The organism is Peribacillus sp. BM1 (genome assembly GCF_056679975.1).
Map to the genome: position 1 here is coordinate 2,710,564 of NZ_CM155259.1, position 230,686 is coordinate 2,941,249.

The window sequence follows — 230,686 nt, forward strand, 5'->3', positions numbered from 1 at the left end:
ATGGATGAAATGAAACGGATGATTAAAGAAATATACGCATGGATTTATGTGAATAAGAAACGAGAAGAGCGAGGGTTGAAGGCTGGACGGCAAGCTCTTCATATGATGTTTAAAGGTAACCCAGGAACAGGGAAAACTTCAGTAGCTAGGTTAATCGGCAGGCTGTTCCATAAGATGAATGTTTTATCTAAAGGTCATTTAATTGAAGTGGAAAGAGCGGATCTTGTAGGCGAGTATATTGGGCATACAGCTCAAAAAACTCGTGATTTAATTAAAAAAGCAATCGGCGGAATCTTGTTTATTGATGAAGCTTATTCCCTTGGTAGAGGGGGAGAAAAGGATTTTGGGAAAGAAGCAATTGATACGCTTGTAAAGCATATGGAAGATCGCCAGCACGAATTCATATTAATCCTGGCCGGTTATTCAAAGGAGATGGATCATTTCCTAACCCTGAATCCTGGTCTTCATTCAAGATTTCCTATTGTGGTAGACTTTCCGGATTATTCGATTGAACAATTGATGGAAATCGGACAAAGAATGATGGATGATCGGGAATATGTACTTAGCAGGGATGCGGAACGTAAATTGAAGGAGCATTTAATTATAATCAAGGCGGATCCGAGATTGGTGTCTTTTTCAAATGGTCGTTATATTCGAAATATTATTGAAAAATCAATACGATCACAAGCGATGCGGTTATTGCTTGAAGATTCATATGATCGAGGAGACCTTGTGACCTTAAGGAGTCAGGACCTTGTTTTTGATGAAGATGAAGAATAGATAAAGTGAAACTTCAATCAGTGGGTTTTTTCTTCATCCCTACTGATTGTTAGTTCCGTTCTAGAGTCGCTAATATCTTCGATAAAGCGTTAAGTACGCCGCGTCCTGCGGCAATGTCTTTGTGACCCACTTCCTGTGGCCTCAACTCTACCTTTTGAAAGCCACAAAGGTAAGTTTCGCTGTATCTCATCAATCGAACCTTTACGGGCAGTTTGTCCCCTACCTATCTTCTTTGTTCTTCATAAATTTGAGGGGATTACTGTCTGTTAAGAGTGAGATAAAAGTAAACCCGATTTACTAATTGAAAATTGTCTAAAAGAAAACAATATTCTTGATGAATATTAGAAAAGGGCTGCTTTTAGGAGATGAGAAATGCCTAAAGTGCAGCCCTAATTCATTTAAATTCACCTTATATAACATATTAACAATCAGTTGTATTGTTTAATATTCCTTGCCGGAAGTTTCCAGTTGTACGAGTAGGAAAGAACTCTTAATGCTGTAATCGCAAGGAATAAGCTATATAACTGCCAAGGTTCTATAGAACTGTTGAGACCTATGAAAAGACCGCAAATAATTGCCCATAAAGCGTATATTTCATCCTTCAAAACAAGTGGTTTTCTATGCGCTAATAAATCTCGAATCATTCCGCCGCCACAACCTGTAAGTACGGCAGCTACGAGAACGGCGCTTAAAGGCCGATTTAAGTCAATGGCGTAAAGTGCACCTTGAATGGCAAAAGCTGAGAGCCCAATTGAATCAGTAAAATTTCCCCATGTTTTCCAATGTTTTAATAAATTTTTGGGGAAGAGAAATACAATCGTTATAGATATTATTGCAATAATAAAGTTTGTGCCTTGATCCCATAACGCGGAAACGGGAACACCAATTAATAGATTTCGTAAGGCTCCCCCGCCAAAAGCGGTGACGACTCCCACAATGTAAACGCCTAATATATCATATTCTTCTTCCATCGCAATAATTGCGCCGCTTATAGCAAAAGCAATCGTGCCAATTATTGTTAGTATCTCCCATGTCATCGGAATTCCTCGCTGTTCTTTCATTATTCTATTTTATGACAACCTATCTGATTTTAGCAGAAACCACTGGTTTTTCAAGAGTTTTCTACTGCTAACAAGCTTAGAAGGTGTTATGATTATTAACGACTTTTCTGTGGAAAAGGGCGGGACTTCGCAAAATTAGCTCCGCGCCACCACCTTTATAAGGTGATGCAATTTGAGAACCTGAATCTTTTTCTTTGCGCTTTAGTTGGGTTCAGGATGATCAAGACTGTTTTATTAGGATGAATTGTGAAATGGTATTTTCATTTGTTATGATTAGGACATTCATCACTACTTTATCTTAAAAATCTGATTTTAATGATTGGAATAAGAAGGAGACTCAACATGTATCAGCATTTAACGAATGGAGATAGACTTAAAAAATTAACAGAACAGGCTGAAGCTCAAATAGCCCCAATACACCAAGATATTCATACAATGATGGAGCTAAACCAGTTTCGTGTTTTACAAAGCTTCCAAAGCAATAAAGTAAGTGATTCGCATTTTATTCCTACTACAGGGTATGGGTATGATGATTATGGAAGAGATACATTAGAAAAAATTTATAGTGAGGTATTTGGTGGAGAAGCAGGTCTAGTACGACCGCAAATCATTTCCGGAACTCATGCCATTTCCATTGCGTTGTTTGGTATTCTACGGCCAGGAGATGAGCTATTATACATAACAGGCAAGCCTTATGACACATTAGAAGAAATAGTAGGGATTCGTGGTACGGGAATCGGTTCATTAAAAGAATTTAATATTGATTATAATTCTGTTATGTTGACTGATGAAGGGGAAATAGACTTCAATGCTGTGAAAAAAGCAATTACTCCTCAAACAAAGATGATTGGTATACAACGTTCGAAAGGATATGCAACGCGGCCATCCTTTATGATATCTGAAATTGAAGAAATGATATCGTTTGTAAAAGATATTAACCCTAACCTAGTTGTTTTTGTTGACAACTGTTATGGAGAGTTTGTTGAGGATAAAGAGCCCTGTCATGTCGGTGCTGATTTAATTGCAGGTTCTTTAATAAAAAACCCAGGTGGTGGTCTTGCAAAAACAGGCGGCTATATCGTCGGCAAAAAAGAATATGTTGAAGCGTGTTCCTACCGTTTAACGTCACCAGGTATTGGAGCGGAAGCAGGGGCGTCTCTTTATAGCCTTCAAGAAATGTATCAAGGCTTCTTTCTCGCACCTCATGTAGTCGGTCAAGCTTTAAAGGGTGCGGTTTTTACATCAGCCCTACTTGAAATGTTGGGTATGAATACCTCACCGCGATGGGATGCCAAGCGAACAGATTTAATTCAATCTGTTCAATTTGATGATAAGGATAAAATGGTGGCGTTTTGTCAAGCGATCCAATATGCCTCACCGATAAATTCTCATGTTACACCTTATCCTAATTATATGCCGGGATATGTTGATGATGTTATTATGGCAGCAGGAACATTTATTCAAGGTGCAAGCATTGAATTGACGGCAGATGGTCCAACTCGTCCACCATATGTAGCGTATGTTCAAGGTGGGTTAACATATGAACATGTAAAAATTGCTGTGTTAACAGCAGTAGACTCCTTGATTGACAAGAAACTTATCTAGGGGAAGGTTATGATGGAAAGCGTGTGAAATTGCGTCTTCATACGAATGGGTTGCAAAACTTTTTATGAACAATTCTGTTTTTAAAAAAACTAAACTAAAAACATGTTAGGAAATGTAACATATGATTGACAATAAATCTAACATTTAATATAATATAAATAAGAAAACCAATAAGGAGGATGCTGAAGATGAGTAGTAGCAACATTCGGCGTTCGATGCCTCTTTTCTCAATTGGAATTGTCATGCAGCTTACCGAATTGTCCGCTCGTCAAATTCGTTATTACGAAGAGCATCAATTAATTACTCCTATGAGAACAGAAGGAAATAGGCGACTGTTTTCCTTGAATGACATAGATCGTCTCTTAGAGATAAAAGATCTACTAGAACAAGGTGTCAACTTAGCCGGTATTAAGAAACTTATAATTGTAAATGAAACGGAACTTGTTTCGAATAAACCGATTCAGAAGTCAGAAGAAATTAGGAAAGATCTCAGTGACGGAGAATTGCGGAAGCTTTTAAAATCAGAACTTTTGCATGGTGGCAGGCATCGCACAACGCTGCGTCAAGGAGATATGTCCAGATTTTTTCATTAAATAAAATCAAAAAAACAGAATTAAGAGAGGAAGTTGTTCATGGTAAAGTATACTCGTGAAGATATTATTCGTTTGGCCAAAGAGGAAAATGTGAAATATATTCGACTCCAATTTACGGATATTCTAGGAACAGTTAAAAACGTAGAAATCCCAGTAAGCCAGTTAAATAAAGCACTAGATAATAAAATGATGTTCGATGGTTCTTCAATTGAAGGGTTTGTGCGTATCGAAGAATCTGATATGTTATTACAACCAGACCTTAATACATGGGTGATTTTTCCGTGGACTTCAGAAAAAGGGAAAGTTGCACGTTTAATATGTGATATATATACGACAGAAGGAACTCCTTTTAGTGGTGACCCGCGTACCAATCTGAAACGAGTCCTAGCTGAAGCGAAAGAAATGGGCTTTACAGAGTTTAATCTTGGACCAGAGCCAGAATTCTTCCTATTCAAATTGGATGCGAATGGTGAACCTACACTTGAATTAAATGATAGAGGTGGTTATTTCGACCTTGCGCCAACAGATTCAGGTGAAAATTGCCGTCGTGATATCGTACTTGAACTAGAAGAAATGGGCTTTGAAATAGAAGCTTCTCACCATGAAGTAGCACCAGGTCAGCATGAAATCGATTTTAAATATGCAGATGCCGTGAGTGCTTGTGATAATATTCAAACGTTCAAACTTGTAGTAAAAACAATTGCTCGTAAACATGGTTTGCATGCAACATTTATGCCAAAACCACTGTTCGGAGTAAGTGGATCTGGTATGCACTGTAACGTATCTTTATTTAAAGATGGTGAGAATGCATTCTATGACAAATCAGGTAACCTCCAATTAAGTGAAACGGCTGAACAATTCATTGCAGGGATCATTAAGCATGCTCCGAACTTTACTGCGGTAACAAACCCAACCGTTAACTCGTATAAACGTTTAGTACCGGGTTATGAAGCACCTTGCTATGTTGCGTGGTCAGCTCAGAACCGTAGTCCGCTTGTACGTATTCCGGCTTCTCGTGGAATAAGCACTCGTGTTGAAGTACGAAGTGTTGACCCAGCAGCTAATCCGTATTTAGCACTTGCTGTCATACTGAAAGCAGGTCTTGATGGGATTAAGAATAAAATGACTCCGCCAGCTCCGATTGACCGTAACATTTATGTAATGACTAAAGAAGAACGCGAAGAAAATGGTATCGTAGATCTTCCTGCAACATTATTTGCTGCATTGGAAAAATTAAAAGAAGATGGAGTGATTATGAACGCTCTAGGTGATCACTTATTAGAACATTTCATTGAGGCAAAAGAGATTGAGTGGGATATGTTTAGAACGCAAGTTCACCCATGGGAACGTGAGCAATACATGAACATGTATTAATCAAATGAAAGCCTTGATACTGCTAGTATCGGGCTTTTTTTTACATCGGGCAAGTTAAATAGTTTTCCGCCTATTTTAGCAACTGCCCGATAAATGCCCGGTTTTGTTTCAAAAAGAAGTTATTCGAGTACATTTTTCATATGCTCCTCGAATTTATTCATCTCGTCTTTTTCGATTTTTTTACTAATGTGTGAATAAACATCAGAAGTTATTTGCATACTTCCATGCCCTAAACGCTCTTGTAAATATTTCATACTAGCTCCGGATTCCAATTGTAATACTGCATGTGTGTGCCTTAATGAATGGATTGGTAAGTTAGAGAGACCAGCCTTTTTTAATATTCGGGCAAAGGAATTAAACAAACTTGATTTTGGCATGTAATTTCCATCATTTCGACAAAGAACCAAGTTATGTTCAAAATGATAGTTATCATTTAGTGCTGTCTTGTTTTGATTCTGATATTTCTTGTGGAAATGTAGATCATTAGCAAGTCTCTGGCTAATTGTGATCGTTCGTTTAGAATGGTAAGTTTTAACGTCTCCAAACATTTCGTCAGGATTTTTAGATGCTTCTTGGAAATCAAGTGACTTATTAATATTGATTGTTTTTTCTTTTAAGTCCACATCAGTCCATTGGAGAGCGGCTGCTTCACCTTTACGCATTCCAGTTTCAATTAGGACCTTATAAAAAATCCAATAGATATAATCATACTTATAAGCTTCTTTAAGAAAATCAGAAATGTGCTCGGATTCAATAAATTTGATACCATGTTCTTTATCTTTACCTTTTATTTCGACACCTTCACAAGGATTCCTTTTGACCTTTCCAATTATCCTAGCCTTCTCAAAAGCGTTGTACATGGTTCCGTGAATAATCTCCACAGTACGCTTGCTGTAACCTTTCTCGATAAGATGATTGATGAATTTTTGATACATGATATGCTTTACTTCGTCCACGAGGATATTTTTAAAGTAAGGGATAATGTGATTTTTAACATTACGCTCATGTAATTCAAAAGTGTTTTTGGCCACAGTGCCTTTTTTGTATTCTTTAAGCCAAGTCTCCAAATAAGTTTTCAAAGATTCCTTTGTCATTTCATAGCCTTCACGAATCATTCTTTCTGTTTCTTCAGCTGCTAACTTCGCTTCTGGTTTGCTAGTAAAACCTTTCTTAGATTTTTCTTTAGATTTCTTTGTAATAGGATCCTGATAATAGACTCGATATTCCCAAAAATCTTTATTGGAACCTTTCTTCTTATATTTGTGGAAAGTGGCCATTTGTAGACTCCTTTCAAATTTTAGAAAAAGAGCAGACCGTCGTCTACTCTTCTGATTAAATTGCTAGCGCTAGAAATTTAAAGGTCTTGCGTAAATCGAATTGCTTTTCCGATTATCCTTGCTGGGTTTTCCTCTGTCACTATGTAAGGTTCATAGTTCGGATTATCCGGCATTAACATAATTACATTTCCTTGTTTCTTTACACGTTTTAAAGTGGCCTGTGTATCTCCATTTACTAATACTGCGGCTATCTCTCCATATTCCACATCTGGTTGCTCACGTATTAATACGCAAGATCCATTAGGAACTGTTGGTTCCATCGACTTTCCTTTAGCCTCTAAGTAAAATACTTTTCCACTTGGTAAAGTGTCAGCAAATTCATATCTATAGCCAATAAAGTTTTCTTCAGCATAGATTGGATCTCCACATGCAATGGCACCTAAAATGGGTATTTTAACAGTCTGTTGTGATATTGGAATTAGATTGGTTGGTTTTTCTTCGGTTATATCTGATTCCCAACCCATTAAATATGCAGGAGAGACTTTCAAAACTTTTGCCAGATCTAAAATAGTGTCATTTTTAAGGTTCTTAATGTTTCCACTTTCATATCTCTGTATTGTTGCTTCAGTTTTTCCTAACCTTTCGGCTACTTCAAGTAACGTCAATCCCTTTTTTAATCTTGCTTTTTTCAACCTTTCGCCTATATTCATATAAACACCTCCTTTCGTCAAAGCGATTATATCGTATACTTACGTAAAATGAAAGTATTTTTTAATAAAAGCATAAATAACTTTCGTCATATGCTTGTTTTATTTTTTTTACCATGATATATTTTACTTACGTAATACGAAAGGTGGTGTTGTAGATTGACAAAAAGTTCAATAAATACTCAACTCCTTGAATCTAAAATAGTTCTTAAGGGATATAAAAGTAGAAAAGAATTTGCTTTAGCAATCGGAGCTACTCCTCACACTATTAGTAATTTATTGAACGGAGCGCATAATCCTTCTCATGAGTTGATGAATGCGATTTACCGAACATTAGATTTAACTCCAAATGAAGGGATAGATATTTTTTTTAACTCGAACTTACGCAATACGTAAGTCAGGCGGAATTTTTTAGAGGTTGAATAACCTCACTTTTTTTAAACTAAAAATGTCGAATTCTGCCGAAAGAACAAAATTGTTCTTTAAAAAGGAGGGTGTTTATATGCTTGATATTCAAGTGGACGAAAAGATCGTTGAAAAAATTTTCTTAGAAGAATTACAGAAACGTCTTGATCGTATTGAATACAATCGCACTTTGTGGGATATGAAAGAACTTTGTAGGCAAACGAGTATGAGTGAGAATACCGTAAAAGAAAAATTTTTTTATGACAAACGTTTTCCGAAATATAAGATTGGCGGCAAGTGGTACTTTCCAGCATTGGAAGCAGAATCATTTTTGCTCATGTGGGTTAAGGAACAATCATCATATTAACAAGAAACATCCTTATTTTTTTATTTTCAGAATGTCGAATTATGCCGAATAACGAACGTGCGTGTTCTTTTTAAAGGAATTATATACAGGAAAGTGGTCATTAAATTAAGTGAAATTCCAATGTAAACAAAAGTGTATACATCAGATAACAGAGAGGATGAGGAAAAATGGAACGAGTAATTCAGTCAGTAACAGTGGTGGCCAGCGTACGTGCAAGATTTGTGGTAGGCAAAAATCAAGTGGACGACATTATCGAAAAAGATGGTGTTTACAAACTTTACAACGAAAATCATGAACTAATTTATGAAATCAAAAATTGTCCCGTTTTAGTTTCTTATAAGGAGGCTTAATCGATGAAAATCCATTTCATAAATGCAAAATTTGAAAATTTTAAATCCCACCGTGATCTCTCAGTTAACTTTGGCGAGAGAACCGAGATCACGGGGGATAATACAAAAGGGAAAACTACAATTCCAGAATCCTCTTCGTATGTATTGTATGGCTTAGATGCCTTTGGTGGCAAGTTAGATCCGACACCTATTACATACGAATCTGAAGAAACGAAGGTATCACTTTTACTAAATGTTGACGGGAAAGACCTTTTACTTGGTCGTGGTCTTAAGAAAGGCAAGGCTTCTTATTACGTAAATGACGTCCCATCTAAAGCAAAAGAATTCAATGAGATCGTTGGGAAGTTATTCGACAAGGACTTGTTTTTATCCTTGTACAATCCTAATTATTTTTTCACTATGCACTGGGAAAAACAACGAGCCATGCTACTTCAATATGTAATGGCTCCTGCAAATAAAGAAGTCTTAAAACATATGCCGGACGAGCAATCAAAATCCTTATCTGAACTATTAAAGAAACATTCACTTGATGACATAAAGAAAATCCATGCTGAAAGCAAGACGAGGCTGGATAAAAAATATATAGCAGCACAAAGCAGGACCAAGACGCTTAAGGAGCAGTTAGAACAGTTTTCTGAAATAAACGTTCCTATTGATTCTCTGAAAGTGGAACTTGCTCAAATTGATAAACAGGTGAGAGAGAAAGAAGCTTTACTCGATAGTATTTGGGAAAAGAATCAAGCCTTTAATAAAGTTCAAGCAGAGATCAATAATCTGCAGAGTCAGATATTAATGTCAAAAGATCGCTGGGAGCCATTAAAAAATGAGGTCATTGAAGATACATGTCGGACCTGTAAAAGACCTTTAAATGAAGAGGCAGTTAAGGCAGTAAAAGATGATCACGCTACAAGAATGTTAGATTACAAAGCTAACCACAATCAGCTTGTCAAGGAACGCAAGGACCTACAAGTCCAACTTACTGAACTGGAATACATCGATGCTGCTGAATTACGAGAGGAAATCCGTTTACTTGATGAATCTGGCCAGCCAATACGTGTGGCTATCCAAAAACATTCGCAAGTAACCAGACTAACAGAACAAGTCCAACAAGCTGCAGCAGACGAAAAAGACACACTCGCATCGCTTAATGAGTCCATCTATATCCTGGATAGTATCAAGGCATTCAGAGCCAAGGAAGCTGAATTACAGGCTGAAAAGGTACAAGCTCTATTCACTAATCTCTCAGTCCGACTCTTTAAGCAGAACAAAGGAGATGGGGAAGTTAGTCCAGACTTCGAAATTGAAATGGACGGTAAACCATACAGCAAGCTTTCCCTTTCAGAAGGAATTCGAGCAGGACTGGAATTAAGGGATGTTCTTTCACAGCAAAGCAATGTAATTACTCCGGTCTTTGTAGATAACGCTGAATCGATTACGAGCTTTAAAGAGCCTGTTGGTCAGTTGATTATCTCCCATGTAGTGGCAGGGCAGGAATTGAAAATTGAAGGGATGGATGCCTAATGCCTAAAGAACATATCGAGCATCCTGAAATTACGAAAACTATTAAAACAGGTTATCCAAACATGGTCGCCCAGCCTGAACATTTCGGAACAGACATTATGGATACTGAAATTCTAACAGGTGACAGATACATCGAATTACCAGGCGGTGAATTATTGCTTGAAAGCAATATAGAAGATTACCAGATTGAACATCTTGGTTGGGTTTTTAAAATAGCAGATTAATAGGGGGATTTATTTATGGCTAACAATTCTATCGTGCAATATACACCAGAAATAACAGAAACATTCAAACCAGAAGTACTGCAGGTCATTCGAACTTCAATTGCACCAACAGCAAACGATCAGGAATTTCTATTATTCGTACACAAGGCTGCATCATATGGTCTAGATCCATTCAAAAACGAAATCTTTTTCATCAAGTACGGTCAAACAGCACGCATCCAATTTGCAGCAGAAGCTTATCTTTCAAAGGCGCGTGAACAAGAAGGATTCCAACCACCAGATACTCAAATGGTCCATGAAAATGATGATTTCAGAGTTGCTAAAAATCAGGAGACAAAAGAGCTTGAGGTCGTTACTCATGAAATCGGCTTCCCACGTGGCAAGATTATTGGAGCTTATTCCATCGCTTACAGAGAAGGTCGTCGTCCTGTAACGGTTATTATGGACATTGATGAAATTGCCCATATGTTTACTGGTCAAAACAAAGATAACTGGAATAAATGGACCTCAGATATGTTTGGTAAGCATGTGCAGCAACGTGCACTTAAACGTCAATACGGACTTGAATTTGAAGATGAGACCATCACGCATGGTGAACCAGAAGGCGGTATTCCTGAATATCAACCACAGGCGCGAAAAGATATTACACCTAACCAGGAAGTGATTGATAATCCCAATAAACTTACCAATCCTGATCAAGACCCAATCGATGAAGCTAAAACAGAAATGCAGAATAAATTTAAACGTCTTGGTATTACTGGCAAGAAGGCAAAGGCGGATTATATTGCTAAGAATGCACCGGACATCAATGGTGAGCCTACCCTTTCACAGCTTGTTGGCTTGCTCGAATTAATGGACATGCACATCGATATGCAGGATATGCAAAATCAAGATGCGGATTCGTTGGACTAATTATGAAAGTAGACATCCTGGCATCAGGATCAACGGGTAACTGTATAGCTATCCGTTCCTCTGACACTACTATTCTAGTTGATGTGGGCATTGCGAAAACTAAGATTGAGAAACGGTTGCTGGAGGTCGGGATTAGGCCTGATTCCATTGATGCCATATTTGTGACCCATGCCCATTCGGACCATGTAAAGGGGATCCCGTTAGCTAATAAATATCGGATTCCTGTGTTCGCATCTGAGGGAGAATGGAAAAGCATCAGAAGCGTTGATGAAGAATTAAGAAACATACCAAGAATCATTGTTGAAATTGATCACTTACGTGTTCTCCCATTTCATATTCACCATGACTCATTTGAACCTCTTGGTTACTCGATTATTGACAAAGATAATTACAAAAAAGTGTCTGTCTGCTTAGATACTGGTCATGTTGACGAGTCAATGATTGAGGTAATGACTGATTCGAATATTTACATCATAGAGAGTAACCATGAACCATCCATGGTCGAGTATTCCAAATATCCAAATAGTGTGCAGGCACGTATTCTTTCTGACATCGGTCACTTAAGCAATGCACAAACCGCAAATGCTCTTTCTAAGCTCGTAAAGGGCTTTGGAGAGAAGATATACCTTACACATTTATCAAGCAGTAACAACATGCCTGAGTTAGCCAAAATGACCACGATGAGGGCGTTGGCTAAGAAGGGATTTAAAGAAGGTAAACATTATGAAATCGAGGTGTTTTGAATGAAGGTACAACTAATTAAAGATTTAACACTTGCTGGCATTCCGTATGCAAAAGGAACAGCCTTTAAGGTTCGCGTAATCGAGATGCGCAATTTAATTAATGCAACATGGGCTTATCAAATCATTGAAGGTGACATTGCTGGCGTAAGAATTAATCCTTTGGACTGCTTGGAGGTTGACGAAGGACCTACAGAAGCTACCTATACCGAGAAAGAATTCGAAGATATGAAACAGTATTATGCGGATCTGTTGAAAAAAGAAAAGGAAAGCAATCATCGTCTTGTTCAAATCGTTCATAATCTTACACATCAAATTAACCAAAAGAATGGTCTAGAGAAGAATTTGAATCAGTTCCTTGACGCTTTAAACATTGCAGCAAGCAAGCATCTTTTCGAAACAACTAAGGGATAAAGAACGGGTGATTAAAAATGCCAGAGATTAAATGGATTAAATTAAGCACTAGCATGTTCGACGATGAAAAAATACGCCTAATCCAAGCAATACCAGAATCTGATGCCATTATTGTCATTTGGGTACGATTGTTGACGCTAGCCGGAAAAAACAATGCAGATGGTCAAATTTTTATAAATGAGAACATGCCTTATAACGAGGAGATGTTCTCCACTCTTTTTAACAAACCGGTTAATACGATTCGTCTTGCTATTGAAACACTTAAAAGGTTCGAGATGATAGATATTTTTGAGAATGGAACTATCTTTGTGAACAACTGGGAGAAGCATCAAAACATTGAGGGAATGGATAAAATAAAGCAACAAAATGCTGAAAGAGCAAAGAAATACAGAGAGAGAAAAAAGCAAAAACAGTTAGGAGAAAAGAGTAACGTCACATCACGTGACAGTAACGCTCTAGATATAGATAAGAATAAGAATAAGAGTATATATGTCGAGATCATATCTTATCTAAACGCTAAAGCAGGTAAGAAATTCAGCTCCAAATCAGAAGCAAATAAAAAACTGATTAACGGTCGTATGAGTGAAGGAAGAACCCCAGAAGACTTCTATCACGTAATCGATCTAAAGTGCGAGCAATGGTTAAAAGATCCTAAGATGAATGAATATTTACGACCATCCACTTTATTTGCTCAAAAGAACTTTGAAAACTATGTGAACGAAAAGGCGAAAGGCAAAGATCTATCTTCGAATGATCCTAGAGACAAAGACATTGAGTTTCAGCGATGGATAGCAGAAGGGAACGATCCAAATGATTTCAACTGGAATTGAACTTGATGCTGAGAAATCTGTTTTAGGAGCAGTTTTCCTTGATGCTAACGTCCTGGACGAAATTGTTTTCCTCGAAGAAAGAGATTTCATGAATCGTAGGCACCAACAGCTATACAAAGTAATGCGTTACTTGGAAAAGAAAGGGCATCCGGTAGATATTTTAACGGTCACGGAAGCTTATGTGAGGTTTGGAAGAATCGAAGAATTAGGCGGAGTTGGTTATCTTACTGATTTAGCAGATTCTTGCCCAACTACGGCCAACGTTGATTATTATGCAAGGATTGTTCGTTCTAAAGCCATGGAACGTAGGATTAAAAATACAGCTGACATTATTCAAGGGATGTCCAGAGATGATTACGAAACCGATGAAGAATTCTTTTCCTATGTCGAACAACTAGTGACTGAATTAAGGCCACAAGATAATTCAAAAATGCTTAGTTTTTCAGAAACAAAGGACGAGTATTATATCCATCTTAAAACGCCTGCTGAATTTATTAAGACTGGTTTCAAAGAATACGACCGATGGGCCCAAGGATTATGGAGAGGTTGGCTTTTTATAAGTGCTGGTCGCCCTTCGGTTGGGAAAACCGCAATTGCATTGCAAAGAATATATGGAGTAGCGCAACAAAAGAAAGGTGTAGTGCTTGTTTGGAGTCAGGAAATGAAATGGAATTCTTTAAAAGATCGAATGCTTTCTGCAGTAACAGGCATACCCTTTCAAAAAATCAAAATGAAGAATTTGAATCCTAGCGAACAAGACTTGCTCGATCGTGCATATGACAACTTCGAATATTTGCCCATCTTTATGCAGGATAGCTCAGGTGTCACCATTGATGAAATCAAAGCGACTGCTAAGCAATTTAAAAAGAAGTATGGGGAGATTGCCATGATTGTTGTTGATTACTTGCAGATCATGAGCATACCTCAAACGAATGGTGATACAAGAGCCTTGGCTATCGGACGTGTAACTGGCCAAGCCAAACAAATTGCTATGGATATGGACTGCTGCTTTATGATGCTTTCCCAAATGACACGGGAAGCTGAAAAAGGTGGAATACCCAGAAGACCCGTGTTAGCTGATCTTAAAGAATCAAGTTCTATTGAACAAGATGCTGATGTAGTTGAATTTCTATGGAGTGAGGGAGAAACCACTTCACAGGGGAAAATCATTAATCAAACGTTCGCTAAAGGTCGGGATATTGGAGTCAATGAATTTAAGCTGCTCTTTATGAATTGGAAACAAAAATTCACAGAGCTACCAAGTGAAATTAAACAATAAATACGGGAGGGGTAGCCGAAACATGAATCTCTCACAAGCTACTAATCAACAACTCTACCAAATAGCAACGGATGAATCTGCAAGACTGATAGACCGTTATGCTGCCGCAAGAGAGTTGCAGGAAAGGAAGAAGAAAAATGCGTTTTGTCGGAATTGACCCAGCGAGCAAAACAGGTTTTGTTGCATTGGATGAAAACGGTGTTGTCCTTAGAGAAAAAGAGCTTACCGGATTAGGTAAAGAGGACCCGAAACGCATGTCTACCCTTATCGATGAGATTATGGAACATGTTCGCCTAGGAGACATTATCTGCATTGAGGGTTTTCCCTTCGATACACAAAAGGCTATGTTCGCTGGTGGTCTACATTGGGGAATTAGAAATGCTCTTTATAAACGAGGGCTGAAATACTTCGAGGCTGCACCAAACGCTGTTAAGAAATTCGTAAAGGTAACAGGTTGGATTGGAAAAGCCGGAAGCAAGACAAGACTTACTGGTGCCCAAAAGAAGCGAGCTGTCATGAAAGCAGCTTATGAACATTTTGGATATGAGCATAAGAGCGACAACGTAGTGGATGCATATATCATAGCTCGTATCACTAGGGAATTATGGCTTGAAAAAAACAATCAGCGATTTCATATGCTACCTGATTATCAAACCGAAGTGATCCAAACAATTCTTTATCCGCCTATTGTTGAAAAGAAGCCTAAAAAGAAGGCGAGGGCTTAGTATGACGGACAAACAGAAACGTCGGTTGTGGAAGTCCTTGGCTAGACGGAAGAAAGAGATTAATAAAATCAAGTTGGCCAATGATTGGCTTTCTTTCTGGAATAAGAATCGAGGCTATCGATATGGCCAATAAAATTCAAGCAATAGTCGTCCGTAGAAAAAGACAGCATGAGATTGTTCGAGCTATTGAAGATTTAATTAAACGAGGTTACGAGGTTGTTTATCCTATATCAAGGGCACAGCAACATGATAAGGCTTTTACTAAATCAGATTTTGAAAATGTACGATATAACCTTGTTGATCATGAGACTGGTTGGATTGCTAAGTTGCAGAGGGTTGTGGAGTGAAGTTTATGAAACAAACTGTAACAAAAGGGATTGTCCAAAAATGTGAAAGCTATGACCATCCTGTGGAGATAAATATGAGGATAGCTACGGATATAAGGAATGCTAAGGCTGTAGGTATCTTGATGATGAAATTGACGAAGAATAAAAAATGGAGTATTTAAAACTTTGTTGATGGTGTGGAAAGTTAGGTTTTTATTATTATGTAATCTGTAATTTTACTTACTTGCTGCCAATCCAATCTTACGAAGCATTGGACTGAACCGGGTTCTATTGAAAGAATTAAATAAAGTATCTTAGAACTAATTCAATTGTTGTTAAAAGAGTTTGGATAATTAACTCTTTTAGAATTTCTTTAAAAAGACTAATCATTGTACACACCTCCATTCATGGAGATATTGAAATAATATTCGGAAAGCCCTCATTTTGACACAAGATTTTGTTTAAAACACAAATCGAAAATTATGCACATTGTGAAAGCAAGCGTCATTTACAGTCCGACTAAGCACTTCCGAACGATTCGAAACATCCTTCTGAAACACTCGAAACCATTCGAAACCCGTTCGGAAGGTTCCGAAAGACCGAAAAATTATGAAAAAGATCCATTCGACACAATTCGACATGAGTAAGTGATGCAGAATGGTGGTAAGTTCGCTTTATTTTTAAATTTGAATGTAATTGGTCTTGTAAACATTAAAACGCCTTAGAAGGCTGGGTAAAGGGGAATTACGAGTATGTCAAAAACTCAATTAAATGTTTTGTTCAAGAAAATCCAAAAGGATGATAAAAAAGAAGTTTTAGAGTTTCATGTGCAAGGAGATGAGTTGCCACATTCACAGGAACTGGTGGGTATGGCTGGGTCCATCGTTTATCTGGATGTGGAAACAAGCAAGGTTGGGAAAATTAATGCGGAATTTAAATCCATACAGCGTGATTCTAAAAGAACTACATTGAAATTCAATGTTAAGGGTGATAGTGAGGATAAAATGAACAAGATGTATCCTTATGCAGGTAGAAGTGTTTCTTTACTACTCGAGCCTTCGCAAATGTCTATTGAGGAATTCAATGAACCACACGAGGGAATTGAGTACACAATCGAGAAAGACGGTACAACAAAGGTGGCTGCTAATCAAATGTCACTGGACGAGGTGAAGGACGAGAGTGAGGTTCAGCCTGAACCTAACAAGAAAGATGAAGAGGACCCATTTGATGCACCAGAGCTGAATGAAGTTGATCCATTTGATTCACCAGACTTTGACGAAGCAGATCAACTAGAATGATAGGAAAAGCCCTAAGCTTTGGCTTGGGGCTGGAAATAAAAAACACCAGGATTTCTCCCGGCTCTGGTCTAATTCTTGGTAGGAATATTATACCATAGGGGGCGAATGAATGAGTAATCAATTATCCTTCTTTCCAGACGTCGATGAAAAGAAAATTCGCTCTATCGTTGTGAAAGAACTGAAGCTATTTAGAGCCTTAAAGATTCAGCAATTAAATAAACAAGAACTCAATGATAGAGGAATTACCATAGATATTTTTCCGAAACTATATGATAATGACCGTGAGAAAGAAATGAAAGTCCTTCATATGGAGAGAGCATTGAGCAATCTTGATAGCATTGAAAGACAAATTATCGAAAAGAAATACCTGGATATTGAACGTCAGAATGATATCAATATTTATTTGGATTTATGCCTGCAGAAAACATCTTATTATGAGAAAAAGAAACAGGCAATTTTTATGATCGCACACTGTTTGAATATAATCTGATTTAAACAAATTAGTATCTAATCTGTGGTATATTATGGTTATATTTTGCAAATAAGGAGGATGAAATTTTTGAAAGAAGAACAATTCTTGAAAACAATGATCGAAACAGTGAAATATGACGATTATGATAATAAAGACAAATTACTCGGCATTTTAAGAAATTCTGTAATTACATACGAAAGAACAAGTACCTATGGATCAAAATCTGGTTATTATCGTGAGTTCGTCTGTTTAAGAGTACCAGTACCAATGCTTGCAACAGCAAGACAACTTGAAGATGAATTAGGTAAGGTTGTTAATGAGGTTTATATAGAGCCAACAGACACAATGCAAGATTATGAATTGTGGGGATTTAGAATAAAACCCAAACCAGTGGATTTAGATAATCCAGAAATTAAAGAACATGATGTTGTTTTTAATGAGATTAAGGAAGTAATAATTCAAGGTATTCGAAATGCAAAATATACAATTTGGGTCGCAGTTGCTTGGTTTACTGATAGGGAAATATATAAAGAATTACTATTGAGAAAGCAAGAAGGAGTACATATACGAATTATCACATCAAACGAATATACAAATAGGTGGCTAATAGAAGATTTTGAACGTAATTTTGAACTAGTGAAAGTTCCATTAAAAGGTGAAAAATTATCAAATAGACTTCATGATAAATTTTGTATAATTGATTTGGAATATGTAATGCATGGTTCCTATAATTGGAGTAAAAATGCAGTAGACAGCGATGAGACTTGGGCAACTGCATTAGACAGAGATTTTGTGAAAAAATTTGCAGAGGAGTTTACAAGGTTGTTTGTTGAAAATTCTTAATGTGATTGAGGGATAATTAGTTCGTTGTATTCGGATTAACGAAGATTTCCAGACAAAAACTGAACAAAATATGGAGAAAAAGGCGGACAAAGTTGCTGCCTTTTTTTTCTGCGTATTTTTATAAGATTATCTCAGGAAGTAATTCCTGGGATAAGCGCAATCCCATATCAAGGGTGCTAACCGGAGTAGTCAAACAGGCATGAAAGTTATGCTGATGCACCTAGTTTGCGGTGGCTACTTTGTGGGGCAAGGGGGTAAGAGTCCTCCAACATTTATGTTCTTTGTAAACTAGATGCTCACAACAAAAATACACCTAGCTTGTTTCCCGTATTATTGAGCGTCTAGTTTAGAAAGAGCATTAATTGTACCCACGTGGAGGACGGTAAATCTAGTTCCTTCATTAGAGCGAGATTCCTAAAGAAAACAATAAAGAAAACAATAAAGAAAACTACCTAGCAAATGATATTTGCAAGGGGAGGATTAATTAAAAAGAAGGGTATTGTTTCCTTTTGTCGAAATAAGTAGGTGAAAGGAAAGTGAGGTGTGATTATGGGCTTCTTTAGTGAATCTACAATACCGGAATATGACGATAAAGATCCACAACGATATTGTAAGAAATGTAATAATCAAATTAGTGACAATGTTCATTACAACAATCAAGGCATTTGTGATGATTGTATCGATAAGAAATAAGATTAAGAGAGCATCCATTCATTGTGTGCTTACAAGGAGGAATGTAAAGTGAAAGATCCAGGAAGTGGTGGAAGCCCGTTATTGCAAGGTGATCCAGGTACAGGTGGATATCCTGTATTACGACAAGGTATTGTTCGCCCGTAATATTATAGTTTGATAGGCACTCATTTAAAGGGTGTCTTTTTTTATTTTACAAAACCTTTACAAGGACTATTTGCCTAAATGTTGAATCTTTCTTTATAGGAGGAGGATGACCATGAAAACACAATTAGAAAAGTTGGTGGAAGACGAAAGTTTTGGATTGGGAGCTTTAGATAGTGAGACAGGTATTATGTTTAACGAGCATAAAGACGCTGTTGATTTCATTTTTCTGTTCTTCGAAGATCGTGTGGAAGTGTATTTAAATTTATATGACGAAAATGAAGATAGTACTGCAATAATCGGTAGGGATTACTTGGCTATTGGTGTTGGCGATACATTAGAAGAAGCTCAGGATAATGCGGTATTTGAGTTAGATAAACAGGCATATTTGAATATACAATAAAGAACGAAGCGCTCAATCATTGGGTGCTTTTGATATTTTGTAAGAAAAGCAGGAATATAGTCCTCTTATGTCGATATATATACTATAGAGACAAATAAGGGGGATAAAAATGAGACTTCGAGTTATGAAGGAAATTCTAGATGAAAACTTAAGGAATTTAGTAATAGAACGCGGTGCTGCCAATAATGAACAGTATGAAATTTATGATTTCCCTAAAATTTATCTAGCACTGAGAGAACTTACTAAGTTTAAATTTTTGGAGGAAGAAAAGTTGGCTTTGGAACAAACTATAATTTACAATGATAAAAATGATCGAGTAATAGTTTCAGCAGATTCATTGAATTCCTTTGTAAGCATAGTTAATCTTATAAAAATTAAAGTACAAACTGTTCTAATAGCCATAGAGGAAGCATTGCCTGAACAGGACAAGAATTCCATAAGTGTAAAATTGCCAGACTATGTTGATCTTGAAAACGTATCGGATTTTATAAAAGAAATTAATATTATTTTAAATCAAACGTTGATAGATAAATACAAGGGAAAAATAAAGTTACAAAATTTTGATACAGGATCAAATTGGATAGAAGTAATCTTAAATAATCCTGAAGCGCTTGTATATTTCGGGTATGTTTATAAAGCAGCAACGGAGTTATTCAGAGTCGAATATTTAAAGTGGAAACAAACCCAGAGTGTGATTAAAGGATTAGCTATAGCTGATGACGCAAAACAAGCAGTATTGCAAGGACTTAAGGATGAATTAAAAACTAAGGCTGAGCTCAATGCAAAAATGTTAATTGAGAACGCAGACATTACATCAAACGTTAATGAGTACCAGACTAATTTAACTAGGTCAATTATCAAGTTAGCAGAGTTTGTATCGGAAGGCGCTGAAGTACATACTGCCCTTAACGCTCCTCAAGCAGCACAAGATGTTTTCCCCGATATTGGAGAAATTCAGGAACTTGTTCAAACTCAAATGGAGCTATTAACTGATGGCTCAGAAACATCAGCAGATACCATAGAAAATAATGACGAGTCTGATTTGGAAGCCGATGAGTAATATCAAAGATTAATGATTTAAGCCGCCGCTAATTGCAGTGGCTTATTATATTGGAGAAAGAAGGTGATTAGGTTGGGAATGTCGTCTTACATATAATAATATTTGTAAGAAAAGCAGGAGAATAGTCATTCTTTGTCAAAGTAAAGGGCAAGGAGGAGAATCAATTGAATTTTGATGCAAAACATCTAATAAGATGGGGTATTCCTGGATGGATAATGATTATGACACTAGGACCATATTTCTTTTTCAATTATGGTATTGTAAGAACTGTATCGACTTCAGATAATTTACTTGCTGTTGGTGCATTCCTTACCGTTGCTGGTGTTCCATTAGGATACTTATTAAACCAGATACATCATTCAATAACTTGGGTAATACCCAAATGGTATAGAAATGGATGGGTTAAGTATTTTGAAAAAGAGATAAAATTAGACGAGTTATTCTCAAGAGACGAAAAAGGTGAGAAAAAGCAAGAAAGATACAGATACTTATTATCCAGAAAACACGAGTTAGGCGGAGTAACTATTAGCTTGGGGATATCAGTTTTAACTATTTCGTTTCTGAAAATTTTTGGACAGAATAATCAAGTTTGGTCTTGGATATATTTAGGTATTGTATTTATTCTTTTTATATTAATTTGTATTAGTAGAAATTATTCGAGTAAAAATATAGATAAATATTTCAAATATTACTTGATAGACAGGAACTAAATAAATCTTAAATTTTTAGCGCTCATTTTGATGGGTGCTTTTTTATTGGGAGGAATCGTTACCTTGCCAGAGTATAAGACGATGGAACAGAAGAAGAAATTCTATAGGTCGAGTGGATGGGAGCAGCTAAGACTCGAGGCTCTGAAGAGAGATAACTATGAGTGCCAAGAGTGCAAACGACAAGGGATGGTGCATGTTGACTCTATCAAGATACAAGGTGAACGGAAGAGCGTCGAACTAAACGTCCATCACAAGTACGAGATTGAACACCATCCGAAGCTTGCTTTAGTACTTGATAACCTTGAAACTCTTTGCCTTAGCTGCCATAACAAAATGCATCCTGAAAAAGGATTCGGCAAGAAAAGGAAGCAGACGAAGTGGAATGACGAGATGTGGTGACACCCCCGGTCAAAGATTTCATTAATTTTGAGAAACCCGGGGACCGGGGAGGGGCTCGATTTTCCAGATTCAACATCATTTTTTCACGTTAGGGGGGTGGGTAGGTGGCTGTAAGCATAACAGATCTTAAGAATCAGCTTATGGGAAAGATTGATACGACTGATTTAGTCCAGGTCGAGAAAGTCGAACGTTATATAAATCTGGTCAAATCGTTTAGAAAAATCAATACAATTATCAACAAAGAAGGGGAGTCTGTTACTACAAAAAACGGATCGCAGTCTTTTACCAAGGCCCACCCTCTGATAGGTGAGCGAAATAAAATTAATGCATCTTTATTGAGTATCGAAAAGACATTTGAGTTCGGTGATATTAAGGAGACCAAGCGCAGCGCTAGTGACCTCATATGATTTCGAATAGACATGTTGACGAATATATAAAGCTGTATGAAACAGGTAAGATAAAACTCAATAAAGAACGCATTATGCTAATTGAATATTTACAAGAACACGTGTTAATACGTGATGACGTATACTTTGATGATGAAATGATCGAAAACTTTATAAAATTTGCTGAGAAGTGGTATTTTCCTTTACAACCATTTCAGAAATTCATTGCAGCATTTGTTTTTCTTTTTTACGAAGAGGATGACTCTGTATTCTACGAACAGTTTCTAATTATGATGGCTCGTGGTGGTGGGAAGAATGGTTTTATATCTGCCTTAAGCCATTTTTTTATAAGTCCTTTACATGGGATACAACGCTATAATATTTCGATTGTGGCCAACAACGAGAAACAAGCGAAAGTTTCTTTTAGAGAAATTTATGAAACGATTGAATCTCACGATCTATTGGAAGACATGTTTTATCGGACAAAGGTTGAGATACATGGAAACGATACAAAAAGCGTATTGCAATATCACACATCAAACGCAGGTTCTAAAGATGGTCTTCGCGATGGTTGTGTAATTTATGATGAGATTCATCGTTATGAAAATTTTGATGTCGTTAACGTATTCTCTAGCGGACTTGGAAAAGTACCGAATGCTAGGGAGTTTTTTATTGGGACAGATGGTTATGTTCGTGAAGGCTTTTTAGACAAAATGAAAGAACGAGCTATGAATATTCTTGAAGGTAAGGATTTAGATGATCCTCTTTTTCCTTTTATCTGCAAGATTGACGATCCTAAAGAGGTTGATGATACTGAGCAGTGGGAAAAAGCCAATCCAATGTTTTCAAACCCTATGAGCACTTATGCTAAAGGTTTGTTCAAGAAGGTTCTCACGCAATTTAAGCAATTAGCTAATAACCCATCCAATCGTGAAGAATTCATGACTAAGCGTATGAATCTTCCTGAAACAGACTTAGCAAAAGCAGTTGCCAGCTGGGCTGACATTATGGCCACAAACAGACCATTTCCGGACTTGTCACATCGCACTTGTGTAGGTGGTTTGGATTTTGCCAGTATAAAGGATTTCGCGGCAGTTGGTCTGCTCTTTAAACTTGGTGAAGATTATATTTGGAAATCTCATTCGTTTGTACGTAAAGGATTCCTTGATAACGTCAAATTGAAAGTGCCTATTCGCGAATGGGAAGTTGATGGGTTCTTAACAATTGTGGACGAGCCTGTTATAAATATTCAACATATCGTGAGCTGGTTTGTCGAAATGAGGGAAATATACGGTGTTAATACAATTGTTGCTGATACTTTCAGATTAGATTTGGTTAAAACTGCACTGGAAGCAGAAGGCTTTACGTTGTTGTATATTCGTAATCCAAAAGCTATTCACTCTCTCTTAGCGCCCCGAGTAGAAACGATGTTTGCCAATCATCATATTATTTTCGATGATAATCCACTCATGCGCTGGTATACCAACAACGTCTATGTCCACATCAAAAAAGATGGCAACAAAGAGTATTTAAAGAAAGATGAATTCAGACGTAAAACAGATGGTTTCCAAGCGTTCATTCATGCGTTGTGGCAGGCTGATAACATCCTTACCGATGAATATGATTTTATGCTTGCTGATATTAAGTTCTAAAGGGGGTGATTAAAATTGGATTACTAGATTCGATATTTAAGAAAAATAGTGAGCTTGGCTTTATGTTTGATATGGAATTACTCGAAAAGACAACCAATCGCATCCACATGAAGCGACTGGCAATTGACACATGCATTGCCTTTCTTGGACGTACGATAAGTCAATCTGAATTCAGGGTGAAAGACGGCAAATCGCTTGTAAAAGATGAATTGTATTATCGCTTGAATGTCAGGCCGAACAAAAACATGACTGCCAGTACTTTTTGGGAAACTTTCATCCATAAGCTTATTTATGACAATGAGTGTTTGCTAATTCAAGCTGATGATGGTGATCTCCTTATTGCAGATGATTTCCAACACAATGAATATGCTGTTTTCGAGGACACTTTCACAAACGTGACTGTCAAAGACTACACCTTCAAACGGAGTTTTCCGCAAAATGAAGTCATCCATTTACGATATCGGAATGAAAAGTTATCTCCTTTGATTGATAGTCTTTTTACTGATTATGGTGATTTATTTGGAAGGATATTAAGCTCTCAAAAAAGAAAGAATCAGATTCGTGGTACCGTTGATATGGATATGTTGGCAGCCAAAAGTGCCACTCACCAAGCAAAGCTTCAAGAATTTATCGATAACATGTACAAAGCAATTGGTGAAAAGGATGTAGCGATTATTCCTCAGCAACCAGGATTCAAATATGATGAAAAGTCTAGTGGCAACTCGAATGGTCCTGGTGTGGATGAAATCAATAAGGTGACAAACGGATTTCTTGACCAAGTAGCAATGGCAATTGGTATTCCCGTTAGTTTACTTCATGGTGATATGGCCGATGTGGAAAAGCAGACAAAGAATTACATGCTTTTTACCGTAAAGCCTTTGCTTAAAAAGCTTTCTGATGAAAGCAATGTCAAGTTTTTCGAAATGAAAGAATACCTTGCCGGTAAAAAAATTGAGATTAAGAGTATCTCTTATCAGAGCATTTTTGAACTTGCTACAAGCATAGACAAATTAATCGCTTCTGGTGCTTTTACTGGAAACGAAATTAGGTCAGAGGTGGATTATGAAAAATCTGATGATCCTAACTTGGCCAAACATTACATCACGAAAAACTATACCGAAATGAATTCATCTGAAGGAGGTGAGAATGAATGAAGCGACGTTTTAATTTCAAAAATCAGCAATACAACAAGCAATTAGAAAGTATCCCACATAATTTCGGAGTAATCCATGATGACGAAAAAGGTGAATCAGTCTTAACGATTTACGGTGATATCGGTGAATCATGGTGGTGGGATTCAACTTCAGCCGTCGATGTAGATAATGCTTTAAAAAATGCAGGCGAAAATAATATTGTAGTTCATTTAAATTCCCCGGGAGGTAGCGCATTTGATGGCATTGCAATATATAATCGCTTAAAAAATCATAAAGGTAAGGTAACTATTCACGTTGATGGTTGGGCTTGCTCTGCTGCATCTGTTATTGCAATGGCGGCAGACGAATTAATCATGGGACTTGGTTCTATGATAATGATTCACGAAGCATCTAATATTGTTTGGGGGAGTAAAAACGATTTCCGTAAACAAGCAGATTTACTCGAAAAGTTAGAAGACGGTATCATTGATATTTATATGGAAAAATCAAATGTTACTCGTGAAGAAATTCGTCAAATGGTGGATGATGAAACTTGGTTTAGCGCAAACGATGCTTTAGAGATTGGTTTTGCTACTACAAAGTCTACTTCATCAACTGTGGTGGATGATGAAGAAATCACAAATCTAAAAGCTCAAATGCAATTGATGCAAAATGAATTAAATCAATTGAATAATAAGGAACCCGAAAAGCCAACGCCTATTAAACAAAATAGAGCAGCGAGGCTTTTTTAATTTGAAAATATGGAGGATTAAACAATGACAATTAAATTCAACAAATCAGAAGCTTTCCAAAATGCTAAAACGGCACTAACGGCGGTTTTATCGAAAGAGGAAGTAACAGAACGGGAAACAACTGAAGCATACGAAAATTACTTTGATGCACTACAAACAGAAGTTGCTTCTGCTATTCGTAATCAAGTAAATGATGAAATGCTTGATCGTTCCATCCTTCAACAGCGTGGACAGAATGTACTAACTTCTGCAGAAACTAAATTCTTTAATGCGGTAGTTTTAGATGGAGGATTCAAGGATGATTCTATTCTTCCCGAGACAACCCAAGAGCGTGTATTTGAAGATTTAACAACTGCACATCCTTTACTAGCTACAATCGGATTACAAGACCTGGGGGCGGTAACTCGTTTCATCTATTCTGATGCAACAAAGGCATATGCTTGGGGACCATTATTCGGTGAGATTGCCGGGCAAGTAAATGCTGCTTTCCGTGAAGAATCAATCGGACAATACAAACTTACTGCATTTGCTGTTATTCCTAATGATATGTTGGAATTAGGTCCTGTGTGGGTTGAGCGTTATACCCGTACATTGTTAGTAGAATCATATTCTGTAGGTTTAGAATATGGATTTGTAAACGGTAGTGGTAGCAACCAACCGATTGGTTTATTGAAAAATGTTGCTGAAAATGGAGCAGTATCTGATAAAACATCATCTGGAACATTAACATTTGCACCTTCTCAATATGGTGAGGTAGTTGCTGGTGAACTATATCAAGTCGTTAAAGAACTGTCTACTGATGCTAAAGGGAAAACGAGAAATGTTTTGAACAATGTAGTTATGGTAGTTAATCCAATTGATGCAATTGGTGTACAAGCTCGAAACACAATCCAAACAGCGAATGGACAATGGGTAATGGCTTTACCTTACAACATTCAAGTTGTGGAATCTGAACAAGTACCTGTAGGGAAAGCTGTCTTCTTTGTAAAAGGACAATACCTTGCAATTGTTGCTGGTGGATATAAGCTTAAGAAATTTGATCAGACACTTGCTATTGAGGATGCAACCCTTTATACAATCAAGCAGTTTGCAAATGGTAAGCCAAAAGATAATAAGGCCGCATTGGTTTATGACTTAGATATTAGTTTTACAGCAGAAACCCCATCGGTCTAAGGAAAGGATGATTAAATAATGCCGTATAAAGTAATTCATGCATTTAAAGACAAAGAGAATAACAATATTCTTTACCGTGTAGGTGATGAATATCCAGTGGAAGGTTATAAACCTAGCAAAAAGCGCATTGCAGAATTAACAAAAGAACACCCAGAATATAAACATGCTTTTATGGAAGAGGTCAAAGAACAAGATCCGAAAGATGAACCACCTAAAGAAAATAAGGAGTGATGTAAGTGACTATCTCTTCTGAAATCTTGCAAGAATTCAAAGATAGGATGCACTTGGGCGATCACGAAGACGATAATCTAAGACGCATCCTTTCTGCGTCTGTAACGGCTCTGCAAAGGATTTGCGGTGATTATGTTCTAGTCGATGAAGAGTTTAAAGAGCTTGTATTTGAGCGTTCTCGTTATGTTTACAATGACGCGTTGGAATATTTCAATGCAAATTTTTTAAGCCAGATTAATAGCCTGGGCATCGAGAAGGCGCTCGAAGAGATCCAGTTGGATGGTGATCCGAATGCAGCCGTTTAAATATAATCCGAATTTTAACTCTGGCTCCTTTCGACACCGCATTATTTTTCTTTCATCCACATCAGTTAAAGATGAGCTTGGTCAAGATGAAACCGTCTGGGCCCAATATAAATCCGTTTGGGCAATGATCAAAACTGTGAAGGGTTCTGAGTATGTTGCCGCCTCTACGGAGCAAGCAGAAAGGACATATCGCTTTGTGATTCATTTCATGATTGGAATCAATAAGGACATGAGAATCGATTTTAATGGTCGTATTTTTGACATTATCGAGCCTCCAATCAATGATGATGAGTTGAATAAAACACTAACTATCCTCGCAAGGGAAAGGTTATAAATTGTTAGCCAGTGAGGTGAAAAATTGTGGCTAGTATTGATAGTCTAACAAATGAAATCGCTAGGGAATTACAGAGATATGCAAATCTAGTCCAAGAGGATGTCGAAGTCGCCAAAGAAGAGGTTGCCGGTGAACTCGTCAGTAAATTGAAGCAGACAAGCCCGAAAAAGACTGGAAAGTACAGTAAGGGTTGGAATGCTAAAAGGGTTGGAAATAAGATCATCGTCCACAATAAAACGCATTATCGATTGACTCATCTTTTGGAAAAGGGTCACGCTAAAAAAAGTGGTGGTCGTGTGCCTGCAAAGGTCCATATTAAACCTGCTGCCGATCGGGCGGTTGCTGACTACGTGGTTCGTGTTGAAAGGGCGATACGACAATGACCTTAACAGAATTGTATACACTTTTAACGGCTACTGGTTTCCCGGTGGCTTATTCTCATTTCAAAGAATCTCAAACGGCGCCTTTTATTTGTTACCTTGTGGAGGGAAACCCAAACTTCATAGCCGATAACAAGGTCTATCACAAAATATCCGATGTGACAATTGAGTTGTACACCAGCAAAAAGGATTTGGCTGCGGAAGCTGTCCTTGAATCTCTATTAGACGAACACGAAATACCCTATCAGCCGGATGAAGTTTTCATAGAATCCGAACAATTATTACAAAAAATATACGAAGTGAGGTTGATTTAAAATGCCAGAAAATAAAGTTGTATTTGGTTTAAAGAATGCACATTACGCAGTAATTACAGAAGATGTTGACGGTACTTACACATATGAAACTCCTATTAAGTATCCTGGAGCTACAAGTTTAGCGTTGGTACCAAAAGGTGAGCAAACGGACTTTTATGCAGATGATGTTTTGTACTATACAGCGTCCACAAACCAAGGATACGATACGACATTGACTGTTGCTAATGTGCCAGAAAAATTCCGTACTGATGTATTAGGTGAAGTTTTAGAAGAAACGGACAAGGTTTTAACTGAGGTTAACACAGCCAAATCAAAGAAAATTGCATTCTTGTTTGAATTCGACGGTGATGTGAAAGGAACACGCCATGTACTTTATAGCTGTTCTGTGTCTCGTCCAGGGCTTGCGGGTAACACGAAAACAACATCATCCGAGCCAGGTACAACGGAATTAACTCTTGTTGCAGGCCCGCGACCATCTGATGGGGTTGTTAAACGATCTACAGTAGCCGACACGCCTGGGGCTGTTTATGATGCGTGGTACACAAAAGTATACGAAAAAACACCAATAGTATAAGGGGATGATTGAATGGAAAAGACAATCGTAATTGACGGTAAAGAAGTTAGATTGAAGAGCACAGCTGCAACTGCACTTCGTTATAAGGCTCAATTCGGAAAAGACTTTTTTAACGAAATCCTTAATTTAGGTAAGAGGGGGAAACTTGATGGTGATTCAGGTAAGGTCGATATCGATTCAATAGAATACATCGATTTTGATCTGTTTTATAACTTTACCTGGGTCTTGGCTAAAACGGCTGATAAGGAGATTCCTGATCCACTGACTTGGCTGGATGGATTTGATCAATTTCCTCTCGTGGATGTTATCACTGAAACACAGGATCTTCTTACCCATACTATTCAAGGTAAAAAAAAATAAACAATGACAAAGGAACGAGTTCTGGAGAGCCCATCTCTACGGACACGTTCCTTGTTTTATGTAGAAAAGTAGGTCTATCACATGATGACCTTAACGATATGACAATCGGTATGTGTCTGGATTATATTGACGAGTATGTCGAAATGCAGAAGCCGGCCAAGGACAAAAAGCGTAAGGCTAGTCAGAATGACTTCGACTCCTTTTAAAAGTGAGGTGAGAATATGGCAAGTAGAATTCAAGGGATCACGATTGAAATAGGCGCGGATACGGTCGGTTTAGAGGGTGCTCTTCGAGAAGTAAATAATCGAAGTAAAGACCTCCAGAAAGAATTAAAAGACGTTGAAAGGTTGCTTAAATTCGATCCCAATAATACTGAATTATTGGCTCAAAAGCAGCAACTATTAGCTCAGAGTATTTCAACTACATCTGATAAATTAGATCAGTTAAGAGCAGCCGAGGCGCAAGTACAGGCGCAGTTTGAACGTGGTGACATTGGCGAAGAGCAATATCGCGGATTCCGCCGTGAATTACAACAGACAGAACAACAACTACAAGGATACCAACAGTCCCTATCTGACATGGACATGGAGCAGGAGAGAGTCGGTCAAGGCACTAGGCAACTAGGTGCCTTTTTTGATGCCACAGGGACATCTGTGCAAGACTATGCGAACGTCATAGGGAATCGCTTAGTAACAGCTATTAATAACGGTACAGCGACCTCCAGAGACTTAGAATATGCATTTCAACGAATTGGAAGGCAAGCGATTGGGTCGGGCGGAGACATTGAGCGTTTACGGTCCACACTCACCTCTGTGGATGATGGAAATTCGATTCAGAACATTAGGCGTGACCTTCAACAATTACAAGAAGAGGCAGGTCGAGCAGAAGAATCAGTCAACGATTTAGGAGGGAGCATCGAGGGAGTGGCAGGAGCTCTCATTGCTGGTGGTGGTCTTGCAGGAGCGATCCAACAAGCATTGGATATTTCAAGTTTGGATACAAAAATAGAAATTTCCATGGATGTTCCTCCAGAATCGATTGCCTCTGTGAAAGAAGCCGTCAGACAAGTTGAAGCATATGGGGTAGACTGTGAGGCAGCGCTTGAAGGAGTAAGGAGGCAATGGGCTTTAAATAAGGACGCTACCGATGAACAAAACGCAGCATTAGTAAAAATGGCCGGGACAGTTGCAGCTTCATTTGCGGGTGTGGATTTTAATGAATTAATCCAAGAAACAAATGAAATTGCTTCTGCAATCGGAGTTACTAATGAGGAAGCCATCGCTCTTACTAATGCGCTTTTAAAAGCAGGTTTCCCACCTGAACAGTTAGACACGATTAGTGAGTATGGGACACAAATGCAATTGGCTGGATTCAGCGCAAAAGAAATTCAAGCCATATTTGCTGCTGGTATCGATACGAAAACTTGGAATATCGATAACCTTAATGATGGTGTAAAAGAAGCTCGTTTAACGATGGCGGGTTTCGGTTCTGGAATGAACGATGAATTAAAAGGTATGGTCAAAGAAACGGGCATTTCAGCAAACAAATTCCAAGATTGGGGAAAGGCTGTAGCTGCAGGTGGTGACGAGGGATCCAAAGCGATGGGGGAAGTTGCTACTTGGCTGGACGGAATTGACAACAAAACCCTTCAAAACGATTTAGCCACAAAAGTTTTCGGTACCAAATGGGAAGACCAAGGTCCAAATATGATTGCTGTATATCAAGATGTAGCGGGTGCTGTTGATAAAACTACAGAAAATACGAGCGACTTACAATCGCAAATGGATACATTGAATGCTGATCCGGCTGTTCAGTTAAATAAAGCATTTTCAGATTTAAAAACAGCTCTCGAACCGGTTTTAGCTGTAATTGCTGATGTTATTTCTAAAGTGGCTACTTGGGTATCTGAAAATCCTCAATTAGCTGCCACGATCACAGCAATTGTTACAGCAATAGGCATATTAGTAGGTACAATCATGGCGTTAGCACCAATAATAACAGCCATTTCAACATTAGCTAGCGCGCTAGGGGTTAGTATCGGCGCCATCTCTGCTCCTATACTTATTGCAATAGCAGCCGTAGCCGCATTAATCGCCATTGGTGTTCTTCTTTATAAAAACTGGGGTGAAATCAGCGCCTATGCTTCAGAAGTATGGGGGTCTATAAAAGACTTCTTATCAAACGCATGGCAATCGATATCAGAAACGGCATCATCTGTTTTAGGAGGAATGGCCGAGTGGTTTTCCTCTCTATGGACTTCCATAAGCGAAAAAGCCTCTAGTGTGTGGGGCGGCATTACAGAATTCTTTTCAAGTACATGGACATCCATTACAGAAGGAGCAAGAGCAGCATGGGAAGGATTGCAGTCCATTGCCTCAACAGTGTGGAATGCAATAGTCAGCGCGGTCATTGCTATCATCACTCCATTTGTTCAAGGTGTACAAGATTTCTTTAACAATATGAAAGATGGAGTTTCTTCTATCTTCGATGGGTTAATACAGTATTTCACAAGCGCATGGGAGCTTATTAAAAATATTTTTATAGGCGCTCTTTTATTACTGGTTGATCTAATCACGCTTGATTTTGAAGGAATGAAGTCGCATGCGACCCAAATCTTCCAAAATATGAGCGACGCATTAAAGGGAATGTGGGAAGGGTTAAAGAAGATATTCAGTGGAGCCTTGGACGCGATTAAAGGATTTGTATCGACAGCATGGGAACATTTGAAAAATAACACCACTACCGTTTTCAATGCGGTAAAATCCTTTCTATCTGGTGTATGGGATAGTATAAAGTCTACAGCAAATACAGTTGTGGAGAGCGTAAAAAATACAGTTGTAGCAAAATTTGAAGCGTTAAAAGCATCTATATCGGAAAAAATGGAAGCAGCCAAAGCTGAGATTTCAGAGATATGGAATGGGATTAAAACAAATTCAACCGAAGCTCCTGAGCAAATTAAAAATACGGTCCGAGATAAATTCCAAGCTTTAAAGGATGCAGTCCAAGAAAAGATGACAGCAGCGAAGGAAAAAATTGCGGAGATTTGGGAGCAAGCAAAGTCATTTTTAACAAATATTGATTTGAAGGAAATCGGGAAAAATATTATCCAAGGTTTAATCGACGGAATTACAAGTAAAGCTCAGGCTGTTTACGATAAATTGACTGAAATAGCTAATAGCGTTAAAGATACGTTCACAAATATTTTAGACATTAATTCTCCTTCACGAGTCTTTAAAGGATTTGGGATTAATATCAATGAGGGATTGATTCAGAGTATTCGAGAGTCCACAGCTAAATTAAAAAGCGCGATGAACAATGTCTACGGAAACCTTGCTGACAGTGCAGGGGAAATGTTGCAATCAAAAGGGAATACTTCTACAAGTCATGCGATTGATCAGTCTAAAAAGATGTACAACACCATTCATATTAGCGGAAATACTGATACATCAAGAAGTACAGAAAGAATTTTAAGAAGACTAGCTTTTGAATTCTAGGAAGGTGATCGAATGATAATTAAGAATATGACTATCACAAACAATCGTGGCGATTCGATTACATTCGGTCGCCATTTTCGTTTGCATGAAGATTTTGCCCTTAGTGGGTTATCAGCGACCGTTAACTATACAGAAACGACTGTGGACGGCTCCCATTATCAAAATACTAACTTGAATAATAAGGATTTTGAGATTCCTTTTATCATCCATAAGAGCATTAGAGATCCGTGGTGGATTGAAGAAAAACGTAATCAGGCGTATAAGGTATTTAACCCGAAAGCCAATCCTTTGCGGATAGATATTACCACAAAGGCAGGCGAAGAATATTACATTAATGCCAATTTAGAAGGTGCTCCTTCATTTCCGATCGGCTTTGAAAATGACAACCAAGTTTGGCAACGAGGACTTCTTCAGTTCTCTGCTAACGATCCGTATTTTTATTCTAAGAACGAGAAAAAAGTAGATATTGCTTTATGGGTAGGAAACTTTGAATTCCCATTAGAAATACCAGAGGATGGCATTGAAATGGGGTACAGGGCGCCATCATTGATCGTTAATGTATTTAATGATGGGCAGGAATCCACAGGGATGATGATACGCTTTAGAGCGCTTGGAACTCTCAGTACACCATCCTTAGTAAACGTTAATACCTATGACTATGAATCTTTGAAAATCAATACAACCATGCTCCCAGGTGATGTAATCGAGGTTAGTACGTATAAACGACGTAAGCGTGTGTCGCTTATAAGAAACGGTGTAAAAAGTAATATATTCAATCTATTAGACTTATCCAGTACATATTTACAGCTCGATCTAGGAGATAACCTTTTTAGATATGATGCAGTAGAAGGATTGGACAATCTCGAAGTATCCATGACATTTACACCAAGATTGTTGGGAGTGTGACAAATGGATTTGTTTGTATTTGATAGAAATCTCAATCGCCTTGGCTTAATAGATGATTTTGTCGAGATAGAGATTCAGCGGCATTACACGAAAATGGGTCAGCTTCACATGATTGTGGAAGGCAACCGAGAAACAGTTGAACTCTTACAAAAAGGACACATATTGGCCAAGGCTGATGATTTGCAACATGGTTATTTAATCCTTACACGTGATTATCGAGATGAAAAAAGCACTGAACTTGAGATCATTGCACCATCACTTAATACGCTTCTTTCTAGACGCTTGCTATATGGACAACAGTCCTTTAAAGGAAACGTTGAAAATGTCATGAAATCATTCGTTTTGGTCAATGCAGTTAACCCGTCTAACCCAAATAGAAAAATATCTAATCTCTTTATCTCTAGCAGTACAGGTATACCTATCAATACTGAAGAAGTGGGAACCGGAAATCAGCTGGATGAATTTTTATATGAGGTTGCAAACAAACATGATGTTTCTTGGTCCGTATTAATGGACGTCCACAATAAACAATTTATTCTTGACGTGTGGCAGGGAGAAGATCGGAGCGCAGAGCAGTCAGTCAATCCACATGTGATCTTTTCGAAGGATCGTGAAAATGTCTTACGCCAGCACTATACCGAATCAGATAGCGATTTTAAAAACGTTGCCGTTGTGGCAGGAGAAGGCGAAGGAGCTACAAGAACTCTCATCTCTGTAAATGATCAAATTAGCGGTTGGGATCGTGTGGAACTATTTGTGGACGCAAGAGATTTACAGAGCACCTATACCGATGATAACAATGAGGAAATTACAATTTCGTCCGTAGAATACAATCAGTTACTATCTGAGCGTGGCAAAAGCAAATTGTCAGAGTATCCTCAAATTGTCACGTTTGAGAGTGATATAGATTTTTATTCAAATGAAGTTTATGGTGTGGACTATTTTATAGGCGATAAGGTCAGTGTGAAAAATGATGACCTTGGCATTATCATGCATACCAGGATTACATCAGCTATCGAAAAAACAACTAAACAGGGAACAGCGCTGCAAGTCAATTTTGGCAGTAATATCCCTTCATTTTTAGATAAGGTAAAGAGGGCGGTGAAATAATGGCGATTACAAGTGGTCTCTTTAACAGTATTAACGGAGACAGAAAATACAACGCTCCATGGTTTGCATCATATTTCGCTACTTTTATAGGAAACGGAGTATTTCCAAACCCATCTACAGGGATGCAAATTTTAGGATACAACGGTATGCAAACAGTTATTAAAGCTGGGAAGGGATGGATTAATGGCTATTATATTGTCAATGACAGTGATTATATACTGCAGCATGATGTTGCTGATGGTGTACTTAAGCGTGTAGATCGCATTGTATTACGATTAGATTTTTCATTAAGACAAATTGCTCCCGTGGTTAAAAAAGGTACTTTTGCATCTAATCCAGTTGCACCTGCTTTACAGCGTGATGCAGACGCTTATGAGTTAGCTTTGGCTGACGTATTTATTAACAACGGCGCAATTAGCATTTCTCAAGCTAACATCACGGATACAAGACTAAATAATGATCTATGCGGAATCGTCCACGGTACAGTAAATCAAGTTGATACAACCACTATTTTTAATCAGTATCTTTCTTGGTTTAATAATTATTCGGCAAATAGATCAGCAGAATTTAATTCATGGCAGTTGCTTCAAGAACAGGATTTCAATAATTGGAGTGCGGAGAAAAGATCCGATTTTGATGCTTGGTTTGTTACAATACAAGACATTTTAAGTGGAGATGTGGCAGCCAATTTACAAAATCAGATTTCGCAATTTCAGAATCAATTGTCCGAAGTTGATCAAAAAACTACAAATGTAGAGCAAACAGTTGCTAGACATCAGGCGGATGAAGTGAAGCACATTACTGCTGTTGAAAGAACATCTTGGAATGGAAAAGAAACACCTGACGGAGCAAGAAAAAAGATTGAACAGTCATCATTTTCAAGTAATAAAAGTGGGAAAGATGCAAATGGAGTATTTACTACTGTTGAATATAAAAGAAAAAGCGATAACACCCTTGCTATCAAATCAGTATTAAGTGGTGGATCAAGCCCACAATACACAACAAGAACAATCACTTATTATGCATTAGATGGTGTAGCTATTGAAAAAATTGATACTTTCACCTTGTCTTATGATCCTGATGGTGAATTAGTAAGTGAGGTGTAAGTATGAACGATATTCGAGATCATGGCGGGATTTTTAGTGGGAAGAGAGGGTTAGAAGTAGTTGGAAGTTCTGAATCCTACTCTAAAGCAATCAAGGCTTTTTCTAAAAATACTTTAGTTAACAATAAGAAATATAATGGTTTCACAACCACCGTACGATATATAGATATGGGCATAGGTGTTGGCTATTCATTCAGCTCTAATTTTCAAATATTGTCAGTTACTGATACTTTGTTTATTGTTATTGGTGGAACTAATAACAACAGCACAAGCTACGCTTCTATATTAGAAATCATTGGTACCACTGCAACACTTATTCGTTCTTATGTTATCCCTTCATATATGTACGCAACTTTAACGCCCGATAAATCTAAACTGGCAGTTGTTATGAGGGCGCCTGTTACAAATTCCGATGCAGTTGTAATTGCCGATATTAATGTAGTAGAAAAGACGCTTACTTTAGGTAGTGTAACTGAACTTAGTACGAATTCTAGTCAAGATTATTCTATTACAATGTTAGATAACACATATGGAATTTGCGCTTATCATAGGTCTAGTCAAACTTATGCAACGTTGTTTAATGTTAGCGGTAGAGCTGTTACGCCGAGTACGGAGTTGCGAGTTTCTAGTAACGTTTCTGCTAATGGTGTGGCTCTACAATCAGTAGATAGTAATACCGCCATACTTATTACAAGATCTCAAAATGCAGATCCATCCTATTACTATATGCTCAAAAGAAACGGAACGATATTGAATAAATCAATTGAATATAGCTATACGTACAGTAACTCTTCATATCCCATCAAATCTACTAGTGACCTAAGAATCATTGATGAAGATGAAACCTACTATACTGTGAAAATGGTAACTCTTGGGGGGTATTATTCCCCTACTCATAAGTTTAGAGTTCCGAAGTCTATAAATGACCTAACTCTAACAAGACTTGATACACGCATCTATTCGGATCTAGCATCTGACCTTGATGGAGACATTAAGTTTATGCTTGACTCAAATGACGTACATCGTAGTTTTATCGATGGAACAAGTAGCACCTACCTTAAAACCGCCGTATGGGGGACATCAGATGCAATTACAGGAACATTGAAATATACTGAACAACTAAGTAGTATATCGTCTGGTGCAGTATCTTATCCTACAAGTTGCGTTGTTTCTTATGATGATATGCCAAGAATTGTATTAAGTTCCAAAACAAATTATTCTACACCTATGGCAATCATAATTCATGATTATGTACACCAAGTTGATACTTTTAATCCAGGCGACACAGCGGGAAAGAATTTCCCTGCTGTCACTCAAGAAAATGTGGCAACAAATGGTAAAGTGAAAATAACGACACTACTCTAATAACAAGGAGGAAAATATTATGAAACTAATAACAAGAAAAAATGATAATGCAATTGTAATGGCTTGTTCTTTAGGTGCGATAGATAATCCACGTAATTTGATTGAAGTGGAACCTGACACTTTTCTTTCACCTGCGGATGATTACAATATTTATGATGTAGCGAATGATTTTAATTTCGAAATCCTTAAACAATGCTACGACGGAAACAGCTTAACAACGAATGAAAACTACATTGAACCACCACTTACACCTGAAGAAGAGCTCCAACAGCTAAAAGAAAAACAGAATTTAATGCAACGAGCACTAGATGATTTAATCCTAGGAGGTGCACTATAATGGCTGGCTACATGGCGCAAAGAATTATAGACGAAGCCTACACATACGAATATGTTTTGTCGAAACGACTAGATCTTAAAGAAGGCATAGACACTTATTTAATTTCTAAGAAACGACAAGATTTAATCGTTGCTTAAAGTCACATCAGGAAGATTAAGTGCAGTAAACCAAACACCCATTGAGGTGTATTTTTTATGCAAAAACAACCTAGACATACACAAAAACAAAAAGAGAAAATGTCCAATTTTACTGGATCAAGTTAAGGGGGATCAGTGGAAGAGGAGGAATGAAGGTGAAGAGATTGGAAATAGCAGGAGTAAAAGGCATTAGTTCGCTTGTAGTGAGCTTTTTAGCTTATATATTAGGAATTATTGACGAGTGGGTAATTGTACTCGTCTTTTTTATGCTCCTAGACATGGCAACAGGTTTGCTCAGAAGCTTTGTCACCAAGTCTTGGAATAGCACAGTTGGTATGTCTGGAGTCATAAAAAAGGTAGCAGTCATCGTGTTAATCGGAATGGCTGGCGGTGTTGAATACATTGTACATGTAGCTGGGCAGGATTCGAAGGGGCTAATCATTATTGGTGTAACCTCATTTTTCATTGTGAATGAGGGAATATCTATCTTAGAAAATGGTGCTCAACTTGGTTTACCTATACCACCAATTCTATATAACGCATTAGAGAAATTAAATAAGGAACCTATCGGTAAAGAGCATTTTTTAGAGCGTAATCCTCAATTGAAAGTGCTTGATAAAGCTGAATTGATTAAGGAAGTAGCAGTGCTTCAAAAGGAAATCAAAGTAGAGAAAAGCGAAAACGTTAAATAAGGCTGTCCACACGGATGGCTTTTTTTGTTCATATAAATAAAATATGAGGTGATTATTATGGTGAAAATTATTATTGACTCAGGACACGGAGGAAAAGATCCTGGGGCAGTCGGAAATGGCTTACAAGAGAAAAATATTACATTGGATATCTCAAAAGAAATGAAAAGATACCTTGATGCAAATTATACAAGGCATGAAACCTCACTTACACGGACCATAGATATTTTTTTAGAACTATCTGAACGAACTGATATTGCCAATAGATCCAATGCTGATGTATTTATCTCAAATCATGTGAATGCTGGTGGCGGGACGGGCTATGAGTCCTATATCTATACTAAGCCAAGTGCTGGTTCAGTGAAATTACAAGAGAGCATTAACGCTGAGGCTCTTGCCACTGCTAAAAAATATGGATTAGGCCCACATGGTGACGACAAGAAACAAGGTAATCTTGCTGTAGTTCGTCAAACTAATATGCCTGCCGTATTAACTGAAATTGCTTATATTGACTCAAAAGATGCAGACTTGCTAAAGAATAATAATTTTATTAAGGATATGGCTGCATCGTATGCAAGAGGTGTTGCGAAATATTTGAATTTACCAGAAAAGAAGGTGGAAGTGATAATGGAACAAAAAACACCAGAACAAATTGTTTACGAAAAGGAAATGGTCGACTCAATTGATTTTTTAAAGTGGAAAAAAGTCATTACTGAAGATCGTAGAAATGAAAATTTAACTCGAGGCCAAATGTTCCTTATGCTTTACCGATTTTATCAGAATGTGATCAAGCCTTTGGAAAAATAATCAAACATTATGTTTGTTCATATAGTTAAAAGGGGAAATATAATAATGTTCCCCCCTGAGATTTACGTATAAAAGGCCCTTATTCTATACGAATAGGGGCGCTTCTTTTATCACTGTTAGAGTTTCGCAATCTCCACAGCGCCATTTTCTTTGCCTCTTCTATTGTACTTCCGTAAGCATTGTAAACAATCACTCTTCCGTTCGAAGCCGACACATTATAATAATCTCCGAAATCATAGACAGTAAATTTTATTTTCCCCCTGCGATAGTACCAAAACCAATCCCAAAAATGAATTACGTACCCATACCAAACGCATTCCCATAAATAATACAAATGTTCTCCGATCTTATCCAACTTATCCATTTAATCACTCCTATATAAATAGTTAGAAGCCTACACCATTTATATTTGACGAATAGGATAAAAGTCCTTGTAAAGGTTTTGTAAAATAAAAACCCTTCCCGTTTGAGAGGAGCTGTTATAATATGGAACTATAACATTTTCCGTCGGGGGGATTTGGTGAATAGTTTGGAGACAAAAAGGAAATCTAATTTATCAATAATTATTTTAATCATTACTATTTTAGTTTTGCTATCAAGTAATATTTTTACGGTTTTTCTTTTAATGCAAACGAAAGATTCTTTAAGTGACAAAAGTCTTTTGTTAGCTGAAACAAAAGGTAATTTTGAAATGGTCACAAAAGATTCCAAAGAATTAGATGAAGTTAAAAGTAAATACGAGTCATTACAAAAAGAGAATGCCGAGAAAACAGAAGAAATTAATTCTCTTACATCGGATATTACAACTTTGAATGAACGTATTTATCAAACGCAATCTGACTTTGTTTCAGAAAATACAGAGCCAATACATATCGAGCAATCACAGAGCGTTAAACCGAAAGCTCAAGGTGATTCTCCAACCTCGTTTTCAGAAGGTAGTTCTAAAGACCATGTTAAAAAACTCATGGGATCACCAGACAGTGTAATATTGGATTCATGGTGGTATGGTAAACAATCTTGGATTAAGTTCGATGATAACGATTTAGTTAGTTCTTGGTACGATGGAGAGGGTATTTTGAAAACAAAATAACAAAGTTAAAGCCCTTCTCTTAATTGAGAGGGGCGAATTCTTTTGTATAAAGTTAATATGGTTGGTAATGATAATATCGTACCTGTCAGTACAAAACAAAATTCAGGCAAACAAGAAGCCCTTCTCTAATTGAGAGGGGCTATATTGTAATTAACTCTCTACTATATTGTTCTTTTGCTTCTTTTATACGATACTCTTTTAATTTTTCTTCATACTTTTGTTTTTCTTCAATATCTTTTATATTGTCAATAATTGCGTCATACTGACTTTTAGTAAGAGTCCCTTTGTCTAAAGAAGCTCGAGCAATTGTTTTTTTAAATTTTAAATTTTCGTTTTGATTCATCATAAATTTCACTTCCTTAACTCTATTCTACTTCAGATGCTACTTGATTAATAGTAGCTATTGCCATCCTATTCATGTAATCGTTGAAAATCCCTTCAATGACAACTGAATATAATTCACCTATTAACATAGCGTTTTCTTCCATCGGTTCTTTTGCGTCAATTGTTATTACTCCCCAAGACCCAACAGGAATGCAAATCAAAGCTTTGTAGGAACCTGAAGAAGCAGCGGATGACCAATCGCTGTCAGTCGTAACGTCAGGCATATTAATTAATTGTTTTTTTCTAAAGCATCTCCCAGCAATCGAGTTATTAATATCCAAAACCCTGTTATCAATATAACTTTCGGAAAAACCAGCGCTCCCGTTTGATAAATATAATACCCCTCGATCATGTTCTTCAAGCCAAAAACCACAACGATGTCTCTCTCCACCATATGCTTTTACATCAGAAGCTAGTCCTTCGATAACTCTTTGTATCAAAAAAAAGTGTGAAGGATTCTCTAATGATGATAATTCATTTAAGGAATTAAAAAAAGTTCTTGAGTTTAATAGGACTGTTTGGAGTTGAGCCATGCTACTTGCATACCTTGTGTTATCAATTAGAATTTTTCTATTTTCTTCTTGAAGAAGTATGACCCTGTTTTCTTGACCCGCCGCATCAGAAAATCTTTTGGCGCCTAATCCCAAAAAATAAGTGATTACACCTAATAAAACAAGAAAAACCAAAGATGAAACTAAAAAGGCCCAATCCGGAAGCCGTTTAAACCATTCGACTATTACTGTTTCCATTGCATCTACTGCCTTCTGATTAAAATTTATTAGTTTAAGAATTCTATATTATTAATTAAACTCCTTCTTTTGGATAAAAATTATAGAACCAAAGCCCCGACTCTTTATGAGTAGGGGATTATTCGTTTGAACCTTTATGTAAATAAAACCTCAGCAATTCCTCACACTTATTCCGTAACCGTGGATTGAAATAGTTATGATGTTCTTCGAAGTCTTTGTATATAAATGAGTACATCGTGAAATCAGCATCTCTTTTAATTTCTTCTAGTTTAATTTTTTCCTTATGTAAATGGTCCTTGGCAATTTTTAAATCCTTCCGTACAGTCATAATTGCATTCTCAACTATATCCACATAGGGGGACTTTATTTTAAAAGATCCTTGTTCAATCAAAATTTTATCTCGTTCCAGTATTTTAAGCAGCATCGGTAAATACAAAGCTGTTTCTATAATCTCTCTGTCGTTCTCAGGAATCCTAGTCATGGTTATACCTTTCTACAGCTACTACACAATCGAGATCAATCCTAATATCCCCACTTAATAAATCCAGTATTAAATACTTCATTTGCTTATCCACTTTGGCCACAATACCTATATTATTGACTAGTTTATCTGCCTTCCAGAAGGTGATACGAACTGGCAACGTGTAGTTGAGTGACTCCATCACTGCAATCCCAATTTGTTTGAATACTTGCTCGTCTAATGCCGTCTTCTTTAAAAGTTCACTTCTTATCAAATAATCATCTCCTTTTTTATTATTATATACAAACGAATGTTCGAAAACAACTTGAAATCGAACTAACGTTCGTATAAAATGATGGTAATAAAGGAGCTGGTAAAATGTTGGGATTATTCATTGCATCACTTGAAAAGCAAATACCCGTTGAAATTATGTATATGAATAATAAAGGAATCGTTACAGACCGGTTGATCATTGTGAAGGGGATTGAGGAGAAATTTATCCGTGCTTATTGTCTTAAGAAAAGGCAGCCAAGGATATTTATATTGACCAACATTTTATCAGCTGCTAAACCACGAATACGAAAAGGGGTAAATCATGCTTAACTTAGAACTTACAATGAGACAGAAAGAAACTCTAGAAATAATAAAAAAGCTTACGGGTAATAACGGATACCCTCCGTCAAACAGAGAAATTACTACGGAACTAGGGTTAAAGTCTCCATCAACTACACAAGCGTTTTTAGTTTCATTAAAAGAGAAAGGATATATTACATGGAAGGAAGGACAAGTAAGGACATTGAAAGTTATTAAGCAAATTGAAGAAATAGCTATTATATAATTTATGAAAAAGCCCTTACTCATTGAGTAGGGGCATTGGTTTACTTTTGATAAAATACATAACATTTCTTGTGGTGGAATGATTAAATATTTTTTACCATAAAACTGTAAACTAATGATAGAATAAGAGAGGTGAAAAATTTATTAGGAGGATTCAAAATGTACAAGAAAATAGTTTCATCATTTTTTATTTTAATTCTTTTATTCTCGTTACTTCCCAAAGCAGGGGTTGAGGCAGCGAGTTTTAAAGATGTAACTACTTACAAAGACGAAATTGAATATTTGACTTCTAAAGGAATTATTAAAGGGTATGATGGTGGATATTTCAAACCAAATGATGCCATAAAAAGACTTCAAGCAGTTCAAATGATATTAAGAGAAAAGGGTATTACTAATTTCGATGCTCCAAACCCTGGATTTATTGATGTGAAATCCGGAGATTATGGATATGGAGAAATTGCTAAAGCAGTACAGTTAGGTATTATCAGTGGTAAAACTAATTCTAAAGGACAAAAATACTTTGATCCATTCGCACCCTTGACCCGTGGGCAAATGGCGAAGATATTTACACTTGCTTATAACCTTAAAGGTAGTTATCCAGCTGACTTTAAAGATATTAATAAGAGTAGTGAGACATATGGTTATGTGTCTTCCTTAGCAGCTAATGGTATTACTACAGGTTATGAGGACGGAACTTTTAAGCCTAATGTACAATTAAGCCGTCAACATTTTTCTGCGTTTATGGCTCGATATCTTGATGACAAATTTAAGCCAGCTAAAGAAATGTTTACTCATTTCATTGATGTTGGACAAGGAGATTCTATCTTAGTTCAGACCCCTAATGGAAAGACAATTTTAATTGATGGTGGGAAGCGTTCCGCGGGGGACAAGGTTGTGGCTTATCTTAAGAAAGCGGGAGTTACTTCTATTGATGTTTTAGTAGCTACACACCCAGACGCGGATCATATTGGTGGATTGATTAGTGTGTTAGAGTCAATTCCAGTGAAAAAGGTATTAGATAGTGGAAAAGCTCATACTACTGATACTTATTACGAGTATTTAAGTTTGATTGATACTAAAAATATTTCTTTTGAAGTACCAACAACGGGACAAAATCTTGCCATCGATTCTTCTGTAAAAGTACAGGTTCTTAATTCAGGAGATCAGAATGCAAGTGATAATAACGATAACTCAATTGTTCTTAAATTAACTTATGGCGGTATTAGTTTCCTTTTGACAGGAGATGCTGGGATTGATATCGAAAATAAAATGATTTCGAAATTTGATCTAAAGAGTACGATTTTAAAGGCTGGACATCATGGAGCGAAAACAAGTACATCACAAGCATTTGTAAATGCTGTTAAGCCAGAAGTGACAATATTATCTTATGGAAAAGATAATTCTTATGGTCATCCTGTTAGTGAAGTGGTTAGTCGGTTGAAGGCTGCAGGTTCGAAGTTATATTCTACTGCTGAATCTGGTGACATTGTTGTGAAAACGGATGGAAAAGGTTACACCGTATTTTCTACACCATGGAAGGGCACTGAGCCTGTTCCAACACCAACACCAACACCTACTCCAAAAGTTAATGTAAGCATAACAAATGTTGACGAGGCTAAAGAAATTGTAACCATTAAAAATAATGGAACATCAGATGTAAATATGACTGGTTGGAAATTAGTAAGTGTTGAAGGGAACCAAACTTACACTTTTCCAAGTGGGTTTGTTTTAAAAGCTGGTAAAACAGTCACTGTTACTTCCGGTCCTAACGCAGTTGATAATCCTCCAACATATTTAAAATGGACTACTGCAAATATATGGCTTAATAGTGGAGATCCAGCTGAATTATATAATGCTGAAGGTGGGAAAGTGAGTGAAATGCGCTAAGTATGTAATTGATCGTTTTGAAGATGATTTTGCAATTTTGCTTTTAAAAGAAAATGAATCGATTCAAATTGATGTTTCTAAAGATCAACTACCCGCAACAATAAAAGAGGGAGATATTTTAGAACTTCAATTAAGCGCTGAGAACGGGATAATTAACGTTCGTTTACTTAAAGAAGAAACCAACGTTGCCAAAAAAAGAGCTGAAGACCTTCTTCAAAAAATTTTAAATAAGAATAATTAATCCAAGTCCTTCTCTTAAACGAGAGGGGCTTTATTCAACGCGCCTTTCTGTAAATACTCACTAGAAAGGCAGTTGTTGTAAACATAGAATTAGCCCTCAATAAAATCCATATCAAAATAAAGGATTACTAATTGAATCTTCTTCTAACCAATTCCATAGTGGCACTTCTTTAATAGGTGCTAGTGAAAGTGCAGGTGTTTCTGCTTTAACAGAACACTTAATAAGATCTGTATACATCTTCGTAAACATAGCAGGAATAGTTTCTTCCACAGTGCCACCACAAGCTAAGAATCTATCAATTTTAGATATAGCTTTAAAAGCTAGGTTTAAATAAGCCTTTGTAGCGTTTGATCCTAAGCGTAATCCTAAAACAGCAGCGTTACTTTTTAATTCAACGTGATAATTATTTGCATTGATTGCGTCATATAACATTTTTTGAAATGGATTCACATAGTATTGTGTAAGGTCTTTTTCAGTTTCTTTAGAAGCAGATTTTAATTCAGATTCTACAGAATCCTGTATAATATCTCTTTCTTGTTTAGAGATAATAGAGTTATTATAGTTAGAATCCGTTTTTCCGACTTCCACACTTACAGCCACAAGGGATTCAGAGTTTTCCTGTTCTGCAACTTGTTCTGCAATCTGTTCTGCATTTATATAAAAAACATCTTTCATAATCGCCTTAAAGTTATCATGTGATTTCAAAACAAAGACGTATTTATTCTTTCCGTCTGCTAATCCACCCACAAGGACTTCACCTGTTATTTTAAGCGCGCTAACAGCAGCATTCACAGTTCTAACAGAACAATCTGCTTTATCAGCTAAAGTAGTAGCAGAAATTTTACAAATGCCATTCCCAGATAATAAATAAATGATGTGGTCCATAACATCTTTTCTTTTTGAACGATTAGGAAATAAGCCTTCAAAGCTTTCTCCAGCTGCTGTTACATATTTCTCTATATATTCGATAATAGTATTTTTTTTGATAGATGATAACCCATTACCAGTCATGTATTTCTGTACATCTTTATTATAGGCTGTGTAGAGTTTCTTCATTTCAATTGTCTCCATATCGGAAAACAAAAAGCAACGGCCTGTGCAAGCAAACCGTTGCATGATCCTCATACGTAATGATAAAATATAAATATACGTAAGAGAGTATCGCAAGTGTTTGCCTAGTCGTGTTAGGCGGACGGTATAAGAGTGTTGGTCGCACTACTTATACACGCGGTGCTCTTTTGTTTTGCAGTTTTTAACTGCCCGATACTAGCCCGATAACTGCCCGATTTCACAAAATTTATTTTGATTTTTTTTGATGAATTGAATTTTGTAAAAGTTGATAAATCGGTATTTATCGGTTAATTTCATTTGATTAAATGGCATAGAGTATGTTTAGAACGCAAGTTCACCCATGGGAACGTGAGCAATATATGAACATGTATTAAATCGTGGGAAGCCTTGACACATCTAGTGTTGAGGCTTTTTTGTTTTGGGCAGATTGCGCTTTTTCCATCGGCGTTTTAGCAATTGCCCAAGGATTGCCCAAAGAATAAATTATTCAAGGACAATTTTCATATGTTCTTCGAATTCGTTCATTTGGTCTTGATCGATTTTTTTACTGATGTGCGAATAAACATCAGAGGTTATTTGCATACTGCCATGTCCTAAACGTTCTTGTAAATATTTCATACTCACATCGGCTTCCAATTGTAAAACGGCATGTGTGTGTCTTAAAGAGTAAATAGGAAGTTTAGGCAAATTAGCTTTTTTTAAGATTCTAGCGAACGAATTAAAAAGACTTGACTTAGGCATATAGTTTCCATCGTTTCTGCAAAAAACTAAATTTAATTCAAAATGATAATTATTATTTAATGCGGTTTTATTTTGATTTTGATATTTTGGATGAAACCTCAGATCATTAGCAAGTCCCTGGCTAATTGTGATGATGCGTCTCGATATATGTTTTTGTATCACCAAACATCGTATCTGGATCACCTTTAGGTGCTTCTTTAAAATCAAGAGACTTATTAATGTTTATAGCGTTATTTTGGAAATCAACATCTGTCCACTGAAGTGCAGCTGTTTCACCTTTACGCATTCCTGTTTCAATAAGAGTTTTATAAAAAATCCAATAAATATAATCATATTTATAAGCTTCTCTTAGGAAATCTGATATGTGCTCCGATTCAATGAACTTAATTTCTTGGTCTTTCTGCTCGTCCTTAATCGTAACGCCAGCGCAAGGATTCTTTTCTACCTTTTGTAAGGTAATAGCTTTTTCAAATGCGTTATACATCGTTCCATGTATTATTTCGACAGTGCGCTTGCTATATCCTTTGCTAGTTAATTTGTTAAAAATTTTTGATACATTATAGGTTTTATATCTTTTAGCAAAATGTTTTTAAAATGTGGAATAATGTGTTTTTTTATATTCTGCTCATGCAGTTCAAGTGTGTTTTTTGCAACCGTTCCTTTTTTATATTCCTGTAGCCATGTTTCCAAATAGGACTCTAAAGACTCATCTGTTAATTCTAAACCTACTCGTAACTGCCTTTCTACTTCTTGTGCAGCTAACAGAGATTCGGGCTTACTTTCAAAATTTTTTTGATTTTTCTTTTGGCTTTCTAGTAATAGAGTCAGTATAAACAATTCGATATTCCCAGAAATAGTTCTTGTAACCTTTCTTTTTATACTTATACAAATAGATCATTCCATTACTCCTTTCTTTAAGATGTTTTAAAATCTTTAAGAATCTTTTGCTCTTCATTAATTGCAGCAATTTTGGCTTCTTGAAGGGTTTCAAATCCTCTTTTCGTTCTTGTATTCTTTTGTTTAGTAATTATCATCCATCGCAAAAGACAGCATGATAAGGCTTTTACTAAATCTGATTTCGAAAATGTAAGATATAGCCTGGTTGACTATGAGATTGGTTGGATTGCTAAGTTGCAGAGAGTTGTGGATTGAATAAAACCATATGGGGTGATCGAATGGATGCTGTTTATCAAGATGAATTGAAACGAAATTTTGTCATTGATCGATTGAAATAAATGAATATGACATATTCGTTACAAGGAGACGCTATCGACACCCTAGATTATGCAGAATTGAAATGCGAATTGGTTTTAGCTTCATTTCGTGAATTGGATATGAAAAGTAATGCTAATAAGTGGTTTTAACCAAACGTTGATACTGATATATCAACCTGTCTAGTTCTTGACTATATTTAATAGTTTCGGGACTAGAGATTCCATTTTCCATACCTGATTTAATCATTTGATTTTTTAACATATTAATATTTTTGTACAATACTGTGCATTTTAAGTGTTTTAACATAATCTTTTAACTCCTAAATTTTAAATGTATTAGTAAATTATGCAATAAAATGAATAAAAATGGAACACTTTATTTTTCTGATTTACGAAGAAGTAATAATATGTTTAAAATCGCAACAGTCAACATCTGACACAAACTCAACTTCCGAATGATTCGGAACATCCTTCTGAAACACTCAGAACATTTTCGGAACCCATTCGGAAGTTCCGAAAGAACAAAGGCAGTTAGCTTCCGATGTAACTAAAAATAGTATTTATACCTATGCTTCAGCTACAGACAACAAAGCTCTTAGTTACTTCCAGTTCTCTATAAATGGAGATGTACAAGCCACACGTTACGTATCAGGTACAAGCGCTGACGCAAATGTGACATTCTCCAACCTAAATCCAAGTACAACTTATAGTATAAAGGTAGATGTTGTTGATACTTCAAATAATAAAACATCAATTACGCGCAGTGTAACGACCAAAGCGCCATCTGATACAACAGAACCTACGTATGGAATGTACAAGGAGCACCTACTACTAATTCGATCTAAGTTTCATGGGATGCTTCGGATAGCGGGGGGCAGTGGTTTAAGTTACTTCAGGGTCTATATAAATGGATCTTACACTACTGTAAATAATGCAAGCGCGCGTTCATATTCTTTTGCAGGACTTTCTTCTGGTACGGACTACACTATTTATGTTCGTGCCTATGATGGGGCAAAACTGGACAGACTCAGCAAGTAAAGTGATTACGACACTGACTAACAGATCCACTAATTTCAGTTGGGATGCATTTAAAGTAGCCGACAACAATGTTAATGTGTCAGCTACTGAATGGAATCTTCTCCAGCTTAAAATAAATGAGTTTCGAGTCTACAAAGGGTTTTCAGAGTTCTCTAGATACAGTTACTATAATGGGGATAACTCGTTCGCGATGGCTTATACAGGTAATGTTATCGTGGCATATCACTTCAATCAGGCTAGAAATGCGATAGGTCCTATAGTAAGTGCATCACCTACTGTAAGTTCAGCAACCACAATTACAGCTAAATTACTAAATGATTTAGTAAGTACATTAAATTCAATATATTAGGAGGTTTTTTTTATGACATCAGTACAACGAAAATTAAATGACGCAAGCTTTATCGCGGATTTTGTTAGCTACGATCCAGAATTGCTTAGTGCCGAATTTAATAAACCGGATATTTTGATGGTGAACATTGCAAATGAAATAATTAACAAGAATACAATTTTATATATTCGACCAGACGTAGACTCAGAAGGTGCTAACGTGAGAATATATCTTCATTCAGGTGAATCGTTAGTAGCTTTAGCTGAAAATTATAACGCTACAGAAACAACTAATAAGATTAACAGGGCAAACGGGCTAGTTGTGATTGGCAGTGTAGTGATTAATAAAAATCTAATTTCTAGAATTTCTAAGATTGCGTAAGGCAGGCTTACACCAGTGCAAGATTAAAAGAGTTATTAATCATCCATCGAGGTGTTTTTTTTACGTTCTTTTTATTTTAAAAATGAGGTGATGGTTTGGGAGTTCAAATTGGTATTTCAATCTTGTGTACGGTAGTAGGGGTTCTTATTGGTTTTTTAACATTTAGTCGCAATCGTGATAAGGACGTTAAAAATGATGCTTCTGAATCGGCTGTAATCAGGACAAAGCTCTCAGGTGTCGAATATCTATAAGGATCGATATCAAAGCGAACGAAAGGCGCGTATCTGAGTTATCTGAGCGTGTTATTCGTGTTGAGGAAAGCAGTAAACAAGCCCATAAACAGCTTGATAATTTCGAAAATAAAGGGGCGACACAATAATGAAAAAAGATGTATTCACGTTATTAGGAGGGTTCCTGACAGCCCTTCTTTTTTTCTTTGGTACGATTGGAATTAAGTTTGACTGGTTCACAGAAGCGAGTATTAATGCCTTTCTTCTTGTCATTTCTGCATTTGTTGCACTTGTTATTAATGTGTATGCGGTGTGGGAAAATACTCATACAGGCTGGTTTAAAAAGAAAAAAGGAAAATAAGCTGTCCACACGGATGGCTTTTTTGTTCATATAAATAAAATATGAGGTGATAACGATGGTAAAAAAAATAAAAATTGATCCTGGACACGGCGCGAAAGATCCTGGGGCAGTTGACAATGGATTGCTCGAAAAAAATCTTACTTTAGAAATCTCAAAAGAAATGAAAAAATATCTTGATGAAAACTATACGGGTCATGAAACGACTCTTACAAGGACAACGGATATCTTTATAGAGCTTTCAGAACGAGCCAATATCGCTAATAGAGATGGTTCGGATGTATTTATCTCTAATCATGTGAACGCAGGAGGAGGTACAGGCTACGAGTCTTATATCTACACTAAACCGAGTGCTGGTTCTGTAAAATTACAAGAGATTGTTAACACTGAAGCTCTTGCTACTGCGAAAAAGTATGGTTTAGGAGCCCATGGCGATGATACAAAGCAAGAGAATTTAGCTGTTGTTCGGCAAACTAATATGCCTGCATTATTAACAGAAATTGCTTATATTGACTCAAAAGATGCAAACTTGCTAAGGAATAATAATTTCATCAAGGATATGGCTGCAGCTTATGCGAGAGGTGTAGCAAAGTATTTGAATTTACCCGTAAAGAAGGTGGTTTCTAACGTGGTTACCGATACAAAAAAATATAGATTAAGAACAGGAGTCTTCCCGACTGCTGAGGCATTGGTTGAAGGGAAAAGGCGTCTTTCAGAAAAATATGGTTGGTTGCTTTATGAAGTTCCCGAAAGTACAAATCTTAACCCTGGTTATCGTATTCTCACAGGTACATTAACGAGTAAAATAGTGGCTGAAGGATATGCAGAAGAAATTAGAAAAGCTTTTGGATGGACTGTGTATGTTGCAGAAGCCTAAGTATAGGATGAAAATGGTTTGGTAAAAATAATATTCTACCCTGTGATTCATTTGCTAAAGCCCTTCTCTTAATTCAGAGGGAATTTGGAACCAAAAAATAAAAGAAAGACACCTCCTGGGAACAAAAGAGGGCACTGAAAAAGTCCGTTTAAAAAGGAAAACAAGTTAACAACTTACTACATATTGGTCGTTAGCTTATTTTATTATCTATATATTGATGAAAGTCTTTAAAACTTTTTAAAAAAATTACTTTTTCAGTAGCCTCGGAACAAAATGATGTCTTTCTAATTATGGTTTATTTTTTCGTCTCATCAATATGGGTATTTTTTGAAATCTCAGGATCATAACCATTAAATCCATAAAGGTCATTAAATCTGGCAACTAATAATTCATCCTTATCAAAAATTAATAGATTATAACCTGATAAGTTTTCCTTTATCTTGACGTAGATCCACTTTTTTAAAGAATTGGATCGTACAGTTCATTTAATCTCCAGTTGAGTTAAATGAACGTATTAATAATAATTTCTATGATTATGACAATCGTTTGGACTAAAACATCCAAAGGAATTATTCATTAACAGCACCACCTGGGCAATTATGAAATTGTATTTGAGCAATTGATATTACGTTCATTTTTGTTTATTAGCCATTTTACACAAAATTTTCGTAATTATAAATAGGTGTGTTAAGGTTATTAGACACATACTGTTAATTAATTCTCTAACAACCATCCTAAATCAGATGGTAGAAATTATTAGCCATTATTTCATAGCTAGTATTATTCAATTATTTTCTTACTTGAAAGGAGCTCTATGTTTATTTTTAAAGGCTATAAATGCCGTTTTTAATGAAGCGTAATTGCCAATAGCAGCATATCCATAAAACCAGCCCATAAAAACACCTGCAATTAAGTTGTGTCGATGACTAATGAAAATGGAAATTAATAAACCCAGTATTAGTGCAGTAAGGGGCACAAACTTATCAGGGACTTTAAAAAATACTTTTATTAGTTGAGTTAGAATCATTACTACGGGTACTGCTATCACAGCATCCCAAAAATTTGTATGGATTATTGGAAAATTCATATTAAGTCACCTCTTAGATAGGGTGCCCTAAAAAAGAAATTTAATCTGCTTTGAATAATAACCAACCAAATTTCGCAGTATAGTCAAAACGGTTCCTTATAAGTACATAAGGCACAAAATAGGAGAATTACTAAATAAGTAATTACAACTGATTCATCGAAACTCGGAATGACAGCCATCATGTTGAGTTGAAACGAGTTACCTAATCCTCCCACATGCATGTAATGGTAGTAGCTTGAATGTGTATGAAGCTAGGTGAAGTCGGCTGAAAGAAACCTAAGTTGTTTATATAAGATACGGTTTATGATAGGTCGGGGTGCTATAAAATATCTATGATGAGAATGTCCAATAGGACTGACGAACTTACGAATGTAAGGGTCTATATAGTTACTATGAGTGAAAAACATAGACTGATACAATCAGAATCCTCATTGGTATGAAGGATTTTTGTTTTGTGGGCAGTTTGACAAATTTATTAGGTTCAAAAGTAACTGCACATAAATTGTCCATAAAATTTTGCAAAAAGATTATCCAAGGACGTTTTTATTTTTCAAATTTGTTCATAATGACCTATTGGTTTATATCATTTTTAGCAAATACTAGTAGATCATACTAGTTATTATTCTTTAAAACTACCTAAATTTGATTTTGAAACTTCTGATGAAAGCAAAATCTATATTCAGTGTCTGGCTTATTATGATAATATGTTTAGGATTCTAACTTATTTCATCACCAAACAATTTGTTTTTATTGAATGTAGTATAGATGTATGGACACAACTTGGTTAAGTTATTAATATTGAACTAACGAGAGGACGTGTCCGAACTATGAGTCAAAAACGCTATAATCAAGAATTTAAACAAACAGTAGTTGAGCTTTATCGCTCAGGTACACCAGTCAGTCAACTATCTAGCGAATATGGTATTTCTGAAGTGACAATTTATAAATGGATTAAGCAACACTCGCCAATTGAAGGTACACAAGAATTAACTGTGACAGAAGTAGATGCCATCCAAAAGGAAAATCTCCGATTAAAACAGGAGCTTGAAATCCTAAAAAAGGCTATGACCATATTCGCGAGAAAATAGATAACGAAGAATTGATCGACTATATTACAAGTGAAAGCGAACATCATCCAGTACAGCTGATGTGTCGTGTTTTAAAGATGCCTAAAAGTACGTATTATCAATCTTTTCATAAGCAACCGAATAGCTATCATGTCGGCAATGAACAGCTACTTGAACGAATTCGTGTCATTCACCATGAAAGTAAGGGGCGATATGGTGCACCCAAGATCTTTGAGACACTCAAGCAAGAAGACTACACGGGCACGATTAATCGAATTCAACGCATCATGAAAAGAGCAGGCATTCAATCAAACACTACAAAAAAATACCGTCCTACACCGACACAGAAACCAGTAGAAGAACGAGAAAACGTACTGGAACAAGATTTTACAACAACGAATATTAATGAAAAATGGGTGGCCGATATTACGTACATTCATACAATTCGTCATGGTTGGTGCTATCTAGCATCTGTACTAGATTTACATACGAAAAAAGTGGTAGGTTATAAATTCTCTCGTAAGATGACAACAGAAATTGTACTGGAAGCTTTAGAGAATGCCGTACAAGATCAAAGCCCTGGGCCAGGACTCATTGTACACACGGATTTAGGTACCCAATATACAAGTGAAGCGTTCCAAGAACGCCTAAAGAAATACAAAATGATACCGTCATTTAGTCGAAAGGGATGCCCTTACGACAATGCTTGTATTGAATCATTTCACGCAACACTAAAAAAAGAAGAAGTATATCAAACGCATTATGATAGCTTTGAGACTGCGAGAATCGCCCTCTTTACATACATAGAAGGTTGGTATAATCGCAAACGAATTCATGGCAGCATCGGTTATGTAACACCAGATTCATTCGAAAAAATATGTCGAGCAACTGCATAAATAAGGGGATTCAAAAGTATTCCCCTTTCACATTTTTCATGTGCAAAATCTATGATTGGTTGTTGTACAGATCAAAAAACTTAACTTTTTTGTGTCCAAAATCTTGACGTAGATCCATATCGGGTAGATCAAAAAATGTTCATTAAGTTTATGAAATATTATTTAAGCTAACTTTGGTTGGCTTATTTCTATTGCAGTGTGAAGATTATGTGCAATAAACCATACATCCATTAAGTTGGTAATGTTGAATTACTCGACATCCTAAAAGTTAATATACTATTGATTAAATAATATTTATCGGGAGGGAACGAATGATGTGCGAAAAAAATCATCATATACTAAGTGTTATTGATTTTATGCATACGGATAACAAAACCTTATTTGTGAAAGTTGTAGGGTACGATGCGAATTTCAAAATAGAATTTAATGGGGAAATAAAATTCCTGAATGGAATGCCATTTGGAGATTTGATCCATGGACAAAGATCAATTTTATCACCTGAATGCAGACAGTACATACGAGAGAATTTGTTAAATAAATATAGCGAGGGGAATTTTAATTAACTGAGGTCCAAATGGCTCTTGAGTTTGAATTAAATAATTAGCATAAAAGACGTCCTGAAGTATATCTTGAATAATGTGCACTTTAAAAAATCCCTTATTGGTTTTTTTTATCTTTATCATTGTTGTGTTATTTGGACGTGTATAGTGTTCGTAGCCAGCCCAAATGACACCATTATACAGTTTAAATAAGTCTAAGAATAAAAAACATAAAAAGGGACATTCACCAATACACTAAACTATATGTTTTTGTTCAAGAAAATAGATAAGAACGTAAAAAAAGTATTGATGTTTCATTTTTAAGGCAATTATCTTCATACTGAAGACTGTTATCAAATACAGGACGTATTACAGATTAACAGGCAGTAAGTACTCTTACGAAGAGACTTAGAGGAATCAAGAAGCGATAAGAGTGGATGACGAACTGTCCGTAAAGGTCCGATTGGTTCATCTAATCATTTTTTGAGATGATGGACCCCGAAAATGGAAAACTCACTTTATTAGGTTCATTAAAGTGGAAGAGTAAAGGCTTATTAAAAGTCACTTTTTATGTTCTTTGTGAACCGTCTCCAAGATTTTGTGGCAATATTTTGGAAGTGGGTTTAAAAAGAATATATTCTGGAAAAAGGAGGGGTTAGTATGTTTGAAAGAGACGAAAAGTTGATTTCTGAAAGTATTGAGCGATTAGAAAACAATGAGCTGTTGGTTGAAAGTCAAAAAGAGGAATATTTCAAACTTTTAGAGCTACAAGAAATGAAATTTCTCGAAAGAGCTGAAAAAGTAAAGCCAATCATTTCGTACTTAAAAGAACATCATTATTCTTTCCACAATAAAAAGTTCGATTGCCGTTCTTTCAAAGGCCCTGTTATTGGTCGAAATGAAAATATAGTGTACGTTTATGAAGGGGAATGGTCATTGGTTACTTCAATAAACCTTCAAACAGGGAAAAGAGACTCGATTATACTGAAAACTTTTTTAGATGAAAATTCATTTAAGGATGCAATGGATGCGTTATTAGAAACGGCGTTCGTACAAGAGCATGAATTAACAAAAAGTCAAAAGAAAATAGAAAATTCAAATGAAGATCTCAATAGTGTATTTGGATCACTTTGAATGAATAGAATTGCTTTATAAGTAAGCGTCAGAAAGTCCCCATCGGTTACAGGTGGGGATTTTTTGATGCTTACTTTTCAATAACAAAGCAACAACCTAGAATTACAAAAAACAAATTCCGAATTTGCTAAACCCACTGATTTAAGAATTGAAAAATTATTTGTAATAGTTCCTAGAATCAGTTCATATAGATTATCAAAGAGAGGTTGTCCAAAAATCTGGGGAGAATCACTTTATTTACATGAATTGTATTGAGTAACTAAAGTTAGAATGTTATCGAAAAAATAAACCTCCTGCAATAACAGGAGGGAAAAAGCACTATTAATGGATTTGGCGATAAAGTCCAATAACTCTTCCGAGAATTGATACATTCCCTAGAATGATTGGTTCCATATCGGAGTTTTCTGGTTGTAATCTGATGAACTCTTTTTCTTTGAAAAAGCGTTTCACTGTTGCTTCATCATCATCAGTCATGGCAACAACAATATCACCATTATTCGCGGTACTTTGTTGTTTTACAATAACATAGTCGCCATCATGGATTCCGGCTTCAATCATACTATCGCCCATAATCTCGAGCATGAAGACTTGTTCGTCATGTGCCGCCATCGATTCTGGAAGTGGGAAGTATTCCTCGATATTTTCAATTGCTGTAATTGGAAGGCCAGCTGTAACTTTTCCTAGTAATGGGACATTGATGACATTATTTTTTGGTATATTATTCGTTTCAGATTGATCTAGTATTTCAATGGCGCGAGGTTTGGTAGGATCTCGACGAATAAGTCCTTTACTTTCTAATCTTGATAAATGACCGTGAACGGTTGAACTTGAAGCTAAGCCAACTGCTTCTCCAATTTCTCTTACTGAAGGTGGATAGCCTTTAGTGCGTACTTCGTCTTTAATAAAATCCAATATATCATTTTGCCTTTTTGAAAGCTTTGACATATATTCACCCCTTCTCTCTTATTCTTATTTTTATTATATCACGCGGGAAATAAAGATACAAACATAAGTTCGAATACTGTTGACTAAAAACAGGTGTTCGATTTATACTGGGATTATCAGATAACGAACAAGCATTCGATTTTGGAGGGATAACAATGAAAAAACTATTAAAAAGTCATACGTATACACTTTTATTAGCAGGAATCGTCTTTATTTTTTCTTTATTTTTCTCAATGAATAGAAATTATGATAATCTTGACAATTATATATCCGTTACTGTAGATCATGGAGATACTCTATGGAAAATGGCTGAAATATACAATACAGACGATTTATCGAGAGATGAGTTCATTGAATGGATCATTACACATAATGAAATATATGCTAATTCGCTAGTACCGGGAGAATCTATTATTTTACCAGTAACTAAAACAAATCTAAGTCTAGCAAGTAAGCAATAAGAAAGTTGGAAAGAAAAATGAGAGCGATTATTTACTGCCGAGTAAGCACAGAAAAAGAAGCACAGGAAACATCACTTACGAGGCAGGAAGAAGAGTTAAGAAAACTAGCTAACAAATCAGAATTTGAAATCGTTTCTATAATTAAAGAGCAAGCAAGTGGATATGAACTTAACCGTGATGGAATTTTTGAAATGCTGGATATTTTTAAAAAGAAGCAAGCTGATGTTCTTCTAATTCAAGACGAAACGCGACTGGGGCGTGGAAATGCGAAAATTGCACTTTTTCATGTAATCATAAAAGAAGGTGTGAAAATTTATTCCTTATCACATGATGGGGAAATTGAACTATCTGATTCTGATTCGATGGTCATTAATATTGTTGGAATTGTTGAAGAGTATCAGCGAAAGTTACATAATATTAAGATTAAACGAGGCATGAAACGGGCGGTTGAAAATGGGTTCCGCCCGCAAAAAAATCTGAGCAATCAGGGAATGAGTGGTGGAAGAGAACGAAAGGAAGTTCCAATTGAGGAAATAGTAAAACTTCGAAAGAACGGACTAACATTTGCAGAAATTGCAGCTACTTTAAGAGGGTTTGGTTATCAAGTTTCAAAAGCTACTATAAATCGCAGATATTTAGAATATCAAGTCTCAAAAGAAGATTAACAAAAAGCAGAGAACTTGTATTTTCGCTCTTTTTTATATAACATGACACTATTGAAACAGTAAAGGAGCAAAAGTATGTTATCGAAAGAAAAATTAGCTCGGATAAATGAGTTAGCAAAGAAGGCTAAGTCGAGCTCTTTAACAGTGGAAGAAGCGAAAGAACAATCTAAGCTGAGAAGTGAGTACTTAGAAACGTTCCGTAAATCCATGACAGATACAATCGAGCATTTGACAATTGTTGACCCCGAGGGAAATGATGTAACACCTGAAAAGCTTAAAAGTATTAAAGATATAAAGAAGCGTTTGCATTAAGGGGTGTAGAGTTAGAGAATATCGAATTCGATATTCTCTTTTTTTTGTCTTAGAATTCACGGATTTTAGTAGGGAAATAGGGTACTTTAATAACGTGTCTGAATTATTGTTGTCTTTAATTTACATGACATTATAAAATAGTAAGGGCATACATATATAAAGGAAGGATGGTTTAATGTTAAATAAAACAGATGCACTTTCAATCAATACAATTCGTACTTTGTCAATCGATGCTATCGAAAAAGCAAATTCTGGACATCCAGGAATGCCGATGGGGGCCGCCCCGATGGCGTACACTCTTTGGACCCAGTTTATGAATCACAATCCAAAAAATCCAACTTGGTTTAATAGAGACCGTTTTGTTCTTTCTGCAGGACATGGATCGATGCTTTTATACAGCCTTTTGCATTTATCAGGCTATGATTTGTCATTGGATGACATTAAAAATTTTCGCCAATGGGGTAGTAAAACACCAGGACATCCTGAATATGGCCATACTGCAGGAGTGGATGCAACAACTGGGCCTCTCGGACAAGGGATAGCAATGGCAGTAGGAATGGCTATGGCTGAACGTCATTTAGCAGCAACATACAATCGCGGAACATATAATGTAGTAGATCATTATACATATGGTATTTGCGGAGACGGAGATTTAATGGAAGGTGTTTCATCTGAAGCTGCTTCACTAGCTGCTCATCTTAAGCTTGGAAGAATGATCGTCTTATATGATTCAAATGACATATCACTTGATGGAGATTTAGATAAATCATTTAGTGAAAGTGTTGAAAATCGTTTCAAGGCATATGGCTGGCAATATATACGTGTAGAAGATGGAAATGATTTGACTGAAATTACTAAAGCTTTGGAATTGGCGAAAACAGATGAAACGCGCCCAACACTTATTGAAGTAAGAACTGTTATTGGTTATGGTTCACCTAACCGTTCTGGAAAATCTTCCGCTCACGGAGCGCCTTTAGGTGCTGATGAATTAAAACTCACAAAAGAATATTATAAATGGACATTTGAAGAAGATTTCCATGTTCCGGATGAAGTTTATGAGCATTTTAATAAAACTGTTGTGGAAGAAGGCAGCAAGAAGGAATCAGCATGGGAAAATCTTTTTAATGATTACAAAAAAGATCATCCTGAATTAGCTTCTCAACTCCAAGTGGCAATCAATGGCGAATTACCTGAAGGATGGGATCAAGATATCCCGGTATATGAGGAAGGGAAAAGTCTTGCTTCAAGGGCTTCAAGTGGTGAAGTATTGAATGCAATTGCAGCTAACCTACCAAGCTTTCTTGGCGGTTCAGCTGATTTGGCTGGTTCCAACAACACGATGATTAAAACGGCATCAGACTTCGTTCCAGGTGAATATGAAGGGCGCAATATTTGGTTTGGCGTTCGTGAGTTTGCAATGGGTGCGGCACTAAACGGAATGGCTCTCCATGGTGGAGTAAGTGTATATGGTGGAACATTCTTTGTATTCTCTGACTACCTACGCCCAGCCATTCGTTTAGCTGCGCTAATGGGTCTTCCAGTAACGTATGTATTCACACATGACAGTATTGCGGTCGGTGAGGATGGGCCTACTCATGAGCCAATCGAACAACTGCCATCGTTGCGCGCGATGCCAAATCTTGGTGTTATTCGTCCTGCGGATGGAAACGAAACAGCTGCAGCTTGGAGAGAAGCCATTCAATCTAAGAACAAACCAACTGCACTTATATTAACTAGGCAAAACCTTCCTACTTTAAAACACACGGCTGAACTTGCAAATGAAGGAGTTAAAAAGGGTGCATACATCGTGTCTCCTTCTAATAAAGTAGAAGCAGATGTTTTACTACTTGCGACAGGTTCAGAAGTTAATTTGGCTGTTTCAGCTCAAGCAGAACTAGCGAAAGTAGGAATTGACGCCGCAGTAATTAGTATGCCATCATGGGATCGTTTTGAAGTTCAATCTAAAGAGTATAAACAAAGTGTTATCAACCCTGCAGTGAAAAAGCGCCTAGCTATCGAAGTTGCGGCTCCATTCGGCTGGGATCGGTATACAGGGGATGAAGGGGAAATTCTTGCAATTAACCATTTTGGTGCGTCAGCCCCAGGAAATAAAATTATGGAAGAATTCGGCTTCACAGTTGAGAATGTTGTAAATCGAGTAAAAGCCCTATTAGAAAGTTAATTTAGAAACGGGTTGGCATCTTATTAAGATACCGACTCGTTTCTCTGTTTATTGAAGAAAATTAAGTATAATCACTTTTTTATGGGGGGAAATACTATATTTGTAATGGTATATGGAAAAATAATGATTTCGACAAAAAAACAAGCTTTTTTCTCCATCAAACAACATATCTTTTTCGCTTTCAAGAATATAATAAAGAAAAGAATGTTAGGAGGCAGTTAAATGAGAAGTTATCAAATCTATTTAATCGAAGATGAGTTTGCCCGACATTATTTTGGTAGAGAGAAGATTTTTTTCAATTTGTTTTTGGAGTATATTCAATCATCTGACTGGCATAAGGATATTTTGCAAAAACAAATCGAATATATTACAAAAAAAATACCTACTAGCAACGTTCATTTTTCATTAGAACAAAGTTTACAACGTAAACAAGGGTATTTAACCCAAAATGGGGTATATTATTTAAAAACAAAGAGTAACAGTAAAGCTACCGTATATATTTACGAACATTCCATTATGTTAAAAGCTGAAGGCGATTTTGATGCGGAAACTACTTTTTTTGAATGCATCCGTAAATGTGAGGCGAGCTTTCTGGCCTTTGATTTTGAGAATAAACGTTACGGCTGGTTAAAACCGATAAAAGAAAGAAAATATGGATAAATAGAGGACATGACGATGTGGAGTATTGTATAATAACGATTGGTCTAGTACACTTATAGTAGACAACATGAAGGAGGAAATAATATGCTTTGGCAAATAATTTTAGCCGCAGTTTTGGCTTTAATCGCCGGTGTAGCACTTGGCTTTTTCATCGCTAGAAAATATATGATGAGCTACCTAAAGAAAAATCCGCCGATTAATGAACAAATGCTTAAAATGATGATGATGCAAATGGGGCAAAAACCATCTCAGAAGAAAATCAATCAAATGATGAGCGCAATGAACAAACAGGTAAAATAAATAATTCCTTGTGGCTCTTACGTTCACAGCTCGTTTGATTACGATTATTATACAAGTTCTTCTCCTACAAAATGTAGGAGAGTGAATCTTTCATTAGTAATTTGTCTTTTTTCTGATTTATCTTTCATTACTTTAATCCGAAACCACCTTTTCTGTTGAAAAATAAAGCAGATAAAGGTGGTTTTTTGTTTGTTGCTAGAAGAAATTATTGAGAAATATTTATACCGTTGCCAAGCAAAGGGATTCACATCTAAAAACATGATAAACAAAAGGTAGGGATACAAACAGTTAAAAATTTGTAACTGCTCAGTCTACAGCTTTTACGCAAGACAAATAGAGGTCACTGCTAGTAGACAGTGCCCCTTACTATAGGAAGAAAAGAGCTCGATTTCCCCTTCCCGAATGAATGAGCTGTTCGATCGAGTGAAAGACTGGTTTTCCTTGTTTCTGATCCTTCGTACATGAAAATTTCCCACTGACTTTATGAACAGCTTTTTTAAGATATTTTAAACCCATCTTGAGAAATCATACAAGGCGGGTTGTATGGTTTGAATGATTAACTGCTTATGCTAACCAATTTGTTTTAGGAACAATTGGTTATATTGATTTAGCAGAATGTCCAATTCTTGACTGTATACGATCGTTATTTGAGAATTAAGACCGTTTTTAGAAACGATTTTAATGAGCTCATTGCGTTTTATTTCGATAAGCTCGAGAAATTCTAATCGGGTCATAACTGCTAGTCCTTTCTAAACATTAATAGAGAGGTGTTTATACCTGATGTAATCTTGTCCCTAAATATGTATGATACTTACAATATTAATTATACAAGCTTGTGGAAATAAATTCAAACACTTATTCATATTTTTATATGTTCACAATTCAGTAAATATCTTTTTCTTAGTGCATTTGGTAGAATGAAGGTAAATTGCTTTTCATAGGAGTTGACATGCTTGAGTGACGTTAGCATATTATTAGCCTTTGGTGCGGGGTTTCTAAGTTTTATTTCTCCTTGTTGTTTGCCACTTTATCCAGCCTTTTTATCGTATATTACAGGGATGAGTGTCAATGAACTTAAAACAGAGAACGCTATGCTGCAGAAGAGAAGCTTATTTCACACATTATTTTTCTTATTGGGTTTTTCTCTAATATTTATCGCTTTAGGTTTTACTACTTCCTTTCTTGGTGAGTTTTTTGAAAATTATCAAGATTTAATCCGTCAAATTGGTGCTATCATTATTATCTTTTTTGGTTTAGTAATTGTCGGGATATTCAATTTTGAATTCCTAATGAAAAATAAACGAATTGAATTCAAAAACCGTCCAAGTGGGTACATAGGTTCCGCATTAATTGGTTTAGCATTTGCTGCAGGATGGACCCCGTGTACAGGTCCTATTTTAACAGCTGTTTTAGCAATGGGCGTCAACAACCCAAATTCGGCGATGCTGTATATGATTGCTTATATTCTAGGTTTTGCGATTCCGTTCTTAATTTTGTCTTTCTTCATCGGTAAAATGAAGTGGATAAAAAAACATAACCACCGTATTGTTAAAGCGGGTGGATACATCATGATTCTTATGGGGATTGTGCTCTTCTTTGATTGGATGACGAAAATTATCATTATTTTCACAAATATTACCGGTGGTTTTCAAGGTTTCTAATATGTATTTTACATAACAATCCATTAATAAATGAAATAGTAAATTCTGGTGAGTGAATTGTTTGAATATCTTATGAGATTACGGTAGCCTATAAGAATACGTATTAATTAATTAGACTAAGCATGTTGCTGAATTCTGTTCAGTATTATTTTTACTTGTTGCATGATTTGGGAGGGTTAAAAGGAATGGCTAGAATATTAGTAATTGATGATGCAAAGTTTATGAGAATGACCCTTTTAAATATATTAAATAAAGCAAATCATATAGTGGTCGGCGAAGGTGAAAACGGGGAAGAAGCAATTGAACTATACCGTCAATTACATCCAGACATCGTGACTATGGACATAACTATGCCAGTAATGAGTGGCATAGATGCAGTGAAGGAAATAAAAAAGGAATTTCCACAGGCAAAAATAATCATGTGCTCAGCCATGGGTCAGCAAAAGATGGTTGTTGAGGCAATTGAAGCCGGTGCAAAGGATTTCATTGTAAAGCCATTTGATGAAAATCGAGTGGTAGAAGCGATTAGTAGGGTGAATAATTAAATGATTTCCTGCGATACCTAATAGAATTAGCCTCTTTGTGAAAGAACTTTTGATAATTTTTTGTAGTAGGATATAATAAGGTCACAAGTAACATACCTTATTAAATAAAAGGAATGAATGGGTTATGATTTATATATCATCAGCTGTGGCGCTGTTTATGGCCATCACTGTACTTATTGTTCGTTTAAAGGCAGCGAAAAAGCCAGTTAACTTGAAGAAAATTATTTTACCCCCGATTTTTATGAGTACAGGGGCTCTTATGTTTATGTTTCCGATGTTCCGATTAACTGGGTTAGAGGTGCTTGAATCTGTGTTGGTAGGGATGGTATTTTCTATTTTCCTTATAAAAACCTCAAGTTTTGAAGTTCGGAACAACGAGATTTATATTAAGCGATCAAAGGCGTTTGCTTTTATTCTTATCGGATTGCTTATTGTCCGGTTGGTGGCTAAATGGCTATTAAGTTCCTCAATCGATGTTGGTCAGTTAGGTGGTATGTTCTTTCTTCTTGCATTTGCAATGATTGTACCTTGGCGGATTAGCATGTATCTTCAATATCGTAAAATTCATAATGAACACTTTGGAAGCAGTAAAATCGTAAAAGTATAAAAATAATGAATGTAAAAAGCGGTAGCAACTATTGCTAACCGCTTTTTTTAGTGGGCTTCATACTTCTCTACAAAGACAAGTTATGGATGAAACTTTAATAAAGTGGCTAAAGCATAGTAGAAATTCATAGAGTTAATCTGTGGTACTACTTGTCAAGATTTAGCAAAGTGTCTATAATAAATAGTATTAAATATTTGGAAAATTCGAGGTGAATGACGTGCTTGAAGGTTGGTTTTTATGGTTTATCCTTGCATGGACGGTCATTTTGATCACATTAATGGGTATTGGTGGATTTTTCATGTTCCGAAAATTTCTTAAACGTTTTCCTAAAGAAGATGGAAAATCTGATATGGATTGGGAAGAATATTATGTAAGTCAAACTACTCATTTGTGGACAAGTGAACAGAAAGAATTACTCGAAGATTTAGTAAGTCCGATACCTGAACTGTTTAGAGATGTAGGTAGACAGAAAATTGCTGGTAAAATTGGAGAATTGGCATTAAAAGAAAAGTCGCAAACAATTACCCAGGATCTAGTTGTTCGGGGCTATATTATCGCTACACCTAAACGAGATCATAAATTTTTAAGAAAAAAATTAACAGAACGTCAAATTAACATGAATCCATATGAGCATTTATTTAGCTGAACATAGTGAAGCGGACAGTTTACAGGCTGTCTGCTTTTTTTATTTTCCACACAAAGCTTTAACTTGCCTTTCAGTCGGTTTAGTCCGACTACGAAGAATCTCCACACTTTAGTGCAGAGTCGTTCAGTATATATTTAGTAAATTCTTCGAGTTAACGATATGTAAAATGTGGTGTGACCAACTATTTACGAGTTTTGGTATAATGGAAGTACGATGAGGAACGGAGTGATTTCATGAAATTTATTCATACAGCAGACTGGCACCTAGGTAAAATTGTTCATGGTGTACATTTGACAGAAGATCAGGAGCATATGCTTTGGCAGCTAGTAGATGTCATTGAAGAAGAAAATCCAGATGCAATAGTTATTGCAGGTGACTTATACGATCGTTCTGTACCACCTACTGAAGCCGTAGAATTACTTGATGAAATTCTTTATACAATTAATGTGAAAATGAAGAAACCAATTATTGCGATTTCGGGTAATCATGACAGTGCAGAACGGTTATCCTTTGGATCGTCTTGGTATCGTCAGAGTAATCTTTTTATCCAAGGGAAATTTAATAAGGATTTAATGCCAGTTCAGGTGAACGGCGTTAATTTTTACTGTGTTCCATATGTGGAGCCAGGTGTTGTACGTCAAGTACTGCAAGATGATCGAATCACATCTCATCAAGATGCAATGGCCGCTATTACGTCGAAAATAGAACAAAATATTAATCCAAATGAACCGAATATTTTGGTCGGACATGCCTTTGTCTTAGGCGGAAAAACGACGGATTCCGAGCGAGTTCTGTCCGTTGGAGGATCGGGTTGTGTTTCAGCGGAAGTTTTTAATGCATTCGACTATACGGCACTTGGTCATTTACATAGTCCGGATGCGCTCAATCATCCTAAGATTCGGTATTCAGGTTCGTTAATGAAATATTCATTTTCAGAAGCAAAGCAAAATAAATCCATTTCCATTGTTGAAATGAACGAGAATGGTAGCTTTGATTTAAGGTATCGCTCACTTTCCCCGAAAAAAGATATGCGAGAGATAGAGGGTTATATGGAGGAGCTACTTGATTCTACTTTTTATCAATTTCAAAAAACGGAAGATTATTTGAAAATTACACTACTAGATGAAGGCGCAATTATTGATCCGATTAATCGGCTTCGTAAAGTGTATCCAAATGTCCTTCATTTAGAAAGAAAATGGGATTTGCTCGACCTTCGTCGAAAAGAATCGTTCTCATCCATTAAGGATGAAAAAAAATCAGAATTAGATTTATTTGAAACATTTTATGCGGAAATGACAGATCGTCATTTTGATCAAAAAAAGCGAGATATTATGGCTTCCGTTATTGACAACGTGAAAAGAGAAGGTGTATTGAGATGAGACCACTTCGATTAATGATGCAGGCATTTGGACCATATGCAGGGAATGAAATCATTGACTTTTCACAGCTTGGAAATCGCACAATGTTTGTGATTTCCGGAAAAACAGGAGCTGGTAAGACGACCATTTTTGATGGAATTAGCTATGCAATCTATGGAAAGGCAAGTGGCGAAGATCGAAATGGACAGGAGCTAAGGAGTCAATTTGCAGCAGATGATCAATTGACAGAAGTAAGTTTGGAATTTATGCTCCGTGGAAAATTGTATTATATTTGGCGTTCACCACAGCAAGAACGGAAAAAGAAGTCAGGTGAGGGCACGACAACGGTTACGGCGAAAGCAGAGTTATATGAAGTCCAATCGAACGATGAGAAGAAATTGCTTGGTGCGAATGTTCGTGAGGTGGATGAAAAGATCAAGACCATTATCGGAATTGATGCCAATCAATTCCGTCAAATCCTAATGATACCACAAGGTGAATTCCGAAAGCTGTTAACTTCGGAAAGTAAGGAAAAGGAACAGATTCTTCAAAGACTATTTCATACAGAATTATATAAAACGATTGAAGATAAGTTGAAAGAAGAAGCGTCTGAATTAAAAAAGTTAAGTGAGAAAAGCAGGCTTGACAGAATTCGTTATATGAATGAAATTGCAGCAAGCGATAATGAAGAGCTGATAATAGAACTTAATCAAGATGAACCAACTGAGCAAAAGGTACTACCACTACTAGAACAACAGATTTCACATGACGAATCCCGTTTATTGCAACTGCAAACCGTCATCGATCAGAAACAAAAAGCTCGTGATTCTCTTAAGGAAGACTTATTTCGTGCAGAAGAACAAATTAAACAATTTTTAAATTTGGAAAAATTAACGATTGAAAAAGAAAAATTAGAAGCTGTAAAAATTGAAATTGATCAAGTGAAAATTCAAATTTCCAACGCTTATAAAGCAGCTGCGGCAGAGAAACAAGAACAATTTTATTTAAGAATCGGTAATCAAGTGAAAGAATTACAAGCAAATCACGAGCAATTAGAAAAGAAGCTTATACAAAGTGAAGAAAAGAAAAAGAATTTGCAAATTCAATATGAAGAAGAATTAGCTAAAGCAGGCAAGCGAGAGGAAGCAGCAGTAGTTGTTTATAACCTACAGCTGTTGAAGGAGTCAGTTGAAAACCTAGCTAATCAAATTCAAAAGACGACTCATTTGGAAAAGCAATGGCAGCAAATGGCCATCCAAAAAAATACGGCAGAAAATGATCTCATTACGATTGAAAAAGAAGAAGAAGCTACGCACATAATAAAACAAGAATGTGAACAAGCGGCCATAAAATTTGCCGAATTGGAGAGGCAATCGGATCTCAACGATCAGGTTCTGTTTAGAATAACGAAACTTATTGAAGTTACGAAAACAATGAATCAAGTAAAACAAGCAGTAGATCGCAATCAAATTAGTCTGGCTAATTCAAGTAGCAAACTTGAAAAGGAAAAGTTGGGACTGGAATTATTAAACAAAAAATGGCGTGAAAGCCAAGCGGGTATATTAGCGCAAATGCTCATTTCTGGTGAAGCTTGTCCTGTATGTGGTGGGGAAAAACATCCCAATCCTGCTCACTTTCAAGAAGATATGCCAAATGAAGCCGATATCGACCGACAAACGATTCTTGTACAAGCTGCGGAACAGAAAAAAGTACAATCAGAAACAGAATATTATCAAGTTAAATCACAATATGACTCAATCCAAGACACATACAATGAAAGAGCAGCAGAAGTAAAAGAACGAGCCCCTGAAATTGACTTTAACAACCTAGGCGAATTTGAAAAGGATTGTAAAGCCAATAAAAGAGAATTGGAACGTCGTTTAATGATGCTCGCTGATAAAAAAGCACAACTCGGGCAAATTACAGAAAAACTCTTTACCTTAAAAGAGAGTAAAGCGAAACTGAAACAGCGCTCGGTAGACTTGAAAAAAAGTGAAGATACTTCTCGTATAGCATATTTAGAGGAAAATGCCAAACTTGCTTCCTTAAAAGAAGCAGTACCTGATGCGATTCGAACCCCACAAGGGTATGAGAATGCATTGAACAATGCCATAACGCAACAAAAAATAATGCAACAGGCATTTGAAAGCACTCAAACAGCTCTGCAAACAGCGTTAGAGCAAGTGACGATCATACAAACCAATCGAACTTCGATTGGTAAGCAGTTGGAAACAGTAAAACTTGAGCTTGATAAAGAACGACTTCAATTCAAAGATGATTTGAAAAATCAGGGATTCGAGTCGTACGGACAGTATACAGCTTCGAAAAAAACAGAATCGGAATTAAAGGGGTTAGAAAATCAAGTTCAGGAATATGATAAACAATATCATACAGTAACTGGCCTTCATCACGATCTTGAATTGAAGTTAAAAGATATTGCTAAACCCGACTTAGTTAGCTTACAGAAAACTGTGCAAACGATTGATGAAGATTTGGAACAACATCGCAAATTGTATAATTTCATCTTTACATCGAAAGAACAGAATATCGTCATTCAAGAGAAAATTCTTGCAATTATTGAAGAACAAAAAGAATTGGATGAAAAATATGCGGTTATTGGTCACCTCCATGAAATCTCCAAAGGACAAAACCCGTTTCGCATTACATTTGAACGATATGTCCTTGCCGCTTTTTTAGATGATATTTTAAAAGAAGCAAATACAAGACTAGTAAAGATGACAAGTGGACGATATCAATTATTACGGAAAGTCGATCCGACTAGAAGAAATATTCAAAGTGGATTAGAGCTGTCTGTGTATGACCAATATACGGGGCAAGAAAGGCATGTAAAGACATTATCAGGGGGGGAAAGCTTCAAAGCCGCATTAGCCTTAGCTCTTGGTTTAGCGGATGTTGTGCAACAAAATGCAGGTGGTATTTCATTGGAAACGATGTTTATTGATGAAGGCTTCGGCACACTTGATCCGGAATCTTTAGAACACGCGATTGAAACATTGATGGATATCCAAAGCAGCGGTCGTCTCGTTGGAATCATTTCTCACGTGCCTGAGCTAAAAGAACGAATTGACGCACGTCTCGAAGTCATTGCCACACAGAAAGGAAGCAGAACAGTATTTCAATTTTCAAGCTAGTGTTAGTTGACAAGAAAGAAGGGCTACCAAAACAGGTCAAACTGAATCAAGATGATATGATTGTTTCAATTATTAAGTTAATTTCAGAAACCAACATGCAAATTGGGACACAATCAGTAGAAAGGCTAAGTCTGCTAAATGTTTGATACTTGGTAGAGCTTTGAACCATTTGCAAAATCAGATTTTTTGATAAAAGAGAATATGGCGAAGTAGTCGGGGGTATAGTGAGCGAGCTTATTATATACAACAAATAGACAAAGAGTCAGACCTCACACGTTCTATATATAGCTCGAATTGTAAAAAGATAACTTTATAAACTGCATATAGAGTGTGAGATCAGATACTTTTGGACTAGCTGTTATTTTTGAGCTTACATATCGTGACTAGAGTTGTGTTTTTGGCGGCTGTGATTTCTGTTTTTTACTTTATGCGATCCACTTAAAGGTGCAGGCTGTCCTGGATTATCGCCTTTGGGAGCATTTTTCCTAATATCTTTTCCATCGTTTTTGTTCATTTTCTATCCCTCCTCTTACCATTTATGATGAGCAGTATTTTTTAGAATATGCACGGAATCACTTTCTATTTATCGTATAAACTTTGTCAATAGGTAAAACCTACTCATACATCACAATTCGATGTTTTCTAAAAAGGAGTGGGCAAAATTGCTAGATAAACAAGATAAAAGGCGAGCATTTCAAGAGGCCGACCAAAGCTTTAAGCAAGTGCAGGAAACGATGTATGAAATTGTTAAAGACGGACCTGAGTATGGTAGTCAGCTTAAACATGTGAAACAAGAAATGGATGAAGCTTATCAACAAATTCAAAGTGCGCTACAGGTTGCCTCAGAGCATCAGAGGGAGCAACTACAGCGGTACCAAGAGGATCTTCAAAGTATGATCGAAGATGTTGAACAATCATGATACAAAACGAATATGGCGTTAAAACGCGACCATTTACCACATGTAGCATGCTACACTCACCTAATCACAATGGTGGCGGTGCGGAGCCGGATTTTGAAGTACTTTCTTAATAATCTACCAAGTAGATTATTAAGTCGCGAAGCCCCCGTCCCTTATGTCCTTCATACAAAAGAACCGCCAGTTGAACGTGTCACTGGCGGTTTTACTATTACTGGTTTTTCTTCCGTTTTTTATTATTTTGTTTTTGTTCTTCTGTCAAAGGTTGAGAAAATTCTTCGATATATTCTGCATTATTCCCTTTTGCCCTAGCTGCATTCAACCGAATAATATTGTCCGCTTTACGTTTAGTCATGAAGGTCACCTCCAAGTATAGTTTTGGTTATAAATAGGATTTCTATGTAGACATTAATATTGATAAAGGGAATTGAAAAACTAGAATTAGGGAATCAAACTCTCCCGATTTAAAGAAAAAGTTGTGAAGCAATTTCCCATACCATAGTGTTTTTCACTGGGTTAAGATTAAGGGATTTTACCATTTAGTACTTATATCTTTTCATGCACGATTATCTTGCCTAATTCATAGGGTGAATTGAAATAAATAATATATAAGGGAGATATTTCCGATGTACGAAAATGGTTATTATCAACAACCACCTATGTATAGGCAAGGATTAACGATGCAACAAGCACAAGACATTGCTTTAAAACGAGTACCTGGGCAAGTTTTACATGTTGATATGGATATGGAACATGGAGTTTTGGTATATGAGATATTTGTTTTGACAACCCAAAATAGAATCTATGAAATAGAAATAAATGCAAAAACAGGACGGATTATAAAAGTCGAAGAGGAAGATGATCTAGATTAAAAAAGGAATGAAGAAGTGCTCGTTAATTTGGCACTTCTTCATTTTATAAAATAGCAGAGAGTCAATGATTTGATCGTCTATTAAAGGGTGATTCAACTAGATTGGTTTTAAGTTCTCTAAGAATTAAAAGAACACCTATACCATACACAATAGAAATTGCTAAAGGCACAAGAATGAATGCTTGACTAACAAGGAGCCCACCTAAGATTAGAGAGGAAAGACAGGTGCCTAATGTAACAAATAAATAAGCTCTGCTTTTATAAATCCACATGTAAGGTAGAAAATGAGAACCTGCTAGTAACCCGATTGTGAAAGGGAGATAGTCAGGTATATGCATATACACCATTATAAACACAGGTATGTAAAAAGCTTGTGGAGCTGCAACTATCCCTGCTAAAGTACCTAAAGGGTTGCCAGTAGCAAATAGATTAACACGAAGAATTTTACTAATTAGGATTCCAAAAGGAAAAATGGCGCCTAAACCAAAAATCCAAATTAAATGGACAATGTCCATTGAAAAAACTAAGGGCATAAAGGTGAAAAATAAAAAGACAATTGCGCCAGATAACAATAATGGAAACCCTTTTTGTGCTTCAAACGTGATTTCAGTTTGTAATTTTTCGAGTGTTGTACTCATAAATACACCTCTCTGTAAGAATAGTAGTCTGTTTATATAAGATAGCAGTGATTTACTCAATTTACCATACTAGATTAGAATTAAAGACTAAATTATATAAATAGTCAAAAAACAAAAGAGTCCGTCATTTTCTGGATAAATAAGAGAGCTCATAAAAAAATGGGTTATTATCTTCATGTCTCTATCTTACCGGATGAAAAGAACTAAGTTTTTCACCCGAAACAACCTGACCACAAAAATAAAAAATTTGACCATTCGCTTACACACTAACCCTCCGATAAAATATAAAAAGTTATGTTGGGAAACTAATTAGACTAGGGCATACATATGAAATGTTATGTAATAAATGAAAGTTCGTGGAAGTGATTAATATAAGTGAGTGTTCAAAAAGGAGGATAAAAAGAGCCGAGAAGTTCGAGGAGCGATCGTCCCTAGACCTGCGCGTATACAAAAATACGTGAGGACCGAAGAGACAGAGCGACGAAGAAATTCGACAGCTATTTTTACCGGAATTTTTGAATAGCCTCTATAAATGGTCTTACTATTACATCTTGGGAGCCACCAGAGATTGCTCAACCTGAGATAGGTGTAGAAGAAGAGGACCAGGAATACGTAGAACCCTTTGTGATAGATGAACCTGTAGATGTAAGTCCAGTTCCACAAGAGAATCCATTTCGGTTCTATGAAGAGAATGGCTTTGGAATGATAGGTAGTTATATAAATGAAAAGATATCTTTCTGGTGTGCAGACCTTTCGGATGAACTAGTTGTATTGGCCATGAAGCGTTCAACAGAACAGGGTAAAAAGACGTAGAGATATGTTGAAGCCATCTTAACAGATTGGTTTGACAAAGGGTTTAAAAAGACATCTGAAGTCGAGGCCTATCAGCTTGAATTTAAAGAGAAACAGGTTCAGAAACAGAACAAGGTTACTCCATATAGAAGGGGTTCAGCGAGGATTGAGGTTGTGCCTGAATGGCTGCAAAAAAATTCAGCTGTTGAGTCAAATGAGCCAGTTAACATTAAAGAATTGGAAGATCGTAAACGTAAAATGGACCAGATGTTTCAGAAAATAAATCCATAGTTGGAAAGGAAGGGTGCTTGATGGGATTACTTTACCAAGCTGTTCAATCTCAAAATGAAATGAAACGGAATTTTGTCTTATCTAGGCTAAAAGATATGGGTATTCATCATTCCCATACCAGTTTATCTATCGATCTACTAACTTACGAGGAATTGAAAATTGAGTTTGCTAAAGCATCGGCGGTGAGGTCATGAATTGTCCCGTATGTAACCGTCCATTAAAAAGTGCAAAAAGCATCACTAAAAGCATTGGTTCTGTTTGTGCAACTAAGATAAATAAAATCGATAATAAGGCTCCTAAAGATCAACTAAAAATGGATTTGAAGGTGGAATAATGGCTACTAAATACGGCAATAAGAAGGGGGCAATATCACGTTCGTTTTACAAGGACTCCTATTGATACAGAAATCAATTCTAAGGTGTGGGTTGATTTTCGATCGTGTTGCACTCTATGACTCTTCGCTTGAAGAGGATGATCTATATTCCATGATGGATTTCGCCCTGGATACGGAGGACAGACAGTGGTTTGATGAGTTGCAGAATAGGTTGCCTCAGGAATTGCCGTTTTGAAATACCTATAAATGGGGGTGCAATTTCAGGTACTTTGAAAGGGGAAAATGGGACTAGAAATATTTCGAAACAATTGAAGCTTGTTCGTTCCAATCTACAAATGAAAAAGCGCCCAAAAAAGAGGGCGCAAATGATAGATGTAAATTAAGTAAATTATAATCTAATTATTTAAATCAAAAAGACCTGGGGCATGTTCATTAGGCATTTCAGGCATTTCAGGTACTGGATATCCTTTCGGTGGTTCTGTAACTTGGAGGTCTCCCCCATTTCTACTCGGAGTAGTACCTTGGAATATTTCACCTATAAGTGTATCATCCAACCTGAAGTTGAACTGTGCATTATGGAAACCCATCTCAACATATTTGCGACACTCAGGATATTTATTCAAATCGTAATTAGGAATCGGGAATAATTTACCCCAATCCACTCCTAATGTTTCCAATGCTTTAGCAAATGCATTTTGGTGGGCATTATCACGAACAATTAAAAAAGCAATTGTTTCTCTTAATGTTTTATTACTGCTCATTTCGTAAATTCTTGATTTTTGAAGCACTCCAGTTGATTCAAGAACAACATTATTTAGAAGGTTCGCTGCTAAGTTCCCATGGTCATATACCCAAGATCCATTCCATGGATTGCCGCCTGCATCTACAGGAAGTGAAGCTTTTGCACCAATAATAAAGTGATGAGGATTAGCTCCACCCTGAATCGCTTCATTTAAAGGAGCTCCGTCATTTGCCTGATTTCCAGGATTCGTTCCACCTGTATCATTTAGTAATTGATTGATGGTGGATTGAACGAGTTCTATATGACTGAGTTCCTCTAGAAATACTCCTCTAATGAGGTCACGGTAAGGCTTTGCTTTCCCTCTGAAATTGGCACTCTGGAAAGAGTATTGCATCATCGTTCTCATTTCACCGAATTGTCCGCCTAGAGCTTCTTGAAGGACTTTCGCGGCATGAGGATCGGGTTTATCTGGAACAATCATATTGATTAAATCTTCCTTATAAAAATACATGGGTTATCATTCTCCTTATATTTATATGATTCCTATTTATAATGCCTAACCATTAGTGATTTATTCAAAAAAACAGGTATGTATCCGTAGCATAAATAGAAGCAAAAAATTGAATGTAGAGCAGATATTAAAGAATCGATAAATGTAAATGATCATGTGACATAGTAAGAAAACGATGTGTAGTAATGACATGGAACAACGAAGGAGTGAGGAATTTTGTGTTTTTTTACACATGGATTAAAAATATGGCCAGAGTATTTTCAGGCAGTAAATGATGGTGATAAAACGTTTGAAATTAGAAAAAAAGAAAGACCTTTTTATGTAGGGGATAAATTGATTTTAAATGAATGGGATCCAAATACAAATAATTACACTGGTAGACGGACAAGTGTAAGAGTGACATACATCACTGATTATGCTCAGGTTGATAATTATATTGTGATGGGGATTAAGTTAGAAGTTTAATTGCACAGTCAGTTTCATATTTGACACATACTGTGTCACAAAGTATTTATATAAAATCAAAAAATAACTGCTCCTCAAAGAACAGGAGCAGAAAAAAAGATGTTATTTCACAACTTTAAGAGGAACAAGTACTTTATTAAAAAAAGACGTTTCGAGCGTGGCTAACCAACCGTTTCCGTTTTCTCCATTAGCTACTTGAGCAGCATGTTTTTTGTGAAATTCTGCTACCCGTTTATTATGCTCTTTATGCCATTGGTGCATAGAATTATGTTTCATTCTTATTGCCTCCTTTCCGTTTAATTATATTACTAGAAAAGTTGAATAGAAAGTGCTTTTAATTCAACTTTTGAAAGAGAGGAAATCGATAAGTTAATAAATCTAAATATGCACAGTTCGACTAAACTTTAGACACAAACCATAAAAAAAACCTTAGATAATTACTAAGGTTAGTTACATCATATTTGGTAAGAATACTTTCATGAATAAGAAGTAGCCTAGTGCGCCAAAGGCTAATGATATAAGGATTATTAAATAAGATTTAGTATTAGCTTTCATCTCCACCCCTCATTTTCTAAATTTTAACAGAAAAGGAATTGGATTTAAACTCTAGTGTGCAGTTCGACTAAACTGTAAAAAAGAGTGAACTAAAATTTGTTCACTCTTAAAAGAATTGGGATTAACCTTTGTTTTTAGTAGAATTACTTCCGCCATTAACTGGGTGTGGCTGACCGTATCCTTCAACATGACCAGCATGCTCTGTGTGATATTTTGAACCTGAACCTTGACGATTATCTATTAATGATTTAGTTTTTTGTTTCTTAATTCTATCCGTTTGATGTGACAAATATTTTCACCTCCTACACATTTTAGATTGCTTAATACTTAATCGTTTTGACTATTCTCAAAATCAGTTTCTGGCATTCCATATAATCCATTCATAGCTTGTTCATCTGCATCAAGACCGACTTCATCAATACTTTGTTGCAGTTCTTTTTTTACACGTGTTTCTTTTTTAGGATTTGGGTTGTTCATTAAAATCACCTCCGATTATTATAGACTGGATAAAAATGAAAAAAATATACTTAAGGATAGAATTTACTCTCTAAATACCAGAGATATGGGGGTGTAAAGAGAAGCAGATTTACTGTATCTTCGTAAAACACAAAAAAATCCGGCATTTGCCGGACGAAATAACGGGGTGATCTTGATGTGATTTATCTTACTGGGTAGACGTGAATAAATGATTAAGGTTTTATAAAAGTCGTAAAAAAAGAGCGAGGCTCACTGGTCGATTTTCATGTATGACTAAGCGCCTTGCCCTATACCTAATCTATTACGCTTGAATTTATCTGCTACACCTACATGAAGGAGGTTTTATCGATGCGTCAAAACGAACGTGAATTTTATATCGAATGGCTTGTAATGAAAGGGGATTATGATAAAGCCTTTTATGCCAGAATGAAAGATTCTGAGCTTATATTTTATTACAAGGAAATGTTAGAAACAAATAAATAAAGACTGAGATTTCTCCCAGTCCACCCACTTACATTTTACCACGGGAGGGTCTCAATGAAAGAAGCTGCCAGCAATATCAAACTAATAGAAACAATGCTACGGGATTATCCTTGATGGTGATGTCATAGTCGTTGGTCGTGATGAGGAAGAGCAAGAAACATTCAGGAGTGTTTATGATGTCGGATCAGGAAAAAAAGCTTAAAGAAGCTGAGTATTTTTTTATGGGATGGTTAATAAATTTCAAAATGAATTGTTTGAACAATTTAATTATGATTTGAGTGCATTTTTAACAGTAGCACGTAGCATTCTACAATATTCATATGAATATGCTAAGAACAATGAGAAATTAAGAGAATATAACAGAATGATCTCTAATAATTCAGTCTTACGTTTTTTCAAAGAACAAAGAGATCCTAATATCCATACAATTCCGCTAGAGACATTCCGGCAAGTCAATTTAGATATATATGCAACAATTAGAATAAGGTCAGCGGTGACTATTACGGTAATAGACAATGATGGTAATGTTACAGAAGAAAAATCATATGACAGCTTGGATGATTCGGACAAACAAAGTGCTAGTAAAGCTCCTCTATCTCCAACTAGAAGTTTACAATATAAATTTTCTGATTGGACTGGGGAAGAGGATGTAATAGAACTTGCTACCAAATATTTAGATGGACTTCAGTTATTTATTTCAAATGCGAAGGATGTAGGGGTAATTAATTATAAAAAGTTGCCGTTTAATAATGGCGACTTTTTATACACTTTAGGAAGATTATGTGCAATAAACAAAACACCCACGAGGTGTATTTTTTATGCCCTCATCTTAAAAAGGAGGCTTATTATGGGGAAAATTAAAAAGGCGCTTTTATATGCACTGTTATTTGGAAGAGAAATTCTTTTACCACAACACGAAAAAACAGACGGATCGATGGTATTAACAGGCGAAAACAATCCTCTACCTACCACTCTAGAAAAGAGGGGTATCATGCAGCGTGTTGACATTCAAGGACGATATCAAAAAATGGTGCAGGCACATAATGCGGTAAGTGTTAATCCTAGTAGTATTAGCTATAGCGGTTGGTTGGACACAGAAGGCTTTGACAAAGTTGGTGTTACTTTTTTATACCTTTGAGAGCAGCTGCTACGATATCGGTGCCTTTCCTTTTATCGCCTTTATGTGCCTTTGCGTCAGGTCCAGAAACAATTCCGGTCGGAGCCACACAATACATTGGAGAAAAGACATTAAGAGACAATTGCACATGCTTTGGATCCTTTAGTGGATCTAATGGTCGCGCTAAGTTTTCCTGTATGTTCAGTTATCATTGTTGGCACCTGTTTTTTCTTTATGTTAGGCAAAAGTGAAAGGGTATGGAGCGGAATTCAAAATGCGGGATTAGGTTATATCCTCGTTCAAATTATGCCCATGCTTCTAAACGTTTTAAAGGAAATCGGGAATGCAGTATAAGTGACCACCAAAAGACAAAGTTTGACCACATGGTTGACCACCAAAATGACCACTAACCTTCCGAAAGAATATGAAAAGTTATGGCGAAAAAGCTAATTACCATAAAGAGTAAATGTAAAAAAAGTTATATATAATAAGGAAATGAAAGTTCGTGAAGGTGATAAGTATAAGTAAAACTTATCAAAAACAATAACTTACTTGTTATTTACTTATACTCATTTCTATATTACTATTAGTTTGTAAGAAAAGTTTTGATGGGAGAAGATTCAAACTTTTCGACAAAAAAGGGGTTTTTTTATATAGTAGTAAGAAGAACATGGTGATGTGGAAATTCTTACACACCACGTTTCACTTTTTATGTTCAAATGTTTTTCGTAAAGTCTTATAGGGGGTAATATTCTGATGACAAAAAATGATGTTTATCAATCACGCTCTTCTTTTGAAATCGATGGAAAGCGCTATAATTATTATAATTTGGAAGCGCTTGAGAAAGCAGGAGTTGGAAACGTTTCTCGTCTTCCATATTCCATTAAAGTTCTGCTTGAAGCGGTACTGCGCCAAGTAGATGGCAGAGTTATTACAAAAGAACATGTCGATAATTTAGCTAAGTGGGGGACTAGCGAATTAAAAGACATTGATGTACCATTCAAACCTGCACGTGTTATTCTACAGGATTTTACAGGAGTACCGGCTGTGGTTGATCTTGCATCTTTACGTGGTGCAATGGCTGCTCTTGGAGAAGATCCTGATAAAATCAATCCTGAAATTCCAGTTGATTTAGTTATAGACCACTCTGTACAAGTAGATAAAGCAGGTACATTAGATTCACTTGCAGTTAATATGGATCTTGAGTTTGAAAGAAATGCTGAGCGTTACCAATTCCTTAGTTGGGCTCAAAAATCATTCAACAACTATCGTGCGGTTCCGCCGGCAACTGGGATTGTTCACCAAGTTAACCTTGAGTACTTAGCTAATGTCGTACAATCAGTTGACACACCAACTGGTGACTTAGAAGTATATCCAGACTCTGTGTTTGGTACAGATTCTCACACAACAATGATTAATGGTATTGGAGTTCTTGGATGGGGTGTAGGTGGGATTGAAGCAGAGGCAGGCATGCTTGGCCAACCTTCATACTTCCCAGTACCTGAGGTTGTTGGAGTGAAGCTTATAGGTGAACTTCCAAACGGAACAACAGCTACTGACCTTGCGTTAAAAGTGACACAAGTGCTTCGTAAACATGGTGTTGTTGGTAAATTTGTTGAATTCTTCGGTCCTGGAGTACCCAACCTTCCATTAGCTGACCGTGCAACAATCGCTAACATGGCTCCAGAATATGGTGCTACTTGCGGTTTCTTCCCAGTTGATGAAGAAGCAATTGACTATCTTCGTTTGACCGGCCGTGACGAAACTCTTATTCAAGTAGTTGAAACATATTCCAAAGCAAATGGAATGTTCTATACACCTGACAAAGAAGATCCAGTTTACACAGATGTGATCGAGCTTAAATTATCTGACATTGAACCGAATCTTTCTGGTCCTAAACGTCCACAAGATTTGATTCCACTTTCACAAATGCAGCAATCATTCAAAGAAGCGCTTAATGCACCTATGGGGAACCAAGGCTTTGGATTGGAATCTTCTGAAATTGACAAAGAAGTAACTGTGAAATTCACAGACGGACATGAGTCAAAAATGAAAACTGGTGCAATTGCAATCGCTGCAATTACAAGCTGTACAAATACGTCTAACCCGTATGTTATGCTTGGCGCTGGTTTAATCGCGAAAAAGGCAGTAGAAAAAGGCTTGACTGTACCTGATTATGTAAAAACATCATTAGCACCAGGGTCTAAAGTTGTTACTGGGTACCTGCGTGATGCAGGTCTTCAGACTTATTTGGATCAATTAGGCTTCAACATAGTTGGTTACGGCTGTACAACATGTATTGGGAACTCAGGTCCACTTGCTGATGAAATCGAAGCGGCAATTGCTAAAGGCGATCTTCTCGTAACGTCTGTACTTTCCGGTAACCGTAACTTTGAAGGACGTATCCATCCATTGGTGAAAGCGAATTACCTTGCTTCTCCAACACTAGTCGTAGCATATGCTTTAGCTGGGACAGTGGATTTCGATCTACAAAACGATTCATTAGGTAAGGACCAAGATGGTCATGATGTTTACTTAAAAGATATTTGGCCTTCTCAAGATGAAGTAAATGCTGTTGTTAAAGCTACAGTAACACCAGAATTATTCCGTAAAGAATATGAAACAGTATTCAACGACAACGAACGCTGGAATGAAATTCAAACAAGCAATGAAGCGTTGTATACGTTTGATACAACTTCAACATATATTCAAAATCCGCCATTCTTTGAAGGAATGTCACCTGAACCAGGTACTGTTGACGCGCTTTCTAGTTTACGTATTGTAGGTAAATTCGGTGATTCAGTTACAACGGACCATATTTCTCCTGCAGGCGCAATTGGTAAAGATACACCTGCTGGTATTTACTTGCGCGAAAATGGCGTAAAACCACGTGATTTCAACTCATATGGTTCACGTCGTGGTAACCATGAAGTCATGATGCGCGGAACATTCGCAAACATTCGTATCCGTAACCAAGTTGCTCCTGGTACAGAAGGTGGATTCACAACTTACTGGCCAACTGGCGATGTTATGGCAATCTATGATGCTTGTATGAAATATAAAGCAGATGGTACAGGTCTTGCTATCTTAGCCGGTAAAGACTACGGAATGGGAAGCTCACGTGACTGGGCAGCTAAAGGTACAAACCTTCTAGGCATCAAAACAGTTATCGCTGAAAGCTTTGAACGTATTCACCGTTCTAACTTAGTGTTAATGGGTGTTCTACCGCTTCAATTCAAAGCGGGAGAAAATGCTGAAACACTTGGATTAACTGGTAAAGAAGCAATCGATGTACAAATTGATGAATCTGTAAAACCACGTGATATCGTAAAAGTTACAGCTACTGATGAAACTGGAAACAAAAAAGAATTTGAAGTACTCGTTCGTTTTGACTCTGAAGTTGAAATTGACTATTACCGTCATGGCGGGATCTTACAAATGGTCTTACGTGATAAATTAAAAGGCTAATTTCATTAAAAAATAAGGATGTCCCAAAAGGGTCTGTCTTCGCTTACAACACAAAGTTTATTGTGTCTTACACTTCATGTAAACTGTATGTTGTAGGCGAGATTGCCCCCTTTAGTTATGGGACATCCTCTTTTTTGTGAATTGCGTCAAAATTACGAAAAAATAAGTTGACTTCATTGATTATTCGGTTAAAAATCTTTATAACTTCTATAATTATTGGTAAGATGTAGTTGAGGAACAATACGACATATAAAAATTATCGAATAGAATTAGGTGAATACATATGTATAAAAAAGTAATTGCAGCAGTTTTTCTACTTGCGCTCATTGCTGTTGTAATAATTCAGGCTATGGAGCCAAAAAGCGGCCTTGATATGGGCCTAAAAGCACCAGACTTTGAATTGGAAACGCTAAATGGTGAGAAGGTAAAGTTATCAGATTATCAGGGTAAGAAGGTAATGCTTAATTTTTGGGCTACTTGGTGCGGCCCTTGTCGTGAGGAAATGCCTGATATGGAGACGTTTGCAAAAGGGTTAGATAAGGATACAGTGATACTTGCGGTCAATTTGGATCCACAGAATGATGTTCAAACTTTTGTAGATGAAATGGGGGTTACTTTCCCAATCCTGCTAGATTCTCAAAACATAAAAAACGCTGTAAAAAAACGATATAAAGTATCCGCTATGCCGACTACATATTTTATTGATAGTGAAGGACTTATAGCCGTTAAGCATATTGGCCAAGTATCCCTGCAATCAATGGAAAAATATATCGCGGATATGAAATGACGAAATCAAATGATTTCGTCATTTTTATGTATTCAGCTAATTGAATTTTTTGAAATTTCACTTATAAATCATTCGTTAATTGGTAATAGTAGTGATAAATACAATTAGTAGGTGGGTGAAAGGTTTGAAACGGAAAAAAAAGACGTTTGAAGAGTTAATTAATGAAAATAAGCAAGAATTGTTGCAAGACGAAGAGCGATTGGCAAGGATTGAAGATCGTATTGAACGAAGACATTTACAAAAAGTGGAGTAGCATTTAACAAATAATTCCGGTCATGTTTGCTTATCATTCGGTCATCCTATTCTTGAGGAGGGGAAAATTGATGAGCAATCCTAAAAAAGATTCTAAACATTTTGCGCCGAACCAAACCGGAACGAAATCTCGTGCTGCAGGTGGGAATAAAGGAAAACAAATGCAAGACCAAAGTGGGCAGCATCCTCAAGTTATTCAGACGAAGGGTGAATAGCATAATCAGTTAACATAAAATTAATTATGTTGACTGATAGGATTTCATTTTTTTATGGGAGGCATTTCGATGAATCATAAACATAATCCAGATGATCGTAGTGATAATGTCGAAAAACTTGAAGATATGATTCAGAACACGATGGAAAATATCGATGCGGCTGAAGAAACATTGGAGTTCACTTCAGGTGATAATAGAAATGCGATAAAGGAAAAAAATCAACGAAGACAAGAAAGCATTGAATCTTTTAAAAATGAGATTGAAGATGAAAAACAAGCTCGGGAGAATAGTTTTGAGTGAATAATATTAAATAGATGGTAAAAAAGAAGGAAGAAGGAATTCTTTCTTCTTTTTTATGAGGAAAAAAGTGAACTATTCTTTCAACGAGAAAAGGGACGACTTGATATGATAAGATGGAGAGGAATTCGTAACTGGAAGATGGGATAATAATGGATACTAGGAAGATGATTGAACAAAATTATTATGAAGTAAAAATAAAAGAATTAACAGAAGAGATAAATCAAAAAGGGTATATAAGTGATTTACATACGATCTTGAATGTCTTAGCTGAGATTGAAAATGACGTTTCACCAGCAGATACGTATTCTTACAAATCAGAGCTATTTAGCATGCTTGCCGAAAGTCAGAAGTTTCTTCATGGAGAGGACTCACTATATGAAACATGGCTTAGAGAAGCAGTCAGCGCTGATGCGAAGAATATGCGGGCAAATGAACTTCTAGTACGCTCTGGCTGGAAGAAATATCGCGAAGTGTTTTCTGCCATCGAATTTCCGTTAATACGCGAAACAGATAATCGTACAGCGAAGAAAAAAATAGCCGAAGAGTATATTTCTTTATGTAAGAAATATATGGGAGCGATGGTAGAACAGCGTAGTAATCTTGAAAAATTACTAGAACAGGCAAAAAATCATGTTGACCTTGATATCATCCAAAACTATGAAACGGCAATTTCTCTGCTTTTTGAAGCATCTAAAGAGATTACAGAGCTTCTTCAGGCTGCAAAGGAATATGAGGAGTCCATTTCAGGTGTATTTCATACAGCGACACATTTCAACGATATGAAAGAACATCTGGATCGTATAACAGCAGTGAAAAAACAGTGGACGGATTTATTTCAAACGAGCAACGATGTCTTACCCCAAACCAAAGATGCACTTGCCGAACTGCAATCAATGATTGGGTTAACTGAAGTGAAAAATAGAATGAATGAGTATTATCGATTTCTGCAATATCAAAATAAAAGAAAAGAACTTGGTCTTCAAATTAAAGATGAGCTAAGTCTAAATATGGTTCTAACTGGTAATCCAGGAACAGGTAAAACGACCATTGCTCGACTTCTAGCTAAAATTTATCATGAACTAGGTGTACTTCCCCGTGAAGAGGTAATAGAAGTGGATCGCTCCCAGCTTGTAGGCTCATTCATTGGCCAAACAGAAGAAAGAGTTCAGAATGCTGTGGAAAAATCTCTCGGTGGTGTGCTATTTATAGATGAAGCATACAGTTTAAAACGAGAAGGTCAATCAGGGAATGATTATGGACAAACAGCAATTGACACGATCGTTTCACTGATGAGTAATCAAAAATACGCAGGTAAATTTGCAGTGATATTAGCCGGTTATCCTGATGAAATGCGTCAATTTTTACAGGCTAATCCAGGATTAAGAAGCAGATTCCCCCAGTCTAATCATTTCCAGCTCCCGGACTACACAACCCAGGAATTGCTCCAACTTGCAAAAGGGATGGCGCGAGATAATGATTATATGATGACGAAGGATGCAAGTATTGAGCTTGCGCTTCGTATTGAGGCGGAAAAAGTAGATGAAACATTTGGAAATGCAAGAACCGTACGATCTATCGTAAGTGAGGCTATTTTTAAAAGAGGAGCTGGTTCAGACTATAATGAACAACCTATTCTTCATTATACGTCGCTCACTGGGGAAGACTTCCGGCGAAATGAAATAAAGTCTACTATCACTCCAGAAGAAAAGCTAGGTTTATTAATAGGCTTAGAGGAAATCAAAAAAGAAGTACAAGCGATTATTGCATTTGCTGAGATGCAGCAAGTTCGTCACACTCATGGTCTCAAAGCCGTTCCTATTCAATCACATGCAGTATTTACCGGGAATCCTGGGACAGGTAAAACGACGGTAGCTAAAATATACTCGGAGTTATTAAAAGAAACAGGGATGCTAAAAAGGGGCCATATGATTGTAGCAGGTCGCGCCGATTTTGTTGGTGAGTATGTTGGGCAAACAGCCATTAAGACGAAGAAAAAAATCCGTGAGGCACTTGGTGGTGTCTTATTTATTGACGAAGCCTATTCCTTATTTAGTAAGTCGGAAAATGATTTTGGAAAAGAAGTCATTGATACACTAGTTGAAGAAATGACAAAGCATAATGAAAACCTAGTTGTCGTCCTTGCTGGATATATCAATGAAATGAACAATCTTCTTGAGAGTAATCCAGGACTTCGTTCTCGTTTTCGTAAATTCATCCATTTTCCTGATTATAAAACTGAAGAGCTTTTACAAATTATTGAAAACTATGCGAATCAATATCAATACAAATTGGAAGACCAAGCCATTAGTTGGTTGAAAGAATATTTAACTGAACATCAGGTTGAAGGGAATGGACGCTTTGCAACGAGCTTAATTGATGAAGCTATACAAGAACAAGCAATGCGGTTAATGAATGAGTCGTGCGAAAAAGATTTGCAAAATTTGACCGTCTTAACAACAGATGATTTGAAAAAAGCAGCAAAAAAATAGGGAAGAGTGAGATGGAATGTTAGTATCTGATAAAGAGATTGAAGTACGATATGCAGAAACGGATCAAATGGGCATTGTTTATCATGCCAATTATGTGATTTGGCTAGAAATTGGGAGAACGCAGCTTATTAAAGATCTGGGTTTTAATTACGCAGAGATGGAAGCAGATGGGATTCTATCTCCAGTCATAGATATTCAGGTATCTTATAAAAAACCGCTGCGTTACGGCGAAACAGCCACTGTTAAAACATGGATCGAGTCATATGATGGATTGCGTGTTGTTTATGGATATGAAATTTTTACCGTAAATGGAGAGTTAGCAGTATCTGCTAAGTCTTCTCATGTTTGTGTGAAAAAAGAAAGCTTCAGACCGATTTCAATTAAACGACTTTTTCCAGAATGGCATGTGGCATATGAAACGAACAAGAAAAAGAATGAATAACAGTCAAAGAGTTCAAAAAGGCGAATACATTCATTGTAATGACAGCAACTTTAGAAATGGAGGCGCTTGTCTTGGCATTCGGTATCAAACGTAAGGATATTACTGAGTGGAAACAGAAAATAGATAACGGCGAAATTGCGTTTATTACTCACTACTGGTTGGATGATCGATTTCCAGATTGCGATACTGTTACGAAAGTAGGCTGTAATGATTTGGAGCAGCTAGCAAAGTGGGGAGCGCAGTATGAACTTAAGCGGGAATGGATTCACATCCGAAAGGACGGTTATTCTCATTATGATCTTCTAGGCGAAAAACAATGTGAAATCCTAAAAAAAGAAGGCATAGTGAATAGGCTTGTTCGAGTGTAAGTGAAGTGTAAATCGTCTTGAGATAAAAAAGCACCGATGCTCGGTGCTTTTTTATCTCAATCATTATTTTTCGTAATGGAATTCAGGCTCGTTATATTTTTCATTAAAATTAACTTTCAAGTTATGACCATCAAAATACCATATGTCACTTTCTTCAACGAAAAAAGTAATGTCATCTTTTTGTACAGATGCACCCATATCAATAGGATAATCGTTGTTTACGCCTAATGAAAACCCACTCTGGATCGGGCTATGCCCCCCATATCTTGCAAAAAAACGAACGCTATCGCCGTTATTTAAATTCAATTCTTCCTTATACCACGTGATGGCTTTATCAGAGATAATAATATTCATCGTAATCTCCTTCCAATATGCAATAAAGTGAAACTTCAATCAGTGGGGGGCTTCATCCCCACTGATTGTTAGTCCCATTCTAGAGTCGCTAATATCTCCGCTTATTTCGATAAAGCGACTCTACGAACCCGATTGGTTCAACTAAACCTTTGAAAACCACAAAGGTAAGTTTCACTGTATCTCACCAATCGGGCTTTTACGGGATAATTGTAGTATAAAGCATATTGAAAAAAGATGCGAATGATACGAATGTAGTCGGCTTAACAGGCTGTTGGTCTATTTTTGCCACTTTCGTGATTGGACAGCCTAATTAGAAAAAAAGAAGTATCGTGTAGGTATACTTAAAGCCACTTAATTTTCGGCTCTGTTTTATTCATAATTCGTTTAATATTTGCCCGGTGACGATAGCATATAAAAATGAAAAGTACTGTTACAACAATTAATAAACCCCATTGCTCTATCTGAAAGGCTAATACGTAGATAATTGCAAACAATGAAGTGATCATCGATGATAATGATACGTATTTTGTTACGTATAACGATAGAAAGAATACAGCTAGGACGATAGCAAATAATAAAGGGGCAAAGCCAAGCAAAATACCGCCAGAAGTAGCAACTGCTTTTCCACCTTTAAAGCGAGCAAAGATTGGGTACATATGCCCAATGACTGCGATGACACCAGGAATCAAAGGGTGAAGATTATCTGCCCCGAATATAACCGGTAGCAGCGTTGCAAGTGTCCCTTTTAAAATGTCCATACTCGTTACAATGAGACCGGCTTTGATACCAAGGGTTCGGAATGTATTTGTCCCCCCAAGGTTTTTGCTGCCATGTTCACGAATGTCAGTATTGTAAAATGTTTTGCCGATAATTAACCCAGAAGGTATAGAGCCTATAAGATAGGCGAGAATCAAAATTAGAATAATAGTAAACATATAATAGCCCTTTCTCGTCAAAGTTTAGAAGGTTCCTGTGTATGTATTTTATCATTTCTTCTTAAAAATACCATGGTTGTTAGAAAAAATATTTACTATTCATGTTGAATGAAAGATGCTTAGTGTTTATTTTCATCCCAAATCGATCCATTTCGTTTGCCACGTAATCTTGATCCGCGGTATCGAGTGCTTTCTTTCATAACTTTGATATTTTATCTATCAATTTTTAATCACAGGCAATAGTCTGAAATCTATCTTGAAAAAAGGGAATTCAAACGTTCAATATAGAACAAGTCTGATCAATCAAATTTTCGTAACAAGTAAACATCCCAAACTAAACTGTTACTTCTGGCAGTTTTAGCGATGGTATGCTAGAGGTTTCTGAGAAAAAGTGTTACTATTTTTTATGGCTCTTAAAACAGTATAGATTTTTTCAGATGATTGAGTGGATTTATTTTTATAAGAATGAAGGGATTGAGGATTCATGAAGACGATTTTTGCAGCCATACAGTGGGTTGCTTTTATGCTTGCGTCATCAATTGTTGCTCCGATAGCTTTGGCTGATTTATTCGGGTTAACAGGAGAGGATGCTGCAAGTTTTGTACAAAGAACTGTGTTTATCTTTGCGCTTGCTGGACTTTTGCAAATATTTTTTGGACATAAATTGCCGATTAATGAAGCTCCCGCCGGACTCTGGTGGGGTGTTTTTGCAATTTATGCGGGCTTTAGCACCACGTTGTTTTCGTCAGCAAGTGAAACTTTGCAAGCTCTTCAAGGAGCATTGATTGCGAGCGGGGTTCTATTCATTATATTAAGCATAGCAGGCCTAATTGATAAGATTAGCAAGTTGTTTACGCCAGCTGTAATAGGCATTTATTTATTATTACTCGTCATTCAATTAAGTAAATCATTTTTAAACGGTATGCTTGGTGTCGGATATGTTAGCGAAAGAGTAGATTTGAAAATTGCTGCATTAAGTTTCGTAACGGTTCTTTTGACATTTTATTTTACGAGGCATAAGCTTGACATAGTCCGCCAATATGCAGTGCTTGTTTCGCTTGCAGCAGGTTGGGTTTTGTTTGCCGTATTTGGGGCAATTAAACCTAATACATACACACCTGATCAAATTTTCACTGTGCCGCAAATATTCGTATATGGTAGACCATCATTTGATAGCGGAATGATCATGACATCGGTGTTTGTAACTTTGCTATTACTTACGAATATGATTGCTAGCATTAAAGTTGTTGAAATTGCGGTTCATTCGTTAATTGAAAAAAAAGAAAAAACAAATTTGCGGGCAGCGGGATATATGACTGGTATCAGCCAGATACTTGGAGGGGGATTTAGTGCGGTTGGTCCTGTACCATTATCTGGGGCAGCGGGATTCATAGCTACTTCAAAAATTGCTGCTAAATTGCCATTCATCATCGGGTCCCTCTTGCTGATTGCATCTAGCTTTATTCCAAGTGTCATGAATTTTCTCGCATCCATCCCAGTTCCTGTGGGATATTCTGTCATGTTTGTTGTCTTTACCAGCATGATTGGTATGGCGTTTTTAGAAATAGAAAAAGAAGAAGAAGCTAACCGAGTGAGAACGGTGATTGGAATATCGCTTTTAGGGGGAGTAGGCGTTATGTTTGTTCCAGCTAGCGCATTTACAGGTTTACCTCCAATTGTCGTTTCTTTATTAAACAACGGATTAATTTTTGGATCGGTATTGTCAATTATTACAGACCAATGGACTAAAATTATCTATAAACGAAAACAAAGCTAGGTTTTAAAACAGTTCAATATGGGGAATGGATAGGATGCTTCTCTCTTTATTTAAAATTTTTTTAGCAACAAGGAATTAGATTAAGGTAAAGCGAAGTTAAAACAAAAGGAGTGATGTACATGGCTATTGAGAATCCTAGTAGAGAAGAAATCGGTATTATATTAAAAAAGGCAAAACGAATCGCTGTAGTTGGTCTATCTGATAATCCAAACCGTACTTCATACATGGTTTCAGAGGCAATGCAGAAAAGTGGGTATGATATTATTCCGGTAAATCCAGCAGTAACAGAAGTTTTAGGCGTTAAAGCTGTTTCATCTTTAAAAGAAATTGAGGGGCATATTGATATTGTCAATGTGTTTAGGAGGTCTGAATTTCTTCCTGAAATTGCAAAGGAATTTGCCGAGATTGATTCAGATATTTTCTGGGCTCAGCTTGGGGTCGAAAATCAGGAAGCATATGATTTCTTAAAGGAAAAAGGTTATACTGTTATAATGGATCGGTGTATTAAAGTCGAGCATGCCCTTACAAAGTAAAGGAAAAAGGAGCGGACTAGCGCTCCTTTTTTTTGCCCTGAATTTGTATCATTACACACTCAAATTCAGAGTATACGGATTGTAAAATCATCAAGCTAATTTGCTATATTGAAAAATTTCGCTACAATAAACATAGATATGCCTTCGATAGGGCATTATTAATTATTTAGGTTAGAACATTTGTTCTTTTTGTTGAATTCATATATAATTGGTTCATAATCATTTTTTATCCTTGCAATTCGTTTTCGCTTTTCCTAAGAGAATGAATAAGTTTTAATGAATTTTAGTGGTTAGCGCAAACTTAAACCTGAGGTGTATCTAGTCAAGGTTTGAACAACAAGCTAGCGCTTTTCTTAATATTTTCAGTCATTTCATCTTTTTGATATGGCCCGGAAATGGTGGTAAAGAAGGAAAGGGGAATTTCTGTGGCAAGAAGTACAAAAAATATAGAATATAATGATGAGGCCATTCAAGTATTAGAAGGACTTGAAGCAGTTCGTAAGAGGCCGGGAATGTACATCGGTAGCACAGATGCGAGAGGATTGCATCATTTGGTATATGAAATTGTCGATAATTCCGTTGACGAAGCATTGGCTGGTCACGGAGATATTATTATCGTTAAAATACATAAAGACAATAGTATAAGTGTTACGGATAAAGGACGAGGCATGCCAACTGGAATGCATAAAATGGGCAAGCCGACACCAGAAGTTATCTTGACAATTTTACACGCTGGTGGAAAGTTTGGACAAGGCGGCTATAAGACAAGCGGCGGGTTGCATGGTGTTGGTGCATCTGTTGTTAATGCTCTTTCTGAATGGTTAGTCGTTAGAATAAAACGAGACGGTTTTATTTATGAACAACGGTTTCATAATGGTGGAAAACCTGAAACGACCCTGGAAAAGTTAGGCAAGACAAATCAAACTGGCACAACGATTCATTTCAAACCAGACCCGAGCATCTTCTCAGTGACGACATACAATTATGATATCTTGTCGGAGCGATTACGAGAATCTGCATTTTTATTAAAATGTATGAAAATAGAGTTGATTGATGAACGTCATGATCAAAAAGATGAGTTTTATTTTGAAAATGGAATTGAAGCTTTTGTTGAATATTTGAACGAGGAAAAAGATACTCTCCATAGTGTTGTAAGCTTTGAAGGCGTTCAGCATGAAATCGAAATGGACTTTGCCTTTCAATTCAATGATGGGTACTCAGAAAATATTTTGAGTTTTGTAAACAATGTTCGTACAAAAGATGGTGGAACGCATGAAGTCGGAGCCAAAACTGCGATGACACGGGCTTTTAATGATTATGCGAGAAAAACAGGATTATTAAAGGAAAAAGATAAAAACCTTGAGGGGACGGATATTCGCGAAGGTCTTTCAGCGATTATTTCTGTAAGAATTCCAGAGGAGCTTTTGCAATTCGAAGGTCAAACAAAGGGGAAACTAGGAACAAGTGAAGCCCGTTCTGCTGTGGATGCCATTGTGTCTGAACATCTTACGTATTTTTTTGAAGAAGATCCTAGTACAAGTACGATGTTAATAAAAAAATCAATAAAAGCATCCCAGGCAAGAGAAGCCGCTCGAAAAGCAAGAGAAGAAGCTAGAAGCGGGAAAAAGCGAAAAAAATCAGATTCGATTCTTTCTGGAAAGCTTACACCTGCACAATCGAGAAATCCAGAGAAAAATGAAATTTATCTCGTAGAGGGTGATTCGGCCGGTGGTTCTGCTAAACAAGGCCGTGATCGCCGTTTTCAAGCCGTGTTACCATTACGTGGTAAAGTCATCAATACTGAAAAAGCAAAGCTTGCAGATATTTTTAAAAACGAAGAAATCAATACAATTATTCATGCGATTGGAGCGGGTGTCGGACCTGATTTTAATGTAGAAGATACGAATTACAATAAAATTGTTATTATGACCGATGCAGATACAGATGGTGCACATATCCAAGTCTTATTACTTACGTTTTTTTACCGTTATATGAAGCCTCTTTTTGAAGCAGGCAAAGTATATATTGCTCTGCCGCCATTATATAAGGTGAGTAAAGGGACCGGGAAAAAAGAAGTAATGGAATATGCATGGAGTGATGAAGAGCTTCAAGGAGCCATTAATAAAATCGGAAAAGGCTATATTATTCAACGATACAAAGGACTCGGCGAAATGAATGCCGATCAGCTTTGGGATACGACGATGAATCCAGATACAAGAACATTAATCCGTGTCAAAATTGATGATGGTGCACGTGCAGAACGTCGTGTGACAACGTTAATGGGTGACAAGGTTGAACCGCGTCGAAAGTGGATTGAATCCAATGTTGCATTTGGTCTCGAAGAAGAATCGAACATTTTGAATAACGAAAATATGTCGATTTCAGAGGAGGGCAACTAAGAGATGACTGAGGAAAAAGTACTTGACTTACCTTTAGAAGAAGTAATTGGCGATCGATTCGGTCGTTATAGTAAATATATTATTCAAGATCGTGCTTTACCTGACGCACGTGACGGATTAAAGCCTGTTCAACGTCGAATCCTTTATGCTATGCACGTTGAAGGGAATACGTTTGAAAAGAATTTCCGTAAATCGGCCAAAACTGTCGGGAATGTCATTGGTAATTATCATCCTCATGGTGATTCTTCGGTCTATGAAGCAATGGTACGAATGAGTCAGGATTGGAAATTAAGAAATGTCATGATCCAAATGCATGGAAATAACGGTAGCCTTGATGGTGATCCGCCAGCAGCTATGCGTTATACAGAGGCGAGGCTTTCTAGAATTGCTTCGGAATTGCTTCGGGATATTGATAAACGAACGGTTGATTTTGTGCCAAATTTCGATGATACCGCTGTCGAACCAATTGTGCTTCCAGCGATGTTTCCGAATCTACTTGTTAATGGCTCGACAGGTATTTCAGCAGGTTATGCAACAGAAATGCCGCCACACCAACTTGGAGAAGTCATTGATGCTGCCATTATGCGTATTGATAACCCAAAGGTGACGGTTGATGAATTGATGACCGTTCTTAAAGGACCGGATTTTCCCACTGGAGGAATTATTCAAGGTGTTGGTGGTATTAAGAAAGCGTATGAGACAGGTAAAGGAAAGATTATCATTCGCGGAAAAGCCGACATTGAAGATCTCCGTGGTGGTAAACAACAAATAGTTGTTACAGAAATACCTTATGAAGTGAATAAGGCAAACCTGGTTAGAAAAATGGATGAATTCCGCCTGGATCGAAAAGTAGAAGGCATTTCCGAAGTTCGTGATGAATCGGACCGGACTGGACTTAGAATTGTAATTGAATTGAAAAAAGAAGCAGATGCCAATGGGGTTTTGTATTATCTATACAAAAATTCGGATTTGCAAGTTGCTTACAATTTTAATATGGTTGCCATTGATAAAAAAAGGCCGACTTTGATGACTTTACCAAAACTTTTGGATGCTTATATCAATCACCGGAGAGAAGTAATCGAAAACCGTTCACGTTATGAACTGCAGAAGGCACATGATCGAGCACATATTGTTCAAGGTTTAATGAAGGCTTTGTCTATTCTCGATGAAGTGATTGCAGCAATCCGTGCTTCGAAAGATAAAAAAGACGCAAAGAATAATTTGATGGCGAAGTTCGGCTTTACAGAGCCTCAGGCTGAAGCGATTGTTTCTTTGCAATTATATCGTTTGACGAATACGGATATCACCGCACTTCAGGAAGAGGAAAAAGAGCTGAAAAAGAAAATTGAAGAGTTAACGAAGATTTTAGAAAGCGAAAAAGCACTATTTCAGGTCATGAAAAAAGAATTAAAATTTATTAAAAAAGAATTCAATGATCCGCGCCGATCAGTTATTGAAGATGAAATTGAAGAAATTAAGATTAACCTTGAGGTGTTAGTTGCAAGCGAAGATGTGATTGTAACTGTCACGAATGAGGGATATGTTAAACGAACGTCCTTAAGGTCGTACACAGCATCTGGTGGTCAAGATTTTGGGATGAAGGACTCAGATCGGCTATTGCAAAAACTAGAAGTTAATACAACGGACGTGCTTCTGATGTTCACGAATAAAGGAAATTATCTATACTGTCCGGTTCACCAGCTTCCGGATATTCGTTGGAAAGAAACTGGTCAGCATATTGCTAATATTATTCCAATCGACCGCAATGAACAAATTGTAAAGGCAATTCCAATTAAAGACTTTGAACAATCTCATTATTTGTTATTTGTAACAAGAAACGGTCTTGTAAAGAAAACAGAGTTGGGTTCGTATAAAGCACAGCGCTATTCTAAGCCTTTAGTTGCAATCAATGTAAAAGGCGACGATATCTTGGTAGATGTCCATTTAACAGACGGAAGCCGTGATGTTTTCTTAGCAACAAACATGGGCCTTTCGCTTTGGTTCGATGAAGAAGAAATCAGTCCTATTGGTGTCAGGGCAGCTGGAGTTAAAGGCATTAACTTAAAGGATGGAGATTTTGTGACGGGTGGTAAAATTCTTGAAAAAGAAACAACAGAAGCCATCTTAATTGTGACACAGCGCGGAGCCGTGAAGAAAATGAAGCTTGCTGAATTTGAGAAATCAACACGTGCTAAACGTGGTCTCGTTATGTTAAAAGAACTAAAATCAAATCCTCATCGAGTAATTGGTCTTGAAACAGTCATACCGAGTGATACAATTTTTATTGAAACAGAAAAAGGTATCATTGAATCTATTCATGTTAGCGGATTACGTTATACAGATCGCTATACAAATGGCTCGTTTATTATAGATGAATCGGAGGCAGGAAAAGCGAAAGAGATTTGGAAGAGAAGTGTAGAAGTAGATAAAACAAATCCAGCTTCCAGATAATTGGCGTAATCTTAGAATGTTCTACAAGATTGAATGCTTATTAATAATAGTTTTCAAAAGAAGCGTGTACAAGGAAATTTTCTTGTACACGTTTTTTTCATATTTTACATTTTGTTGGTAACACTAAGACGTACTTACAAATAGTAGAGGAAGAACGTAGATGAATGTTTTAAATTCTCCACTCTTTATATGGAATAAAGATATTACGAAGTCGAAAATAAGTCAGAATAAAACAAGCGGATAAATAAAGCTTTACTAATAAATTGGAAGGTGTTTACATGAATGTTCAAACTAATATACTAAAATACTTAATTTTCCTACTAGCCGTTTTTTTTACATACCAAGCAGTATCTGCCCAAGACAAGGACGTTGCAAACGAGATAATTTTGGTTACAGAAAAGCGAGATGTCACAGGAGATAATATTGCAGATCGATTGGTGATTAAAGGTCTAAAGTACGAGGAAGATACAAAATTTTTAAAGGAAATAACATTGCATGTTGATACGGGAGAACAAAAGTTTGAACAACCACTCTCAAGCGGTTATAAGCCAACCATTCAATTTGTTGATGTTAATACAGATGGCACTCTCGATGTGTTTATTACTACAGAAACTGGCGGAAGCGGGGGAATATTGAATTCCTTTTTATTCAGTTTTAAGGATCAAATGATGAAGGATTTAACAGTGCCAAAAATGGTCCCAATCACAGCTCAATTTCTAGATAACTATCAAGCGAAGCTTACTATAAATGGGAAAAAGCCATTGGTCATTGATTTGTCTGACCGTAAAGAAGAGTACGAACAATCAGGAATTTATACAAATGGTATTTTGAATGAAGCGACAGAACTTTTGGTCGATGGTTTTTCTACTTTAAAACCAGCATTTCTTGTAGGAAAATGTAAAGGGTTAGTGGGGATTCAGTTAGTCAGCGGTGTATATCATGCGGATGGAATTGCGCTTGTTGAATCAAAATGGATTTATGAAAAAGGAAAATGGAAGCTCGTAAAAGCAAAAATCAAACCGCTGCAGACTAAATAATCATCAGTGGGATTTATTTAATCCCCACTGATGATTATTTAGCTCGTAGTTGTTTATTTCTACGTATTGTCATTCATGACTAGTTTATTTCATATGTATTAATACAAGCAGAAGAAGCAATTGGATTTAGTAAATTCCCGACAGACAAGCTGCAAAAAAAATATCAAATCCTTTTTTACTGTAATGGACGTCTATAAAGCGTATATCTCCGTTTTTTATCAAGAAATTACGTACTTAAAGCCAGACCATAAAAAAAACGGCAATCGTATTTAACCGCCAACTAGTCGGTCTAGGAACTGGATTCTTAGTATCCCAAACAAAAAGGAGGCTTATTATGGATTTTGAATTATCGAAAGAGCAGCAGATGATAAAAAAAATGGTTAAAGAATTTGCAGAAAAAGAAATCAAACCGATCGCCATTGAACTTGATGAGAATGCCCGATTTGCTGAGGAAGTATTTAAAAAAATAGGAAAACTTGGTTTACTAGGTCTGCCATTTCCAGAACAATACGGTGGTTCAGGTGGAGATACGATTTCTTATGCCATCGCTGTTGAAGAAATTGGCAAGGCTTGCGGTGGGACCGGGTTAAGCTATGCTGCAGCTGTATCACTTGGATCAAGTCCAATCTATTACTTTGGCACAGAAGAACAAAAACAAAAATACCTTGTTCCGTTGGCTCAAGGGAAAACATTAGCAGCCTTCGGATTAACCGAACCAAATGCTGGTTCCGATGCAGGTGGAACGAAAACGACAGCTGTACTTGAAGGTGAGGAGTATGTGATCAATGGTGAAAAATGCTGGATTACAAACGCTGGCTTTTCGAGAACCGTCACGATTACAGCAGTAACTGGAAAAGATAGTCGAGGAAAGAATATCATCTCAGCTTTTATTGTACCAACAGATGCATTAGGGGTATCAATTACTTGTAATTATGAAAAAATGGGTGTCAGAGCCTCTAACACTTGTGCAATTGTTCTAGACAACGTCCGAGTTTCAAAAGAAAATTTGCTTGGCGATGCAGAAAAGGGATTTAAACAATTTTTGCATACACTAGATGGAGGAAGAATTTCCATTGCGGCTCTTGCAGTCGGTATCGCACAAGCGGCATTTGATCGGGCCCTTGCCTATTCTAAAGAACGTATTCAATTCGGCCAATCGATCTCGAAGTTCCAGGCGATTCAATTTAAATTAGCTGACATGGCCATGGAAATTGAATTAGCACGCAACATGGTATATAAAGCAGCATGGCTAAAAGATAAAATGAAATCGTTTACGAAAGAATCCGCATATGCCAAATTGTTTGCGACAGAAACCGCATTCCGTGTGAGCAATCAAGCAATCCAAATCCATGGTGGATCAGGTTATATGCGTGAATACGAAGTGGAACGATATTTACGTGATGCAAAACTGCTTGAAATTGGCGAAGGAACTTCCGAGATTCAGAGATTAGTGATTGCTAGACAGCTTGGTTGTTGAAGATAAATACGTGTAACAATCCAAACATGTTCATGTAAAGAATAAATAAATTACGCGAAAAATCATTTGAGGATTTGACTGAATCTACTTCATCTGGAGGATTATGATGATAAAAAAAATACTAATCGCAAATCGGGGTGAAATTGCTTCAAGAATCATACGAACTTGCAGGAAAATGGGAATTGCTTCAGTAGCTGTTTATTCGGAGGCAGACAAGGATGCCCCTTATGTGTCAAAAGCGGATGAAGCGTTTTTACTTGGAGGCCCTCGAGTCAATGAAAGCTACTTAAATGCAACGAAAATCTTCGAGATAGCTAAACTTGCAAACTGTGATGCTGTTCATCCAGGCTATGGTTTTTTTAGTGAAAATGCTAATTTTGCAAGAAAGTGTGCTAAAGAAGATCTGATTTTCATCGGTCCGCACCCGGATCTAATCGAAAAAATGGGTAATAAAGTCGCAGCGCGCCAATTGATGGAATTAAATGGACTACCAGTAGTTCCTGGTTTGTCGCGACCGCTCGTTGATAGCAAAGAAGCAGTTTGGGAAGCGGAAAAAATCGGCTATCCCGTTATGTTAAAGGCAGCAGCTGGTGGTGGCGGTATAGGCATGCAGGTAGCAAACGATGAAGTGGAACTACTGAAGATATACGAAGGCAACCAAAAGCGAGCTCTTATGTTCTTTGGGAATGGTGAGATGTTCATAGAAAAATTGATTGAAAAGCCGAGGCATATCGAAATTCAAGTGCTTGCAGACACATTTGGTCATAGTGTTTATTTATGGGAAAGAGAATGCTCGATCCAAAGACGGCACCAGAAAGTTTTTGAAGAAGCTCCGTCTCCGTTTCTAGATAACGAAACAAGGGAAGCGATGGGAAATGCAGCGGTGAAAGCTATTGAGACGATCGGCTATTATAATGCTGGAACACTTGAGTTCCTCGTTGATGTCGATAAGAACTTTTATTTCTTAGAAATGAATACTCGGCTTCAAGTTGAACACCCGGTTACCGAAGAAATCACGGGTTTGGATCTTGTTGAACAGCAAATTAGGATTGCCCAAGGAGAACAATTGGCTTTTAAACAATCAGAGATTCATAGAGACGGTCATAGTATTGAAGTCCGAATCTATGCTGAGGATCCTGTTACATTTTTTCCTTCACCGGGGAAAATTACCGAGTTGAAAGTGCCGCAGGAAGAATATATTCGTCATGAGTTAGCCGTTCATGATCGCTCTGTCGTATCTCATTTTTATGATCCGATGATTGCGAAATTAATCGTAAAAGGCAGTTCCCGATTACAAGCAATTCAACGCTTAGTTGAAGCCCTTGATTTCTATAAAGTGGAAGGCATTAAGACGAATTTACCATTATTAAGACAAATAGCAGTTCATGAGAAGTACAAACAAGGTGAAACGACTACTGATTTTATCGAAACATATATTAAGAAGAATGGTACAACGATCTAGGAGGGGTCTACATGTCAGAAGTAATTGCAAGTATGGCAGGAAGTGTGTGGAAAATTGTTGTGTCTGAAGGAGAAAATGTAAGCAGCGGACAAGAAGTCATCATTCTTGAATCGATGAAAATGGAAATACCACTTGAAGCAGGAACATCAGGAAAGATCAAGCAGATTCATATATCGGAAGGTGATTTTGTAAATGAAGGCGATGTCCTGGCGATTATAGAATGAACTGGCCCAAAAACGTAACGATTAAGGAAGTTGGCCCACGGGATGGTTTGCAAAATGAAAAATTAATTTTATCGACAAGTGACAAGATTGCATGGATTGATCGATTGTCTTACTCAGGACTTACTTATCTTGAAATAACTTCATTTGTCCATCCAAAATGGATTCCACAGCTTGCAGATGCAGTGGAAGTCGTACGAAATATCAAGAGAAACCCAAATGTCACCTATGCGGCCCTGGTTCCAAACATGAAAGGACTTGAATCGGCAATTGCCTGCTCAGTTGATGAAGTATCCGTTTTTATGTCAGCGAGTGAAACACATAATAAACAAAACATTAATAAAACCATATCAGAGACGATTCCTATATTACAGGAGGTAATAGTAGCAGCGATAGATGAGGGAAAAACGGTTCGCGGCTATATTTCAACGGTATTCGGCTGCCCTTATGAGGGGGATGTTGATTACAATCAAGTGCTTAGAATATGTGAAAAACTATTTACATTGGGGATTGGTGAAATATCGTTAGGTGATACAATCGGCGTTGCTTCCCCAAAGCAGGTAGAGGATTTTTTAAATCAAGCGCTTAAACGATATCAACCGCAGAGTTTGGCGATGCATTTTCATGACACGAGAGGAATGGCACTTGCGAATATTGTAAAAGCACTTGATTATGGCATTACAACCTTTGATTCGTCACTTGGAGGACTAGGAGGGTGCCCATATGCGCCGGGTGCAAGTGGAAATGTAGCTACAGATGATTTGGTTCATATGCTTGAAAAAATGAACATCCATACAGGTGTGAATGAAAAAGCCCTAGTAGATTCAGCTTTGTTTGTTCAGAAAAAATTAAATAAACCACTTCCAAGTCATAGAATGGCTATGTACTCCTATTCAAAAGGATGAAAAATGATGAGTGGCGGTGTTTGTAAATGTCAAATCTAATTAAAATATCAAAACAGGAAAACTTTGTAACCGTCGTAACGTTAAATCGACCAGCTCAAGCCAATGCATTATCAGTCAAACTATTGGAAGAGCTTAATCATGCACTAGAGACAGTAACAACGGATCCAACTGTACGTTGCGTCATCATAACCGGTACTGGAGATAAGGTTTTTTGTGCCGGAGCCGACTTAAAAGAAAGATTGGAGATGGATGAAGCTCAGGTGAAACGGACAGTCAAATTAATCTGTAGTACGATGGATGCTGTTCAAAATCTACCGGTTCCCGTTATTGCCGCCATAAACGGTGCTGCTTTTGGCGGCGGATTGGAGCTGGCTTTAGCGTGTGATATCAGGATTGCTTCGACTATAGCGAAAATGGGCTTAACGGAAACATCATTAGGGATTATCCCTGGTGCTGGTGGGACACAGCGTCTACCTCGACTCGTTGGCGTTTCTGCAGCAAAAGAACTTATATTCACTGCAAGAAGAATTGATGCTGAGGAAGCGCTTAAGTTAGGCATACTTAACAAAATCACCGAAGCTGATCAGCTAATGAACAAAGCGTTGGAACTCGCTGCTGAAATCTCACGAAATGCTCCGTTAAGCCTAAAAGCGGCTAAAAAAGCCATAAATGAAGGAATAGATATGGAAATAGCAAGAGGTTTGGAAATTGAAAAAAGATGGTATGACACGATTATTGAATCAAAAGACCGCTTGGAAGGACTACAAGCATTCAAGGAAAAAAGACGACCCTTATTTACCGGGAAATGAAAGGAGCTGCACACATGTCAACTGTAGGAAAGTTACAGCAAGCCACCGAACAAATAAAACAAGGTGGCTTACAAAAATACCATGAGAAAAATATGGGAAAAGGAAAACTATTTGTTCGTGACAGATTACGCTTACTTTTAGATGACGATATGGAAATCGAAGACGCGTTTTTTGCAAACTGTGAAAGTGACGGCCTGCCTGCTGATGGAGTCGTTACTGGAATAGGGAAAATCGACGGACGAACCGTATGTGTAATGGCCAATGATTCTACAGTCAAAGCTGGCTCATGGGGAGCGCGAACGGTTGAAAAAATAATCCGTATTCAAGAAACAGCTGAGAAATTAAATGTCCCACTCCTATATTTAGTTGACTCAGCGGGAGCACGCATTACGGATCAAGTAGACATGTTTCCTGGAAGAAGGGGAGCAGGTCGAATTTTTTATAATCAAGTAAAATTGTCTGGAAAAGTTCCACAAATCTGCCTCCTTTTTGGCCCTTCTGCGGCTGGGGGTGCGTATATTCCCGCCTTTTGTGATATTGTTGTGATGGTCGAAGGTAATGCATCAATGTATCTTGGCTCCCCAAGAATGGCAGAAATGGTCATCGGTGAAAAAGTGAGCGAGGAAGAAATGGGAGGAGCAAGAATGCATTGCAGTGTTTCTGGATGTGGCGACGTTCTTGTAAATTCTGAACAAGAATCGATTGCGTTTGCTCGTCGTTATCTGGCTTATTTTCCTGAAAATTATCAACAAAAGCCGTCTGCATCCGAAATTCGTCTTCCTGTAGCGTCGGAAAAGACACTAGAAGAAATAATTCCGGCCAATCAAAATGCTCCATTTAATATGTATGAATTGATTGATCAGCTTATTGATGAGGACTCCTTCTGTGAAATCAAAAAACTGTTTGCTTCTGAACTCATTACAGGTTTGGCAAGAATGAATGGTCAATCAGTGGGCGTTATCGCCAATCAACCGAAAGTAAAGGGCGGAGTTCTGTTCCATGATTCTGCTGATAAAGCTGCCAAATTTATTACATTATGTGATGCCTTTAACATTCCACTATTATTTTTAGCTGATATTCCTGGGTTCATGATTGGTACTAAGGTGGAAAGAGCGGGTATTATTCGTCATGGAGCGAAGATGATATCCGCTATGAGTGAGGCGACAGTACCGAAAATTTCCGTTGTAGTGAGAAAGGCGTATGGCGCTGGATTATATGCAATGGCAGGTCCAGCTTTCGAGCCAGATTGTTGTTTGGCATTGCCTAGTGCATCCATTGCCGTCATGGGTCCGGAAGCTGCTGTCAATGCTGTTTATGCAAATAAAATTAACGCATTACCTGAAGAAGAACGAGCGGCATTTATCGAATTGAAGCGTGAAGAATATCGAAAGGATATCGATATATATCGGCTAGCATCAGAAATGATTGTCGATGATATCGTCCAGCCAAATCAACTCCGATCAGAGCTGATTCGCAGGTTTACCGCATATAACAGTAAACAACTTTCATTCACACAGAGAAAGCATGGGGTTTACCCAGTCTAGATACAAAGCCTTTTCATATTGTGAATCTGTCTGAAAAGAGTATAATTTCGAGCATTGCACAGATGTACACTTTTATTATGTTGCATATCGTAATTGTGAGGTCTGACCAAATACGTTTGGGACAGCCTCATTTTTTTGTCTATTTCCAAACTACCAATCATCCAATTTTCAATTGCTGACGCCTTATAAAAGGCATGAAAGCAGGTAAAGTTATTGAAAAACAAGTGTAAGGAGTATAGTATAATAATAATTATGTATATTAGGGAGTGAGGGAATGGGGAAAAAAGCCTTAATTAATATTGATTATACAAATGACTTTGTCGCAGATAATGGTTCTTTAACTTGTGGTAAGCCTGGTCAAGAATTGGAAAGAAGAATTGTAGATATTACGAAAGAGTTTATTAATCAGGGTGATGAGGTCTTTTTTGCCATTGATATCCATGAAAAGGATGACCAATATCATCCAGAAACGAATCTATTTCCACCGCACAATATTAGAGGTACAATGGGAAGGGATTTGTTCGGTTCTTTACAAAATATATATGAAGCGAATAAGAATAAAGCAAATGTTCATTATATGGATAAAACGAGGTATTCGGCATTTTCCGGGACAGACCTCAGTATCAAATTACGAGAACGCGGTATAACCGATGTGTACCTTGTAGGCGTTTGTACAGATATTTGCGTGCTTCATACAGCTGTAGATGCATATAATCAAGGATTTACAATCTCGATCTACCAAGATGCAGTAGCATCATTTGACCAGGCTGGGCATGAATGGGCTTTACGCCACTTTAAAAACTCACTAGGAGCAAATTTGCTCTAAGTAAAAATAAATAGGAATAGAAAACCTACCTACATCTTATTTGAGGATAAGTCTGTGGAAATTTTGACGATATGGATGATGATATAATTCGTCAAAGAATGTTGGTTGTTCTTAAAAAAGGGGGATTTTCTCCGTCATTGCAGGGGATAGTACATTTTAACACTGCTGTGCGGGAGGATGTTTTTATGGGGAATACATATATGGATGATAGCTATGCACTTCATACAGATCTATACCAAATCAATATGACACAAACCTATTGGGAAGACAATATTCACAATAAAATGGCCGTGTTTGAAGTTTACTTTCGAAAGCTACCTTTTAACAGTGGCTACGCAATCTTTGCAGGTCTTGAAAAAGTCGTTCATTATATTGAGAATTTTCGTTTCTCCCACTCTGATATAGAGTATTTACGAGAGCAAATTGGATATGCAGAGGACTATCTTGCTTATTTGGAAAACATGAGGTTTACGGGTCAGATTCGATGTATGAAGGAAGGTGAGCTTGTATTTGCTAATGAGCCGATTTTACGTGTGGAGGCTCCGCTTGGGCAAGCGCAAATCATTGAAACTGCCATTCTTAATATTATAAATTTTCAAACGCTTGTTGCTACTAAGGCCTCACGGATTAAGCAAGTGATTGGCGAAGAATCAGCGATGGAATTCGGCACAAGACGGGCTCAAGAAATGGATGCTGCTTTATGGGGAGCAAGAGCTTCTTATTTAGCTGGCTTTGATTCAACAAGCAATGTGCGAGCAGGAAAGGTGTTTGGTATCCCTGTTTCAGGAACACATGCTCATTCCATGATCCAGGCATACAAGGATGAATATACCGCCTTTTATAAATATGCCACATCACATAAAGACTGCGTATTTTTAGTTGATACCTATGATACCCTTCGTTCGGGCATCCCTAATGCGATTAAGGTTGCCAAGGAACTTGGTGATCGGATTAACTTTATAGGTATTCGTTTAGACAGCGGGGACTTAGCATATTTATCAAAAGAAGCACGAAAAATGCTTGATGAAGCAGGATATCCTGATGTGAAAATCGTTGCTTCTAATGATTTGGATGAATACACAATTATTAACTTGAAGCAACAAGGAGCAAAAATAGACATCTGGGGGATAGGAACAAAGCTTATTACTGCTTTTGACCAACCAGCTTTAGGAGCCGTATATAAGATGGTTTCGATTGAAGGCGAAAGCGGGAATATGATCGATACGATTAAAATTTCCTCGAATCCAGAAAAAGTTTCAACACCGGGTTTGAAACGTGTCTACCGAATTATCAATTCAATAAACTTACATTCTGAAGGCGATTATATCGCTATGGAAAACGAGAATCCTCAAGCAGAGGAGAAATTAAAGCTGTTTCATCCCGTTCACACATTTTTAAGCAAGTTCGTCACCGATTTCAATGCAGTTGATTTGCATGAAGATATTTTTATCAGTGGTCAGCTTGTCTACGAACTGCCTCATATTGAACAAATAAGGGAATTTTCAAAAGCGAATTTATCTGTTCTATGGCCTGAATATTTGCGCGCACTTAATCCTGAGGAATACCCTGTTGATTTAAGTCAAGCCTGCTGGGACAATAAGATGAAGAACATTCAAGAAGCGACAAATAAAGTAAAAGAAATGCTATGGACTAGATGAACTGGGAAGAGAGGTTTAGGAGACTATGCGTCCTTTACAGAAAGAAATTGTAAAAAAATTATTAGTACAGCCTACGATTGACCCGAAAGAAGAATTTAGAAACAGTGTCGATTTACTCAAAAATTATCTTGAAAAATATTCATTTCTAAAAAGTCTTGTACTAGGCATATCAGGTGGGCAAGACTCCACTTTATGTGGGTATATTGCTCAAACTGCAGTGAATGAATTGAATGACGAATCAGGTAAGGAAGAGTATCAATTTATCGCTGTCAGCCTGCCATATGGCATTCAAGTAGATGAAGATGACCGTCAATTGGCATTGCAATTTATTCAGCCGAGTAAGACGGTAACGGTCAATATTAAAGTTGCCGTTGATGCTTCAGTTAAAGCAGTAGAAGACGGTACAGGCGAGAAGCTGAATAATTTCTTAAAAGGAAACGTTAAAGCACGTGAAAGAATGAAAGTTCAATACGATTTGGCCGGAATTTATAGCGGTGTTGTATTGGGTACTGATCATGCAGCGGAAGCAGTAACAGGATTCTATACAAAGCACGGAGATGGAGCAGCAGACTTAATCCCTCTTTATCGTTTGAATAAGAGACAAGGGAGAGAAATTCTAAAATATCTGAATGCTCCAGAACGTTTATATGTAAAAGTACCAACAGCAGATTTGGAAGATGATAAACCGCAAATTCCTGATGAAGTGGCTTTAGGGGTTACCTATGATGATATTGATGATTACCTTGAAGGCAAGGAAGTCAAAGAAGATGCGGCTGAAAAAATCGAAGGCTGGTATAAGAAAACAGAACATAAACGGAACCATGCGATAACGGTTTATGATACGTGGTGGAAATAAGAAACAAGAAAATTTGCTCTTGCAACGGCAGGAGCAAATTTTTTTGTTTTTTTTACATAGTTAATCATATTTGAGTTAGTTATCTATTAAGTGTTTTCTGGATGGTGTCTACCTGGTGAACTTTGGGGATTCTTCTTTACTTGAAAGTAGAGACATTTTTTCTGAATTATTAAAAATCTCATTAATTATCTCAGATCTAGCAATGTGTCGCCCGTAGTTACACATACAAGATTATCACAATGATTTCATACAACTTCTGATGTCGCCACTCGAATAACACCATATATGAAATTCAATCAGTATTGTACCTTACCCTCCCACTTTAAATAAATTATGTGAAAAACGCCTTTTTTAGTGAAACATGACAAATGAATGAGCCAAGCTGTCCGAATTAGCATTAACTATATTAATCATTTAGAAAAGAGGTGAATTATATGTCTGCTAGTATTATTAGACGCCCGGATGTAGTAACTATACTTTGGCAAAGAAATCTGTTAACACCTTTCACACCTACAATTGTAGAGGCTACAGTGATTGGAAGTGCGAAGCCCTGCAATTTAAATGCTGGTCAATCTCTCATTACAGCATCAATTTGTTTATTGTCTAATCGATTTGTATTAGTATCGAACATAGACTTAGGTGTATTCGGAATTTCTGAATTTGTCCGTCTATTCTAATATGTAAATAGGGGACAAGTTATTTTAGAGTGTACGAATCTAAAATAACTTGTCTATTTATATAAACAGAAAAACCAATTAAATTATGGCAAATATAACTGAATCTAAAGAAGGAGAGGAGAATTTTATGATTTCAAAAGATGAAGGCAGTATAGCAGAAGATTTTAAAAAGTTTAATTAGCTGCCTACAAATCAAGATTCATTTAATTTAAAGCAATAAATTTTTTTCTCAATTCTTCTTCAGAGACTACGATCTTACCACTCATATCTTCAGATTGCAGTACATAGCTTTTCACGCCAATGAATTCCGATTCGGAAATTACAAAGAATTTAGTACCTTTTTTGTACATATTGCGATAATTTTCAATTAATTTAAACAACTTCACATTTATCACCCTAAATTAAGCGAGAACCTGTTCTATTAACTTGCTTGATGTGGTTAATTGTTTTTATGATAACTTAAACATACGTCTTACAGTGTTGTATGCAAGAATATACTTTAATCATTCAAATCGTTTAAATGAAATCATTAATATTCTCATTTACCCAGACATATATAGTATCTCGAACTTCTGCATCATTTTCCCCAAGTTGTTCAGCAAGTAATTTAATTTCAGATGGAAGATTTTTCAACACTTCATCAATTTGTTGTTCTGATGGACCAGTACCCAGTACATCAACAAAACACTCATGGATTATATCTCTCATTTTATTAGTCTCCTTTAATTAATCTTTTTACTAAAAGCCCCATGCCTTTATTTCTAATCGTTTTGTCGGGAGTTTTATTATGATGTATTTCCTATGCTCTTTCTCTTTAAGATATGAAGGTAAATATCTCTCTACATTGTGATTGTTGGCATAACAAACTGTCTCTAATAAACCGTTACCCTTATGTTGCTCACGATCAGTCTTATACTCTTGCTCTGTGGATTCTGTGAAGTCTTTTTCATTTAAATACTCGTGAACTTGTTCATTCGTAAGCAAATAGTACATACTGTCCCCTTCCTTAAATAATAGTATAGATCTTCTCATGGTTCAACTGATTCGAATAAAAACTCATTGACTCCAAATGTACATGAGAATTCTATTTATTATCACAATAATTCCATAACCAATAGCTAATTTTATCTCATTTAAGCTTAAAAGTAGTCCTACTGGTACTAAGAATATAAGTATTTCTAAAACTAAATGAAGTGGCTCTGATAACTGAATACTCGCTTTTGGAGAGCCAAATACTCCCCATATAACAGCAATGCCCACTGGGATAATAATGCATAGTAAACCCTTCATGAATCCAGTGTTCCCTATCTTAAACCCCCAGTATCCATATACAACGAGTGCACAAATTTCTAAGATAAATCTAAGCCCTAAGTTTATCAATTTGGCTGCATCTAGAATCACCATTAGCTCCGCCTTTCTTAACCGTTCTTCTTTCTTCTTGTAAATGCTTATTCAATCGTTTGCAAATGATGCTTTAATCATCGGTGAAATTGTGTTACAACTGATTCCTTTTGAACGATAATTTCTTATAGATGTATTGTAGTCTATAAAGTGGATACACAGATTTATTAACTACAAATATTTACAAAATTATAACAAGAACTATATTACAAATTTTTTGAATGAAATGAGTAAGAAAATATGGAGCGGTATATAGAAAAAATTCTATCAGAAATTCAAATAACTAAATCTACTGATTCGGAAGTTTGACAAAGAAACTTGTGAAATCGAAAAGTAAATGTACTATGACACCTTAAAAGGGAAAGAAGGCTACCTAGTGAAAAAGATAGAAAATAAAAGGGAATAACCATCTAGTGTAGAAGGTATTAAAGTGGGATAGGATGTGAAAAACAGAATATGTTGAAATAATGTATGTTTATTCGAAGGATAAACGGTTGTAATAAATAACGAAATACTTGAAGAGTTTTTGATACTAAGACGAGAAGAAGAGTCAAATGGAGGAAGGCTTAATAAGACAATCTGCCACAGGGGAAATATTGAAATTCAACTTATGCGGTTATCATTTAACTAGAATATGTTTTAGACTCGGAATACATATCTACTTTTTAGGGGTGATACTATGAACGAATATAATGTTACGGTTAAGAATGGTAGTACGATAATTTTATCAGATGTAATTGAAGCTGAAGATGAAAGAGATGTACTTGGAGCACTATTAATAAATAGCGAATTATTCAACCAATCATTTACAGATATTAGAATTTTAGAGCGTTAATATGTTACCGACAAGCTCATTTTCTAGAAACAACCTTACTATCCATACAAGTAGGTGAAATTATGTGCGGACGCTTTACTTTGTTCACTGACATAGAAGAAATTATTTCCCGTTTTGATATTCAAGCTCCGTTTAATGACGATTATCAATTCAGTTACAATGTAGCTCCTTCACACTCTGTTCTTTCAATAATCAATGATGGTTCTAAGAATCGACTTGGTTATCTTCGTTGGGGCTTAATTCCTTTCTGGGCTAAAGATGAAAAAATTGGGTACCAAATGATCAACGCTAGGGCAGAGACTTTAGCAGAGAAACCAAGTTTCAAGAACGCATACAAAAAGAAACGTTGTTTAATACTAGCCGATTCCTTTTATGAATGGAAAAAGACACCCGAACGTAAAATCCCTATGCGAATCAAACTAAAAGATAGCGTTCCATTTGGAATGGCGGGCTTATGGGAATCATGGAAATCACCTGAAAGTAAAACCATTTACACTTGTTCGGTTATCACTACTTTTCCAAATAAGTTAATGTCTACTATTCATGATAGAATGCCTGTTATTCTTAAACCTGAAGATCAAAAAGTATGGTTAGATCCTTCAATTAACGATCCTGATTTTCTACAACAATACTTAAAACCATTTGATTCAGAACAAATGGAGGCATTTGAGGTATCATCCGAAGTTAACTCGCCTAAGAATAATTCAGCTAACTTGATAGAACAAATATGTTAAGTAGTTTATTTGGCCTCTTTTCATTTGGAAAAATCAAGAGCTGGATTAGGCTTTAACTCCTCCAATTTATTAGGAGATTTTCCGTTAAGTAAGATGTTTTTCTACGGAATGATTTTATTCTGTAACTTAGCTCGATGTTGAATTTATGATGCGGGATTACCAAGTATAGAGGATGAAACGATAAGAAGATAAATAAACGTAGTTTTCATACAAACAACATAGTAAAAGGGGGGAATAATATAGATTTTTTCAGGTGAATGGAGTATTTAAAAACTTGATAGGATTGTTATTTTATTAATTACTCATCGGTTTTGCTACTAAATAAGAATAGTAACAAAACCAATGAAAAAAATACTTCCAATTAGGAATATTACACTGCTTACACTCCCAATCGTTCTTCCAAATAAAAGATTCTAAACTTTAATTCATAGTTGGTATCTAAGACTCCAATAACAATCTGATTATCTTCAGTTAAAGTAACATATCTAAAAGTTTCATCACGTTCGATCATTAAGTTTGTTTCTGGTGGTGTCTCCATTTTTGCAAAGAAGGTTTGTGAATACTCAAGAGGAAGAACTACATCTATTCCTTCCTCTGGTTTGCCAAGCCACTTAAACATAATATCTTTCAGTGACATTTGTTCAATTATCGATAGATGTTCCTTAAAAACTAATTTATCTACAGTTACTTCTTTCAATTTCATCACTCCTCAATAATAGATAAAGTGTATACGTAAAGATCCCTAATAACAAGGGTATTCCAATGACAAACCTTTTACATTTTGATTACTATAAGGAATAAAGAATTGATTTAAAGTGTTATAAAACGGACGGTAGATTAGGAAATAAATTGATCGGAAGTTATTAAGGCAATTAGCTGAAAAATAAACCATAATAAAAATATTACATAGAATAGCTCGCTAGAATATATAAATCACAACAGCTAGAGGGAAAAGAGGTGAACCGATGTAAAGATGTTCAAGTGATGAATAGCTCTTTACAGGAATTGCACCTCGAGTTCTAAAGTAAGCCATCATTTTTGGGACATAACTTGTACATCGTTGGGCCATTTATTTTCAATATATAAGTTTTTAAATTAAAAGGCTAGCTGAAGGTGTTTGAAGACACACACTCATTAATTAGGGAAGCTTAAAAGAATATAAGAGAAGTGATTGGGTTGAATGATGAAATGATTAAAATTATAGAGAGAAGTATTCAGGAAGATGATTTCTTTTACTGTTATAATATGAAGGAGTAATCAGTAAAGGAGAGTATAAAAATGAAAGAAACAATTCTCAAGTTGGCAGAATTACTTAATAATATCCATGACTTTATTCAAATCTACGTTAGTAATCATTTAAATCTAGGTTTAAATGATAAAGATTTACATTTTTGGATTATGGGTATTATTGGAATTTTTGTATTTGTTTTTGTGCTAATTGTATCAAAATTTATATCCAAACTGCCTTTTGGGATTACAATATTATCGTTTATATATAGTTTCACGTTTATGGTCGTTTTAGTTTTTGCAATTGAAATACAACAAGCACTTACAAAGAGAGGCAATATGGAATTTCAAGATGCTGTTGTGGGATTATGGGGATTCGTTGTATTTTTTCTAGGTTTTGTGATAATTTCATCGATCTTCTTACTAATTAAAAGGTTATTAACGAGGTTTACTGATAAAGATTCTAATGGAAAAGTTCATCTTTAATATTTATTATGAGGAATTTAATTTGATTAGCATCCATTTCGGGTGCTTTTTATTTTTGTCTAAATTTGAAGGGAGAATGTTAAATGGTAATAGGTTAAGAAAATAGACACAATTTTATTTGATTTTATCATCTACCGCGCTTTTGCTTGGTGACCTGTTAATTCACCTTGAGTTAGCTATAACGTCTTTCAAAAACATTAGGTTTGTCGTAACAGTTCTCATTTCGGCTGCCAGTAATTGTACGCTCGAGTAAGAGCCAACAGAGTCAATTCCTTTGCCATTTGTTTATCAGCCTCCCATCCAATAATTTTACGAGAATATAAATCCATGACACTCGCTAAATACACCCAGCCTTTAGAAGTAGGAATATATGTGATATCTGAAACCCAGACAGATTGCGGTTTATCTGCGTTCAATGGTTGGCAAGAAAAAAGCATTGTTCTGGATATCTCAAAGGAAATGAAAAAGTATCTTGATGATAACTATACAGATCATGAAACTACTCTCACGCGGGCCACAAATGTATGTATAGAACTATCTGAACGTACTGCTATCGCCAATAAGGCTAATGCAGATGTTTTATAAGCAATCATGTAAACGCTGGTGATGAATATGATAAGTAAGGAATTGGGAGGGGAATTATGGAGAAAATACAAGCGGAAATTCATGTAACTAAGGATTACATTTACGTTTTTGGAGATTTGACAAAGAAGCCAGTAAAAATTGAAAACTGCATGAACCTTTTTAATTGGTGAGGCTTTTAGAAGGTATGACGAAGCGAATCTCATTACTTTGAGAGAGAAAAGGAAGTCGAAATAGGAAAATAATTGGAAAATGAGTATGGACAAGAGCTATCTATATGGGGTGGAGAAATGGAAATTCAATTTCTAAGTTATTAAATTTTATAGGAATTATTACAATAATTATAGGAATAGTTATCGGTTTCATTCTAGGTTATGAAGAAGGCTTATATAAACCGACGATGAAATGGTCAACAGTAATAATCTTCTCTATGTCAGGCTCGGTATCAGGAATTTTGTTTATTAGTTTTGCAGAAGTCATCAACTTGCTTAATAAATATCTATAGGTATTAATGGTTTGGGTGTAGAAAGTGTTAAACCAATTCAAATAAATGATTCAGTAACAAAAACTAAATCTGAAAAATATGACAAGATTTTAGGGAATGGGAAATAGGAGTGAATTTATCAATTCGGAGCCGTGGTAATAATATTTTTCTTTTAATTACAAAAATATCTAGGAATATCTCTCCGTTTGCTACATACGTATAGAATGTGTACGGGATACTAAATTAGTTAAGGGGAGTAGCTACATTGAATCAAATCGTGATCAAAGAAAATATTAAATTCGCAAATAACTATTTGTCCAATCTTCATGAAGAAGGAGTTAATGATTCTAATCAATATATAAAATATCAGCAAATAGTGAAAATTAACTATCTCATTCAAAAATACAACTTGCAACCTAATCACAAAATTATTAATGAATACTATAGTGATGAAGGTAATCTAGTTAAGCGTGTAGAGCACACAGTAGAAGAATACATTCATAATTAAATTGAATAATTGCCAAATAAAATTTATATGTGAATGTATGGATGAAAGGAGTAGGATCTAATGAAATATATTGTTCCGCCATTATTAGCCTACTTACTTGTATGTATTATTGCTGTTTTATCTCCAGCTTCTGAAGGTTATAATGCAGTAGGTTGGAAATTGTTTGTTGGGCAACTTTATGCAATTCCAATTTTAATCGTTGTTGCATTAATCACACTATACTTGAACAAAAAACATTTAAAAAAGAAAAATGAATAAATAAGATGTGAATGGCCAATTAATGAGTATTTTTGCATATTAACAAAGTAGATATTTCAGCCGTTATTGCTCACTAATCAGTGGGCTTTTTTGTTTAATCTTCCAATCTATATAGCATTATAGAGTGATTTACAGCGGAGATAACCATCCAACTAAATATAAAGGCGATATAAAATAAATATTCCGGATCAGAAAAAAAGAAAGTTCAAATTTTAAGGGCATTAGCGTAAACCTTTAGTTTACGGTTTGTGTTTTTTTCATAAAATCACAATTTTAGTGAAATAGGAAAGAGATATAAATCTAGAAGAACTTCGTAGGAGACCTGAAATTCAAGTTCAAGAAGATGTAGAAAAAATCATAAAAAGTTCAACATAAAAAGCGCCCCATTAAGAGGCGTTTTTTTTGTACACCTTATTTAATTAAAGCCCCTCGTTAGCCATCCATGCAGCACAAAATCAGTGCTGCACCACAGAGAATGAAAATGGATAGGATGTGTCAATACTGATACTGACCTTAATCCAGTCAACCCTAATCCATAAACTTATTAATTATCGCTCTCCTCTTTTTTTAAACGATTAAGCAGGGTCTTCTTAAGTATTGTCATTTTTCTAATCTTGAAGAAACTTATTTTCATGGTAGTTTAGGAAGATTAATTATTTCTTAATTCATCATAATGTTTTTTGGTATTAGAGATATTGTTATCAATAAAAAACCTTGCCTGTTGTTTGAACATATCAAAGTAAGAGTCTCTATCAATGCTTAAATCTCCCAATTTATCAACGTCTCCTTGAACTTGTACAGTATCAGTTTTTAAATCAACTTGAGGAAATTCATGACGTACTCCTGTTGATTTAAAAATCGTATAACCAACATTAGATTTATCTGTGTTATCGTTCATTTCCACCCCCCCTAATAAAATTTTGTATAAATACCTATCTAAAGAAGTCAATGCTGATCAAAATGATTTCCAATTTGCTTCGAGTTTAAGATGGAGAGAGAAAATTGTGGTATTGACAATGAAGATATTGATTTTATTATTAAAAGGTTAGAAAGAACAGGTTTTATTAGTGAAATTACAGGACCATATTTTGAATATGCTGGAGGTGAAATTAAGATTACAAAATCATTTTTAAGATTACAAAATCATTTTTAAGATTCATGGAGTATATTAAAACAGATTCCTTAGTGAGCTAACTCCAACGTATGGTTATAATAAATAATTATCGAAGCATTCTACTTTGGGTGCCTTTTATTTGCAGGAATTTATCTCCTTTTTGCCGAAATAAGTACAATAGGGAGATGATACTATGAGTTATAAAGTGAAATATATGTTATTTGACCGTGTTGGTGCTAGGTTAGTACCAAACAAACAGTATAACTATACCATCGTTAGTGTAAAATATACTGAAGATCAAAACGATATGTATACGAATGTAAAAGACGAATTGTCAAGAGTCATAGGACGCCCATCTACCGAATTTAAAGTACTAAGTTATAGTGAAGTTTAAGAGTATCCTTTTGGGGTACTTTTTTAATTGTATAATACAGAACATTTGTTATTAGAACCAAAAGAATTTATAAAGGCTGTTTAAGGTATATAAAAAGAGATATAACTAGAGTCCTCTTAATAAATGGGATTCTTTGTTTGGTTTGTGTATCAAAAACGGATGAATTTGACACATATTAAGGAGAAGACAAGGAAGAGGAGACTTCAGAAAATATTCATCTAAACTCCTTTATATTTGACGGACTTGGATTAAAATTCTCAATTCCTGTTATAGTAATTCTATCTACGTCTGTCCTAAAAATTTTAAAGCTAATTAAAAATACGATAAGTACAATAGATGATATAATTATAAGTTTGTATTTTTTATTCATAAATATCCTTTTGTATTAAATTTTTCCTGGTAATGATGTTCCCCAGCTCTTTGCAAGGCGAACATTCGCATCAGAAACTATATGTAGAGGTATTACTGCTAAAAGACCTTCAATAGAATAAGCACTTGAAGATTGCAAATTATAACCAGTTTGATCCCACATTGCATATTTGTTAACTTAGAACAATACCAAGCATCAGTAGACCAAATTGTAGTTTTTATCGCATATGGTTCTCCTACCTGATTCAAACCAAAATTAACAGCGCTTTTTCGTTCTGTAGTAGTTGCTTCTGTTCCTAATTTACTTGTAACTTTATATTGTTTAATTCCACTAGAACCTTGCCATAATTTATCTCTGTTCCAATGATGAACTTTTGCTCCATTGTTCGCAGTTCTAGCTGCTTCTATAACGTAATAGTCTGTTGTAGACAATACTGCTGTATGACCAGTGAATGATTTTTCTCCACCTGCATTTTTATTTCCAATGCCATAATATAAAATATCACCGTAGCGCCAGCTCATAGCTGCAGCAGACACAACATTTTTATTTTTAAAATAAGGTGCAGCCTTTAAATCTAATTCTCCCATTTTATCAATCAACTCAAATTGTTTTTCCGAATCATTGGATAGTTCTGAATCTAGTGATCCCACATAATTTTCTAAATCACTGTGAATTTGATTAACTGTTCCAATGTCCAACCGTGGTCATTCGTAATCGTCAAAATCCTTTTCTCGTAGTTCTCGCTCCTTTATCTGTTCTTTTAATACTAACAATTTTTAGGATATGTTCTAATACGAAAAGCTATGATAAACTTACATTCGGATCTCAACATGATTGACAGAGAGGATTTTCCAAATGTTAGATAAGTATAAAAAAGAGATAGAAAAGTATAGAAAAAGAATACTAAAGTATAACAATGATATGAAAAAGAAAAAAGGATGCGCAGGGTGTTTATTTTTCTTTGGGAAAGTATTGTTAATCTTAATTGGATGTTATTTGCTCATTAATTTTTCTGGTTTTATGGAAAAATTTGAAGAAAAGAATAATGAAGAAGTAAAACAAGTAGGTATTAATAAGAACCAAGCGGCATGTGCTAAATTCAGTTCTGATCAAGAGCTCTTGGATTATTGGTATAGTAAATACTATAATAAATATAGCGATCCAGAATTCTTAGATGATAACTATGATGGAGTTCCGTGTCAAATAAATCAAAAAGTGTTTGATGAATTTATTTTAGCTAAAGAAAAGGAAGCAAAGATTAAAGAGGAAGCAATAGATGATGCAAAAGATGTTAGGAAATCAGATACTAAAAGTTGCGAAAGAAATATTCGTGGTAATATTTCTAGTTCTGGAGAGAAGATTTATCATTTACCTGGAGGAGACTTTTATGATGAAACAAAACCAGAAGAAACTTTTTGCACTCAAGCGGAAGCGTGGGAAGCTGGCTATAGAAAATCAAAGAGATAGTGGAAACGGTATAATTATCGATATATGTCTATAATAAGGTATTGAAATTTGTTATAATAAAGTATTGTTTATTTTTAGGAGGAAATTAATTGTCAATTGAAGTAGGTAGCAAAGTATCAGGTAAAGTAACAGGGATTACTGTTTTTGGAGCATTCGTAGAATTATCAGGAAACATAACGGGTCTTGTGCACATTAGTGAGGTTGCAGATAGTTATGTCAAAGATGTTAATGATCATCTTAAAATTGGAGATCAAGTTGAAGTAAAAGTCTTAAGTGAAAAAGAAGGTAAGCTTGCTTTATCGATCAAACAAACTATTGATAAACCAGAAGGACAACGTGAAACTTATACTAAGAAACCGTTCCGTAAGACTGATAATCGACCAAAAAGTAATTTTCAACCAAGGGAAACCTTTGATGATAAAATGTCCAAATTTTTAAAGTCCAGTGAAGAAAACTTATCTTCTCTTAAACGCAATACTGAATCAAAACGTGGCGGTAGAGGCGGAAGAAGAGGTTAAAATATAATAAAACAGGTAATTTCATCTTTAAATGAGGTTGAGAGATAGTAATGTAAATATTTAAGAAGATTTTTCCCTTAGTTTGCCTCTAGTATAAAATAATTTACACAATTGTAATAAGGACTATTATACTATCCTCCCGAATTTATTAAGTAATAAAATTTGGAGGATAGTATGGAGAGGATACAAGCGGAAATTCATGTAACTAAAGACTACATTTACGTTTTTGGGGATTTAACAAAGAAGCCAGTAAAAATTGAGAATAGAATGAACCATGAGCATTTTTTAATTGGTGAGGCGTTCAGGAAGTATGAAGAAGAGAATTTCATTACCTTGAGAGGGAAGAGAAAATTGCATAAGAAGCATAGCTTCATCAGGGTTTTGTATAATTTCAGATTTATCGAATTGGTCAAATGTCTTGACTATAGTATCTAAAATTTAAAAAGAAACTTCAATAATGTCTAATACTTCCTCAACACTACTATCTTCAATAAAATAATTAGTTTCAGTATTGAGAGAAATTCAAGCTAGGAAGTGTGTTATAAAAAAGAAGCCAGTGAATGGGTAATAATCCACTGGCTTCTTTTTTTAAAATCAACTTATCCTTTAAAGGAAACCTTACACAGACCAAGAGCATAATTTTTGGTCACTAATGCGGTCACTAAAATGGAAATAAACCCTGTATTATCAGCCTCTTATAGCTCCTACGAGAGGTCACTAATTTGGTCACTAAATTGTAATTTTTACGCTATATTTTTAATAATCACTTATTCCACCTATTCCTTCTGCCTAATCCTCTCTAAAATCGCCATCACGTCATCAGGCTTATGAAATTCAATCGGTGACACGCCTTTTTCAAACACAATGGATTCAGCATCAACAAGCAACACATATCGACCATTAATCTTCCCTAAATGAACATTCTCGCCGAAATCAGAAAGCAATCCTTTCACAGAAGTATTCCCAAGTGTCATCCGCATTTCTGCATCAGGTGTATGTTCAACGATTTGTGCTGTAGCTTCAATCACTTGATGTGTGTCGAGTCGCTCTTGAATCTCACGTTTTTCGCTCGCTTCCCAAACCTCCATCGCCTGTTCAAATTGTTGCAGTTCTTCGCTGTTATCAGCGAATGTTTCTTGAACATGCTCCTGTACCATATTCATGACTTGTGCTTTCATGATTTCTGGCATGGATTCACCGTAATCAACGAATTTCAAGAAATCTTCGAAATAACGAGCATGTGAAGCTTGATGAATTTTCAGCTCGCCAGGTTCAACCATGCCTTCTTCTGGCATGTAGGGATATTGGATGGATTTCATGTTTTTCGTTGTGATGGCCATTTCTACGTTGCGAATTAAAGTTGCTTCGTCCGAGATGGAAGCGACTTTAGGTTCGAAATCGCATTTAAGCAGGAATACGAATGGTTCATCAAAGTATTTTGTTAATTTTGCACTTGCAATGAGAAAAACCCCACCGCGAACTGCACTTGTGTCTAAATAGGCGCTGACAAATTGCTCATTTTCTTCATGAAATTGTTCCTTTGAGTCCGCAAAACGAACACGATTGAATAAATTATAGTTTGGATTAGAGTCTAACTCATGACCTTCCTCGACGATAAAAAAGCCAATTTTAGTTGGAACTTGTTCAGCTTTTGGATGCCGATCTACTTTACGCTTGCTAATCTTCATTAATTCCCCATCAAGGAAATCCTTGAGTGAACTTTCTTCATACTCTTCTTCGTCCAATGTTTGGAAATGCTTATATCGTTTGTCCGTCTGATCACCTTTCCCCTCGACAGATATAACGTAAAAGGATAAATATTGTATTGAAAAATCCATTGCATTCACCTATTTTCTTTATTTCATGCTTATTTAGTATAAGAATGCGTGCTTGTTCCGTCAATGAGCATGTTTTAGTTTTGGGTAGAACAGGGATATTCAATCATTAAGAAATAGTATTCATTAATTGGCATGAAAGCGAGTGTTAAATTTACCACCGTTGTTAAAGTTTTTAAATATTTACCGATATATAATTAAACGATTTAATACAGTTTTGAGGAGCTAAGATTAATGAACCCATTTATTAAGAGAAACAAAAAAAAGCAAGAAGAAAACTTGTACGATCAATATGAAGAGATCGTTGAGATTAATATTAAAAACTATCAGGATGTTTTAATTCAAATGGACATGATTCAACTAACGAAAAGAGATTTATGTATTGCGCGTTCGTTTCAGCCAGTGGTTAAAGAAAATTTAGAAGAGATTGTCGGTAACTTCTATCTAAATCTAGAAAAACAGCCGGGACTGATGAGAATCATACAAGATAATAGTTCAGTTGAACGGTTGAAAAAAACATTGTTCCGCCATATATATGAAATGTTCAATGGACAAATTAATGATGAATACATAAAGCAACGAAATATCATCGCACATGTCCATGTTAGAATTGGGTTGCAACCAAAATGGTATATGTGTGCCTTTCAAGATTTACAAAAATCATTAATTGATTTGGTTACACCAATGACAGAAACTATTGAAGAGTACCGTGAAATCGTACTTGCAATCACAAAACTATTAAGTTTAGAGCAACAAATCGTTCTGGAAGCTTATGAATTGGAAAGTGAAGAGATCCGTAACCAAGTTGAATCGGAAAAACAAGTTATTAAAACGACTATACAAACAAACACTCATGAATTGGCGGCAGTCAGTGAAGAAACGAATGCTGCTACACAAGAAATCCAGAATAAAATCAGTGAAATTCAATCTTTAACAGAGGTAGGCTCCAATATTGCAATTGATACTGTTCAAAAGTCAAAAGAAGGAGTTACTCTTTTGAAAAATGTTGAAACGTTGATGCTCAGCTCTCAAGAAGCTATGAATCAATTCTCTAACCAGATGGAGCACTTAACTAATACTTCGCTTAAAATAAATGGAGTCGTTACAATGGTTACACAAATCGCTGACCAAACAAATTTATTGGCGTTGAATGCTGCAATCGAAGCAGCAAGAGCTGGTGAAAATGGCAAAGGGTTTGCTGTCGTAGCGGGAGAGGTAAGGAAGCTCGCTGAAAATACGAAGAAATCAGTATCTGAAGTTTCATTGTTAATTAGTGGAATCCAATCTTATACAGAAGAGATGAGCTCCTTTATAAACTCAGTCAAGGATGATATGAAGAATGCAAAGGAACATTCTGTAGAAACGACGGTGTTTTTTAATCAAATTCTATCTGCGATGGAAAAAGTAATGAAACAAAATATGAATATAGCTGGTGAAATGACCGATTTTACAGAAATCTTCCAAAGTCTTAGCTCTGGGTTTGATAAAGTAGCCGTTTCTTCAGATGAATTAAGTCGCTTAACGACAAATTTATAAGTTGAAAACTAAGGGATCTGAATCGAAAGATAAATGAGAGTGTCCCATAAAGACCTGGCACTCTAAATCAGTATGCGGTGTTTCATACACTAATCTTGTGCTGTATTTAGTTGTTGCGAGGTCTGACCTTTGATTTTGAGACGTCTCCATTATTTTGAAAAATATTATTTTGAAAATTTCCTCGTTAGAATATATAATAATTCTCTAGTCAATTAAAAAATAAAGTAAAAAGCCAAATAAACATTTTGGTTATAAAAAATCCGAATTTCCAATGAAATTCAGATCTCATCTGAAAAAATATTGAGTTTATAGTTATTTCAACATTAACCTCGTTAGAATATTAATTTTACTCCTATTCTCAAAAAAGTAAAAGTAAAAAATATTTCTTTAAGGGGAATAAGGAAGCTAGAAAAGAAAAGAGATTTACTATTATTAAATAAGAATTTTAAATTATGCTAATGTATATTTTTTATTCAATAAATAGCTACCAGTGTGCTATTTAAAATTCTACAAATAAAAACCTTGTTTGCTGATTGAAAAAATGGTATATTAATAAAGCGATGAGCTAATTTGCATAAGACGAGGAACATGCTTAACGCACGTAGGGATGTGGCCCAACGGTTTCTCGCCGCAAACGCATCAAAGACGCCTGCTTTGCAGGCGTCTTTTTCAATGTAATAAATGGAAACTAAGTTACCCTAAAAAACACGTAATTAGATCTCGGATTTCGGTTATAAACACTATTAATTGTGTGTAGTGTGCACAAACTAACCATTATTGGAAATGACGTTTATTTTTTTGAAACTTCTTTTGCAATTTTTATATCTTCTTTTACATCCTCTTTAATATCATCTGTTAATTCTTTTGTCGCTTTTTTAAATTCCCGTAGTGAATTTCCGACGGCTCGTCCAATTTCAGGAAGCTTACTAGGACCAAAGACGATAAGTGCTAATATAAGGATGAGAATTAAACCTGGCACACCAATATTGGAAAACATATTTTCACTCCTCTTGTGTAGATATCTATTATTATAGACCTTTGTCAAGCGTTTGCAAGGTGGATATACATCGTAAGTAGGAGAAACAATCCTTATAATCCATCTAATGAAAAGCTGAAATGAATTGTATTTTTCTCAATCATTTAGGCTTGCAATCTTTGTTCATTTCAGATATTATACTAATACAAGCTGCGTTGTACGTATTGATAATTAAGTTTTAACCTTTAAGCTGTAATAGGGAGTTTTATATCAAAACAAGAATGTCAGGCCTTTTTCACTGACTGAGGACATACAGGACTGTTTTTGCAAACACCCACTTTGAGGAGTGGTGGTTTAAAACTTTATTACTGAGCTTACGGCAATGGCGGCTACCTAATTGTTAGGGACAAAACCAGTTCTTTATAGAACTGGTTTTTTTAATATTCCAAAAGAAATCTCCCGTATCCAAGGATCAAATTCTTGGGTATGGGAGTGCTCTACATATATGGCTTAAGATTTTTCATATCTCAGGAAACAGCTGAAGTACATGAATCTCATCAATTCTAAGGATTCAGTATCTGTTTGTGACTCCGCCAATTCATTAATATATTGTCTTTATTCGTTTAATCTTTCTTAACAACATTTTAATCTTTTTATGAAAGAACAGAATTGTTCCTACAAAGGGAGCTCATTCAAATAAAAATTATAACAATACTTTTGGCAGTTCTTGACTAAATTTGTCTTTTTCATCATAAAAAAGGCCATGTCCGCTATTTTCAAAAGGAATGAGTTTAGACTGAGGGATATTCTTGCGCATCACCTGAGCTAATTCATACGGACATACTTGATCTTTTTTACCATGCAGAATAGTTGTTGGAATCCTGATTGCAGCTAAGTCGTTTCTTAAATCTTCATCACGTAAGGATTCAGTAGCCTTAATTGTCCCTTGACCAGATGCTTCAAAACCAAGTGTCAAAAACCAGTCGTTAAATTCACGACTAATTTTACTTGCAAAAAACATCTTGCCGAATTCAGCAAGCATCTTTGGTCGATCCTGATAGGCTTGACTAATAATTGAATTTACTGCCGAAACCGGCATTCCATACGGAAGGTTATTCCTTTGAACAAACGATGGGGCTACAGCGCCTGCAAGAATTAATTGGCTAATATTGTACCCGGCGTGTCTAGGCATATAACGGGTGGCAATGGCACCACCAATTGAAAAGGCAATTAAAGTAAGATTAGTTAATTTTAACGTGTCAATAACCCCGCGGATATCATTAGCCATTTCGTTATACGAGTATGAGCTAAAGGGGCGGTCTGATTTTCCAAATCCACGTAAGTCAAGTGCAATGCAGCGAATCCCGTATTTAGGCAAAACATCTAACTGATATTCGTACATTTTATGATTGACAGGCCAGCCATGAATAAATAAGATTGGTTTCCCATTTCCAATATCCTCTACAAAAATATTTACGTTGTTATCAGTCTTGATATAATAGGCCATTAAATCACCCTCTTATTCACCAGTATATGGATCAAGTGATGAAGAAAATGATAAGATATTCGAAACTATTTACAACGTTTATCCCTGAATTATCTGACCAATTGAACTACCCACCACTTAATTTTCTAATGAAAATTTGAAGTGGGGGATTCCTAAGAACACCAATCTATCGATCAGTTATGGGTTAGGCGATCTCCGTAGTCCCTACGGTTAGAAGTCTTATCGCTTCGGTATTAAGATTTCGTCCTGTATTAATATCTCTTTGGTGATGGGTATGGCACTCTGGACAATCCCATTCACGCAATTCAAGATTTTTAACGTCTTCATTTTGATAGCCACAACATGAACAAAGTTGACTGGAAGGGAAGTTTTTTGCAACTGTTACGACTTGTTTCCCGTACCATTTCGCCTTGTATTCAATCATACTTTTGAATTGTGACCAGGATACTTCACTAATGGCTTTGGCAAGATGATGGTTTTTAAGCAGATTAGATACTGACAAATTTTCCATCCCAATCATGTCGTGTTTTTTGACAATCTTGGTTGAAATTTTATTTAAGTAGTCTTTTCGAGCGTTTGCTATTTTTTCATGGATACGTGCTACTTTGACTTTAGCTTTGTACCAATTTGAACCCCCTAGTGTTCGTCTACTCACAATTTGTTGTGCTTTGGCTAGCTTTTCTTCTAATGTACGGAAAAAATTTGGATTCGAATAGATCGTTCCATCTGAAAGAATCGCAAAATCTTTGATCCCCAAATCGCTCCCTACTACTGACTCTGTTTTAGGTAACTCTGATACTTCTGATTCGGTTGCAATAGACACGAAGTACTTACCAGGAGGGGTGTGACGAATCCTAGCACTCACAATACGTCCTTTCACTTCACGACTCTTAGCAAAGCGAATCAACCCGAGTTTGGGCAATTTTACTTTGTTTTCAATGACACAAATATTCCCGTTCGTATACTTTGTCGTATAAGATTGAACCTTGTTCTTTTTCGACTTAAAGCATGGTTGTTTATTCTGTTTTTTATAATAGCGATTATAGGCAACACTTAGGTTTTCAACGGATTTTTGCAAGGCAATGCTATCTACTTCTTTCAAAAAAGTGTACTGTTTTTTTGATTCAAGTAGAAATTTAACCGTTTCGTATTTATTCAAGTATGTACCTTTCCAATCATTAGAAGGAAGTTGTCCATCTTGTTTCATTTCTTCCACGACGTACCAATAGAGATCTATTTCTTTTTGTTTACCAAGAAAGAAGTTAAACACGAAACGTGAACAACCTATCGTTTTATTGATCAGTATGGATTGATCTTTGTTTGGATAGATGTGAAATTTATAGGCCTTATTCACCTCCTATTTACATTTTACCATTCATTATACCAATTAACGAACATTTGTTCCGTTCGGATTCAAAAAAACAGCAAATAGAAGGGCTATTAAGCTAACGCCTAACCGAAATTCATCTACCCCTTATCGTTGGGCTACACCCTTCACACGATTGAAGAGGGGGTCTTCTTTCGGAAAATGATAAAAAGATACTTGCGAAATCAGACAAGATGATATAATCTTAATCCCAATAAACTTTTTATTGCAATAATTCGAAAAAATGAATAATATTCAAACGATAGGTGTTAAAAGCAACATGTTTTTAACTTAAAAGGGAAGTTCGGTGTAAATCCGACACGGTCGCGCCACTGTTATGGGGAGTTCTTTATCGTTAACCACTGTTTCATCATGGAATGGGAAGGGATAGAAAACGATGAACCTAAGTCAGGAGACCTGCCTATTGGATGCGCTTATTACCTACGCGAAAATAGGGAGGAGTGATGGCCATATGTTGAAACTGATTGCTAGTCTCAACTCTAGTTAACTATGTCTATCATTAGTCTCTCTTTATTGCAAAGAGAGATTTTTTTATTGAGGCAATTAAAAATGAAATGGGGGCACAATAATGGGAATTAAAAGTTCAAACGTAGGCTATCCGAGAATTGGTGAAAATCGCGAATGGAAAAAATGTGTAGAATTGTTTTGGGCAGGAGAGCTGACCGAGTCGGAATTTACAAGCAAGATGGAAGAAATTCGCCTATCACATTTACGAAAACAACAGGAAAAAGGAATTGATCTCATTCCTGTCGGTGATTTCAGTTATTATGATCATGTATTAGATACAGCTGTTATGTTTGGGCTCGTCCCAACACGATTTAAAACAGAAGGAAAGCAACTTTCACTTCAAACCTATTTTGAAATTGCCAGAGGCAGTAAAGGTAAAGTAGCATCAGAAATGACAAAATGGTTCAATACAAACTATCACTATATCGTGCCCGAGTTAGAAGATGCACAACCGGTTTTATTAGAAAACTGGCCATTAAAATTATATAAAGAAGCAAAAGAAAAATTAGGGATAAATGGGAAGCCTGTCATCCTCGGGCCGATCACTTTTTTGGCATTGTCAAAAGGATACGATGATCAAAAACGCAAGGAATTGTTACAAGCGCTTACTCCACTTTACGTCGAAGTATTGCAACAATTAGAAGAAGCGGGTGCTGAGTGGATACAAATTGATGAACCACTTTTAGTAAAACAGATTGATCGTGAAATTTTACGTGATGTTAATGAAGTGTACACAGCTTTTAAAAAGTCCGTCCCAAACGTAAAAATCATTCTACAAACGTATTATGAAAGTATCGAACATTATCAAGCCATCGTTCAATTACCAGTTGCAGGAATTGGTCTCGATTTTGTTCACGACGAGGACATGAATATTGCTCAATTACAAGCAATTGGTTTTCCGAAAGATAAGGTTTTGGCAGCAGGAGTCATTGACGGCCGAAATGTCTGGAAAGCCAATTTACAAGAGAAAGCAAAACTCATCGAAACATTAACAAGTATAGTTGACGATAATCGTCTCATAATCCAACCATCTTGCAGCTTACTTCATGTTCCTGTGACAGTGAAAAGTGAACAAAATTTAGAGCCCATTGTTAAAAATGCATTATCTTTTGCAGATGAAAAACTGGATGAAGTGGTCTTGTTAACAAAATTTGCAAAACATGAACTAACCGTTGAAGAGCTTGACAAATGTGACCAAGCAGTTAGATTATTAAATCATTCATCGTTCCGAAATGTGAGAGAAGTGCAAGATACATTAGTAAATTTATCTCATTATTCAATAACTCGCGTTGATGCAAGCAAACGAAAAGTATTGCATGATAAACGATGGGATTTACCATTACTTCCAACGACAACAATCGGTAGTTTCCCGCAAACGAAAGTGGTACGAAAGCAACGTTTGAAATGGCGAAAAGGAGAACTATCAAACGAACAGTATGAGCAATACATTAAAGAAGAAATTAAAAAGTGGATTGATATTCAAGAAGAACTTGGTTTAGATGTACTCGTTCATGGTGAATTTGAACGGACAGACATGGTTGAGTTCTTTGGTGAAAAATTAGCAGGTATTGCGATTACAACGTATGGTTGGGTGCAATCATACGGTTCACGTTGTGTCAGACCACCAGTTATTTTTGGTGATGTCGTCTTAACAGAACCAATGACAATAAAAGAAACGGTTTATGCGCAAAACTTGACGACAAAACCTGTAAAAGGCATGTTAACAGGCCCCGTAACCATTTTAAATTGGTCATTTGTGCGTGATGATATAAGTCGTAAAGATGTCTTAAGTCAATTGGCATTGGCAATCCGACAGGAAGTCGAAGCTTTAGAAGCAAACGGTATCGGTATGATTCAGGTCGATGAACCAGCCTTAAGAGAAGGATTGCCGTTGAAAACAGAAAAAACTGAAATCTACTTAAAAATAGCGGTTGATGCTTTTAAATTATCAACATCGTCTGTGAAGGAAGAAACACAAATTCATACTCATATGTGTTATGCGAACTTTGAAGATATTATTGAAGCCATTGATGCACTTGATGCAGATGTCATCTCGATTGAAACGTCAAGAAGTCATGGTGAATTAATTCGCTCATTTGAAGAACATTTGTATCATAAGGGGATTGGTCTTGGCGTGTATGATATTCATAGCCCGCGTGTACCAACATTGGAAGAGTTATCACAAAATATAGAACGTGCCCTGCAAGTCTTAGATTACCGTTTATTCTGGGTTAACCCTGACTGTGGTTTAAAAACGCGTGGTATTGAAGAAACAGTCGTGGCATTAAAATTAATGGTAGAAGCAACAAAGCTTTATCGTGAAAAGCTTGAAGTAAAACAAACACTGAATGTATAAGAAGGATAATAAAGGGTGTAGGGAATACGGTGAATGCTTAAGAGAACATGCTTAGGCCTTACTAGCGACTCATCAAACAAACGAGTAATTGTTTTATTCAGAATTTTCATCAAATTATTTCTTGACATTTGTTAATCACAGCTATAGAGTAATAGTTAATTAAAACTAAATATGTAACTTTCTTATCCAGAGAGGTGGAGGGACTGGCCCTTTGATACCTCAGCAACAGACTTTTTGTACTGTGCTAATTCCAGAAGCGAAACGCTTGAAGATAAGAAGAGTGAATAGCCGTGGTGCTAAAACCTCTTCTTATCTTAAGAAGAGGTTTTTTATTTTAACATGCGAAATAGCGGTAAAAATTAAAGAAGGAGGATTATTTGGAATTAATGGAATATTCGTGATGTTACATCAGTATTAAATAAGTAAATTTATAGCTAGATAATTTTGTGTTTTTTTAAAATCAATACTTCTCGAGAGATGCGAAGGGATTGTCCCGAAAAAACCTTAATAACCGGCATATGCTAAAGCTAGTAAGTGAATGTTTGATAGATGGAGAGAATGTTTCGATAATTCCTTCATCAACATGTTGTTTTTTCGCATATAACAATGAAATTAGCGAGGGTACCCTAAAACGAGAGCGTCATACCACAGAACTTCAATATATTGTTTAAATCATGTGTATATCACACAATAAACCGTGTATAGGGAGTTAAGGTCAGACCTCTTTAGGACGCCCTCAGAAAGGGGGTATTTATGGATTTTCGTCAAGAATTGAAGAACAGAATATTAGTTGGAGAAGGGGCAATGGGGACATTATTGTATTCCCACGGCATTGATCTTTGTTACGAAGAATTGAATATCACGAATCCCAATCAAATTGAAACGATTCATCAGGCATATTTGAATGCGGGAGCAGATATTATCCAATCGAATACATATGGAGCTAATTTTCATAAATTAAAGAGGTATGGATTGGAAGATCAAGTAAGTCAAATTAATCGTAAAGGCATTGCGATTGCTAAAAAGGTAGCTGTACAAGGGAATGCATTTGTATTCGGTACGATAGGTGCATTAAGGAGTATACGTAAATCAGATTTAAGCTTGGAGGAAATCAAACGTATTTTCCGAGAGCAATTATATAGTCTCCTACTTGAAGCACCAGATGGACTATTGCTTGAGACATTTTACGATTTGGAGGAGTTAGAGACCGTTCTTCAGATTGCACGGCAAGAAACGGATTTGCCAATTATCTCAAATGTTTCATTACATGAACTTGGAAATTTACAAAACGGGATGTCGTTAAACGAGGCTTTTCAAAGGTTAGAGCAGTTGGGAACAGATGTAGTCGGCATCAACTGTCGACTTGGTCCACATCATATGATTCGCGCATTGGAATCCGTTTCGTTACCAAAACAAGCGGCACTTGCCGTTTTCCCGAATGCTAGTTTACCAGATTATGTCGATGGAAGACTTGTATATGATGCAGTACCTGAATATTTCGCTTCATCAGCACTAGAGCTTAGAGAGCAGGGGGCATCCATTATCGGCGGCTGTTGTGGCACGATGCCTATCCATATTGAAGCAATAAAAAACGCGGTAAGATTGTTAGCACCGGTTTTAGAAAAGGAAATTAAAGTAAGGGATATTGAGATTATCGAAGTGGGAAATTCTGATGAAGGGCTAGCATTCCATGAAAAAGCGAAAGTGGAAAGAACGATTTTAGTAGAATTGGACCCGCCGAAAAAATTAGGGATTGAAGCCTTTATGAATGGTGCCGTTGCCTTAAGGAAAGCGGGTGTAGATTCCGTTACAATGGCTGATAATTCGCTTGCCTCACCGCGAATTTCCAATGTGGCATTAGGTACACTTTTGAAAACACAGCATGAAATAAAGCCGCTTCTTCATATAACATGCCGTGACCGTAATTTAATAGGTCTACAATCGCACTTGTTGGGGCTGCAAACGCTTGGTCTAAATGAGATTTTAGTCGTAACAGGTGATCCATCTAAAATTGGTGATTTTCCAGGTGCGACATCTGTATATGATTTATCATCATTAGATTTAATTAGTCTTATCAAACAATTTAATGAAGGACTTTCTTATTCAGGGCAAAGTCTAGGTCAAAAAACGAATTTTAAAATCGCTGCTGCTTTTAATCCAAATGTCAAATATCTCGATAAAGCAGTTAAGCGGGTTGAAAAGAAGATTGCCTGTGGAGCTGACTCCTTTTTGACGCAACCGATTTATTCCGTCAAACAAATTGAAGATGTATACGAAGCAACGCAACATTTAGACACACCTATCTTTCTTGGTATTATGCCATTAACAAGTTCAAGGAATGCGGAATTTATCCATAACGAAGTGCCTGGTATCATCTTGCCAGAAGAAGTCCGCAGAGCGATGGCATCTGCAGGCAATGATCCAAATAAAGCCAAAAATGAAGGGATAGCCATTGCCAAGGAATTGGTGGATACTGCGATGGATAAATTTAAGGGCATCTATTTAATTACCCCGTTCTTATATTATGAAATGACAGCAGAATTAACGAAACATATTAGAAAAGTAGATAGTAGGCATACTTCGGAGGTGGGAGCATATGAGTAAACGGTTAATTCAGGAACAAATGAAAAGAAAAATTTTATTATTAGATGGCGCGATGGGGACCATGTTACAAGCTGAGGATTTAACCGCTGAGGATTTTGGTGGTGAACAATATGAAGGTTGTAACGAATATTTAACGATTACCCAACCTGATGTCATTCGTTCCATTCATGAAAAATATTTGGCAGCTGGTGCAGACATCATCGAAACAAATACATTTGGTGCAACAAGTATCGTGCTTGATGAGTATGATATAAGTTATCTGGCATATAAACTAAACAAAGAATCTGCCGAGATTGCTAAGGCGGCCTGTGAAAAATATTCGAGTAAAGAATGGCCTAGATTCGTGGCAGGAGCTATGGGACCAACGACAAAAACTTTGTCTGTAACTGGTGGAACGACATTTGAAGCATTGACTGCTTCTTATGAAGAACAAGCGTTAGGTCTTCTTGATGGAGGGGTAGATTTACTTTTAGTCGAAACATGTCAGGACATGTTAAATGTAAAGGCTGCCTTTTCTGGAATTAAAGGGGCGTTTGTTAAATACGGACGGGAAATCCCGATCATGATTTCTGGCACAATTGAACCGATGGGAACGACACTTGCCGGTCAGTCGATAGAAGCATTTTATCTTTCATGTGAACATATGAATCCACTTGCAGTCGGATTGAATTGTGCAACTGGACCAGAATTCATGATTGACCATATCAGAACACTGGCGAATTTATCAAATAGAGCAGTTAGTTGTTACCCTAATGCGGGACTCCCAGATGAGGAAGGGCATTATCATGAATCGCCGAATTCTTTAGCAGAAAAAATGAAACAGTTTGCAGAAAAAGGATGGGTTAACATTATTGGTGGTTGCTGTGGTACGACACCTGAACATATTGTTGAATTGGTAAAAGTACTTGAATTGATTGAGCCACGAATAATTGAAACTCATACACACGGTCATGCAGTATCAGGAATCGAACCTCTTATCTATGATGATTCCATGCGTCCGTTATTTGTCGGAGAACGAACGAATGTTATCGGATCGCGTAAGTTCAAGGAATTGATTAGGGAAAAGAAATTTGAACAAGCGGCAGAAATTGCTCGAGCTCAAGTGAAAAAAGGAGCTCATGTTATTGATATTTGTCTGGCTGATCCTGATGACGATGAATTAGGGAATATAAAAGAGTTTGTTACTGAAGTGGTAAAGAAAATTAAGGTGCCACTTGTAATCGATACGACGGATGAAGCTGTCTTGGAGGAAGCGTTAAAAAGATCGCAAGGGAAGTCAATCATAAACTCCATTAACCTGGAGGATGGAGAAGAACGCTTTGAAAAGATTGTGCCACTTATCCATCAATATGGTGCTGCCGTCGTGGTTGGTACAATCGATGAAGAAGGGATGGCGGTTACAGCGGAAAGAAAGCTTGAAATCGCCAAGCGTTCTGTTGATTTACTTGTCAATAAATATGGTTTGTCAGAAAGTGATTTAATTTTCGATCCACTTGTTTTTCCAGTTGGGACAGGCGATGAGCAATATATCGGCTCAGCTCTTGAAACGGTGAAAGGAATTCAGGCAATCAAAGAAACTTTTCCGGATTGTTTGCTGATTCTTGGGATATCTAACGTTTCATTCGGTCTACCACCAAGGGGAAGAGAAATACTCAATGCCGTTTTCCTTTATCACTGCACGAAGGCGGGGCTGGATTATGCAATTGTCAATACGGAAAAACTAGAACGTTTTGCTTCGATACCGGAAGAAGAGATCAAACTGGCTGAAGCTCTTTTGTTCGATACATCATCAGAATCATTAGCCACTTTCACAGAATTTTATCGTGGTAAAAAGGCGAAGAAAAAAGAAAATACGGCCATCCTACCTCTAGATGAACGATTGGCCAATTATATAATTGAGGGAACGAAAGAAGGTTTAATTACTGATCTCAATAAGGCGCTTGATCGTGGAGATGCACCGCTTGAGATTATCAATGGACCGCTAATGGATGGCATGGGAGAAGTTGGTCGCCTCTTTAATGATAATCAGCTAATCGTTGCTGAAGTTTTACAAAGCGCAGAAGCTATGAAAGCGGCGGTTACATATCTTGAACCGCTAATGGAAAATGAAGAAGACAGTGCAAAAAAAGGAAAAGTGCTACTAGCGACTGTCAAAGGGGATGTGCATGATATTGGCAAGAACTTAGTGGACATTATTCTTTCCAATAACGGCTATGAAGTGATTGATCTTGGGATAAAAGTATCGTCACAGCAAATTATTGAAGAGGTTCGCAAGCATAACCCGACAGTTATTGGACTTTCTGGCCTGCTTGTCAAATCAGCCCAGCAAATGGTTCTCACGGCGCAGGATTTAAAACAAACAGGCATCGACATCCCCATTCTAGTAGGAGGTGCCGCATTATCACGTAAATTTACAGATTTTAAAATTTCGCCAGAATACGATGGCCCTGTTTTATACTCAAAAGATGCAATGGATGGGCTTGCAGTCGCAAATATTTTACATGACAATCATAAAAAAGCAGCGTATCTAAAAGAATTAAGTGAAAAGCGGGAGACAGCAAGGGAAAATGCGGCAATCGTGGCTACGATGGAAAAACCGGAACGAAAAAAGGTAGAAGTAAAACCGTTATCTGTTGTTCCTGTCAAGAAGCCACTTGATCAAATACGCCATATATTGAAGGATTATCCGATAGATGTTGTTCAGCCATACATAAATCGGCAAATGTTGATTGGTCACCATCTTGGTTTGAAAGGAAAAGTAGCTGAACTGGTAAGAAAGGGTGATGAGCGGGCGATTGAACTGAATGAACTTGTAGATGAATTAATCACGTTCTTAAAGTCGGACCATGAGTACGGTTTAAATGGAATTTATCAGTTCTTCCCTGCTCAAAGCGAAGGCAATAAGGTCAAAGTATATAATCCTGACAACCACAATGAAATTTTGGAAGAATTCGATTTTCCCCGACAGGAAAGTAGTCCTTATTTATGTCTTGCCGATTATGTAAAACCTGTTTCATCAGGTGAAATGGATTATGTCGGCTTCTTTCTTGTATCGGCGGGTAAAGGAATTAGAAAATGGGCGGAAAAATGGAAGCAGGAGGGTGACTTTTTAAAAAGCCACGCGATACAATCACTTGCCCTTGAAACGGCAGAAGGATTTGCTGAAAGAATGCATCATTTGATGAGAGATGCACAAGGAATTAGTGATCCAATAGATATGACGATGAAAGAACGTTTTGCAGCAAAATATGCAGGGCAACGTTTTTCATTCGGTTATCCTGCATGTCCTAATCTCGAAGATCAGGAAAAACTTTTCCGTCTCTTAAAACCACAAGATATCGGAGTAGAATTAACAGAAGGTTTTATGATGGAACCAGAAGCTTCCGTCTCAGCGATCGTTTTTGCGCACCCTGAAGCACGATATTTTAATGTGGAAAGGTAAAATCTTAGTAAACAATAATTTTTTATAAACAATCGATATATTAACAACTAAAAAGGTACTTGTGAATACATAGAGTAGTATTCTAAGTAGATTTTTGTATAGATGTGGAGAATATTGGATTCTTTTTAAGGTGGTCTACCGTTACCTACAAATAAATTCGTATTACCACTACTGGTAGTCTAACTATTTAAGCTGTGGACTCATTAATATTTGTTCACAGCTTATTTTATTTGTCATTAATAAATCGAAGGTTAATGAAAAAGTAATACTGATCTGCAATTTTATATAAATCGATTTTTGACAAAAAAAGAACTTTGCCCAAGCTATCCACAATGGGCAAAATAAGTGTTAGTTATTACAAATACCTGATTTGGTATATATCTACTAGTAATATATATTTCTTATCTTTCTTAAGCTGGGAAAACTTAATAGCATTCGTTATCTATCTACAAACATCGTTCCTTTTATAATTTTTGTAGACCCTGCTTTGTCCTTTCTCTGGGATATTTGCTTGCGGGGCATATTATTGATAGTTAGTGGATTGATCTAGACGCTCAAAGCTTTTAAACCTATTGTTCAGCAAACTAAAAAAACTAGTGTAGAAAACTGATCAGATAAAGGATAACTTGGTTCAAGAGCTGCTTTAGTTGCAAAAGGACTACGCTTAAGCGACGTTGTTGTTGCTCATATTCAGAAAAATATTAAAAAACAAGAAAAGTAGATAATTATACATAGCACCGATCGATTTAATGGGAGGTGTTTTTTTATAATTATAGAAATTTAAGTGTTTTAGATGAATTAAAATAAAAAAGGTGGGTAAAAAGTAGTAAAAATTTAGCTGAATAATGATATAATTCAAAGGATATTAGTATGTCTTGAGGTAGTGCGTTTAACGGTTTCATTTGATGAAAAAAATGCAATCCTTAAGAAAGTATTAATATGCATTAGGAAAAAAACTAATAAGTATTCACAAGTTAAAGTTTTGAAGGTTAGCCAAGAACTAGAAAACTATTGTTAATGAAACCTAAAGAATCAAATAAAGAGCAATGTATTGGATAATAATGGTGTGGATAGTATAAAATTTCGCAAACTAAAAGGCCCATCTTTTGATTTTAATTACTCCTGTAAAATATCTATCCATAAATCACAATGAAAGTTATACTGTAATAATAATGCTACTTTTATACCACTTAGAATAAATACATCTTGGAAATAGTTTATAAACAAAGGGTGGTAAGTTTGAGAGATAAAATAGTCGTAACGGGATATGGGGTAAAAGCGCCGAATACAAATAATATAGGACAATACATATACAATTTAAAAAATGGGGTTTGTTGTTTAGATACTGTTACAGACCTTTCACCAAATGGAGAGAAAACTATTATTGGACGTATACATAGTGGTTTAGATGAATTTGAGTCTGATAAGAAGTTTAAACGATTACCAAGGGCTACTTTGCTTGGGATGGCATCAGGAAAGGAAGCCTTGAATCAAGCGCGACTCTCGAATTTAGCGGATAAAAAGGTTGGGCTGTTTTTTGGAATCTCAGTGGGAGCAATTGGTGAGAAGCTTTTTCATGATTCGATCATTCATGTAAATGAAAATAATTATAGGAATGTGCCTATAACTTTTTCACATTTTTCGAATTATCATAGCATTACTGCTGAAATTTCCCATTATTTATCAATAAAGGGGATAACAAAAACGATAACGACTGGTTGTACATCTAGTTTAGACGCTATCCAAGACGCAATGGTTTACTTGAAGAGTGGTATTATAGATGTAGCTGTTGTTGGAGGTACAGATAGTTTAGTAAATAAAATGGCTTGTTTTGGTTTTGCCAAAACAAAGTCAATTCCCATAAATCAAACACTAAATGTAGGTGCAGTACCATTCAATCAAAATAGTAAAGGGTTTGCTATTTCTGAAGGTTCTGGCGTAATAATTCTGGAAAGAGAAGAAGGTGCACGAAAGAGGAAGATTGAAATCTTAGGTGAAATTGAAAAGATAGTTTCGAACAATGATGGTGTACATATATATTCTGTAGAAGAAACTGGTGAACAAATGATTAGCGCTTTAAAAGAAGTGATAGAAGGGAGAACACCAGATTATATTAATAGTCAGGCATTAGGAATTCAAGTGAATGATAGGATTGAGGAACATTGTTCAAAAAGATTATTTAACCACAAGGTTCCTTATACTTCAATCAAAAGTATGATTGGTAATCCATATGGAGCTATTGGAGTATTGCAGGTTATTTCTTCTTTAATTAGTATTAATCACGGATTTATCCCTCCAACAATTCGAACCAATAAAGAGGGGTATGAAGAAATGAACATTGTAACAGAACCTTGGCATCAAGAGGTAAATGAAGTAGCAATAACGAATCATGGTCATGGGGGTAACAATGCCTGTGCATATATAAAGAGACATAAATAGAGTGGTGAGTTAGAAATGATCATATCGTTTTTGATTATTAGTATAGGTATAATCCCTATAGTATTGGCGATTTCTATATTAAAGATTTATAAAGGTTCGGAATTATCATATGCCTTATTGTTTTATATGCTATCCATTAGTTTCTGGCAAATAGATATTGCAGTATTATATTTGAAAGGGATCCTTTCCGAAGAACTTATTCTCTGGCTATTCAAGTTTTTTAGGGCCGGTCCAACATTCATGATACCCTTAGTGTTTTATTTATCCTATGTAACCGTAAAAAAACATTCGGCATATATTAAAGATAACCAATTTTATCGTCCTTTAGTATCCATTTTTACTCGGAAAGTATTGGTTTTATTAGTAGTTTGGAGTACCTTTGTTTTTATTGTTAGTTTAACAGATTATGGGGTAAGTGGATTGAGAGAAGTCCAGATTACCAATACCAACAATACTTTTTATTTTCCAGAGTATGGACCGCTTCATTCTTTATATGTATTTCACACAGCAAGTTTTCTAATTTTTATCGCTTTTTCTTATTTTGTTTCTAAATTTATTCAGAATATTTATTTAAAAGGATTTTTAGGTACATTTTCTTTATGCTCTTTTTTATTGTATCTTTCAGGTTTTTTAAACTTTGTACCTGGAGCAGGAGCACTGTATAGCAGCTTGGGCGTTATTATTTTTTCTGTCATCATAATCTTCTCTTTTGTAAAAATGAATACAATGATGACAATCAATTACAACCGATTATTAGAGCGTCAAAAGAAGCTAGATTATACGGGTAATTTAACTGCGAGTTTAGTTCATGAAGTGAAAAATTCACTACAAATTATTAAAGGCTATTCAAAATTAATGAGTGAGCTAACGCCGTTACCAGATCAAGGTAAAAATATGAATGAAATGATTCAAATTGCTGCAGATCAGCTTCATGATTTAACACTAAATTACACTGAATATATAAAATATAAATCAATTGAATTTAAAATGTTCGATTTAAATGAAATAATAGATCAAGCAATTGAATTATCGATAGAATCACTCAAAGAAAACTCTGTAGAAATTACCTTTGAGAAAAAATATAAAACTTTAAAAGCTTATGTAAATCATACATATATGAAACAAGTGTTTGTAAATTTAATTAAAAATAGTTTGGAAGCTATTCCGCAGGAGAGAATGATAAGACGAATCGCATTATCTACTCAAGTTGAGGGTGATAAAATCATTATAGATATCGTTGATACTGGAATAGGGGTGCCTTTAGAAAATTGGGATGCAATTTTTGATCCTTTTATATCTTTTAAGAAAGAAGGACTAGGTTTAGGTTTACCTTTTATAAAAAAAATCATTTTTGAACATCGTGGAGATATAAAAATTGTCGATAGCAGTTCTCATGGAACACATTTTCAAATAATATTACCCCAATATGTATTCAGTGACTTTGATACTCATTGAGTGATTCGTATAAAATACTTTCCTGTTGAATAAGTGAAACTTCTATTAGTAGGATGTTCTTTCATCCCCCCATCTAACTTCTTTGTTTCTCATAAGCTTGAGGTGGGGGTCTTACTACCCATTCGTTAAGTGTGGGATAAACAAGAAATAATATAAATTATAGGAAAGCACCTAATTAGGTGCTTTTTATTTTTCCGTAAAAGTATAATCGCAGTTAACACAAGTAGCAAACGACAGTATATATATTTACTGCTTGATATGGAACCTTTTTAGTGAATCGTGTCTTAAAAAAAGGTCTGATTATCTTTGTAAGTCCAACAGCCTACCACGCTCACCTCTCATTTGTTAAAGCTCATTGTTGATTGAAGAGGAAGGCATGTGAGGAAAACGATTTAAAAAGGGAAGACCCCATAGGCGCACTACGTCGAGAAGGCTCCCGAACCAACCGCCCGCACAAAGCGAACGCCTCTCGCTGCAATCCAACAGGCAAGTTTAACAGAGCCTAATTTTAAAGAGATGAATAGAAAACGTATACTTTCTCAACATGAAATTTAATTGCCAACAATACATAGAGGTATATATATCCAGTAAAATGAATAGTAAAGAGTAAAAGGGGATGGTTACAATAACTATGATTGTTTGGATAGTTATACCAAGTTTTCTTTTATTTATTATCCTTGAAACAGGAATATCTCTTTGGGTAAACAATTGGTCATTTGAATTTCGATTATCTAAATTAAAAGGATTCTCTATTAAAAAGTATATAAAGATTAAGCACGGTAAGAAAGAAGGGAAGAGGTACACCGAGTAATACACAATATTTTAGTCAAGATCAACAGTTGCCATTGTGGTGGTTTTAAAATCTATCAAACGCTGGTGTTTAGCCTATTAAACTAAAAGTTCAAAATTAGACTAAGGTTTATAGCAAAAGCTCGTCCCTATTCATAGAATAAATAAATGCTGTAATCAATGCTATTGGATTGGAGCTGCTCAAACGGGTTATAGGTGCGGATTCTCCACATTTATCAAAGTCTAGTGCTGCTTGTCCGTTTAGGATTAAATCGAAGGGAGAGGATAGCATTGCACAATGTTCAATTAATACCCTTCCATGTAGAAGGAATTACAGAAAATACTTTTGAAGTCCCACGTGGGATTAGAATAATTCGTGCGCGTTCTATTTGGAGAGAAGGATTTAAGGGTGAGAACATAGTCGTAGCCGTAATCGATACAGGCTGCCAGCCAGACCACCCTGATTTAATAGGTCAAATTATTGGAGGATATAATTTCACGGGCGATTATAACGGCAATCCTGCCAATTTTTCCGATAATAATGGGCATGGGACTCATGTTTGCGGAACCATTGCAGCAGCAGAAAATGGTTTTGGAGTTGTTGGTGCAGCGCCTAAAGCGAAGTTGCTAGTACTTAAGGCTTTAACTGGATCAGGAGAAGGAACAACAGACAACATTACATCGGCTATTCATTACGCTATCAATTGGACTGGCCCTAAAGGTGAAAAAGTGCGGGTTATCTCTATGTCATTAGGGGGACCGGATGATGATCCAGCCTTACATTCATCGATTAGAAACGCAGTTCAAGCTAACATATTGGTCGTGTGTGCCGCAGGAAATGAAGGGGATGGAATTGCCGATACAATCGAGTACAGTTATCCAGCTGCTTATCCAGAAGTTGTGGCAGTCGGTTCAGTTAACCGGCGTGGACGTATATCCAGATTTAGTAATTCTAATGGTGCAGTAGATTTAGTGGCCCCTGGAGAGCAAGTTGTATCAACTTTTCCCGGTAACCAATTTGCCGTCTTATCAGGTACATCGATGGCTGTTCCACATGTTTCAGGAGCTGTTGCACTCTTGATAGATAAATATGAAACAATTCGTGGGCGTAAATTAACAGAATTAGAAGCGTATAATGAACTCTTAAATCATACAGTTTCACTGGGCAATCCAGCGACTCAAGAAGGACATGGATTACTAAAACTAAATCACCAGAAAGTAGAAAAATTAAAAGAACTTTTAACAGGGTTTAGTTCGCACTTAGAAAATAGGTAAGATTATTAACATCATAAATACAGTGTATATTATGACTTTTCATGTCAGAACTAATTACAAAAAAGGCAAAGGGATAGCTACGTCGAAATTAGAAAACGACAATATCGCTGACTTGTATCTTTGATTTTGACAATAAGGTATGTAAATAAAATAACTAAAGATATTTTCCCATAAATAAAAACTGTGGTTAGAATGTAATAGAAAACGGCAGCGATACTTTGCTGCCGTTATCATTTCTAATTATTTTCTTTACTATCTTTTGCTTGCTTCGCCATTTTTTCATGTATTTCTGATTCAATTGCCTGCACGTGATCATCTTCAAGCTTTTGCATTGGTTGAGGATGGAACCATTGAATTTCTCCTTCGTGAACAAAGCCTTTGTATTCCTCACCTTGCACTTGTAAAGTGAATTGTTGGCGTTCATGTAGCCGGTCTTCAAAAGCTGGGATTATTTCAAAGTCTTTAATTCCGCTAGAAACGCCGTATTGACTCATTAATTCATATATGGTATTTTCAATAATTTCTACTTTACCTTCACCAATCATTTGTTTTGGATGAGGATGAAGCCATTGAATCTCATCCTTATGAAAATGACCTTTAAACACATCTTCCTGAATCTTAAAGGTAAATGCGTGACGCTGATAAACCCGATCCTCAAACACTGTTTCTACTTCAAAATCTTTAATTTCAGACATACTTAGCCTCCTTAAGAAAGTTTCTAAATAAGTATGTTCCCTAGCTTATACTAAATATCCTAGTCTTGCAAGAAAAGGGAGTGAATTACAAAAAAATAGAGTAATATTTCATTAATATGATATATCTGTAATATTTGGTAATGTTATTTAAATTAGGTGGGAATGCTGTGCTAGGATTTTTGAATCAAAGTTTTGTAAAGTAAGCATTTATAGGGTGAATACCATCTGCGTTGTTTCGAAAAGTTCCGGTAGTGAATGTACCCCGATTGTTCGCTTCATATAGAATTCGTATAGTCTTCCATAAATCTCAAGAATGATAAGATTTGTTGTATAGGAGGAACTTATTGAGGTCTTAAAACAAATACAGAAAAAGAAATTTATTAGGAGATAAAAAATCTGAGAATCATTTAGATCGAATCCATAGATTATTAATGGGAAATCATGTACTCTGTAAAAGTATGTTTTACAGCACTTATTTTTTACATACACATATAAGACAATGAAGGTTCTTCTAATGAAGAGATAACTTTGTAGGGAATCATATTTCAAGATAGAAATTGAACAGGAAAGAGGAAAGGGAAGAATGGAAACACGAAGCTATAAGCAGTCTACGATTGTAGCGCTTCTGCTTGCAGGAGCGTTTATTGCAATATTGAATCAAACACTTATGATTACAGCAATACCGCCGATTATGAAAGAAATGAATGTTACGGCGAATAGCGCTCAGTGGCTGACGACCGTTTTTATGTTAGTGAATGGGATTATGATACCGATCAGTGCCTTTTTATTGGAGCGTTTTTCAACGAGGCAGCTCTTTATATCCGCGATGAGTATTTTCGCTTTCGGAACACTAGTTGCGGGTGTCGCTCCTAACTTTGAAATGCTTTTACTTGGAAGAGTGATTCAATCAAGCGGAGCCGGTGTTATGCTGCCGCTTATGCAAACCGTATTTTTAATGATTTTTCCAGTTAATAAGCGCGGAGCAGCAATGGGTTTAGTTGGGCTCGTCATGTCCTTTGCACCGGCGATTGGTCCCGCCTTGTCAGGATGGGTAACCTCTCATTATTCTTGGAGGCTCTTATTTTTCATAATACTACCGATTGCCCTTATTGATATCTTGATTGCCTTTTTTGCAATGAAAAATGTGACAGAGGTAACTAAACCAAAAGTAGATATCCTGTCAATTATTTTTTCTTCTTTCGGGTTCGGAGGATTACTTTACGGATTTACGTGCGCTGGCAATAATGGCTGGCTAGCCACAAGTACGCTCGTCACGCTAGGGTTAGGTGCGTTTGCACTTGTGCTGTTTATTACAAGGCAATTGCGATTGGAACATCCAATGCTTGAATTCCGGGTGTTTAAGAATTCTATTTTTCCGCTAACCGTGCTCGTTGGAATGATTACCTTTATGGGGTTAATCGGGTCAGAGACGATCATCCCACTATTTATGCAAAACATGAGGGATTTTACAGCATTTGAAGCAGGCCTAGCCCTATTACCCGGAGCTCTAATTACCGGTTTGATGTCACCTATTACAGGGAGAATTTTTGATAAAATCGGTGCGAGATGGCTAGCGCTTACGGGCTTAACGATTATTACAGTGTCTTCGTTTGCCTTATCGAATTTAAGTCCCTCCACATCCTTTACGTTCATCACGATTATGTACGGGATTCGAATGTTTGGTTTATCGATGGTAATGATGCCGGTCGCAACGGCAGGATTAAACCAACTGCCGAAACGGTTGATTGCTCATGGAGCAGCCATGGACAATACCATGAAAATGATTGCGGCGTCGGTCGGTACTGCTATTCTTGTCACTGTAATGACTACGACGGCTGAAACAGCCCAACAACGTCCGGAAATCTCTAATCCAGATATGTATGGGGCAAACGTTGCGTTTATCGTCATCTCGATTCTCTCATTAGTAGGCGTAATGATTTCTTTTTTCATAAAAAACAAGAAGTCACCGGAAGAAGTAAAGGAAAAACAATCTGAGGATGGAAGTGCAAATGAGCAGTAACATCACATATTCTTGCGTCCCATAAACCGAAGGTGAAAAGGGTTGTTGATACTCTTTTCATTATTAATTCGAACTTGTGAGAAAAGCCATCTTCCCCTTTATACCTAAATTCCTTATGATGGGTTTAGAGGGGAATTAAGGAGGCTTTAGATGTTATTGTTTTTCAAAATTTTTGTATGGTCGATATTTGCTGCTTTGATCAGCTATGTCATTTTATCTTGGAAATACCAGGAACAAATTAGGAATAAGATAGAAGTAATCCGGAAAACATGGTATCTTTTATTTGTTTTAGGTGCAATCATTTATTGGAGCATGTACCCTACAAGTATTTTTGTCAATTGGAATTATTATTTGATTATTGCCCTCGTATTTGTGTTGATTGATATGTTTGTTTTTCTTAGTATGTACTTTACAAAAATTGGCGACAACGAATTGTCCTTTGCATCGAAGGCGGTTGCTGAAAGTGATCAATTAATTACGGATAATCGGGAAAAACTGAAGAATATGTTTCAACTATTAAAGAAAGAGGGAATACCAGAATATTACCAAACCGATTCGGAATATTTGGCCTATTTGGGAATCCTTCTTCAAGCTTATGTCGAGAAAGACGGAATGAGCGTTCAAATCCACCCTTTTAGGACAGAAGAGGAGAAACAATTGGCGTTAAATGGATATCCTCACTTGAATGAAAGTGCCATCCGTGCTACATTGGAAAGAGAAGATACGTACTATAATGACGATGAAAAGATGGCTCTACATCCTGTAAGCCTTTTAACAGAACCTTTTATAATAAAAATAAAATCTCGCAATTTTGTATCAGAAGTGGATTGTTTACTGATTGCTTTGCTGATTATGATGTTCGATATGGTTATAAAACATAGATAAAGGCGGTGAAGGATCTTGAGTATTTATAACAAAGCCAATGAAAATGACACTGTTGCTGTAAGAAAACCAAAGGTGAAAATCCCAGAGGTCAGTTTAAGTCCACATACAAAAAAGGTTATGGAACAAAATGAACGCATTATCCTAAACCAAAAGACCAAAGCGCCGAGATTAAAACGACTAAGAGAAATATGGTAAGAAAATAGAGGATGCCCCATATGAATGCCCCGCATTTATTACATACAGAATGAAGTGAAAGTAACACTAAAAACTGTGTGTTAAATACGAGGTCAGACACTTATGGGACATCCTTATTTTTTCATGGTTTTCATAATATTACATATACTATAAAAAACATATATGACGGAGTGGAATCATTTGAACAGAAAACCCGAGAGAGTGAACATACCGGTACCTTCAACATCTCCATCGGAAAGAAAAATTCATGAGCAAAATGAATCTGTAATAAGACTTCTCAGGAATTTAAAAGAAAAACGCAGAATTTTCGGAAAATGAATTTTTTTACAGGCTGTAATAACCCCAGAATTACCATCAGCGGGACTAAAAATGCTTCACTGATGGATGCTTCGATTTATTTATAAATAGTGCTAGGAATCATAATTACTGGCTGTCCAGAAGAATAGGGTGCTACTTCATATGATTGAAAAATCAAAGCGATTCCATCATCAACAAAATAAAATGCATGATCTTTGTTCACCTTAAAGGAATTTAATGTATCACTGTCAGTAAAAAATACATCTGGATGCTGTTTGATATATTCTTTAGCATAAGTTGTTACCTTAGTAAAATTGGCATCATTTGTAATAATATCATCAAGCTTATACTGTTTGCTGTTATCTGTATTGAAATTATAAGTCGTGACTACTGTATTCCCGTGGGCACCACCAGAAAATTGATAATCATATATCAAAACGCTGATTTTATGATCTTTATTAAATAATACTTTATAACTCGAATTATATTCATATTGACACGCAGAGGGCGCTTCTTTACAAAGGGGATCGCCTTGAATTTTTTCCATGGACTTCTTTAATTTCTGATAGTCATTATACGAATTTTGTATATGTTTTTTTAAAATAGCATTGATTCTGTTTTGAGTCGTTTTGTTCTTTAAATCAGATATTTGGGGATAAGTTAAAAAATCTAAATCTTTATATGTGTGTGCCATAACTTTAACTGGAGCACTGGCATAAGATTTTGCTGAAGATAGTGTGAAGAAATTCAATTGGAAAAAAATAATCATCACCAATAAAGCTTTCAATACGAATGGTTTTCTCATAGAATGCCTCCAATAATTTGGTATATGCTGTTAAGCTAAGTATTCTTTAAAAGGGTGTTCTTTATCCAAAGGGAAGTAAGATAAAGATAATTTTTCAAAACAGCATAAAAAAAGAGAGTTATTTATGATCGATAAAAAACTCTCCATTAAATAAATTATAGGATTCATCAATACAAGCATCATCATCATGTATAATCGGTTCCAAACAGTGTCCTTTTCTTCGGCGATTCAGATCTGTAAATTCAGCTTCAAGAAAATCTGCTTGTTGGTGCGAAAGTTTAATTGTGACTTCATTATTGTTTTCATCGGAAGCTTTAAAAAGAACGTAGCTATCGACTGAATTACGCAAAGTTACATTGCTTAGTGTTAGATTCATGTTAATAAGTTCATACCTGGCTTTCATAGTTAAAAGAGTCCTCCGATTGCACTTCAATAGTATGTGTCCATTATATTTTACTTGATGATGTATAAATATACAATTGTTCTACTTACGAAATTACTGAAGAAATAGTGAAAATATAAGATCTATTTTTGCAAGTGGCTAGTAAAATTATTTGTATAGCTATGATACTAGTAATACGAATCATTCGTTAAGTAATTTGAAAGGGGAAAGACCATGGGAAACAAAATTGCGATTGTAACGGGTTCATCCAGCGGATTTGGATTATTAACTTCATTAGAATTGGCCAAGCGAGGTTTTCAAGTTATGGCTACGATGAGGAATCTGGAGAAGAAAGCTGAACTAATAGAGAGGGCAGAGTTGGCTGCAATTGCTGATCGGATTGAAATCTTTGAATTGGATGTTACGTCTGAGGCTTCGATACGTCGGTTGAGAAATTGTATTGAAATGAAAGGAAGAGTAGATGTATTAGTGAATAACGCTGGGTATGCGGGTGCTGGATTCGTGGAAGACATTCCGATTGACGAATATAGACAACAATTTGAAACGAATGTCTTGGGTGTAATTGCAGTAACCCAGACTGTACTTCCTTTTATGAGAAAACAAGGCAATGGGAAAATCATTACAATTAGTAGTATTAGTGGTACAATGGGCTTCCCTGGATTATCTCCCTATGTTTCTTCGAAGTTCGCTATTGAAGGATGGAGTGAATGTCTTCGTCTAGAGCTGAAGCCGTTTGGAATAGATGTTGCCCTCATTGAACCAGGCTCATATAAAACTAATATTTGGACAAATGGAAAACACATAACAGAAAAATCTCTACATAAAAATTCCCCATATCATGAATATCTCATGAAAATGGAAGACTACCTTAAATCTAGCGAAAGCTCATATGGCAATCCAAAAGAAATCGCTGATAAGGTTGCAAAGCTATCGACAAGTAAAGAAATGAGGCTCCGTAATAAAATTGGAAGAGGTGTTATATTAGGCATTTTACTAAAAAGCATACTTCCATGGAGAGTTTGGGAGAAAATGATCTTAACGCGATTGGATAAGTACTAATAGGATTTATTTTACTTTTCCAAGGTAACAAAAGAAATGACCAAAATAGGGTGGGAACAAATTGGATAATCATAAGCAAATACCAACTTTTATATACACGTATGCTTGTCGTATGGATGAGCGTGCACTTTGTTACATGGAGATGCGGTCTTTATTTGGGATCGAGACGAAAACAAATATTTTGAAAACAGATATTAAAGTCGATCCGAGCCGGAGTCCTTTTATAAAAGAAAGAATTGACGTCATATTTGAAGGGGATGACCTATCAGAAATCCTAGAGCAGGTTCAATCTATTGAATTGCATGAATCGACATTCAAAGTGAATTTTGTGAAAATTAATGACCTTGATAAATCGGAGAAAATTGAATATAAGGATCGTCGTAAGATAGAACGAGAATTAGGTTTACGAATCAATGGAGAGTTCGATATCCATCAACCTGATTATGAGTATGGCATAGTGACCAAGGCTGGGCGTTGGTACTTTGGAAACTATCGAAAAGGTGAGTCCATTTGGCTTCATCATCAAAAAAAACCTCATGAATATTCGACTGCGCTCAGTACACGTGTAGCAAGAGCTGTTGCTAACATTGCGGTACCGAATCCTGATGGGGTTCAAGCGATAGATCCATGTTGTGGTATTGGGACTGTCTTGGTTGAGGCACTTTCCATGGGAATTGATATTGTCGGGCGCGATATAAACCCACATATTATAGATGGAATAAATGAAAATATTGCCTATTTCGATCTTGAAGGCGATGTAGCATGTGGTCCAATTTCTGAAGTATCAGAGGATTATGATGTAGCCATTATTGATATGCCATACAATTTGTTTACGCATGCTACACCTGAGGATCAACTATCCATTCTAAAACATGCCCGCCGTATTGCTAGTAAAGTAGTCGTGATATCGATTGAAACAATTGATCAGATGATTGAAGACTCTGGATTTGAGATTACAGATCGATGTATAGCTAGAAAAGGATTGTTTTCAAGACAAGTTCTTGTTTGTGAATAGTAGAGAGGTCCTCATACAGGATGAATAGTTGCGTAACGTGATTTTGATTGACAAAGCAATAAACACGGGTAATCACTCAATTGAATGTATGAAAATCTCACATGATGACGTCGAACCTGTAGTTTGACGTCATCAAGTAAAAAAACTGTTATTTTACTTGATAACAGTTTTTTCTTTCCCTCTTCTATACATCCTGAAAATCTTTCTTTGTCCTCATCTGTTATCCTACTGCATTTTTTATGTTAACTTTAATTTTTTGAATATAAACCGTGATTGACTATGCTAAATCTTTAACATGAATTGAGAGTGTTTATAAACTTCTTTTATTGCATTAATAATGGGGCATTTTCTTGGGATGATGGTATTTATTCTGTTAGCTCAAATGCGCGAAACAGTTAATCAATGATACTTAATTTAAAGACAAGTTAAAAAATGTAAGAACACCTAACGTTTGATATTGTACAAATAGTCTTCGTGAAATATAATGGTATATTTTGATTGGTGAAGGAGGCGTTTTATTGATTTTGGGCTATTATTTTCAATTCTATCCAACTTCATACGGGTAAGATACATGAATGAAATGATCATGCCGTGTATTTGTTAATAAAACAGAAAATTATGAATATTAATTCCGGAGATTTTCGATTGATTAGACGTAAAGAGACAACTGTTTTGGTGGATAAGGAATTAAACTCATTGGTTCTTGCGTGCATGAATGTATGTTTTTCATTAAAAACTCCTAGAATTACTTCTACATACTATAACACCTCTTTAAAATGATTAAATAAATCATTAGTAATTGTCTTCACTTCTTCACATTATTATTTGTTCAGTATGAAAAATACAGACGAGATATCTTGTACCCACCTTATTAATAATAGAAAGGATCGTGGAACTATGACTGAGTTTATAACCAAATTAAGTGATATTATTTGGGGGCCACCGGTACTAATTTTATTAGTAGGAAATGGGGTTTATTTAGCATTTCGTATATCTTTCCTTCAGTTTAGTAAACTACCATATGCTTTAAAACTCGCTTTTTCAAAGAATCAAGATCAATCTTCAGAAGGTGAAATCTCTCACTTTCAGTCATTAATGACGGCTTTGGCTGCTACGATTGGTAACAGGTAATATTGCGGGTGTAGCTACTGCCGTTGTCTTAGGTGGACCAGGTGCAGTATTCTGGATGCGGATTACGGCACTTGTTGGAATGGCAACCAAGTATGCTGAAGCGATCCTTGCAGTAAAATACAGAACAGTTGGAAAACGTGGCGAAATGGCTGGGGGCCCCATGTATTATATTGAAAGAGGTTTAGGGTGGAAATGGCTAGCTGTTCTATTTGCTCTTTTTGGTGCCATTGCTGCATTTGGTATAGGTAGTACAGTTCAATCCAATTCTGTAGCTGCCGCAGTTGAATCTAGTTTTGGTCTAAACCCTTGGATAACGGGTGCGATATTAACGATTGCAACTGCCCTTGTTATTTTAGGTGGTATTAAAAATATCGGTAAAGTTACAGCGTATTTTGTACCGATTATGGCCATTTTTTATGTAGTTGGTGGACTAGTTATCATTTTATTTAATATTACGGAAGTTCCTGCAGCTTTAGCTCTGATTATTAAAGATGCGTTTACAGGGGAGGCTGTAGCGGGAGGTACGATCGGTGCAGTTATTCATTATGGTGTAGCTCGCGGAGTATTTTCTAATGAAGCGGGTATGGGATCTGCTCCAATTGCGGCAGCCGCGGCTAAAACCGATCATCCAGGACGTCAGGCACATATTTCGATGACTGGAACCTTTCTTGATACGATCATCGTGTGTTCGATAACTGGTATAACGTTAGTAATGGGAGGGCTATATACGGATAGCAAATTATCTGGTGCTGCTTTAACTACCAAAACTTTCGACCAGATGCTTCCAGGAGTTGGCGGGTGGATTGTTACGATTGGCATTATCTTTTTTGCTTATTCCACCGTATTAGGATGGACATATTATGGAGAGAAATGTTTTGAATACTTATTTGGAATTCGCTCAATCATATGGTACAGGATTTGTTACACTTTATCTGTCGTAGTTGGTGCTGATATGAGCCTCGGGTTGGTGTGGACCATTGCTGATGACTTTAATGGATTAATGGCGATTCCAAACTTGATTGCTCTTGTTGCTCTGGCAGGAGTTGTAGTATCAGAAACAAAAGATTTTAATAAAATATTGGCGCAGGAAAAAAGAGAGAAAAAGAAAAATGTCGATATCACACATTCCACATAATAAATAAGATAATGAGAAAAGAGGCTAACTAAAAGTTGATACTTTTGGTAACCTCTTTTTTGTTTCCTAGTACATATCAATTAGAAAGTATTTCAAGGGAAAATTTAATTGAAGTATAATTAATTATTGAAGAATAGTTCATTGTTAAGCTATTTTAACGAAATAATAATTGTTCTACCATTTGGAATAAACGTTAGGTGGGGTGGCCAACGATAATTTATTAAAATAGGGCGTAATGCCCGTTTTCAAGGAGCAGATTTCATTTATTACTATGCGATCAAGCTCCAAGATCTTTTAAAAGCTATGCGCTATTAGTCTTGAACTTTTGTATTCATACTTGAATAGTCAGATGAAAGTATAAACGAGTCTAAAAAGTAGTCATTCAGTAGACGGCATCAAGTTTCAAGTTATTGGATGATCTGTATACATTGGGTGATGTGGTACATCAGAGCTAAATAACATTTTGTCTAGGTTTCGTTAACCAAACGTTAATCCCAACCTTTTTACATATCGTTACATAATGCATCATGGTTAGTAAAATAGCTCCTGTGTTCATGCCTAAAATAACACCAGTCATATTCAAAGAAGCTTGAGATCCTAAGAGATACATCAGCATAAATGAAATGATGTGGGACCATACCGTATGGATGAAAGCGTCTTTCACTAATCCTAATCCGATTAAATAAGCCTGCATCGGGATGATGAAGAAGTGGAATAAGAAATAAGGCCCTAAAAGTTTTAAGTAGACCGCTGCTGTAGTCGAAGAAAAAAAGAGTGAAGTTAATGGTTCTGAAAATAGGTACATAATGAAGACAGCGGGTAATCCATAAAGTAGTGTTAAGGACATGGATTTTTGCAATAAATTCCTTAATTTCTGGTAATCTTGCTTGGCGTAAGCGTCTGATACATTTGGAATGAGCATAATCATCAATGAATGTGCGATAAAAGCAGGGAAAAAGCCGATTGTCATAGCGACTCCCATCAACATCCCAAAATGTTCAGTCGCCATAACGGCACCAAAACCAGCTGATAGTAGGGCTGAGTGAATTAAAAAAGGCTGGATGGCATTGGTAATGGCGTGAAAAATACGAAGTCCCACGGTGGGAACCGATACAGCAAGCAGCTTATAACGTGCATGTTTACCTGAAATCATGGTATTCGAAACTTTTCTCATCGTTTGCATTTGAATGATAAATAAGCTAATCAAATAGAGAAACACAATGAATTCACTAGCAATTAATATAATCAACGCACTTAGTAGCGATTTTTCTTGGTCAAATTGTAGAAAATGAAAGATAAGCAAGAGTAATAGGAATTGAAAGCCTTTTTTTAGGAAGTTTGAAAAGGCGATTTTCCCCATTTCTTGAACACCCATGAAATACCCTCTTGCGATTGTTGAAAAAGCAGCGATCGGGATTAACCCAATTAGTAGCCATTTTACATATGGATGAAAGTTATTCAAAACATTCGAAAATGATACGACGATTAATATTAAAAGAAACGTAATTAGTATCGCGTATCCAGCTAATTTGAGGGCATGCTGTAGTAAACTATAATGAAGTTTTGGTCTATTTTCAGCGACGAATTTTGAAATGGAAACCTGTAATTCGAAACCAGAAATAATATAAGCCAAGAAAATGATTGGCAGTATAGACATATAAAGTCCCATTCCTTCTTCACGAAGTTCCCTAGCAAGGATCATATTGACAAAAAACTCAACACACTCCCCGAAAAACGCTGCAACAATCAATATAATGGTCCCTTTGTAAAAAGATTTCATGCTGACTCACTCCCAATAGGTCTTTGTATAAAGATATGAGACAGGCTTTGGATTATTCTTATGTCAAAAAGAAGAATGAATGATAAAGTGGAAATTATGTAAATTATTACTACGGAAACAGAGATTATGCCGTACAAAATGTTACTAAGTTCTGTAATCGTAATGATGTGATTAATGCTATACTTGGGATAGATTTGATATCTAAAAGGAGTGGAAATCCCATGAAGTACATGAAATCGCAAATGAAACAGCTGATCAAAGACAATGAAGAATTACAAAAGCGCTTAAAGGAGTTGATGGAAGAACACGAACTTGAGAAAAATTTTGCCCTTAGAGCTTTGTACCATTCAGAAGTTGCTGAAGGAGGAAAGTATCAGTTGGCATACCAAAAACTTGACTTACCCAAGGGGTAGGTCATTTTTTTAAATTCGTACTTAAGACTATTTACGGAAAAATAACAAGCTCATTTATATTCATTACGATGAATAGTGCCATTTGAAATAATTATATGGATTGTGAATAGTTGTACTTAAACTAACGAGCAGGTTAGTTCAATAAGGAGATGGTAAAATAAGTGTACAATATATAGATAATTTAAGGAGAACTTGGATGAATATTAGAAAAGATATGAGACAAAAATGTCCTAAGTGTGGTTAGGAAAAATGTACAACAAAGGTTGTAGTTGATAATCCAAAGTATCCTTCAGGTTTTATTTTAAGATGTAAGCAATGCAAATCTATATTTTCATTGGACAATGGAGAGTGGGTATTTTTCAAAGAGTGGTATTAGAGTATTGATTTAACGGGTGCCATGCTTCAAGAAGAAAGTTTGGCTATTCTTATTGAAGTAAAGGACAGATTACTTTAAGAGCGAGAAGGGAGCAGATTAAAAATTCTGCTCCCTTTGTACCCAGTTTACTTTACATTAACTAACAATCTTCAGCTTTATAATGGTGTAATGGTGGTGGAACTAACCATCCTTTTTCTTTATTTAGTCGTAGAACTTTAGCTCCAAGTGCTGCCTTTTGAACATGAAACTGCCCGAACATCATAGCAATGTCTTCTCGAATAGATTGCCCCATAATTGTACTACATGCTACTAATCCTGCTGCAATGCTCAACGAAAGCATAGCTGCTATTTCAGGGTCTGCAAAACGCGCTCCAGCTGGAATGTCATCTAAGCAAGCTTTAGGACGCTCAGGAGGTGTTGGAGGTAATCCAATTCCATTCGCTTTTAATAAAGTTTCAATCTGTTTGATTTCTTGTTGTCCACCCTGAACGGCTTCCTCAAGTAATTTTTGTAAGTCTTCATCACCTGCATGGTTTAGGTGAGTTTGAAAACCTGCAATTGCCCCTTTATCCGTTAATAGAAAAGACCATGTACTAAATACTTCTCCATAGTGCATGGGTTCATCTGTTGGATTTCCACTTAAAATTCCCATTGTGATCCTCCTAATTAAGTTCATAATTTGTGCCACCTTTCTTTAAAGCACATATCTTTATGGTTCTCAATCCATTGCTTTTTAATCCATTATTTAGTTTGAAAGTCATTTAAAAGGGGGAGTTCAACATTCAAGTGTAAAACAAGCTAAACTAAAAAAGTCGATTCCGTAAGAAGACAGGAAATCGGCTTTTTTAATGGGTTGAAACTCCCTTAGCGTTGTAAATCCGCATTTTCCTGATGCTATTCCTATTGAGATTGTGAAGGTTTCTACTTACCCTAAAGGGCAAGTTAGTAATAGTGCAGATATTAATAAAATACTGTTATGTAATAACTTATAGTATGTTAAATTTTAAAATCTGAATTTCCCGCATGAATCTGTTCCTCTTTGGAAATAAAATGATTATGAAGACTTTTATACAGTTATTAGTGCAAGACAATTTTTCAAAAAGGAGAGGAGATATCGCATGGAAAACATTGAAATAGGCGAAATCTTTACGATTAGCGATGAGAATGAACAGGAGCAGAAAGTTGAAGTGCTGGCAGCGTTAAATATTGAAGGGACAGAATACGTTGCAGTCAGCTTTGTGGAGGATCTTGAAGAAGAAACCGAGGAGGACATTGATGTCTTCTTTTTAAAGGTCGATCAGGATGGTTACTTTACAGGTATTGAAAACGATGGGGAATTCGACAGAGTTTCCTCAGCTTTTGATGAAATAATAAAAGAAGACTAATGATTTTTTGGGAAAAAGAGGAATATGAAAACCTTACTAATGTAAGGTTTTTGTTGTTTAGTAATCGGGCGTTTTCTTGAATAAGAAAGCGTCTTTTTGTAATGGTTTAGATTCTAGAACAACACGTTTAAGGGATAGGATTATGAGAAAAGGTTGGCTTTTTTCTGGCGCAGTCGGATCAAATTGTTCATTAATCTAACATTTTCTTATTAAATTAACGTGCCAGAATAGTTAAACAAGATCTTCGTCCATGTGGTAAAATATGGTGAAAGGTATTTGGCATGCCCACATCTGAACCGGAGTTTACCATTACCCGCACCCTGAATGCCCGCCGCAAGCTCGTGTGGCGCGCCTGGACCCGAGGGAGAAGGAACTCGCCGAATGGTTGCCTTCGACGCCCCTGGAGACCATCTCCTTCGACGTTCGCGAAGGCGGACGCTACCGCTACACGATGGTCAACATCGAGACCGACGAGGAGTATCCCACCGGAGGTGTGTTTCTCAACATCGTACCATTCGAACGGCTCGTTTTTACCTGGGGCTACCCCGATGATCCCATCGAGAACTCCCCTGTCGTGACCCTAACCCTCACCGAACACGGCGACCGGACCAAGATGATTTTCCACCTGCGCGGATTCGCCGGTTACCCCGGCGATCAGTACGTGTACGACGGCTGGTCTGACGCGCTCGACAAGATTGTGAAAAAATATACTTAAACAAACGGATGCTTTACTTGAATAAAGAGTAAAGCCCTTTTTCTTATTAAAGTAACTGGCAGTTTAGTTCAAGAAGAAATAAATGAAAAAGACTAAAGTATGTTCTTATGTCTATGTAAGCTGACCCCCATTTGGAAAAGGCATCACCGCTTGGGGGTCAGAGTCTGATCTACTTTCGTTTAGGCTCCTGGATCGATACACGCTTGGGTCGTTTTGGATATAATGCCTTGCCTGAATCGTCAGGTCCAGTAAGGTCATTTCGTTGATCTAGAACCTTCCCAGTATACTCAATAGGATTTTGATTTGTCATGATTACCACCTCCATTAATAGGATTGGTAAAAATTAAGCTCCAATGACAGGTAATTTTTCCATGGTGGGTTAAACTTAATTTTCTTCTGTCGATTACGTTTTATTATAGTGAAAAGGGCAGAACATTTGAATTGAAAGGTAGATTAAGGAACTGTTAAGTGACATAGAGTTGTTCCGTTAAAGGGCCATATTGTTGAGGAAAGTAAACAAATATTTATCTCTAATGCAATTGAGATTGTGAAGGATTACACTTAAACTAACGGGCAGGTTAGTTTAAGAAAATAGATGCCAAAGGGATTTATTGGCTCTGTGGGTTATGAAGGTTCACAATTTCTAAATCTCATAAAAATTCTATGCCCACCTTGGCTTATTGTATAACTTGAAGAACCCGGATTTCTTATGGTGGTTCACCCCAATAAAAAAAGCATCCGATTATTCGGATGCATACTTAATTATTCCTTGTAAATAAACTGAGTATTCTCTCTGTACATATTCTCTTAATTTAATTCTTTTTTCTGTTTCTAATACTCTAACCAATTCTTGAATCCTTTTTTCATCTTCTTTTGTAGTAGGAATCTCTAATGAAAACAAATTACCTCGACTACTATTTAGTAACTTTTTTAATAACTCAAATTTATTCATTGGGTAATCCCCTTTATCTGTTATATTCGACATAAAGGCGACTTTTTCCTTGAAATATCTTATATTGTTTCAAGTTTTACCTACTTTCCACTAAAGAATCTGATTACAGGTATTATGACAGGAATGGGTTAGTTTTTTATTAGCTTTTTTTATAACTACCTTCTACCAATCTAATCATATCACGCCCTGATGTCTTTTCTGTTTCATGATAACCTTCTTCATCACGCAAGCTCAAGTACCAGCTGCTATTGTCATCTTCATTTAACCTATATAACTTATTGGTCAAAACATTTGTATAAAAATCTCCATTTCTTAGCCTCATACTATTCCCCCCTCTAATGTATATAAACTGTATTATGCCCAAGATATAACCGTAGCATTTGTGAACAATTCTCATTGAACTAACGTGGTGCGTTTCTACAATAAGTGGAGACGCTTTTTCACTAACGACGCAGGTTAGTGCAACAAGCATCTTGTTAAGGGTTAAATGACAAATCATGAAATTCAATATTTGAATACTTCAAAATTTGATTCCCCGCACCATTCATCAACATGGAACGTAACAACACAACCATTTCCTCTGCGGGAATCTGCTTTCCATTATCATACCAATGTTTAATGGAAGAAAGAATGGCTGAGATGGCGAACTCAAAAATGAATTGAGCATGTACATCAGTTTCATCTAAACCAAAATTCTCAAACAACATATTACGGAAAATATCTTTTAATTTCTGATTAAAAGTTGGGTCTCCGTTTTCACCAAGAAGAACACTTAGGTATTCTCCTTTAGACTCATATATGTTTGCAAGCGACTTTATGATGTCCTCACTTAGATTTGTATCTAAGCTGTTATAAACATTCTCTTTAAGATAAAGAATTAGGTCTGTTTCTAGCTGATTTAGAACATCATAGATGTCTGTAAAATACTCATAGAATGTACTGCGGTAATATCCTGCATTATCGGTTATTTCTTTAATGCTTATTTTATTTATTTGTTTTTTACAATACAATTTCCAAAAGGAATCCATGAGTCTTTCTCTTGTCAGGGCTGTGATTTCAGGTTTTTTCTTCATAATAACTCCTCTTTTCGTTGAAGATACGACAAATGAGCATAAACTGACGGTTGATAGAGCATTGAAAAGTTCTATAATTATAAATACGACAGTTTGTCGGATTATCCAACCAAAAGGAGTTAGCTATTATGAACTTTTTTAGAAGACATTGGTATAATGTTGGATTAGTTGTTGCCATCATATCTATTGTGTATTTAATCATTGCTTGGGGGGATATGGGTATTCTCCAAAGGTTAGTGTTTATGAACTTTATAGTGCTATTAATCCATCAATTTGAGGAATATGGATTTCCAGGCGGTGAACCAGCAATCATGAATATGGCACTTCGACCTAGTTCTACACCTAGAAATTACCCTCTTAACCAAAACTCAGCAATGATTACGAATGTTGTTATAGTTTATACTATGTATCTAGTTCCAGTATTTTTACCTGATGTAATCTGGTTAGGATTGACTCCAATGTTGTTTGGTATGATGCAGTTTATGGTGCATGGAATTATGACACCTAAGAAACTTGGACAATTTTATAACCCTGGATTGGCTGCTGTTGTCTTAGGGCATATTCCGTTGGGAATTTATTATATTTACTATATCCATTCCAATGGACTTGTAAATGGATGGGATTGGGTATTTGGAGTTGTTTATATGTTCCTAACCGCATTTATCGTAATTAACAAAATGACCTATTCCTGGTTAGCAGACAAAAGCTCACCATATTCTTTCGGAGAAGATGAAATGAGAAGATTTAATGTTTCTGAGAAATTAAATCGTTTGAAGAAATAAATAATTTCTAAAGAGCCGTTTCTCTATAAAGAGGAACGGCTTTCATGGAAGTATGTGAAACAATATACTTAAACTAACGGGTGCTATCTTATTATAAGGTTAGCCAGTTTTTACTGGTTGACCTTTTTTAAATAGAATCTATTATATCAGTAGCCAGGGTAGGACGTACGGGTGCGTGGGACTTAGTTGAATAAAGAGAGAGGGAGTCAGCAGAAATTTGCTGGCTTTTTTATGTCGTAGTGGGAAAATATTACGCATCTCTCTTTAGCGAATGGGGCATGTTATTTCGCGAATTAAATTGTGTTTTATAGGGTAATCTATCTAAAAAAGAGGTAGGAATATGAGGAAGATTGTTGTTTTGTTTTTCACGATTCTCTTAATTTTTAGTACAACTAATTCAGTTAATGCAGAGGTAAGTAAAGAAGGCAAGATTAAAAAAGATGTCTATGCTACAACGGAAGATATTCTATTAACGATTATTGAACCTAAACTCGAAAAAATTATACAGGACAAGTATGGACATAAAATGTCTTGGCATGTTCAAAAAGTTTCAAAAGTAGGGTTAATAATTGACCACACACAAAAAGAGTCTGAAGCTTGGTATGAAATGACATTAGAAGCCCAAGTTAGTGACCCTAAAAGTACGAAATATCAATTAGACATTATACAATTGAAATTAGATATGCCTAATCTATTTTCAGATAGAGAAATAAGTAATGTTGAAATTAAAAATATAAAAATTGATTTGATTGGTTATCAACAAATAAGGTAATTATCATTTTCTTGTTGAACTAAATGATGCTTTAATTCAACAGTAAGACCACCAATTTGGTGGTCTTTTCAATGTGCGAAAATGTCTAAAATCATACATTCCATTAACCTTCTTCAACTAACGAAGCAGTTTAGTTGAAGAAGAACTGAATGAATAAATAAAAACAGCCAGTTTGCCTGTTTTTTATAAAAAATCGAAATGCTTGCAAAAAAATAATTAGATTTATGGGATAGTTATATTAATTCCAGTTTTTCTCTATAAATTGAACTGCAGGTTGTAAATTTGTTTTGTTAGCAATTGAAATGACAGCGGGAACCACAGAAGGGTCCGTTTTGGAGAAATTAGGGATCCGTGGATTTAACCGAAAAAAACGGTTTCCTAGAAGCTGAGAACTGACCATGGATTCATAGTAACCGGATCCACTAGAAATAATCTGAAGAAATGGCAGTAAAGGTTCATTGGGCGATCGGTCCAAAAGAACTCCCCAATTAGGGGGAAGGTTCTTCATATTTTCGGGGCGTATGTTATCTGCACTCACCATCCCCCACCCCTCCGTATCTCTTCTTAATTGAGTCGGCTCTTCACCTGTTCCAATGGATAATACGACAATTTGATCCAGCGGCTGTTTGGCTTTCCCCACTGCAAACGCGATACTGGCTGTACTGGGGTTAGTTGCTACTGTATACCCATCCACGTAGTTTTGATAGGCTCTTTGCGTTGCGGGAGCACCACTGCTCCGTAGTATTATATCACTCGCTTTCTCATTAAAATAGGGAGAGCCAGGAAAGTTATGGAATAACACAGGAGTCCAACGATTCAGCTCCGGTGAGAATAAATGAAATGCAGGGACAACAATTCGTCTTTTTAAGTCTTTGAGGAGAAGATCTGGAGGAAAAAATGTTTGTACTGCTTTAATGAAACCGGAATAGGGTAATTGTTGGTTAAAAACAGGTCCACCTGGTCGGGAAACGCTGAATGCCGGCAGGATTTTATCCTTAAAAAACTGGAGTGTCTCCTTCGGTGATCTTCCACTTGCTAACGCAAGGGCAGTGAATGAACCGATTGAATTTCCCGAAAAAACATTGGTTCGACTAATTAATTTTGGGTTTTGCTGAGCCAGTCTGTTCAAAAGTTGTAAACTTAAAGCACCTAAGGTACCGCCTCCATCAAAGGACATGATCCGATATTTTGTCAAAGTTGATTTCTCCTTTCTAATCTGATCATAAGTATCATTCAGTATATGTTTATTTCGTGTCTCGTATGGGTATGAATTTTCTTACTCCTTTCAATAATGTTTTTGTGACCAATGTTACAGGATTTCTTATAGTAATTGTTGGTTTTTTGTTCACGCCATATGTTGTTCAATACGAAGAGGTATTGTAAGGAATTCTACTTAAACAAACGGGTGCAATAGTTGAATAGAACAACGTCGTTATCTAAACACGTTGCTCCTATTTAGTTTATTAGAAATACTTCTGATAAAACTCCTTCCTAAGCCGACCACTTAACTCAGCATATATTCGAGTTGTTTCATTTTTCTCATGTCCCATTAAACTTTGTATTACTTCAATGGGGGCGTCGTTATTTAATAAGTGAGTTGCATAGCTGTGTCTCAGTTGATGGGGATGAATTTCATTATTAATACCTGCTCGTTGGGATATACGTTTAATGATATATCTCATTTGTGCTTTGCTCATTCGATGAGGATGTCTTTCTGTTACAAAGAGAGCTGCATCACTATCCGCTCGTCTTTCTATGTATCGTTTAAGCTAAATATCACATCGAATATTAAAATAAACTTCTCTTTCCTTGTCACCTTTACCCCCTAACGATAGCCGAATGATTCGACCAATTGACGTTATTAGTATCAAGTGTTACTATCTCACCAATCCTACATCCTGTCGAAAACATGAACTCGAATAGAGCTTTTTCCAAAGGTGTATAACAGGCTTCACGAAGATGTTCAATCTCTCTTTCTGTTAAAAACTTTGAGATTCGTTTCCCTGCCTTTGGTTCTTTAATTTTAGCTGTCGGATTTTTACTAATATGTCCTTCTTCGTGTGACCAGCGAAAAAGTGATTTCATTGAACGAATACGATGGGCTAATGACGAAGGTTTTAATGTTGTGCTAGATTTAGAAAGGTAATCTTTTCATTGTTCTGTTGTAAGTGAACCGATTTCTACATCTCCAATATGACGAATAAGTAAGTTAACTTGAAGGTGATATACTTTTAATGTTTGTGGCGAAGAACCTTCTATTCGCTTATCCGATTCATACGTTTCCCATGCTTGTGATAATAACAAAATAAATCTCTCCCTAAAATTCTTTTTTAAAGGAATTATTGACTTGATCCTGGAAATTGAAACGGAAGAGACTATTCAACTATCGGGCAGAATACCTTAAGAAGTTAATTGGATTAGAGTGGTAAAGTGATAGTGAAAGGAGGGATAACTTGTTAAAAATATTAAGAATCGTTTTTTCGATAATTGTTATTACTTTATCGGGTTATGGTTTAATTACTAAAAGTTTCGAGTTATCTTCATATATGCTTTTTTTCTTAGGGGCACTCATGTTGGTGACAGGATTAGTTGAACTTCAAAAAGACAGAAAAGGATTTTGGGGGTATATGAGTATTATCGTTTCTTTATTTACTTTTTTTGTTGTCATAAAGGGGTTCTTATTGAAGTAACTGGGCAGTTTAGTTGAACAAGAATGAAGATACATAGGGGGATAAGATATGATTGATTTTGGTTGGCTTAATATTGGCAGTCTCGTGCTTGGAATAATTGCTTGGATACTTCCTGTTGTTAATCTCATACGAGATAAAAAGCAGGACAATAAGAATTGGGTCGCTCTTTCCGTTATGAGTATTAGTGCTTGTGCTATTTCGCTATGTTTCCAAATTTTCTATAACTATCATCTGGTAAAGATTGAGGATTGGGGTGCTCTTATGGACACAATGTATGCTGTGGCGTTTGCTGCAACAGTTCTTCTCATCGTTACCATCATATTAAATGCAATTAATCTGGTTGTATATCGTAACAGAACAGCAAAGTAGGATGTAAATTCCAGTTTGTGAGGTTAAAATAATTAACTCATAATGCAAAAAGGATTAATTCACACTTTTCTTAACGAAGATTGTGAAAGGGTGTACTTAAAGTAACAGGGGCTTTGGTTCAATAAGTATAGTGAAATATTACATCAAAAAACGCTCAGATTTTGAAGTGACCCCATAAAGTTAGACAGGTTATTTCGTTAGGCAGCTTGGATGGCATGAACTCGGTACTGTACTGGGCTCATGCCTTTTAATTTTGTCTTAATTCGTTTGTGATTATAGTATTCTATATATTCTGCTAGTTCTTGTTTAAAGTGGTCAACACTTTCAAATTCTTTGAGATAAAGAAATTCTGATTTCATGATGCCAAAGAAATTTTCAATAACTGCATTATCGTAACAGTTCCCTTTACGTGACATACTTTGTGTAATGCCACGTTCATTAAGGGCATGACGGTATTGTTTCATTTGATAGTGCCAACCTTGATCAGAATGAATAAGGAGTGTATCCTCTTCTGTTAAACGTTCAAAGGCTTTGTCTAACATCGTTGAAACAAGTATATAAGTTGGTCTTGAACCAATTGTATATGAAATAATTTTACTATTAAATAAATCCAATATCGGTGAAAAATATAACTTCTCTCCAAATAATTTAAACTCCGTACTATCCGTAACCCATTTCTCATTTGGTTTTCCAGCTTTGAAGTTTCGTTCTAAAATATTTGGTGCAATCTTTCCAATAGTACCTTTGTAAGAACGATATTTTTTCAAACGGACTAGACATTTTAATCCTAATTCTTTCATGATGCGCTGTACTTTTTTGTGATTTACTTTGTGACCACGATTAGTAAGCTCATCACGAATACGACGGTAGCCATAACGGCCTTCATGTTCGTCATAAATTGTTTGAATCAATCCTCTTATTTCTGTATCTCGATTTGGTCGATTGAAGCTTTTCACCCAATAATAATACGTGCTACGCGGAATCTCTGCGAGCAGTAAAAGTGTTTTCACCGAAAATTCATGCCTTAATTCATAGACTACTTTCGCTTTGTCTTGTTTGGTAATTTTCCTTTGTTTTGAACTAAGGCATTCAACTTTTTTAAGTAGGCATTCTCCATCCGTAGGTGTTCTAATTCAGCTTGTAACGCTTCGACAGTTCCTTCAGCAGGTGCTTGTTTTTTATTTTCTTTTCTCATGGATGGGCGCCCCTTATTTTTTGATTTGAGGGCGTCAACTCCTTGTGATTCGAATTGAATTCTCCATTTTCTGATTAAGGCAGGAGAAGTAATAGTAAATATCGTAGCCGTTTCATTCGGAGACATCCCATTATCATTCATATAATTAAGTACGTCTAGTTTAAACTGGGAAGAATAGTTTGTATAGGATTTTTTAACTAATCCCTGTACACCATTACGTTCGTATTGCATTACCCAGCTCCTAACGACACTGTCAGATGTACCAATTGACTTCCCGATAGTAGCATAACTTTCTATCCCTGTTGTGTAGCGTTGAATTGCGGCTAATTTATCATCTTCAGTAAATTTAGTCATAGAAAAACTGCACCTCCAATTGTTAGATGTGTCTAACAATTGGGGTGCAGTTCAATTTCTGAGCGTTTTTATTTTCCATTTATATTTCCAACTTGCTACTGATATATATGCTGATTAGTATGTTATTTGCATTTTTCTCCCCATCAGCCGAACTCGTTAGAAGCTATCCCTTGTGCTTTTTGTCACTTGAGAGAGTTTGATTTCTCTGATCGAATGCATGTGATTAGATGAATCTTTTGACTAACCTATCGATAATGCTCTAACAAAGAGAAGAACTCTTTAACAAACTGATAAAAGACTTGTTCAGTTGGCGCCAAGCTTCTATTTTTTGAAGTGATAACCCCTACGGTTCTTTGCACTTGTGGTGTATCAATCGGTATTTTTACAGTGAAACGTGGTGTTGTTTCATAAAGTGTCCCATCCGGTAAGATGCTCAGGCCTATCCCTGCTGAAACGAGGCCCTTTATTGCATCCATATCTTCTCCCTCTGCAATGATGTTTGGTGCAAAGCCTGCTTGTAAGCAAGCATCTACTGCTATTTTCTGAAGGACATATCCTTTTGGAAATAATACGAAGTCGTCATTTCGCAATTCGCTAAGGGACAAGCTCTGTTTCTCTGCCAAAGGATGACTAGCAGGAACTAAAGCGGAAAAACTTTCAGAAAATAAAATATCAGCCTTAATATCTGGTTCATTTGTAGGAACAGGACCAAGCAAAGCTAACCCGATATCTCCATTTTTAACAGAATCTATTAAAAATGCATAGGAGCCTTGACGGAGGTGATAGGAAACGTTCTGGTATTTTGCTTTAAAAGCGGAAATGACCGTTGGTAGCGTATGGTTTGCTAAGCTAGTTGGATAGCCGATTTTTATCGTTCCGTTTTCCGGATCTAAGTACTCGTCAACCTTCTCTTTCGCGTAATCAACGGCCTTAATCGCTGCTTTTGCATGAATTAAAAAAATTTTTCCGATTTGCGTGAGTTTAACATTTCTACCGACGCGCTCAAATAAACTCACACCAAGTTCTGCTTCAAGTTTAGAAATTTGTAAACTAATTGCAGATTGCGCTACATGTAGATGATCTGCAGCGGCTGTTACATGCTCCCGTTCAGCGACTTCGATGAAATAGATTAATTGACGCAGTTCCATTACTACCCCTCCTTTATTCCTTTTCGAGATTATTTATATCTAAATGATATATTATTTAAATCAATTTGAATACATAGAATATCGCGTGAGTTTAAAATTTTTTACTAATTTAAATGATTCGAAAATAGATGAATGTAGATATTAGGATGCATGGAGCACTACATTTTTATTAATCATATAAAAACAATATAATTTACATCTAAATGATATATTGTTTATATTGATTGGGAAAATTACAATAAAAAACAAAGATACTGTGCAAAAAGAAACGGGGGAGAAAATGATGACCTATAATCAATTACCAAAAGCGCAAGGTCTCTACCGTCCTGAATTTGAACATGATGCATGTGGAATTGGCTTATACGCTCATATAAAAGGAAATGCAACACATGATATTGTGAAAAAAGGACTTCAAATGCTTTGTCAATTAGATCATCGTGGCGGACAGGGAAGTGATCCGCATACAGGGGATGGCGCAGGGTTAATGGTGCAAATTCCAGATGGATTTTTCCGGAAAGTTTGCTTAAACTTTCATTTACCTAAAAAAGGGCGTTATGGGGTAGGGATGATCTTTTTTTCAAATGATCAGACGGAGCAAATAAAGATTGAGGCGCAAATAAACGAATTAATAGAACGAGAGGGACAAACGGTTCTTGGTTGGAGAACCGTGCCTGTTGATGTCGGAATAATCGGGAAAGTCGGTATGGAAACATGCCCAACGATTCGCCAGGTTTTTATCGGAGCAAATAGAGATATCCAAGATGATTTAGCATTTGAACGCAAATTATTTATAATTAGAAAACAAGCCGAACAATGGGCGAAAGAACGTGAGTATCGTTTTTACTTTGCTAGCCTTTCAAGTAGAACGATTGTTTACAAAGGATTGCTAACACCCAAACAAGTGGATGCTTTTTACCTAGACTTGCAGAACGACTCTTTTGTTTCTGCTTTCGCTCTTGTACATTCCCGATTTAGTACGAATACTTTTCCAAGCTGGGAAAGGGCGCATCCGAATAGATACCTTATCCATAATGGAGAAATCAACACGCTACGGGGGAATATTAACTGGATGAAAGCTCGTGAACAAAAGCTTGTTTCTGAAGCATTTGGAGAAGATTTATCGAAAGTACTCCCGATTATTGATATAAATGGTAGTGATTCATCAATGTTAGATAATGCTTTGGAATTCTTTGTGCTAGCAGGTAGGAAACCCGCTCATGCAGCGATGATGTTAATTCCCGAACCTTGGACAAATAACCCGCATTTGTCGAAAGAAAAGAGAGCATTTTATGAATATCATAGCTGTTTGATGGAACCTTGGGATGGACCGACAGCCATTTCTTTTACGGATGGGAAACAAATTGGGGCTGTTTTAGATCGAAATGGTTTACGCCCAGCACGTTATTATGTGACAAAAGATGATTATATTATTTTCTCATCGGAAGTTGGTGTCATCAATGTTGAACCAGAAAATGTATTGTACAAGGAACGTTTGAGCCCAGGAAAAATGCTTTTGCTTGATCTAGAACAAGGACGCATAGTTTCCGATGAGGAAGTAAAATCGGAAATGGCAGGGGCTTATCCGTATCAAGAATGGTTGGATGAACATCTTGTTCAATTAGATAATGTGGAAAGAGAAGAAGATGAAGTCGCGGATGTGCTTTCGCGTCAAAAAGCGTTTGGTTACACGTATGAGGAAGTCAAAAAATATTTGCTGCCCATGATCACGGAAGGAAAGGACCCGCTAGGTTCTATGGGGAATGATAGTCCACTGGCCGTATTATCGGATCGTCCACAATCTCTTTTCAACTATTTTAAGCAATCCTTTGCCCAAGTTACCAATCCACCAATTGATTCGATTCGTGAAAAAATTGTTACGTCAACGATGACATACTTGGGGGCAGAAGGGGATTTTCTTCATCCTCATGAAGAAAATTGCTGTAGGATTCAGCTTGAAACGCCTATTATAACGAATAGTCAAATGGAACAATTGAAAGTGATCAAGGGCTTTAGAAGTGCATGTATACACGCCTTGTTTTCTGAAAATTTAGAAAATGAACTCGAGCGTATTTTCCGAGAAGCAGATCAAGTAATTGCTGAAGGTGCAACCCTATTAATATTATCAGATCGATATATGAATAAAGATGAAACAGCCATCCCTTCTTTATTAGCAGTAAGCGCCTTACACCATCATCTTGTTAAACAAGGAAACCGTACAAATGTAAGCATAATTGTTGAAGCCGGAGATGTAAGAGAAGTTCACCATTTTGCTGCCCTTATTGGATATGGTGCGGATGCGATCAATCCATATCTTGCTTATGCTACTTATAAAGAAGCAATCTTAGATGGAAGTTTATCGGTCAGCTATAAAGAAGCGGTTAATAAGTACGTTAAAAGCGTTACCGATGGTGTCGTTAAAGTTATGTCAAAAATGGGGATATCGACGGTACAAAGTTATCGTGGGGCACAAATTTTCGAAGCGGTAGGCATCGGTTTAAGCGTTATCGACCGTTACTTTAGTGGAACGGCTTCACAAATTGGCGGGATTGACTTAGCGACTATAGCGGAAGAAGCTAGGATTCGTCACATGAAGGCATTCGTTGATTCCAATGATGATACGTTAGAGTCAGGAAGCGATTTTCAATGGAGAAAAAACGGTGAACATCATGCCTTTAATCCAAAGACAATTCATACCCTGCAATGGGCTACCCGCAAAGGTGATTATGAATTGTATAAACAATATTCCCATATGGCAAATGAGGAAAGGATTGGCTTCTTACGCAATTTATTTTCATTTGATCCATCTCGCCAAGCCGTAGCAATTGAGGATGTGGAATCTGTTGACTCGATCGTCCGCCGATTTAAAACCGGTGCGATGTCCTTTGGTTCTTTAAGTAAAGAAGCGCACGAAACATTAGCAATTGCGATGAATCGGTTAGGTGGGAAAAGCAACAGTGGTGAAGGCGGGGAACATCCAAATCGTTATATCATAGACGAAAATGGCGACAATCGTCGAAGTGGCATTAAGCAAATTGCCTCAGGTCGCTTTGGTGTGAAAAGCCATTATTTGGTCAATGCAGATGAATTGCAAATTAAAATGGCACAAGGAGCGAAACCAGGTGAAGGAGGGCAGCTTTCTGGTAATAAAGTGTATCCATGGGTTGCGGAAGTCCGGGGTTCTACACCAGGTGTTGAACTCATTTCTCCGCCGCCACATCATGATATTTACTCCATTGAAGATTTAGCACAGTTGATCCACGATTTGAAAAACGCCAATCGTGACGCAAGAATCAGCGTGAAGCTAGTATCAAAAGCAGGCGTTGGGACCATTGCAGCTGGTGTAGCCAAGGGCGCTGCAGATGTTATCGTTATCAGCGGGTACGAAGGCGGGACTGGTGCATCTCCTAAAACTAGCATTAAACATACAGGGTTACCCTGGGAGCTTGGGCTTGCAGAAGCACATCAAACATTAATGCTGAATGGCTTACGCGAGAGAGTCATTTTAGAAACAGACGGAAAGCTCATGACCGGAAAAGATGTCGTCATGGCCGCGATATTAGGGGCAGAAGAATTTGGTTTTGCGACAGCACCACTTGTTGTTCTAGGTTGTGTCATGATGCGTGCTTGTCATTTGGATACTTGTCCTGTCGGGGTCGCGACACAAAACCCAGAGCTTCGTGCAAAATTTACCGGGAATCCAGATCATATTGTAAACTTTATGCGTTTTGTTGCTGAGGAAGTTCGTGAACTTATGGCAGGACTTGGATTTAAAACAGTTGAGGAAATGGTTGGTCGTACAGATGTCTTACAAGTAAGTGAGCGAGCAAAAAATCATTGGAAAGCAAAACATTTGGACTTATCCACGCTGTTATATCAGCCTGAAGGAATTCGTACGTTTCAAACACCCCAAAACCATAAGATTAATGAATCACTAGATATTCAAGTCATCTTGCCAAGCGTTCACCCAGCTTTAGAAGATCAGATACCGGTGGATATCACGCTTCCGATTACAAATGTCAACCGTGTTGTTGGGACCATCGTTGGTAGTGAAGTTTCAAAACGATATGGAGAAGAAGGATTACATGAAGATACAATCACGCTTCGTTTTACAGGATCAGCCGGGCAAAGTTTCGGTGCCTTTATTCCGAATGGATTGAGTCTTCATTTAACTGGTGATGCGAATGACTATCTCGGAAAAGGACTATCTGGTGGAAAACTGATTGTGAAGGCACCTTATGAAGCTCAGCTTGTAGCGTCAGAGAATGTAATTGTCGGAAATGTTGCCTTAATTGGTGCAACTAGCGGTGAAGCCTATATCAACGGTCGCGCTGGAGAACGTTTTGCGGTTCGTAATAGTGGTGTAAACGTCGTTGTGGAGGGAATTGGCGACCATGGCTGTGAATATATGACTGGTGGATGCGTTGTCATTTTGGGCAACGTTGGAAAAAACTTTGCGGCAGGTATGTCAGGAGGAATCGCTTACGTTCTTGCCGATCATCGTGATGAGTTTATGGCACTGTGCAATCAAGAGATGATCGAACTTTGTGAGATTGATGATCGACACGATGTCGCGATACTGTGGGAAATGATTCTTAGTCATTATATTTACACAGGTAGTATCAAAGCGTGTAATGTGATTGAGAATTGGGATGAGATCGCCGGAAAATTTGTAAAAGTCATTCCAAAAGACTATAAGCGCATGTTGGAAAGTATTCAAGAACAAAAACAAACTGGTTTAACAGACGAACAAGCGGCAATGGCTGCATTTCAAGCGAACGCCGGACGAGAAAAAAGAAATTCTATTCAAATATTTGAAACAATGATGAAATAAGAAAGGAGAGGGGAATATGGGAAAAGCGACAGGATTTATGGAGTTTACTCGTCAAAAACCAAAAGATAGAGATCCACTTGCGCGATTAAGCGACTGGAAAGAGTATTCATCCCCTTTGGCTAATAAGATGTTAAGCCAACAAGGAGCGCGGTGCATGGACTGTGCCACTCCTTTCTGCCATATGGGTTCGGAAATACAAGGGATGACAACCGGGTGTCCAATTCACAATTTAATCCCAGAGTGGAATGATTTAGTTTATCGTGAGCGATGGAAGGAAGCGTTAGATCGGTTGCTTAAAACGAATAATTTCCCAGAATTCACAGGTCGTGTTTGTCCAGCTCCTTGTGAAGGGTCTTGTACAGTAGCCATTTCTGATCCAGCGGTCACAATTAAAAGTATTGAGCGAAGCATCATTGATAAGGGATTTGAAAATGGCTGGATAACACCGCGTATTCCAGAAAAACGGACAGGGAAGAAAATCGCTATTATCGGCTCAGGCCCTGCTGGTTTAGCAAGTGCGGATCAACTAAATCAAGCAGGCCACAATGTAACCGTCTATGAACGGTCAGACCGTGCAGGAGGATTATTAATATACGGTATTCCAAACATGAAGCTTGAAAAAGACATTGTCGTGCGCCGCATCCAATTACTAACTAAAGAAGGCATTGACTTTGTCACAAATACGGAAGTTGGCAAAGATATCTCAACCGAAGAACTTCAAAACCAATTTGATGCCGTTATCCTTTGTACAGGGGCTCAAAAACAGCGTGATCTAATGCTTGAGGGCAGGGAAGCGAAAGGAATTCATTTCGCGATGGATTACTTAACAACCACTACGAAAAGTTTACTAGATTCCAATTTTGAGGACGGCCAGTTCATTGATACAAAAGGCAAGGATGTAATCGTAATCGGAGGTGGAGATACAGGAGCTGACTGTGTCGCTACTGCAATCCGCCAAAATTGTCGTAGTGTCGTGCAATTTGGCAAGCACCCAAAATTACCAACATCTCGTACGTCCGAAAATATGTGGCCAGCCTATCCGAACGTCTTTACACTCGAATATGCGTATGAAGAAGCTGAAGCAAAATTTGGTGATGATCCCCGCGAATATTCTATCCAGACGAAGAGAATTGTCGCGGATGAAAAAGGACATGTAAAAGAGCTGCATACCATTCAAATGAAAAAAACAAAGGATGAAAATGGAAAATGCTACTATGAAGAAATTCCAGGATCCGAAAAAATCTGGCCCTCACAATTGGTCTTCATCGCAATCGGGTTTGAAGGAACAGAACAGCCGTTATTAACTCAATTCGGTGTAGCAACAACGGATCAAAAAATCAACGCTGCCTATGGCGATTACAAAACAAATATCGAAGGCATCTTCGCTGCTGGTGATGCAAGAAGGGGTCAAAGCCTCATTGTATGGGCGATTAACGAAGGTCGTGAAGTTGCACGTGAAGTAGACTGCTATTTGATGGGAAGTTCGAAATGAACTTAAGTTCTTTCATGAAAAAATCTGATTCCAAAACTTGTGGAATCAGGTTTTTAAATGTATACGTCATTAAGAATAAGACTACAATCTGTTTTTTTAGTAAAACAGAATTACTTGGAGTTTAGAAAAGTATTTTTTTGCTTAATGATGGCTAGCGAATTGGGAACCCTAAAAAGAAAAGCCTGTACACTTTATAAGCAAACATATTTTAAGAAGACTGTGCTTAAGGAGGACCATATGAAAGTAACAGATGTGCTTGTTCAATGTTTAGAAAATGAAGGGGTCGAATATGTTTTTGGCATTCCTGGTAAAGAAATACTGGATCTCGTAGATTCCTTATCCCGTTCTAACCAAATTCAGTTTGTGAATGTTCGCCATGAACAAGGAGCCGCATTCATGGCGGATGTATATGGAAGGTTATCGAGTAAGGTGGGGGTATGTTTATCAACGCTTGGACCCGGAGCTACTAATTTGTTGACAGGAATAGCAAGTGCGAAGCTAGATCATTCACCTGTAGTGGTCATCACAGGACAAGCTGCTTTTGAAAGACAACATAAAGAATCCCATCAATATTTGGATATAGCAAAAGTATTTGAACCTGCAACAAAATGGAGTATTCAAATAAAAGATTCACAAAGAATTCCTGAAATGATCCGAAAAGCCTTTAGAGTCGCAAGGATGGAGAAACCAGGACCGGTAGCATTAGAATTACCGGAGAACTTAGCAGAACAAATGATTTCAAGCAAACCCTTACCGGCTACTTCTGTTCCAGAAAGTATTCCTGTAATGGATTCGCTAAAGGCTGCAATATCACTTATTCAACAATATAAGAAACCACTTGTTATTATTGGTAACGGAGTGATTAGAGAAGAAGCCGTAGCTGAAATTCATACCTTTATTGAAGCTCTTCAAGCACCGGTGATTCATAGCTTTATGGCAAAAGGAGTTTTACCTAAACATCACCCACTTAATTTCTTTACTTTTGGGTTCAATGAAAATGATGAAGTTTTAGCTGCCATCAAGGAAGCAGACTTGCTTATTGTCATTGGATTTGATTTCGTGGAAAAGTTACCTAAAGAATGGAATGAAAAGAAACTGCCGATTTTACATTTAGATGCAATACCCGCTGAAATAGATGAGTATTATCCCGTGCAGGTAGAATTGGTCGGAAATATCAAGCAATCCTTAAGGGAGTTTAATCGACTTACTATTCCAAATAAATCATGGGTACCTTTCGGAAATCTTCAAGAAGAAATCAAGAGATCTTATCAAATTGAAGAAATACCGCAAGATCTTAAATCATTACCTTTAACGATAGAGAAAGTCTTACATATTATCGAAAAGCTCTCTTCAAAGAATACTATTGTGATTTCAGATGTCGGTGCCCATAAAGTGTCAATTGCTCGTACTTATCAGCCAAAACAGCCAAATAGGCTTATTATATCAAATGGGCTAGCCTCAATGGGAATTGCTATTCCAGGGTCCATAGGTGCTAAGTTAGCTTGCCCCAATGATTCTGTAATTTGTATAACTGGAGATGGCGGGGCTTTGATGAATTTTTCAGAAATAGAGACAGCCAAGCGTTTAGGACTTTCTTTCATTATCATTATTCTAAATGATTCAATATTAAAATTGGAACAGGAGACGATGAATAAAATGTTTGGAAAGAGTTATGGAGTAGCATTTCAAAACCCGGATTTTATTCAGTTGGCAACTAGCTTTGGAATCAAAGGGAGACGAGTGTCTCAAGTAGCAGAATTTGAAAATACGCTGAAAGAGGCATTAGAATCTTCAAATGAGCTTGTAATAATTGACGTTTCTTTACAAATCTAATACATGCTTTCTTTTCAATACAATAGAATAGGGACTACTCTCCTTTGAATATATAAAAATAGAAGCTTTTTAGGGGGGGATACCGTGGAACGTCCTGATCCAATGGTTCGAATTACAAAACCGGAAGATATCTTGGTTCCATCAGGCTATAAAATTGAAGTATTTGCTGAGAAACTTATGACACCCATTAATTTAACGTTTACAGATCAAGGGGATATGCTCATCGCAGATGCTGGAGTAGGTTCAGGAAATGGTAAGGTGTTAATGCACACCTCAACCGGAATAAGAGTAATTGCTGAGGGATTTAACCCTCCGCTTACGGGGATTACATTTTATAAGGAAAACATCTATGTTGCTCATCGAGGCTTTATTACAATAGTAAAGCCAGATGGTTCTAAGAAGGATATTATTTCAGGATTACCGAGCCTCGGTGATCATCATAACAATCGCGTGATATTCGGCCCTGAAGGTAAGATGTATTTCGGCCAAGGAACAGCGACTAACTCCGGTGTTATTGGTGAGGATAATAGCAGGTGGGTGAAGCAGCATCCGTACTTTCATGATTATCCAGGATCTTTCATTCCGCTAGTCGGACAAAACTTTGAAACAAGAAATATTTTATCTGATCAATCAGGTGAACGTGTATGGACAGGAGCGTATTCTCCATTTGGTGTCCCTTCCTATCGAGGGGAATATATAAAAGGGATGGTGAAGGCGAGCGGTAGTATATTGAGAGCCAATCCGGACGGAACTCAGCTTGAATTAGTTGCCTGGGGACTAAGGAATCCATTTCGTCTAAAGTTCGATCGACAAAATCGCCTATTTTGCGGAAATCATGGAATTGATGTCCGAGGAAGTCGGCCTGTCAATCAATCTCCGGATGAATTTCAATGGATCAGGCAAGGAATGTGGTATGGATGGCCTGATTATACAGGGGGGCTACCTGTGACAAATCCTATGTTCAAACCAGAAGGAAAATCACAGCCAACCTTTTTACTTGAACAGCACCCTATGTCGCCACCCAAACCTGTCGCTACATTTGCTCCCCATTCGGCCATAATGGGCTTTGATTTTAACTATGACCCATCGTTCGGTCCTATAGGGGAGGCATTTATTGCTGAGTTTGGAAGTGAGGCACCAGATACGACTGGTGGAAAAGCCTCTCCGTTAGTTGGTCACCGCGTTTCTAGGGTTCACACTGAAACAGGAAAAATCACGACATTTACTGTCAACAAAACTGGACTTGCAGCAAGTGCAACGGCTGGAGGCGGCTTGGAACGGCCGATTGATGTTACGTTTGGGAAACAAAATGAAATGTTTATTACCGATTTTGGCATCTTTAAACCACCTGGAAGTACTAAACTACTGATTCCAAACACAGGTGTAATTTGGAAAGTTACGAAGATATAATTGCTTTTACCCTTTTAAAAATGGTTATACTGATTTCAACCCAAACCCAGTTATAAAGGATAGCGAATAATAAAATAAAACCTAGTGTGAGGAAAGAAAAAGTCTGAGAAACAGTAGGACCTAGTACTGGGAATTCGAAACCGTACAATAAGATGATAATTCCAATCGTTAATAGTGTAGCACCGCTAAAAATAATACTTACCCTCGTTTTGAAAAAGGAAAAAGCAGCTCCAGCACCAATCCCTAATAAACCTGTTGTAAAGGGGAAAATAATGAGTTCGCTTGGCTGAAGAATAAGGAGTAATCCGATTGTTAGCAAATAGGAAATCCAACCAAGAGGAATGGAAAGCATGGAGCAAAAAAGGATAGGAGTAGTAGCGAGTGGGCTAATGAAATAACCGATTCCAGGGAAAAGACCTCCAGCTGATTGAAAGAGTGCGGCTAGACTCGCGAAAAGAGAGCCTAACACAAGCCGTTTGGTTTTAGATAGCCTAAGAAAAGTATGTTGAGTAGATTTGATCTCATCAGAAATGGATTTTAATGAATCCATGGACATCACCTCATTTAGACTTTTTTACACTATATGTGTCATTTCTAAAATATTTGCTTGAATTGTTGAACTACCCACCACTTAATTTTCTAACAAAAATTTGAAGTGGGGGATTCCTAAGAACACCAATCTATCGATCAGTTATGGGTTAGGCGATCCCCGTAGTCCCTACGGTTAGAAGTCTTATCGCTTCGGTTTTAAGATTTCGTCCTGCGTTAATATCTCTTTGGTGATGGGTATGGCACTCTGGACAGTCCCATTCACGTAATCCAAGATGTTTAACGTCTTCATTTTTATAGCCACAACATGAACAAAGTTGACTAGAAGGGAAGTTTTTTGCAACCGTTACGACTTGTTTCCCGTACCATTTCGCCTTGTATTCAATCATTCTTTTGAATTGTGACCATGCTACTTCACTAATGGCTTTGGCAAGATTGTGGTTTTTAAGCAAATTAGATACGGACAAATCTTCCATCCCAATCATGTCGTGGTTTTTGACAATCTTAGTGGAGATTTTATCCAGTTAATCTTTTCGTGCATTTGCCATTTTTTCGTGGATGCGTGCTACTTTGATTTTAGCTTTGTACCAATTCGAACCACCTATTGTCCGTCTACTCATGATTCTTTGGGCTTTGGCTAGCTTTTCTTCTAAGGTGCGGAAAAATTTTGGATTCGAATAGATCGTTCCATCTGAAAGAATCGCAAAATCTTTGATTCCCAAATCGATCCCTACTGCTGACTCTGTTTTAGGTAACTCTGATACTTCTGTTTCCGTTGCTATAGACACAAAGTATTTACTAGAAGGGGTTCGTCTAATGGTAACGCTAAGAATGCGTCCTTTTACCTCACGACTTTTAGCAAAAAGAACAAGCCCTAGTTTAGGTACCTTAATTTTGTTTTCAATAACAGCGATATTTCCGTTCGTATGCTTTGTTGTGTAAGATTGAACCGGGTTCTTTTTAGACTTAAATCGTGGTTGTTTATTCTGCTTTCTGTAATAACGATCATAGGCATCACTTAGATGTTCAACAGATTTTTGCAAGGCAATACTGTCTACTTCTTTTAAAAAAGGATAGTGTTGCTTTAATTGAGGAAGGAATTTAACCGTTTCGTATTTATTCAAGTATGTACCTTTCCAATCATTAGAAGGAAGTTGGCCATTTTGTTTCATTTCTTCCACGACGTACCAATAGAGATCTTTTTCTTTTTGTTTACCAAGAAAGAAGTTAAACACGAAACGTGAACAACCTATCGTTTTATTGATTAGTATAGCTTGATCTTTGTTTGGATAAATGCGAAATTTATAGGCCTTATTCACCAACATATGATTCACCTCCTATATCCTATTTACATTTTACCATTGATTACACAAAATACAAACATTTGTTCTGTTTAATTAAAGTAAAAAGATAGCAAAAAGAAGGACCGTTAAACTAACGCCTAACCGAAATTCATCTCCCCCTTATCGTTGGGCTACACTCTTCACACGATTGAAGAGGGAGTCTTCTTTCGGAAAATGATAAATTACGTGGTACTTCTCATACAAAACAAATATGACGTTAATACGCCACCATTTACCACATGTAACACGCAACACTCACCTAATCACAATGGTGGCGTTGCGGAGCTGGAATTTTGGATGCTTTCTCGTTAAAATCAGTATATCTGATAAATAGATTGGCTATATTAGTAAGTCGCGAAGCCCCGTCCCCATGTCCTTCATACAACATGGAATCCATTTATAAGTAAGAAAAGATATACTGTATGAGCTTTCAATTTACTCAATAGGAGATAAAATAGTCGATGTACTCTTAAACAAATGGAGATGTCTCATAAGCTCTCTGGACGAAACTACTATCACAAAGTAACTATGGGGACATCCAGTTTACATGTGAGACATCATCATTTGTTTGTTTTTTATGTTGTCCATTAGACGAGGCAGAAGGACGAAGAAGAAATAAGAATGTGGCGATATTAAAAGTTCTTAGTTTTTAAGACGCTTGAGCTATCGCTACTCAAAAAATTTACTTTTCAAGAATGATCTCTTTTTATGATCTATTCCTTTAAAATAACAATCAGCCGCGAGATTTGATCTAAAAATTCTAAATATAAACTAAAAGAAGAATATTTTTTACATTAGCGCTTTCAATTTATTATTGACGGATAATGTCGAAAGTGATATTCTACATGTATAAATAATTAGTTAGTTTAATGAACAAATTAATTAATTGCATTTTAATTCGAAATTGGGTAACACTTTTTATTTAATTCCTTTTGAAAAGGATTACAAACGAGGGTACTTTTAACTGAAAAAGGGGTGGGTTTTATGGGAGCACCAGCATTAGCATCAAAAACAACAGCTACTAGTTCCAAAAAACTGAGTTTAAAAGAGAAAATGTCCTACGGTTTTGGGGATGTTGGAAACGGTCTCATGTTTGATATGGGACAGATTTACCTTTTGAAATTTTATACAGATATATTAGGGATTTCATCGTACTGGGCCGGCTTAGTCTTCTTAATTTCAAAAATATTCGATGCCTTTGCCGATGCGAGTGTCGGGGCTTTTGTTGATTCTCGAACGAACATCTCAAAACGCGGAAAGTTTCGACCATTTATTCTTTGGGGGTCCATTCCTCTCGCCATCTTAACAGTAGTTTCATTTTTAGCACCGGATTTTTCCGATAGTGGAAAAGTTGTCTGGGCATTTGGTACGTATATGGCATTTGGACTTGCTTACTCTATTGTAAACATTCCTTATGGATCTTTATCTGCAGCAATGACTCAAGACCCAATAGATCGTGCGTCACTTGGATCATTCAGAGCAGTTGGGAGTCAAATGGCATTACTGATTGCAGGGGTTTCTGTTATTCCGATTGTACTTCAGTTTTCTGACCATAAGACTGGTTATCTTGTTGCCGTTTCAATGATGGCATTGTTTGGCGTAGTTTTCCACTTTATTTGTTACCGTAACACAAAAGAAAAAATTGTAAGGCAGCAAAGAAAAGAAAAAATTCCACTTCCAGTATTGTTTAAATCATTGTTATCTAATAAACCATTAATTGTACTTTGTTTAGTATCACTATTCATGATTGCAGCTAGCAATCTTCGTACAGCTGTTCAGCTATACTACTTGGAGTATAACTTAAACAATCCAGGTTTAATGGCAATTCTAACTTTTCTAAGTATTGGACTTGCGATTTTGGGTTCTATGTTTATACCAGCTCTAGTAAAACGAATTGGTAAAAAGAAAACGTTTGCTCTTGGGCTTGTAATCGGTATTACAGCTGATATCGTAAACTTTGTGTTGCCAACTGATACGACAACATTTTTAATTGCATTTTCAATCGGAAGCTTTGGACTTGCTTTTGCTTTGGGTCTTCCATGGGTGATGGTTGCTGATGCTGTTGATTATCATGAATGGAATTCAGGTGAACGGACAGAAGGTGTGGTCTATTCATCATACAGTTTCTTCCGTAAATTGGCACAAGCACTTGCAGGTTTCATTCCAGGGGTTGCGTTAGGAGTGATTGCTTATGTTCCAAATGTACAGCAAACTTCAGAAACACTGCTTGGCCTTAAAGGACTAATGTTCATGGTACCTGCTGGTCTAAACATTATTGCACTTGTTATTCTGTTGTTGTTTTACAAATTAACAGATGCTATATATAGCAAAATCGTCGATGAATTAAAAGAAAGAAATAGTAAAAACAACCCAGATTTAGCTTAAGTTTTATCGCTAAATTAAAGTAAAGAGTATGATCCGAATTAACAACTAAATACAACAAATTCCCCTTTAGCAGACTTGCTAGAAGGGGAATTTGTTGTATCTAGGAAAATAGAATCCATTTTTATCTTGCATGAGCGGAAAGTCAAGACCCCCACCTTAAGGCTTAAATAGGTGGGGGATAACTTGCCCGTAAAAGACCGATTGGTGAGATATAATGAAACTTACCTTTGTGGTTTTAAAAGGGTAAGTTTGCATCCAGGAGATGCAGATCAAACAGACGAAAGACTAAAGGACGCGGCTTACTTAGTCTGTGAATCATTGTATTGACAGAATATGTTTACGGATATACCATCGATCCATACTTATTAAACGGGATCGAGTATCTTTTATTAATTGCAAACAAAAAAATCCCCTTGTTAGCAGAATGCTAGAAAGGGGAACCGACTATATAATTACTTTCGATTTTAGCATCGCATCTTCTTCATATGTTAAATTAAGCATTGGAACATCGAGAAAATGTTTGATGGCTAGTGCACAAGCTCCCATAGCGCAAGCTTTTTTCCCAATTGAGGATATCGACAGTTCACGATAATGACTGATGGAAGACGTAAGATTTTCTTTAATTTTATTGACGGACTCTGGTAACATTCGAAGCAGTTCACTATATAACACTAATACATCAGGATTATACAAATTAATCATATTGTTTAAACCAATTGATAAATAGTAAATAAATTCTTCGATTCTTTCAAGCACGATCTCATCGCCTTCGTCAATCCATCTTTGAATTTGATCATAACTTAGATTCTTGATTTGCCGTTCTTCAGACAGTTGTTTGAAAAAACTCGTTTCGGATGCGTATTGCTCCCAACAACCCAAATTTCCACATTTACAAGGTTTTCCTCCAGGTACGACAATCATATGGCCGATCTCACCTGCAAATCCATCATGACCACGAAAAAACTCACTGTTCATCATCATGCCAAGACCGATCCCTGAAGAAAGGCTTGCACATAACAAATTGTCAGTTTCATGATGGACAAAGACTCGTTCGGCAAACGAGCATAAGTTTGCATTGTTTTCAAGATAAATATTAATGTCTATTTCTTTCTGTAGGTCCCTTTTTAAAGGGATGTCTCGCCACTGTAAGGATGGAACATATTGAATAACTTCATTTTTCGTAACGAGCCCATGGATACCGATGACAATTCCAATAATTCCATAGAGGCTATCTGAAAAATTTGTAATAAATGATTTGATCTCGCTGATTAATATACGAAAAATCGATGTGTATTCTGTGGTATTTATTTCGACATCTTTCGTAGAAATAGGTTGGCCATGCAAGTTTGATAGAGTGAAAGAAATATGGCCATAGTCAAGGTCAATACCTAACGAGTATCCTGCTTCACCGTTTATAGAAAGCATAATTGGCTTTCTGCCGACTGCATAATGCTCTAGTTGCCTTTCAACAATGAGACCTTCTTCTAATAAAGAAACAGCTTGTGCTGAAATGGTTGCTCTTGTTAAGTCTGTTGCCTTCGAAAGATCTGCTCTGGAAATCATGCCTTCCTCAATGATTTTTTTGATGATTAATGATCGATTGATTTTTTTTATATAAGATGCATCACCCGTAATCATGCATTTATTCCCCCGTTCGCGAGCTGTTTTTATGTATGCGTTTTCATTATAACAGTTTTCACAACATTAATCCTAACTATTTTGAGAATATCTTCAATAAGGGGAATTGACGAAATAAAAAAAAAGTGATAAATTAGATTTGTAATTAATTTGTTTAACAAACAAATTAATTGAGTAAGAATTTTGAGTAGTATTATTACTATTTTTGAAAAGGTTTACAGGAAAGTGTATTATAAGTTTTATCACAAAATTTGGAGGAGAAAACTTTGAAGAATTTTTTAGACAAAGACTTTTTACTAGATTCAGCTACTGCAGTAAGTTTATATGAAAATGCAGCCTATCAACTACCGATTTTTGACTTTCACTGCCATTTAAACCCACAAGAAGTGTGGGAAAATAAGCCTTTTGAAAATATTACACAATTATGGCTTGCTGGAGACCATTATAAATGGCGAACCATGCGTATGAACGGGATAGGTGAAAGATTCATTACTGGTGACGCATCAGATTATGAAAAATTTGTAGCATGGGCACAAACCGTACCTCATTTAATTGGCAATCCACTTTATCATTGGACACATATGGAATTAAAATCATATTTCGGTATTGAAAAAAGCCTTAGTCCAGAAACAGCAAGTGAGATTTGGGAAGAATGCAATGAGAAATTGCAACAGCCAGAATACAGAGCAAGAGGATTTATTGAAAAATCAAATGTTAAATTTATCGGAACTACAGATGATCCAGTGTCAAATCTTGAATACCATCAATTACTAAAAGATGATTCAACATTTACAGCTATCATCGCTCCAACATTCCGTCCAGATGGAGCACTTTTTATAGAACGTCCAACATTTGAAAGTTGGCTTGAAAAATTAGCACAAGTTTCAAGTTTTGAATCTAGTTCTCTGGATGGTTTATTGAATGGACTTAAACAACGAGTTGCATTCTTCCATGAGAACGGTGGCCGTGCATCTGATCATGATATTCCAAAGATGTTTTATAAGGAAACAACGAAATCAGAAGCAGAAATGATTTTCAATAAACGACTTAGTGGCGAACAACTTTCAGAGGATGAAATCGTCGCATATCGTTCATTCCTTTTAAAAGAACTTGGAAAAATGTATGCTGAAAAACAATGGGTAATGCAGCTGCACATGGGAGCAATTCGTAATAACAACACAAAAATGAAGGAACTGATTGGCCCAGATACAGGCTTTGACTCAGTGGGTGAGGCAAATGTAGCAGAAGGGTTGTCACATTTCCTTGACGCACTAGAACAGCAAGATGCGTTGCCTAGAACCATTCTTTATAATTTAAATCCAAAAGATAATGCTGTGCTCGCTGGAATGATGGGGAACTTCTATGAAGAAGGTGTTCCAGGGAAAATTCAATTTGGGTCTGGATGGTGGTTTAACGACCACATTGATGGAATGGAAAGACAAATGAAAGATTTAGCTAATGTTGGCGTACTTAGCCATTTTGTCGGCATGCTGACAGACTCACGTAGCTTCCTTTCTTATGAGCGTCATGATTATTTCCGTCGGATTTTATGTAATATCCTGGGAAATTGGGTAGAGGAAGGTAAAGCTCCTAACGACACGGCTTACCTTGAACAAATGGTTAGAAATATTGGATATAACAACGCTGAAAGATATTTTTTGGAGAGATAAGATTAAGTTGAGTAAACTTCTTGAAACCGGGCAAATGCCTGGTTTTTTTCATAGTGCTTTAGGCTTTCGTAGTAAGTAGTCTAAAAAGGGTCTTTACAGTAGTCAATATTCTTATTCGTGCGAGCCAAAATCAACTGAGAATACGTACAATAATAAATAAAACGGTTTTTCAAGAAAATTCTACATGAGTTAATTGACTAACAATAAGAAAAATGTTAAATTATCTATATATTATAGTTAATTTGTTTAATAAACAAATTAATAATGCTTTGTTCAAATTTAAGCTACTAAAACGATTGAAATAGGCAAATTTCAGAAAAGGTTTTCCTATTCACAAGTTGAAAAGAAGATCTTTTTCATTGCCTCTTACATACCCTTAAATATTTTGAAAAAGCAATTTTAGTATTTTTTTGGATTTAACCAAATTAATTATAATCAATTGAGTAAACACTAACATCGATGTTATGAATTTAAAGGCGTGATAAAGATGTTATACCCAATTACTACAGAATGATGTAATGAGAGCGTTAAACTTTATCTAAACTTTATATTAGATATTTCTGTCTTATTCGACCAATTTTATGTAAAATGGTATAAGAGAACTCATATCATGCTTTAACAAAAAAACTAATGTGTCAAGAAAGGAATTCGATATGTCAAAACAACAAATTGGAGTTATCGGTTTAGCAGTAATGGGGAAAAACCTTGCATTAAATATTGAAAGTCGTGGATATTCTGTTTCTGTTTTCAATCGTTCATATGATAAAACAGAAGAGTTTTTAAAGAACGAAGCAGAAGGAAAAAATTTCGTTGGTGCAAAAACAGTTGAAGAATTTGTTAACTCATTAGAAAAGCCACGTAAAATTCTTTTAATGGTTAAAGCTGGTGCAGCGACAGACGCAACGATCGATTCATTAAAACCATATCTTGAAAAAGGCGACATCCTTATGGATGGTGGAAATACTTTCTTCCAAGATACAATTAGACGTAATAAAGAACTAGCACCTACAGGTATTCACTTCATCGGTACAGGCGTTTCTGGTGGTGAAGAAGGAGCGTTAAAAGGACCTTCGATTATGCCAGGTGGACAAAAAGAAGCATACGAGCTTGTGGAACCAATCTTAACTGCCATTTCAGCAAAAGTTGAAGGCGATGCTTGTGTTACATATATTGGACCGAACGGTGCTGGCCATTATGTAAAAATGGTTCATAACGGAATTGAATATGGAGATATGCAATTAATTTGTGAAGCATATTTTATTCTTAAAAACGTACTTGGTCTAAGTGCAACAGAACTTCATGATGTGTTTGCAGAGTGGAATAAAGGTGAGTTAGACAGCTATTTAATCGAAATTACTGCTGACATCTTTACAAAAGTTGACGAAGAAACAGGTAAACCACTTGTTGATATGATCCTTGATACGGCTGGACAAAAAGGAACAGGTAAATGGACAAGTCAAAACGCTTTAGATTTAGGTGTTCCACTTCCGATTATTACAGAATCAGTATTCGCTCGCTTTATCTCTGCAATGAAAGATGAGCGTGTAAAAGCAAGTCAATTGTTAACAGGACCTAAAGTTGAAGCATTTAAAGGTAAAAAAGAAGAGTTAATAGAAGCAGTACGTAAAGCTCTTTATTTAAGCAAAATTGTTTCATATGCTCAAGGCTTTGCACAAATGCGCGCAGCATCTGAAGAATACGATTGGAATCTAAGCTACGGTGATATCGCAATGATCTTCCGTGGTGGTTGTATCATCCGTGCACAATTCCTACAAAAAATTAAAGAAGCATATGACCAAGATCCTAAATTGGCAAACTTGTTATTAGATCCATACTTTAAAGAGATTGCTGAAGGTTACCAATCTGCATTGCGTGAAGTTCTTACATTGGCTATTGAGAGTGGAATCCCAGTTCCATCATTCGCGAGCGCAATTGCTTATTATGATAGCTATCGTACAGAAACTTTACCAGCTAATCTTTTACAAGCTCAACGCGATTACTTTGGTGCACACACATATCAACGTGTGGACAAAGAAGGCGTGTTCCATACAAACTGGATGGGTGAGTAAGTAAGAATAGAAATGAGAAAAAGGACGAAGCCTTATGTATAAAGGTTTCGTCCTTTTTCATATTGTTTGAATCTAACCCATTTGGCTATTTGGTTGACTAATTCCGTCAACAGTTTGTCAACAAATTATGATGGATTACATTTGTATAGTTCATGCAATTTTTAAGAGGCTTGTTGCTTTATAGATTGCAAGGCATGTCCGTAAGAATACATGGTAATACCGAGCTACTGACATCCAATTAAATTATACATAACCCCATATCATACAAAGTAATGTTCCAAAAAAGTTACAAGAGCTATCACCAATGCATAATAAATATTTGTGTAAATTGGACCTCTATCACACCTTGATATAAGGGTTTTTAATAGGAGTTAGAGATGAAGAGAAATGGTGAAATACAATAAGTGGATTGTGAAATTAGTTGGATAATGGATGGGTACAAGCGTTACTATTTATATTATAGTGATTATTTTAACGAAATATTATATAAGGACATCTTTGATAGACTTTTTATAAAAATACAGTAAAGAGGTGGCTTATGAATATAATGATTGCTTTTGTCGTAATTACTTGTATACTAGCTCTGGTTGGGACAGTATTAGCAGTGAGTGATCGAAATTATAGTGACTATACTAAAAAAATAATACAACCATAACATTCATATATGCTATGGTTATTCTTTTATCTTTCATTGTACTTGGTATGTGTATTATTTTTGCTTTTTAGTGAAAATTAACCGCAAATAACCTATTGATCGTGATGACTCAGTAGGTCAATTATTTGTATCAAAGAAAAAAGTAAAGAAACTTTGGTTACAATATTTAAAAAGGGATGTAAATAAATGGACTGGAATATTGACAGAAAAGCTAAAAAACCGATTTATAAACAAATTGCTGAGTATATTGAAAATGGCATTGCGGATGGAGCTTTTCCGCCAGATAAACCCCTACCTCAAGGTTATGAGCCGAAACGAGAAAACCTAGGTGGTGTGTAGTAACAATAAAATTGTTTAAATTTACACACTTGAAACTGCATTATTACGCTATGAAATCGAACTACATTAAAAATAAAGTCGTTTAAAAGTATTGAATATAAGACACAAACTGTGAAATAAACACAAGAGTGAATCAGTATATATTTTTTCGCTTTTCTTTTACCCAATCATAAATTTCAAAACCAAAAGAAATAACAACATATAGAGGTAATAATAGAAAAACGTATCTGCTTTCTGGCGCAAGAAACGCTACTGGAAAACCGATTATTAAAATTGTGATGAGAAGAACTTTTTGTTTCTTATCCATTTAATACACTTCCTTTAATAGTTCTGTTAATTTTAACTTATTTTTTCTGAATCATAACCTACTTTTAGTAAGCAACTAATTAACTGTTTAGGGTCGCAGTTCGAATAAAACAGAGAAGACGTAATCTGTGCATAAAAAAAGCCAATCAATAATTGGTTAATTGGCTTTCTGTTTCTTGAATTTTATAATTTTATTTAAGTTAAATAAAATAAATAAAGATAATACGAATAACCCTGTTAGTCAATTCTGATTTAAACATATGGATCTACGTCAAGATTTTGGACACAAAAAAGTTAAGTTTTTTGATCTGTACAACAACCAATCATAGATTTTGCACATGAAAAATGTGAAAGGGGAATACTTTTGAATCCCCTTATTTATGCAGTTGCTCGGCATGTTTTTTCGAATGAATCTGGTGTTACATAACCGATGCTGCCATGAATTCGTTTGCGATTATACCAACCTTCTATGTATGTAAAGAGGGCGATTCTCGCAGTCTCAAAGCTATCATAATGCGTTTGATATACTTCTTCTTTTTTTAGTGTTGCGTGAAATGATTCAATACAAGCATTGTCGTAAGGGCATCCCTTTCGACTAAATGACGGTATCATTTTGTATTTCTTTAGGCGTTCTTGGAACGCTTCACTTGTATATTGGGTACCTAAATCCGTGTGTACAATGAGTCCTGGCCCAGGGCTTTGATCTTGTACGGCATTCTCTAAAGCTTCCAGTACAATTTCTGTTGTCATCTGACGAGAGAATTTATGACCTACCACTTTTTTCGTATGTAAATCTAGTACAGATGCTAGATAGCACCAACCATGACGAATTGTATGAATGTACGTAATATCGGCCACCCATTTTTCATTAATATTCGTTGTTGTAAAATCTTGTTCCAGTACGTTTTCTCGTTCTTCTACTGGTTTCTGTGTCGGTGTAGGACGGTATTTTTTTGTAGTGTTTGATTGAATGCCTGCTCTTTTCATGATGCGTTGAATTCGATTAATCGTGCCCGTGTAGTCTTCTTGCTTGAGTGTCTCAAAGATCTTGGGTGCACCATATCGCCCCTTACTTTCATGGTGAATGACACGAATTCGTTCAAGTAGCTGTTCATTGGCGACATGATAGCTATTCGGTTGCTTATGAAAAGATTGATAATACGTACTTTTAGGCATCTTTAAAACACGACACATCAGCTGCACTGGATGGTGTTCGCTTTCACTTGTAATATAGTCGATCAATTCTTCGTTATCTATTTTCTCGCGAATATGGTCATAGCCTTTTTTAGGATTTCAAGCTCCTGTTTTAATCGGAGATTTTCCTTTTGGATGGCATCTACTTCTGTCACAGTTAATTCTTGTGTACCTTCAATTGGCGAGTGTTGCTTAATCCATTTATAAATTGTCACTTCAGAAATACCATATTCGCTAGATAGTTGACTGACTGGTGTACCTGAGCGATAAAGCTCAACTACTGTTTGTTTAAATTCTTGATTATAGCGTTTTTGACTCATAGTTCGGACACGTCCTCTCGTTAGTTCAATATTAATAACTTAACCAAGTTGTGTCCATACATCTATACTACATTCAATATATGCACAACCTCTCGTTGTAGAAAAATATACAATAATCAAGCATTTTCATAATATACAAGTTTTACAATATTTTTAAGTGTGACTACATCACAGTACAATTATTAAACGACTTTATTATACTTTTTAAACAACTATTTTATTGTTTTATCATCTTTATTATTTCTACACAGGTGGGGGATAACTGCCCGTAAAGGCCCGATTAGTTCAACTAACAATCAGTGGGGGATGAAGAATCCCCTCACTGATTGTTAGTTGAACTTTATATCAAGAGATACAATGTTTTAAAAGGGGATTATATAATAACCATCTTGCTTTATTCTTTTTTAGCTATTGGATTGATATAGAATCTCATCATTCTTCCTTACCTTTTATATGAAATTCTTTAATATGTAGTCCCAACACCTCGGAAAAAGGGCTTAAAACAGCGATAAGATAAAAAGACACCTCAGTGCATGGTTTTATTGAGAGACGCGCTTACCATAAAAAAGAGGTGTCCTACATAACATGTTAATACTAACCAATACACGAAGACCAATCAGCAAAACTTACTGAATGATTTGCGAGAGTAAATAGAATCTAGTACTATCTTAGACTGCGAGAAAGTTCCGTAAAAATAAGACCTAGAGCAAAGGCTCCAGCATCAGGATAACCCAGGCTTCTTTCGCCAACCGTACCAGCACGGCCCATTCGAGCTACGATTTCCTTTGTATATTCGGCTCCTTCAACAGCCGCCGTTGCCCCTTTTTCAAAAGCAGTCTTAAAGTCCACGCCATTTGCTACGCTTTCTGACCAAGAATTTGCACAAGGCACAAGGGCATCCACAAGGGTTTTATCGCCTACCTCTGCTCCTCTTCCGAAAGACTGCTCGCCAATGAATTGTATTCCCTTGACTGAAGCGTGCAACATTTCAGCGAAATCTCCAACTGTTAATTCCATTTTCCCTTCCGTAGCCTTACCTGCAGCTCGGAAAGCCGCGCCCCAAATTGGACCAGAAGCACCTCCACAATGTTCCATAATAATCATAGAACATGCATCTAGAAAGTTCCCTATTTGTAAACATTCTTGATCCAAAATCGAGCTCCATTCTCGTTTTAATTGCTTGAAACCTTTGGAGATGCTCATCCCAAAATCACCATCGCCTGCATAAGTATCCAATTCGCAGAATGGCACTTCGTTCTTGATAATGACTTCACTCATTTTATCTACAAGATAGATGATATTATCCAATGTGATTACCTTATCCTTAATAATAGCGTGTTCTTTCGCTGTTTCTGTCTCGAAAAAAACAGGCTTCTTTTCTACGGGATCCCCAATGTCAACGTATTCTACACTCTCAATGGGTCCATCTACTCTAAACGCAGGTGTATGACATTCTCTAGATAGCAATGTTTTCAACTCATCATCCAGTTTCATCACTGTCAGGGAAATTCCGGCCATATCAATACTAGTCATGTAATTACCGACAAATGTGCGATAAATTCGTATATTTCTGCTGTTCAACTCCCGAGTAACCGCATTGTTAAAAAGATAGAGCTCTTGCAATGGTGTACCACCAAAGCCGTTTATTAGGATAGCAATTTCTGCAGGAACATCATCATCTAATCCTAAATCCTTCAGAAGGTCAGTTGTCATGCGTAAGGCCAATTCGTCTGCGGTCGCAACTTTTTCCCGTTTTATGCCTGGCTCTCCATGAATGCCGACACCATATTCCATCTCATCCTCATTTAAATTGAAAGTGGGCGATCCATTAGCGGGAACCGTACAGGAGGTTAGTGCTAGACCAATGGTTCGAACATTTGTCGCTGCTTTTTCCGTTACGGCTTTGACCTGCATCAGATCTCTACCTTCTTCTGCTGCTGCTCCGGCTATTTTATGTACCAATACAACGCCTGCAACACCACGTCGTCCTACTGTGTAGAGACTATTTTCTACAGCAATATCATCATCTACTCTGACATATTCTACTTGAATGCCATCCTCGGTAGCTAAGTAGGCTCCATTTTTAAAGTTCATTATATCCCCACTGTAATTCTTAATGATCAGTAGAGTACCTTGTTTGCTGGCGGTTGCTTTAATTGCCTGATATACCTGTATCTGTGAGGGAGAAGCAAACACATCTCCGCATACTGCGGCATCTAGCATTCCTTTTCCGACAAACCCGGCATGTGCCGGTTCATGGCCACTACCACCACCGCTAATTAGAGTTACCTTATTTTCATTCAATTCTTTTTTCTTAATTACTTTATACTTTTTTAAGAACTCGAGTTCTGGATGAGCCATGACCATCCCATTACACATCTCCATGACAAGATTTTCAGGTTTATTAATAATTTTTTTCACTTGTTATTCCCCCTTTATTTTACAATCTTAGAAACTTATTAGTTTATTGATTCATAGAGTAGTGTGGAGGCACCTACTTTAAAAAGGTATCACATATTATTTCGCCAATGTTTTTAGCATCCCTTCTTCATCTTACTTGTCCCTTCGTATTATTAGGTTAACCAGAAACTTTTACGGGCTGACATTATATTACGAAAGGGGAGTGAAAGAAGAATTTTGTAATAAATAAAGCAAAAATTGCTTGATCCTTGAACTGCCTCCCAATTGTTGGACACACTCTAACAATTGGAGTTGTTTTTCTATGGCTAAATATACGTTGGATGAAAAACTATTGGCAGTTACACGGTATTTGGAGGGTGTAGAAAGTGATGTTTCAATTGGGAGGTCAATTGGTATATCTGAAAGTGTAGTTATGAACTGGGTAAAGCACTATCAACAATATGGTGAAGAAGGTCTGTTTAAAAGATCCTATACAAATTATTTGGAATAACACAGAGTATGTCACGTAAAGGAAACTGTTATGACAACGCCGTGATTGAGAATTTCTTTGGAATTATGAAGTCTAAATTTCTTTATCTAAACGAATTTGAAAGCATTGATCACTTTAAACAAGAACTGGAGAAATACATGGATTATTATAATAACAAACGTATAAAGGCAAAATTAAAAGGCAAGAGCCTGATACAATAGAGAACTCTTGCTCAACAAGCTGCTTAATAAAATTAATCTGTCTAACTTTTTGGGGTCACTTCAACAGCAGCTGGCCCAGATCTTTCTAACACTGCGTTGACTATATGATTAGCAGACCAGATTGTCCGTCAGTCAAGTTGAAATTTTGAACTAATGAATGTTGTAAGTCATCAGTTTGTTAGAATGTGTATATTATTCAACCAAAGGTGTGATTGTGGAAAAAATTAGATTTTTAAACGACTTTATAAAATATTTAACAACAATTTACCCCCCATCTAAAACAGGATGGGGGGTATGCGCTTTTTGAAGTATTAAAATTATATACCTTATTGTAATATTGACATTTCCTTATTGCGGGTGGTGACGGCTTCGCTGGTACTCTCCTATAACATGAGCATTAAAAAGTGCACTTGATGCGCCAATCGCGTTGCAATTCGTTTGCAACGCTAAACCAGTTCACGTGTTGTACTCCAGCATGAACCATGCGCATTAACGCTGCGTTCGCAACCTGTTTGTTAAAGGCTCCAGAAGCATCAGTGACAGCAAATACTTCATAACCTGCCTTCACAGCGGAAAGTGCTGGGAAAGCGACGCAGACATCTGTAACCACGCCTGCGATGATAAGTTGTTTCTTGCCAGTCGTATCGATCAACTTGACAAAAATCGGCAGTTGATTATAAAGAAGAACTTGGTATAGAAAAGCTCCGATTGGTTATGGCCTTTGATAGAAAAGGGAAGGTATTTAAAACAGCCTCCATAGAGCAATTGGAATTATGGTCAGAAGAAAAACATTAGAATCTGTTTAAATAAACTCAATCCTTATTGAGTTTATGGGGTTTCTTTCTTCAATGAGGTATTTAAAGTGATATTCCGCAATCAGTCGCTTTATGCATAAGCATCACTGAAATGATCAAACTTTTATATAAAAAAATTTAAATCTACTAGATAAGAATCTATTTTGATCAATCATTTTTCAAAAGGGATTCTCTTTTTTTCGTAAAATATGGGCTTGTAAGGTGTTTTTGATCAATATTTATTTCAAAGCAAAATGTATTCCGAACGGTACGTACGGTGGTGTGAGAGGTCGGGAGTTAGTCCTTCTTCCTACTCGATTTAAATAATAAAAATGCTTTTATATACAATCTCAAAATGAATTAATCTAAACCTATTTAACAAGAGAGGTTATAGTTATTTTTATCTTCTTACATAAAAATTTACTGTCCTTAATATATTTAACTGAAAAAACAGTCAGAAAGCGGGTGGCTTTAAATGGTGGTAAAATATCAGAATAATTGGATTCCTACAAAAACACTTGAAGAAATGTCAGGGAATAATTATGACGTCCTAATTGTGGGTTCTGGTCCTGGTGGAGGGGCAGTCTTACAAAGACTTTGTGAATTGTGGAAAAATCAAGGAGCTAAGAAGATTGGAATTCTAGAAAAAGGAGATAAATTATTTCATTCCCATGCACAAAATATCCCAACTCAGAATGTGAATACATCAAGGGATAATTTGGTTCCAAATAATTCAACCCCTTTAGGCCAGCGGTTACCGCAATTTTCAGGAGCAACAATGGTTTATGCACTGGGAGGCAGGTCATTATTCTGGAATGCAGCAACTCCAAGACCGATTCGTTCCGAATTAAACAAATGGCCAATTAATCGGAGAGCGTTAGACGTTTACTATGGAATGGCAGAAAAATTATTGCATGTAACAAGGGATTATGCGAAAGGTTCGTCAATGCAAAATATTCTTTTAAAGCGACTACATGCCGGAGGGATTTTAGAAGCCGATGATATGCCTTTGGCTTTTGATATGACACCTTCACGGCAAGGTGAAGTCCACTCAAATCCCTGGTATAGTTCCATTAATGCTTTAGCGGCAGCTCTTTTTGATAAACCATATGATCTTGCCGTGAATGCATACGTGTATAAGGTGAATGCTCCCAATAATAGGATCCAAAGCGTACAAGTATATGATGCCAATAAGAAGTCGCACACAATACGCGCAAAAAATGTGGTAGTTTCCGCTAGCACCTTAGAGACTCCGCGGTTGCTTCTTAATTCAGGAATACCAGGGCCATCAATTGGTCATTACTTGACAGGGCATGTGTCGATGATTGGAATTGGAACTATTAGCCGAAGTCAATTTTCAGATAAAATTGGCAATGTTTCAATATTAAAGTTTGAAACCGATGAGGATCCATATCACATTCAGATACTAGGGCCAGATCAGTATTGGTCATACCAGCAATTTGAAGACAGGGCATTAAAAGATCAGCTCATGATTGTATACGCAACTTTTGGCAGAGTACAGCCTAGACGAGAAAATAGGGTGTATGTTGATCCTAATGATAGGGATGAATTCGGTGTACCTTGGCAGCAAGTTCAGTATTCCTGGAATGATAGGGATAAGCAAACTGCTAAGCAAGTGGAAGATGGAATTAGACGATCTGCAAAAGCCATGGGAGTAACTCTAGATGAGTCTTCTTTAGTTCTTCGTCCTCCAGGTGCTGACATGCATGAGGCTTCTACCTGTAGAATGGGAGATGATCCAAATACCTCGGCTACAAACCGTCACGGTCAAATACATGGCGTTCAAGGATTATTTGTCGCAGATAACAGTGTACTTCCTTCCTTAACTGCAGCTGGTCCAGTACTTTCTAATAGTGCGTTGGCTATAAGACTGGCTGATTACATTGTCCATGAGTCAATGTAAGTGTTTAAATTGGAGTAGTATCAGGATTATGCGTATTTACAACATTAAGGCAAAAAACCTGTCTCAATAGGATTAATCTATTGAGACGTAATCAATTTTGCGACAAATAAGGAGTATCAGTGTCTCATATGACCTGTCTTAAAAGTCTCATCGTTGTTAAATCATTATCTGTATTTCCGGGACTGGATCCCTACAAGACTTTATTCAAAATAAACACGATCTTGAAGCCGTTCACAACCATTCAAACCCTTGCTAATACTGACTTTGGCTCTTTTGCTAACTTCCTAAAGTTACGATTATGGTAACTAAAAGGGGTACAGAAACAATTCGAAGAAGGAGGGGCTACTATGGAAAAAAAACAAAATTGAAGAATTAGACGTTACATGTCAATAAATAGTTCCAGTAAAGGGCCATTCCGATAAAAATCTTAAAAAAAATTGGATATTTATAATAAAATTAGCATGAGTGTTTGTAAAGGATTGTATTAAACTACCATGTAAGAACGATATTTTCTTACATTTTCTATGGTGAAGATTGTCATCATGTGCTCCGAAAACAGTGCAATAATGCAACAATCTGACTTGGAAATATAACTACGCATCATTAATATACATAGAAATTGAATGAATCGGATTAGTTGGAATGCCGTATGAGATGAAAGTTTTATGTATGGTGTGAACAGGGGCAATAGGAAGCGATAACTTCAAATTCTTACCTATCTGTATTAATAAGAAAAAATAAATGACTATTCATTTGTTTAATATGAAATGTAAAAAAACAAGAAATGATTAAAAACCATTCCTTGTTTTAATCTCCTTTTAATCTTCAATTGGAAACCATCCAGGTGTGTTGACAATTACTTGCCAAAGAGGATCTGGCACGACAAGAGGAGATTGAGCGTCTTTCTTTAACTTTATTTCAATTTCAGACTCTTTTCCCTGCTTAACTTTTTCAGCCCAATCAGGGTCAGTAGGGTCAATAATGAGCCCTCGTCCGATTGCGATCATTGAAACACCACTTTGAATAGCTTTTAAAGCATCGTCTGCTGTGTAGATTGAGCCTACACCAATCACTGGTACGCTTTCCCAAACTCTCTCCTGAATAATTTCCAGGCGAGAACGGGAATCTTCAACATCACGTCTTGAAGTTGACTAGAACTCCATTAAGGAAACATGAAGGTAATCAAGCTCTTTACTTCAACGCTTATCAAAATAATTTAGTTAAAAAGTATACTCTTATTTGAGCTAAAAATGAAAGCTCTAATAAGAGTATAGAATCATTTTTTAATATTTTATCTCGAAATAGAGATAATAAAATTCAAAATTTTTATCGATTAATAGATGAAAGATTTATATTTATTTTCATTATTGAAAGGGCTTTCTTACGACTTGGCAATCAAGCAACAAGTGAATGGGTGAGATAAAATGAGTCAAAGTATTGAATTGAATTGAATTGGAGAAAAATAGATTTTTAGATTCTTATTTTTTGTTCATAAAGAAGTTGATTACTGCAAGGAATTGATTATTGCTTAAAACTAGATATAGTGACATAGCAAACAAAGCCAATGTAAATTCAAATCCCCCAGTAAAGCCGCTTTTAATGTTTACACTCACCATTGATCTAAACATAATTAAGGAAAAAGCGCCTGCGATTATTCTGGTACCAATCCCAAAAAATATAAGAATTCCACCAACTAATTCAATGATACTTATAACAAAAAAGATTAGTGCAAAAATTCCTAAGGTTATTGACAGAAGAGAATAAAAGTATTAGAATTATCTCATATTCAAGATAATTTAATTCAAGATATAAAATATGATTTCATTTGTCAGGAGGTATTTAAATGGAAGGGGAATGTACAAACCAGGCTTATCTGGAATTAATGCAAACATCCAAAGTCATTCAGGATTGCATTAAAATAGAAATGTTGAATCATAAGATCAATATTACGGAGTTCTCTGTATTAGAAGTGCTTTATTTTAAGGAGAAGCAAACGATTCAGCAGATTGGTAAAAGCATACTCATTTCTAGTGGGTCTATGACTTATGTTATAGACAAATTAGAACAGAAGGGCTTCATAAAACGAATTGACTGTCCTGATGATCGTCGTGTCATACATGTGGTTTTAACGGAAAATGGAATGAACTTTATGGAGAAAGTCATGCCTAAACATCGAGAATTGATTCATGGCATGTTTGAAGATTTAACGGATGATGAGTCACATACAATGGTGAAACTTTTGAAAAAAGTAAGTAAAAGACTAGAATCATAATTTTTTAAACTGAAATCTTGATTTCGAGATAAAAAAACAAATCTAGGAGAAAAAAGGAAACAATCAATATTGGTTTATTATTAATTAGATTGGTAATTGGTATGTTATTCACAGGTTACAGTGCACAGAAGCTATTTTGCTTTAAGACCTGGTATGACAATGGCTCTACTTGCAGGTCTTACAGAATTTATTGGAGCATTTCTTTTTGCTATAGGACTGCTTACACCGCTTGCTGGTATTATGATTGCAGGTACAAAAGAGGCTATTGCAAAGGTGCATGATCCAAATGGATTATGGGCAACACAAAAGGGGGATGAATATAATTTAATTTTGATAGCTGTAGCTATTGGTAGTGCATTAAGCGGACCAGGTCAATATGCCTTGGATGTTTTTTTATTCTAATATATCTCGAGTTTGAGATTACTGATAGGAACAGGATGTGTTGTTATGACTGACTTTATACAGTTAGTAAAAGAGAGGTGGTCTGCAAGCAATTTTCTTCCAAATCACATGATTACGAAAGAAGAATTTAATGAAATTTTTGAGTTGGTTAAACTTGGGCCTTCTGCGTTTAATCTTCAACATACAAATTATCTAACAGTTATTGACCCAATAATAAAGAAAAATTAAAGAAGGCTGCAAATGGGCAATATAAAGTATCCAGTGCTTCTGCGGTTATTCTAGTTTTAGGTGATAAAAATGCCTTTTGGCAGGCTCCTGACATTTACGAAGGCTTGAAGATGCTAGGGGTTGTGAATAAACAGGAATATGATTTGATGGTTCATGACACGGTTTCCTTCTATGAATCCAAAGGGTTAGACTTTCAACGTGATGAGGCTATAAGAAATGCTTCGTTATCTGCGATGATGTTCATGATGGCTGCCAAGGAGAAGGGGTGGGATACCTGTCCTATGATTGGCTTTGATTCTGAAGCGGTCAAACAGATTTTGAACATAGATGAGCAATACGAAGTAGTGATGATGATTACAATAGGAAAAGAAAAGGTTGAAAGTAGAAAACCTCGTGGATATCGCAAACCAGTTAGCGAATTTGTCACTTACATTTAGGAATAAAATATTAATTAAATCGGAGTGAAAAACAAATGAGTAAAAAAACAATGGGAATTCATCATATCACGGCAATCGTCGGTCATCCACAGGAGAATGTAGATTTTTATGCGGGTGTTTTAGGATTACGTTTAGTGAAAAAAACGGTAAATTTTGATGACCCCGGTACTTATCACCTTTATTTCGGAAATGAAGGAGGAAAACCAGGAACGATTATTACATTTTTCCCTTGGGCTGATGCATACCAAGGAAGAATCGGTGATGGTCAAGTAGGGGTCACTTCATATGTTGTTCCTAAAGGAGCTATGGGATTTTGGGAAAAAAGATTAGAAAAGTTCAATGTTCCTTTTACAAAAAACGAACGCTTTGGAGAGCTGTATTTGGAATTCGATGATCCTCATGGACTTCATTTGGAAATTGTTGAAAGAGAAGAAGGCGAAACAAACACTTGGCATTTTGGCGATGTTACATCTGATGTCGCAATAAAAGGCTTTGGTGGAGCAACCTTATTGTCAAAACAACCAGAAAAAACAGCGGAACTTTTAGAAAAAGTCATGGGGCTTGAGCAAGTTGGTAAGGAAGGAGATTTTATTCGCTTCCGTTCCTCTAGTGATATAGGAAATATCATTGATTTAAAAGTAATAACAACCGGCGGTGGGCGAATGGGTGTAGGAACCGTACACCATATTGCGTGGAGAGCTCAGGATGATCAAGACCAACTAGATTGGAAAAAGTATATCGAAGGTTATGGTTATGGTGTCACACCTGTTCAGGATCGAAACTATTTTAATGCGATTTACTTTAGAGAGCATGGGGAAATTCTTTTTGAAATCGCGACTGATCCACCAGGGTTCGCTCATGATGAATCTCAAGAGACAATGGGAGGAAAATTGATGTTACCAGATCAATATGAATCACAACGAGATCAAATTGAACGATTGGTTCTTCCGTTTGAAGTTAGAGAATTAGATTAACTTACAAAAGGTACAAAATCTCATTGGTGAAATGGAGGATAAAGAATGCAGAAAACAGCAGGTATTCACCATATAACCGCAATGGTTAACGATGCCCAAAGAAATATTGATTTCTATGCAGGCGTGCTTGGGTTAAGACTTATTAAAAAAACAATCAATTTTGATCGTCCAGAAGTATATCATCTTTATTTTGGAAATGATACTGGTCAACCAGGAACTGTCATTACATTCTTTCCATGGACTAAACAGTTAAAAGGCCGCGTCGGTACAGGACAAGTTGGAGTAATTAGTTTTATCATCCCGAATGATTCGATTCCATTTTGGGAGAATCACTTGAATAAATTTAAAGTAAAGTTCTTTCAATCAGTACGTTTTGGAGAAAGATATTTGAAATTCCAAGACCCAGACGGTATCGAACTAGAACTAGTCGAACGAAAGGATGGGCCAATCAATCATTGGGGCTTTGGAGAAATTCAATCTGACGTTGCGATTAAAGGGTTCGGTGGTGCTACATTAATTTCAACACAGTCTAATAAAACCGCAGATGTGCTAGAAAATGTATTGGGATTTGAATGCATTGGGCAAGAGGATAGCTTCCTTCGGTTCAAATCGGAAGCGCAGCTTGGAAATACAATTGATATTAAGCTAACTCCTTCATTTCGTGGTTTGATGGGGGCAGGAACTATTCACCATATAGCATGGCGGGCAAAGGATGAAGAAGATCTTCAAAGATGGAGAAAACTTCTTCAAAGTAAGGAGTATTCTCCAACAGAGATTCGAGATAGAAATTACTTTAAAGCTGTTTATTTTCATGATGGAGGCGGCATTCTTTTTGAAATCGCGACGGATCCTCCAGGTTTTACTGTTGATGAACCGATGAATCAACTTGGACAAAAACTCATGTTGCCTTCATGGTTCGAATCAAAACGAGAAGAATTAGAAGAGATCTTACCTCCGATTGAGGTTAGAGTTTTGGAAGGGGATAAATGATGAAACATATTTTTCAAAAAGGGAAAGATCCAGCAAAACCAACTTTATTATTGCTTCATGGAACCGGGGGAAATGAATTAGATTTGTTGCCACTTGCAGGAAGAATCGACGATGAGGCTTCGATATTAAGTGTACGGGGAAATGTCCTTGAAAATGGCATGCCACGTTTCTTTCGACGATTAGCAGAAGGAATATTTGATGAAGAAGATCTCATTTTCCGTACAAAAGAATTAAATCAGTTTCTTGATGAAGCAGCTGAAAAATATGAATTTGACAGAGGCAATATGATTGCGATCGGCTACTCAAATGGAGCCAATATAGCTGCCAGTTTATTATTTCATTATCAAAACGCATTAAAGGGCGCGATTCTCCATCACCCGATGGTACCGAGAAAAGGGATTGAGCTTCCTGATTTATCAGGGAAGTCCGTGTTTATTGCAGCTGGGACAAATGATCCGATTTGTTCACCGATGGAATCTACTTTACTCCAATCCTTATTGGAAAAGGCGAATGCAAACGTTGAACTTCATTGGGAAAATAGAGGTCATCAATTGACCACTAATGAAGTTGAGGCTGCGGCACTCTGGTATCGTAATGTCTATTAATCTTAGTCTATTATAAATTCTCTTTTAGGTTCAGTAGGTAATATTCATAGTATTTGGAGCAGTAATGAAATTTGAAATAGATTAAATACAAGAATCGCATAGGAGTGAAAGTAATGATTCAAATTATCCCAGCAACATCTCGATTCTCTGTTAAGAATGAGTGGTTGGAGAGCAACTTAAGTTTTTCATTTGGTGAGTATTATGATGAATCGAATATCCAATTCGGTCCCCTTCGTGTTTTTAATGATGATACGATCCAACCTGGAAGGGGATTTGGCATTCATCCCCACAGGGAAATGGAAATTGTTTCGATTGTATTAAAAGGTCAACTAAAGCATGAGGACAGTTTGGGGAGTAGTGGAATTCTTAGATTTGGAAATGTTCAGTTAATGAGTGCAGGTACTGGTTTGTTGCATTCTGAAATGAATTCTTCAACAGAAGAGGAAGCAAGCTTTTTACAGTTATGGTTTTTCCCTGATCAAAAACAATTAAATCCTTCTTATCAGGATATTACAATTAATATAGATGAAATGCATAATGAGTTATTACCAATTCTTTCTTCAAATCCAACCGAAGGAACGGCAAAAATTCATAGTGATGTTACCTTATACTTATCGAGGTTAGACACTGGACAAGAGCTTTCCTTCAAACAAGATCAAGGCAGAAAGATGTATGTCTTTGTTATCGAAGGTGAACTTGTTTTAAATCAGGAATTTGTTGTTAGCCAAAAAGACAGTGCACGTATTTCTAATGAACAAGAACTTACAATGAAATCAAATAAAGACTCATTCATTTTATTTATTGATTTAGCAGGTGGTGAATGAAATGTTATTGATTCGTCATGCAATTGGAAGCCGTCTTTTTTATCAAACAGATGATTATAACATTCAGCCTCAAGAAGATAAATGGATCATTTCTATTTCTATCCCAGAGATACAAGCAAAAGAGATTTTGAAATTTAAAGAGGAATTAAATATCTTTGATGTAGAGGAAAACCAAAAGACGTGGTATTACTCTTCAGATGCTAATGTTGTTTTTAACAAGGCTAAGAATCAGATTATTATTTCCACAGACCATAAATCCGTATATCCGGTTTAAATGAAGTAATTGAAGGATCAGTTATTCAGATAGCAAGAAGGTTTATAATATTTTATTTTCAGTGGATAGTATTAGTTTTTATGTTAAAAATAAATTTGGATACTCATTACACCACCGACTTTCAATTTAAAGTCCTTTCTATAAGTATTTGGTAGCGATCAAAGTACAAATTAATAATTAAGATAATAAAGCATTATTATTAGGAAATAAGGGTATTTTATTACCAGTAAGTTAACTCTTACTACAGATCTGGCATCAGATCTAGGGAAAGATGAAACAATTATTTTGCTAAGGACAAGTTAATTGACAATATGTTTTTTCTGATTTAAAATTACATTGAATTAAATATATATTAGTTAAAGATATATTGATTCGAGATTATAAAATGGAGGAATACATGTTATGACAAATGCTTTGAAAACAGATTTATACACTGCACTTAAAGAAAGACGTTCAATTTACGGAATCAATAAAGATGTACAAGTATCTGATGAAAGAATTAAAGAAATTGTTGAATTTGCTGTGAAATATACGCCTTCAGCTTTCAATTCTCAAACTGCACGTCTAGTTGTATTATCAGGCGAAGCACATAATAAATTATGGGATATTACAACTGAAACATTAAGAAAAGTGGTCGGTGATGGAGACTTTTCAGGAACTCAACAAAAAATGGATTCCTTTAAAGCAGGATATGGAACTATATTATTCTTTGAAGATGAAGCGGTAGTGAAATCACTTCAAGAACAATTTGCTCCTTATGCTGATAACTTCCCAATTTGGTCAAACCAAGCATCAGGTATGCACCAATTAGTTGTATGGACAGCATTAGAAGCAGAGGGACTAGGTGCATCTTTACAACACTATAATCCGCTAATTGATGATGAAGTGAAAAAGGAATGGAATATACCTGAGAATTGGAAATTAATTGCACAAATGCCATTTGGTAATCCAACAGCTACACCAGGTGAAAAAGAATTCCAACCGCTTGAAGATCGTGTGAAATTCTACAAGTAATCTATAGCTTTATAAAGAGAGATCTACTAAACCAGTTTCTATATCGGAACTGGTTTTTTTACAATAGGCTTTAATAATAGGAAAAAGGTATAAATTTGTCCGTAACAGCTAAATACATAGATTGTAGAAAGCGTCTTTTAGAGTTTTGAGAGTGAAAGAAATGAAGGAGGAGCTAATATGAAAAATTTTATTTATGAGGCTCAAGCTACTAGGGTCATCTTAGGGTCGGGGGAAATAAGAAAAGTGGAATCCGAACTGAAAAAGATCGGTGTCAAACGAGCACTTGTTATCTCTACACCAGGACAAGAAGAGCTTGCTATTAAAATTTCGAGCTTACTCGGAGACTTATGTACGGGTATTCATGCAAATGCAGTTCAGCATGTGCCAATGGAAACTGTTGAACAATCAGTGAAATTGGTAAGTGAGCTGAATATAGACAGTCTTGTTCCAGTTGGAGGGGGATCCTCCATCGGTTTAGCCAAAGCCATAGCTTTAAACACGTCTCTTCCAATTGTAGCTATTCCTACTACATACGCAGGATCAGAAATGACGCCAATTTGGGGAATTACGGAAAATGGAATAAAGAAAACAGGGAAAGATGTAGTCGTTAAGCCAAAGTCAGTCATTTATGATCCTGAACTTTCTGTTAATTTGCCCGTCCGAGTTTCGGTAACAAGCGGATTGAATGCAATGGCTCATTGTGTGGAAGGACTGTATGCAGAAAACACCAATCCGATTATTTCACATCTTGCTGAAGAGGGAATACGTGCACTTCATTCAAGTCTACCGTCCATTTTAGTTGACCAGTATGATATAGAGGCCCGCTCCAAGGCGCTTTACGGGTGTTGGTTAGCCGGTATGGTCTTAGGGTCTGTAGGTATGGCACTGCACCATAAGCTATGTCATGTATTGGGGGGGAGCTATAACCTCCCGCATGCAGACACCCACTCTGTCATTTTACCCTATGCACTCTGGTACAATGCTGCTTATGCACCGGACGCGGTTCAAGCAATAGCAAGGTCACTTGGAACGGAAAAGGATGTCGTATCTGAAGCTCTTTTTGATCTGAATACTTCCTTAGGTGCTCCGACATCATTAGCTGAAATTGGAATGAAGGAGACAGATTTAGATCAGGCAGCAGAACTAGCTACAAAGAATGCTTATTATAATCCTCGTCCTATTGATCAACAGTCGATTCGACAATTACTTGAGTATGCTTTTAAAGGTGAACGACCTGAAAAAGGAATCGAGATTTAGTCAAAAACAATGGCTATTAAGTTTAGGGAGGTTTTAAAATGCCATACGTAACTGTTTTAGGTTATGGAACATTTGAAGTGAAAACAGGGGGAAAATTAGTATTGGCACTAGAAGATAACGGTGTAAATATCCTCCATCTTTGTGGAGGAAAAGCAAGATGTACTACCTGTAGAGTAGAAGTATTAGCAGGTGAGTTTTGTGAGTTAACAAATATAGAAAAAAATGCATTCTTGGAAAAAGGAATAGAAGATCATTTGCGATTATCCTGTCAAATTCGTGTGAATGGTGACGTGACAATACGTCCGATTATGACTAAAGAAAGTTCTAGTATAGATGTCGGTCCGAGACCAGTTGATTAAAAATATTTTTGATTGAAGAGACAAAAATATCCTGGAAGAAAACAGAAGATTGTTTGCAGGTTAGAATTATTATCCAGCAGAGTCCTTGATAAAAAGGTTTCATTTCAATTTATCTAATATAATTTATTTTATTTGTTGAAAGAACGGGGTCAAGTGGGAGGGAAATTGATTTATTAAAGGTAAAATCCGATTGGAAAATTTAATCATTGGTGGTGTGAATCTCATTGAAAACTATCAAAAAGATGTATGACCATTTAAATTGGGCTAATCAATGTATTCTTGAAACATTGCAAAGTATTAAAGATGAAAATCAAGAGGTGAATCGTTTATTTTCCCATATACTATTTGGCGAAAGAATATGGATAAATAGATTACAAGGATTGGACAGTTCACGACTGCCCATCTGGTTAGATGTCGATATTGAAGTCTGTGCAGAACTTGTTATGAAAAATGAAGAGAGCTTCACAACGTTTCTTACTAATTTAGTAAATGCTGACCTAGATAAATTAATTTTCTACACAAATAATAAAGGAACAGAGTTTAAGAATTCCGTACGGGATATTTTAACTCATGTAGCATTGCATGGTCAATATCATCATGGACAGATTAACTCACGACTTCGAGCAGATGATATTGAACCAGTTAATATTGATTTTATTACTTTTTTGAGATAGATGTATTTGAGTTAGCCATTTTCAATACCTAGTTTATGAAATACATCTATGTTTCACTACCATGTAAGAACGTAATTCTCTTGCATTTTCTATGGTGAAGCGTGGCTTCATGGAGGACTAAAGGGGTAGTTGAATATGAAATGTAAAAAAACAAGAAATAGTTAAAAACCATTCCTTGTTTTAATCTCTCTTTAATCTTCAATTGGAAACCATCCAGGTGTGTTCACAATCACCTGCCAAAGAGGATCTGGCACGATAAGACGAGATTGAGCATCTTTCTTTAGTTTTGTCTCAATTTCAGACTCTCTTCCTTGCTTAACTTTCTCAACCCAATCAGGGTCGATGATGAGTCCTCGACCAATTGCAATCATTGAAACACCACTTTGGATAGCTTTTAAAGCATCTTCTGCTGTGTAGATTGATCCTACACCAATTACAGGAACTCTTTCTCCAACTCTCTCCTGAATAATTTCAAGGCGAGAACGGGAATCTTCAACACCCCGTCGTGGAGATGACCAGAACTCCCCTAAGGAGACATGAAGGTAATCAAGCTCTTTACTAGCCAAAACATCCACTAATGCAAGAGTATCTGCCATTGTAATTCCTGGTGTTTCAGGTTCCTCTGGTGAGAATCTATATCCAACGAGGAATGGTTCTTTCGCATGTTCAGCAACTACCTTTTTCACTTCATCTACAACAGCAATTGGAAATGTTAATCTGTTTTCAAAACTGCCACCGTATTGATCTTCACGTCGGTTGGAATGTGGTGAAAAGAACTGCTGAATTAAATATCCATTAGCTCCATGTATTTCAACCCCGTCAAATCCAGCTTCGATTGCTCTTCGGGTAGACTCACCAAAATCGCGAATTATTGATTGGGTTTCTGACTCAGTTAAAGCACGAGGAACTTGATCTGATACTACGCCTTGTTCTGCAGGAACAGCACTAGCGCTTACAATTTCTCCATCTGGAACTAAATCTGGCGGACACATCCGGCCACCATGAAAAATTTGCAGGACTGCTTTTGCTCCTTGTTCTTTAATAGTAGAAGCTAGTCTGCGTAAACTTGGAATCAAGTCATCACGATCGCTTCCAAATTCACCTTGAAATCCTTTTCCGTTAAGTGTGACATACGCACAAGCTGTTACAACCATTCCGACTCCATTTGAACGGCGACTATAATACGCTATTTCCTCATCTGAGACCGTACCGTCTTGATTTGAAGAAAAATTGGTCATCGGTGCCATAATGATACGATTATCTAATTGAATTCCACTTCGCAAGGTAATTGGTTGGAATAGTGTTTCATATTTTGAATTCATAATTCTTGACCTCCGTATATTAGTAACGTCTTTATTATACTTTTACAATATAAAAGATACATTAAATATGCTTAAGTATTATTAAGTAAATTATTCATGAGAAAAGAGAGAACAAAAAAATGCAGTACAGCGAATGCTTATGTACGGATCGGATTTGCTTTGTTTGTTTCAATTAGTTTGGGTGGTGAGAACCAGTTTGAATCGGGAATGTCTGGTGAAGGAGCTGGAGGAACTGCCCAAGTGTCACCTGAAGTTTTGCGATACGAGCTGTTAATCCGGAAGTATGCGGAGGAAAATGGTATCGGAGAATACGTCGGGCTTATTATGGCTCTGATTCAACAAGAATCAGGTAGAAGGCACTTAGATGTTATGCAGTCTTCCGAATCAATCGGGCTTCCACCTGGGGCTATTACTGACCCTGAATACTCTATTCAAATTGGCGTGAAATATTTTGCGGAAGTGATGAAACAGGCTAAAGGTGATATGAATCTAGCCTTGCAAAGCTATAACTTTGGAAATGGGTTTATTGGGTACGCTTTAGAACGTGGAGGCTATTCCAAAGAAATAGCTACCCAGTTTAGTAGTATGATGGCCGCTAAGAAGGGATGGAGCCGTTACGGCGATACAAATTATGGTGCGACACGTTCCTAACTGAAAAGGTTAGGCACTAATTATCTTTTCGAATTAGTAGAACTAATTTTTCTAGGAGTCAAACGATAGGGTAACGCCTTGAAGGGCTTCCACTGATACTCCGACATGCGATTTACAGACGAATAATAAATCGTATGAAGCTCGGTAAAGTCGGCTGAGAGTCACCGTAGTCGAAAGACACGAAAGCTGTCCAGAGGTGGATGGTGTAGCCTATAGGCCGGGTGTCCATAAAATGCTCATGGTGAGAATGTTCAATTGAACTGACGAACTTCCGAATGTACAGGTCTAAATTGTGACATGGTATAAATGCCATGGCCTACCTAAATGTAGGGTTTGTGAGGGGGAGTAAGATTCATAGTTATGAAACTCCTTATACTGTTACAGGCAGTATCCAGCAAACAGGCTTAAAGGAAGCGCCTAAAAGCATATGTACGGATAAGAAAAATTGGAACGTGGAAAGCTGACAACGCTGAGAGTTCGTCCCTCGAAGAGGCGGTGAATAGGAAGAGTAACTATAACTATTCTTAATGTCAGTGAGAGTGATGGCACTGAATGTAGTATAGATGTATGGACACAACTTGGTTAAGTTATTAATATTGAACTAACGAGAGGACGTGTCCGAACTATGAGTCACAAACGCTATAATCAAGAATTTAAACAAACAGTAGTTGAGCTTTATCGCTCAGGTACACCAGTCAGTCAACTATCTAGCGAATATGGTATTTCTGAAGTGACAATTTATAAATGGATTAAGCAACACTCGCCAATTGAAGGTACACAAGAATTAACTGTGACAGAAGTAGATGCCATCCAAAAGGAAAATCTCCGATTAAAACAGGAGCTTGAAATCCTAAAAAAGGCTATGACCATATTCGCGAGAAAATAGATAGCGAAGAATTGATCGACTATATTACAAGTGAAAGCGAACATCATCCAGTACAGCTGATGTGTCGTGTTTTAAAGATGCCTAAAAGTACGTATTATCAATCTTGTCATAAGCAACCGAATAGCTATCATGTCGCCAATGAACAGCTACTTGAACGAATTCGTGTCATTCACCATGAAAGTAAGGGGCGATATGGTGCACCCAAGATCTTTGAGACACTCAAGCAAGAAGACTACACGGGCACGATTAATCGAATTCAACGCATCATGAAAAGAGCAGGCATTCAATCAAACACTACAAAAAAATACCGTCCTACACCGACACAGAAACCAGTAGAAGAACGAGAAAACGTACTGGAACAAGATTTTACAACAACGAATATTAATGAAAAATGGGTGGCCGATATTACGTACATTCATACAATTCGTCATGGTTGGTGCTATCTAGCATCTGTACTAGATTTACATACGAAAAAAGTGGTAGGTCATAAATTCTCTCGTAAAATGACAACAGAAATTGTACTGGAAGCTTTAGAGAATGCCGTACAAGATCAAAGCCCTGGGCCAGGACTCATTGTACACACGGATTTAGGTACCCAATATACAAGTGAAGCGTTCCAAGAACGCCTAAAGAAATACAAAATGATACCGTCATTTAGTCGAAAGGGATGCCCTTACGACAATGCTTGTATTGAATCATTTCACGCAACACTAAAAAAAGAAGAAGTATATCAAACGCATTATGATAGCTTTGAGACTGCGAGAATCGCCCTCTTTACATACATAGAAGGTTGGTATAATCGCAAACGAATTCATGGCAGCATCGGTTATGTAACACCAGATTCATTCGAAAAAATATGTCGAGCAACTGCATAAATAAGGGGATTCAAAAGTATTCCCTTTTCACATTTTTCATGTGCAAAATCTATGATTGGTTGTTGTACAGATCAAAAAACTTAACTTTTTTGTGTCCAAAATCTTGACGTAGATCCAAACATTCTAATGAATGCTAGCTTCCTTATTTCCTTCATCTTTAGTTAAGGCAGCTTTTTTCATATTTTCAATATGTTGCAGATGATTTTCCCCCCAATGATGTAAAGCTTCCATAAGGGGCTCGATTGTTTTGCCGTATTCAGTAAGCGAATATTCTACTTTCGGTGGGACTTGTGGATACATAACACGTTTGATTAAATCTTGCTCCTCCAGCTCACGTAGATGAAGTGTCAACATTCTTTGCGTAATGTTAGGCATTCGTTTTCTTAACTCATTAAATCGAAGTGTTCCCTCTGCAAGTAAATGTTGCAGAATAATGGGCTTCCATTTACCAAGAAGTGTATTAAGAGCATTTACTACCTTACATTGTTGTGGATTAATATTGTCATGGGGTCCTACCGGCAAAACGCGGAAAACATACGCTAAGAGAAATTCTAGTTAAAAAAAGCCGATTTTCCTTACCTAAGGAATCGACTTTTTTGTATGGCTTGTTAAACTCTAGCTCCCTTTAGTTTAAGTGATTAATTGAACAAAACTTACTCAAGGTAATGTTTATTTTCCTTAACCCATTGGGGAAATGTTCTAGCTGGCTTACCTGTAACTTGCTCTATTGTTGGTAAAACTGTGTAGACTTGTTTAGGAGGGTTCTTTCCCATTCCGATGATAAAGTAATTAATGAAACCTTCTTCATAACCTTTACTTTTCCAATCTTTCATAACTTGTTCTTCTGTTATTTCAATTAGTTCAATAGGTTTATCAATAACTTCAGAAATTTGTTTAATCAAACTTCTAGGAGATAATGTCTCCGGTCCTGTCAAATCGTATATTTGTTCATGATGCCCCTTTCTGTAAGTGCCTTTACTGCAACAGTAGCAATATCAGCTTCATGAATTCTGGCGCTTAAACTTTCAGGGAATGCGGTACGAATAATTCCTTCTTTTTGAATAGATTCTGCCCAATCAAAAAGCACATTTTTCATAAATTCTACTGGTCTTAAAATAGTCCACTCTAATCCACTATTTTTAATGACTTCTTCAATAGCATTTCCTTCAAAGTCCATAACTGCCACAATTCTTTTAACGCCAGCTTCTTTAGCCATTTGAACAATTCGTTTATTTGCCAAGTATTTAGCGTCTGATTGTTCACTTTGAGTAATTAAAAATAAACTATTTACATTTTTAAAATGAGATTGTAAAGTCTCAGGCTTATCAAGGTCTCCTGATACAACCTGGACTTCAGCAGGTAGTTTTGATTTTTTTTTTGAGCGTGATAATGCCCTTACCTTAATTCCTTTTTCATTTAGTTGATTAACAATATGTCCACCTACTGTACCTGTTGCTCCTGTGACTAAAATTGTCATGTTTATTCCCCCCATATATCATTTTAATTTTTATCCTCTGATGCAATATTCATCTCCGTCTTACTTGGTTATAATAAAGGGTAGTGTAACACTATAGTCAAGAGGGGAATCATTTATGGACAAAAATTCACAAACTCATTTAACTTCAGGTCAATTTGCAAACCTGAAGAGTGTTAGTAAAGACACCTTGTTTCACTATGATCGAATTGGTATTTTTTCTCCCGAAATTAAAGCCGAAAATGGGTACAGATATTACTCCATTAATCAATTAGATGTCTTTAATGTGATCACAATTCTTAAAGAATTAGACATGCCATTAAGAGAAATAAAGGAATATTTAAGCAAAAGATCTCCTGAGGGACTGATCATATTACTCGAAAAAGAAGAAGCCATTCTTGATGATAAAATTAAACAACTTCAAAAGATGAAAAACATTATTTCAGAAAAAGCACGAATAACAAAAGTGGCAACTAGTTTAGATCCGTCAGAAATTTTGTTTGAAGAAAATGATGAGGAATTATTAGTAATAACAGAAGCAGAGCCTTTTACAGGGGATAAAAGCATTTACCACTCTATGATAAGGCACGAAAAATATTTAAATATCTATAAAATCGATACCCCTCACTCAATAGGCTGGATGAGAGATACCAATAAAGTTTTAGCAAATGAAAAATTTAATTATGATTATCTTTTTACAAGAGTTAGTAAAGAATCAAATTATTATAATTTTAAACGAAGCAAAGGAACATACTTAACTGCGTATCATAAAAACGGGTATTCAAGCATAAGTGATGCCTATAATAAACTGATAAATTTTGCTAAAGACCAAGGTATAGAGCTACAGGGATTTTTTTATGAAGATATTTTATTAGATGACCTATCAGTTAAAGGCTATGAAGAATATTTGATTAAGATCTCAGTTAGAATTTTAAAATGAAATTTTTAATTGGTATATTCACTGAAATATTTCTTCAACGCCCCCTTAGTGATTTAACTAATAATTTTTCTTGAAATAAACACCAAAAACGGTCGTTTTCGGTTATAAACGTCTTATCATGTTCAGCTCATAATATCTTTTTGAATTGCTGTACTCTACCTTAATCCAATAAAAAGATAAATAGCCGTTCCCCATATAAAGAGAGCTGAGCATTTATTGAAAATAATCATAAAGTTTCCTGTGCCGTCTAGCTTTTTCATAACTGTACCTACTAGTGTCAGTCCGAAGAACCAAATCCAAGATACTGTGATACAGGTTACAGTGAAGAGTATTTGCTCTGTCCCGACATACTTTAATGCACTTGTGCCAATAACCCCCACTATATCTAAAATTGCATGTGGATTTAGTAAGGATACAGATAAGGTAAAGAGGATTTGTTTATTCATCGGTAACGCTTTACTCGATGTGGAAGTTGTAGGTTCAGATCGCCAAATAGAGTAACCCATATAAAGTAAAAACAAAATGCCTATAATTATCAGGCTAAGTCGCATCCATTCGAATTGCAAGACGATGATTGATAACCCAAAGACAGCTAAAAGTATCAAAAATGTATCACATACTGCAGCTGTAATTGTTGCAGGAAGTGCACTAAGTAGCCGTGGTTGTGTAGCACCTTGTGAAAATACAAATACATTTTGTACCCCTAAAGGTAAAATGAGTCCAAATGCGAGTATAATCCCATGAATAATTGCTTCCATATTATCATCTCCCTTTCACTCATACTGTAACTATGTTACAACTAAAAGAAAACAACCAATTGGATGGTTTTTTATCCAACCAATTTAGAGAGGAAGGTTTTTTATGCATTGGAAGCCAGATAGGCAGTCCCATCTTACAGTTCATGTGCAAATCGTAGAATGGATGAAGACTCGTATTGAACGGGGGGATTGGACAGTTGGCACTAAGCTTCCGACACAGCGTCATCTAGCAGCACAATTTGAAGTGAATCGAAGCACAATTAATCTTGTCCTAGATGAATTAAAAGCAGATGGTTTGCTTGAATCGAAAATAGGTTCAGGTACATTTGTAGCAAATAATTCATGGAATGTCCTTTTAAATAAATCACAGCCCAATTGGCAGCAACACATTGAAGCTAGTATTCACAAACCAAACTACCATACGATTCAACTGATTAATGAATGTGAGCAAAATGATAACATCATACGTCTTGGTACAGGTGAGCTATCCCCTGAACTACTTCCAACAAAACAAATTGAACACTCATTGAAATCACTTTCATTGGAATCCAGAGCAATCGGATACTCAGAACCACAAGGTAGTAAAAAGCTACGAAGTATTTTGTGTGAGTATTTAAAGAAAAGGGGCATTGAAACCGGACCGGAAAATATTTTAATTGTTTCAGGTGCACTTCAAGCGCTTCAATTGATTGCCGTAGGATTACTTGAAGAAGGGGCGATTATCTTTCAAGAGCACCCGTCGTATTTAAATTCAATCCATCCATTTCAATCTGCTGGGATGCGTATGATACCTGTTCAGCGTGATGACAATTTAACCAACACATTACGAGTTGCCAAAAGAAAAAGACAATCACTTTTTTACTGCGTGCCAACGCTACATAATCCTACAGGTTGCAATTGGACGATAGAGGAAAGGCAAGCCTTATACAGTACGTGTAAGCAACTACAAATCCCGATTATTGAAGATGATGTGTATCATGAACTGTTATTCGAATCATCTTCTCCTGCACTAAAGTCATTCGATCAATCGGGGCAAGTATTGTATGTAGGGAGTGTTTCGAAAACGCTAAGTCCTGGATTACGTATAGGATGGATAGTAGCTCCTGAGCCGGTTATCCAACGGTTAGCAGATATTAAAATGCAAACAGATTACGGTTCAAGTGCTTTTTCTCAAGAAATTGTTGCACACTGGATCGAAACTGGATTATATGAATCGCACATTCTCCAACTCCGCGAACAATTGAAATTAAGGGCTACATTTGTAGAAGAAATTTTAGAACAGCAATTTCAGCACATCGCAACGTGGGAAAAGTCTAAGGGAGGTTTCTATATATGGCTTCGATTCAATGAACCTATTGTGAATAAGGCATTTTTTCTGAATTTACTCAAGAAGAATGTACTTATCAATCCCGGTTACATTTATGATACAAGCGATTTACATCACATCCGACTTTCCTATGCCTATGCATCATTGGAGGAATTAAAAGAAGGATTGAATATTTTAGTGGAACTAACCCGTCGCTAATTCACACCGGATAATTACAAAATATTGAATTTATGCAAGTGCGACTTTTTTATTTCAATAATTGTCTTAGCGTATAATATCCGCGTTTTGTCGGCAGGACCCCCTATTGGACAAAATATGTTAGGGGACAGTGCTGCTTAAACAATAGCACTTCCCTATAAAAAACGAGGGAGTGAAATAGATGGCTGATATCAACAAACGCAAACGTGATGATAACAATACTGGCAAGGCAGTAGGTGGTTTTACTGGGGATACTATGGCTTCTGCTCTTGATCCATTTGGTTCAGTTGCAAGTGCAGGTGCTGTTTCTGGAGGAGCGCTGGACAACAAGGCGGGGAAAGGTACCGTTGATGACGACAATCATGGCGCCAAAACAAGAGATTATAATTAAGTAAAGTCATCCTTTAACCGAAGGGTTATGGCATACAGTGGACTTCCTAAATGGGAGTCCTTTTAGAGGAACTTCTTATGTTGCGTGGTATCAGCAATTGAAAAGCACCCAAACAAAAAAGTTCCTATGTGTGTACAAAACCCATACAAACATAGGAACTCACTAATTTTCGTACGCCCTCGGCAGGAATCAAACCTGCATCTTAAGAACCGGAATCTCACGTGCTTTCCATTGTAGTCCATCATGAGTCAATTCCCGAGGAAAACTATTACATCAAGTGATTTAGCGACTTTTAGCTAAAATCACTGCGTGTTATTTATGCGAACATCGACCATTCAATCCGCCCTCACTCTTTGGGTTGAAGAAATACCAGGATTTTACCATCCTGAGCGTCATTAGAATAGCGTTCAGCTTCATCATCTGGGACTCCAATTTCCATAAGAGCATGCTTTAATCCGCCAGCACCAGAGCTGGCCCCTACGACTGCTCCTCCAATTGTTGTAATAATAGGACCTGCAGCCAACACAGCGCCAAATCCGGGAATCAATACAGTGGATAATCCTGCTATCACGCCTGCTATGCCAATTGCAGCTCCAGTTGCAGCTCCAGCAAGGGCTCCATCCATAGTGGAGGGTTTTACTTTCTGTGTGTTTTCAGATAGTTCTTTTGCTTTTTTAGCAATAACTGAAATTTCCTCAGTTGTATAGCCTTTCTCTTTTAAATCTTCAACAACTTCAGCCGCTCTTTGTTCATTATCGTATACGCCAATAACTTGATTCTTCATTAAAAATTACCTCCTGTTTGCTTCAACTATGTATTCTTTACCCGTTTTTTAGTATTTCTAGACACATTTCACCTTCAAGCTTCATTCCTTTTAGAATTCCACTCCTGTTTTGTAGTTCCCGGAAAGTTGCTTTTTTAGCTCCTTCTTTGCATACATAATGATCTTCAGCAATCGGGCGCTATCCTTGAACAAGGATAAACGCTCATTTTTCATTTAAGGGCCATTTAACGGAATAACACTCTAAAACGAAATCGGATATTTATGTTAAAATATAGAAGGACTTTTGTAGGCTTTTCCTTCATTAACGATTTCCCATTCAAGGACAAGATAGTTAATGAAGGGATCGAAAGGTAAGGTTATTGATGAGTTAGAAGTGGTAATCAATGATTCTTTTAAGTTTATGGGCTGATCGGTTTTTTTACCGTTCAGTCTTTTTGATTTCATTAGAGGGAGCCTAATTGATGATTGAAGAGAATTATAAAATCATTTTATCAATGCAACCAATTGGTTATCTCACATATCTAATATATTGAAAAACAAAACAACTAGTTAGGAGGTACCTAAATGGGATCACTTAAAGCCTTAGTCAAAAAGGCAAAAAAGGGAGATGGAGAAGCGTTTGTTTCACTTGTTAAGCAATACGAAGATGTATTGTACCGAACAGCAAGCAGATTGTTAAACAATGATGAAGATGTAGCTGATGCTATGCAGGATGCTATTATCTCGGCTTATGAAAAATTACATACTCTGAAAATCGATGAGTACTTTAATACTTGGATTTGCAAAATCCTAATAAATAAATGTAACAGTTTGCTAAATAAGAAGAAAAATATTTCGGTGATGAATGAGCATTTACTCCCCCAAAAAGGAAATGATGAATTTCAGAAAATCGAATTAGAAGATGCGCTTAATAGTTTAAATGAAGTCTATAGGTTGGCACTAATTTTATACTATATTGTCGGATTGAATGTTAAAGAAATTAGTGAATTTTTAAAGGAGCCTGAAGGGACTATTAAATCTAGACTTTCTAGGGCCAAGTCGATCTTGCGAAATAACTATTATAAAAATGAGGGAGTGATGATCTATGAAAAATAATTTCGAAAAAGAGTTTAATCAGATGCTGAATGAAAAGAAGGAAATACCTGTTAAAGTAAGGCAATCGTTAGATCAATCCTATGATATTATTCGAGCTAAATCAAAGAAGAAAAAAGCCAGTTTCATTTGGAAAAGAGTAGCTGCTGCTGCTTGCGCTATTATTGTAACCGGTGTAGTTCTTACAAATGAAAACGTAATGGCTAGTATCAATGAATTATTTAAATTTGGGGATAAGGGTATAGAACAAGCCGTAAATAATGGGTTTATACAGGAAAATAATAGTTCAGTTACCGATCAGGGTATTAAAATTACGCTGGATAAACATTTTTCGGACGCAAATAAATTGGGGTTAAGTTTTCATCTAGTATTTGAAGATCCTTCAATTTTAAATAACGTAGGAGAAGTTTCGATGGATTATCGATTAAAAAATGGTGATGGTGAATACATTGATGAATTTATTCCCGATACAAAACCCTTGAAGGGTGACAATAGATATATATCTGGTACTAAGAATCAAAATCCAATATTGGATATAAAAACGGGGACAATTCAGTATGATGTGTTATCCGATTCTAATGAAGGCCTTATCCCTCCTTTAAAAGATGCTGTAATAGAAGTGGAAAGTGTCAATGTTTTCTACAATACGGGAGAATTCAAAAAAATTGATGGAAATTGGGGGCTGTCAGTCGCCAACCAAAATAAAGAAAAATCAAATCTAATTATTCAATATGCAATGCAGGATCAATCATCTGTCATTCAAGTTTCTAAAGCTAGCGCAAATCCAACATCATTAAATCTAACATTTTCATTGGAGGGGACATATGAAAATGAAAATACTTTTGTAGACATGAAAATCGTAGATGAAGATGGTAATGAATATGGAGTAACTGGTTTTAGAAAGAGTACAAAAAATAACGAAACGATTATTTCAACAAATTTCCCAATAACCTCTTATAACAATTCTGAAAAACTAAAACTAATTGTAAAGGGAATTGGTGAAGTGGAACTATATAAAAAATAGTTGCTTTTTAACTTTTCCTTGTGCAACTATAGGGCGCTATTGTTTAAGATCAAAGGTAGAAAATGATCAAACTTTTTTATAAAACTGAAACTTAAATCTGCTGGATAAGAATACATCTTGATCTATCTTTTTTTAAATTGGATTCTTTTTACTTATTATAAAATATTGGTTTGTAAGGTATTTTTGATTAAACTTTATTTCAAAGTAACAGCAGGCGTGTCGTGGATTTCTTATTACAAAATAATACAGTAAAACTAAAAGGTGGATGGAGGGGGAAATAATGAAAAAAATAACAGCAGCTGTTTCGGTTATTTTTGCTGTGACTACATTTTGTTATTGCTTAGTGGTCTATAAAGCACAAAAAAACTGAATTTTATATCATTTCATTTCTTCTATCAATCTTACTTAAACTGTAAGCGTCAAATAGTCCCCACCTTCATAGAGGTCAGGACTTGATTTATTATTTAGGTAACTTGTTAAAGACGATACAAGTAACAGGTAAGGTTGTTGACCATGGCAGTAGTCAATCTATGGCATCTATATCTGTCAAATCCATATTGGGAAGCTGCTCAAATAGATGGCGAAGATAATAATATGGATTTAATCCATTTGCCTTGGCTGGATTCACGATGCGACGGATAGCTTCTCAACAGCAAGCAATAGCGGGGCTGATTAAAATTAACGTAGTGATGATGGTCGTGCAGATTGCCGCCACTACCATAAAAAGAAAACAACAATCGGGAGAAATTAATCGCAATAATAAAATATCATAAGCCAACCTTATGGGGCACAAATTTAGTGTTTTACGAAAAAACAGGTTTTTTCTACTACAAGAAATTAAAACAGCATGTGTTTATAGGCTTAATGACAGGGTTACTGCTATAGACCGCAAAGTATAGTTTCCCATCCCCTAAACAATAGATTACACTCAAAATAGTTACTATATTAAGTTAGGGGAAGAGTGGCTATGAAATGAAATTGGAATGAAGATGAGCTACTAGAGCATTTTGTGGTAGTACCAATTGAAAGAAAACTGATTGGTAATAAAACAGGGGCAAGTCGTTTAGGATTTGCAGTGTTATTAAAGTATTTTCAACAAAAAGTGAGATTTCCTTCTAAGAAACAAGATATTCCCAAAGTGGTGGTTGAATTATTCTTGTCCAATACGGTGATTTCGAGGAATCCATTCGCTCCTATGAGCAAAGGATGTATGAGTATTCGTCGCCTTTGGCGGAAATGTCGGACGACAGTCTAAAGCGCTTCTTTGACGATAACGGCGCCACGCAAGTCCGCAATTGGTTCGAGCAAATGGAGGAAGAACACCAAGACGAAGGTTGAAGAGCTCTATATAAGAAGGGTTAAAAGTAGTAGGTTCTGCCCGAAATAACAAAGATTTTTAATTAGATTTGTTAATAGATGATTGAGCTAACGGGACATGATAGTTTAATAGAAGAGTAGCAGTCTAAGACGTTATTTTCTCGTCCGTGGCTGCCCTATCACGGAATGAGATTTTTACAGCATTTCATTATCTGATTTCAAACCATATTTAGACCGTATTAATTTATTAAATGGGACAGCTTCTAAAGGTTCATTCCCAAAAGGGGTAAACCAATATATTTCAAACCAAATTAATCTTAATAAACAACATTATTTATACAGCTCTAGCTGCCAATAGGCAGCTGTTTTTTATGTCAGAAACAGAAGTTTTATTGTAATAAAGGGACAGTCCCAGTTCTTTCTATGGAGTGTCCTTTAATCTTTGAGGATTATTTTTTTAAACCAGCAGCAAAATAGGGCCCATTAACCGTAATGGTCGTTAGGATACGAGCCATTTCTTGAGGAGATTCTTTCCTGCCACTTTCCAACCATTGTTGAATTACCCCTATTATTGCATTTCCCATATAAGAAGCTAAATATTGTCCTGGAACAAGGAAATTTTCTTCTTTTATAAATGCGTTTGGATTATTTCCATAGAGTGTTTCCCACATAAATTCTTTCAGTCTTGTTTGAAATGATAAATCCCCTTTGGGACCTAACACTGCTTTCATAAATCCACTATTTATATTTAAATACTCAAATAATGAAACTGTTAAGGAAAATGGTGTCAAAATCTGAGAGTCAGTCTCAAGTGCGACAATAACACTTGGGAAGTTTTGTTTTGTAATTTTGGACATATCATGCATAATTTCCTCTTCACATTTAGTCATTAAATCAAATTTGTCTTGGTAATGTGCATAAAATGTACCTCTATTAATTTTCGCCCTAGTTGTTATGTCCTTAACTGTAAGTGCTTCAAAACCTTTTTCATTTATTAATTCTACTAATGCGTGACGAATTGATTCTTTTGTCCGAATAACACGTAAATCAGCATTACTATTACGCAAGCAAATTCCTCCTTAATTTTACCCAACACAATTATTAAAGGTGTTCCATAACCAACACATTTGCCATTTTTAATTATTGAACAGAACCTAATCTAATTTTATAATTTGAAATGTGATACACAACAGGTTGTTCATTACTTATTATAACTTAACATCTAGGAGGGGGTACAGACAACATAAAGAAAATATGCGTTATGAAAATTCGATTTCAAATAAGCTCAGTTTTTCACCCAAAGTTGGGGATACTTTTTATAAAATTAAAGAAGCTTATGGATTCCAGCGGTCAATTTCTAAATGAGAGGAAGTAATGTAAAATGAATAAATTCTTGGGTCGCCCTGATCTTAAACCGACACATCCCAATGACACTAAACCAGGTTTGAACAAAATAGTCATGACTACTGCGCACTATGGAAATCAAGAGATGATAATGGAGAAGGACGTTCCCATCAAAATGCGGGATGGGATCACAATCTACGTCAATGTATTCCGTCCGGATAAGCCAGGGAAGTTCCCGGTAGTAATGAGCATGGATCCATATAATAAAGATGGCTTACCCCCCTATGATACTTTTCGTCAAGTCTGGCCGACGGTAGGCACTATCGTTACATCTCTTTTTGCGCCATTTGAGTCACCTGATCCCGGTTTTTGGGTGCCAAACGATTATATATTGATTAAAATCGCAACGCGGGGTAGTTCAAATTCGGAAGGTGACCTCTATCCTTGGACGAAAACGGAAACTCAAGATTATTATGAAGTCATCGAATGGGCCGGCGTTCAGGAGTGGAGCGATGGCAATGTGGGACTAAACGGTGTGTCATATCTGGCCATGACCCAATGGCGGGTGGCCGCTATAAATCCGCCTCATCTGAAGGCGGTCATCCCGTGGGAAGGGACTTCTGATCTGTACCGGGAATGGTACTTTCACGGCGGAATACCGGAAACGGTTTTCTCAGCTGATTTCGAGAAGTTGCAACATACCAGGTGGCCAAATAACAACATAGAAGAAATGGTAGCGGCGCAAAAAGAACATCCGTTACTCGATGAGCACTGGGAGGAAAGACAGGTTACATTGTCCGATATCAAGGTACCAATGTTTGTTTGCGCCAGCTGGTCCACCCAAGGGTTGCATAACCGTGGTACCTTTGAAGGCTTTAAACAGGCTTCATCCAAAGACAAGTGGCTGCTGGTTCATGGCCGCAAGGAATGGGAAACCTACTATTTGCGTGAATCGCTGGAACAGCAGAAGGAGTTCTTCGATTATTTCCTGAAAGGCATTGAGAATGATTGGATGGATACGCCTCGGGTACGCTACGAGGTCAGAGAAAAATTCTATAAGGGACACATTCGCACCGCGAATGAGTGGCCGATAGCCCAAACAAAATATTCCAAACAATTTCTAAATGGTAAAGAAATGTCCCTGCAGCAGGCTCCCGTTCAGAACGAAACCAGACTTACCTATAATGCCGAACCTGGTCAGACAGAAAACAGTGATTTAAGGTTTAAGTTTACTGCTGACGAGGACATGGAGCTCACCGGAAATATGAAACTCAAGCTCTGGGTCTCCACCGATGACACGGATGATATGGATCTTTTTGTCGGCATTAAGAAGTTAGACAGACACGGTAATGAAGTATTCTTGCCCAACTTTAACCATCTTGAAGATGGTCAGGTGGCTAGCGGATGGCTGAGGGTTTCCCATAGAGAGCTGGATCCTGTGAAATCTACTCCTTATCAGCCTGTCCTTAAGCACAAGAGATTATTGAAGCTTAGTAAAGGCGAGATTGTGCCGGTAGAAATTGAAATATTGCCTTCAAGCATATTCCTCAAGAGTGGGGAAATTCTGGTGCTGGTCATAAAAGGCAGCGACATAATTATCGATGACAACCCGACAGGCTCAAGGGGTTATGGGCACACCGATACAGTGAACAAAGGAACTCATTCGGTTTACGCCGGCGGAAAGTATGATTCATTCCTTTTGGTACCGGTGATTCCTAAGAAAGATTAGTGTTATTTTCAATAGACGGTTTTCTTAGGTCCAAAATGTTTCCTGGGGGAAACATTTTGGACCTAAACTAATTATAGGATCGTTTAGAAAGGAGTCCTTCTTATGGTTAATTTTTTTCAAAATTTTAATCCTATAATACAAGCATTTATAGCCACCTTATTTACGTGGGGAATGACTGCGTTAGGGGCTACGCTCGTTTTTGCAACAAAAACAATAAACCAGCGATTACTAGATAGTATGTTAGGGTTTGCAGGAGGTGTAATGATTGCAGCCAGTTATTGGTCTTTGCTGGGACCAGCAATCGAAATGTCAGAGGAGCTTGGTTTCCAACAACATTTGGATTTTTATTAGGTGGTATTTTTTTATAGGGAATTGATAAGATTCTACCCCATCTTCATCCAAATACTCTTCTTAGAGAAGCGGAAGGATTTTATCCTAAAAAAAAGAAAAAGAAGTACATTGTTGGTCCTTGCCATCACCCTTCATAATATCCCAGAAGGATTAGCTGTCGGGATTGCTTTTGGTGCACTTGCAAATGGGGGGACGGAAACTTCTTTAGCAGGTGCCTTGACCCTTGCCCTCGGAATCGGTATTCAAAACTTTCCTGAAGGTGTGGCGGTTTCAATGCCTTTAAGAGGTGACGGAATGTCTCGTAGAAAAAGCTTTTTCTACGGACAATTTTCAGGTATGGTCGAACCTATAGCCACAGTCATTGGTGCATTTGCCGTCGCATTTATTGAACCATTATTACCTTATGCATTGAGCTTTGCGGCCGGAGCAATGATATTTGTTGTAGCTGAAGAAGTAATTCCAAGCTCACAAGAAAAAGGAAATAAGGATCTGGCTTCTATAAGTTTAATGATTGGTTTTGTGTTGATGATGATTCTCGATGTTGCATTGGGTTAACTTCAATTTTACTTACGTAAGATTTTAGATTAAAAATAGAAAGGATGATATATCATGTTTATTACCTATAAATCCTCTCGTGATGGAACCCTAGAAATAATAGAAAACTTCGAAAAGAATAGCTGGATAAATATTATCGCACCTTCAAAAGAAGAACTTAAAGAGGTATCTCAACTTTGTAATATCCCAATTGAATTTTTAGAAGATTCATTAGATTTAGAAGAAAGTGCTCGAATTCAATATGATGAAGATACGAATTGTACATTAATTATTAATGATTTTCCAACTATTGATATTAATAGCCATCAACTTGATTCTTATATTACTATTCCTATTGGAATAATCTTAGGAACGGATTACATTGTTACGGTTTGTAGCCAATCGGGCAACTTTTTAGAGAATTTAATCAAGAAAAATATTAACACCTTAATGAAGAGTCGTTTTGCATTAGAGATATTATTTTCAATTTCAACTCAGTATATAGAAAAATTAAAACAGCTCAACAAACTACGTCTTAAAATAGAGAGTAATTTTCGTGACTCATTAACGAACAAGCAACTCTATGACTTAATGGAGATTGAAAAAAGTTTGGTTTATTTTCTCACATCATTAAAGGCTAATGCGGATGTTATAACCAAACTATCTCGTACCAATTCCATAAAGTTATATGTAGATGACCAAGATCTTCTAGAAGATGTAAGAATTGAAAATAATCAAGGAATTGAGACCACAGAATTATATACAAGAATTTTGAACAGTATAACGGGGTCGTATTCTTCGCTAATAGCTAATGAATTGAATAATACAATGAAAACTCTTACGTTATTAACAGTCTTTTTAACTCTTCCAACACTTGTATTCAGTTTCTTTGGTATGAATGTTATCTTACCTATTTCTGATAACGATCCATTTTCTTGGATTATTATACTGGTAATAGCATTAATATTTGTTATTTGGATCGGGTTGGTACTATGGAAAAGGAGGATAGTCTAATTTGTTACGTATAAATTAAAAAAGGCAGGCGATTTAAAAATAAATCGGGCTGCTTTTTTATTTGTCTGGCTTCTTCATCGAAGCTTGTGAATAAATGCACTTATTGGGTAGTTATAATAGCTAATTTTAAGGCAGAAAATGCAATCATAAAATCAGCATCTGATTCTCCTCACTCATACCATTTTTTATATCCCTTGCTAAACAATCTGGTCCGTTTGCTGAATAACATAACTGCCATGTTATTGTATACCATTACCAAAAACCAGTATTTTTGTAACGACGATTTATAACTCACTAGTCTTTGATATTACTAAGATTTTAGATTACCAAAAATAATTACCAAAAAGATTACCAAATACCTTTACAAAAAACTATCCCAAGTAAAATGAACGTATCACATTTTATTAGGAGAAATATTTATGATTATTGGTTATGCACGTGTCTCTACAGTTGACCAAAACTTGGACCGTCAACTAAGTATGCTTACTGACTATGGTTGTGAAAAAATTGTTAAAGAAAAGTTTACTGGAACAACAAAGGATCGAAAAGGACTTCAACAACTATTTGAAGTAATTAGAAAAGGAGACACAGTTGTTGTAGAAAGCATATCTCGCTTAGGACGTAAAACGTTAGATATTCTTAATATCATTCAACAATTTGAAGAAAAAGGTGTGCATTTTATCTCATTAAAAGAAAATATGGATACTAAAACATCAACAGGGAAAGCCATGTTTCAAATGATGTGTGTAATTGCTGAATTAGAAAGGAATTTAATTGCTGAAAGAGTAAAGGAAGGACTCGAAGCAAGCAAAAAGCGTGGAAAAACATTAGGTAGACCCAAGCTAGATAAAGAAAAGCTCACTGTTACACTTCGGATGTATGACAGTAAAGAATATTCTGTTAAAGAGATAGTCTCAGCAACCGGAATATCTCAAGGTTCTCTATATAGGGCAATAAATCGAAGAAAACTAGGAGAAATAAACTAATAAGGCTTATTTTATTATTTCTTCACATTTACTTTGCGGTCTAGAGCAAGAACCCTGTCATTAAGCCTATAATGCGGCCATTATGGTCGAAGAGGGGATTGGTTATGCAGTCACCCTGGATAAAATAGACAATACATCAAGTGATCGGAACCTTTGTTTTCGGCCGCTGGAGCCACGACTTGAATCTGGCTTGAATATTGTGTGGAAGAAGCACCAGGTTTTTTTGAAGAGATGCAACATAAATTCTCAAAGGATCGATCCAACGTATCAGAAAAACATTGAGTTTATGAAAGAATGAGAGCATAACTATTTATCTATAGCTGTTAAGAACAGACTATGCGGAATAGCAAGCAAGAAGTACTTCCATTCATTATTATCAATATGCCTTCTAGGCATAACTTTATATCAGGTACACCAGCGGTGCGTCCATCCCGGTCCTCCGCCTAAGGTGGGACAGATTGATTGGGGTGAAGTCGTAACAAGATAGCCGTATCGGAAGGTGCGGCTGGATCACCTCCTTTCTAAGGATGAAATGAATGGAGTAATTTTTGGAGTTGTGGCGCTTGTACTATTATATGGGGCAAGGAGGAGGCTCATATTGCTATGTGCCTTGACTATCTTTATCCGGATCAAGTAGAGGTTTTAAATCTGTAGCGGTAAGCAATACTTGATTCGTCTTACGTAATAAACGATCCGTCCTTGTGTTGAACTGATTGCAATGAATTCATCTAGAAATTTCGTTCTTCAATGAGCATAACTTCTAGCTGTTTTTTATAAATTTATAAATTTAAGCGGTATTGTTGGATACAAAAAACACCTGCATTCTATGAGTATGGAATATAAGTGTCTTTCAATTGGTTAGGAAATCTCAATTTTATCGGTTTTATGGATATCTTCCGTGCCGGCATCCAAAGCCGTCTTGTAGTACATGCATTTATGCTCGATGACTTCCATTGTTTTTTTCAGTTCTTCCATCTGCGTTTCAACAATTGCTTTTCGTTCCATAAACATGTCATATCTCTTCTGAAGTGTGGAATCCCCATCAGAACACCAATCGATAAAATGTTTAATTTCTTTGATTGGCATACCTGTGGCTTTTAGGCATTCAATTATTTTTAAAGCGCTGATATCGGATTCTTTAAATAAGCGATTCCCGCTGGCGGTCCGTTCGACAAAAGGCATGAGACCCTCTTTGTCATAGTAGCGCAAGGCATATACGGAAAGGTTTAGCTTTTTTGCAACTTCGCCGATTGAATAGGTGGCCATCCTGTACTTCCTCCTTTTATAAATCTCTTAAACTTCGAGCAAGCTCTATGGTTTAAAGAAAGGATATCATCGTTAAGGTGATAGGTCAAAACTGTATTTGAGGAAAGCGGAAAGCATCAGGGATAGAGACGTCTGCCGAAGGTTTTTAAATGAAAAGAACGTATCCCTTGACCTAGAGTTAACTATAAGTGTTACTATGTTTTTGTAGGATCAGTGAGTACGGATAGCAAGAAATGAAAGGGAATTTCCATTTGAATCCTTTCGTTATATCCGTTATATGCAGGTTTTAGTGAACTATTTATATTACAGGAGGTTTTTATATGTCAACTGTTAAAGCACGGGCTATCGACGGTCCAGACAAAACTTTTCAAAAAACGGAAATCATACGGCGCGACCTTGATTTGCAGGATGTACTGATTGAAATCAAATTTGCAGGTATCTGCCATTCGGACATCCATACGGCCCACGGCGAGTGGGGACCGGTGAATTATCCGCTAGTACCCGGACATGAGATAGCGGGAATTGTCACAGAGATAGGAGCAGAGGTCACAAAGTACAAAGTGGGTGATCGGGTAGGGGTCGGCTGTATGGTTGACTCATGCGGCGAATGCGAGAACTGCCGTAAAGGCGAAGAACAATACTGCTTAAAGGGCAATATTCCTACATATGCAGGTGTGGACAAATACGGCGAGCCGACTCAAGGCGGCTATTCAACCCATATTGTCGTCACAGAGGACTTTGTTTTAAGAATTCCGGATAACATCGAACTTGACGCCGCAGCACCGTTGCTGTGTGCCGGAATCACAACGTTTTCTCCATTGAATCATTGGGGTGCAGGACCAGGGAAGAAAGTGGCGGTTGTCGGTCTAGGCGGCCTCGGCCATATGGCTGTCAAGATTGCACACGCCATGGGCGCCGAAGTGACTGTTCTGTCACAGTCGCTGAAAAAGAAAGAAGACGGCTTGCAGTTTGGTGCGAAAGACTATTATGCCACAAGCGATCCTGGAACATTCGAGAAATTGGCGGAATCCTTTGACCTGATCATCAATACAGTAAGTGCCCAGATCAATCTAGATGCTTATTTAGGGTTGCTGACTCTTGACGGCACGTTGGTAAACGTTGGTGCTCCGGCAGAACCGTTGTCAGTGAGCGCCATCAACTTAATCGGTCGGCGGCGCTCATTTGCAGGTTCGTTGATTGGCGGCATCCGTGAGACCCAGGAGATGTTGGAATTCTGTGCAAAGCATAGCATTGTTCCTAACATTGAAGTAATTTCAGCCGATCAAATTGATGAAGCCTATGAACGTGTATTGGCTTCAGATGTGAAATATCGTTTCGTAATTGACATAAGTACAATGTGAATCGGATAAATCATCATCCCTGTTAGAGATTACGAGGGTGTCCAAATGGCTTAGCTTTTGGACATCCTTTTCTCTATGATCACTTCATAGATATTTATACTTTTTCAACTAATGCAAAGATAAATAAGGAGGCAGAGATGAGAAGTCCCATATGGGTTCTTTTATCTACTTTAGCGATTTCAATACTTTTGATAGCTTGCGGAAGCAACAATGGTAGGAATATCTTTCTATTTTAAAATGCCTCATTGTTTTGAGGTATTTTTTACCAAATGTAGTAATTTGTATATGTAACATATTTTTAAATTGAGGGGACTATAATGAAAAAAACCGTTCAACAGATACTGTTGTTATCACTCACAGTATCTTCAATGTTTTTAACAGCTTGCGATAGCAGGAACAATAAAGAAAATACAAGCAGCGAAGAAAGTTTGACTATCCATCAAAATAGCAAACAAGGAGTAACAGCTGATGAATCAAACAACGAGGATAGCCAAGATTCTACACTTGATAATGAAGAGTCAGATGCTATGGAAGATATGAGAATAAAATTAACATTTAACAATGAAGAAGTCATTGTCAACATGGATGATAATCCAACAAGTAAGGATTTTTTATCATTACTCCCACTTACATTAACATTTGAAGATTATGCAGGAACGGAAAAAATTAGTTATCCAGAAAATAAATTAACTACTGAAGAGGCACCATCAGGAATTGACCCTACAGTTGGAGACTTCACTTATTATGCTCCATGGGGGAATTTAGCTATATTTTATAAGGATTTTGGATATTCAAACGGGCTTATTAAACTAGGGGAAATTGAATTTGGTATAGAAAAGCTTGAAAATCTTAACGGTGATTTTACAATGATTATTGAAAAAATGGAATAAATGTAGTGCTACTATTCATTCAAGACCTCAATCCAATTCTCTTCAAAGCAAACTGTATTCCTTGTTGATTAGTTCTGAAATGATTTTCGAAAGATAGAGGTGAGTGAAGTTGAAAAAAATTTTAGCAATATTTTTGCTTGCAATACCTTTAATTGCGGGCTGTTCTGAGAATGAACAACAAACTACAGAAAATGAAGAACGGGAAAATTCTGTAGGCTTCTGCTGCCACGCTATTAAAGTTAATTACTTTCGAGTTCTTTGTCAGGCGTTTAATAGCTTCCTTGACCTTGGTTTTGGTTGCTTGCTTTTTTCGTGTAGCTGCCTTAGTTGCTCCTCACGGTCAAAATTAGCAACGCTTAACACCTACCCTTTTCTTACACCTTCTAATTGTCTCTTCATACGGTCAAAACGTCCGAAAATGACATTTCCGCCTTTGATTGCTTTGTGAATATTCTGGTATCTCTCTTACTTCAAATCACATCAGTTTAGGCACACATATGCGGTAAATATATCAAATGGCGGAGCCGATATTTTAACGGTGCAGGAATTAATATCTCACGCTTCTTCAGAAAAGAGTTAAAGAATAAATTTTAGGAGAGGATTTCTATTCAAAACTGAACAGAATTAGAAGGGTAAATTGGTATCTTTACATTACATACTACAAAGTCATCCAATTTGACTAATTAAGATCATCACGCTTTGTTGGTAGAGTATAATGTTTTGGTTTTTATAAAATTCAGAAAAATTTGATTGACACAAGAAATAAAATGATTTAAATTTAGTTTAACAATTTAATCTAATCTTTTTCTTATCTAGAGAGGTGGAGGGACTGGCCCAATGATACCTCGGCAGCAGACTTTAAAGTACTGTGCCAATTCCAGCAAGTGAAAGCTTGAAAGATGAGAAGAGTAAAAGAAACGAATCTTTTATCCTCTTCTTATTATTAGGAGGGGTTTATTTTTGCAAAAATACCAAGTAATTTGATCGGTAAACCTTATTTTAGTGTTGGCAATTGATATACCAAAGATACATTAATGAGTAGGTGAAAAACGATGAAACAAAATTAGTGGGAATGATTATGAGATTATTACAGTTCATCACTATATATCATAGGAAAAATGACTGGGGCTTAATAAATAAAATTTAAAGTGCCTATATGAATCTAAAGCTTACCAAAGTAGCGAAAGTCTTAATTTCAATATGAACTATTTCTTTTATCAACAAGCAAAGTGCCGATGTGCGAACTAAATACTAAAAATATAAAAGAAAAGAGATTAATAGTGAAGTGATTTGCGCACAAACATAGAAATGAGGGGATTTTCAATGCATGAACAGGATATTTATATTCGAAATATAAAAGATGCAAAACTTGTAAAATATGCAAAGAGAATAGCTGATGAAATTCAATTAACTGCAGCAAAATATGATGAAACAGGTGAATTTCCTTTTGAGCACTTTGAATTATTAGAAAGAGAAGGGTATTTGAAGTTGACGATACCAAAGGAATATGGAGGCGATGAGCTTTCATTATATGAAACTTTACTAGTTCAGGAACAATTAGCTAAAGGTTCAGGTTCAACGGCTTTAGCTGTAGGTTGGCATTTGATGACTTTTTTTAATCTTAGCATTTCTCGACCTTGGAAAGAAGAAGTGTTTCAGAAATTATCTCAAGATGCCGTTTTGCATGGGAATTTGTTGAATGTTTTTGCTACTGAAAGAGGGGCTGGCAATATTGTAAGGGGTGGTAAGCCATCGACAATTGCCAAAAAAAAATATGGTGGATATGTGATTACTGGCAGAAAGTCATTCGCCACTTTGTCACCAATTTTAAAGCATTTTACCGTTCTAGCATACATAGAGGAGGAAGATAAAGTAGCGGAGTTTTTAATAGAAAAAGATGCATCAGTCAATATCATTCACACATGGGACTCTTTAGGAATGAGGAGTACTGGTAGTCATGATATTGAGCTGAATAATGTCTTTGTGCCCAATAACTCACTCTTATCCTATGTGGATAAAGAAAACCGTTTTACAAATTTCAGTAGAGCTTATTCCTTACAAATCCCAGCTATCTATCTTGGAATCGCCTTTGCTGCAAGGGATTTTATTATTGAATATGCTGATAGTAAATTTTCACCTAGTTTAGGAAAAATGATCTCAGAGGCGCCACATGTAAAACAAAAAATAGGTGAGATCGATATTCATCTAAGTGTTGCACGTACTTTGCTTTATACTCTAGCCGAGAAGTGGGATAACCATCCGGATTTGAGAAATAAGTTATCTAATGAAGTATCAATTGCAAAATATACCATATGTAATAACGCATTGAAAATTGTCGAGTTGGCCATGAACATTGCAGGCGGAAATGCTTTGTCTAAAGATTTTCCATTAGAAAGGTATTTCAGGGATATACAATGTGGAACCTACAATCCGCCGCATCCTGATATGGTCGTCAATCTAATTGCTTCAAGTGCAATAGAAGATTTTCGAAAAAAACAAATCGTTCATCAATAGGAGGAGATTTTAATGGGGAAGAAACAAATGCATTTAGGTGCTTTTTTCACAACGTATTTAGGACATCATTTAGCAGCATGGCGTTATCCAGAAACAAAAACGGAGGAAGTAGTGCAATTAAGTTTGTATAAAGAAATCGCGGAGTTAGCCGAAAAAGGAAAGTTCGATATGCTCTTTATCGCAGATGTTCTTGCTCATAATGTGGAAGATCTCGAATATACACCGCAAGTCAGATTGGAGGCATCGACGGTTATGGCAACACTTGCTGCCTTAACAAGTAAAATTGGCTTAGTATCTACATTATCTACTACTTATCATCATCCTTATAATGTGGCAAGGAAGTTTTCGACTCTTGATCATTTAAGCGGTGGCCGTGCAGCATGGAATATTGTCACTTCATCTCATGATAATGAAGCACAGAATTACGGTGAAACGAATCATTTGGATCATGCATTAAGATATGAAAGATGTGAGGAATTTGTCGAAGTGACGAAGCAGCTTTGGGATAGCTGGGAGGATGATACATTATTATTTGATCGTGAAAATGGGAAGTTTTTAGATGGGGATAAGGTTCATCCGATTCATTTTGAAGGAAAGTATTACAAAGTGAGAGGTCCCTTAAATATTCCTCGATCACCTCAAGGGAACCCGGTTCTACTATCTGCTGGTGCATCCCCAAGAGGAAATGATTTTGCAGCCAAAGTAGCGAATGTATTTTTTACAATTGCATCCTCCACTTTAGAGGAAGGTAAAGTTTTTTACAAAGAAATGAAGCAAAAGGTGATTAGCTATGGAAGGGATCCAAATCAGTTTAAAATTATGCCTGGTGTTGTCCCGTTTGCAGCAAAAACTCAAAAGGAAGCGGAGGAAAAATATGAACACTTCCAAGAGTTAATATTACCGGAGTTAGGAATTGGAATGCTATCAAGGTATCTTGGTTTAGATTTAATTCAATATTCTCCTGATTCTTTACTACCAGATTTTCCAAGTATTGATCAATATAATGGTGAAAAGGGAAGATTTAAAATCTTATCTGATCTTTCCAAAAAGGAAAATTTAACGATTCGACAATTAGCGAAACTCTTTGTTAGAGGACAAGGTCACTTATTCGTAGTCGGTTCAGGAGACCTTGTTGCCAATAAATTAAGTGAATGGTTCCTTAATGAAGCGTGTGATGGTTTTAATGTAAAATTCCCATACTTCCCTGGTGGAATTAAAGACTTTGTCGATTATGTAACACCTGAATTGCAAAACCGTGGTCTTTTCCGAACAGACTATGAAGGGAAAATGCTTAGGGATCACCTTGGCTTGGATTATCCAAAAGTTAAATTAAAAGAAAATGTTTAAAATAAAATTTTTATGAGAGTAAGAGAATTTAAACGAGTCTCTCCTACTTTAAAAAATACCTAAATAAAAAATTAAAGGAGAATAAACATGAACAAAAAATTATTAGCGGTATTTATGTTATCCATTCTTATCTTCATTACTGGTTGTACAAATTCAGAATCAACTGGAAATAAAGAGGAAAGAACAATAAGAATCGGCGTTACAGGAGGACCACCAGAGGAAATTACGGATGTTGTAAAAGAGGAAGCTAAAAAAGAAGGAATCGATTTAGAGGTAATTAAATTCAATGATATTATTACGCCAAATCGTTCTCTAGACAGTGGGGAATTAGATTTGAATATGTTCCAAACTAAACAATTTTTAGGGCAATATGTTAAAGATCGTAATTCACCTGTTGTCGCAATTGGTTCCACATATAATAGTACGATAGGTATTTACTCAAATGAATATAAGAGCATTGATGATATTCCTGAAGGAGCAACACTTGGGGTAATAAATGATCCGATCAATTTAGAGCGTTCATTACTTCTTTATCAGGAAGCAGGATTAATTACAGTAAAGTCCACCTCTACACATGCAACATTAAATAATATTGAAAGTAATCCGAAAAAATTTTATTTTAAAGAAATAGAAGGTCCTTTAATGCTACGCACATTGAACAGCATTGACGTTGGAGTGGTTGCTAGCACAAACGCATATAGTCAAGGATTAGATCCAAAGAAGGAATCGATCTATTTAGAGACAGGAACAGAATACCCAATGGTAGTAGCAACAAAGGAGAAAGATAAAGATAATGCAGATTATAAAAGAATTACAGAATTGTATCATTCAGATGCGGTGAAGCAATTTATTGAGAAAAAATACAAGGATGTCATTATCGTAACGGATGATCCTTTTCAACTTGATTAGGGAGGGAGAGCTAAATGATTGAGTTAAAAAATATCAATAAGGTTTTTAAAATGGGTAAATCAGAAGTTGAAGCATTGAAAAATGTAAATATTCGTGTCGAGAAAGGCGAAATTTTTGGCGTAATTGGCTTTAGCGGAGCAGGAAAAAGTACTTTACTCAGAATGATCAATCTGCTTGAAAAACCAACAAGCGGTGAAGTAATCATTAATGGGAGAAATCTTTTAACATTAAATGAAAAAGAATTAAGAACCGTAAGAAAAAAAATCGGTATCATTTTTCAACAGTTTAATCTTCTCTCTTCTTATAATGTGTTCGATAATGTCGCCGAAATTCTTCGTATGAACCATGTGCCAAAGAAGGAAATTGAACGAAAAGTGGGAGATTTGCTTGCGCTTGTCGGATTAGAGGATCAAAAAATGCAATATCCTGCCCAATTATCAGGCGGTCAAAAGCAACGAGTCGGTATTGCCCGAGCATTAGCGATGGACCCTGCAATCTTATTATGTGATGAAGCAACATCTGCATTGGATCCACAAACGACAGATTCGATACTGGAATTACTGTTAGATATTAATAAAAAGCTAGGTTTAACAATCGTTCTCATAACACATGAAATGGATGTTATTAAAAAAACATGTGATCGTGTGGCTGTGATGGATAAAGGAGAAGTGATTGAACAAGGTACGGTCCTTGACATTTTTAGCCGTCCGTTACAAGTAACCACGAAAAACTTCTTACGGAATCTATATGATGATACGATTACTGAAGAAATGCTAGAGAATTTACGGAAATTTGGTCATTCCTATATTTTACGTTTAGCCTTTCGGGGTGATTCTGCTTTAAATCCTGTCCTAAACACAGTATCGTCAGAATATTCTGTTACGAATAATATAGTACATGGTTCCATTACCTACCTAAAAGGAATTCCCTTAGGGATTTTATTAGTTCATATTTCAGGTGACGATGATCAGCTTAAGCAAGCTATAACATATTTACAAGATACGGTGTATCATGTTGAAGTAAGTTGGGAAATCAATGAAAAACCTGTGGAGGTATTAGCGTAATGATGAATCGATTTGATGAACTGCTCTCGTTATTTACGTTATCTTTATATGAAACAACTTTAATGGTCGTCATTTCACTTATCATTGCAACAATTATCGGGATTCCTTTAGGAGTTTTACTAGTTATAACAAGACCTAATCATCTTGCTCCAAATAAATGGTTGTTTCATATATTAAATACAATTATTAATATCATTCGATCGTTACCATTTATTATCTTAATGCTAGCTATCATTCCATTTACCGAATTGATTGTAGGCACATCAATCGGAATTCCAGGAGCAATCGTTCCGCTTATTGTGTACATTGCTCCATATATTGCAAGACTGGTCGAAACAGCTTTACTTGAAGTAGATTATGGAATCATTGAAGCGTATCGAGGAATGGGGGCATCTCGTTTACAAATCGTTACTCGTATCATCATAAGAGAAGCACGTCCGGGAATTTTACTTTGTATGACAATTGCTCTAATTGGTTTAATTGGGGCGACAGCAATGGCTGGTGTTATTGGAGCAGGAGGGCTCGGTGATCTAGCCCTTAGATATGGTTATCAACAATGGGATTTACCTGTCATGTTTGGTACGGTTGCCATTTTAATCGTACTCGTTCAAATCGTTCAATCCTTTGGTAATTTTGCTGCGAAAAAATTGAAGAAAACGGTATGAAAAGATCCATACTGTCACATAAGGGGAATTTATTTTGGATAAAAAGAAAATGTTTAAAAACTATTCAATTAAAATCCCAATCTAAGCTATTAAAAAGTATTTCGATGATAAAATGGGATGCAAAGCAAAAGGAACTAGGATTAACTTGCCATTTTATAAACACTGATGGCTAAAAAATTACAAGGAATAAGGAGTAGTAAGTATCGGGATATATTAAGAGCGTGTTTTGATCAATCTTTATCAAAACATGCTCTTTTCCTTTGTTCTTTTATTAAAGTTATCTATATTAAATTGATCAACGGGTATCCTGATCCATGAAAGTCTAAGGGAAATAGCTTAGATACGCAGCCAGCACTACATTGTTGGGATTGGCACTTGGTATAGACTTATTATATTCAGGTAGCTACAACCAAGCTGTACGTGAGAAAAAGAAAGGTATTGTCATGAAAGAAAAAAGTAAACAACTAATGGGAATCAACGTATATATCACAAACACACCATCAAAAGAAGTACCAACGAATTACGTACACGCTCTGTATTCATTACGGCTGAATAATAATCATAGATATAGTTTAAAGCTATAGCAAGCGATAGAATTAAGGTGTTATGCTATATTGATTTATCAATGTCATAATTAACTTACATCTAAGTGGTAAACCGAGCTACACCTCGGTTCTATAATTCTGAAAATTAACAAAAATATTAAATGGGTAAATATTTTAAATTAATTGATAATTATTATGTCGAATAATAGAATTGTTATATCCTTAAAACAAGGTTTTCAACTATGAATTATAGGATATATTAACGCATCTACTTGTTGACAAATTTAAAAACGAGATTGTTTGGCCATAAAAAATTGAACTAGCTACCGTAATGTAAAATCTTAAATATCTAACTAGGAGGAATTATTCAATGACAAATTTTAAACCAGAAACTCTATTATTACATGGTGGACAACAGCCTGATCCTGTAACAGGAGCAATCGCTGTACCGATTTACCGTACAACGGCTTATGGGTTCCAAGATACTGCTCATGCGCAACGTCTTTTCGCATTACAGGAACCAGGTAATGTTTATTCACGTATTATGAATCCAACAGTGGACGTATTTGAAAAACGTGTAGCATTATTAGAAAAAGGAACGGCTGCAGTAGCACTTTCATCAGGGATGGCTGCAATCGCATTTTCTATTTTAAACATTACTAGAGCGGGCGATGAAATCGTTGCAGCTGGCTCACTTTACGGTGGCACATATAATTTATTCGCGAACACACTACCTAATTATGGTATTAAAACAACATTCGTGGATGAAACAAATCCAGAAAACTTCCGTGTAGCAATCACGGAAAATACAAAAGCTATTTTTGCAGAAGCAGTTGGTAACCCAAGTTTAAATATTTTAGATATTGAAGCAGTAGCCAATATTGCACATGAGTATGGCTTACCGTTAATTATCGATAATACTTTTCCATCACCATATGGCTCAAACCCAATTGACTTTGGAGCAGATGTAGTCGTCCATTCAGCAACAAAATGGATTGGCGGGCATGGTACAACAATTGGTGGGGTAGTTGTAGATGCGGGTAAATTTGACTGGACACAAGGCCGTTTCCCCGGCTTTACAGAACCAGATAAATCCTACCATGGTTTACGTTATGGAATAGACACAGCGGATGCTGCATTTGCCACAAAACTGCGTGTTCAATTATTACGTGATTTCGGTCCAACATTAAGTGCGGATGCTGCATTTAATTTCCTACAAGGTTTAGAAACGCTT

231 protein-coding genes, 15 pseudogenes and 3 riboswitches (2 of these 249 running past the window's edge) are annotated in these 230,686 nt (G+C 36.5%); of the genes and pseudogenes, 181 read left to right on the top strand and 65 right to left on the bottom strand.

Annotated elements, in window-relative coordinates; translation table 11 throughout:
- Positions 1 to 780, top strand: partial view of a stage V sporulation protein K gene (spoVK, locus tag AC1MGI_RS12990; protein WP_480345614.1) — the 3' portion only. Its footprint begins 174 nt before the window's first position; 780 of the gene's 954 nt are visible here — the last part of the coding sequence; its start codon lies beyond the left edge, outside the window; its stop codon occupies positions 778 to 780.
- A gap of 428 nt (positions 781 to 1,208) precedes the next feature.
- On the opposite strand, the gene AC1MGI_RS12995 is transcribed toward spoVK, so the two are convergent.
- Positions 1,209 to 1,817, bottom strand: coding sequence for a trimeric intracellular cation channel family protein (locus tag AC1MGI_RS12995; protein WP_480345615.1), 609 nt, complete (start codon positions 1,815 to 1,817; stop codon positions 1,209 to 1,211).
- A gap of 366 nt (positions 1,818 to 2,183) precedes the next feature.
- Here AC1MGI_RS12995 and AC1MGI_RS13000 point away from each other — a divergent pair, with 366 nt between their 5' ends.
- From AC1MGI_RS13000 to glnA, 3 genes are all read left to right on the top strand, one after another.
- Entirely contained in the window at positions 2,184 to 3,446 is a 1,263-nt protein-coding gene (locus AC1MGI_RS13000) for a methionine gamma-lyase family protein (protein ID WP_480345616.1), read from the top strand.
- Between the two features lie 188 nt (positions 3,447 to 3,634).
- Positions 3,635 to 4,039 carry a MerR family transcriptional regulator gene (locus tag AC1MGI_RS13005; protein WP_480345617.1) on the top strand — a complete coding sequence of 135 codons (405 nt, stop codon included), beginning with the start codon at positions 3,635 to 3,637 and terminating at the stop codon, positions 4,037 to 4,039.
- 39 nt (positions 4,040 to 4,078) lie between these two features.
- Positions 4,079 to 5,413, top strand: coding sequence for a type I glutamate--ammonia ligase (gene glnA / locus AC1MGI_RS13010; protein ID WP_480345618.1), 1,335 nt, complete (start codon positions 4,079 to 4,081; stop codon positions 5,411 to 5,413).
- A gap of 119 nt (positions 5,414 to 5,532) precedes the next feature.
- Here the strand turns inward: glnA and AC1MGI_RS13015 are convergent, their stop codons facing one another.
- Both AC1MGI_RS13015 and AC1MGI_RS13020 read right to left on the bottom strand, forming a co-directional pair.
- Positions 5,533 to 6,690 carry a tyrosine-type recombinase/integrase gene (locus AC1MGI_RS13015; RefSeq protein WP_480345619.1) on the bottom strand — a complete coding sequence of 386 codons (1,158 nt, stop codon included), beginning with the start codon at positions 6,688 to 6,690 and terminating at the stop codon, positions 5,533 to 5,535.
- Positions 6,691 to 6,767: 77 nt separating this feature from the next.
- Positions 6,768 to 7,400 (bottom strand): LexA family protein, encoded by a 633-nt coding sequence (locus AC1MGI_RS13020; RefSeq protein ID WP_480345620.1) that lies wholly within the window; start codon positions 7,398 to 7,400, stop codon positions 6,768 to 6,770.
- 156 nt (positions 7,401 to 7,556) lie between these two features.
- On the opposite strand from AC1MGI_RS13020, the gene AC1MGI_RS13025 reads away from it, so the two are divergent.
- From AC1MGI_RS13025 to AC1MGI_RS13230, 42 genes are all read left to right on the top strand, one after another.
- Entirely contained in the window at positions 7,557 to 7,793 is a 237-nt protein-coding gene (locus AC1MGI_RS13025; RefSeq protein WP_480345621.1) for a helix-turn-helix transcriptional regulator, read from the top strand.
- A 106-nt stretch (positions 7,794 to 7,899) separates the two neighbouring features.
- Positions 7,900 to 8,169, top strand: a complete 270-nt coding sequence (locus AC1MGI_RS13030) for a hypothetical protein (RefSeq protein ID WP_480345622.1) — start codon at positions 7,900 to 7,902, stop codon at positions 8,167 to 8,169.
- Between the two features lie 167 nt (positions 8,170 to 8,336).
- On the top strand, positions 8,337 to 8,519 hold the full coding sequence (locus AC1MGI_RS13035) for a hypothetical protein (protein WP_480345623.1): 183 nt from the start codon (positions 8,337 to 8,339) through the stop codon (positions 8,517 to 8,519).
- A 3-nt stretch (positions 8,520 to 8,522) separates the two neighbouring features.
- Positions 8,523 to 10,040 carry an ATPase gene (locus tag AC1MGI_RS13040; protein WP_480345624.1) on the top strand — a complete coding sequence of 506 codons (1,518 nt, stop codon included), beginning with the start codon at positions 8,523 to 8,525 and terminating at the stop codon, positions 10,038 to 10,040.
- Positions 10,040 to 10,264, top strand: coding sequence for a YqaI family protein (locus tag AC1MGI_RS13045; protein WP_480345625.1), 225 nt, complete (start codon positions 10,040 to 10,042; stop codon positions 10,262 to 10,264). Before AC1MGI_RS13040 ends, AC1MGI_RS13045 begins: the two co-directional genes overlap by 1 nt.
- Before the next feature lie 15 nt (positions 10,265 to 10,279).
- Positions 10,280 to 11,176, top strand: coding sequence for a RecT family recombinase (locus tag AC1MGI_RS13050; protein ID WP_480345626.1), 897 nt, complete (start codon positions 10,280 to 10,282; stop codon positions 11,174 to 11,176).
- Between the two features lie 2 nt (positions 11,177 to 11,178).
- Positions 11,179 to 11,919, top strand: a complete 741-nt coding sequence (locus AC1MGI_RS13055) for an MBL fold metallo-hydrolase (RefSeq protein ID WP_480345627.1) — start codon at positions 11,179 to 11,181, stop codon at positions 11,917 to 11,919.
- On the top strand, positions 11,920 to 12,330 hold the full coding sequence (locus tag AC1MGI_RS13060; protein ID WP_480345628.1) for a hypothetical protein: 411 nt from the start codon (positions 11,920 to 11,922) through the stop codon (positions 12,328 to 12,330).
- A gap of 17 nt (positions 12,331 to 12,347) precedes the next feature.
- Positions 12,348 to 13,160, top strand: coding sequence for a phage replisome organizer N-terminal domain-containing protein (locus tag AC1MGI_RS13065; protein WP_480345629.1), 813 nt, complete (start codon positions 12,348 to 12,350; stop codon positions 13,158 to 13,160).
- The gene (locus AC1MGI_RS13070; RefSeq protein WP_480345630.1) at positions 13,141 to 14,439 is read left to right on the top strand and encodes a replicative DNA helicase; all 1,299 of its coding nucleotides are present in this window, start codon (positions 13,141 to 13,143) and stop codon (positions 14,437 to 14,439) included. Before AC1MGI_RS13065 ends, AC1MGI_RS13070 begins: the two co-directional genes overlap by 20 nt.
- Before the next feature lie 137 nt (positions 14,440 to 14,576).
- On the top strand, positions 14,577 to 15,164 hold the full coding sequence (locus AC1MGI_RS13075) for a single stranded DNA-binding domain-containing protein (RefSeq protein ID WP_480345631.1): 588 nt from the start codon (positions 14,577 to 14,579) through the stop codon (positions 15,162 to 15,164).
- Position 15,165: 1 nt separating this feature from the next.
- Entirely contained in the window at positions 15,166 to 15,297 is a 132-nt protein-coding gene (locus tag AC1MGI_RS13080; RefSeq protein ID WP_480345632.1) for a hypothetical protein, read from the top strand.
- Positions 15,287 to 15,511: a hypothetical protein gene (locus tag AC1MGI_RS13085; RefSeq protein ID WP_480345633.1), complete on the top strand. Its 225-nt coding sequence runs from the start codon at positions 15,287 to 15,289 to the stop codon at positions 15,509 to 15,511. The genes AC1MGI_RS13080 and AC1MGI_RS13085 overlap by 11 nt, the downstream gene beginning before the upstream one ends.
- Before the next feature lie 5 nt (positions 15,512 to 15,516).
- On the top strand, positions 15,517 to 15,672 hold the full coding sequence (locus tag AC1MGI_RS13090; RefSeq protein ID WP_480345634.1) for a hypothetical protein: 156 nt from the start codon (positions 15,517 to 15,519) through the stop codon (positions 15,670 to 15,672).
- A 570-nt stretch (positions 15,673 to 16,242) separates the two neighbouring features.
- Entirely contained in the window at positions 16,243 to 16,788 is a 546-nt protein-coding gene (locus tag AC1MGI_RS13095; RefSeq protein ID WP_480345635.1) for a hypothetical protein, read from the top strand.
- Between the two features lie 109 nt (positions 16,789 to 16,897).
- Entirely contained in the window at positions 16,898 to 17,278 is a 381-nt protein-coding gene (locus tag AC1MGI_RS13100; protein WP_480345636.1) for an ArpU family phage packaging/lysis transcriptional regulator, read from the top strand.
- Between the two features lie 69 nt (positions 17,279 to 17,347).
- Positions 17,348 to 18,103 carry a phospholipase D-like domain-containing protein gene (locus tag AC1MGI_RS13105; RefSeq protein WP_480345637.1) on the top strand — a complete coding sequence of 252 codons (756 nt, stop codon included), beginning with the start codon at positions 17,348 to 17,350 and terminating at the stop codon, positions 18,101 to 18,103.
- A gap of 949 nt (positions 18,104 to 19,052) precedes the next feature.
- A complete protein-coding gene (locus tag AC1MGI_RS13110; protein ID WP_480345638.1) occupies positions 19,053 to 19,340 on the top strand; it encodes a hypothetical protein in 288 nt (95 codons plus the stop codon).
- Between the two features lie 109 nt (positions 19,341 to 19,449).
- On the top strand, positions 19,450 to 20,400 hold the full coding sequence (locus AC1MGI_RS13115; protein WP_480345639.1) for a hypothetical protein: 951 nt from the start codon (positions 19,450 to 19,452) through the stop codon (positions 20,398 to 20,400).
- 164 nt (positions 20,401 to 20,564) lie between these two features.
- Positions 20,565 to 21,110 (top strand): BA5345 family protein, encoded by a 546-nt coding sequence (locus tag AC1MGI_RS13120; RefSeq protein WP_480345640.1) that lies wholly within the window; start codon positions 20,565 to 20,567, stop codon positions 21,108 to 21,110.
- A gap of 63 nt (positions 21,111 to 21,173) precedes the next feature.
- Positions 21,174 to 21,509 (top strand): HNH endonuclease, encoded by a 336-nt coding sequence (locus AC1MGI_RS13125; protein ID WP_480345641.1) that lies wholly within the window; start codon positions 21,174 to 21,176, stop codon positions 21,507 to 21,509.
- Between the two features lie 104 nt (positions 21,510 to 21,613).
- Positions 21,614 to 21,916, top strand: coding sequence for a P27 family phage terminase small subunit (locus tag AC1MGI_RS13130; RefSeq protein ID WP_480345642.1), 303 nt, complete (start codon positions 21,614 to 21,616; stop codon positions 21,914 to 21,916).
- Positions 21,913 to 23,547, top strand: a complete 1,635-nt coding sequence (locus AC1MGI_RS13135; protein ID WP_480345643.1) for a terminase TerL endonuclease subunit — start codon at positions 21,913 to 21,915, stop codon at positions 23,545 to 23,547. Before AC1MGI_RS13130 ends, AC1MGI_RS13135 begins: the two co-directional genes overlap by 4 nt.
- 5 nt (positions 23,548 to 23,552) lie before the next feature.
- Positions 23,553 to 24,701 (top strand): phage portal protein, encoded by a 1,149-nt coding sequence (locus tag AC1MGI_RS13140; RefSeq protein ID WP_480345644.1) that lies wholly within the window; start codon positions 23,553 to 23,555, stop codon positions 24,699 to 24,701.
- Complete coding sequence (locus AC1MGI_RS13145) at positions 24,698 to 25,432, top strand: head maturation protease, ClpP-related (RefSeq protein ID WP_480345645.1); 735 nt, start codon at positions 24,698 to 24,700, stop codon at positions 25,430 to 25,432. The genes AC1MGI_RS13140 and AC1MGI_RS13145 overlap by 4 nt, the downstream gene beginning before the upstream one ends.
- A 24-nt stretch (positions 25,433 to 25,456) precedes the next feature.
- A complete protein-coding gene (locus AC1MGI_RS13150; RefSeq protein ID WP_480345646.1) occupies positions 25,457 to 26,605 on the top strand; it encodes a phage major capsid protein in 1,149 nt (382 codons plus the stop codon).
- Positions 26,606 to 26,623: 18 nt separating this feature from the next.
- Positions 26,624 to 26,836, top strand: a complete 213-nt coding sequence (locus tag AC1MGI_RS13155; RefSeq protein ID WP_480345647.1) for a hypothetical protein — start codon at positions 26,624 to 26,626, stop codon at positions 26,834 to 26,836.
- A 47-nt stretch (positions 26,837 to 26,883) separates the two neighbouring features.
- On the top strand, positions 26,884 to 27,141 hold the full coding sequence (locus tag AC1MGI_RS13160; protein ID WP_480349788.1) for a hypothetical protein: 258 nt from the start codon (positions 26,884 to 26,886) through the stop codon (positions 27,139 to 27,141).
- On the top strand, positions 27,128 to 27,475 hold the full coding sequence (locus AC1MGI_RS13165) for a phage head closure protein (RefSeq protein WP_480349789.1): 348 nt from the start codon (positions 27,128 to 27,130) through the stop codon (positions 27,473 to 27,475). Before AC1MGI_RS13160 ends, AC1MGI_RS13165 begins: the two co-directional genes overlap by 14 nt.
- Before the next feature lie 26 nt (positions 27,476 to 27,501).
- Positions 27,502 to 27,858: an HK97 gp10 family phage protein gene (locus AC1MGI_RS13170; RefSeq protein ID WP_480345648.1), complete on the top strand. Its 357-nt coding sequence runs from the start codon at positions 27,502 to 27,504 to the stop codon at positions 27,856 to 27,858.
- Positions 27,855 to 28,169, top strand: a complete 315-nt coding sequence (locus AC1MGI_RS13175; protein WP_480345649.1) for a hypothetical protein — start codon at positions 27,855 to 27,857, stop codon at positions 28,167 to 28,169. The genes AC1MGI_RS13170 and AC1MGI_RS13175 overlap by 4 nt, the downstream gene beginning before the upstream one ends.
- A gap of 1 nt (position 28,170) precedes the next feature.
- Entirely contained in the window at positions 28,171 to 28,743 is a 573-nt protein-coding gene (locus tag AC1MGI_RS13180; RefSeq protein WP_480345650.1) for a major tail protein, read from the top strand.
- 12 nt (positions 28,744 to 28,755) lie between these two features.
- Positions 28,756 to 29,103: a hypothetical protein gene (locus AC1MGI_RS13185; RefSeq protein WP_480345651.1), complete on the top strand. Its 348-nt coding sequence runs from the start codon at positions 28,756 to 28,758 to the stop codon at positions 29,101 to 29,103.
- 221 nt (positions 29,104 to 29,324) lie between these two features.
- A complete protein-coding gene (locus AC1MGI_RS13190) occupies positions 29,325 to 32,597 on the top strand; it encodes a phage tail protein (protein WP_480345652.1) in 3,273 nt (1,090 codons plus the stop codon).
- 12 nt (positions 32,598 to 32,609) lie between these two features.
- Positions 32,610 to 33,503: a phage tail family protein gene (locus tag AC1MGI_RS13195; protein WP_480345653.1), complete on the top strand. Its 894-nt coding sequence runs from the start codon at positions 32,610 to 32,612 to the stop codon at positions 33,501 to 33,503.
- A 3-nt stretch (positions 33,504 to 33,506) separates the two neighbouring features.
- Positions 33,507 to 34,613 (top strand): siphovirus ReqiPepy6 Gp37-like family protein, encoded by a 1,107-nt coding sequence (locus tag AC1MGI_RS13200; protein WP_480345654.1) that lies wholly within the window; start codon positions 33,507 to 33,509, stop codon positions 34,611 to 34,613.
- Positions 34,613 to 35,719: a hypothetical protein gene (locus tag AC1MGI_RS13205; protein ID WP_480345655.1), complete on the top strand. Its 1,107-nt coding sequence runs from the start codon at positions 34,613 to 34,615 to the stop codon at positions 35,717 to 35,719. The genes AC1MGI_RS13200 and AC1MGI_RS13205 overlap by 1 nt, the downstream gene beginning before the upstream one ends.
- Positions 35,720 to 35,721: 2 nt before the next feature.
- On the top strand, positions 35,722 to 37,083 hold the full coding sequence (locus tag AC1MGI_RS13210; protein WP_480345656.1) for a hypothetical protein: 1,362 nt from the start codon (positions 35,722 to 35,724) through the stop codon (positions 37,081 to 37,083).
- 19 nt (positions 37,084 to 37,102) lie between these two features.
- Entirely contained in the window at positions 37,103 to 37,420 is a 318-nt protein-coding gene (locus tag AC1MGI_RS13215; RefSeq protein ID WP_480345657.1) for a hypothetical protein, read from the top strand.
- A complete protein-coding gene (locus AC1MGI_RS13220; protein ID WP_480345658.1) occupies positions 37,420 to 37,557 on the top strand; it encodes a hypothetical protein in 138 nt (45 codons plus the stop codon). The genes AC1MGI_RS13215 and AC1MGI_RS13220 overlap by 1 nt, the downstream gene beginning before the upstream one ends.
- 155 nt (positions 37,558 to 37,712) lie before the next feature.
- Positions 37,713 to 38,249 (top strand): phage holin family protein, encoded by a 537-nt coding sequence (locus AC1MGI_RS13225; protein WP_480345659.1) that lies wholly within the window; start codon positions 37,713 to 37,715, stop codon positions 38,247 to 38,249.
- 57 nt (positions 38,250 to 38,306) lie between these two features.
- Positions 38,307 to 39,053 carry an N-acetylmuramoyl-L-alanine amidase family protein gene (locus tag AC1MGI_RS13230; RefSeq protein WP_480345660.1) on the top strand — a complete coding sequence of 249 codons (747 nt, stop codon included), beginning with the start codon at positions 38,307 to 38,309 and terminating at the stop codon, positions 39,051 to 39,053.
- Positions 39,054 to 39,132: 79 nt separating this feature from the next.
- Here AC1MGI_RS13230 and AC1MGI_RS13235 read toward each other — a convergent pair whose 3' ends face one another.
- Positions 39,133 to 39,417 (bottom strand): hypothetical protein, encoded by a 285-nt coding sequence (locus tag AC1MGI_RS13235; RefSeq protein ID WP_480345661.1) that lies wholly within the window; start codon positions 39,415 to 39,417, stop codon positions 39,133 to 39,135.
- Positions 39,418 to 39,573: 156 nt separating this feature from the next.
- On the opposite strand from AC1MGI_RS13235, the gene AC1MGI_RS13240 reads away from it, so the two are divergent.
- A complete protein-coding gene (locus tag AC1MGI_RS13240) occupies positions 39,574 to 40,143 on the top strand; it encodes a hypothetical protein (protein WP_480345662.1) in 570 nt (189 codons plus the stop codon).
- Between the two features lie 139 nt (positions 40,144 to 40,282).
- Here the strand turns inward: AC1MGI_RS13240 and AC1MGI_RS13245 are convergent, their stop codons facing one another.
- The 4 genes from AC1MGI_RS13245 to AC1MGI_RS13260 form a co-directional block, all read right to left on the bottom strand.
- Complete coding sequence (locus AC1MGI_RS13245; RefSeq protein ID WP_480345663.1) at positions 40,283 to 40,489, bottom strand: hypothetical protein; 207 nt, start codon at positions 40,487 to 40,489, stop codon at positions 40,283 to 40,285.
- Positions 40,490 to 40,508: 19 nt separating this feature from the next.
- Entirely contained in the window at positions 40,509 to 41,276 is a 768-nt protein-coding gene (locus AC1MGI_RS13250) for a hypothetical protein (RefSeq protein ID WP_480345664.1), read from the bottom strand.
- A 118-nt stretch (positions 41,277 to 41,394) separates the two neighbouring features.
- Complete coding sequence (locus tag AC1MGI_RS13255) at positions 41,395 to 41,757, bottom strand: YhjD family protein (RefSeq protein ID WP_480345665.1); 363 nt, start codon at positions 41,755 to 41,757, stop codon at positions 41,395 to 41,397.
- A complete protein-coding gene (locus tag AC1MGI_RS13260) occupies positions 41,750 to 42,010 on the bottom strand; it encodes a YolD-like family protein (protein WP_480345666.1) in 261 nt (86 codons plus the stop codon). Before AC1MGI_RS13260 ends, AC1MGI_RS13255 begins: the two co-directional genes overlap by 8 nt.
- A gap of 104 nt (positions 42,011 to 42,114) precedes the next feature.
- On the opposite strand from AC1MGI_RS13260, the gene AC1MGI_RS13265 reads away from it, so the two are divergent.
- The 4 genes from AC1MGI_RS13265 (at position 42,115) to AC1MGI_RS13280 (ending at position 44,701) form a co-directional block, all read left to right on the top strand.
- On the top strand, positions 42,115 to 42,339 hold the full coding sequence (locus tag AC1MGI_RS13265; protein WP_480345667.1) for a hypothetical protein: 225 nt from the start codon (positions 42,115 to 42,117) through the stop codon (positions 42,337 to 42,339).
- Positions 42,332 to 42,574 (top strand): LexA family protein, encoded by a 243-nt coding sequence (locus tag AC1MGI_RS13270; RefSeq protein WP_480345668.1) that lies wholly within the window; start codon positions 42,332 to 42,334, stop codon positions 42,572 to 42,574. The genes AC1MGI_RS13265 and AC1MGI_RS13270 overlap by 8 nt, the downstream gene beginning before the upstream one ends.
- Before the next feature lie 158 nt (positions 42,575 to 42,732).
- On the top strand, positions 42,733 to 44,460 hold the full coding sequence (locus AC1MGI_RS13275; RefSeq protein WP_480345669.1) for an S-layer homology domain-containing protein: 1,728 nt from the start codon (positions 42,733 to 42,735) through the stop codon (positions 44,458 to 44,460).
- Positions 44,447 to 44,701, top strand: coding sequence for a DUF3006 domain-containing protein (locus AC1MGI_RS13280; RefSeq protein WP_480345670.1), 255 nt, complete (start codon positions 44,447 to 44,449; stop codon positions 44,699 to 44,701). Before AC1MGI_RS13275 ends, AC1MGI_RS13280 begins: the two co-directional genes overlap by 14 nt.
- 111 nt (positions 44,702 to 44,812) lie before the next feature.
- Here the strand turns inward: AC1MGI_RS13280 and AC1MGI_RS13285 are convergent, their stop codons facing one another.
- The 3 genes and pseudogenes from AC1MGI_RS13285 to AC1MGI_RS13295 all read right to left on the bottom strand — a co-directional run bounded on the left by AC1MGI_RS13285 (position 44,813) and on the right by AC1MGI_RS13295 (position 48,034).
- Positions 44,813 to 45,757: a cytosolic protein gene (locus tag AC1MGI_RS13285; RefSeq protein WP_480345671.1), complete on the bottom strand. Its 945-nt coding sequence runs from the start codon at positions 45,755 to 45,757 to the stop codon at positions 44,813 to 44,815.
- A 498-nt stretch (positions 45,758 to 46,255) separates the two neighbouring features.
- Positions 46,256 to 47,411 (bottom strand): annotated as a pseudogene (locus AC1MGI_RS13290) (tyrosine-type recombinase/integrase).
- Positions 47,412 to 47,860: 449 nt separating this feature from the next.
- Positions 47,861 to 48,034, bottom strand: a complete 174-nt coding sequence (locus AC1MGI_RS13295; RefSeq protein WP_480345672.1) for an aspartyl-phosphate phosphatase Spo0E family protein — start codon at positions 48,032 to 48,034, stop codon at positions 47,861 to 47,863.
- A 684-nt stretch (positions 48,035 to 48,718) separates the two neighbouring features.
- Here AC1MGI_RS13295 and AC1MGI_RS13300 point away from each other — a divergent pair.
- The 5 genes from AC1MGI_RS13300 to AC1MGI_RS13320 all read left to right on the top strand — a co-directional run bounded on the left by AC1MGI_RS13300 (position 48,719) and on the right by AC1MGI_RS13320 (position 50,939).
- A complete protein-coding gene (locus AC1MGI_RS13300) occupies positions 48,719 to 49,114 on the top strand; it encodes a hypothetical protein (RefSeq protein WP_480345673.1) in 396 nt (131 codons plus the stop codon).
- 12 nt (positions 49,115 to 49,126) lie between these two features.
- On the top strand, positions 49,127 to 49,474 hold the full coding sequence (locus AC1MGI_RS13305) for a hypothetical protein (protein ID WP_480345674.1): 348 nt from the start codon (positions 49,127 to 49,129) through the stop codon (positions 49,472 to 49,474).
- A 95-nt stretch (positions 49,475 to 49,569) separates the two neighbouring features.
- Positions 49,570 to 49,725, top strand: a complete 156-nt coding sequence (locus tag AC1MGI_RS13310; RefSeq protein ID WP_480345675.1) for a hypothetical protein — start codon at positions 49,570 to 49,572, stop codon at positions 49,723 to 49,725.
- A 127-nt stretch (positions 49,726 to 49,852) separates the two neighbouring features.
- A complete protein-coding gene (locus tag AC1MGI_RS13315; protein WP_480345676.1) occupies positions 49,853 to 50,065 on the top strand; it encodes a hypothetical protein in 213 nt (70 codons plus the stop codon).
- Positions 50,066 to 50,120: 55 nt separating this feature from the next.
- Positions 50,121 to 50,939, top strand: a complete 819-nt coding sequence (locus AC1MGI_RS13320; protein WP_480345677.1) for an N-acetylmuramoyl-L-alanine amidase family protein — start codon at positions 50,121 to 50,123, stop codon at positions 50,937 to 50,939.
- A gap of 796 nt (positions 50,940 to 51,735) precedes the next feature.
- On the opposite strand, the gene AC1MGI_RS13325 is transcribed toward AC1MGI_RS13320, so the two are convergent.
- Positions 51,736 to 52,026, bottom strand: coding sequence for a hypothetical protein (locus AC1MGI_RS13325; RefSeq protein WP_480345678.1), 291 nt, complete (start codon positions 52,024 to 52,026; stop codon positions 51,736 to 51,738).
- 827 nt (positions 52,027 to 52,853) lie between these two features.
- Between AC1MGI_RS13325 and AC1MGI_RS13330 the strand changes: the two genes are divergently transcribed.
- The 3 genes from AC1MGI_RS13330 (at position 52,854) to AC1MGI_RS13340 (ending at position 55,662) form a co-directional block, all read left to right on the top strand.
- A protein-coding gene (locus AC1MGI_RS13330) for an IS3 family transposase (RefSeq protein WP_480345679.1) occupies positions 52,854 to 53,989 on the top strand; the annotation gives its coding sequence in 2 pieces (ribosomal slippage) (positions 52,854 to 53,088 and positions 53,088 to 53,989; 1,137 coding nt in all).
- Positions 53,990 to 54,300: 311 nt separating this feature from the next.
- Entirely contained in the window at positions 54,301 to 54,552 is a 252-nt protein-coding gene (locus AC1MGI_RS13335; protein WP_480345680.1) for a hypothetical protein, read from the top strand.
- A gap of 636 nt (positions 54,553 to 55,188) precedes the next feature.
- Positions 55,189 to 55,662, top strand: coding sequence for a hypothetical protein (locus tag AC1MGI_RS13340; RefSeq protein ID WP_480345681.1), 474 nt, complete (start codon positions 55,189 to 55,191; stop codon positions 55,660 to 55,662).
- Positions 55,663 to 55,983: 321 nt separating this feature from the next.
- On the opposite strand, the gene lexA is transcribed toward AC1MGI_RS13340, so the two are convergent.
- Positions 55,984 to 56,607 (bottom strand): transcriptional repressor LexA, encoded by a 624-nt coding sequence (lexA, locus tag AC1MGI_RS13345; RefSeq protein WP_062180545.1) that lies wholly within the window; start codon positions 56,605 to 56,607, stop codon positions 55,984 to 55,986.
- A 155-nt stretch (positions 56,608 to 56,762) separates the two neighbouring features.
- On the opposite strand from lexA, the gene yneA reads away from it, so the two are divergent.
- The 6 genes from yneA to AC1MGI_RS13375 all read left to right on the top strand — a co-directional run bounded on the left by yneA (position 56,763) and on the right by AC1MGI_RS13375 (position 61,187).
- Entirely contained in the window at positions 56,763 to 57,068 is a 306-nt protein-coding gene (gene yneA / locus AC1MGI_RS13350) for a cell division suppressor protein YneA (protein ID WP_062180541.1), read from the top strand.
- A 17-nt stretch (positions 57,069 to 57,085) separates the two neighbouring features.
- A complete protein-coding gene (locus tag AC1MGI_RS13355; RefSeq protein WP_480345682.1) occupies positions 57,086 to 57,733 on the top strand; it encodes a YneB family resolvase-like protein in 648 nt (215 codons plus the stop codon).
- 75 nt (positions 57,734 to 57,808) lie between these two features.
- Positions 57,809 to 58,045 (top strand): DUF896 domain-containing protein, encoded by a 237-nt coding sequence (locus tag AC1MGI_RS13360; protein WP_062180535.1) that lies wholly within the window; start codon positions 57,809 to 57,811, stop codon positions 58,043 to 58,045.
- 175 nt (positions 58,046 to 58,220) lie between these two features.
- A complete protein-coding gene (tkt, locus tag AC1MGI_RS13365; protein ID WP_480345683.1) occupies positions 58,221 to 60,227 on the top strand; it encodes a transketolase in 2,007 nt (668 codons plus the stop codon).
- A 222-nt stretch (positions 60,228 to 60,449) separates the two neighbouring features.
- Positions 60,450 to 60,887, top strand: a complete 438-nt coding sequence (sirA, locus tag AC1MGI_RS13370) for a sporulation inhibitor of replication protein SirA (RefSeq protein ID WP_480345684.1) — start codon at positions 60,450 to 60,452, stop codon at positions 60,885 to 60,887.
- An 84-nt stretch (positions 60,888 to 60,971) separates the two neighbouring features.
- Positions 60,972 to 61,187 carry a YneF family protein gene (locus AC1MGI_RS13375; RefSeq protein WP_062180526.1) on the top strand — a complete coding sequence of 72 codons (216 nt, stop codon included), beginning with the start codon at positions 60,972 to 60,974 and terminating at the stop codon, positions 61,185 to 61,187.
- Between the two features lie 569 nt (positions 61,188 to 61,756).
- Here AC1MGI_RS13375 and AC1MGI_RS13380 read toward each other — a convergent pair.
- Positions 61,757 to 61,921: an aspartyl-phosphate phosphatase Spo0E family protein gene (locus tag AC1MGI_RS13380; protein WP_049681008.1), complete on the bottom strand. Its 165-nt coding sequence runs from the start codon at positions 61,919 to 61,921 to the stop codon at positions 61,757 to 61,759.
- Between the two features lie 219 nt (positions 61,922 to 62,140).
- Between AC1MGI_RS13380 and AC1MGI_RS13385 the strand changes: the two genes are divergently transcribed.
- The 6 genes from AC1MGI_RS13385 to AC1MGI_RS13410 all read left to right on the top strand — a co-directional run bounded on the left by AC1MGI_RS13385 (position 62,141) and on the right by AC1MGI_RS13410 (position 69,156).
- Complete coding sequence (locus tag AC1MGI_RS13385) at positions 62,141 to 62,848, top strand: cytochrome c biogenesis protein CcdA (RefSeq protein ID WP_062180522.1); 708 nt, start codon at positions 62,141 to 62,143, stop codon at positions 62,846 to 62,848.
- Positions 62,849 to 63,033: 185 nt separating this feature from the next.
- Positions 63,034 to 63,393 carry a response regulator gene (locus AC1MGI_RS13390; RefSeq protein ID WP_480345685.1) on the top strand — a complete coding sequence of 120 codons (360 nt, stop codon included), beginning with the start codon at positions 63,034 to 63,036 and terminating at the stop codon, positions 63,391 to 63,393.
- 124 nt (positions 63,394 to 63,517) lie between these two features.
- Positions 63,518 to 64,000 (top strand): CcdC family protein, encoded by a 483-nt coding sequence (locus AC1MGI_RS13395; protein WP_480345686.1) that lies wholly within the window; start codon positions 63,518 to 63,520, stop codon positions 63,998 to 64,000.
- Between the two features lie 217 nt (positions 64,001 to 64,217).
- The gene (locus tag AC1MGI_RS13400; RefSeq protein WP_062180511.1) at positions 64,218 to 64,646 is read left to right on the top strand and encodes a DUF2621 domain-containing protein; all 429 of its coding nucleotides are present in this window, start codon (positions 64,218 to 64,220) and stop codon (positions 64,644 to 64,646) included.
- Positions 64,647 to 64,879: 233 nt separating this feature from the next.
- Positions 64,880 to 66,025, top strand: a complete 1,146-nt coding sequence (locus AC1MGI_RS13405; protein WP_480345687.1) for an exonuclease SbcCD subunit D — start codon at positions 64,880 to 64,882, stop codon at positions 66,023 to 66,025.
- Positions 66,022 to 69,156, top strand: coding sequence for an AAA family ATPase (locus AC1MGI_RS13410; RefSeq protein ID WP_480345688.1), 3,135 nt, complete (start codon positions 66,022 to 66,024; stop codon positions 69,154 to 69,156). Before AC1MGI_RS13405 ends, AC1MGI_RS13410 begins: the two co-directional genes overlap by 4 nt.
- Before the next feature lie 370 nt (positions 69,157 to 69,526).
- Here AC1MGI_RS13410 and AC1MGI_RS13415 read toward each other — a convergent pair whose 3' ends face one another.
- A complete protein-coding gene (locus AC1MGI_RS13415; RefSeq protein WP_082190999.1) occupies positions 69,527 to 69,670 on the bottom strand; it encodes a small acid-soluble spore protein P in 144 nt (47 codons plus the stop codon).
- A gap of 148 nt (positions 69,671 to 69,818) precedes the next feature.
- On the opposite strand from AC1MGI_RS13415, the gene AC1MGI_RS13420 reads away from it, so the two are divergent.
- The gene (locus AC1MGI_RS13420) at positions 69,819 to 70,076 is read left to right on the top strand and encodes a hypothetical protein (protein ID WP_403073592.1); all 258 of its coding nucleotides are present in this window, start codon (positions 69,819 to 69,821) and stop codon (positions 70,074 to 70,076) included.
- Positions 70,077 to 70,284: 208 nt separating this feature from the next.
- Here the strand turns inward: AC1MGI_RS13420 and sspO are convergent, their stop codons facing one another.
- Positions 70,285 to 70,428 carry a small acid-soluble spore protein O gene (gene sspO, locus AC1MGI_RS13425; protein ID WP_062180501.1) on the bottom strand — a complete coding sequence of 48 codons (144 nt, stop codon included), beginning with the start codon at positions 70,426 to 70,428 and terminating at the stop codon, positions 70,285 to 70,287.
- Between the two features lie 271 nt (positions 70,429 to 70,699).
- Between sspO and AC1MGI_RS13430 the strand changes: the two genes are divergently transcribed.
- Positions 70,700 to 70,945 (top strand): PepSY domain-containing protein, encoded by a 246-nt coding sequence (locus tag AC1MGI_RS13430; RefSeq protein WP_480345689.1) that lies wholly within the window; start codon positions 70,700 to 70,702, stop codon positions 70,943 to 70,945.
- 61 nt (positions 70,946 to 71,006) lie between these two features.
- Here AC1MGI_RS13430 and AC1MGI_RS13435 read toward each other — a convergent pair whose 3' ends face one another.
- A complete protein-coding gene (locus tag AC1MGI_RS13435) occupies positions 71,007 to 71,582 on the bottom strand; it encodes a DUF7010 family protein (protein WP_480345690.1) in 576 nt (191 codons plus the stop codon).
- A 624-nt stretch (positions 71,583 to 72,206) separates the two neighbouring features.
- Here AC1MGI_RS13435 and AC1MGI_RS13440 point away from each other — a divergent pair.
- The 3 genes from AC1MGI_RS13440 (at position 72,207) to AC1MGI_RS13450 (ending at position 72,999) form a co-directional block, all read left to right on the top strand.
- Entirely contained in the window at positions 72,207 to 72,395 is a 189-nt protein-coding gene (locus AC1MGI_RS13440) for a DnaD domain protein (RefSeq protein WP_480345691.1), read from the top strand.
- Positions 72,396 to 72,685: 290 nt separating this feature from the next.
- Positions 72,686 to 72,859, top strand: coding sequence for a hypothetical protein (locus AC1MGI_RS13445; protein WP_480345692.1), 174 nt, complete (start codon positions 72,686 to 72,688; stop codon positions 72,857 to 72,859).
- Complete coding sequence (locus AC1MGI_RS13450) at positions 72,856 to 72,999, top strand: DUF6011 domain-containing protein (RefSeq protein ID WP_480345693.1); 144 nt, start codon at positions 72,856 to 72,858, stop codon at positions 72,997 to 72,999. The genes AC1MGI_RS13445 and AC1MGI_RS13450 overlap by 4 nt, the downstream gene beginning before the upstream one ends.
- Positions 73,000 to 73,394: 395 nt before the next feature.
- On the opposite strand, the gene AC1MGI_RS13455 is transcribed toward AC1MGI_RS13450, so the two are convergent.
- The gene (locus tag AC1MGI_RS13455; protein WP_480345694.1) at positions 73,395 to 74,252 is read right to left on the bottom strand and encodes a manganese catalase family protein; all 858 of its coding nucleotides are present in this window, start codon (positions 74,250 to 74,252) and stop codon (positions 73,395 to 73,397) included.
- Positions 74,253 to 74,468: 216 nt separating this feature from the next.
- On the opposite strand from AC1MGI_RS13455, the gene AC1MGI_RS13460 reads away from it, so the two are divergent.
- A complete protein-coding gene (locus AC1MGI_RS13460) occupies positions 74,469 to 74,717 on the top strand; it encodes an ASCH/PUA domain-containing protein (RefSeq protein WP_480345695.1) in 249 nt (82 codons plus the stop codon).
- Between the two features lie 102 nt (positions 74,718 to 74,819).
- Here AC1MGI_RS13460 and AC1MGI_RS13465 read toward each other — a convergent pair whose 3' ends face one another.
- From AC1MGI_RS13465 to AC1MGI_RS13475, 3 genes are all read right to left on the bottom strand, one after another.
- Entirely contained in the window at positions 74,820 to 74,993 is a 174-nt protein-coding gene (locus AC1MGI_RS13465) for a hypothetical protein (RefSeq protein ID WP_480345696.1), read from the bottom strand.
- Between the two features lie 400 nt (positions 74,994 to 75,393).
- Positions 75,394 to 75,561 carry a hypothetical protein gene (locus AC1MGI_RS13470; RefSeq protein ID WP_480345697.1) on the bottom strand — a complete coding sequence of 56 codons (168 nt, stop codon included), beginning with the start codon at positions 75,559 to 75,561 and terminating at the stop codon, positions 75,394 to 75,396.
- Positions 75,562 to 75,599: 38 nt separating this feature from the next.
- Entirely contained in the window at positions 75,600 to 75,749 is a 150-nt protein-coding gene (locus AC1MGI_RS13475; protein WP_480345698.1) for a DUF4021 domain-containing protein, read from the bottom strand.
- 348 nt (positions 75,750 to 76,097) lie between these two features.
- Between AC1MGI_RS13475 and AC1MGI_RS13480 the strand changes: the two genes are divergently transcribed.
- From AC1MGI_RS13480 to AC1MGI_RS13525, 10 genes are all read left to right on the top strand, one after another.
- A complete protein-coding gene (locus tag AC1MGI_RS13480) occupies positions 76,098 to 76,232 on the top strand; it encodes a hypothetical protein (RefSeq protein ID WP_480345699.1) in 135 nt (44 codons plus the stop codon).
- Positions 76,233 to 76,458: 226 nt separating this feature from the next.
- On the top strand, positions 76,459 to 77,370 hold the full coding sequence (locus tag AC1MGI_RS13485) for a hypothetical protein (RefSeq protein WP_480345700.1): 912 nt from the start codon (positions 76,459 to 76,461) through the stop codon (positions 77,368 to 77,370).
- Positions 77,371 to 78,105: 735 nt separating this feature from the next.
- A complete protein-coding gene (acnA, locus tag AC1MGI_RS13490; RefSeq protein WP_480345701.1) occupies positions 78,106 to 80,817 on the top strand; it encodes an aconitate hydratase AcnA in 2,712 nt (903 codons plus the stop codon).
- 283 nt (positions 80,818 to 81,100) lie between these two features.
- Positions 81,101 to 81,604: a TlpA disulfide reductase family protein gene (locus AC1MGI_RS13495; RefSeq protein WP_480345702.1), complete on the top strand. Its 504-nt coding sequence runs from the start codon at positions 81,101 to 81,103 to the stop codon at positions 81,602 to 81,604.
- A gap of 115 nt (positions 81,605 to 81,719) precedes the next feature.
- Positions 81,720 to 81,857, top strand: coding sequence for an FbpB family small basic protein (locus AC1MGI_RS13500; protein WP_480345703.1), 138 nt, complete (start codon positions 81,720 to 81,722; stop codon positions 81,855 to 81,857).
- A gap of 70 nt (positions 81,858 to 81,927) precedes the next feature.
- Positions 81,928 to 82,071 (top strand): acid-soluble spore protein N, encoded by a 144-nt coding sequence (locus AC1MGI_RS13505; RefSeq protein ID WP_062180489.1) that lies wholly within the window; start codon positions 81,928 to 81,930, stop codon positions 82,069 to 82,071.
- Positions 82,072 to 82,140: 69 nt separating this feature from the next.
- Positions 82,141 to 82,371 (top strand): small acid-soluble spore protein Tlp, encoded by a 231-nt coding sequence (gene tlp / locus AC1MGI_RS13510; RefSeq protein ID WP_480345704.1) that lies wholly within the window; start codon positions 82,141 to 82,143, stop codon positions 82,369 to 82,371.
- 149 nt (positions 82,372 to 82,520) lie between these two features.
- On the top strand, positions 82,521 to 84,860 hold the full coding sequence (locus tag AC1MGI_RS13515; RefSeq protein WP_480345705.1) for an AAA family ATPase: 2,340 nt from the start codon (positions 82,521 to 82,523) through the stop codon (positions 84,858 to 84,860).
- Between the two features lie 16 nt (positions 84,861 to 84,876).
- Positions 84,877 to 85,302 carry an acyl-CoA thioesterase gene (locus AC1MGI_RS13520; RefSeq protein WP_480345706.1) on the top strand — a complete coding sequence of 142 codons (426 nt, stop codon included), beginning with the start codon at positions 84,877 to 84,879 and terminating at the stop codon, positions 85,300 to 85,302.
- Positions 85,303 to 85,373: 71 nt separating this feature from the next.
- Complete coding sequence (locus tag AC1MGI_RS13525) at positions 85,374 to 85,670, top strand: hypothetical protein (RefSeq protein WP_480345707.1); 297 nt, start codon at positions 85,374 to 85,376, stop codon at positions 85,668 to 85,670.
- A gap of 63 nt (positions 85,671 to 85,733) precedes the next feature.
- Here the strand turns inward: AC1MGI_RS13525 and AC1MGI_RS13530 are convergent, their stop codons facing one another.
- Positions 85,734 to 86,024 carry a HesB/YadR/YfhF family protein gene (locus tag AC1MGI_RS13530; protein ID WP_480345708.1) on the bottom strand — a complete coding sequence of 97 codons (291 nt, stop codon included), beginning with the start codon at positions 86,022 to 86,024 and terminating at the stop codon, positions 85,734 to 85,736.
- Positions 86,025 to 86,365: 341 nt separating this feature from the next.
- Positions 86,366 to 86,959, bottom strand: coding sequence for a glycerol-3-phosphate 1-O-acyltransferase PlsY (gene plsY, locus AC1MGI_RS13535; protein WP_480345709.1), 594 nt, complete (start codon positions 86,957 to 86,959; stop codon positions 86,366 to 86,368).
- A 484-nt stretch (positions 86,960 to 87,443) separates the two neighbouring features.
- On the opposite strand from plsY, the gene AC1MGI_RS13540 reads away from it, so the two are divergent.
- From AC1MGI_RS13540 to AC1MGI_RS13610, 15 genes are all read left to right on the top strand, one after another.
- Positions 87,444 to 88,736 carry a purine/pyrimidine permease gene (locus AC1MGI_RS13540; RefSeq protein WP_480345710.1) on the top strand — a complete coding sequence of 431 codons (1,293 nt, stop codon included), beginning with the start codon at positions 87,444 to 87,446 and terminating at the stop codon, positions 88,734 to 88,736.
- A gap of 119 nt (positions 88,737 to 88,855) precedes the next feature.
- Positions 88,856 to 89,269 (top strand): CoA-binding protein, encoded by a 414-nt coding sequence (locus AC1MGI_RS13545; RefSeq protein WP_480345711.1) that lies wholly within the window; start codon positions 88,856 to 88,858, stop codon positions 89,267 to 89,269.
- Positions 89,270 to 89,694: 425 nt separating this feature from the next.
- Positions 89,695 to 91,668 carry a DNA topoisomerase IV subunit B gene (parE, locus tag AC1MGI_RS13550; RefSeq protein ID WP_480345712.1) on the top strand — a complete coding sequence of 658 codons (1,974 nt, stop codon included), beginning with the start codon at positions 89,695 to 89,697 and terminating at the stop codon, positions 91,666 to 91,668.
- Positions 91,669 to 91,671: 3 nt separating this feature from the next.
- Entirely contained in the window at positions 91,672 to 94,119 is a 2,448-nt protein-coding gene (gene parC / locus AC1MGI_RS13555) for a DNA topoisomerase IV subunit A (RefSeq protein WP_480345713.1), read from the top strand.
- A 278-nt stretch (positions 94,120 to 94,397) separates the two neighbouring features.
- On the top strand, positions 94,398 to 95,156 hold the full coding sequence (locus AC1MGI_RS13560) for a hypothetical protein (RefSeq protein ID WP_480345714.1): 759 nt from the start codon (positions 94,398 to 94,400) through the stop codon (positions 95,154 to 95,156).
- Positions 95,157 to 95,490: 334 nt separating this feature from the next.
- Entirely contained in the window at positions 95,491 to 96,633 is a 1,143-nt protein-coding gene (locus AC1MGI_RS13565; protein WP_480345715.1) for an acyl-CoA dehydrogenase family protein, read from the top strand.
- Between the two features lie 106 nt (positions 96,634 to 96,739).
- Complete coding sequence (locus AC1MGI_RS13570) at positions 96,740 to 98,095, top strand: acetyl-CoA carboxylase biotin carboxylase subunit (RefSeq protein ID WP_480349790.1); 1,356 nt, start codon at positions 96,740 to 96,742, stop codon at positions 98,093 to 98,095.
- Between the two features lie 11 nt (positions 98,096 to 98,106).
- A complete protein-coding gene (locus tag AC1MGI_RS13575; RefSeq protein ID WP_480345716.1) occupies positions 98,107 to 98,319 on the top strand; it encodes an acetyl-CoA carboxylase biotin carboxyl carrier protein subunit in 213 nt (70 codons plus the stop codon).
- Positions 98,316 to 99,221, top strand: coding sequence for a hydroxymethylglutaryl-CoA lyase (locus AC1MGI_RS13580; RefSeq protein ID WP_480345717.1), 906 nt, complete (start codon positions 98,316 to 98,318; stop codon positions 99,219 to 99,221). The genes AC1MGI_RS13575 and AC1MGI_RS13580 overlap by 4 nt, the downstream gene beginning before the upstream one ends.
- A gap of 26 nt (positions 99,222 to 99,247) precedes the next feature.
- Positions 99,248 to 100,030 carry an enoyl-CoA hydratase gene (locus tag AC1MGI_RS13585; protein ID WP_480345718.1) on the top strand — a complete coding sequence of 261 codons (783 nt, stop codon included), beginning with the start codon at positions 99,248 to 99,250 and terminating at the stop codon, positions 100,028 to 100,030.
- 14 nt (positions 100,031 to 100,044) lie between these two features.
- Positions 100,045 to 101,574: an acyl-CoA carboxylase subunit beta gene (locus AC1MGI_RS13590; protein ID WP_480345719.1), complete on the top strand. Its 1,530-nt coding sequence runs from the start codon at positions 100,045 to 100,047 to the stop codon at positions 101,572 to 101,574.
- A gap of 274 nt (positions 101,575 to 101,848) precedes the next feature.
- Complete coding sequence (locus tag AC1MGI_RS13595; RefSeq protein WP_480345720.1) at positions 101,849 to 102,400, top strand: cysteine hydrolase family protein; 552 nt, start codon at positions 101,849 to 101,851, stop codon at positions 102,398 to 102,400.
- A gap of 185 nt (positions 102,401 to 102,585) precedes the next feature.
- The gene (locus AC1MGI_RS13600) at positions 102,586 to 104,058 is read left to right on the top strand and encodes a nicotinate phosphoribosyltransferase (RefSeq protein WP_480345721.1); all 1,473 of its coding nucleotides are present in this window, start codon (positions 102,586 to 102,588) and stop codon (positions 104,056 to 104,058) included.
- Positions 104,059 to 104,083: 25 nt separating this feature from the next.
- A complete protein-coding gene (gene nadE, locus AC1MGI_RS13605; RefSeq protein ID WP_480345722.1) occupies positions 104,084 to 104,914 on the top strand; it encodes an ammonia-dependent NAD(+) synthetase in 831 nt (276 codons plus the stop codon).
- A gap of 434 nt (positions 104,915 to 105,348) precedes the next feature.
- Positions 105,349 to 105,591 carry a hypothetical protein gene (locus tag AC1MGI_RS13610; RefSeq protein WP_062180429.1) on the top strand — a complete coding sequence of 81 codons (243 nt, stop codon included), beginning with the start codon at positions 105,349 to 105,351 and terminating at the stop codon, positions 105,589 to 105,591.
- Between the two features lie 203 nt (positions 105,592 to 105,794).
- On the opposite strand, the gene AC1MGI_RS13615 is transcribed toward AC1MGI_RS13610, so the two are convergent.
- The 4 genes from AC1MGI_RS13615 to AC1MGI_RS13630 form a co-directional block, all read right to left on the bottom strand.
- Positions 105,795 to 105,977: a hypothetical protein gene (locus tag AC1MGI_RS13615; protein ID WP_062180427.1), complete on the bottom strand. Its 183-nt coding sequence runs from the start codon at positions 105,975 to 105,977 to the stop codon at positions 105,795 to 105,797.
- Positions 105,978 to 106,107: 130 nt separating this feature from the next.
- Positions 106,108 to 106,299, bottom strand: a complete 192-nt coding sequence (locus AC1MGI_RS13620) for a hypothetical protein (protein ID WP_062180425.1) — start codon at positions 106,297 to 106,299, stop codon at positions 106,108 to 106,110.
- Between the two features lie 30 nt (positions 106,300 to 106,329).
- A complete protein-coding gene (locus tag AC1MGI_RS13625; RefSeq protein ID WP_480345723.1) occupies positions 106,330 to 106,584 on the bottom strand; it encodes a hypothetical protein in 255 nt (84 codons plus the stop codon).
- 63 nt (positions 106,585 to 106,647) lie between these two features.
- Positions 106,648 to 106,995, bottom strand: a complete 348-nt coding sequence (locus AC1MGI_RS13630) for a YrdB family protein (protein ID WP_480345724.1) — start codon at positions 106,993 to 106,995, stop codon at positions 106,648 to 106,650.
- 676 nt (positions 106,996 to 107,671) lie between these two features.
- On the opposite strand from AC1MGI_RS13630, the gene AC1MGI_RS13635 reads away from it, so the two are divergent.
- Both AC1MGI_RS13635 and AC1MGI_RS13640 read left to right on the top strand, forming a co-directional pair.
- Positions 107,672 to 107,827 (top strand): hypothetical protein, encoded by a 156-nt coding sequence (locus tag AC1MGI_RS13635; RefSeq protein ID WP_480345725.1) that lies wholly within the window; start codon positions 107,672 to 107,674, stop codon positions 107,825 to 107,827.
- Between the two features lie 62 nt (positions 107,828 to 107,889).
- Complete coding sequence (locus tag AC1MGI_RS13640) at positions 107,890 to 108,561, top strand: SOS response-associated peptidase (protein WP_480345726.1); 672 nt, start codon at positions 107,890 to 107,892, stop codon at positions 108,559 to 108,561.
- A gap of 379 nt (positions 108,562 to 108,940) precedes the next feature.
- On the opposite strand, the gene AC1MGI_RS13645 is transcribed toward AC1MGI_RS13640, so the two are convergent.
- A complete protein-coding gene (locus tag AC1MGI_RS13645) occupies positions 108,941 to 109,258 on the bottom strand; it encodes a hypothetical protein (protein WP_480345727.1) in 318 nt (105 codons plus the stop codon).
- A 581-nt stretch (positions 109,259 to 109,839) separates the two neighbouring features.
- Between AC1MGI_RS13645 and AC1MGI_RS13650 the strand changes: the two genes are divergently transcribed.
- Positions 109,840 to 110,274 (top strand): hypothetical protein, encoded by a 435-nt coding sequence (locus tag AC1MGI_RS13650; RefSeq protein WP_480345728.1) that lies wholly within the window; start codon positions 109,840 to 109,842, stop codon positions 110,272 to 110,274.
- Positions 110,275 to 110,516: 242 nt separating this feature from the next.
- Here AC1MGI_RS13650 and AC1MGI_RS13655 read toward each other — a convergent pair.
- A pseudogene (locus AC1MGI_RS13655) lies at positions 110,517 to 110,663 on the bottom strand (DDE-type integrase/transposase/recombinase); the annotation flags it as partial.
- On the opposite strand from AC1MGI_RS13655, the gene AC1MGI_RS13660 reads away from it, so the two are divergent.
- The 3 genes from AC1MGI_RS13660 to AC1MGI_RS13670 all read left to right on the top strand — a co-directional run bounded on the left by AC1MGI_RS13660 (position 110,602) and on the right by AC1MGI_RS13670 (position 112,106).
- Positions 110,602 to 110,859, top strand: a complete 258-nt coding sequence (locus AC1MGI_RS13660) for an N-acetylmuramoyl-L-alanine amidase family protein (protein WP_480345729.1) — start codon at positions 110,602 to 110,604, stop codon at positions 110,857 to 110,859. The pseudogene AC1MGI_RS13655 and the gene AC1MGI_RS13660 overlap by 62 nt on opposite strands.
- Before the next feature lie 746 nt (positions 110,860 to 111,605).
- Complete coding sequence (locus AC1MGI_RS13665) at positions 111,606 to 111,848, top strand: hypothetical protein (RefSeq protein WP_480345730.1); 243 nt, start codon at positions 111,606 to 111,608, stop codon at positions 111,846 to 111,848.
- A 60-nt stretch (positions 111,849 to 111,908) separates the two neighbouring features.
- Entirely contained in the window at positions 111,909 to 112,106 is a 198-nt protein-coding gene (locus AC1MGI_RS13670) for a DUF4017 family protein (protein WP_480345731.1), read from the top strand.
- 649 nt (positions 112,107 to 112,755) lie between these two features.
- Here AC1MGI_RS13670 and AC1MGI_RS13675 read toward each other — a convergent pair.
- Complete coding sequence (locus tag AC1MGI_RS13675) at positions 112,756 to 113,004, bottom strand: hypothetical protein (protein ID WP_480345732.1); 249 nt, start codon at positions 113,002 to 113,004, stop codon at positions 112,756 to 112,758.
- 90 nt (positions 113,005 to 113,094) lie between these two features.
- Between AC1MGI_RS13675 and AC1MGI_RS13680 the strand changes: the two genes are divergently transcribed.
- Positions 113,095 to 113,259: a hypothetical protein gene (locus AC1MGI_RS13680; protein ID WP_480345733.1), complete on the top strand. Its 165-nt coding sequence runs from the start codon at positions 113,095 to 113,097 to the stop codon at positions 113,257 to 113,259.
- Positions 113,260 to 113,413: 154 nt separating this feature from the next.
- Positions 113,414 to 113,614 carry a hypothetical protein gene (locus AC1MGI_RS13685; RefSeq protein WP_062180390.1) on the top strand — a complete coding sequence of 67 codons (201 nt, stop codon included), beginning with the start codon at positions 113,414 to 113,416 and terminating at the stop codon, positions 113,612 to 113,614.
- Between the two features lie 468 nt (positions 113,615 to 114,082).
- Here the strand turns inward: AC1MGI_RS13685 and AC1MGI_RS13690 are convergent, their stop codons facing one another.
- On the bottom strand, positions 114,083 to 114,682 hold the full coding sequence (locus AC1MGI_RS13690; protein ID WP_480345734.1) for a hypothetical protein: 600 nt from the start codon (positions 114,680 to 114,682) through the stop codon (positions 114,083 to 114,085).
- Between the two features lie 157 nt (positions 114,683 to 114,839).
- Between AC1MGI_RS13690 and AC1MGI_RS13695 the strand changes: the two genes are divergently transcribed.
- The 3 genes from AC1MGI_RS13695 (at position 114,840) to AC1MGI_RS13705 (ending at position 116,404) form a co-directional block, all read left to right on the top strand.
- Entirely contained in the window at positions 114,840 to 115,451 is a 612-nt protein-coding gene (locus AC1MGI_RS13695; protein WP_480345735.1) for a sunset domain-containing protein, read from the top strand.
- Between the two features lie 89 nt (positions 115,452 to 115,540).
- The gene (locus tag AC1MGI_RS13700; RefSeq protein ID WP_480345736.1) at positions 115,541 to 115,969 is read left to right on the top strand and encodes a S1 domain-containing RNA-binding protein; all 429 of its coding nucleotides are present in this window, start codon (positions 115,541 to 115,543) and stop codon (positions 115,967 to 115,969) included.
- 174 nt (positions 115,970 to 116,143) lie between these two features.
- Entirely contained in the window at positions 116,144 to 116,404 is a 261-nt protein-coding gene (locus AC1MGI_RS13705; protein ID WP_480345737.1) for a hypothetical protein, read from the top strand.
- A gap of 341 nt (positions 116,405 to 116,745) precedes the next feature.
- On the opposite strand, the gene AC1MGI_RS13710 is transcribed toward AC1MGI_RS13705, so the two are convergent.
- Positions 116,746 to 117,807: a DUF3900 domain-containing protein gene (locus tag AC1MGI_RS13710; protein ID WP_480345738.1), complete on the bottom strand. Its 1,062-nt coding sequence runs from the start codon at positions 117,805 to 117,807 to the stop codon at positions 116,746 to 116,748.
- Between the two features lie 231 nt (positions 117,808 to 118,038).
- Between AC1MGI_RS13710 and AC1MGI_RS13715 the strand changes: the two genes are divergently transcribed.
- Complete coding sequence (locus AC1MGI_RS13715) at positions 118,039 to 119,340, top strand: protoglobin domain-containing protein (protein ID WP_480345739.1); 1,302 nt, start codon at positions 118,039 to 118,041, stop codon at positions 119,338 to 119,340.
- 790 nt (positions 119,341 to 120,130) lie between these two features.
- Here AC1MGI_RS13715 and AC1MGI_RS13720 read toward each other — a convergent pair.
- From AC1MGI_RS13720 to tnpB (AC1MGI_RS13730), 3 genes are all read right to left on the bottom strand, one after another.
- On the bottom strand, positions 120,131 to 120,337 hold the full coding sequence (locus tag AC1MGI_RS13720; RefSeq protein ID WP_062180367.1) for a twin-arginine translocase TatA/TatE family subunit: 207 nt from the start codon (positions 120,335 to 120,337) through the stop codon (positions 120,131 to 120,133).
- A gap of 682 nt (positions 120,338 to 121,019) precedes the next feature.
- Positions 121,020 to 121,823 (bottom strand): alpha/beta fold hydrolase, encoded by an 804-nt coding sequence (locus AC1MGI_RS13725; RefSeq protein WP_480345740.1) that lies wholly within the window; start codon positions 121,821 to 121,823, stop codon positions 121,020 to 121,022.
- A gap of 184 nt (positions 121,824 to 122,007) precedes the next feature.
- Positions 122,008 to 123,177 (bottom strand): IS200/IS605 family element RNA-guided endonuclease TnpB, encoded by a 1,170-nt coding sequence (gene tnpB / locus AC1MGI_RS13730; protein ID WP_480345741.1) that lies wholly within the window; start codon positions 123,175 to 123,177, stop codon positions 122,008 to 122,010.
- 259 nt (positions 123,178 to 123,436) lie between these two features.
- Positions 123,437 to 123,628: riboswitch (cobalamin riboswitch) on the top strand.
- Positions 123,629 to 123,775: 147 nt separating this feature from the next.
- Here tnpB (AC1MGI_RS13730) and metE point away from each other — a divergent pair.
- From metE to AC1MGI_RS13760, 6 genes are all read left to right on the top strand, one after another.
- Entirely contained in the window at positions 123,776 to 126,073 is a 2,298-nt protein-coding gene (metE, locus tag AC1MGI_RS13735; RefSeq protein WP_480349791.1) for a 5-methyltetrahydropteroyltriglutamate--homocysteine S-methyltransferase, read from the top strand.
- A 179-nt stretch (positions 126,074 to 126,252) separates the two neighbouring features.
- A riboswitch (SAM riboswitch) is annotated at positions 126,253 to 126,351 on the top strand.
- Positions 126,352 to 126,826: 475 nt separating this feature from the next.
- The gene (locus AC1MGI_RS13740; RefSeq protein WP_480345742.1) at positions 126,827 to 128,677 is read left to right on the top strand and encodes a bifunctional homocysteine S-methyltransferase/methylenetetrahydrofolate reductase; all 1,851 of its coding nucleotides are present in this window, start codon (positions 126,827 to 126,829) and stop codon (positions 128,675 to 128,677) included.
- Positions 128,670 to 132,119: a methionine synthase gene (gene metH, locus AC1MGI_RS13745; RefSeq protein WP_480345743.1), complete on the top strand. Its 3,450-nt coding sequence runs from the start codon at positions 128,670 to 128,672 to the stop codon at positions 132,117 to 132,119. Before AC1MGI_RS13740 ends, metH begins: the two co-directional genes overlap by 8 nt.
- 1,206 nt (positions 132,120 to 133,325) lie before the next feature.
- Positions 133,326 to 134,558, top strand: coding sequence for a beta-ketoacyl-[acyl-carrier-protein] synthase family protein (locus AC1MGI_RS13750; RefSeq protein ID WP_480345744.1), 1,233 nt, complete (start codon positions 133,326 to 133,328; stop codon positions 134,556 to 134,558).
- A gap of 15 nt (positions 134,559 to 134,573) precedes the next feature.
- Positions 134,574 to 136,013, top strand: a complete 1,440-nt coding sequence (locus tag AC1MGI_RS13755) for a sensor histidine kinase (protein ID WP_480345745.1) — start codon at positions 134,574 to 134,576, stop codon at positions 136,011 to 136,013.
- 1,080 nt (positions 136,014 to 137,093) lie between these two features.
- Positions 137,094 to 138,077, top strand: coding sequence for a S8 family peptidase (locus AC1MGI_RS13760; RefSeq protein ID WP_480345746.1), 984 nt, complete (start codon positions 137,094 to 137,096; stop codon positions 138,075 to 138,077).
- Between the two features lie 236 nt (positions 138,078 to 138,313).
- On the opposite strand, the gene AC1MGI_RS13765 is transcribed toward AC1MGI_RS13760, so the two are convergent.
- On the bottom strand, positions 138,314 to 138,772 hold the full coding sequence (locus tag AC1MGI_RS13765) for a hypothetical protein (RefSeq protein WP_480345747.1): 459 nt from the start codon (positions 138,770 to 138,772) through the stop codon (positions 138,314 to 138,316).
- 583 nt (positions 138,773 to 139,355) lie between these two features.
- Here AC1MGI_RS13765 and AC1MGI_RS13770 point away from each other — a divergent pair.
- The 3 genes from AC1MGI_RS13770 to AC1MGI_RS13780 all read left to right on the top strand — a co-directional run bounded on the left by AC1MGI_RS13770 (position 139,356) and on the right by AC1MGI_RS13780 (position 141,872).
- Complete coding sequence (locus tag AC1MGI_RS13770) at positions 139,356 to 140,792, top strand: DHA2 family efflux MFS transporter permease subunit (RefSeq protein ID WP_403073729.1); 1,437 nt, start codon at positions 139,356 to 139,358, stop codon at positions 140,790 to 140,792.
- A gap of 150 nt (positions 140,793 to 140,942) precedes the next feature.
- Positions 140,943 to 141,677 (top strand): type II toxin-antitoxin system SpoIISA family toxin, encoded by a 735-nt coding sequence (locus tag AC1MGI_RS13775; RefSeq protein WP_480345748.1) that lies wholly within the window; start codon positions 140,943 to 140,945, stop codon positions 141,675 to 141,677.
- A gap of 15 nt (positions 141,678 to 141,692) precedes the next feature.
- Entirely contained in the window at positions 141,693 to 141,872 is a 180-nt protein-coding gene (locus AC1MGI_RS13780) for a hypothetical protein (RefSeq protein WP_062180332.1), read from the top strand.
- A 394-nt stretch (positions 141,873 to 142,266) separates the two neighbouring features.
- Here the strand turns inward: AC1MGI_RS13780 and AC1MGI_RS13785 are convergent, their stop codons facing one another.
- On the bottom strand, positions 142,267 to 142,974 hold the full coding sequence (locus AC1MGI_RS13785; RefSeq protein WP_480345749.1) for a DUF3298 and DUF4163 domain-containing protein: 708 nt from the start codon (positions 142,972 to 142,974) through the stop codon (positions 142,267 to 142,269).
- Positions 142,975 to 143,092: 118 nt separating this feature from the next.
- The gene (locus AC1MGI_RS13790; RefSeq protein ID WP_062180328.1) at positions 143,093 to 143,377 is read right to left on the bottom strand and encodes a hypothetical protein; all 285 of its coding nucleotides are present in this window, start codon (positions 143,375 to 143,377) and stop codon (positions 143,093 to 143,095) included.
- A 213-nt stretch (positions 143,378 to 143,590) separates the two neighbouring features.
- Between AC1MGI_RS13790 and AC1MGI_RS13795 the strand changes: the two genes are divergently transcribed.
- From AC1MGI_RS13795 to AC1MGI_RS13805, 3 genes and pseudogenes are all read left to right on the top strand, one after another.
- Positions 143,591 to 144,436: an SDR family oxidoreductase gene (locus AC1MGI_RS13795; RefSeq protein WP_480345750.1), complete on the top strand. Its 846-nt coding sequence runs from the start codon at positions 143,591 to 143,593 to the stop codon at positions 144,434 to 144,436.
- 61 nt (positions 144,437 to 144,497) lie between these two features.
- A complete protein-coding gene (locus AC1MGI_RS13800; protein ID WP_480345751.1) occupies positions 144,498 to 145,451 on the top strand; it encodes a TRM11 family SAM-dependent methyltransferase in 954 nt (317 codons plus the stop codon).
- 897 nt (positions 145,452 to 146,348) lie between these two features.
- Positions 146,349 to 147,717 (top strand): annotated as a pseudogene (locus tag AC1MGI_RS13805) (alanine/glycine:cation symporter family protein).
- A 451-nt stretch (positions 147,718 to 148,168) separates the two neighbouring features.
- Here AC1MGI_RS13805 and AC1MGI_RS13810 read toward each other — a convergent pair.
- Positions 148,169 to 149,497 carry an oligosaccharide flippase family protein gene (locus tag AC1MGI_RS13810; RefSeq protein WP_062180316.1) on the bottom strand — a complete coding sequence of 443 codons (1,329 nt, stop codon included), beginning with the start codon at positions 149,495 to 149,497 and terminating at the stop codon, positions 148,169 to 148,171.
- A 221-nt stretch (positions 149,498 to 149,718) separates the two neighbouring features.
- On the opposite strand from AC1MGI_RS13810, the gene AC1MGI_RS13815 reads away from it, so the two are divergent.
- Positions 149,719 to 149,910: a hypothetical protein gene (locus AC1MGI_RS13815; RefSeq protein WP_062180305.1), complete on the top strand. Its 192-nt coding sequence runs from the start codon at positions 149,719 to 149,721 to the stop codon at positions 149,908 to 149,910.
- Positions 149,911 to 150,425: 515 nt separating this feature from the next.
- Here the strand turns inward: AC1MGI_RS13815 and AC1MGI_RS13820 are convergent.
- On the bottom strand, positions 150,426 to 150,938 hold the full coding sequence (locus tag AC1MGI_RS13820) for a DUF3231 family protein (RefSeq protein ID WP_480345752.1): 513 nt from the start codon (positions 150,936 to 150,938) through the stop codon (positions 150,426 to 150,428).
- Between the two features lie 466 nt (positions 150,939 to 151,404).
- On the opposite strand from AC1MGI_RS13820, the gene AC1MGI_RS13825 reads away from it, so the two are divergent.
- The gene (locus tag AC1MGI_RS13825) at positions 151,405 to 151,671 is read left to right on the top strand and encodes a DUF1292 domain-containing protein (protein ID WP_480345753.1); all 267 of its coding nucleotides are present in this window, start codon (positions 151,405 to 151,407) and stop codon (positions 151,669 to 151,671) included.
- Between the two features lie 343 nt (positions 151,672 to 152,014).
- Positions 152,015 to 152,386: an SRPBCC family protein gene (locus tag AC1MGI_RS13830; protein WP_480345754.1), complete on the top strand. Its 372-nt coding sequence runs from the start codon at positions 152,015 to 152,017 to the stop codon at positions 152,384 to 152,386.
- Between the two features lie 169 nt (positions 152,387 to 152,555).
- On the opposite strand, the gene AC1MGI_RS13835 is transcribed toward AC1MGI_RS13830, so the two are convergent.
- From AC1MGI_RS13835 to AC1MGI_RS13850, 4 genes are all read right to left on the bottom strand, one after another.
- The gene (locus AC1MGI_RS13835; protein ID WP_154663997.1) at positions 152,556 to 152,696 is read right to left on the bottom strand and encodes a hypothetical protein; all 141 of its coding nucleotides are present in this window, start codon (positions 152,694 to 152,696) and stop codon (positions 152,556 to 152,558) included.
- A 432-nt stretch (positions 152,697 to 153,128) separates the two neighbouring features.
- Entirely contained in the window at positions 153,129 to 153,338 is a 210-nt protein-coding gene (locus AC1MGI_RS13840; RefSeq protein WP_480345755.1) for a hypothetical protein, read from the bottom strand.
- 139 nt (positions 153,339 to 153,477) lie between these two features.
- Positions 153,478 to 153,660 (bottom strand): hypothetical protein, encoded by a 183-nt coding sequence (locus AC1MGI_RS13845; protein ID WP_480345756.1) that lies wholly within the window; start codon positions 153,658 to 153,660, stop codon positions 153,478 to 153,480.
- A gap of 154 nt (positions 153,661 to 153,814) precedes the next feature.
- Positions 153,815 to 154,411 carry a TetR/AcrR family transcriptional regulator gene (locus tag AC1MGI_RS13850; protein ID WP_480345757.1) on the bottom strand — a complete coding sequence of 199 codons (597 nt, stop codon included), beginning with the start codon at positions 154,409 to 154,411 and terminating at the stop codon, positions 153,815 to 153,817.
- A 128-nt stretch (positions 154,412 to 154,539) separates the two neighbouring features.
- On the opposite strand from AC1MGI_RS13850, the gene AC1MGI_RS13855 reads away from it, so the two are divergent.
- Positions 154,540 to 155,193, top strand: coding sequence for an HXXEE domain-containing protein (locus AC1MGI_RS13855; RefSeq protein ID WP_480345758.1), 654 nt, complete (start codon positions 154,540 to 154,542; stop codon positions 155,191 to 155,193).
- A 340-nt stretch (positions 155,194 to 155,533) separates the two neighbouring features.
- Positions 155,534 to 155,965: a DUF3888 domain-containing protein gene (locus tag AC1MGI_RS13860; protein ID WP_480345759.1), complete on the top strand. Its 432-nt coding sequence runs from the start codon at positions 155,534 to 155,536 to the stop codon at positions 155,963 to 155,965.
- 238 nt (positions 155,966 to 156,203) lie between these two features.
- Here AC1MGI_RS13860 and AC1MGI_RS13865 read toward each other — a convergent pair whose 3' ends face one another.
- Together AC1MGI_RS13865 and AC1MGI_RS13870 are read right to left on the bottom strand one after the other, a co-directional pair.
- The gene (locus tag AC1MGI_RS13865; protein ID WP_480345760.1) at positions 156,204 to 157,160 is read right to left on the bottom strand and encodes a patatin-like phospholipase family protein; all 957 of its coding nucleotides are present in this window, start codon (positions 157,158 to 157,160) and stop codon (positions 156,204 to 156,206) included.
- A 268-nt stretch (positions 157,161 to 157,428) separates the two neighbouring features.
- Positions 157,429 to 158,269: pseudogene (locus AC1MGI_RS13870) on the bottom strand (tyrosine-type recombinase/integrase).
- Positions 158,270 to 158,418: 149 nt separating this feature from the next.
- Between AC1MGI_RS13870 and AC1MGI_RS13875 the strand changes: the two are divergent.
- Entirely contained in the window at positions 158,419 to 158,655 is a 237-nt protein-coding gene (locus tag AC1MGI_RS13875; protein ID WP_480345761.1) for a DUF3953 domain-containing protein, read from the top strand.
- A gap of 48 nt (positions 158,656 to 158,703) precedes the next feature.
- Positions 158,704 to 159,024 carry a hypothetical protein gene (locus AC1MGI_RS13880; protein WP_480345762.1) on the top strand — a complete coding sequence of 107 codons (321 nt, stop codon included), beginning with the start codon at positions 158,704 to 158,706 and terminating at the stop codon, positions 159,022 to 159,024.
- 197 nt (positions 159,025 to 159,221) lie between these two features.
- On the opposite strand, the gene AC1MGI_RS13885 is transcribed toward AC1MGI_RS13880, so the two are convergent.
- Both AC1MGI_RS13885 and gltC read right to left on the bottom strand, forming a co-directional pair.
- Positions 159,222 to 160,573, bottom strand: a protein-coding gene (locus tag AC1MGI_RS13885; RefSeq protein WP_480345763.1) for an IS3 family transposase whose coding sequence is annotated in 2 segments (ribosomal slippage) — positions 159,222 to 160,126 and positions 160,126 to 160,573 — 1,353 coding nt in all. Because the reading frame shifts where the segments join, the coding sequence is not laid out codon by codon here.
- Positions 160,574 to 160,818: 245 nt separating this feature from the next.
- Positions 160,819 to 161,721: a glutamate biosynthesis transcriptional regulator GltC gene (gltC, locus tag AC1MGI_RS13890; protein ID WP_480345764.1), complete on the bottom strand. Its 903-nt coding sequence runs from the start codon at positions 161,719 to 161,721 to the stop codon at positions 160,819 to 160,821.
- Between the two features lie 283 nt (positions 161,722 to 162,004).
- On the opposite strand from gltC, the gene gltB reads away from it, so the two are divergent.
- From gltB to AC1MGI_RS13910, 4 genes are all read left to right on the top strand, one after another.
- Positions 162,005 to 166,552 (top strand): glutamate synthase large subunit, encoded by a 4,548-nt coding sequence (gene gltB, locus AC1MGI_RS13895; protein ID WP_480349792.1) that lies wholly within the window; start codon positions 162,005 to 162,007, stop codon positions 166,550 to 166,552.
- A gap of 16 nt (positions 166,553 to 166,568) precedes the next feature.
- Positions 166,569 to 168,044 carry a glutamate synthase small subunit gene (gltD, locus tag AC1MGI_RS13900; protein WP_480345765.1) on the top strand — a complete coding sequence of 492 codons (1,476 nt, stop codon included), beginning with the start codon at positions 166,569 to 166,571 and terminating at the stop codon, positions 168,042 to 168,044.
- A 237-nt stretch (positions 168,045 to 168,281) separates the two neighbouring features.
- Positions 168,282 to 169,877 (top strand): acetolactate synthase large subunit, encoded by a 1,596-nt coding sequence (locus AC1MGI_RS13905; protein ID WP_480345766.1) that lies wholly within the window; start codon positions 168,282 to 168,284, stop codon positions 169,875 to 169,877.
- Positions 169,878 to 169,961: 84 nt separating this feature from the next.
- The gene (locus AC1MGI_RS13910) at positions 169,962 to 171,287 is read left to right on the top strand and encodes a PQQ-dependent sugar dehydrogenase (RefSeq protein WP_480345767.1); all 1,326 of its coding nucleotides are present in this window, start codon (positions 169,962 to 169,964) and stop codon (positions 171,285 to 171,287) included.
- On the opposite strand, the gene AC1MGI_RS13915 is transcribed toward AC1MGI_RS13910, so the two are convergent.
- The gene (locus AC1MGI_RS13915; protein WP_480345768.1) at positions 171,274 to 171,837 is read right to left on the bottom strand and encodes a hypothetical protein; all 564 of its coding nucleotides are present in this window, start codon (positions 171,835 to 171,837) and stop codon (positions 171,274 to 171,276) included. The two genes, AC1MGI_RS13910 and AC1MGI_RS13915, sit on opposite strands and share 14 nt — an antisense overlap.
- Before the next feature lie 148 nt (positions 171,838 to 171,985).
- A pseudogene (tnpB, locus tag AC1MGI_RS13920) lies at positions 171,986 to 173,161 on the bottom strand (IS200/IS605 family element RNA-guided endonuclease TnpB).
- Between the two features lie 1,002 nt (positions 173,162 to 174,163).
- Here tnpB (AC1MGI_RS13920) and AC1MGI_RS13925 point away from each other — a divergent pair.
- Positions 174,164 to 175,564 carry a glycoside-pentoside-hexuronide (GPH):cation symporter gene (locus AC1MGI_RS13925; protein WP_480345769.1) on the top strand — a complete coding sequence of 467 codons (1,401 nt, stop codon included), beginning with the start codon at positions 174,164 to 174,166 and terminating at the stop codon, positions 175,562 to 175,564.
- A 444-nt stretch (positions 175,565 to 176,008) separates the two neighbouring features.
- Here AC1MGI_RS13925 and AC1MGI_RS13930 read toward each other — a convergent pair whose 3' ends face one another.
- The gene (locus tag AC1MGI_RS13930; protein WP_480345770.1) at positions 176,009 to 177,202 is read right to left on the bottom strand and encodes an ROK family protein; all 1,194 of its coding nucleotides are present in this window, start codon (positions 177,200 to 177,202) and stop codon (positions 176,009 to 176,011) included.
- 266 nt (positions 177,203 to 177,468) lie between these two features.
- Here AC1MGI_RS13930 and uxaC point away from each other — a divergent pair, with 266 nt between their 5' ends.
- The 3 genes from uxaC (at position 177,469) to AC1MGI_RS13945 (ending at position 181,935) form a co-directional block, all read left to right on the top strand.
- Entirely contained in the window at positions 177,469 to 178,872 is a 1,404-nt protein-coding gene (gene uxaC / locus AC1MGI_RS13935) for a glucuronate isomerase (RefSeq protein WP_480345771.1), read from the top strand.
- A 653-nt stretch (positions 178,873 to 179,525) separates the two neighbouring features.
- On the top strand, positions 179,526 to 180,941 hold the full coding sequence (gene gndA, locus AC1MGI_RS13940) for an NADP-dependent phosphogluconate dehydrogenase (protein ID WP_049681257.1): 1,416 nt from the start codon (positions 179,526 to 179,528) through the stop codon (positions 180,939 to 180,941).
- Positions 180,942 to 181,782: 841 nt separating this feature from the next.
- The gene (locus AC1MGI_RS13945; protein ID WP_480349899.1) at positions 181,783 to 181,935 is read left to right on the top strand and encodes a hypothetical protein; all 153 of its coding nucleotides are present in this window, start codon (positions 181,783 to 181,785) and stop codon (positions 181,933 to 181,935) included.
- Positions 181,936 to 182,068: 133 nt separating this feature from the next.
- Here AC1MGI_RS13945 and AC1MGI_RS13950 read toward each other — a convergent pair whose 3' ends face one another.
- From AC1MGI_RS13950 to dhaK, 3 genes are all read right to left on the bottom strand, one after another.
- Positions 182,069 to 182,242, bottom strand: a complete 174-nt coding sequence (locus AC1MGI_RS13950) for a hypothetical protein (RefSeq protein WP_480345772.1) — start codon at positions 182,240 to 182,242, stop codon at positions 182,069 to 182,071.
- A gap of 377 nt (positions 182,243 to 182,619) precedes the next feature.
- Positions 182,620 to 183,755 (bottom strand): IS3 family transposase gene (locus AC1MGI_RS13955; protein WP_480345773.1). Its coding sequence is split into 2 segments (ribosomal slippage): positions 182,620 to 183,530 and positions 183,530 to 183,755, totalling 1,137 coding nucleotides; the frame shifts between segments, so codons are not numbered across the junction.
- Between the two features lie 663 nt (positions 183,756 to 184,418).
- Positions 184,419 to 186,176 carry a dihydroxyacetone kinase subunit DhaK gene (gene dhaK / locus AC1MGI_RS13960; protein ID WP_480345774.1) on the bottom strand — a complete coding sequence of 586 codons (1,758 nt, stop codon included), beginning with the start codon at positions 186,174 to 186,176 and terminating at the stop codon, positions 184,419 to 184,421.
- 301 nt (positions 186,177 to 186,477) lie between these two features.
- Here dhaK and AC1MGI_RS13965 point away from each other — a divergent pair, with 301 nt between their 5' ends.
- Together AC1MGI_RS13965 and AC1MGI_RS13970 are read left to right on the top strand one after the other, a co-directional pair.
- Positions 186,478 to 186,666, top strand: a complete 189-nt coding sequence (locus AC1MGI_RS13965) for a helix-turn-helix domain-containing protein (protein ID WP_480345775.1) — start codon at positions 186,478 to 186,480, stop codon at positions 186,664 to 186,666.
- Positions 186,663 to 186,866, top strand: a pseudogene (locus AC1MGI_RS13970) (IS3 family transposase); the annotation flags it as partial. The gene AC1MGI_RS13965 and the pseudogene AC1MGI_RS13970, both read left to right, overlap by 4 nt.
- A 415-nt stretch (positions 186,867 to 187,281) precedes the next feature.
- Here AC1MGI_RS13970 and AC1MGI_RS13975 read toward each other — a convergent pair.
- Positions 187,282 to 187,527, bottom strand: a pseudogene (locus AC1MGI_RS13975) (isochorismatase family protein); the annotation flags it as partial.
- 608 nt (positions 187,528 to 188,135) lie between these two features.
- On the opposite strand from AC1MGI_RS13975, the gene AC1MGI_RS13980 reads away from it, so the two are divergent.
- The gene (locus tag AC1MGI_RS13980) at positions 188,136 to 189,584 is read left to right on the top strand and encodes a GMC oxidoreductase (RefSeq protein ID WP_480345776.1); all 1,449 of its coding nucleotides are present in this window, start codon (positions 188,136 to 188,138) and stop codon (positions 189,582 to 189,584) included.
- Between the two features lie 818 nt (positions 189,585 to 190,402).
- Here the strand turns inward: AC1MGI_RS13980 and AC1MGI_RS13985 are convergent.
- Positions 190,403 to 190,777 (bottom strand): annotated as a pseudogene (locus AC1MGI_RS13985) (oxidoreductase); the annotation flags it as partial.
- 331 nt (positions 190,778 to 191,108) lie between these two features.
- Here AC1MGI_RS13985 and AC1MGI_RS13990 point away from each other — a divergent pair.
- The 13 genes and pseudogenes from AC1MGI_RS13990 to AC1MGI_RS14050 all read left to right on the top strand — a co-directional run bounded on the left by AC1MGI_RS13990 (position 191,109) and on the right by AC1MGI_RS14050 (position 199,894).
- Entirely contained in the window at positions 191,109 to 191,348 is a 240-nt protein-coding gene (locus AC1MGI_RS13990) for a hypothetical protein (RefSeq protein WP_480345777.1), read from the top strand.
- A gap of 79 nt (positions 191,349 to 191,427) precedes the next feature.
- Complete coding sequence (locus AC1MGI_RS13995) at positions 191,428 to 191,856, top strand: MarR family winged helix-turn-helix transcriptional regulator (RefSeq protein WP_480345778.1); 429 nt, start codon at positions 191,428 to 191,430, stop codon at positions 191,854 to 191,856.
- A 101-nt stretch (positions 191,857 to 191,957) separates the two neighbouring features.
- A pseudogene (locus tag AC1MGI_RS14000) lies at positions 191,958 to 192,258 on the top strand (DoxX family protein).
- A 45-nt stretch (positions 192,259 to 192,303) separates the two neighbouring features.
- Positions 192,304 to 192,923, top strand: a pseudogene (locus AC1MGI_RS14005) (nitroreductase family protein).
- A 35-nt stretch (positions 192,924 to 192,958) separates the two neighbouring features.
- Positions 192,959 to 193,897 carry a ring-cleaving dioxygenase gene (locus AC1MGI_RS14010; RefSeq protein ID WP_480345779.1) on the top strand — a complete coding sequence of 313 codons (939 nt, stop codon included), beginning with the start codon at positions 192,959 to 192,961 and terminating at the stop codon, positions 193,895 to 193,897.
- A 45-nt stretch (positions 193,898 to 193,942) separates the two neighbouring features.
- A complete protein-coding gene (locus tag AC1MGI_RS14015; protein WP_480345780.1) occupies positions 193,943 to 194,887 on the top strand; it encodes a ring-cleaving dioxygenase in 945 nt (314 codons plus the stop codon).
- Positions 194,884 to 195,492 carry an alpha/beta hydrolase gene (locus tag AC1MGI_RS14020; protein WP_480345781.1) on the top strand — a complete coding sequence of 203 codons (609 nt, stop codon included), beginning with the start codon at positions 194,884 to 194,886 and terminating at the stop codon, positions 195,490 to 195,492. Before AC1MGI_RS14015 ends, AC1MGI_RS14020 begins: the two co-directional genes overlap by 4 nt.
- 113 nt (positions 195,493 to 195,605) lie before the next feature.
- Complete coding sequence (locus AC1MGI_RS14025) at positions 195,606 to 196,316, top strand: pirin family protein (protein WP_480345782.1); 711 nt, start codon at positions 195,606 to 195,608, stop codon at positions 196,314 to 196,316.
- A gap of 1 nt (position 196,317) precedes the next feature.
- Positions 196,318 to 196,590 (top strand): hypothetical protein, encoded by a 273-nt coding sequence (locus tag AC1MGI_RS14030; RefSeq protein ID WP_480345783.1) that lies wholly within the window; start codon positions 196,318 to 196,320, stop codon positions 196,588 to 196,590.
- Positions 196,591 to 197,004: 414 nt separating this feature from the next.
- Positions 197,005 to 197,604: a nitroreductase family protein gene (locus AC1MGI_RS14035; RefSeq protein WP_480349793.1), complete on the top strand. Its 600-nt coding sequence runs from the start codon at positions 197,005 to 197,007 to the stop codon at positions 197,602 to 197,604.
- Between the two features lie 177 nt (positions 197,605 to 197,781).
- Positions 197,782 to 198,861: a maleylacetate reductase gene (locus tag AC1MGI_RS14040; protein ID WP_480345784.1), complete on the top strand. Its 1,080-nt coding sequence runs from the start codon at positions 197,782 to 197,784 to the stop codon at positions 198,859 to 198,861.
- Between the two features lie 38 nt (positions 198,862 to 198,899).
- The gene (locus tag AC1MGI_RS14045; protein ID WP_480345785.1) at positions 198,900 to 199,220 is read left to right on the top strand and encodes a 2Fe-2S iron-sulfur cluster-binding protein; all 321 of its coding nucleotides are present in this window, start codon (positions 198,900 to 198,902) and stop codon (positions 199,218 to 199,220) included.
- Between the two features lie 224 nt (positions 199,221 to 199,444).
- The gene (locus AC1MGI_RS14050) at positions 199,445 to 199,894 is read left to right on the top strand and encodes a DinB family protein (RefSeq protein ID WP_480345786.1); all 450 of its coding nucleotides are present in this window, start codon (positions 199,445 to 199,447) and stop codon (positions 199,892 to 199,894) included.
- Positions 199,895 to 200,085: 191 nt separating this feature from the next.
- Here the strand turns inward: AC1MGI_RS14050 and AC1MGI_RS14055 are convergent, their stop codons facing one another.
- On the bottom strand, positions 200,086 to 201,216 hold the full coding sequence (locus AC1MGI_RS14055) for an NADH-dependent flavin oxidoreductase (RefSeq protein WP_480345787.1): 1,131 nt from the start codon (positions 201,214 to 201,216) through the stop codon (positions 200,086 to 200,088).
- Between the two features lie 96 nt (positions 201,217 to 201,312).
- On the opposite strand from AC1MGI_RS14055, the gene AC1MGI_RS14060 reads away from it, so the two are divergent.
- On the top strand, positions 201,313 to 201,867 hold the full coding sequence (locus AC1MGI_RS14060) for a lysozyme family protein (protein ID WP_480345788.1): 555 nt from the start codon (positions 201,313 to 201,315) through the stop codon (positions 201,865 to 201,867).
- A 625-nt stretch (positions 201,868 to 202,492) separates the two neighbouring features.
- Positions 202,493 to 203,628 (top strand): IS3 family transposase gene (locus AC1MGI_RS14065; protein WP_480345789.1). Its coding sequence is split into 2 segments (ribosomal slippage): positions 202,493 to 202,727 and positions 202,727 to 203,628, totalling 1,137 coding nucleotides; the frame shifts between segments, so codons are not numbered across the junction.
- A 123-nt stretch (positions 203,629 to 203,751) separates the two neighbouring features.
- On the opposite strand, the gene AC1MGI_RS14070 is transcribed toward AC1MGI_RS14065, so the two are convergent.
- The 3 genes from AC1MGI_RS14070 to AC1MGI_RS14080 form a co-directional block, all read right to left on the bottom strand.
- Complete coding sequence (locus AC1MGI_RS14070; protein WP_480345790.1) at positions 203,752 to 204,150, bottom strand: winged helix-turn-helix transcriptional regulator; 399 nt, start codon at positions 204,148 to 204,150, stop codon at positions 203,752 to 203,754.
- Between the two features lie 131 nt (positions 204,151 to 204,281).
- On the bottom strand, positions 204,282 to 204,530 hold the full coding sequence (locus AC1MGI_RS14075; protein WP_480345791.1) for a hypothetical protein: 249 nt from the start codon (positions 204,528 to 204,530) through the stop codon (positions 204,282 to 204,284).
- A 29-nt stretch (positions 204,531 to 204,559) separates the two neighbouring features.
- The gene (locus AC1MGI_RS14080) at positions 204,560 to 205,105 is read right to left on the bottom strand and encodes an SDR family oxidoreductase (protein WP_480345792.1); all 546 of its coding nucleotides are present in this window, start codon (positions 205,103 to 205,105) and stop codon (positions 204,560 to 204,562) included.
- Positions 205,106 to 205,220: 115 nt separating this feature from the next.
- Between AC1MGI_RS14080 and AC1MGI_RS14085 the strand changes: the two genes are divergently transcribed.
- Complete coding sequence (locus AC1MGI_RS14085; protein ID WP_480345793.1) at positions 205,221 to 206,042, top strand: MerR family transcriptional regulator; 822 nt, start codon at positions 205,221 to 205,223, stop codon at positions 206,040 to 206,042.
- Between the two features lie 155 nt (positions 206,043 to 206,197).
- Here the strand turns inward: AC1MGI_RS14085 and AC1MGI_RS14090 are convergent, their stop codons facing one another.
- Positions 206,198 to 206,800 (bottom strand): LysE/ArgO family amino acid transporter, encoded by a 603-nt coding sequence (locus AC1MGI_RS14090; protein ID WP_480345794.1) that lies wholly within the window; start codon positions 206,798 to 206,800, stop codon positions 206,198 to 206,200.
- Positions 206,801 to 206,903: 103 nt separating this feature from the next.
- Between AC1MGI_RS14090 and AC1MGI_RS14095 the strand changes: the two genes are divergently transcribed.
- Together AC1MGI_RS14095 and AC1MGI_RS14100 are read left to right on the top strand one after the other, a co-directional pair.
- Positions 206,904 to 208,325 (top strand): aminotransferase-like domain-containing protein, encoded by a 1,422-nt coding sequence (locus tag AC1MGI_RS14095; RefSeq protein WP_480345795.1) that lies wholly within the window; start codon positions 206,904 to 206,906, stop codon positions 208,323 to 208,325.
- 181 nt (positions 208,326 to 208,506) lie between these two features.
- The gene (locus AC1MGI_RS14100; protein ID WP_480345796.1) at positions 208,507 to 208,716 is read left to right on the top strand and encodes a hypothetical protein; all 210 of its coding nucleotides are present in this window, start codon (positions 208,507 to 208,509) and stop codon (positions 208,714 to 208,716) included.
- A 346-nt stretch (positions 208,717 to 209,062) separates the two neighbouring features.
- On the opposite strand, the gene AC1MGI_RS14105 is transcribed toward AC1MGI_RS14100, so the two are convergent.
- Positions 209,063 to 209,500 (bottom strand): general stress protein, encoded by a 438-nt coding sequence (locus AC1MGI_RS14105; RefSeq protein ID WP_480345797.1) that lies wholly within the window; start codon positions 209,498 to 209,500, stop codon positions 209,063 to 209,065.
- Between the two features lie 564 nt (positions 209,501 to 210,064).
- Between AC1MGI_RS14105 and AC1MGI_RS14110 the strand changes: the two genes are divergently transcribed.
- Both AC1MGI_RS14110 and AC1MGI_RS14115 read left to right on the top strand, forming a co-directional pair.
- Positions 210,065 to 210,595, top strand: a complete 531-nt coding sequence (locus tag AC1MGI_RS14110; RefSeq protein ID WP_480345798.1) for an RNA polymerase sigma factor — start codon at positions 210,065 to 210,067, stop codon at positions 210,593 to 210,595.
- Positions 210,585 to 211,616 (top strand): DUF4179 domain-containing protein, encoded by a 1,032-nt coding sequence (locus tag AC1MGI_RS14115; RefSeq protein WP_480345799.1) that lies wholly within the window; start codon positions 210,585 to 210,587, stop codon positions 211,614 to 211,616. The genes AC1MGI_RS14110 and AC1MGI_RS14115 overlap by 11 nt, the downstream gene beginning before the upstream one ends.
- 523 nt (positions 211,617 to 212,139) lie before the next feature.
- Here AC1MGI_RS14115 and AC1MGI_RS14120 read toward each other — a convergent pair.
- Complete coding sequence (locus AC1MGI_RS14120) at positions 212,140 to 212,244, bottom strand: transposase domain-containing protein (RefSeq protein WP_480345800.1); 105 nt, start codon at positions 212,242 to 212,244, stop codon at positions 212,140 to 212,142.
- 1 nt (position 212,245) lies between these two features.
- Here AC1MGI_RS14120 and AC1MGI_RS14125 point away from each other — a divergent pair, with 1 nt between their 5' ends.
- Positions 212,246 to 212,389: a hypothetical protein gene (locus AC1MGI_RS14125; RefSeq protein WP_480345801.1), complete on the top strand. Its 144-nt coding sequence runs from the start codon at positions 212,246 to 212,248 to the stop codon at positions 212,387 to 212,389.
- 236 nt (positions 212,390 to 212,625) lie between these two features.
- Positions 212,626 to 212,805 (top strand): annotated as a pseudogene (locus AC1MGI_RS14130) (DUF4158 domain-containing protein); the annotation flags it as partial.
- A 577-nt stretch (positions 212,806 to 213,382) separates the two neighbouring features.
- Here the strand turns inward: AC1MGI_RS14130 and AC1MGI_RS14135 are convergent.
- The gene (locus AC1MGI_RS14135; protein ID WP_480345802.1) at positions 213,383 to 214,000 is read right to left on the bottom strand and encodes a TetR/AcrR family transcriptional regulator; all 618 of its coding nucleotides are present in this window, start codon (positions 213,998 to 214,000) and stop codon (positions 213,383 to 213,385) included.
- A gap of 314 nt (positions 214,001 to 214,314) precedes the next feature.
- On the opposite strand from AC1MGI_RS14135, the gene AC1MGI_RS14140 reads away from it, so the two are divergent.
- From AC1MGI_RS14140 to AC1MGI_RS14160, 5 genes and pseudogenes are all read left to right on the top strand, one after another.
- Positions 214,315 to 216,006 carry a CocE/NonD family hydrolase gene (locus AC1MGI_RS14140; RefSeq protein WP_480345803.1) on the top strand — a complete coding sequence of 564 codons (1,692 nt, stop codon included), beginning with the start codon at positions 214,315 to 214,317 and terminating at the stop codon, positions 216,004 to 216,006.
- A 102-nt stretch (positions 216,007 to 216,108) separates the two neighbouring features.
- A pseudogene (locus tag AC1MGI_RS14145) lies at positions 216,109 to 216,912 on the top strand (ZIP family metal transporter).
- Positions 216,913 to 216,966: 54 nt separating this feature from the next.
- Positions 216,967 to 217,905 (top strand): magnesium transporter CorA family protein, encoded by a 939-nt coding sequence (locus AC1MGI_RS14150; protein ID WP_480345804.1) that lies wholly within the window; start codon positions 216,967 to 216,969, stop codon positions 217,903 to 217,905.
- A gap of 419 nt (positions 217,906 to 218,324) precedes the next feature.
- Positions 218,325 to 218,891 carry a recombinase family protein gene (locus tag AC1MGI_RS14155; protein ID WP_480345805.1) on the top strand — a complete coding sequence of 189 codons (567 nt, stop codon included), beginning with the start codon at positions 218,325 to 218,327 and terminating at the stop codon, positions 218,889 to 218,891.
- A 64-nt stretch (positions 218,892 to 218,955) separates the two neighbouring features.
- A pseudogene (locus tag AC1MGI_RS14160) lies at positions 218,956 to 219,189 on the top strand (LysR family transcriptional regulator); the annotation flags it as partial.
- Between the two features lie 560 nt (positions 219,190 to 219,749).
- Here the strand turns inward: AC1MGI_RS14160 and AC1MGI_RS14165 are convergent.
- Positions 219,750 to 220,157, bottom strand: coding sequence for a MerR family transcriptional regulator (locus AC1MGI_RS14165; protein ID WP_480345806.1), 408 nt, complete (start codon positions 220,155 to 220,157; stop codon positions 219,750 to 219,752).
- 320 nt (positions 220,158 to 220,477) lie between these two features.
- Here AC1MGI_RS14165 and AC1MGI_RS14170 point away from each other — a divergent pair, with 320 nt between their 5' ends.
- The 10 genes and pseudogenes from AC1MGI_RS14170 to AC1MGI_RS14215 form a co-directional block, all read left to right on the top strand.
- The gene (locus AC1MGI_RS14170) at positions 220,478 to 221,518 is read left to right on the top strand and encodes an NAD(P)-dependent alcohol dehydrogenase (RefSeq protein WP_480345807.1); all 1,041 of its coding nucleotides are present in this window, start codon (positions 220,478 to 220,480) and stop codon (positions 221,516 to 221,518) included.
- Positions 221,519 to 221,835: 317 nt separating this feature from the next.
- Positions 221,836 to 222,408 (top strand): cyclophilin-like fold protein, encoded by a 573-nt coding sequence (locus AC1MGI_RS14175; RefSeq protein WP_480345808.1) that lies wholly within the window; start codon positions 221,836 to 221,838, stop codon positions 222,406 to 222,408.
- Positions 222,409 to 222,874: 466 nt separating this feature from the next.
- Positions 222,875 to 222,979: pseudogene (locus AC1MGI_RS14180) on the top strand (tyrosine-type recombinase/integrase); the annotation flags it as partial.
- A gap of 234 nt (positions 222,980 to 223,213) precedes the next feature.
- Positions 223,214 to 223,314, top strand: a riboswitch (SAM riboswitch).
- A gap of 417 nt (positions 223,315 to 223,731) precedes the next feature.
- Positions 223,732 to 224,922 carry an acyl-CoA dehydrogenase family protein gene (locus AC1MGI_RS14185; protein WP_480345809.1) on the top strand — a complete coding sequence of 397 codons (1,191 nt, stop codon included), beginning with the start codon at positions 223,732 to 223,734 and terminating at the stop codon, positions 224,920 to 224,922.
- 12 nt (positions 224,923 to 224,934) lie between these two features.
- Entirely contained in the window at positions 224,935 to 226,269 is a 1,335-nt protein-coding gene (locus AC1MGI_RS14190) for an LLM class flavin-dependent oxidoreductase (RefSeq protein WP_480345810.1), read from the top strand.
- A gap of 87 nt (positions 226,270 to 226,356) precedes the next feature.
- Positions 226,357 to 227,178, top strand: coding sequence for a MetQ/NlpA family ABC transporter substrate-binding protein (locus AC1MGI_RS14195; protein WP_480345811.1), 822 nt, complete (start codon positions 226,357 to 226,359; stop codon positions 227,176 to 227,178).
- Between the two features lie 14 nt (positions 227,179 to 227,192).
- Positions 227,193 to 228,242 carry a methionine ABC transporter ATP-binding protein gene (locus tag AC1MGI_RS14200; RefSeq protein WP_480345812.1) on the top strand — a complete coding sequence of 350 codons (1,050 nt, stop codon included), beginning with the start codon at positions 227,193 to 227,195 and terminating at the stop codon, positions 228,240 to 228,242.
- On the top strand, positions 228,242 to 228,907 hold the full coding sequence (locus tag AC1MGI_RS14205; protein WP_480345813.1) for a methionine ABC transporter permease: 666 nt from the start codon (positions 228,242 to 228,244) through the stop codon (positions 228,905 to 228,907). Before AC1MGI_RS14200 ends, AC1MGI_RS14205 begins: the two co-directional genes overlap by 1 nt.
- 407 nt (positions 228,908 to 229,314) lie before the next feature.
- Positions 229,315 to 229,455, top strand: a pseudogene (locus tag AC1MGI_RS14210) (IS4 family transposase); the annotation flags it as partial.
- A 367-nt stretch (positions 229,456 to 229,822) separates the two neighbouring features.
- Positions 229,823 to 230,686: the 5' portion of an O-acetylhomoserine aminocarboxypropyltransferase/cysteine synthase family protein gene (locus tag AC1MGI_RS14215; RefSeq protein WP_480345814.1), read on the top strand. Its footprint extends 429 nt past the window's final position; the window shows 864 of its 1,293 coding nt (coding positions 1-864); the start codon lies at positions 229,823 to 229,825; the stop codon falls past the right edge of the window.

What these genes read in the sequence shown, in the direction of transcription:
- AC1MGI_RS13080 (WP_480345632.1), top strand. Translation starts at nt 15,166, where the DNA reads ATGACGGACAAACAGAAACGTCGGTTGTGGAAGTCCTTGGCTAGACGG.
- glnA (WP_480345618.1), top strand. Translation starts at nt 4,079, where the DNA reads ATGGTAAAGTATACTCGTGAAGATATTATTCGTTTGGCCAAAGAGGAA.
- AC1MGI_RS13590 (WP_480345719.1), top strand. Translation starts at nt 100,045, where the DNA reads ATGTCAACTGTAGGAAAGTTACAGCAAGCCACCGAACAAATAAAACAA.
- AC1MGI_RS13395 (WP_480345686.1), top strand. Translation starts at nt 63,518, where the DNA reads ATGATTTATATATCATCAGCTGTGGCGCTGTTTATGGCCATCACTGTA.
- AC1MGI_RS13965 (WP_480345775.1), top strand. Translation starts at nt 186,478, where the DNA reads ATGGCTAAATATACGTTGGATGAAAAACTATTGGCAGTTACACGGTAT.
- yneA (WP_062180541.1), top strand. Translation starts at nt 56,763, where the DNA reads ATGAAAAAACTATTAAAAAGTCATACGTATACACTTTTATTAGCAGGA.
- AC1MGI_RS13265 (WP_480345667.1), top strand. Translation starts at nt 42,115, where the DNA reads ATGTTGGGATTATTCATTGCATCACTTGAAAAGCAAATACCCGTTGAA.
- AC1MGI_RS14190 (WP_480345810.1), top strand. Translation starts at nt 224,935, where the DNA reads ATGGGGAAGAAACAAATGCATTTAGGTGCTTTTTTCACAACGTATTTA.
- parC (WP_480345713.1), top strand. Translation starts at nt 91,672, where the DNA reads ATGACTGAGGAAAAAGTACTTGACTTACCTTTAGAAGAAGTAATTGGC.
- AC1MGI_RS13565 (WP_480345715.1), top strand. Translation starts at nt 95,491, where the DNA reads ATGGATTTTGAATTATCGAAAGAGCAGCAGATGATAAAAAAAATGGTT.
- AC1MGI_RS14115 (WP_480345799.1), top strand. Translation starts at nt 210,585, where the DNA reads ATGAAAAATAATTTCGAAAAAGAGTTTAATCAGATGCTGAATGAAAAG.
- AC1MGI_RS13075 (WP_480345631.1), top strand. Translation starts at nt 14,577, where the DNA reads ATGCGTTTTGTCGGAATTGACCCAGCGAGCAAAACAGGTTTTGTTGCA.
- AC1MGI_RS13795 (WP_480345750.1), top strand. Translation starts at nt 143,591, where the DNA reads ATGGGAAACAAAATTGCGATTGTAACGGGTTCATCCAGCGGATTTGGA.
- AC1MGI_RS13405 (WP_480345687.1), top strand. Translation starts at nt 64,880, where the DNA reads ATGAAATTTATTCATACAGCAGACTGGCACCTAGGTAAAATTGTTCAT.
- gltD (WP_480345765.1), top strand. Translation starts at nt 166,569, where the DNA reads ATGGGAAAAGCGACAGGATTTATGGAGTTTACTCGTCAAAAACCAAAA.
- AC1MGI_RS13650 (WP_480345728.1), top strand. Translation starts at nt 109,840, where the DNA reads ATGAAAGAAACAATTCTCAAGTTGGCAGAATTACTTAATAATATCCAT.
- AC1MGI_RS13415 (WP_082190999.1), bottom strand. Translation starts at nt 69,670, where the DNA reads ATGAACAAAAACGATGGAAAAGATATTAGGAAAAATGCTCCCAAAGGC.
- AC1MGI_RS13600 (WP_480345721.1), top strand. Translation starts at nt 102,586, where the DNA reads ATGGGGAATACATATATGGATGATAGCTATGCACTTCATACAGATCTA.
- AC1MGI_RS13575 (WP_480345716.1), top strand. Translation starts at nt 98,107, where the DNA reads ATGTCAGAAGTAATTGCAAGTATGGCAGGAAGTGTGTGGAAAATTGTT.
- AC1MGI_RS13635 (WP_480345725.1), top strand. Translation starts at nt 107,672, where the DNA reads ATGAACGAATATAATGTTACGGTTAAGAATGGTAGTACGATAATTTTA.
- AC1MGI_RS13015 (WP_480345619.1), bottom strand. Translation starts at nt 6,690, where the DNA reads ATGGCCACTTTCCACAAATATAAGAAGAAAGGTTCCAATAAAGATTTT.
- AC1MGI_RS13135 (WP_480345643.1), top strand. Translation starts at nt 21,913, where the DNA reads ATGATTTCGAATAGACATGTTGACGAATATATAAAGCTGTATGAAACA.
- AC1MGI_RS13255 (WP_480345665.1), bottom strand. Translation starts at nt 41,757, where the DNA reads ATGACTAGGATTCCTGAGAACGACAGAGAGATTATAGAAACAGCTTTG.
- AC1MGI_RS13610 (WP_062180429.1), top strand. Translation starts at nt 105,349, where the DNA reads ATGTCTGCTAGTATTATTAGACGCCCGGATGTAGTAACTATACTTTGG.
- AC1MGI_RS13410 (WP_480345688.1), top strand. Translation starts at nt 66,022, where the DNA reads ATGAGACCACTTCGATTAATGATGCAGGCATTTGGACCATATGCAGGG.
- AC1MGI_RS13530 (WP_480345708.1), bottom strand. Translation starts at nt 86,024, where the DNA reads ATGAATATTATTATCTCTGATAAAGCCATCACGTGGTATAAGGAAGAA.
- AC1MGI_RS13765 (WP_480345747.1), bottom strand. Translation starts at nt 138,772, where the DNA reads ATGTCTGAAATTAAAGATTTTGAAGTAGAAACAGTGTTTGAGGATCGG.
- AC1MGI_RS13950 (WP_480345772.1), bottom strand. Translation starts at nt 182,242, where the DNA reads ATGGATAAGAAACAAAAAGTTCTTCTCATCACAATTTTAATAATCGGT.
- AC1MGI_RS14195 (WP_480345811.1), top strand. Translation starts at nt 226,357, where the DNA reads ATGAACAAAAAATTATTAGCGGTATTTATGTTATCCATTCTTATCTTC.
- AC1MGI_RS13725 (WP_480345740.1), bottom strand. Translation starts at nt 121,823, where the DNA reads ATGGCCTATTATATCAAGACTGATAACAACGTAAATATTTTTGTAGAG.
- AC1MGI_RS13980 (WP_480345776.1), top strand. Translation starts at nt 188,136, where the DNA reads ATGGTGGTAAAATATCAGAATAATTGGATTCCTACAAAAACACTTGAA.
- AC1MGI_RS14055 (WP_480345787.1), bottom strand. Translation starts at nt 201,216, where the DNA reads ATGAATTCAAAATATGAAACACTATTCCAACCAATTACCTTGCGAAGT.
- AC1MGI_RS13630 (WP_480345724.1), bottom strand. Translation starts at nt 106,995, where the DNA reads ATGGTGATTCTAGATGCAGCCAAATTGATAAACTTAGGGCTTAGATTT.
- AC1MGI_RS14140 (WP_480345803.1), top strand. Translation starts at nt 214,315, where the DNA reads ATGAATAAATTCTTGGGTCGCCCTGATCTTAAACCGACACATCCCAAT.
- AC1MGI_RS13695 (WP_480345735.1), top strand. Translation starts at nt 114,840, where the DNA reads ATGTTAGATAAGTATAAAAAAGAGATAGAAAAGTATAGAAAAAGAATA.
- AC1MGI_RS13855 (WP_480345758.1), top strand. Translation starts at nt 154,540, where the DNA reads ATGAACTTTTTTAGAAGACATTGGTATAATGTTGGATTAGTTGTTGCC.
- AC1MGI_RS13065 (WP_480345629.1), top strand. Translation starts at nt 12,348, where the DNA reads ATGCCAGAGATTAAATGGATTAAATTAAGCACTAGCATGTTCGACGAT.
- AC1MGI_RS13520 (WP_480345706.1), top strand. Translation starts at nt 84,877, where the DNA reads ATGTTAGTATCTGATAAAGAGATTGAAGTACGATATGCAGAAACGGAT.
- AC1MGI_RS14095 (WP_480345795.1), top strand. Translation starts at nt 206,904, where the DNA reads ATGCATTGGAAGCCAGATAGGCAGTCCCATCTTACAGTTCATGTGCAA.
- AC1MGI_RS13860 (WP_480345759.1), top strand. Translation starts at nt 155,534, where the DNA reads ATGAGGAAGATTGTTGTTTTGTTTTTCACGATTCTCTTAATTTTTAGT.
- AC1MGI_RS13335 (WP_480345680.1), top strand. Translation starts at nt 54,301, where the DNA reads ATGATGTGCGAAAAAAATCATCATATACTAAGTGTTATTGATTTTATG.
- AC1MGI_RS13040 (WP_480345624.1), top strand. Translation starts at nt 8,523, where the DNA reads ATGAAAATCCATTTCATAAATGCAAAATTTGAAAATTTTAAATCCCAC.
- AC1MGI_RS13085 (WP_480345633.1), top strand. Translation starts at nt 15,287, where the DNA reads ATGGCCAATAAAATTCAAGCAATAGTCGTCCGTAGAAAAAGACAGCAT.
- AC1MGI_RS13820 (WP_480345752.1), bottom strand. Translation starts at nt 150,938, where the DNA reads ATGGGAATTTTAAGTGGAAATCCAACAGATGAACCCATGCACTATGGA.
- AC1MGI_RS13770 (WP_403073729.1), top strand. Translation starts at nt 139,356, where the DNA reads ATGGAAACACGAAGCTATAAGCAGTCTACGATTGTAGCGCTTCTGCTT.
- AC1MGI_RS13175 (WP_480345649.1), top strand. Translation starts at nt 27,855, where the DNA reads ATGACCTTAACAGAATTGTATACACTTTTAACGGCTACTGGTTTCCCG.
- AC1MGI_RS13620 (WP_062180425.1), bottom strand. Translation starts at nt 106,299, where the DNA reads ATGAGAGATATAATCCATGAGTGTTTTGTTGATGTACTGGGTACTGGT.
- AC1MGI_RS13090 (WP_480345634.1), top strand. Translation starts at nt 15,517, where the DNA reads ATGAAACAAACTGTAACAAAAGGGATTGTCCAAAAATGTGAAAGCTAT.
- AC1MGI_RS14090 (WP_480345794.1), bottom strand. Translation starts at nt 206,800, where the DNA reads ATGGAAGCAATTATTCATGGGATTATACTCGCATTTGGACTCATTTTA.
- AC1MGI_RS13840 (WP_480345755.1), bottom strand. Translation starts at nt 153,338, where the DNA reads ATGAATAAATTTGAGTTATTAAAAAAGTTACTAAATAGTAGTCGAGGT.
- AC1MGI_RS13300 (WP_480345673.1), top strand. Translation starts at nt 48,719, where the DNA reads ATGTTCGTGCCTATGATGGGGCAAAACTGGACAGACTCAGCAAGTAAA.
- AC1MGI_RS14205 (WP_480345813.1), top strand. Translation starts at nt 228,242, where the DNA reads ATGATGAATCGATTTGATGAACTGCTCTCGTTATTTACGTTATCTTTA.
- AC1MGI_RS13465 (WP_480345696.1), bottom strand. Translation starts at nt 74,993, where the DNA reads ATGAAACATAATTCTATGCACCAATGGCATAAAGAGCATAATAAACGG.
- AC1MGI_RS13180 (WP_480345650.1), top strand. Translation starts at nt 28,171, where the DNA reads ATGCCAGAAAATAAAGTTGTATTTGGTTTAAAGAATGCACATTACGCA.
- nadE (WP_480345722.1), top strand. Translation starts at nt 104,084, where the DNA reads ATGCGTCCTTTACAGAAAGAAATTGTAAAAAAATTATTAGTACAGCCT.
- AC1MGI_RS13020 (WP_480345620.1), bottom strand. Translation starts at nt 7,400, where the DNA reads ATGAATATAGGCGAAAGGTTGAAAAAAGCAAGATTAAAAAAGGGATTG.
- AC1MGI_RS13850 (WP_480345757.1), bottom strand. Translation starts at nt 154,411, where the DNA reads ATGAAGAAAAAACCTGAAATCACAGCCCTGACAAGAGAAAGACTCATG.
- AC1MGI_RS13315 (WP_480345676.1), top strand. Translation starts at nt 49,853, where the DNA reads ATGAAAAAAGATGTATTCACGTTATTAGGAGGGTTCCTGACAGCCCTT.
- gltC (WP_480345764.1), bottom strand. Translation starts at nt 161,721, where the DNA reads ATGGAACTGCGTCAATTAATCTATTTCATCGAAGTCGCTGAACGGGAG.
- AC1MGI_RS14170 (WP_480345807.1), top strand. Translation starts at nt 220,478, where the DNA reads ATGTCAACTGTTAAAGCACGGGCTATCGACGGTCCAGACAAAACTTTT.
- AC1MGI_RS13270 (WP_480345668.1), top strand. Translation starts at nt 42,332, where the DNA reads ATGCTTAACTTAGAACTTACAATGAGACAGAAAGAAACTCTAGAAATA.
- AC1MGI_RS13235 (WP_480345661.1), bottom strand. Translation starts at nt 39,417, where the DNA reads ATGGATAAGTTGGATAAGATCGGAGAACATTTGTATTATTTATGGGAA.
- sirA (WP_480345684.1), top strand. Translation starts at nt 60,450, where the DNA reads ATGAGAAGTTATCAAATCTATTTAATCGAAGATGAGTTTGCCCGACAT.
- AC1MGI_RS13785 (WP_480345749.1), bottom strand. Translation starts at nt 142,974, where the DNA reads ATGAGAAAACCATTCGTATTGAAAGCTTTATTGGTGATGATTATTTTT.
- AC1MGI_RS13740 (WP_480345742.1), top strand. Translation starts at nt 126,827, where the DNA reads ATGGATTTTCGTCAAGAATTGAAGAACAGAATATTAGTTGGAGAAGGG.
- AC1MGI_RS13790 (WP_062180328.1), bottom strand. Translation starts at nt 143,377, where the DNA reads ATGAAAGCCAGGTATGAACTTATTAACATGAATCTAACACTAAGCAAT.
- AC1MGI_RS13325 (WP_480345678.1), bottom strand. Translation starts at nt 52,026, where the DNA reads ATGAATTTTCCAATAATCCATACAAATTTTTGGGATGCTGTGATAGCA.
- AC1MGI_RS13110 (WP_480345638.1), top strand. Translation starts at nt 19,053, where the DNA reads ATGAAAACACAATTAGAAAAGTTGGTGGAAGACGAAAGTTTTGGATTG.
- AC1MGI_RS14110 (WP_480345798.1), top strand. Translation starts at nt 210,065, where the DNA reads ATGGGATCACTTAAAGCCTTAGTCAAAAAGGCAAAAAAGGGAGATGGA.
- AC1MGI_RS13390 (WP_480345685.1), top strand. Translation starts at nt 63,034, where the DNA reads ATGGCTAGAATATTAGTAATTGATGATGCAAAGTTTATGAGAATGACC.
- AC1MGI_RS14080 (WP_480345792.1), bottom strand. Translation starts at nt 205,105, where the DNA reads ATGACAATTTTAGTCACAGGAGCAACAGGTACAGTAGGTGGACATATT.
- AC1MGI_RS13810 (WP_062180316.1), bottom strand. Translation starts at nt 149,497, where the DNA reads ATGAAATCTTTTTACAAAGGGACCATTATATTGATTGTTGCAGCGTTT.
- AC1MGI_RS13705 (WP_480345737.1), top strand. Translation starts at nt 116,144, where the DNA reads ATGGAGAGGATACAAGCGGAAATTCATGTAACTAAAGACTACATTTAC.
- AC1MGI_RS13845 (WP_480345756.1), bottom strand. Translation starts at nt 153,660, where the DNA reads ATGAGGCTAAGAAATGGAGATTTTTATACAAATGTTTTGACCAATAAG.
- AC1MGI_RS13205 (WP_480345655.1), top strand. Translation starts at nt 34,613, where the DNA reads ATGGCGATTACAAGTGGTCTCTTTAACAGTATTAACGGAGACAGAAAA.
- AC1MGI_RS13100 (WP_480345636.1), top strand. Translation starts at nt 16,898, where the DNA reads ATGAGTAATCAATTATCCTTCTTTCCAGACGTCGATGAAAAGAAAATT.
- AC1MGI_RS13680 (WP_480345733.1), top strand. Translation starts at nt 113,095, where the DNA reads ATGGAGAGAGAAAATTGTGGTATTGACAATGAAGATATTGATTTTATT.
- AC1MGI_RS13455 (WP_480345694.1), bottom strand. Translation starts at nt 74,252, where the DNA reads ATGTATTTTTATAAGGAAGATTTAATCAATATGATTGTTCCAGATAAA.
- AC1MGI_RS13625 (WP_480345723.1), bottom strand. Translation starts at nt 106,584, where the DNA reads ATGTACTATTTGCTTACGAATGAACAAGTTCACGAGTATTTAAATGAA.
- gltB (WP_480349792.1), top strand. Translation starts at nt 162,005, where the DNA reads ATGACCTATAATCAATTACCAAAAGCGCAAGGTCTCTACCGTCCTGAA.
- AC1MGI_RS13160 (WP_480349788.1), top strand. Translation starts at nt 26,884, where the DNA reads ATGCACTTGGGCGATCACGAAGACGATAATCTAAGACGCATCCTTTCT.
- AC1MGI_RS13880 (WP_480345762.1), top strand. Translation starts at nt 158,704, where the DNA reads ATGATTGATTTTGGTTGGCTTAATATTGGCAGTCTCGTGCTTGGAATA.
- AC1MGI_RS13585 (WP_480345718.1), top strand. Translation starts at nt 99,248, where the DNA reads ATGTCAAATCTAATTAAAATATCAAAACAGGAAAACTTTGTAACCGTC.
- AC1MGI_RS13050 (WP_480345626.1), top strand. Translation starts at nt 10,280, where the DNA reads ATGGCTAACAATTCTATCGTGCAATATACACCAGAAATAACAGAAACA.
- AC1MGI_RS13150 (WP_480345646.1), top strand. Translation starts at nt 25,457, where the DNA reads ATGACAATTAAATTCAACAAATCAGAAGCTTTCCAAAATGCTAAAACG.
- AC1MGI_RS13570 (WP_480349790.1), top strand. Translation starts at nt 96,740, where the DNA reads ATGATAAAAAAAATACTAATCGCAAATCGGGGTGAAATTGCTTCAAGA.
- AC1MGI_RS14060 (WP_480345788.1), top strand. Translation starts at nt 201,313, where the DNA reads ATGAGAAAAGAGAGAACAAAAAAATGCAGTACAGCGAATGCTTATGTA.
- AC1MGI_RS13250 (WP_480345664.1), bottom strand. Translation starts at nt 41,276, where the DNA reads ATGGAAACAGTAATAGTCGAATGGTTTAAACGGCTTCCGGATTGGGCC.
- AC1MGI_RS13505 (WP_062180489.1), top strand. Translation starts at nt 81,928, where the DNA reads ATGAGCAATCCTAAAAAAGATTCTAAACATTTTGCGCCGAACCAAACC.
- AC1MGI_RS13000 (WP_480345616.1), top strand. Translation starts at nt 2,184, where the DNA reads ATGTATCAGCATTTAACGAATGGAGATAGACTTAAAAAATTAACAGAA.
- AC1MGI_RS13190 (WP_480345652.1), top strand. Translation starts at nt 29,325, where the DNA reads ATGGCAAGTAGAATTCAAGGGATCACGATTGAAATAGGCGCGGATACG.
- AC1MGI_RS14045 (WP_480345785.1), top strand. Translation starts at nt 198,900, where the DNA reads ATGCCATACGTAACTGTTTTAGGTTATGGAACATTTGAAGTGAAAACA.
- AC1MGI_RS13995 (WP_480345778.1), top strand. Translation starts at nt 191,428, where the DNA reads ATGGAAGGGGAATGTACAAACCAGGCTTATCTGGAATTAATGCAAACA.
- AC1MGI_RS13905 (WP_480345766.1), top strand. Translation starts at nt 168,282, where the DNA reads ATGAAAGTAACAGATGTGCTTGTTCAATGTTTAGAAAATGAAGGGGTC.
- AC1MGI_RS13445 (WP_480345692.1), top strand. Translation starts at nt 72,686, where the DNA reads ATGGGATTACTTTACCAAGCTGTTCAATCTCAAAATGAAATGAAACGG.
- AC1MGI_RS13430 (WP_480345689.1), top strand. Translation starts at nt 70,700, where the DNA reads ATGTACGAAAATGGTTATTATCAACAACCACCTATGTATAGGCAAGGA.
- AC1MGI_RS14025 (WP_480345782.1), top strand. Translation starts at nt 195,606, where the DNA reads ATGATTCAAATTATCCCAGCAACATCTCGATTCTCTGTTAAGAATGAG.
- AC1MGI_RS14020 (WP_480345781.1), top strand. Translation starts at nt 194,884, where the DNA reads ATGATGAAACATATTTTTCAAAAAGGGAAAGATCCAGCAAAACCAACT.
- AC1MGI_RS13215 (WP_480345657.1), top strand. Translation starts at nt 37,103, where the DNA reads ATGAAACTAATAACAAGAAAAAATGATAATGCAATTGTAATGGCTTGT.
- tlp (WP_480345704.1), top strand. Translation starts at nt 82,141, where the DNA reads ATGAATCATAAACATAATCCAGATGATCGTAGTGATAATGTCGAAAAA.
- AC1MGI_RS13295 (WP_480345672.1), bottom strand. Translation starts at nt 48,034, where the DNA reads ATGTTAAAACACTTAAAATGCACAGTATTGTACAAAAATATTAATATG.
- tkt (WP_480345683.1), top strand. Translation starts at nt 58,221, where the DNA reads ATGTTAAATAAAACAGATGCACTTTCAATCAATACAATTCGTACTTTG.
- AC1MGI_RS13815 (WP_062180305.1), top strand. Translation starts at nt 149,719, where the DNA reads ATGAAGTACATGAAATCGCAAATGAAACAGCTGATCAAAGACAATGAA.
- AC1MGI_RS13070 (WP_480345630.1), top strand. Translation starts at nt 13,141, where the DNA reads ATGATTTCAACTGGAATTGAACTTGATGCTGAGAAATCTGTTTTAGGA.
- AC1MGI_RS14040 (WP_480345784.1), top strand. Translation starts at nt 197,782, where the DNA reads ATGAAAAATTTTATTTATGAGGCTCAAGCTACTAGGGTCATCTTAGGG.
- AC1MGI_RS13360 (WP_062180535.1), top strand. Translation starts at nt 57,809, where the DNA reads ATGTTATCGAAAGAAAAATTAGCTCGGATAAATGAGTTAGCAAAGAAG.
- AC1MGI_RS13115 (WP_480345639.1), top strand. Translation starts at nt 19,450, where the DNA reads ATGAGACTTCGAGTTATGAAGGAAATTCTAGATGAAAACTTAAGGAAT.
- sspO (WP_062180501.1), bottom strand. Translation starts at nt 70,428, where the DNA reads ATGACTAAACGTAAAGCGGACAATATTATTCGGTTGAATGCAGCTAGG.
- AC1MGI_RS13580 (WP_480345717.1), top strand. Translation starts at nt 98,316, where the DNA reads ATGAACTGGCCCAAAAACGTAACGATTAAGGAAGTTGGCCCACGGGAT.
- AC1MGI_RS14155 (WP_480345805.1), top strand. Translation starts at nt 218,325, where the DNA reads ATGATTATTGGTTATGCACGTGTCTCTACAGTTGACCAAAACTTGGAC.
- AC1MGI_RS14015 (WP_480345780.1), top strand. Translation starts at nt 193,943, where the DNA reads ATGCAGAAAACAGCAGGTATTCACCATATAACCGCAATGGTTAACGAT.
- AC1MGI_RS13055 (WP_480345627.1), top strand. Translation starts at nt 11,179, where the DNA reads ATGAAAGTAGACATCCTGGCATCAGGATCAACGGGTAACTGTATAGCT.
- AC1MGI_RS13475 (WP_480345698.1), bottom strand. Translation starts at nt 75,749, where the DNA reads ATGAACAACCCAAATCCTAAAAAAGAAACACGTGTAAAAAAAGAACTG.
- AC1MGI_RS13155 (WP_480345647.1), top strand. Translation starts at nt 26,624, where the DNA reads ATGCCGTATAAAGTAATTCATGCATTTAAAGACAAAGAGAATAACAAT.
- acnA (WP_480345701.1), top strand. Translation starts at nt 78,106, where the DNA reads ATGACAAAAAATGATGTTTATCAATCACGCTCTTCTTTTGAAATCGAT.
- AC1MGI_RS13375 (WP_062180526.1), top strand. Translation starts at nt 60,972, where the DNA reads ATGCTTTGGCAAATAATTTTAGCCGCAGTTTTGGCTTTAATCGCCGGT.
- AC1MGI_RS13720 (WP_062180367.1), bottom strand. Translation starts at nt 120,337, where the DNA reads ATGTTTTCCAATATTGGTGTGCCAGGTTTAATTCTCATCCTTATATTA.
- metH (WP_480345743.1), top strand. Translation starts at nt 128,670, where the DNA reads ATGAGTAAACGGTTAATTCAGGAACAAATGAAAAGAAAAATTTTATTA.
- AC1MGI_RS13195 (WP_480345653.1), top strand. Translation starts at nt 32,610, where the DNA reads ATGATAATTAAGAATATGACTATCACAAACAATCGTGGCGATTCGATT.
- AC1MGI_RS13185 (WP_480345651.1), top strand. Translation starts at nt 28,756, where the DNA reads ATGGAAAAGACAATCGTAATTGACGGTAAAGAAGTTAGATTGAAGAGC.
- AC1MGI_RS13660 (WP_480345729.1), top strand. Translation starts at nt 110,602, where the DNA reads ATGACACTCGCTAAATACACCCAGCCTTTAGAAGTAGGAATATATGTG.
- AC1MGI_RS13210 (WP_480345656.1), top strand. Translation starts at nt 35,722, where the DNA reads ATGAACGATATTCGAGATCATGGCGGGATTTTTAGTGGGAAGAGAGGG.
- AC1MGI_RS13275 (WP_480345669.1), top strand. Translation starts at nt 42,733, where the DNA reads ATGTACAAGAAAATAGTTTCATCATTTTTTATTTTAATTCTTTTATTC.
- AC1MGI_RS13285 (WP_480345671.1), bottom strand. Translation starts at nt 45,757, where the DNA reads ATGAAGAAACTCTACACAGCCTATAATAAAGATGTACAGAAATACATG.
- lexA (WP_062180545.1), bottom strand. Translation starts at nt 56,607, where the DNA reads ATGTCAAAGCTTTCAAAAAGGCAAAATGATATATTGGATTTTATTAAA.
- AC1MGI_RS13145 (WP_480345645.1), top strand. Translation starts at nt 24,698, where the DNA reads ATGAAGCGACGTTTTAATTTCAAAAATCAGCAATACAACAAGCAATTA.
- AC1MGI_RS13450 (WP_480345693.1), top strand. Translation starts at nt 72,856, where the DNA reads ATGAATTGTCCCGTATGTAACCGTCCATTAAAAAGTGCAAAAAGCATC.
- AC1MGI_RS13245 (WP_480345663.1), bottom strand. Translation starts at nt 40,489, where the DNA reads ATGATGAATCAAAACGAAAATTTAAAATTTAAAAAAACAATTGCTCGA.
- AC1MGI_RS13035 (WP_480345623.1), top strand. Translation starts at nt 8,337, where the DNA reads ATGGAACGAGTAATTCAGTCAGTAACAGTGGTGGCCAGCGTACGTGCA.
- AC1MGI_RS13095 (WP_480345635.1), top strand. Translation starts at nt 16,243, where the DNA reads ATGTCAAAAACTCAATTAAATGTTTTGTTCAAGAAAATCCAAAAGGAT.
- AC1MGI_RS13775 (WP_480345748.1), top strand. Translation starts at nt 140,943, where the DNA reads ATGTTATTGTTTTTCAAAATTTTTGTATGGTCGATATTTGCTGCTTTG.
- AC1MGI_RS13480 (WP_480345699.1), top strand. Translation starts at nt 76,098, where the DNA reads ATGCGTCAAAACGAACGTGAATTTTATATCGAATGGCTTGTAATGAAA.
- AC1MGI_RS13560 (WP_480345714.1), top strand. Translation starts at nt 94,398, where the DNA reads ATGAATGTTCAAACTAATATACTAAAATACTTAATTTTCCTACTAGCC.
- AC1MGI_RS13825 (WP_480345753.1), top strand. Translation starts at nt 151,405, where the DNA reads ATGGAAAACATTGAAATAGGCGAAATCTTTACGATTAGCGATGAGAAT.
- gndA (WP_049681257.1), top strand. Translation starts at nt 179,526, where the DNA reads ATGTCAAAACAACAAATTGGAGTTATCGGTTTAGCAGTAATGGGGAAA.
- AC1MGI_RS13380 (WP_049681008.1), bottom strand. Translation starts at nt 61,921, where the DNA reads ATGACCCGATTAGAATTTCTCGAGCTTATCGAAATAAAACGCAATGAG.
- AC1MGI_RS13320 (WP_480345677.1), top strand. Translation starts at nt 50,121, where the DNA reads ATGGTAAAAAAAATAAAAATTGATCCTGGACACGGCGCGAAAGATCCT.
- AC1MGI_RS13220 (WP_480345658.1), top strand. Translation starts at nt 37,420, where the DNA reads ATGGCTGGCTACATGGCGCAAAGAATTATAGACGAAGCCTACACATAC.
- AC1MGI_RS14150 (WP_480345804.1), top strand. Translation starts at nt 216,967, where the DNA reads ATGTTTATTACCTATAAATCCTCTCGTGATGGAACCCTAGAAATAATA.
- AC1MGI_RS13485 (WP_480345700.1), top strand. Translation starts at nt 76,459, where the DNA reads ATGGTTAATAAATTTCAAAATGAATTGTTTGAACAATTTAATTATGAT.
- AC1MGI_RS13755 (WP_480345745.1), top strand. Translation starts at nt 134,574, where the DNA reads ATGATCATATCGTTTTTGATTATTAGTATAGGTATAATCCCTATAGTA.
- AC1MGI_RS13540 (WP_480345710.1), top strand. Translation starts at nt 87,444, where the DNA reads ATGAAGACGATTTTTGCAGCCATACAGTGGGTTGCTTTTATGCTTGCG.
- AC1MGI_RS14085 (WP_480345793.1), top strand. Translation starts at nt 205,221, where the DNA reads ATGGACAAAAATTCACAAACTCATTTAACTTCAGGTCAATTTGCAAAC.
- AC1MGI_RS13340 (WP_480345681.1), top strand. Translation starts at nt 55,189, where the DNA reads ATGTTTGAAAGAGACGAAAAGTTGATTTCTGAAAGTATTGAGCGATTA.
- AC1MGI_RS13915 (WP_480345768.1), bottom strand. Translation starts at nt 171,837, where the DNA reads ATGGATTCATTAAAATCCATTTCTGATGAGATCAAATCTACTCAACAT.
- plsY (WP_480345709.1), bottom strand. Translation starts at nt 86,959, where the DNA reads ATGTTTACTATTATTCTAATTTTGATTCTCGCCTATCTTATAGGCTCT.
- AC1MGI_RS13710 (WP_480345738.1), bottom strand. Translation starts at nt 117,807, where the DNA reads ATGGATTTTTCAATACAATATTTATCCTTTTACGTTATATCTGTCGAG.
- AC1MGI_RS13030 (WP_480345622.1), top strand. Translation starts at nt 7,900, where the DNA reads ATGCTTGATATTCAAGTGGACGAAAAGATCGTTGAAAAAATTTTCTTA.
- AC1MGI_RS13835 (WP_154663997.1), bottom strand. Translation starts at nt 152,696, where the DNA reads ATGACAAATCAAAATCCTATTGAGTATACTGGGAAGGTTCTAGATCAA.
- AC1MGI_RS13545 (WP_480345711.1), top strand. Translation starts at nt 88,856, where the DNA reads ATGGCTATTGAGAATCCTAGTAGAGAAGAAATCGGTATTATATTAAAA.
- AC1MGI_RS13930 (WP_480345770.1), bottom strand. Translation starts at nt 177,202, where the DNA reads ATGATTACGGGTGATGCATCTTATATAAAAAAAATCAATCGATCATTA.
- AC1MGI_RS13305 (WP_480345674.1), top strand. Translation starts at nt 49,127, where the DNA reads ATGACATCAGTACAACGAAAATTAAATGACGCAAGCTTTATCGCGGAT.
- AC1MGI_RS13005 (WP_480345617.1), top strand. Translation starts at nt 3,635, where the DNA reads ATGAGTAGTAGCAACATTCGGCGTTCGATGCCTCTTTTCTCAATTGGA.
- AC1MGI_RS13435 (WP_480345690.1), bottom strand. Translation starts at nt 71,582, where the DNA reads ATGAGTACAACACTCGAAAAATTACAAACTGAAATCACGTTTGAAGCA.
- AC1MGI_RS14030 (WP_480345783.1), top strand. Translation starts at nt 196,318, where the DNA reads ATGTTATTGATTCGTCATGCAATTGGAAGCCGTCTTTTTTATCAAACA.
- AC1MGI_RS14200 (WP_480345812.1), top strand. Translation starts at nt 227,193, where the DNA reads ATGATTGAGTTAAAAAATATCAATAAGGTTTTTAAAATGGGTAAATCA.
- AC1MGI_RS12995 (WP_480345615.1), bottom strand. Translation starts at nt 1,817, where the DNA reads ATGACATGGGAGATACTAACAATAATTGGCACGATTGCTTTTGCTATA.
- AC1MGI_RS13595 (WP_480345720.1), top strand. Translation starts at nt 101,849, where the DNA reads ATGGGGAAAAAAGCCTTAATTAATATTGATTATACAAATGACTTTGTC.
- AC1MGI_RS13685 (WP_062180390.1), top strand. Translation starts at nt 113,414, where the DNA reads ATGAGTTATAAAGTGAAATATATGTTATTTGACCGTGTTGGTGCTAGG.
- AC1MGI_RS13515 (WP_480345705.1), top strand. Translation starts at nt 82,521, where the DNA reads ATGGATACTAGGAAGATGATTGAACAAAATTATTATGAAGTAAAAATA.
- AC1MGI_RS14010 (WP_480345779.1), top strand. Translation starts at nt 192,959, where the DNA reads ATGAGTAAAAAAACAATGGGAATTCATCATATCACGGCAATCGTCGGT.
- AC1MGI_RS13355 (WP_480345682.1), top strand. Translation starts at nt 57,086, where the DNA reads ATGAGAGCGATTATTTACTGCCGAGTAAGCACAGAAAAAGAAGCACAG.
- AC1MGI_RS13495 (WP_480345702.1), top strand. Translation starts at nt 81,101, where the DNA reads ATGTATAAAAAAGTAATTGCAGCAGTTTTTCTACTTGCGCTCATTGCT.
- AC1MGI_RS13200 (WP_480345654.1), top strand. Translation starts at nt 33,507, where the DNA reads ATGGATTTGTTTGTATTTGATAGAAATCTCAATCGCCTTGGCTTAATA.
- AC1MGI_RS13045 (WP_480345625.1), top strand. Translation starts at nt 10,040, where the DNA reads ATGCCTAAAGAACATATCGAGCATCCTGAAATTACGAAAACTATTAAA.
- AC1MGI_RS14105 (WP_480345797.1), bottom strand. Translation starts at nt 209,500, where the DNA reads ATGAAGAATCAAGTTATTGGCGTATACGATAATGAACAAAGAGCGGCT.
- AC1MGI_RS13230 (WP_480345660.1), top strand. Translation starts at nt 38,307, where the DNA reads ATGGTGAAAATTATTATTGACTCAGGACACGGAGGAAAAGATCCTGGG.
- AC1MGI_RS13060 (WP_480345628.1), top strand. Translation starts at nt 11,920, where the DNA reads ATGAAGGTACAACTAATTAAAGATTTAACACTTGCTGGCATTCCGTAT.
- AC1MGI_RS13715 (WP_480345739.1), top strand. Translation starts at nt 118,039, where the DNA reads ATGAACCCATTTATTAAGAGAAACAAAAAAAAGCAAGAAGAAAACTTG.
- AC1MGI_RS13925 (WP_480345769.1), top strand. Translation starts at nt 174,164, where the DNA reads ATGGGAGCACCAGCATTAGCATCAAAAACAACAGCTACTAGTTCCAAA.
- AC1MGI_RS14175 (WP_480345808.1), top strand. Translation starts at nt 221,836, where the DNA reads ATGAAAAAAACCGTTCAACAGATACTGTTGTTATCACTCACAGTATCT.
- AC1MGI_RS14185 (WP_480345809.1), top strand. Translation starts at nt 223,732, where the DNA reads ATGCATGAACAGGATATTTATATTCGAAATATAAAAGATGCAAAACTT.
- AC1MGI_RS13640 (WP_480345726.1), top strand. Translation starts at nt 107,890, where the DNA reads ATGTGCGGACGCTTTACTTTGTTCACTGACATAGAAGAAATTATTTCC.
- AC1MGI_RS13945 (WP_480349899.1), top strand. Translation starts at nt 181,783, where the DNA reads ATGGACTGGAATATTGACAGAAAAGCTAAAAAACCGATTTATAAACAA.
- AC1MGI_RS14100 (WP_480345796.1), top strand. Translation starts at nt 208,507, where the DNA reads ATGGCTGATATCAACAAACGCAAACGTGATGATAACAATACTGGCAAG.
- AC1MGI_RS13675 (WP_480345732.1), bottom strand. Translation starts at nt 113,004, where the DNA reads ATGAACGATAACACAGATAAATCTAATGTTGGTTATACGATTTTTAAA.
- AC1MGI_RS14165 (WP_480345806.1), bottom strand. Translation starts at nt 220,157, where the DNA reads ATGGCCACCTATTCAATCGGCGAAGTTGCAAAAAAGCTAAACCTTTCC.
- AC1MGI_RS13670 (WP_480345731.1), top strand. Translation starts at nt 111,909, where the DNA reads ATGAAATATATTGTTCCGCCATTATTAGCCTACTTACTTGTATGTATT.
- AC1MGI_RS13165 (WP_480349789.1), top strand. Translation starts at nt 27,128, where the DNA reads ATGCAGCCGTTTAAATATAATCCGAATTTTAACTCTGGCTCCTTTCGA.
- AC1MGI_RS14125 (WP_480345801.1), top strand. Translation starts at nt 212,246, where the DNA reads ATGCGACGGATAGCTTCTCAACAGCAAGCAATAGCGGGGCTGATTAAA.